General features: G+C 60.3%; 145 protein-coding genes. 61 read left to right on the forward strand and 84 right to left on the reverse strand.

Going from position 1 to position 162,470, the window contains the following annotated elements; genetic code table 11:
- Positions 1 to 175: 175 nt before the first annotated feature.
- Together V7773_RS07400 and V7773_RS07405 are read left to right on the forward strand one after the other, a co-directional pair.
- Positions 176 to 610, forward strand: a complete 435-nt coding sequence (locus V7773_RS07400) for a DUF3757 domain-containing protein (RefSeq protein WP_336072856.1) — start codon at positions 176 to 178, stop codon at positions 608 to 610.
- A 306-nt stretch (positions 611 to 916) separates the two neighbouring features.
- Positions 917 to 1,231 carry a hypothetical protein gene (locus V7773_RS07405; protein ID WP_336072857.1) on the forward strand — a complete coding sequence of 105 codons (315 nt, stop codon included), beginning with the start codon at positions 917 to 919 and terminating at the stop codon, positions 1,229 to 1,231.
- A gap of 56 nt (positions 1,232 to 1,287) precedes the next feature.
- Here the strand turns inward: V7773_RS07405 and V7773_RS07410 are convergent, their stop codons facing one another.
- Complete coding sequence (locus V7773_RS07410) at positions 1,288 to 4,158, reverse strand: EAL domain-containing protein (RefSeq protein WP_336072858.1); 2,871 nt, start codon at positions 4,156 to 4,158, stop codon at positions 1,288 to 1,290.
- Between the two features lie 261 nt (positions 4,159 to 4,419).
- On the opposite strand from V7773_RS07410, the gene uvrD reads away from it, so the two are divergent.
- The 3 genes from uvrD (at position 4,420) to V7773_RS07425 (ending at position 8,342) form a co-directional block, all read left to right on the forward strand.
- The gene (uvrD, locus tag V7773_RS07415; RefSeq protein WP_063323716.1) at positions 4,420 to 6,603 is read left to right on the forward strand and encodes a DNA helicase II; all 2,184 of its coding nucleotides are present in this window, start codon (positions 4,420 to 4,422) and stop codon (positions 6,601 to 6,603) included.
- A 312-nt stretch (positions 6,604 to 6,915) separates the two neighbouring features.
- Entirely contained in the window at positions 6,916 to 7,794 is an 879-nt protein-coding gene (locus V7773_RS07420; RefSeq protein ID WP_336072859.1) for a Tim44 domain-containing protein, read from the forward strand.
- A gap of 140 nt (positions 7,795 to 7,934) precedes the next feature.
- Positions 7,935 to 8,342 carry an SMI1/KNR4 family protein gene (locus V7773_RS07425; protein WP_030139083.1) on the forward strand — a complete coding sequence of 136 codons (408 nt, stop codon included), beginning with the start codon at positions 7,935 to 7,937 and terminating at the stop codon, positions 8,340 to 8,342.
- A 13-nt stretch (positions 8,343 to 8,355) separates the two neighbouring features.
- Here V7773_RS07425 and V7773_RS07430 read toward each other — a convergent pair whose 3' ends face one another.
- Positions 8,356 to 10,119 carry a cation:proton antiporter gene (locus tag V7773_RS07430; RefSeq protein WP_336072860.1) on the reverse strand — a complete coding sequence of 588 codons (1,764 nt, stop codon included), beginning with the start codon at positions 10,117 to 10,119 and terminating at the stop codon, positions 8,356 to 8,358.
- A gap of 277 nt (positions 10,120 to 10,396) precedes the next feature.
- Between V7773_RS07430 and V7773_RS07435 the strand changes: the two genes are divergently transcribed.
- Positions 10,397 to 10,882: an acyl-CoA thioesterase gene (locus tag V7773_RS07435; RefSeq protein WP_003206993.1), complete on the forward strand. Its 486-nt coding sequence runs from the start codon at positions 10,397 to 10,399 to the stop codon at positions 10,880 to 10,882.
- Between the two features lie 106 nt (positions 10,883 to 10,988).
- Here the strand turns inward: V7773_RS07435 and pdxY are convergent, their stop codons facing one another.
- Positions 10,989 to 11,861 (reverse strand): pyridoxal kinase PdxY, encoded by an 873-nt coding sequence (pdxY, locus tag V7773_RS07440; RefSeq protein ID WP_336072862.1) that lies wholly within the window; start codon positions 11,859 to 11,861, stop codon positions 10,989 to 10,991.
- A 119-nt stretch (positions 11,862 to 11,980) separates the two neighbouring features.
- On the opposite strand from pdxY, the gene V7773_RS07445 reads away from it, so the two are divergent.
- The gene (locus V7773_RS07445; RefSeq protein ID WP_092221185.1) at positions 11,981 to 12,403 is read left to right on the forward strand and encodes a DUF3301 domain-containing protein; all 423 of its coding nucleotides are present in this window, start codon (positions 11,981 to 11,983) and stop codon (positions 12,401 to 12,403) included.
- A 12-nt stretch (positions 12,404 to 12,415) separates the two neighbouring features.
- Here the strand turns inward: V7773_RS07445 and V7773_RS07450 are convergent, their stop codons facing one another.
- Entirely contained in the window at positions 12,416 to 13,381 is a 966-nt protein-coding gene (locus V7773_RS07450) for a CobW family GTP-binding protein (protein WP_336072863.1), read from the reverse strand.
- A gap of 27 nt (positions 13,382 to 13,408) precedes the next feature.
- On the opposite strand from V7773_RS07450, the gene V7773_RS07455 reads away from it, so the two are divergent.
- A complete protein-coding gene (locus V7773_RS07455; RefSeq protein ID WP_063323710.1) occupies positions 13,409 to 13,762 on the forward strand; it encodes a hypothetical protein in 354 nt (117 codons plus the stop codon).
- On the opposite strand, the gene V7773_RS07460 is transcribed toward V7773_RS07455, so the two are convergent.
- Both V7773_RS07460 and zigA read right to left on the reverse strand, forming a co-directional pair.
- Positions 13,759 to 14,409 carry a DUF1826 domain-containing protein gene (locus V7773_RS07460; protein WP_336072864.1) on the reverse strand — a complete coding sequence of 217 codons (651 nt, stop codon included), beginning with the start codon at positions 14,407 to 14,409 and terminating at the stop codon, positions 13,759 to 13,761. The genes V7773_RS07455 and V7773_RS07460 overlap by 4 nt on opposite strands.
- A complete protein-coding gene (zigA, locus tag V7773_RS07465; RefSeq protein ID WP_336072865.1) occupies positions 14,409 to 15,617 on the reverse strand; it encodes a zinc metallochaperone GTPase ZigA in 1,209 nt (402 codons plus the stop codon). The genes V7773_RS07460 and zigA overlap by 1 nt, the downstream gene beginning before the upstream one ends.
- A 141-nt stretch (positions 15,618 to 15,758) precedes the next feature.
- Between zigA and V7773_RS07470 the strand changes: the two genes are divergently transcribed.
- The 5 genes from V7773_RS07470 (at position 15,759) to V7773_RS07490 (ending at position 19,581) form a co-directional block, all read left to right on the forward strand.
- Positions 15,759 to 16,151: a glutamine synthetase gene (locus tag V7773_RS07470; RefSeq protein WP_336072866.1), complete on the forward strand. Its 393-nt coding sequence runs from the start codon at positions 15,759 to 15,761 to the stop codon at positions 16,149 to 16,151.
- A gap of 115 nt (positions 16,152 to 16,266) precedes the next feature.
- Complete coding sequence (gene folE2, locus V7773_RS07475; RefSeq protein WP_336072867.1) at positions 16,267 to 17,163, forward strand: GTP cyclohydrolase FolE2; 897 nt, start codon at positions 16,267 to 16,269, stop codon at positions 17,161 to 17,163.
- On the forward strand, positions 17,160 to 17,828 hold the full coding sequence (locus V7773_RS07480; protein WP_336072868.1) for a metal ABC transporter ATP-binding protein: 669 nt from the start codon (positions 17,160 to 17,162) through the stop codon (positions 17,826 to 17,828). Before folE2 ends, V7773_RS07480 begins: the two co-directional genes overlap by 4 nt.
- Positions 17,828 to 18,694: a metal ABC transporter permease gene (locus V7773_RS07485; protein ID WP_336072869.1), complete on the forward strand. Its 867-nt coding sequence runs from the start codon at positions 17,828 to 17,830 to the stop codon at positions 18,692 to 18,694. Before V7773_RS07480 ends, V7773_RS07485 begins: the two co-directional genes overlap by 1 nt.
- An 11-nt stretch (positions 18,695 to 18,705) precedes the next feature.
- A complete protein-coding gene (locus tag V7773_RS07490) occupies positions 18,706 to 19,581 on the forward strand; it encodes a metal ABC transporter substrate-binding protein (protein WP_336072872.1) in 876 nt (291 codons plus the stop codon).
- A 125-nt stretch (positions 19,582 to 19,706) separates the two neighbouring features.
- Here V7773_RS07490 and V7773_RS07495 read toward each other — a convergent pair whose 3' ends face one another.
- Positions 19,707 to 20,228, reverse strand: a complete 522-nt coding sequence (locus tag V7773_RS07495; RefSeq protein ID WP_092147614.1) for a DUF3617 domain-containing protein — start codon at positions 20,226 to 20,228, stop codon at positions 19,707 to 19,709.
- A gap of 141 nt (positions 20,229 to 20,369) precedes the next feature.
- On the opposite strand from V7773_RS07495, the gene cls reads away from it, so the two are divergent.
- Positions 20,370 to 21,809 (forward strand): cardiolipin synthase, encoded by a 1,440-nt coding sequence (gene cls / locus V7773_RS07500; protein WP_092147611.1) that lies wholly within the window; start codon positions 20,370 to 20,372, stop codon positions 21,807 to 21,809.
- On the opposite strand, the gene cfaB is transcribed toward cls, so the two are convergent.
- The 5 genes from cfaB to V7773_RS07525 form a co-directional block, all read right to left on the reverse strand.
- On the reverse strand, positions 21,806 to 22,993 hold the full coding sequence (cfaB, locus tag V7773_RS07505; protein WP_063323702.1) for a C17 cyclopropane fatty acid synthase CfaB: 1,188 nt from the start codon (positions 22,991 to 22,993) through the stop codon (positions 21,806 to 21,808). The two genes, cls and cfaB, sit on opposite strands and share 4 nt — an antisense overlap.
- Before the next feature lie 185 nt (positions 22,994 to 23,178).
- Positions 23,179 to 25,098, reverse strand: a complete 1,920-nt coding sequence (locus tag V7773_RS07510; RefSeq protein WP_092463287.1) for a heavy metal translocating P-type ATPase — start codon at positions 25,096 to 25,098, stop codon at positions 23,179 to 23,181.
- Positions 25,095 to 26,147: a protease modulator HflK gene (hflK, locus tag V7773_RS07515; protein ID WP_336072875.1), complete on the reverse strand. Its 1,053-nt coding sequence runs from the start codon at positions 26,145 to 26,147 to the stop codon at positions 25,095 to 25,097. The genes V7773_RS07510 and hflK overlap by 4 nt, the downstream gene beginning before the upstream one ends.
- Positions 26,144 to 27,184 (reverse strand): protease modulator HflC, encoded by a 1,041-nt coding sequence (gene hflC / locus V7773_RS07520; protein WP_336072876.1) that lies wholly within the window; start codon positions 27,182 to 27,184, stop codon positions 26,144 to 26,146. The genes hflK and hflC overlap by 4 nt, the downstream gene beginning before the upstream one ends.
- The gene (locus V7773_RS07525; RefSeq protein ID WP_336072877.1) at positions 27,181 to 29,142 is read right to left on the reverse strand and encodes a protease modulator HflK; all 1,962 of its coding nucleotides are present in this window, start codon (positions 29,140 to 29,142) and stop codon (positions 27,181 to 27,183) included. The genes hflC and V7773_RS07525 overlap by 4 nt, the downstream gene beginning before the upstream one ends.
- A gap of 220 nt (positions 29,143 to 29,362) precedes the next feature.
- Here V7773_RS07525 and lpdA point away from each other — a divergent pair, with 220 nt between their 5' ends.
- Positions 29,363 to 30,763, forward strand: coding sequence for a dihydrolipoyl dehydrogenase (gene lpdA, locus V7773_RS07530; protein WP_336072878.1), 1,401 nt, complete (start codon positions 29,363 to 29,365; stop codon positions 30,761 to 30,763).
- A gap of 173 nt (positions 30,764 to 30,936) precedes the next feature.
- On the opposite strand, the gene V7773_RS07535 is transcribed toward lpdA, so the two are convergent.
- The 7 genes from V7773_RS07535 to V7773_RS07565 form a co-directional block, all read right to left on the reverse strand.
- The gene (locus V7773_RS07535) at positions 30,937 to 33,087 is read right to left on the reverse strand and encodes a hypothetical protein (RefSeq protein ID WP_336072879.1); all 2,151 of its coding nucleotides are present in this window, start codon (positions 33,085 to 33,087) and stop codon (positions 30,937 to 30,939) included.
- Positions 33,074 to 34,267, reverse strand: coding sequence for a DUF3142 domain-containing protein (locus V7773_RS07540; RefSeq protein ID WP_336072880.1), 1,194 nt, complete (start codon positions 34,265 to 34,267; stop codon positions 33,074 to 33,076). Before V7773_RS07540 ends, V7773_RS07535 begins: the two co-directional genes overlap by 14 nt.
- Before the next feature lie 153 nt (positions 34,268 to 34,420).
- Entirely contained in the window at positions 34,421 to 35,245 is an 825-nt protein-coding gene (locus V7773_RS07545; RefSeq protein ID WP_092221153.1) for a class I SAM-dependent methyltransferase, read from the reverse strand.
- Complete coding sequence (locus V7773_RS07550) at positions 35,239 to 36,393, reverse strand: acyltransferase family protein (protein ID WP_336072881.1); 1,155 nt, start codon at positions 36,391 to 36,393, stop codon at positions 35,239 to 35,241. Before V7773_RS07550 ends, V7773_RS07545 begins: the two co-directional genes overlap by 7 nt.
- Positions 36,390 to 37,262: a class I SAM-dependent methyltransferase gene (locus tag V7773_RS07555; protein ID WP_336072882.1), complete on the reverse strand. Its 873-nt coding sequence runs from the start codon at positions 37,260 to 37,262 to the stop codon at positions 36,390 to 36,392. The genes V7773_RS07550 and V7773_RS07555 overlap by 4 nt, the downstream gene beginning before the upstream one ends.
- On the reverse strand, positions 37,259 to 38,551 hold the full coding sequence (locus tag V7773_RS07560) for a glycosyltransferase (RefSeq protein WP_336072884.1): 1,293 nt from the start codon (positions 38,549 to 38,551) through the stop codon (positions 37,259 to 37,261). The genes V7773_RS07555 and V7773_RS07560 overlap by 4 nt, the downstream gene beginning before the upstream one ends.
- Positions 38,545 to 40,188 carry a glycosyltransferase gene (locus tag V7773_RS07565; RefSeq protein ID WP_336072885.1) on the reverse strand — a complete coding sequence of 548 codons (1,644 nt, stop codon included), beginning with the start codon at positions 40,186 to 40,188 and terminating at the stop codon, positions 38,545 to 38,547. Before V7773_RS07565 ends, V7773_RS07560 begins: the two co-directional genes overlap by 7 nt.
- Positions 40,189 to 40,614: 426 nt before the next feature.
- On the opposite strand from V7773_RS07565, the gene V7773_RS07570 reads away from it, so the two are divergent.
- Genes V7773_RS07570 through V7773_RS07605 form a run of 8 tightly spaced genes read left to right on the forward strand, consistent with a single transcriptional unit; the run spans position 40,615 to position 49,618 of the window.
- Entirely contained in the window at positions 40,615 to 41,529 is a 915-nt protein-coding gene (locus V7773_RS07570) for a GDP-mannose 4,6-dehydratase (protein ID WP_063323688.1), read from the forward strand.
- Positions 41,526 to 42,494: a GDP-mannose 4,6-dehydratase gene (gene gmd / locus V7773_RS07575; protein WP_063323687.1), complete on the forward strand. Its 969-nt coding sequence runs from the start codon at positions 41,526 to 41,528 to the stop codon at positions 42,492 to 42,494. Before V7773_RS07570 ends, gmd begins: the two co-directional genes overlap by 4 nt.
- Before the next feature lie 3 nt (positions 42,495 to 42,497).
- Positions 42,498 to 43,949 carry a mannose-1-phosphate guanylyltransferase/mannose-6-phosphate isomerase gene (locus V7773_RS07580; protein ID WP_336072886.1) on the forward strand — a complete coding sequence of 484 codons (1,452 nt, stop codon included), beginning with the start codon at positions 42,498 to 42,500 and terminating at the stop codon, positions 43,947 to 43,949.
- Positions 43,940 to 44,737, forward strand: a complete 798-nt coding sequence (locus tag V7773_RS07585) for an ABC transporter permease (RefSeq protein WP_063323685.1) — start codon at positions 43,940 to 43,942, stop codon at positions 44,735 to 44,737. Before V7773_RS07580 ends, V7773_RS07585 begins: the two co-directional genes overlap by 10 nt.
- Positions 44,737 to 46,002, forward strand: coding sequence for an ABC transporter ATP-binding protein (locus tag V7773_RS07590; RefSeq protein WP_336072887.1), 1,266 nt, complete (start codon positions 44,737 to 44,739; stop codon positions 46,000 to 46,002). Before V7773_RS07585 ends, V7773_RS07590 begins: the two co-directional genes overlap by 1 nt.
- Positions 45,999 to 47,366, forward strand: a complete 1,368-nt coding sequence (locus V7773_RS07595; protein WP_336072888.1) for a glycosyltransferase family 4 protein — start codon at positions 45,999 to 46,001, stop codon at positions 47,364 to 47,366. The genes V7773_RS07590 and V7773_RS07595 overlap by 4 nt, the downstream gene beginning before the upstream one ends.
- Positions 47,357 to 48,487, forward strand: coding sequence for a glycosyltransferase family 4 protein (locus V7773_RS07600; RefSeq protein WP_336072889.1), 1,131 nt, complete (start codon positions 47,357 to 47,359; stop codon positions 48,485 to 48,487). Before V7773_RS07595 ends, V7773_RS07600 begins: the two co-directional genes overlap by 10 nt.
- Entirely contained in the window at positions 48,488 to 49,618 is a 1,131-nt protein-coding gene (locus tag V7773_RS07605) for a glycosyltransferase family 4 protein (protein ID WP_336072890.1), read from the forward strand.
- Between the two features lie 45 nt (positions 49,619 to 49,663).
- On the opposite strand, the gene V7773_RS07610 is transcribed toward V7773_RS07605, so the two are convergent.
- A complete protein-coding gene (locus tag V7773_RS07610; protein WP_336072891.1) occupies positions 49,664 to 50,290 on the reverse strand; it encodes a glutathione S-transferase family protein in 627 nt (208 codons plus the stop codon).
- Positions 50,291 to 50,415: 125 nt separating this feature from the next.
- The gene (locus tag V7773_RS07615; RefSeq protein WP_336072892.1) at positions 50,416 to 51,318 is read right to left on the reverse strand and encodes a LysR family transcriptional regulator; all 903 of its coding nucleotides are present in this window, start codon (positions 51,316 to 51,318) and stop codon (positions 50,416 to 50,418) included.
- A gap of 335 nt (positions 51,319 to 51,653) precedes the next feature.
- Between V7773_RS07615 and V7773_RS07620 the strand changes: the two genes are divergently transcribed.
- Positions 51,654 to 53,867 (forward strand): LTA synthase family protein, encoded by a 2,214-nt coding sequence (locus V7773_RS07620; RefSeq protein WP_336072893.1) that lies wholly within the window; start codon positions 51,654 to 51,656, stop codon positions 53,865 to 53,867.
- Between the two features lie 52 nt (positions 53,868 to 53,919).
- On the opposite strand, the gene V7773_RS07625 is transcribed toward V7773_RS07620, so the two are convergent.
- Both V7773_RS07625 and rarD read right to left on the reverse strand, forming a co-directional pair.
- Positions 53,920 to 54,909, reverse strand: a complete 990-nt coding sequence (locus V7773_RS07625) for an aspartate-semialdehyde dehydrogenase (RefSeq protein ID WP_336072894.1) — start codon at positions 54,907 to 54,909, stop codon at positions 53,920 to 53,922.
- Between the two features lie 61 nt (positions 54,910 to 54,970).
- Positions 54,971 to 55,900 carry an EamA family transporter RarD gene (gene rarD / locus V7773_RS07630; protein WP_086936690.1) on the reverse strand — a complete coding sequence of 310 codons (930 nt, stop codon included), beginning with the start codon at positions 55,898 to 55,900 and terminating at the stop codon, positions 54,971 to 54,973.
- 265 nt (positions 55,901 to 56,165) lie between these two features.
- Here rarD and ftrA point away from each other — a divergent pair, with 265 nt between their 5' ends.
- The gene (gene ftrA, locus V7773_RS07635; protein WP_336072895.1) at positions 56,166 to 57,194 is read left to right on the forward strand and encodes a transcriptional regulator FtrA; all 1,029 of its coding nucleotides are present in this window, start codon (positions 56,166 to 56,168) and stop codon (positions 57,192 to 57,194) included.
- Here ftrA and nudK read toward each other — a convergent pair.
- Entirely contained in the window at positions 57,151 to 57,747 is a 597-nt protein-coding gene (nudK, locus tag V7773_RS07640) for a GDP-mannose pyrophosphatase NudK (RefSeq protein ID WP_063323674.1), read from the reverse strand. The genes ftrA and nudK overlap by 44 nt on opposite strands.
- A 192-nt stretch (positions 57,748 to 57,939) precedes the next feature.
- Here nudK and V7773_RS07645 point away from each other — a divergent pair, with 192 nt between their 5' ends.
- On the forward strand, positions 57,940 to 59,829 hold the full coding sequence (locus V7773_RS07645) for a methyl-accepting chemotaxis protein (RefSeq protein ID WP_063323673.1): 1,890 nt from the start codon (positions 57,940 to 57,942) through the stop codon (positions 59,827 to 59,829).
- 7 nt (positions 59,830 to 59,836) lie between these two features.
- Here V7773_RS07645 and nadE read toward each other — a convergent pair whose 3' ends face one another.
- The 3 genes from nadE to V7773_RS07660 are packed head-to-tail and all read right to left on the reverse strand — an operon-like array spanning position 59,837 to position 62,561.
- Entirely contained in the window at positions 59,837 to 60,673 is an 837-nt protein-coding gene (nadE, locus tag V7773_RS07650; protein WP_336072897.1) for an ammonia-dependent NAD(+) synthetase, read from the reverse strand.
- A 1-nt stretch (position 60,674) separates the two neighbouring features.
- Positions 60,675 to 61,904 carry a nicotinate phosphoribosyltransferase gene (pncB, locus tag V7773_RS07655; RefSeq protein ID WP_336072898.1) on the reverse strand — a complete coding sequence of 410 codons (1,230 nt, stop codon included), beginning with the start codon at positions 61,902 to 61,904 and terminating at the stop codon, positions 60,675 to 60,677.
- A gap of 9 nt (positions 61,905 to 61,913) precedes the next feature.
- Positions 61,914 to 62,561, reverse strand: coding sequence for a nicotinamidase (locus tag V7773_RS07660; protein ID WP_072343693.1), 648 nt, complete (start codon positions 62,559 to 62,561; stop codon positions 61,914 to 61,916).
- Between the two features lie 181 nt (positions 62,562 to 62,742).
- Here V7773_RS07660 and V7773_RS07665 point away from each other — a divergent pair, with 181 nt between their 5' ends.
- Positions 62,743 to 63,300, forward strand: coding sequence for an adenylyltransferase/cytidyltransferase family protein (locus V7773_RS07665; protein ID WP_063323669.1), 558 nt, complete (start codon positions 62,743 to 62,745; stop codon positions 63,298 to 63,300).
- The gene (locus tag V7773_RS07670) at positions 63,290 to 63,997 is read left to right on the forward strand and encodes an NUDIX hydrolase (RefSeq protein WP_336072899.1); all 708 of its coding nucleotides are present in this window, start codon (positions 63,290 to 63,292) and stop codon (positions 63,995 to 63,997) included. The genes V7773_RS07665 and V7773_RS07670 overlap by 11 nt, the downstream gene beginning before the upstream one ends.
- A gap of 314 nt (positions 63,998 to 64,311) precedes the next feature.
- On the opposite strand, the gene glmS is transcribed toward V7773_RS07670, so the two are convergent.
- The 21 genes from glmS to rpmH form a co-directional block, all read right to left on the reverse strand.
- A complete protein-coding gene (gene glmS / locus V7773_RS07675; protein ID WP_336072900.1) occupies positions 64,312 to 66,144 on the reverse strand; it encodes a glutamine--fructose-6-phosphate transaminase (isomerizing) in 1,833 nt (610 codons plus the stop codon).
- A gap of 1 nt (position 66,145) precedes the next feature.
- A complete protein-coding gene (locus V7773_RS07680) occupies positions 66,146 to 66,922 on the reverse strand; it encodes a DeoR/GlpR family DNA-binding transcription regulator (protein WP_060739917.1) in 777 nt (258 codons plus the stop codon).
- A gap of 209 nt (positions 66,923 to 67,131) precedes the next feature.
- The gene (glmU, locus tag V7773_RS07685) at positions 67,132 to 68,499 is read right to left on the reverse strand and encodes a bifunctional UDP-N-acetylglucosamine diphosphorylase/glucosamine-1-phosphate N-acetyltransferase GlmU (RefSeq protein WP_336072901.1); all 1,368 of its coding nucleotides are present in this window, start codon (positions 68,497 to 68,499) and stop codon (positions 67,132 to 67,134) included.
- Between the two features lie 115 nt (positions 68,500 to 68,614).
- Entirely contained in the window at positions 68,615 to 69,040 is a 426-nt protein-coding gene (locus tag V7773_RS07690) for a F0F1 ATP synthase subunit epsilon (protein WP_003207087.1), read from the reverse strand.
- Positions 69,041 to 69,085: 45 nt separating this feature from the next.
- Positions 69,086 to 70,462, reverse strand: a complete 1,377-nt coding sequence (gene atpD / locus V7773_RS07695) for a F0F1 ATP synthase subunit beta (RefSeq protein WP_014340987.1) — start codon at positions 70,460 to 70,462, stop codon at positions 69,086 to 69,088.
- Positions 70,463 to 70,489: 27 nt separating this feature from the next.
- Positions 70,490 to 71,350 (reverse strand): F0F1 ATP synthase subunit gamma, encoded by an 861-nt coding sequence (atpG, locus tag V7773_RS07700; RefSeq protein ID WP_063323660.1) that lies wholly within the window; start codon positions 71,348 to 71,350, stop codon positions 70,490 to 70,492.
- Positions 71,351 to 71,400: 50 nt separating this feature from the next.
- On the reverse strand, positions 71,401 to 72,945 hold the full coding sequence (gene atpA, locus V7773_RS07705; RefSeq protein ID WP_017129296.1) for a F0F1 ATP synthase subunit alpha: 1,545 nt from the start codon (positions 72,943 to 72,945) through the stop codon (positions 71,401 to 71,403).
- Between the two features lie 21 nt (positions 72,946 to 72,966).
- Positions 72,967 to 73,503 carry a F0F1 ATP synthase subunit delta gene (locus V7773_RS07710; RefSeq protein ID WP_003207094.1) on the reverse strand — a complete coding sequence of 179 codons (537 nt, stop codon included), beginning with the start codon at positions 73,501 to 73,503 and terminating at the stop codon, positions 72,967 to 72,969.
- A 12-nt stretch (positions 73,504 to 73,515) separates the two neighbouring features.
- Positions 73,516 to 73,986 (reverse strand): F0F1 ATP synthase subunit B, encoded by a 471-nt coding sequence (locus tag V7773_RS07715; RefSeq protein ID WP_003187193.1) that lies wholly within the window; start codon positions 73,984 to 73,986, stop codon positions 73,516 to 73,518.
- A gap of 58 nt (positions 73,987 to 74,044) precedes the next feature.
- Positions 74,045 to 74,302 carry a F0F1 ATP synthase subunit C gene (gene atpE, locus V7773_RS07720; RefSeq protein WP_003097235.1) on the reverse strand — a complete coding sequence of 86 codons (258 nt, stop codon included), beginning with the start codon at positions 74,300 to 74,302 and terminating at the stop codon, positions 74,045 to 74,047.
- A 131-nt stretch (positions 74,303 to 74,433) separates the two neighbouring features.
- Complete coding sequence (atpB, locus tag V7773_RS07725; RefSeq protein ID WP_063323659.1) at positions 74,434 to 75,303, reverse strand: F0F1 ATP synthase subunit A; 870 nt, start codon at positions 75,301 to 75,303, stop codon at positions 74,434 to 74,436.
- Between the two features lie 16 nt (positions 75,304 to 75,319).
- Positions 75,320 to 75,727 (reverse strand): F0F1 ATP synthase subunit I, encoded by a 408-nt coding sequence (locus tag V7773_RS07730; RefSeq protein WP_063323658.1) that lies wholly within the window; start codon positions 75,725 to 75,727, stop codon positions 75,320 to 75,322.
- 148 nt (positions 75,728 to 75,875) lie between these two features.
- Positions 75,876 to 76,748, reverse strand: a complete 873-nt coding sequence (locus V7773_RS07735; RefSeq protein ID WP_003207098.1) for a ParB/RepB/Spo0J family partition protein — start codon at positions 76,746 to 76,748, stop codon at positions 75,876 to 75,878.
- A 9-nt stretch (positions 76,749 to 76,757) separates the two neighbouring features.
- Complete coding sequence (locus V7773_RS07740; protein WP_003207100.1) at positions 76,758 to 77,555, reverse strand: ParA family protein; 798 nt, start codon at positions 77,553 to 77,555, stop codon at positions 76,758 to 76,760.
- Between the two features lie 18 nt (positions 77,556 to 77,573).
- Positions 77,574 to 78,209 carry a 16S rRNA (guanine(527)-N(7))-methyltransferase RsmG gene (gene rsmG / locus V7773_RS07745; RefSeq protein ID WP_336072953.1) on the reverse strand — a complete coding sequence of 212 codons (636 nt, stop codon included), beginning with the start codon at positions 78,207 to 78,209 and terminating at the stop codon, positions 77,574 to 77,576.
- Between the two features lie 5 nt (positions 78,210 to 78,214).
- Positions 78,215 to 80,113 (reverse strand): tRNA uridine-5-carboxymethylaminomethyl(34) synthesis enzyme MnmG, encoded by a 1,899-nt coding sequence (gene mnmG, locus V7773_RS07750; protein WP_336072905.1) that lies wholly within the window; start codon positions 80,111 to 80,113, stop codon positions 78,215 to 78,217.
- A gap of 565 nt (positions 80,114 to 80,678) precedes the next feature.
- The gene (gene mnmE / locus V7773_RS07755; RefSeq protein WP_336072906.1) at positions 80,679 to 82,049 is read right to left on the reverse strand and encodes a tRNA uridine-5-carboxymethylaminomethyl(34) synthesis GTPase MnmE; all 1,371 of its coding nucleotides are present in this window, start codon (positions 82,047 to 82,049) and stop codon (positions 80,679 to 80,681) included.
- Positions 82,050 to 82,128: 79 nt separating this feature from the next.
- Positions 82,129 to 83,811 (reverse strand): membrane protein insertase YidC, encoded by a 1,683-nt coding sequence (gene yidC / locus V7773_RS07760; RefSeq protein ID WP_336072907.1) that lies wholly within the window; start codon positions 83,809 to 83,811, stop codon positions 82,129 to 82,131.
- 2 nt (positions 83,812 to 83,813) lie between these two features.
- Positions 83,814 to 84,059 (reverse strand): membrane protein insertion efficiency factor YidD, encoded by a 246-nt coding sequence (gene yidD / locus V7773_RS07765; protein ID WP_010465488.1) that lies wholly within the window; start codon positions 84,057 to 84,059, stop codon positions 83,814 to 83,816.
- Positions 84,052 to 84,453 (reverse strand): ribonuclease P protein component, encoded by a 402-nt coding sequence (rnpA, locus tag V7773_RS07770; protein WP_003207107.1) that lies wholly within the window; start codon positions 84,451 to 84,453, stop codon positions 84,052 to 84,054. The genes yidD and rnpA overlap by 8 nt, the downstream gene beginning before the upstream one ends.
- A 16-nt stretch (positions 84,454 to 84,469) precedes the next feature.
- Positions 84,470 to 84,604: a 50S ribosomal protein L34 gene (rpmH, locus tag V7773_RS07775; protein ID WP_003213577.1), complete on the reverse strand. Its 135-nt coding sequence runs from the start codon at positions 84,602 to 84,604 to the stop codon at positions 84,470 to 84,472.
- A 566-nt stretch (positions 84,605 to 85,170) separates the two neighbouring features.
- Between rpmH and dnaA the strand changes: the two genes are divergently transcribed.
- The 5 genes from dnaA to gabP all read left to right on the forward strand — a co-directional run bounded on the left by dnaA (position 85,171) and on the right by gabP (position 93,083).
- Entirely contained in the window at positions 85,171 to 86,697 is a 1,527-nt protein-coding gene (dnaA, locus tag V7773_RS07780) for a chromosomal replication initiator protein DnaA (protein WP_092147503.1), read from the forward strand.
- A gap of 39 nt (positions 86,698 to 86,736) precedes the next feature.
- The gene (gene dnaN, locus V7773_RS07785) at positions 86,737 to 87,840 is read left to right on the forward strand and encodes a DNA polymerase III subunit beta (RefSeq protein ID WP_003196145.1); all 1,104 of its coding nucleotides are present in this window, start codon (positions 86,737 to 86,739) and stop codon (positions 87,838 to 87,840) included.
- 20 nt (positions 87,841 to 87,860) lie between these two features.
- Positions 87,861 to 88,964: a DNA replication/repair protein RecF gene (recF, locus tag V7773_RS07790; RefSeq protein ID WP_063323653.1), complete on the forward strand. Its 1,104-nt coding sequence runs from the start codon at positions 87,861 to 87,863 to the stop codon at positions 88,962 to 88,964.
- Between the two features lie 5 nt (positions 88,965 to 88,969).
- The gene (gene gyrB / locus V7773_RS07795; protein ID WP_063323652.1) at positions 88,970 to 91,387 is read left to right on the forward strand and encodes a DNA topoisomerase (ATP-hydrolyzing) subunit B; all 2,418 of its coding nucleotides are present in this window, start codon (positions 88,970 to 88,972) and stop codon (positions 91,385 to 91,387) included.
- A gap of 301 nt (positions 91,388 to 91,688) precedes the next feature.
- A complete protein-coding gene (gabP, locus tag V7773_RS07800; protein ID WP_336072908.1) occupies positions 91,689 to 93,083 on the forward strand; it encodes a GABA permease in 1,395 nt (464 codons plus the stop codon).
- A gap of 129 nt (positions 93,084 to 93,212) precedes the next feature.
- On the opposite strand, the gene V7773_RS07805 is transcribed toward gabP, so the two are convergent.
- The gene (locus tag V7773_RS07805) at positions 93,213 to 93,947 is read right to left on the reverse strand and encodes a response regulator transcription factor (protein WP_072343733.1); all 735 of its coding nucleotides are present in this window, start codon (positions 93,945 to 93,947) and stop codon (positions 93,213 to 93,215) included.
- A gap of 222 nt (positions 93,948 to 94,169) precedes the next feature.
- Between V7773_RS07805 and V7773_RS07810 the strand changes: the two genes are divergently transcribed.
- Positions 94,170 to 95,687: a sensor histidine kinase gene (locus V7773_RS07810; protein ID WP_336072909.1), complete on the forward strand. Its 1,518-nt coding sequence runs from the start codon at positions 94,170 to 94,172 to the stop codon at positions 95,685 to 95,687.
- 177 nt (positions 95,688 to 95,864) lie between these two features.
- Here V7773_RS07810 and V7773_RS07815 read toward each other — a convergent pair whose 3' ends face one another.
- The 4 genes from V7773_RS07815 to glyQ form a co-directional block, all read right to left on the reverse strand.
- The gene (locus V7773_RS07815; RefSeq protein ID WP_063323648.1) at positions 95,865 to 96,644 is read right to left on the reverse strand and encodes a lysophospholipid acyltransferase family protein; all 780 of its coding nucleotides are present in this window, start codon (positions 96,642 to 96,644) and stop codon (positions 95,865 to 95,867) included.
- Between the two features lie 80 nt (positions 96,645 to 96,724).
- On the reverse strand, positions 96,725 to 97,264 hold the full coding sequence (gene gmhB / locus V7773_RS07820; protein WP_336072955.1) for a D-glycero-beta-D-manno-heptose 1,7-bisphosphate 7-phosphatase: 540 nt from the start codon (positions 97,262 to 97,264) through the stop codon (positions 96,725 to 96,727).
- Between the two features lie 4 nt (positions 97,265 to 97,268).
- Positions 97,269 to 99,320 carry a glycine--tRNA ligase subunit beta gene (gene glyS / locus V7773_RS07825; protein WP_336072910.1) on the reverse strand — a complete coding sequence of 684 codons (2,052 nt, stop codon included), beginning with the start codon at positions 99,318 to 99,320 and terminating at the stop codon, positions 97,269 to 97,271.
- Positions 99,317 to 100,270, reverse strand: coding sequence for a glycine--tRNA ligase subunit alpha (glyQ, locus tag V7773_RS07830; RefSeq protein WP_022641565.1), 954 nt, complete (start codon positions 100,268 to 100,270; stop codon positions 99,317 to 99,319). The genes glyS and glyQ overlap by 4 nt, the downstream gene beginning before the upstream one ends.
- A gap of 81 nt (positions 100,271 to 100,351) precedes the next feature.
- On the opposite strand from glyQ, the gene V7773_RS07835 reads away from it, so the two are divergent.
- From V7773_RS07835 to V7773_RS07855, 5 genes are all read left to right on the forward strand, one after another.
- The gene (locus V7773_RS07835; protein WP_336072911.1) at positions 100,352 to 100,909 is read left to right on the forward strand and encodes a DNA-3-methyladenine glycosylase I; all 558 of its coding nucleotides are present in this window, start codon (positions 100,352 to 100,354) and stop codon (positions 100,907 to 100,909) included.
- 43 nt (positions 100,910 to 100,952) lie between these two features.
- Positions 100,953 to 101,840, forward strand: coding sequence for a lysophospholipid acyltransferase (locus V7773_RS07840; RefSeq protein WP_072397575.1), 888 nt, complete (start codon positions 100,953 to 100,955; stop codon positions 101,838 to 101,840).
- 163 nt (positions 101,841 to 102,003) lie between these two features.
- Positions 102,004 to 103,053, forward strand: coding sequence for an NAD(P)/FAD-dependent oxidoreductase (locus V7773_RS07845; protein WP_336072912.1), 1,050 nt, complete (start codon positions 102,004 to 102,006; stop codon positions 103,051 to 103,053).
- Between the two features lie 51 nt (positions 103,054 to 103,104).
- The gene (locus V7773_RS07850; protein ID WP_336072913.1) at positions 103,105 to 103,461 is read left to right on the forward strand and encodes a VOC family protein; all 357 of its coding nucleotides are present in this window, start codon (positions 103,105 to 103,107) and stop codon (positions 103,459 to 103,461) included.
- Between the two features lie 165 nt (positions 103,462 to 103,626).
- Positions 103,627 to 104,415, forward strand: coding sequence for an SDR family NAD(P)-dependent oxidoreductase (locus tag V7773_RS07855; protein ID WP_063323640.1), 789 nt, complete (start codon positions 103,627 to 103,629; stop codon positions 104,413 to 104,415).
- Positions 104,416 to 104,530: 115 nt separating this feature from the next.
- Here the strand turns inward: V7773_RS07855 and V7773_RS07860 are convergent, their stop codons facing one another.
- From V7773_RS07860 to V7773_RS07875, 4 genes are all read right to left on the reverse strand, one after another.
- Entirely contained in the window at positions 104,531 to 104,821 is a 291-nt protein-coding gene (locus tag V7773_RS07860) for a hypothetical protein (protein WP_442963453.1), read from the reverse strand.
- A 33-nt stretch (positions 104,822 to 104,854) separates the two neighbouring features.
- Positions 104,855 to 105,274, reverse strand: coding sequence for an organic hydroperoxide resistance protein (locus V7773_RS07865; protein WP_063323638.1), 420 nt, complete (start codon positions 105,272 to 105,274; stop codon positions 104,855 to 104,857).
- Between the two features lie 489 nt (positions 105,275 to 105,763).
- Positions 105,764 to 106,888 carry a GGDEF domain-containing protein gene (locus tag V7773_RS07870; RefSeq protein ID WP_336072914.1) on the reverse strand — a complete coding sequence of 375 codons (1,125 nt, stop codon included), beginning with the start codon at positions 106,886 to 106,888 and terminating at the stop codon, positions 105,764 to 105,766.
- A 210-nt stretch (positions 106,889 to 107,098) separates the two neighbouring features.
- The gene (locus V7773_RS07875) at positions 107,099 to 107,662 is read right to left on the reverse strand and encodes a TetR/AcrR family transcriptional regulator (protein WP_336072915.1); all 564 of its coding nucleotides are present in this window, start codon (positions 107,660 to 107,662) and stop codon (positions 107,099 to 107,101) included.
- Positions 107,663 to 107,813: 151 nt separating this feature from the next.
- Here V7773_RS07875 and V7773_RS07880 point away from each other — a divergent pair, with 151 nt between their 5' ends.
- A complete protein-coding gene (locus tag V7773_RS07880) occupies positions 107,814 to 108,509 on the forward strand; it encodes a glutathione S-transferase (protein WP_063323634.1) in 696 nt (231 codons plus the stop codon).
- Positions 108,510 to 108,658: 149 nt separating this feature from the next.
- On the opposite strand, the gene V7773_RS07885 is transcribed toward V7773_RS07880, so the two are convergent.
- Entirely contained in the window at positions 108,659 to 109,033 is a 375-nt protein-coding gene (locus V7773_RS07885; protein WP_083569132.1) for a lysozyme inhibitor LprI family protein, read from the reverse strand.
- A gap of 688 nt (positions 109,034 to 109,721) precedes the next feature.
- On the opposite strand from V7773_RS07885, the gene V7773_RS07890 reads away from it, so the two are divergent.
- A complete protein-coding gene (locus V7773_RS07890) occupies positions 109,722 to 110,081 on the forward strand; it encodes a DUF6124 family protein (RefSeq protein WP_336072917.1) in 360 nt (119 codons plus the stop codon).
- A gap of 182 nt (positions 110,082 to 110,263) precedes the next feature.
- Here the strand turns inward: V7773_RS07890 and V7773_RS07895 are convergent, their stop codons facing one another.
- The 4 genes from V7773_RS07895 to V7773_RS07910 all read right to left on the reverse strand — a co-directional run bounded on the left by V7773_RS07895 (position 110,264) and on the right by V7773_RS07910 (position 114,691).
- Positions 110,264 to 110,815 carry a hypothetical protein gene (locus tag V7773_RS07895; protein WP_139197748.1) on the reverse strand — a complete coding sequence of 184 codons (552 nt, stop codon included), beginning with the start codon at positions 110,813 to 110,815 and terminating at the stop codon, positions 110,264 to 110,266.
- A gap of 1,341 nt (positions 110,816 to 112,156) precedes the next feature.
- Entirely contained in the window at positions 112,157 to 112,930 is a 774-nt protein-coding gene (locus V7773_RS07900) for a MetQ/NlpA family ABC transporter substrate-binding protein (RefSeq protein ID WP_063323628.1), read from the reverse strand.
- A 79-nt stretch (positions 112,931 to 113,009) separates the two neighbouring features.
- Complete coding sequence (locus V7773_RS07905) at positions 113,010 to 113,684, reverse strand: methionine ABC transporter permease (RefSeq protein ID WP_072343774.1); 675 nt, start codon at positions 113,682 to 113,684, stop codon at positions 113,010 to 113,012.
- A complete protein-coding gene (locus tag V7773_RS07910) occupies positions 113,684 to 114,691 on the reverse strand; it encodes a methionine ABC transporter ATP-binding protein (RefSeq protein ID WP_063323627.1) in 1,008 nt (335 codons plus the stop codon). The genes V7773_RS07905 and V7773_RS07910 overlap by 1 nt, the downstream gene beginning before the upstream one ends.
- Positions 114,692 to 114,955: 264 nt before the next feature.
- Here V7773_RS07910 and katE point away from each other — a divergent pair, with 264 nt between their 5' ends.
- Positions 114,956 to 117,094: a catalase HPII gene (gene katE / locus V7773_RS07915; protein WP_336072920.1), complete on the forward strand. Its 2,139-nt coding sequence runs from the start codon at positions 114,956 to 114,958 to the stop codon at positions 117,092 to 117,094.
- A gap of 101 nt (positions 117,095 to 117,195) precedes the next feature.
- On the opposite strand, the gene V7773_RS07920 is transcribed toward katE, so the two are convergent.
- From V7773_RS07920 to zur, 4 genes are read right to left on the reverse strand one after another with little or no spacing between them, the layout of a single operon-like run.
- Positions 117,196 to 117,909 (reverse strand): PA5502 family lipoprotein, encoded by a 714-nt coding sequence (locus V7773_RS07920; protein ID WP_092221057.1) that lies wholly within the window; start codon positions 117,907 to 117,909, stop codon positions 117,196 to 117,198.
- A gap of 37 nt (positions 117,910 to 117,946) precedes the next feature.
- Positions 117,947 to 118,735, reverse strand: a complete 789-nt coding sequence (znuB, locus tag V7773_RS07925; protein WP_003196213.1) for a zinc ABC transporter permease subunit ZnuB — start codon at positions 118,733 to 118,735, stop codon at positions 117,947 to 117,949.
- Positions 118,728 to 119,510 (reverse strand): zinc ABC transporter ATP-binding protein ZnuC, encoded by a 783-nt coding sequence (gene znuC / locus V7773_RS07930; protein WP_063323624.1) that lies wholly within the window; start codon positions 119,508 to 119,510, stop codon positions 118,728 to 118,730. The genes znuB and znuC overlap by 8 nt, the downstream gene beginning before the upstream one ends.
- Positions 119,510 to 119,992, reverse strand: a complete 483-nt coding sequence (gene zur / locus V7773_RS07935) for a zinc uptake transcriptional repressor Zur (RefSeq protein ID WP_063323623.1) — start codon at positions 119,990 to 119,992, stop codon at positions 119,510 to 119,512. Before zur ends, znuC begins: the two co-directional genes overlap by 1 nt.
- A 66-nt stretch (positions 119,993 to 120,058) precedes the next feature.
- Here zur and znuA point away from each other — a divergent pair, with 66 nt between their 5' ends.
- Positions 120,059 to 120,988 carry a zinc ABC transporter substrate-binding protein ZnuA gene (gene znuA, locus V7773_RS07940; RefSeq protein WP_092221055.1) on the forward strand — a complete coding sequence of 310 codons (930 nt, stop codon included), beginning with the start codon at positions 120,059 to 120,061 and terminating at the stop codon, positions 120,986 to 120,988.
- Between the two features lie 165 nt (positions 120,989 to 121,153).
- Here the strand turns inward: znuA and V7773_RS07945 are convergent, their stop codons facing one another.
- A complete protein-coding gene (locus tag V7773_RS07945) occupies positions 121,154 to 122,104 on the reverse strand; it encodes a homoserine kinase (RefSeq protein WP_336072921.1) in 951 nt (316 codons plus the stop codon).
- A 59-nt stretch (positions 122,105 to 122,163) separates the two neighbouring features.
- A complete protein-coding gene (locus tag V7773_RS07950; RefSeq protein WP_025211087.1) occupies positions 122,164 to 122,451 on the reverse strand; it encodes a DUF2782 domain-containing protein in 288 nt (95 codons plus the stop codon).
- A 74-nt stretch (positions 122,452 to 122,525) separates the two neighbouring features.
- Between V7773_RS07950 and polA the strand changes: the two genes are divergently transcribed.
- Positions 122,526 to 125,294, forward strand: coding sequence for a DNA polymerase I (polA, locus tag V7773_RS07955; protein WP_336072922.1), 2,769 nt, complete (start codon positions 122,526 to 122,528; stop codon positions 125,292 to 125,294).
- Positions 125,295 to 125,668: 374 nt separating this feature from the next.
- Here the strand turns inward: polA and yihA are convergent, their stop codons facing one another.
- The gene (gene yihA / locus V7773_RS07960; RefSeq protein ID WP_003196227.1) at positions 125,669 to 126,310 is read right to left on the reverse strand and encodes a ribosome biogenesis GTP-binding protein YihA/YsxC; all 642 of its coding nucleotides are present in this window, start codon (positions 126,308 to 126,310) and stop codon (positions 125,669 to 125,671) included.
- A 191-nt stretch (positions 126,311 to 126,501) separates the two neighbouring features.
- On the opposite strand from yihA, the gene V7773_RS07965 reads away from it, so the two are divergent.
- The 7 genes from V7773_RS07965 (at position 126,502) to V7773_RS07995 (ending at position 133,802) form a co-directional block, all read left to right on the forward strand.
- Positions 126,502 to 126,792: a c-type cytochrome gene (locus tag V7773_RS07965; RefSeq protein WP_003196231.1), complete on the forward strand. Its 291-nt coding sequence runs from the start codon at positions 126,502 to 126,504 to the stop codon at positions 126,790 to 126,792.
- Positions 126,793 to 126,838: 46 nt separating this feature from the next.
- The gene (locus tag V7773_RS07970; RefSeq protein WP_336072924.1) at positions 126,839 to 127,450 is read left to right on the forward strand and encodes a c-type cytochrome; all 612 of its coding nucleotides are present in this window, start codon (positions 126,839 to 126,841) and stop codon (positions 127,448 to 127,450) included.
- A 198-nt stretch (positions 127,451 to 127,648) separates the two neighbouring features.
- On the forward strand, positions 127,649 to 128,290 hold the full coding sequence (locus V7773_RS07975; protein ID WP_092148922.1) for a thiol:disulfide interchange protein DsbA/DsbL: 642 nt from the start codon (positions 127,649 to 127,651) through the stop codon (positions 128,288 to 128,290).
- A 15-nt stretch (positions 128,291 to 128,305) separates the two neighbouring features.
- A complete protein-coding gene (locus tag V7773_RS07980; RefSeq protein ID WP_092347783.1) occupies positions 128,306 to 129,184 on the forward strand; it encodes an endonuclease/exonuclease/phosphatase family protein in 879 nt (292 codons plus the stop codon).
- The gene (locus tag V7773_RS07985; protein WP_336072927.1) at positions 129,181 to 131,229 is read left to right on the forward strand and encodes a GGDEF domain-containing protein; all 2,049 of its coding nucleotides are present in this window, start codon (positions 129,181 to 129,183) and stop codon (positions 131,227 to 131,229) included. Before V7773_RS07980 ends, V7773_RS07985 begins: the two co-directional genes overlap by 4 nt.
- Positions 131,230 to 131,333: 104 nt before the next feature.
- Positions 131,334 to 132,113 (forward strand): N-acetylmuramoyl-L-alanine amidase, encoded by a 780-nt coding sequence (locus V7773_RS07990; protein WP_092347777.1) that lies wholly within the window; start codon positions 131,334 to 131,336, stop codon positions 132,111 to 132,113.
- 75 nt (positions 132,114 to 132,188) lie between these two features.
- A complete protein-coding gene (locus tag V7773_RS07995) occupies positions 132,189 to 133,802 on the forward strand; it encodes an EAL domain-containing protein (protein ID WP_336072956.1) in 1,614 nt (537 codons plus the stop codon).
- A gap of 19 nt (positions 133,803 to 133,821) precedes the next feature.
- Here the strand turns inward: V7773_RS07995 and V7773_RS08000 are convergent, their stop codons facing one another.
- Both V7773_RS08000 and algB read right to left on the reverse strand, forming a co-directional pair.
- The gene (locus V7773_RS08000; protein WP_336072928.1) at positions 133,822 to 135,612 is read right to left on the reverse strand and encodes an ATP-binding protein; all 1,791 of its coding nucleotides are present in this window, start codon (positions 135,610 to 135,612) and stop codon (positions 133,822 to 133,824) included.
- A 10-nt stretch (positions 135,613 to 135,622) separates the two neighbouring features.
- Entirely contained in the window at positions 135,623 to 136,969 is a 1,347-nt protein-coding gene (gene algB / locus V7773_RS08005) for a sigma-54-dependent response regulator transcription factor AlgB (protein WP_063323612.1), read from the reverse strand.
- Between the two features lie 437 nt (positions 136,970 to 137,406).
- Here algB and V7773_RS08010 point away from each other — a divergent pair, with 437 nt between their 5' ends.
- The 5 genes from V7773_RS08010 to V7773_RS08030 all read left to right on the forward strand — a co-directional run bounded on the left by V7773_RS08010 (position 137,407) and on the right by V7773_RS08030 (position 141,884).
- Positions 137,407 to 137,727 carry a hypothetical protein gene (locus V7773_RS08010; RefSeq protein ID WP_336072931.1) on the forward strand — a complete coding sequence of 107 codons (321 nt, stop codon included), beginning with the start codon at positions 137,407 to 137,409 and terminating at the stop codon, positions 137,725 to 137,727.
- An 80-nt stretch (positions 137,728 to 137,807) separates the two neighbouring features.
- Entirely contained in the window at positions 137,808 to 137,972 is a 165-nt protein-coding gene (locus tag V7773_RS08015) for a DUF1328 domain-containing protein (RefSeq protein WP_003177151.1), read from the forward strand.
- 2 nt (positions 137,973 to 137,974) lie between these two features.
- Positions 137,975 to 138,439 carry an inhibitor of vertebrate lysozyme family protein gene (locus V7773_RS08020; protein ID WP_336072932.1) on the forward strand — a complete coding sequence of 155 codons (465 nt, stop codon included), beginning with the start codon at positions 137,975 to 137,977 and terminating at the stop codon, positions 138,437 to 138,439.
- 703 nt (positions 138,440 to 139,142) lie between these two features.
- The gene (gene gltP / locus V7773_RS08025; protein WP_336072934.1) at positions 139,143 to 140,474 is read left to right on the forward strand and encodes a glutamate/aspartate:proton symporter GltP; all 1,332 of its coding nucleotides are present in this window, start codon (positions 139,143 to 139,145) and stop codon (positions 140,472 to 140,474) included.
- A gap of 180 nt (positions 140,475 to 140,654) precedes the next feature.
- The gene (locus tag V7773_RS08030; RefSeq protein WP_063323608.1) at positions 140,655 to 141,884 is read left to right on the forward strand and encodes a nucleoside recognition domain-containing protein; all 1,230 of its coding nucleotides are present in this window, start codon (positions 140,655 to 140,657) and stop codon (positions 141,882 to 141,884) included.
- A gap of 4 nt (positions 141,885 to 141,888) precedes the next feature.
- Here V7773_RS08030 and V7773_RS08035 read toward each other — a convergent pair whose 3' ends face one another.
- The 10 genes from V7773_RS08035 to V7773_RS08080 all read right to left on the reverse strand — a co-directional run bounded on the left by V7773_RS08035 (position 141,889) and on the right by V7773_RS08080 (position 153,186).
- Complete coding sequence (locus V7773_RS08035) at positions 141,889 to 142,521, reverse strand: ABC-type transport auxiliary lipoprotein family protein (protein WP_336072935.1); 633 nt, start codon at positions 142,519 to 142,521, stop codon at positions 141,889 to 141,891.
- On the reverse strand, positions 142,518 to 143,456 hold the full coding sequence (locus V7773_RS08040; RefSeq protein WP_336072936.1) for an MlaD family protein: 939 nt from the start codon (positions 143,454 to 143,456) through the stop codon (positions 142,518 to 142,520). Before V7773_RS08040 ends, V7773_RS08035 begins: the two co-directional genes overlap by 4 nt.
- Before the next feature lies 1 nt (position 143,457).
- Positions 143,458 to 144,261 carry an ABC transporter ATP-binding protein gene (locus V7773_RS08045; protein WP_092148889.1) on the reverse strand — a complete coding sequence of 268 codons (804 nt, stop codon included), beginning with the start codon at positions 144,259 to 144,261 and terminating at the stop codon, positions 143,458 to 143,460.
- Positions 144,258 to 145,406, reverse strand: coding sequence for an ABC transporter permease (locus V7773_RS08050; protein WP_336072937.1), 1,149 nt, complete (start codon positions 145,404 to 145,406; stop codon positions 144,258 to 144,260). The genes V7773_RS08045 and V7773_RS08050 overlap by 4 nt, the downstream gene beginning before the upstream one ends.
- A gap of 52 nt (positions 145,407 to 145,458) precedes the next feature.
- Complete coding sequence (locus V7773_RS08055) at positions 145,459 to 146,484, reverse strand: DUF5924 family protein (RefSeq protein WP_336072938.1); 1,026 nt, start codon at positions 146,482 to 146,484, stop codon at positions 145,459 to 145,461.
- A 274-nt stretch (positions 146,485 to 146,758) separates the two neighbouring features.
- Entirely contained in the window at positions 146,759 to 148,150 is a 1,392-nt protein-coding gene (locus tag V7773_RS08060; protein WP_336072939.1) for a M16 family metallopeptidase, read from the reverse strand.
- 186 nt (positions 148,151 to 148,336) lie between these two features.
- Complete coding sequence (locus tag V7773_RS08065; RefSeq protein WP_336072941.1) at positions 148,337 to 149,995, reverse strand: Na/Pi cotransporter family protein; 1,659 nt, start codon at positions 149,993 to 149,995, stop codon at positions 148,337 to 148,339.
- Between the two features lie 268 nt (positions 149,996 to 150,263).
- Positions 150,264 to 151,031, reverse strand: a complete 768-nt coding sequence (locus V7773_RS08070) for a TerC family protein (RefSeq protein ID WP_336072942.1) — start codon at positions 151,029 to 151,031, stop codon at positions 150,264 to 150,266.
- A 59-nt stretch (positions 151,032 to 151,090) separates the two neighbouring features.
- Positions 151,091 to 152,398 (reverse strand): CitMHS family transporter, encoded by a 1,308-nt coding sequence (locus V7773_RS08075; protein WP_014335839.1) that lies wholly within the window; start codon positions 152,396 to 152,398, stop codon positions 151,091 to 151,093.
- Between the two features lie 449 nt (positions 152,399 to 152,847).
- Entirely contained in the window at positions 152,848 to 153,186 is a 339-nt protein-coding gene (locus V7773_RS08080) for a DOPA 4,5-dioxygenase family protein (RefSeq protein WP_092463958.1), read from the reverse strand.
- Positions 153,187 to 153,271: 85 nt separating this feature from the next.
- On the opposite strand from V7773_RS08080, the gene V7773_RS08085 reads away from it, so the two are divergent.
- Positions 153,272 to 153,931 (forward strand): NAD(P)-dependent oxidoreductase, encoded by a 660-nt coding sequence (locus V7773_RS08085; RefSeq protein WP_336072943.1) that lies wholly within the window; start codon positions 153,272 to 153,274, stop codon positions 153,929 to 153,931.
- An 83-nt stretch (positions 153,932 to 154,014) separates the two neighbouring features.
- Here the strand turns inward: V7773_RS08085 and V7773_RS08090 are convergent, their stop codons facing one another.
- Positions 154,015 to 154,965 carry a choline sulfate utilization transcriptional regulator gene (locus tag V7773_RS08090; RefSeq protein ID WP_072348779.1) on the reverse strand — a complete coding sequence of 317 codons (951 nt, stop codon included), beginning with the start codon at positions 154,963 to 154,965 and terminating at the stop codon, positions 154,015 to 154,017.
- Between the two features lie 114 nt (positions 154,966 to 155,079).
- On the opposite strand from V7773_RS08090, the gene betC reads away from it, so the two are divergent.
- The 3 genes from betC to V7773_RS08105 all read left to right on the forward strand — a co-directional run bounded on the left by betC (position 155,080) and on the right by V7773_RS08105 (position 159,294).
- Positions 155,080 to 156,594, forward strand: coding sequence for a choline-sulfatase (gene betC, locus V7773_RS08095; protein ID WP_336072944.1), 1,515 nt, complete (start codon positions 155,080 to 155,082; stop codon positions 156,592 to 156,594).
- Positions 156,595 to 156,609: 15 nt separating this feature from the next.
- Positions 156,610 to 157,530 (forward strand): choline ABC transporter substrate-binding protein, encoded by a 921-nt coding sequence (gene choX, locus V7773_RS08100; RefSeq protein ID WP_092347755.1) that lies wholly within the window; start codon positions 156,610 to 156,612, stop codon positions 157,528 to 157,530.
- Positions 157,531 to 157,725: 195 nt separating this feature from the next.
- Positions 157,726 to 159,294, forward strand: a complete 1,569-nt coding sequence (locus V7773_RS08105) for a SulP family inorganic anion transporter (protein WP_336072945.1) — start codon at positions 157,726 to 157,728, stop codon at positions 159,292 to 159,294.
- A gap of 115 nt (positions 159,295 to 159,409) precedes the next feature.
- Here the strand turns inward: V7773_RS08105 and aroE are convergent, their stop codons facing one another.
- Together aroE and hemF are read right to left on the reverse strand one after the other, a co-directional pair.
- Positions 159,410 to 160,231 carry a shikimate dehydrogenase gene (aroE, locus tag V7773_RS08110; RefSeq protein WP_336072947.1) on the reverse strand — a complete coding sequence of 274 codons (822 nt, stop codon included), beginning with the start codon at positions 160,229 to 160,231 and terminating at the stop codon, positions 159,410 to 159,412.
- A 13-nt stretch (positions 160,232 to 160,244) separates the two neighbouring features.
- Entirely contained in the window at positions 160,245 to 161,159 is a 915-nt protein-coding gene (hemF, locus tag V7773_RS08115; RefSeq protein ID WP_063323592.1) for an oxygen-dependent coproporphyrinogen oxidase, read from the reverse strand.
- 329 nt (positions 161,160 to 161,488) lie between these two features.
- Between hemF and V7773_RS08120 the strand changes: the two genes are divergently transcribed.
- Positions 161,489 to 162,466, forward strand: coding sequence for an NADPH:quinone reductase (locus V7773_RS08120; protein ID WP_336072949.1), 978 nt, complete (start codon positions 161,489 to 161,491; stop codon positions 162,464 to 162,466).
- Positions 162,467 to 162,470 lie beyond the last annotated feature (4 nt).

Genomic DNA, 162,470 nt, shown 5'->3' on the forward strand with positions numbered 1-162,470 from the left:
ATCAAACGCATTAAACCCACCTGCCTCGTTCACAAAACAGCTGCGTTTACTTAAACCTCAGATTCTGTTACACAAACTCACCCTCGCATTGATAGTGCTTTTCATTTTGTCTTGCTAGCATAAAAACTCCTTACCTTACTCAAAAATTCAATAAACACCAAACAGAAGACTGATAATGGAATACAAACACATATACCTTGCAGGGCTTTTTTTTCTCAACACTCAAGCTTTTGCTGTGTCTCAAGAGTTTTGCCCGGAAGCACAAAATATTCATCTTACAGGCGCATACTATTCGGCCGAGGGTGGATGGTTAGGCCAAGCACAAACAGGTGACAATAGTCCATTGCAGCGCTTTGTCGGCGGTATCTACCAGCCCAAGGTTGGCTCTTCCAGCCCAACGGGTGGACATATAGCGAGGTGTACCTACACGACCCAAAACGGCAACGAGGTCAATCTACTATACCCACTGAACGCACAGGGAAAAACTGCAGCGGTAAAGCTTGAAAAACTGGAAAGCTGGAAAACCGCAGAAGGTTATTTCGGAACAACTATTTATGAGTGCACAACCCAAGCGAAAGGCGCCTGTGCGTTCTCCCGACTCGAAGAATAAACCGCTAACCAGGGAGCTTACCTGCGGCGAGATGCAACTGCCTTGCACCTCACCGCAGGTACACGTTTAAAATTACTGGGAGCTCTTTCACAAGCCTAATTCGGGGCGAAACCAACTCATTAGCAGCAGAACCACGGACTATTTAGTTCCGCTCAAGCAACAATATCCGAACAGTAGAAACAAGCCCCTCTTGACAACCAACTTTCGCTTACAATATCAACCACAACAACTCTCACCACACTCCGTCAAATCCGATATATTGGCCTCGCAGGACGCAATCAACTTAACCTACAGGAGTTACCCATTATGAGCATTACTACTAAAGATTGGACCGCACAAATTGACCGTATGCCCGGCGCCGCTTCGTTCCGTGTCTATGGATCGGTAGAGGTATCGAACAGTGGCATCACACCAAAGTTGGTACTGAGTGAAACACAAGACAAATCCTTCGATCTACGCCTGGATTTGCAACTGGAACAAAGTGATGAAGTTGCACTGCAAGTTATCACGAACAAACAGGTCGAATACAAAGTGCTTGGCGACTCGAACGTAACCGGAGTCAGCATCTTCTTCAACAATCAACTCGTTCATCACATTGATGAAGTCATGATTACCCATTAATACCTCATCATGTTCCCGTCGGAGCGACACCGTGCGTGCCACTCCGACGGGACGTTTCACTCCTGGCGTTGCTCCCGCAGCAGTTGGGCCAGGCCCTCGGCCTCGACCGGCCGGCTGATGAGATAGCCCTGGACCTCGTCGCATCGCTCGGCTTCCAGGAACTCAAGCTGCCCCTGCCGCTCCACGCCTTCAGCCACGACCTTGAGCGACAAGCCATGAGCCATGGCAATGATTGCCCGGGTAATTGCCGCATCCACGCTGCCCTCACCCAGCCCGCGAATGAACGCCTGGTCGATCTTCACGTAATCCACCGGGATGCGCTTGAGATAACTCAGGGATGAGTAGCCAGTGCCAAAATCGTCGATCGCCAGCTTGACCCCAAGGTCACGCAATTGCTGGAACGTAGCGATGATGTGTTCAACGCTGTCGAGCAACTGGCTCTCGGTCAGTTCCAACTCCAGGTATTGAGGCGCCAGTCCGGTTTCCTCCAGTACCTGTCGCACCAGGCTGACCAGCTTGCCCTGACGCAATTGATGCACCGACAGATTGACGGACACCCTGATCGGCGCGAGCCCCTGGCGCTGCCATTCGCATGCCTGCCAACAAGCCTGGCGCAATACGAATTCGCCGATCGGCCCGATCAACCCGGTCTCTTCGGCCAGGCCAATGAAATCCCCCGGCGGTACCCGACCCATGGCCGGATGATCCCAACGCACCAACGCCTCGGCGGCGTTCAGGCGACCGGTCGCCAGGCACAGTTTTGGCTGATAAAAAACCTTCAGTTGCTGCTCTTCCAAGGCCTTGCGCAGCTGATTCTCCAGTTGCAGGCGCTCCAGCGTGCTGGCCTGGAGGCTGTCGGTGTAGAACTGGAAATTGTTGCCGCCCAAATGCTTGGCATGTTGCATGGCCATGTTCGCCTGGCTGACCAGCATGGCAACTTCTCGCGTGTTGTCGGGCAACAGGCTGATGCCGATCGAGGCACTGAGCACCAGTTCATGCCCCTCTATGGTCAGTGGCACACGCAGCTTGGCGGCCAGCCGAGTCGCCACCCGCGCCAGGCTCGAAAGGTTGCCATAGGCATCGAACAGCACCGCAAACTCATCGCCCGATAGCCGCGCGATGGTATCCGCCTCGGGCAGCGCATTGATCAGGCGTCGTGCCATTTTCTGCAACAACTGATCGGCGATGTCATGACCGAGGCTGTCGTTGAGCAACTTGAAACGGTCCAGGTTGATATGCAGCAACGCCAGGCTGCGCCGTCCGCCCTGGCGCACACGTTGATGAGCTTCGTGCAGGCGCTCACGAAACAGCGAGCGATTGGCCAGCCCGGTCAATTCGTCGTAATGGGTCAGGTAGCGCATCCGCTCCTCGGATTCGCGTCGCGCCGAAAGATCGGCGAAGAAGCCCACGATATGACTGACATTTCCCCGCGCATTGCGCACGACGTTCAGTTGCAGCCATTGCGGATACAACTCGCCGTTGGCCCGCGCCTCCACCAACTCACCCTGCCAGGTGCCGTGCTGCTTGAGCGCTTGGCGAATGGTGGGATAATGCCGGCGCGCGTCGCGACTGCACGGTAGGTCCACCACGTTGCGCCCGAGCATGTCATCGATATTGAAACCGGTGACCCGCGTGAACGCCTGATTGGCAGCGAGTAGCACGTAGTGGGGGTCGAAAATCACGATACCTTCGCTGGCGGCTTCGAACACTGTGGCCGCCAGTTGCCGTTGCTGCTCGAGTTCCTTGCTGGTGCTGATGTCTCGCCGGGTACCGACCATACGCAGCACCCGTCCGCTGACGCTGCGCTCCACAGCCCGACCGCGGTCTTCGATCCAGACCCAGTGGCCATCGCCGTGACGCACGCGGTATTCGATCTGGTAATCCTCGCTGCGGCCCTTGAGGTGTTCGACCAAGGCCCGCTTGAGCGCCGGAAGGTCCTGAGGGTGCAGGCGCGGAGTGAGGTGAGTGAGCATCGCCGTGATGTATTCGGGCTCCAGGCCGAAGAGCTCCTTGAGCTGAGTGTGATGGACTTCGTCAGTCTGCAGGTTCCAATCCCACAACCCCAGCTCACTGGCCTTGAGCGCCAGGGCCAGACGCGCCTCGCTCTTGCTCAGGGCCTGGCTGGCGACCTCCAGTTCAAGACTGCGCTGCGCGACCCGCGCCTCCAGGCCAACCTGGGCCGCCCGCAGTTTCTCCTCGGCCGAACGACGTTGCTCGACCTCCCGGGCCAGCGCGTCGTTGAGCTGGGCGCTGCGGGTTTGTGCTTGCTGCAGATGCTCGATCAGCGCCTGGTTCTGGAAGCGCCGTAACAGGCCGCTTTGGATCAAGCGGTTGACTTGCCAGGCGACCACGCTCAGCGAGACCAGCACGATCAGCCCAAGCCAGCCCCACCCGCGTTGCTGCTCGTCGCCGCCCCAGAAGAGGTAGCCGATGGCCGGTAACAGGCAGGGCAAGGTAAAGGACAGGAATGCGGGAAGACTCACCGCGTAGGCCACGCTGGCCGACAGGGCGGCCGCGCCAATCAGGCCGAACACCCAGGCCTGCTGCTGGAAACTGTCAGCCGGGACCAGCGCGATACCGGCCCCAGCCAGCGTCAGGCCGGTCATCGCCGAGCCCAGCAAAAACATACGCAACCAGATCGGGTGTGCCTGGCGGCTCGGCATCGCCGAGTCGAAAGCCGCCACCTGGATCACCCGTAAGGCCACCAGCGACAACAACCAGACGAGCCAGACGCTGACCAGGAAATAGCGCCGCGGCTCCCATAACAGCGCGGCGCAGACCAGACCATTGAGCAGCATGAACAGCGTAGGCAGCAGCGAGCCTTGATACAACAGACGTGTGCGCTCGACCGCCATCTCCATGGCGTACTGCTTGCAGATGACCCGCGGCTCCACACAGGGGCCCGCCGGATCGGAATTGAGGGTCATTGGCACTGTTTTTGTTCTTATTCAGTGGAGCGTGGAGAACCCGAAACAAGCACCGAGCATACACAAGCCACGGGGCATCCCACACTGCCCCAGCTCATAAAAAAACGGAAAAAAGTCGCTGTTTCATTGGGTGGCGAGCCTTTCGAGCGAGTCCCGCCAACGCCTGTAGCCCATGACCCACCGGTCATCATCAAGCGGTCTTTTATCGGCTGATGCAAAGCTCGGTTTGCCCGGGATGACGCCGCCCCCTAGAATGCCCCGATGCGCGATGATCTCTCCCTTCTGCTGAACTCCCTCAACGATGCCCAACGTCAGGCCGTAGCTGCCTCCGTGGGTCGTCAGTTGGTCCTGGCCGGTGCCGGCTCCGGTAAAACCCGAGTGCTGGTGCACCGTATCGCCTGGTTGATCCAGGTCGAGAACGCCTCGCCCCATTCGATCCTGTCGGTGACGTTCACCAACAAGGCCGCGGCCGAGATGCGCCATCGCATCGAACAACTGATGGGCATCAACCCTGCCGGCATGTGGGTCGGCACCTTTCACGGCCTGGCACACCGCTTGTTGCGGGCGCATTGGCAGGAGGCCGGGCTGAGCCAGACCTTCCAGATCCTGGACAGCGACGACCAGCAACGCCTGGTCAAGCGGGTAATCCGCGAACTGGGCCTGGACGAGCAGCGCTGGCCGGCCCGCCAGGCCCAGTGGTTCATCAACGGCCAGAAAGACGAAGGCCTGCGCCCGCAGCACATCCAGGCCAGCGGCGACTTGTTCCTGGCGACCATGCGCAGCATCTATGAGGCCTACGAGGCGGCGTGCCAGCGTGCCGGGGTGATCGACTTTTCCGAGCTGCTGCTACGGGCGCTGGACCTGTGGCGCGATCACCCAGGTCTGCTGGCTCACTATCAGAAGCGCTTCCGGCATGTACTGGTGGACGAATTCCAAGACACCAACGCCGTGCAATACGCCTGGTTGCGCCTGCTCGCCAAGGGCGGCGACAGCCTGATGGTGGTGGGTGACGATGACCAGTCGATCTACGGCTGGCGCGGCGCCAAGATCGAAAACATTCACCAGTACTCGGCGGACTTCCCGGACGCCGAAGTCATCCGCCTGGAACAGAACTACCGCTCCACCGCCGGCATCCTCAAGGCCGCCAACGCCCTGATCGCCAACAACACCGGGCGCCTGGGCAAGGAATTGTGGACCGATGGCGGCGAAGGCGAAGCGATCAATCTCTACGCCGCCTTCAACGAACACGATGAAGCCCGCTACGTGGTGGAAACCATCGAAAGCGCGCTGAAAACCGGCCTGGCCCGCAGCGACATCGCCATCCTGTACCGTTCCAACGCCCAGTCACGGGTGCTGGAAGAGGCCTTGCTGCGCGAACGGATCCCGTACCGCATCTACGGCGGCCAGCGCTTCTTCGAGCGTGCTGAAATCAAGAACGCCATGGCCTACCTGCGCCTGATCGAAGGACGCGGCAACGACGCGGCCCTGGAACGGGTGATCAACGTGCCAACACGGGGCATCGGTGAAAAAACCGTTGAAGCGATTCGCGATCACGCGCGCCACAGCCACGTGTCCATGTGGGAAGCCATGCACCAACTGGTCGTCAACAAAGGCATGACCGGTCGCGCCGCTGGCGCCCTTAAGGCCTTCATGGACCTGATCGAGGACCTGGCCGCCAAGTGCGGGGAAATGCCGCTGCACTTGATGACCCAAACCGTCATCGAGCAGTCCGGCCTGATCGCCTACCACGAAGCGGAAAAAGGCGAGAAAGGCCAGGCCCGGGTGGAAAACCTTGAGGAACTGGTCAGCGCCGCGCGCAACTTCGAAAGTACCGAAGAAGACAAAGACCTGACACCGCTGTCGGCCTTCCTGGGTCACGCCTCCCTGGAAGCCGGCGACACCCAGGCCGACGAACATGAAGACAGCATCCAGCTGATGACCCTGCACAGCGCCAAAGGCCTGGAATTCCCCTACGTGTTCCTCGTGGGTATGGAAGAAGGCCTGTTCCCCCACAAGATGAGCCTGGAAGAACCGGGACGCCTGGAAGAGGAACGGCGCCTGGCCTACGTCGGTATCACCCGCGCCATGCAGAATCTGGTACTGACCTACGCCGAAACCCGACGTTTGTATGGCAGCGAGACCTACAACAAGGTGTCGCGCTTCGTACGTGAAGTACCGAAGGGCCTGATCCAGGAAGTGCGGCTGTCCAACAGTGTCAGCCGTCCGTTCGGTGGCGGCCAGCAGCAAAGCACCAGCAGCCTGTTCGGCGGCAGCGACATCCCGGAAACCGGCTTCAGCCTCGGCCAGACCGTACGGCATTCGGTATTCGGCGACGGCGTGATCCTCAACTTCGAGGGTGCCGGCGCCCAGGCGCGGGTGCAGGTGAACTTCAGCGAAGGCAGCAAGTGGCTGATGCTGGGGTATGCCAAGCTGGAAGCGATCTAAAGATTTCGTAAGAAGCACCTTGCTGTGGGAGCAAGGCTTGCCCACGAGGCGGTGGCACATTCAACACAGGTGCGTCAGACCGATCGCTATCGCGGGCAAGCCTTGCTCCCACAAGTATTTCTCCCATCCCACATTAGTTTCCGACCGAACTTATTTACTTTTCCTACAGCCCAAATCGAACAAGCCCTCTTGCGCGGTTGAAGCTGAACCTAACCTGTCACGCAAAAGCCCGAAACACTCTGCCGCTAGCCAGCAACACTTCACCTGTGCAACATGGCCCGCGTGCTATCCACAAATGGGAATGCCTTTATTATGAAACGTTTTCTTAGCATCGCCATGGCGCTGTGCATTGGCCTGACGATGGCCATCGACGCCAATGCCGCCAAGCGCTTTGGCGGTGGTAAAAGCTCGGGGGCAGCCCCGACTCACCAGACCAGCCAGATGGCGCCGTCCTCTGCCGCCGGCTCTACCGCTGCCACCGCAGGTGCTGCCGGTGCCGCGGGCGCTGCCACCAAGGCAAGCGGTGCTTCGCGCTGGCTCGGCCCCCTGGCCGGCATCGCCGCCGGTGGCCTGCTCGCCTCCATGTTCATGGGCGACGGCTTCCAGGGCATGCAGATCTTCGACATCCTGATCATGGCGGTCATCGCCTTCCTGGTCTTCCGCTTCATTGCCGCTCGTCGTCGCAAGCAGCAGGAGCAATTCGCTCCAGCCGGCCATGCGCCGATGCAGCGTGAGGTGTTCAACCAGCAGCCTGCTGCCAGTGGTTCGATCTTCGGCGGTTCGGCAGCGCCTGCGGCCGCTCGTCCGGTCATCAATGCGCCGGCCTGGTTCAACGAGCAACGCTTCATCGAAGCCGCGCGCAACCACTTCATGGCCCTGCAGCAGCATTGGGACGCGAACGAAATGGACAAGATCTCCGAGTTCGTGACTCCGCAACTACTGGAGTTCCTCAAGCGCGAGCGGGCCGAGCTGGGTGATGGCTTCCAGTCCACCTACATCGACAATCTGCACGTGCAGCTGGACGGCGTCGACGATCGCGCCGACAAGACCATCGCCACCCTGACCTTCAGCGGTGTGTCGAAGGATTCTCGCTTCGACAAGGGCGAAGCGTTCAGCGAAAGCTGGAACATGGAACGTGCCCAGGGCGATGACCAGCCTTGGCTGGTGGCCGGTATCCGCCAGAACGGTTGAACCTTTGACCGTTTTGCATGTTGAAATAAAAGAACCCCGGCTCAGGCCGGGGTTTTCTATTTCGCGGTTGCATCTATAGCGAGCTACTGTATAAACCGCTCCATATAAAACCGCGCCATCGAGAAAGAGGATCCCCGGACGTGGAAGAAATCATCGAACAATTGCGTGAAGCCAACGAGCCCGTACCGGTCCCGCTGGAGTTGCCCGACGAAGACTTGCTGGTAGAGATCGAAGAGCAGCTGTTCATCGATATTCCATTCGTCTTCAGGGAGTTTTTGCTGACCGTCAGCGATGTCGTCTATGGCAGCCTGGAGCCGGTGACCGTCACCGATCCACAATCCCACACCTACCTGCCGGATGTGGCCGCCAATGCCTGGGATGCCGGTGTCGACCGCAGCCTGATCCCGATATGCCAGGACGGCGACGATTACTATTGCGTCGAAGAAGACGGCACTGTGGTGCTGTGGCAGGCCGACGAAGAGCTGATCGCCGAAGAAACCTGGGAATCGGTCTGGCACTGGGCGCGGGACGTCTGGCTGGAAAGCTGAGCCCCATGGCCGGTCAATGCCCGGACGACTCCTTGTGGTTGTCCAGGGTTTCAAGCAAGGCCACCTGCATCCGCGTATGCAGGCGGATGAACCAGCGCCAGAGCAGTGCCGCCACGGCAGTCGCCACCACGGCGATCAGTACGAGCAACTTGTTGGTCGGCAAAATGCTGGCCGACAAGGCTGCCAACAGCAGGAAAATCACCAGCAACGAGAGAATCGGGATCACTTCGGCGATCACCCGACGCACGCGCTGGGTGTGGCGGCCAGCCATCTCCGTCTTCACGCCCATCTCCGCCAGCAGCATCGATAGCGCCTTGAGCTTGCGATAGGCGGCGATCAGGAACGGTAGCGACAGCAGCAACGCCCCGCCCCAGATCAATGCCTTTTGCCAGCTCGGGTCGCTGATCCACGCTTGCAGGTAAGCCGATATTCGCTCGGCGAAATAACCGCTCGAGACAAAAATCGCGATGACCAGCGCCAGGTTGACTCCAACCTGCAGCAAAATCCGCCTGATCATCGACGCCACCATCGCCCCTTCGCCGTGGGGCTGGATGCTGCGCAGCCATTCGCCATACATCCCCAGCACCCGCGCCAACCGTTGCGGCATGACCGTCGCTAACTTGACGGACAGCGGGTCGGCGGCCCGGATCAGGTATGGCGTCAGCAGTGTGGTCAACACCGAGACGGCGACCGCAACCGGATAGAGGAAATCGCTGGTGACCTGCAGGGTCATCCCCAACGACGCGATGATGAAGGAGAATTCGCCGATCTGCGAAAGGCCCATCCCAACGCGCAGCGAGGTACGTCCGTCGTTGCCGGCGATAAAGGCACCGAGGCCGCAGGACAACATCTTGCCGAGCACCACTGCACCCGTGATCACCGCAATCGGCCAGGCGTATTGCAGCAATATCGCCGGGTCGAGCATCAGCCCGATGGCGACGAAGAAGATCGCGCTGAACAGATCGCGCACCGGTTCCACCAGCCGCTCGATTTTCAGCAGTTGCCGGGACTCAGCCATGATCGCACCGATCAGGAACGCCCCGAGCACCATGCTGTATTCCAGCTTCACCACCAGCAGGCAGAAGCCGAAACACAGGCCCAGCACGGTAATCAGCAACATTTCGTTGCTGTCGAACTTCGCCACGTAGGCCAGCACCCTTGGCACCAGCAGAATGCCGATGACCAACGCGACGATCATGAACAACGACAACTTGCCCACGGTGGAAAACACCTCGCCGGAACTCACGGTGCCGCTGACGGCAATGCTCGACAGCAAGGCGATGATGCCAATGCCCAGGATGTCCTCGACGATCAACACCCCGAAAATCAGCTGCGCGAAGCGCTCGTTCTTCATCTTCAGGTCGTTGAGGGCCTTGACGATGATGGTGGTGGAGGAAATGGCCAGGATCGCGCCGAGGAACAGCGAGTCCATGGTGCTCCACTCGAACCAGCGGCCGATTTCATAACCGATCCAGATCATCAGCACGATTTCGAGGAACGCCGCGATGAAGGCGGTGGCCCCGACCTTGAACAGTTTGCGCAGGCTGAACTCCAGGCCCAGGCAAAACATCAGGAAGATCACCCCGAGCTCGGCCAGGGTCTTGATCGTGTCTGCGTCGTGGATAAAACCGAACGGCGGCGTATGCGGGCCGATGATGAAGCCGGCCACGATGTAGCCCAGTACCACCGGTTGCTTGAAACGATGAAAGAGTACGGTCACCAGCCCCGCAGCCATCATGATGATCGCCAAGTCTTGAATGAAACTGATGGCATGCATGTCGGGGCTCCCTGTTCAAATGACGCACTTCAGAGCTGGAGAAATCCGTTTCCTCTGTAGGAATTGCCCTCACAACGGGCTTTTGAAGGGTAACACCGCGACTTCCGACAAAAAGACGGTGCAATATATGGAAACAGATCCATCGGCGCGTGACGGCAACCACAGGCGCAGCGTCCCGATATCGGTGGTTTTTAAAACCTGGTGACCTGTTGCAGGCCACCCACCAGCACCCGCAGAGGTGCACTCCCGAATTGCTGCCTTGAACCGTGAGTACGTTATGGAACCTGGAAACGCCCAGCTGTCGATGACGGTGTTGATGACCCCCGATATGGCCAACTTCTCTGGCAATGTCCATGGCGGCACCTTGCTCAAATACCTCGACGAAGTCGCCTACGCCTGCGCCAGCCGCTACGCCGGGCGCTACGTGGTGACCCTGTCGGTTGACCAGGTCATCTTTCGTGAGCCGATTCATGTCGGCGAACTGGTGACCTTCCTGGCGTCGGTGAACTACACCGGCAACACGTCGATGGAAGTGGGCATCAAAGTCGTGACCGAAAATATTCGCGAACGCTCGGTGCGCCACACCAACAGTTGCTTCTTCACCATGGTTGCGGTGGATGACCTGCGTAAACCCGCAGCCGTGCCGCCCTTGCAGCCGCAAAACAGCGAAGAAAAACGCCGCTACGAACAAGCCCAGCAACGCCGGCAGATTCGCCAGGAGCTGGAAAAGCGTTATCAGGACATCAAGGCAGACGGGCCTTAACCGACATGTGGGAGCTTACTCGCGATGGCGATGTCACAGCCAACCTCTATGTTGAATGTGATGCCCTCATCGCGAGCAAGCTCGCTCCCACAAGGGGCTGCATTGATCAGAGACTGATTGGCACAGCCTCGAACCGCACCCGTGGATGGGCGATCCGGTCCTGGGCACGGACCAGTTCCAGCTCATAGCTGGTGCAGGCCTGGGTTTCCAGCAGCACTTCGTGCACCGCCGCCGCGGTGAATTCGAATGCCGCCACCAGGCTGTCCCCCAATAATATCCGCGCCAGGAACAACCCCGAGGTCAGGTCACCCACACCCACCGGTTGGCGCGGGAAAGCCAGCAGCGGACGGCGCAGGTGCCAATTGCCATCGGCGGTCACCAACAGCATTTCGAAGCTGTCATCCGGCTTGCCAGGGTAGGCCAGGTGCTTGACCAGCACCGCTTTCGGCCCACGGGCCAGCAACGCCCGGGCCATGGCCAGGCAATCGAGCAAAGACTGCGCCTTGCGTCCCGAAAAACTGTCCAGCTCCAGTTGGTTCGGGCACATGAGGTCCGCCACGGCAGCGGCTTCTTCCAGGAGAAATTCACTCACCTCGGGCGCCACGATACAGCCCTTCTCTGGATGCCCCATAACCGGGTCACACAGGTACAGCGCCTTCGGATTGGCGGCCTTGATCCGCGCCACGCCCGTCAGAATCGCCCGCCCCTGAGCCGCGCTGCCCAGGTAACCGGACAACACCGCATCGCAATGCCCCAGCTCACCGATAGCGGCAATGCCTTCTACCAATGCCGGTATCTGCTCCGGCGCCAGCACCTCACCGGCCCATTGGCCGTACTGGGTGTGATTGGAAAACTGCACGGTATTGAGCGGCCAGACGTTCACGCCGACCCGCTGCATCGGAAACACCGCGGCGCTATTGCCCGCGTGACCGAACACCACGTGGGACTGAATGGCAAGCAGATGAGGCGTACGTTTCATGCGGGAAGTTTCCGTAAAACGATTGAAATTCAAGCCGCGCAGTATGCGACTAAACGCAGCCTGTACGACAGACCGGCGAGGCAGTTAAGCTGACAGCAACTTGTTGGAGCACTTCGTTCATGCTGACCCTTGGAAACATCTTCGTGCTGATGCTGCTGGCTACCGGCGGCGCCTGGCTGTGGCACAACCATGGCTTGCGCGAACGGGCGTTGGCGAGGGTCATGCAGCATTGCACCAACCTCAAGATCGAACTGCTGGACGGCAACGTGGCGCTGAAAAAAATCGGCTTCATGAAGGACGCCAATGGTCGGCGACGCCTGGCTCGCGTCTACACCTTCGAGTTCACCGTCACCGGCGAAAGCCGCCATTCGGGCACCATCACCCAATTTGGTGCCCACAGCGCACACATAGAGCTGGCACCCTACCCGATGCCCTTTGAAGAAACACCGCCAGCGCCCATCGAACCGGTCCAGACCAGGCCCAGGGCTGAAGTTATCGAATTGAGCCAGTGGCGCCAGGAACACAACAAGTGGAAGCCTTGAAACAGCGTTGACTCAGCGACACCGACAGTTCGCCAGCTCGGCCTGCAGGCGATCGACGTCTTGCACCTGATCGAAAATCAGCTCGATCCGAGAATCCTGGCGCCACTCGCTGGTTTGCCAACCCAACACCGCCCCTTCCAGCGCATTGGCTGAAATCCAACCGTCGACGCTGTGGATAACCATTTTCGCCCGTTTCCAGTCTTGGCCTTGTAGCCATCGCGTCAATGCCGCTGCGTCGAATTGCTGGCTGGGATGCCAGCGCCAACCAATACTCCAGCCACCTTCCTGCTGCTGATACAAGCAGATCGGCAGCGTCGGGTCGGACCAAATGGCCGGTATCTGGCCCAAGCGCTTCGGTAGATTCAAGTTATCCACAGCCCCACTGCCCCGAGCCGCAAGGCCTGGCAATCGATCGATCGGCAACGCAGCCTGTTGCGTCCAGTACAACGCACGCCCTGGCAGCTGCGCCGTCAGCCATTCACGATCGGCTTGTGTGAGGGACTCGGACTTGTTCAGCACCAGCAGTCCGGCAGCCGCCAGGGTTTGTTGCTGCGCGTCGGGCAAAGGCTTGCCGTCCGCCATCGCCCGGGCATCCAGCACCAGCACACAGGGTTGCACCGCGAGCACACCGAGCCATGGCGCTTCACTCAGTTGTCGCATCAACTGTGCCGGATGCCCCAGGCCCGAGGGTTCGATGAATAGCCGATCCGGCCGGGCCTTACGTAGCAAACGCCCAAGACCGATCTGAAACGGCGCACCGTTGACACAGCACAAGCAGCCGCCGGCCACTTCGCCCAGTGCGATACCATCGCCAGCCTGGGTCAGCAACGCGGCATCCAGGCCGATCTGGCCAAACTCATTGATCAGCACCGCCCAGCGCTCATTGGCCGGGCGCTGCGCCAGCAGATGCCTGATCAGGCTGGTCTTGCCGGCGCCCAAGGGACCGGCGATGACATGGGTGGGAATGTGCTGCAACATAATCGACGACTTTCGATGGAGGTGAATATGCGAATGATCGGCTGGTTGTTACTGGCACTGACTTCCAACCAGGCACTGGCCCAGGCCTGTGTGGTGCACAGTCAGGCGGAACGGCTGGATGTGAAGGTCTGCCAGCAGAACCGCAACATCCCGCAGAAGCTGTTTGCCGATGGTTTCTGCCAGCCAAACCTTGCCGGCCAGAAAGTCGAGGTGCAATACGTCGATCAATGCCCTGGCGGCGCGTTCGGCATCTGCAGCAACGCCCAGGTCGCCAATATGCCTTACCGCCAGGATATTCACTATTACGGCGTGGCGACCGATGCCGCGTACCTGCAGCCATTTTGCGAAGGGCAAAGCCAAGGCACCTGGCTCAAGCCTTAAGCCAGCCAATCCAGCGTTAGAATCAATCGACGCTCTCCCGGCGCCGGCTCCGGTGATCGATGAATCAGGCCAAGGCCTTCGTTACCGCGCCATTTTTCGCCTTTAAGCAAACCCACATCACCGCAACGAAACTGCTGGATCACGCATGGGTCACTGGGCTCAGCCTCAGGCTCGGCCAGTCGTCGACGGTCCATGACACCTTCCTCGAGCCACTGGCTGCCGACACCCGCATAGGTGGTCAGCAGCCGCACCGGTACGTGGTCAACGTGGAAACGTGGGCACATCGCCTTGTCCAACGTGCGCAGGCGCAGGCCGACACGTTGGGCACCCAGTAGGCAGGCAAATGCACTGACGAGCCAGGAGACATCGGCGATAAAGCCTTCATAGCCTTGCAGGTCGCTGAAACCTGCAGCCAGGCCCTGCAACGCCGGCTGCGAGTCTTCCTCCGGCAACTCAAGCACGCGTGATTCGGCCAAGGACTGGTCCATCGCCAACACCATGACCGCAAAATCGCTGATGTGCGCAGGAAGCTGACGCTGCCAGACCGCCAGGTTGGTGCCGTCGTCCAGGATCTGCGTGAATACCCCTGGCGTATCACCTTGGACCTGTCGTGCCTGCGTAGCCTTTTTCAGACTGGGCGCCAGCATCACGCCGCGACCTCGTCATGCCACGGGCCGAACGGATCCGGCAACAGCCGCCAATTTTCGACCCCGAGGGCCATTTCCGCATCGGTGAGCAGGCAAGCGTCCAGTTCAGCGGCGAGTTGGCCAAAATCAATGTCCTGACCAATGAAGACCAGCTCCTGACGGCAATCGCCTGTGGCGGCCAGCCAGTTCTTCATGATCGCCGCTGTGCTCTCTTCATCCTGCGGCCATTGGTTTTTCGGCACGAACCGCCACCAACGCCCGGCGAAGCCATGTCGCATCAAGCCGCCAGCCTGGGACCAACTGCCCGCTTCTTCAGGTTTGCTGGCCAGCCAGAAGAACCCCTTGGAGCGCAGGAGTTTGCCGTTGGGCCACGGACGGTCGATAAAATTGAAGAACCGCTCGGGATGAAATGGCCGGCGTGCTCGGTAGGCGGTCGAGGCGATGCCATATTCCTCGGTTTCTGGCACGTGCTCGCCACGCAGTTCCTGTAGCCAGCCAGGTGCCTGGGCGGCGCGTTCGAAGTCAAAAAGGCCTGTGTCGAGGATTCTGCCCAGTGGCACCTGCCCCATGACCATCGGAATGATCTGCGCCTGGGCGTTGAGACGCTGCAGAATCGCCGTCAACTCTTCCCGCTCATGCTGACTGATCAGATCGATCTTGCTGATCAGAATCACGTCGGCAAACTCGATCTGTTCGATCAGCAGGTCGGTGATCGAACGCTCATCGTCCTCACCCAGGGTTTCACCCCGTGACGCCAGGCTTTCGGCGGCCTGGTAATCCAGCAGGAAATTCACCCCATCGACCACCGTGACCAGGGTGTCGAGTCGAGCCACATCGGCCAGGCTCCGGCCTTCTTCATCACGAAACGTGAAGGTTTCCGCCACTGGCAACGGTTCGGAAATACCGGTGGATTCGATCAGCAGGTAATCGAAACGCCCTTCCCTGGCGAGTTGCCCGACTTCTTTGAGCAAGTCCTCGCGCAACGTGCAGCAGATGCAGCCGTTGCTCATTTCCACCAGTTTTTCTTCGGAACGACTCAGGGTGACATCTCGCTGGACTTCGCTGCCATCGATGTTGATCTCGCTCATATCGTTGACGATCACCGCAACTCGTAGATTCTCGCGATTACGCAAAACGTGGTTGAGCAGTGTGCTTTTACCGGCACCGAGGAATCCGGAAAGCACGGTTACGGGAAGACGATTGGGCATCAGGTATATCCTCATCGGGCGGCCGCTTCGACTACGGCTCGTTTCCAGGTTTGACCAGGTTCAGGGGGAGCGCTTTTTATGTTATAGTATAACAACACGATTCAACCACCCCGCCGTCCTGCATTGGTTGGAGATCATTCCATGCGCAGTCATCTGAAATTCGTATTGGCAAGCCCGTTATTGCTGTGGGTGTTATGCGCTTCGGCCCAAACTCCACTCCTGGCGAACTGCACCCGCAGTGCGAATCTGCTGGCGTGCGTGGACATTCAGGGCAATGCCTACAGCGTCGCAACGGCGGGAAGCACCATTTATTTGCGGGGATTTGAAGCCGCCAGTCGTCGTTATTGGGCGCAAACAAACAGCCGTTACGGTCAGCTCACCTTCTTTACTGGTTTGGCATCGGATGGAGAAAGTTGGGTCGGATACAGCCGGCGTGTGGGCTGGACGACGCTCAATCGTTTCTCGAGCTCTGGTGGTAGTGCGGGTGCATTTGTATGCGGACGTATGAACGGCTGCCAGGATTCATCGCGCTGATGTTTCACGTGGAACGTGAACGTTTGGGGAATGAAAATCCTTTCATGGAAAAGGTTTCTTTAAATTAGACGTTATACTATAACATCTAGTTTTGAACCTTCGATGGACTTTGACCATGAACGCGTTAACCCTGCCCGACATCGCTGCGCAGGCTTCACGTCAAGCCCTACCCCTTGATTGGGTGGGTATGTGTGGCATCGCAACACCGGTGTTGATTGACGGCCAGCGTCTCAGCGCAATGGCCGACGCAGGTGTCAGCCTTGACGACGGTGAGGCGCGCGGCATTCACATGTCACGCTTATACCTGGCGCTGGAGCTGCTCGAAGAGACTGCGCTTTCGCCAGCGTTATTGCGCCGAATCCTCCAGCAATTTCTCGACAGCCACGAAGGCTTGTCCCACGCAGCATCGCTCAGTGTGCATACCGACCTGCTGCTCAAGCGTCCGGCACTCATCAGCCCACTGATGGGTTGGAAACGTTACCCCGTGAGCATCGAAGCCCACTTGAAAAACGCAATGTTCCACGTGGAACTGAATATCCAGATTCCCTATTCCTCCACCTGCCCTTGTTCGGCCGCACTTGCCCGGCAATTGATCCAACAGCAATTCGTCGACGATTTCGCTAACAAGAAACTTGAACACGCCGAGATCCTGGCCTGGCTAGGTTCATCGAACGGCATTGTTGCCACCCCTCATAGCCAACGCAGTACGGCGTTCCTGAGTCTGCGCCTGAACGCCAATGCCGACGATTTGCCGCTGCAGTTTTTCATCAACGAAGCCGAAGCGGCCCTCGGCACCGCTGTGCAAACCGCCGTCAAGCGCGCCGATGAACAGGCCTTCGCCCTGGCCAACGGCCAAAATCTGATGTTCTGCGAAGACGCCGCGCGGCGATTAAGCATCGCACTGAGCCGGTCACCCGACATTGTTGCGCTGAATGTACGCGTCGTTCACGCCGAAAGCCTGCATGCCCATGACGCCGTGGCGCAAAGCCGCTGGACCCGGGAGGCATCATGATCGACTGCCAAGCGCTACGCTGGGGCGCCCCCGGACAACCTCTCACACCGCCGCTCACGATGCAGCGACCAGCCGGGAGTCTTACCGCCATCATCGGGGCCAACGGCTCGGGCAAAAGCAGCCTGTTGAAAGTGCTCGCGGGGATGCAAAAACCGCTCTCCGGCAAAGTCACCTTGGATGTTCCACGCCGTGGTGGAGTTTCGTTCATGCCGCAGCAGCAACATCTGGATCGGCAATTTCCCATCAGTTTGCAAGCGTTGGTGGCGGCCGGTTCCTGGGGTAATCGACACACGCCAGCGAAGCGAAGGCAATTGCTCCAGACCGTGCTGGCCGACTGGGCGCTGACCGGACTCGAACATCGTCCGCTAATGGCGCTGTCTGGAGGCGAGTTGCAACGCGCCCTGCTCGCTCGCCTGAGCCTGGCCGAAGCGCCACTGCTATTGCTCGACGAACCCCACGCCGCCCTCGACGAACAGGGCCAGGCGCTGCTGTGGAAACACCTTCATCACTGGCATGCCCAGGGCCGAACCGTCGTGGTGGTGTGCCATGACCTGGCAGCGGTCCGCCAACATATCCCCCATACGCTGCTGATCAGCAACACCGGTTGCGTGCTGGGCCGCAGCGTCGACTTGATCGCTCAACAACCCCACACATGGGTGGCCTGATGCTTGCGGCCACTCATCTCTGGCAACCGTTTCAAGAGTTTGTCTTCATGCGCCGGGCCTTGCTTGGCGGCCTGGTGCTGGCGTGCAGCACGGCGCCGTTGGGTGTGTTCCTGATTCTTCGGCGCATGAGCCTGATTGGTGATGCCGTAGCGCACGGCATTCTGCCTGGCGCCGCCCTGGGTTTCTGGTTCGCCGGGCTGAGCCTGCCAGCCTTGACCATCGGCGGCCTGGGCGCGGGCCTGAGCATGGCCGGGCTGGCCGCCTGGATTACCCGGCGTACCGGTCTAAGGGAAGATGCCAGCCTCGCGGCGATTTATCCCATTTCCCTGGCAGCCGGCGTGTTAATCCTCGGCATGGCCGGTAAACGCCTGGACTTGCTTCACTTGCTGTTCGGCTCGGCCTTGGCGGTGGACGACCTCACACTCACCGGCATGCTGTGGGTTTGCGGCATCAGCCTGGTGGCAATGGCGTTGATTTATCGACCACTGTTGCTCGATACCCTCGACCCCCTGTTCCTGCAAACCGTCAGTCGTCTCGGCCCGTTGGCCCATGGCGTGTTCCTGACCCTGGTGGTGTTGAACCTGGTGATCGGCTTCCAGGCCATCGGAGCGCTGATGGTGGTCGGCCTTATGATGCTGCCGGCCGCCGCGTCGCGATTCTGGAGCCGTCGCCTGCCACTGCTGATGCTGATCGCGGCGCTGCTCGGTTGCCTCTCGGTGTGGCTTGGCCTGTTGTTGTCCTTCTACTACTCACTGCCCAGCGGGCCGTCCATCGTGCTAGTGGCGGGCGCGTTGTATCTGCTGTCGGTGGTATTCGGGCCGGTGCACGGTTTGCTGCGCCGCCCGCCTTTGCTCACATCCCAATGAGGTGTTTCCCGATGCGCGTTCTGCTCGTGCTATTCAGTCTGATGCTGTCCATGTCCCTGTCCGCCGCCGAAAAGCTTCAGGTGGTGACGAGCTTCAGCATCCTCGCCGACATGACCCGACAGGTCGGCGGTGAGCATATCAACATCACCAACATGGTCGGGCCGGACGCCGATGCACACACCTACGAACCCACGCCAGACGACGCCAAGGCATTGCTTAAGGCAAAACTGATCATCAAGAACGGACTGGGCTTCGAGCCATGGTTGGATCGCCTGGTGACCAGCACTGAAACGACAGCCCCGGTGATCAGCGCCAGTCGCGGCGTCATCCCGCGCTCACTGGATGAGGATGGCGAGACCATCCCCGACCCGCACGCGTGGCATAACCTGGCGAACGCCGAGTTGTATGTCAGCAACATCACCAAGGCATTGGAAGCAGCCGACCCGGCCAACAAGGCCGACTACGAACGCAACAGCCAGGCGTACCTGAAGAAAATCTATGCCCTGCTCGCCGAAGCCAAGGCCAAGCTCGGTGCATTGCCTGCTGGCAATCGCAAGATCGTGACCTCCCACGATGCATTTGGTTACCTGGGTCAGGCCTATGGCATCAAGTTCATGGCGCCCCAGGGTTTATCCACAGAGCGTGAACCGTCGGCGGCAGAAGTCGCGGCACTGATTACCCAGATCCGTCAGGCGAAGGTCAAAGCGGTGTTCATGGAAAACATCAAGGACGCACGCCTGCTCAAGCAGATCGCCGACGAGAGCGGCGCGCACATCGGTGGTACGCTGTACTCCGATGCACTCGCGACCAGTGGACCGGCTAGCACCTTTACTGGTCTTTTCGAATACAACCTCAATACGTTGTATGAGGCGCTGAGTCGGCCTTGAGAGCATTCGTGAGAGCAAGGCTTTGCCGCGATGAACGGTGACGCGCTTGGCGACTCACCGAAATTGCCTGCATCGCGAGCAAGCTTGGCTCCCACGGGCTCACCAAACGATCCCTTTAAATAGCTTCAGGCCCTCGGCTTGACCGTCCCGCAATCCTGCCCCAGCCACACTGCGCGCGTGTCGAGGCTACCGTTCTGCTGGATGCCGGTGGCATTGAACGTGCCGTTGACCTTGGTGGTGAATTCACGATCGCTCTGGAACGTCGCGACGCCATTACCCTGGGCTTTCGGGCAACTGAAGCGAAACTTCCACTGATTGCCGGTACGCTCGGTGATCTGCTGCTTGCAACCCGATTGCGGGTCTTGCAGCGGAATGTCATTGGTTTGCACCTGCGCCGGGGTCAGGCAGACGCGGATGCCTTTACCGCCCATGGTAATGCCCTGCTTTTCCAGCATCGCCCGTTGCTCCGGAGTCATCTGGTTCTGCACCTGGCCCAGGATCAATTGCAAGTCCGGAAGGTTCTGGTTATCGACCTTCATGTTGCTGGTAGTCAGCTCCCATAACCCCGGCTGGAGCATCTGCGCCTGAGCCGCCATCGGAACCGACAACCCCATCACCAAGGCCACACCCAGCAGACGAACATTCATTGCATAAACTCCAGAGGACAAGTGGCCGTTAGACGCCGCCCTCAGCCTTCGGTTCAGGCCCGGGACGAGTGAATTAAATAGCGACATTCGCCATGGAACATGGTCTGTTAAGCATTGAAACTTCCGGAGCAAGAATGCCCCATGGATTATTTCGGCCCGCATGTTTTCGGTTACCTGATCGCGCTGCTCCACACCCTGGGCTTCATTGCCGCCGTCCACGCCGTATTGACGGTGCGCACGGCCCAAGGCTCGATTGCCTGGGCCCTGTCGCTGCTGTTTATTCCCTACCTGACGTTGATCCCTTACCTGGTTTTCGGGCGCAGCACTTTTGACGGCTACATCAAGGCGCGCCGACAAGCCAACGAAGAGATGCGCAAGGCGATCTCCGAGCTGAACTGGCGGCCGTGGGTTGAAGAGGCTTTGACCGCCCGTGCCTCCCAGGCCTACGACTCGTTACGGGCCATGCCCAAGCTGGGGCGCACACCATGCCTGGCGAACAATCAGGTGCGTTTGCTCGTCAATGGGCAGGCCACGTTCGAAGCAATCTTCCAGGCCATCGATAACGCGCGGCAGGCCGTACTGATTCAATTTTTCATCATCCACGACGACCACCTCGGCCTGCGCCTGCAGACACTGCTTCTGAAAAAAGCCGCCGAAGGCGTGGCGGTGTATCTGCTTTATGACCGCATTGGCAGCCACTCCCTGCCCCACCGTTACGTCCAGGCGTTGCGCGACGGTGGCGTCCACGTGAAAGCCTTCGCCACCCGCAGCGGCTGGCTCAATCGGTTCCAGGTCAACTTTCGCAACCACCGCAAGATCGTGGCGGTGGATGGCGTTCTAGGCTTCGTTGGCGGGCACAACGTGGGCGATGAATACATGGGCGAAAAGCCGCCCCTGGCGCCTTGGCGCGACACCCATGTCGAAGTCTGCGGCCCGGTGGTGGGGAGTATGCAAGAGTCGTTTGCCGAGGACTGGTTCTGGGCGGCCCGTTCGCTGCCACCGCTGATCCTGCCAGACACCTACCCGGACGACGGAGTGCTCTGCCAGTTGCTGACCAGCGGCCCGGCCGATGCCTACGAAACCTGTTCGCTGTTTTTCGTCGAGGCTATCCATGCGGCCAGCGAGCGAGTCTGGATCACAACGCCTTACTTCATCCCCGACGAAGCGGTGTTCGCGGCCTTGCGCCTGGCGGTGCTACGCGGGGTGGACGTGCGCATCCTGCTACCCTCGCGGCCAGACCACAAGATCGTCTACGCCGCGTCCAGCCTGTATGCGTTTGAGGCGGTGCGGGCCGGTGTGCGGATGTTCCGTTACGCGCCGGGCTTCCTGCATCAGAAAGTGGTGCTGATCGACCGTGAAATCAGTGCCATCGGCAGTGCGAATCTGGACAACCGTTCGTTCCGCTTGAATTTCGAAGTCATGCTGCTCACGGTGGATATTCCGTTCGCCACCGAGGTCGAGCAGATGCTTGAGCAGGACTTCGCCCAAGCCGTGGAAATCGACAAACAGGAAAGCCGGGAGACCCACCGCCTGCAAAAGATCGGCATGCGGATCGCCCGGCTTATTTCCCCGATTCTCTAAGGGGTATAGATGTCGTCGCGGGTCCAGGGCAACTCATGGCTACCGTCGGCGTGGGCCTTCACCGCCAGGATCTGGTGCAGATTGATCCAACCCTTGGCGAATGCGTAGGCGCAGCCGGCCAGGTACAGACGCCAGATCCGCAACGCCTGTTCCGGCACTTCCTTCGCGGCGGCCTCGAGATTGTCCTCCAGGCGTTCACTCCAATGATCGAGCGTGCGCGCGTAATGCAGGCGCAGGCTTTCCACGTCGACGATCTCCAGCCCCGCTTCGCTGATCTCGGCAGAGATCATCGACAGGTGCGGCAGCTCGCCGTTGGGGAATACATACTTCTCGATGAATTCACCGGCACCACGACCGACCGGACGACCGTCAGTGTGCTTGGCGGTGATGCCATGGTTCATCACCAATCCACCCTCACGCACCGCGCCGAACAGCGTCTTGCAGTACTGCTCGAGGTTAGCGTGGCCAACATGCTCGAACATACCGACGCTGACCACTTTGTCGAAACGACCGTCCTGAGGCAGGTCGCGGTAATCCAGCAATTGCAACTCGACCGAATCCTCCAGGCCTTCTGCCTTGACCCGCTCCCGCGCCAGTGCCAGCTGCGCCTTGCTCAGGGTAATCCCGAAGACTTTGGCACCGAACTCGCGTGCCGCGTAACGGGCCAGGCCGCCCCACCCACAACCGACATCCAGCAGGTAGTCACCCGGCTGTAATCGCAGCTTGCGGCACAAGTGGCGGAATTTGGCTTGCTGGGCCTGTTCGAGGGTTTCACTGCCCGTCTCGAAATAGGCACAGGAATAGGCCATGTCACTGTCGAGCCATAGCTGATAGAACGCGTTGGAAAGATCGTAGTGATAAGAGATCGCCTTGGCGTCGGTTTCCTTGTCGTGGAGCGATCGCACCGGCGGGTTGTCGGCGTCATCCTCGACCAAGGCCTGGCTCCATTCATCGCAGACACGAATGACTTCGTGAATCGAACCTTCGAGCTCCAGTTTGCCTTCGACGAATGCCGCTCCTAGCGCATCCAGGCTGGGATGGGTGAATTGCGCGACCATTTGTGGGTCCTTGACCACGATCGTGACACTGGGGTCGTCACCCAGTGAAAACTCATGGCCATCCCAGAGCCGCAACCGAAGCGGTAGATGCAGATTCTGTAAGGCCGGTGGAAGTTGCGCGAGCATGAATAATCCCCCTTGTTTCAGACGTCTGAAATGAGGGTAGACCATCATAGAAAAATAGCAGGCTATCGAATTTATAGCCTTTCTCTATCACTGTCCCAAATTCACTCCTTGTGCGCCGGGTAACGCCAGTATGGGTACGCCCTCTCCAACAGAGACTGCAAGGGTGACGCACAGTTCGCCAAGGGTTATCCAACGGCTCCCTTCGCTTGGATTTTCAGGAGTGGCTCCTGGAACCGCAGCAATCGCCCCGCATTACCTAACACTAGCAGGGTACTGAGATTATGCAGCAGCGCGGCGATCATCGCCCCCGCCGCACCGAGCCAGCCGAAGGCGGCAAAAGCGACGATTGCCAGTGTCCAGCCCAAGCCAATGATCACGTTGACCTGCAACGTGCGCCTGCATTGGCGGCTCAATCGCACGCAGGTGCCGAGGCGGCGCAAGTCGCTGCCGATCAGCACGATGTCTGCCGACGCCAGTGCGATGTCTGCACCGCCTGCGCCCATTGCGACACCCACCACTCCGGCCTTGAGCGCCAGGGAATCGTTGATGCCATCGCCCACCACCATGGGGCGGAACCCATGGTCGATTTCGGCCATGACCCGTTTGAGTTTGTCTTCAGGGAGGGCCTGGGCTTGCAGGTCGCCGATGCCGACATCCCGGGCCAGGGTCGTGGCCACGCTCTGGCGGTCGCCGGTCAGTAGCAACTGACGTCCCAGGCCCAGCTCGCGCAGCTCGGCCATGGCAACCCGCGCCTCCGGCTTGACGCTGTCGGCCAGCAACAGCCAGGCGAGGAACTGCCCGTCCAGGGCCAGGCCGGCAATCGGGCCGTCATGCTCCGGGACCGCTGACGTTTGAATGCCCAGTTGTGCAAACAACTCCGGTCGCCCCAGCGCCGCTTCGCCCTGGACGGTCATCGCGACCACCCCCAACCCCTGGCGTTCATGAATGTCCGTCAGCGCCAGGCTGTCTTCCTGCTCCGCCAGCCCTGCCAACGCTCGACTGACCGGATGACTGCTGGCCGAACCGAGGCTGGCAGCCAAAGGCAACAGTAGCGATGAGGGGGCATCCTGGGCATGTTCGATGGATTGCAGGCGCAGGACGCCGTACGTCAAAGTACCGGTCTTATCGACAACCAACGACGTCAGGTCCGCCAGTTCCTCCAGGAAGGCCGAGCTGCGGATCAGTATCCCGTGGCGCGCCGCCACCGCGATCCCGGCAATGGCGGTGGCCGGCGCCGAAAGCACCAACGCACAAGGACAAGCGGCGACCAATACCGCCAGCATCGCCTGGGCATCGTTGGTCACGAACCAGGTCACCGCCGCCAGCAGCAACACCAGCACCAGGTAACTGCCGGCGTAGCGTTCCAGCAAGCGAGTGATGGGTGGCTTGGAGCGTTCGGCGTTTTGCATCAGGGCGATGACTTTGCCCAGGGTTGATTCTTCGCCGGTCCGGGTCACTTCCAGGCGCAGCAGGCCATCCAGATTGATCGCGCCACCAAAGACTTCTGTGCCGACCACAGCCTCCAACGGCACCGACTCACCCGTGATGGGTGCGGTGTCGAGGCTGGCCTGGCCGGATAACACCCGACCATCGGCCGGCACTCGATCGCCAGCGCGCACCTCCACGACATCGCCGGGCTGGAGTGTCGCGTTGTCGACGTCGATGATCGAACCGTCGGCCTGCACCTTGCGACCTTGGCTGCGGGTCAGTTGGCCAAGGGCATGGATCGCCTCCTGAGAGCCAATGACGCTGCGCTCTTCCAGCACATGCCCAAAGATCATGATGATCGGCAACAACGCCGCCGTCAGCAGGTCGCCCGTGGCCCAGGCACCGAGCATCGCCAGGGCGATGAGTTGGTCGGTAATCCCGTGCAGGCTTGGGTAACGCAAGCTGTACCAGGCCGAACGCATCACCGGCACCGCCACCAATAGCGAGGCGAACCCCAATAGCAGTTGGCTGACACCGCTCTGCTCTGGCGACCAGCCGCGCCATACCAGCCCCAATGCGAGCAAGCCGAGGGCGAGCATCGCCAAGGTCAGTTGCCGGGCGGCGATGCGTTGTTCCGTCGAGGACAACATTGGTGCGGCGCTGGTTTGGGCGGTCATTGTCCGGCTCCCTGGATGATCAGACGGACATCGTCTTTCGGGTCGATCGTCGTCACTGAACCGGCCTGGCGAAGGATGGCAGGCATGCGTTCGCGATACAGGCGCAGCAGCATTTGCGGATCGCTGCCTTGGGTCTTCGCCAAGCCCAGCACCGTGGCCGTGTCGGCCGAAGCCTTGGCGAGTCGTTCGCTGGCCTGGGCATGGGCAACTTGCACGGCACGGTCGGCGTCTTGGCGAGCGGACTGGGAGAGCTTTTCGGCTTCTGTGCGCGCGTTGGCCACGGCTTTATCGGCCTGCTGGCCGGCCGTCAGCACCGCGTTGAAGGCACTCACCGCCGGCCCCGGCAAACTCGATTGCACATCGACCCGCACCACTTCGATGCCCAACCCCTGCCCCGTCGCCGCCAGGTCAGCCAGGCGCCGGTTAAGCCCCTGCACCAGATCGCCACGCAAGCGTTCGCGGCGTTCGGCCGCCTGGTTGTCGCTGCCCATCAGTTCGGGGCGAGCCACCAGAATGGTGTCCAAGTCCCGGGCTGCGGTCAGGGCCACGGCACTGCGGGTCGCCAATCGGTCCAGTGCCGGCAGGACATGTTCACCTTGCAAGACGAAGGCGTAAGGGTCGGTGACTTTGTAGAACACCCGCACATCCAGTTGCACCACGCCGGCATCCCCGGTCAATAAATAACCAGAACCGGCCAAAGCATCGCTAACCGGCGTGGCGAAACTGGCCACACGATCAGCCTGCAGGGCCGCATCCGAGCGCAGCAGATTCTCCACCCGCCGCTCAAGCACCCGATCCGCAGCGGGCAGCAAGACGACTTGTTCCACAGGACGAGGCCAAGCCAACAAAAGACCGGCATTCTGGATGCGATCCAAGGCGCCAAAGTGCAGCACCACCGCGCGATTCTGCGGATCAATCTGCCGCACGTTGGAAAAGACCCAGGCTAACGCCGCCAACACCGTGACGGCGTAAAGCGCAAGAAATGCCAGGCGTCCGGCCTGGATCCACGGGCTGGATAACTCGTTTGTTCCACGTGGAACCAAACTCATGGTTGTGTTCCACCTTTGCCGTCCACGGAAACCGGACCGTCCACCAGGACACGGAATGGCGCCGCATCGGTGCGCAAAATCAGCTTCGTCCCTGGGCTGACGATGGTGCCCAAGGTGTCCAACGAACGGAGCAGATTGTAGAGCTGCGGGGAGCCGGCGTATGCCCGACCATAGATCTCAGCGGCTTCTACTCGTGACTGCGCTTCGATATCCGCGGCTTTCACCGTGGCATCGGCTTGCAAGACTCGCGCATCACGTTCTGCGGCGGAGCGAATCTGCGCCGCTTCGCGCTTGCCGATAGCGGTGCGTTCGGTGGCGATGGTTTCACGCTCGGCGCGCATGCGATCCACCGTCGCCGTCAGCGTCACCGAGGGCAAGGTCAGGCGCTCAACGCCGACTTGCAATACGCGCACGCCATAAGTGGTGAGCAACTGCTGATCAATCTGCTGACGCAGTTGAGCTTCGAAATCGGCGATGCGCACCTGGCTGGCATCGGTGTTAACCAGGTTCGCCAGGTCAAAACTGGCGGCGGTGGTTTCCAGCGCCGAGCCGACGAAGGTGCGGATCTGCCGTGCGGCTTCGTCCGGTTGGTTCTGCACCGCGCGCATAAAACGCTGCACGTTTTCCGGGTCACCCTGCACCTGCCACGCCACGTAGGCCTGGACGATGATCCGCAGCCCATCACGAGTGCCGACATCCTGTAAACCGCTGGACGTAGTGCGCAACCGCAGGTCCACCGGAATCGCCGCCTCGAACGGTGCCGGCCAGCGCCAACCCAAGCCAGGTTGCAGCAGCACCCGCGCCGGATTGCCGAAACGGGTGATGACCGTGGCCTCCCCCGAGCGCACTTGCACCAGGCTTGCGGCCGCGACGGCAAACGCCACCAGCAACGCGGCCCAACCCATGCGCCGCCACGGGAACGGACCGGCCTGCTGCGGATCGCCATGATGGTGGTGATGATGACCATGTTGATGACCGGCATGGCCGTGATCGTGACCAGCGTGGTCGTGGTGATCGTGTGAAGAGGACTGGCTCAATGGGCAGCTCCTGGCGGGACAGGGTTACGCGGCAACGCAGGGTCTGCCGGCAGCGTGAAGGTACGCAAGTCGATGGTCGGCGCGTTGCCGCTGCCGCCCAGGCGATGATCGAGAATCAGCAACCGGGCATTGGCGAGGCCTTGGCTGAGTTGGCCCAGGTAATGCTCCAGCACAAACGCGTGTCCCGCGGTGGCGTAGGCTTTGCGGTCGGCACTGAAGCGCAGGTCGGCGGCCTGGGCGGTTGCGTTGATTTCCCGGGCGGTGGCCGAGGCTTGGTCATGGGCGACGCTGGCTTGCAACTGTGCCTGGTTGGTCTGTTCGGCCGCCGCGCCGCGCTCTCGGGCGATCAATGCCTGCGCACCGATCTGCGCCGCCTGCACGCCGTGGTAGGCATTGGCCGCACCAGCCGGTGGATGAATCGCCTCCACAACGGTCGCCAGGATTTCCACACCGCTATCGAGCGATTGCAAATCAGCCTGGACGGCGCGACCGATTTCATCGGCGAGGCTGACACGGTCAGCCCCCAGCAAACCATCCAGCGTGCGCGACGCAAACTCATGCACCAGGATGCGGCTGGCGGTGCTGCGGATCAGCGTCGGCACATCGGCGCTGTTGTAGGTCGCCGCCAAGGCCGCGGCGTCCGTCAGGCCGATGCGGTAGACAAAGCGCACGTCCATGTTGACGATCTGGAAGCTCTGCTGGTCGGCACGACGACTGGCAATGACCTGGGACTTGTCGTTCACATGGCTGGCGTCCCACAACCGATTGGCGATTGCCGGCGCCGGTCCCTCCGCCGGTTCAGCCTCGACCACTGCCCGCTTCTCCGCGACGCTGGTCGCCAGTTCATGCACAACGCCATTCTCGACGTTGAGCACCCTGCCCCACGGCCAAGGCAACGCGACATGCAAGCCCGGGCCGAACACCTCTACCGGTTTGCCAAAGCGCTCATAGATGCCACGCCCCTGCAGCGGCACTTCGTGCACGCCAGTCAACAACCAGCCCACCAGCACCACCAGGGCCAACACCGGCAAAAAAGCCCGGCGCATGTAGCTGAAGGCCCAGATCTGGCGCAAGTCGATGCCAAAACGGTTGTGCAGTTCATGTTGCAAGGCCAGCAACGGTTGCGGCGGCCAGCGCAGTAGATCGGCGATGACACTGCGGCCCAGCAGCGTCGGTTCCAGGGCGTCTCGGCGCGGGATGAATAACGACAGCACAGCACGCAGCAAAAACTCGGCCGCCACCACGCCCGGCAACAGCCCCATCAGCACGGCCAGGCGCAGCGGCCAGATGGACGTTTCTGCGACGAACAACAAACACAAAGCGCCGAGCACCAGCACGATGATCGCCACCCGCGTCAGTTGCGCCAGCGGCGGCGCTTCCGGCCACTCACCGGGAGATTGCTGGGCCAATTGCCGCTCGAACACTAATAGCCCGAATGCCAACAACAACGACAACACCGCCCCCACACTGGCGGGGACACCGAGGGCGGCAGCCGGCAGTTGCAAATTCCAGGCTTGCTCCAGGCCCAGCAATACCAGCAATGACCAACCGGCCAGCCACAACGCAGGCGCACCGATCTGTTTCAGCAGACCGACCCCGCGTGCGCCGATTCGCTCCAGCAGCCGCTCATACCAACCCAGGTTATCAACCGGTTCGTTTTCCACAGGCAGGTTATCCACAGCTGGCAGCAGCGCCCTGCTACGCCATTGCGTCACCCACCAGGCCGATTGTAAACCCGCTACCAACACCAAGAGTCCCGCACCTTGGCTGACCAGCAGAACCGGCCACAGCGATTGCGGCGAAAACACCCCGATAAAAAAAGCCAGTACCAACCCCAAACCCGCCACGCTTCCCAGGGCGAAGGCGATCTGCTTCAAACGGCGCCCTTGGAACGACGCCTGCTGAAAACGCGGCCATTCGGCCAGTTGTGCCCCTTCGACATCAAGATCGACTTGCATACCACCCCAACACTCGTGGCGATCAAAATCCGGCCCGTGGACAAATGCCACTGAGGCTGCGTTATATGCCGTTACCTTATAACGATTCCTGTGAAATTTCCGTTTTGAATTCTTCATGACAAGGCCAGCGCAGGCCTCTTGACTTAAGCCTTGACCGAAATCTGCGGAAACGCTCATATTACGAGCATAATTTTCTATCAGGCCAAGCAGGAGAGCAGCGATGAGCAACTACGACGTGATCATTCTGGGCGGCGGACCCGGCGGGTATAACGCGGCGATTCGGGCCGGGCAGTTGGGGTTGAAAGCCGCCTGTGTCGAAGGCCGAGCCACCCTGGGCGGCACGTGCCTGAATGTCGGCTGCATGCCCTCCAAGGCCTTGCTGCATGCCTCGGAACTGTACGAAGCCGCCACGGGAGCGGAATTCGCCAACCTGGGCATTGAAGTCAGCCCCACCCTCAACCTTGCGCAGATGATGAAGCAGAAGGACGAAAGCGTGGCCGGCCTGACCAAGGGCATCGAGTTTCTGTTTCGCAAGAACAAGGTCGACTGGATCAAAGGCTGGGGCCACATCGACGGGCCCGGCAAGGTGATCGTTACCGGCGACGATGGCGCCAAGACCGAACTCAGCGCCAAGGACATCGTCATCGCCACGGGCTCGGAACCTATGCCGCTGCCAGGCGTGCCAATCGACAACCAGCGCATCCTAGACTCCACCGGCGCCTTGTCCCTGGGTGAGGTGCCCCGGCATCTGGTGGTGATCGGCGCTGGCGTCATTGGCCTCGAGCTGGGCTCGGTCTGGCGGCGCCTGGGTGCCCAGGTGACCATGGTGGAATACCTCGATCGCATCTGCCCGGGCGTGGACGGCGAGGCCGGCAAGACCTTGCAGCGGGCCTTGGCTAAACAAGGTATCCAGTTCAAGTTGAGTTCGAAGGTCACCGGCGCCACGACCTCGGCCAACGGCGTGCAATTGCAGATCGAACCGGCGGCGGGCGGCGAAGCACAGCCCCTGGATGCCGATTACGTGCTGGTCGCCATCGGTCGTCGGCCTTACACGCAAGGACTGGGGCTGGAGAACGTCGGGCTGAGCCTTGACCAGCGCGGCATGCTCGCCAACCAGCATCACCGGACCGAAGCGCCCGGCGTCTGGGTCATCGGTGATGTGACGTCCGGACCGATGCTGGCCCACAAGGCCGAAGACGAAGCCATGGCCTGCATCGAACAGATCGCCGGCAAGGCCGCCGAGGTCAACTATGCGCTGATTCCCAGCGTCATCTACACCCGTCCGGAACTGGCCAGCGTCGGCAAGACCGAGGAACAACTCAAGGCCGAAGGCCGTGCCTACAAGGTCGGCAAGTTCCCCTTCACCGCCAACAGCCGAGCCAAGATCAACCATGAGACCGAAGGGTTCGCCAAGGTCCTGGCCGATGAACGCACCGATGAGATCCTTGGCGTGCACCTGGTAGGCCCGAGCGTCAGTGAGATGATCGGTGAATACTGCGTGGCCATGGAGTTCAGCGCCTCAGCCGAGGACATCGCCCTGACCTGCCACCCACACCCTACCCGCTCTGAGGCGTTGCGCCAGGCGGCCATGAATGTGGAGGGGATGGCGACACAGATGTAGGAACTACGCAAAGCGGGAATGAACACCTGTGGCAAGGGAGCTTGCTCCCGCTGGGTGGCGCAGCCGCCCCAAATCGGCTGACGCGATTTTCGGGCAAATCGCATCAGCCGATTCTACGACGGCTGCGCCGCCGAGCGGGAGCAAGCTCCCTCGCCACAATCGGTGTTCGCCCGTTAGCTGGCCGACATCCGCGCCTTGCGCCGGCGCCGACTGATCAATCCCAACGCCACGGCCACCACCAGCACGGCCCCGCCCACTTCCAACCAGGCCTTGTAAGGTCGCAGCGCCGAACGCATCGGGTCCAAGGCCTGGGTCACGTAGCGTTTGTTCGCCTTGCTGAAGTCCGGTTCCTGGCATTGATGACCGAAATCCCCGGCCCAATCCACGTACGGGCCTTCCTTCACATAACGTTGATACAGCGCGCTTTGCTCCTCAAGGCTGGAGTTGTACCCCACCGCTTTGCACAGCACCGCCGCAAACGCCTGGCTGGTATGCGGCAAATGATCCGCCGCCTGGCTCGCCAGCGCCGTGGCGACGAACCGATAGTGATAACGCACATCCGGCTGCGCGGCGCTGGCCAGCTGGCGTTGCACTTCGCCTTCGGCCACCAGCGGCCCGACCTTCAGCTCAACCGGTTCGAGGCTGTAATTGCCTCCCAGGCTGGCGTAATCCGGCGCCATCTCATAGCCAAGCAACTCCATGCCCCATTTGCGCGCCATCCAGGACGCATTGAAATAGGCCTCGGCCCGTCGGGTTGGCCACCATTTGGACTCCGCGTCCTGGCGCAATTGCCCATAGGCGCGGGCCTTGTTCTGCAAGTCTGCGTTATCGAAATAAGCCGGTGCCTCATCAAAGCGCCCTTCCCTCAGCAAGCGACGACCCAGCAGATTGCGCAGGCTCGCAGCCACCGGCAGCGGCACGTAGTTGTCCCGATCCTCCTGACTCAACGCCGGTGGCGCCGGAACTTGGGCGTCGACGTACTGCTTGAGCTCATCCACCGTCAGCACACGCTCGGCGACTGCGGCAGCGTCGTACCAATAGTTGCTCTGGCCGCGATAGAGCTGATCGAAGGCTTGCAGGTAATCGCCGCGCTGCAAGGCCAGGATCGCGCTTTCACCTTCGACCCGGCACTTGGGCTGCACCGACTCGAAGTTCCAATCCGGTGTCCGCCGGCTGCCCCAGGATTCATCGTTCGGGAAAGCCTGGGCAGCCTTGGCATAAGCCGCCGCCGCGGCCACTTTGTCACCGTCGCGCAAGGCCAGCTTGGCACGCACCCACCAGGCCAGGCCGGTGTCGGCAGCCTTTTGCACAAAAGCCTGGGCACTGGCGTAATCGCCGTGCTGGTAACTCACCGCCGCCAAACGGTCGGCATCGTCCAGATTGTCCCGGGCGTTGGCTTGCAACAGTTCGAACAGCCTTTTCTCGCCCGAGGGTTCTTCACCGTCCCACCAGCCGATGCGGCTGAGCAGGTAGGCGGTGACCAACCGCTGCACCAACGGAGTCTTGAGCAGTTCGCTCAAACGCTCATCCGGCTGGACGCTCAAATCACCGGCCAATTGCAGCAACGAGCTGTAGCCGACCGGAGACCCTTGCAGGTTCTGGATCGCATAGAGGCCGATGGCACTGTCCCAATCGTCAGCGGTGTAGGCCACCCGGGCTTCTTCGCCAAGGCTGGCGACGCCCAGTTCCAGCGGATCGCTGAAGCCGGCAATGCTCAACTCGCGGGCCAGGCGAAACGCCGCTCGCGCCTGGTCCTGCAAGACCACAGGGTCGCCGCTGCCGGCCTCGGTGCTCACGGCGAACAACGCCCGGCCAAGGGAGTATGCGGCCCAGGTGCTGCGCAACCGACGTTGGTCAGCCGGTAACGCCAGCAATTGCTGGAACGCCTCCACAGCACGCTGATGCTCACCGATGTTGAAAGCCGCCGCGCCAATCGCATACAGGCGCAGCTCATCAGGCAGGTTGGCCGCTTCGGCTGCCACCTGGTCAACATCGGTCAGGGCCCGCAGGCGCTCCACCACCGCTTGCTGCGGCGGGGTCAGGCCGATCTGCTCGGCCTGGTTGCGCTGTTCAACGTAGGAAGGCGGGTCGTCATAGCTGTAGTCCGGGTTGCGTGTCGCCTCGGTGGCCGGCTTGAGCCCGGCAATCGCCTGGCCGAGGCGGCTGACCTCGAAGCGAAAGCTGCCTTCGGGTAATTCGGCCAGCGACTGGGCGCGGTTATCCAGCAGGCGCATCGGGAAATCCGGCCCGCAAGCCAGCACCGGGCCCAGCGGCAGGCAAAGGCTCAGGCACAGCAGGTGACGAGGCCACTTACGGGTAAACATTGAAACCTCCTTGGTCAATTTTCGTACAGCGCGCCCAACCGATTGCCCGTTGGCTGCCAGCCGCCAAGCGGCCTTCCTGAATGCGGGTGAAAGTAAGCAGTCCGGGGGTTTGTTGCAACGTATAACCGGCCAAGGCATCGACGCCGTCACACGCACCGACAGCCAGCGTCAGGCGCTGGGGCCAAGGGCTGTCGAGATTGCCCTGGTTAACCAGGCGAATATCGTACAAACCACCCTGCTCCCCCCACTGCAACGCCAAGCGACTGTCCAGGTTATCTCCCCGGGCGACGGCGCCGAGCGTGGTCAGGCTCCACGCACGTCGGTCGCCGGCCAGCGGCAGGCGAAACCAGATCAATCCAGCGAGATGTTTCGGCGGATCGGCACGCAAAACTGCCGCAAGCCCGGCCACTTGTTGCGGATCGGCCAGCAACTCCCGCCGCTCGCCACCGCGATCGATCGGCACTTCGCTTTCCACCACCGGCGCGCCACTCTCCTGGGTCAGAAGCGCCACGCCGTATGCCGGCAGGGCCAGATAAAACGGCCGTGTGGTGATGTCGCTCCAGCGTTGCGCCCAGTGCCGGGCCTGTTTCGGATCGAACAATCCCTGCCTCGGGTCGCTCACCGCGTGGACCTGCAGCACGCTGCTGTCCACCGTTTCCAACAACCCAGGCAATGCCGGGCTGTCGAGCCAGGCCGGTAGCGCGGTAATACTCAACCGCACGTTGGCCGGCAGGACATGCCGCAGTTGACCGAGGAACTTTCCATAAGCCGGCAACCGCGCGTTGCCCGCATCGTGGTCGATTTCTACCCCTATCGGGGTCAGGCCTTGGGCTTGCCAATCGCCCAGCACCTGCTGGATCTGCGCGATCACCTCGCCCTGGTCCAAAGCCTTGAGCTGACCGTCCAGGCGAATCACAGCGATCAGCGGACGGCCATCAGCCTTGAGCAAGGCCGAATCGATCCGCGCACGGCTCCAGCCCGCCCCGGGAAAAGCCTGCAACGCCAGCACCCGCAGCGTGGAAAAATCTCCCCGGCTTTGACGCAGCGCCAGCGCGTGGGCCGGGGTCCATTGGCGTTGCCAGATGTAGAGCTGTTGATCGAGGGCCGGGGCCGGAGGTTGTTCGCAGCCCCCCAAAAGCAACACGGCAAGGGCAAGGGAGAGCCGGAAAAGAAATGTCATGCAGCCTTCCACCCATAAAGCCCCGCAGATTACGCCACCCGGATCCCGGCGAACACCTGTGGCGAGGGAGCTTGCTCCCGCTTGGGTGCGCAGCGCCCACCAAAAAGGGGTCGCTGCGCAACCCAGCGGGAGCAAGCTCCCTCGCCACAGGCGCTATGAAAGCCCGCCCGGCTTACGCGCAATAATCACCTGACTCTTGGCCACCACCGCGTCCAGCGCCTGCTTGATCTGCGCCCCACGCGGTGAGTTCAGCACCGCTTGCCAGGTGGCGGCCCAATGATTGAGCAACGGGTGGTCGGCGTTGCTGAGATCGACCTTGGCTTCCCAGAACAACAGCATCCACATCGACCAGTAGAAACCGTATTGGCTGTGGCTCAACACCGTAAGCCCGGCCTCGCTGACCATCGCCTTGAACTGCTCTTCGCTGATGATGCGAATGTGGTTGGGCTTGCGGAAGTACTCCGGCGCGGCAATGTCTTTCTGCAGGTCTTCGGAGCTGGGGTGCGGCACGCTCAACAGGTACAGCGCCCCGGGCTGGCCGACCCGTACCAGTTCGGCAAGGAACTGCGCGGGGTCGTCGACATGCTCGATGACTTCGGTGGACACCACCCGCGTGGCCGTGGCATCGGCAATCGGCAGCGGGTTGCAGTCGGTCACGTGGCACTCGACTTCGCGCGCAGGGGTGTCGCTCAAGCGTTGGCGAGTGGCCTCGACCTTGGCCGCGTCGATGTCGGCGATGATGATCTTCGCCCCGCGCATCGCACAAAAATGCACGTTACCGCCATCGCCGCATCCCACGTCCAGCAGCGTGTCTCCAGGGCTCACCGGGAAACCGGTGAACAGCTCGTCAGTTTGCTGGTTGAACCAGCCGCTGAGCACCGCATCGTGCAACCCGAGCATGTACGGGTCGACCTTGTCGGCGACCGGCTCAGCGGGCGCGGGCGTGCCCATGGTGAGTTTCTTCAAAAGGCTCAGCATGACGGGGCTCCAGAGGCAGGAAGGACGGTTCGGTTGGCGGCCAGGCGTTCAACCAGTCGGGCGCCACGATTGCGCATGGGCATTTCGACCCAGCGGTAGTTGAGTTCGCTCAACAGCCCGATCAGCGACAAGGCACAGGCCAGGGCCAGCCAGGGATGGCTTGCCGGATCCGGCGAGCCCAAGGGTGCGAAACGAAACCACAACTCGCGCAACAGGAAAAACACCGGGATGTGGATCAGGTAGATCCCATAGGAACGACTGCCCACCCAGGTCAGCGCCGCTTTAAAACGGCTGCGAGGCAACAGGTAATCCCGATCATACGAGGCCACCCAAACCAGCACGGCACTGAGCACTGCAATGACCCCGAGACGATAGAACGACAAATTGAAGTGCTCGGTCGCGATCCAGGCCATCACGCTGCCCAGGCCCACCACAAACAGCCCCCCCAAGGGCGGGCGGCGCAACCATGTGGGCTCGAACCGCCAGTAGCTAGGCCGCAGGCTCCAGATCGACAACAACACACCCAACGCCAAGGCATCGGTACGGATCACCGAAAGCCACAGCGCCCGCCAGGTGAAAAACTGCACCAGCACCACCACCAACAGCACCCAGACCAGATAGCGGCGCGAGACAAACACCAGCAGCGGTAGGATCAAATAGAACTGCTCTTCCAGGGAAAGCGTCCAGTACACGAAGCTTGCGCCGTATTCATAGTGCATGAATGCATCGGCAAAACGCAGGTTGGCGAACTGCAGGAGACCAGCCAGGGTCGCCTGCAGGTTGGCCTGCACGCTGCCGAACGCGCCGGAACGGTTCAGGAAGAACACCGCGAACAACACCAGCAGCAGCCAGAGCCAGGCCGACGGCAACAGGCGAAACGCCCGGCGAATCCAGAAATCCCGGGTGACGATCCAGAATTGCCGAGGGCTGTCGCAGCGACGCAATTGCGGGATCAGGCTGCGTCCGATGACGAACCCGGATATTGCGAAGAACAGATCCACGCCCCACCACAGTTGGAAGCTGTCGGCCAGGGCTGCCAGGCCCGGCCATCCGCCAGGAAACGGCATGCCTTGCAGGTGATGGAACAGCACACCCATCACCGCAACGGCGCGCAGCAATTCGATATCCATGATCCGCTTGCTGCTCATGAAGTGCTCTCGGAGAAAGGACCGGGTTTACGCGCGATGATGACCTGGCTCTTGGGCATGAACCGGTCCAGCACCTGTTTGATCGCCAGACCGTCGGGTTGCGTCAGCAAGTCCTGCCAGAGGCTCGCCCAGCGCTCCATCAACACTGGATATGGCGCCTGGATACGGTCGCGCACGGCACCCTCGAGGTCCCGGCCAGCCGCCTGTTCGCTGGCCCAGAAGAAAATCATGCCCATGACCCAGAAAAATCCGCTGGCCTGGCGATGCTCGATTACCAGCCCGGCCTCCTCAACCAGCGCGGCAAATCGTTCGGCACTGAAAATCTGCACATGATTGGGCGCTTGAAAGTAGCCCGGCGGCGCGATGCCTTGTTGCAAATGCTCGCCCACCGATGCCGGCACGCTGAGCAAGTACTGCGCCCCTGGCCGGCCCATACGCACCAGTTCTGCCATGAACGGCTCCGGCTCATGGATATGCTCGAGCACCTCCATGCAGACGATCTTGTTCGCACAGCCATCGGCCAGGGGCAGCGGCAGGCTGTTGCTGACCAGGCCGAGGAAAGGCGCACCGGCCTGGGCCTCGACCTGGCGGGCCAGTTCGCGCACCTTGTCTTGTTCGCTGTCGGTAAAGATCACGGAGGCCCCCTGGCGCATTGCAAACAGGGTCGCCACGCCTTCGCCGCAGCCGACATCCAGCAAGGTGTCGTCGGCCGTGATGGCAAAGCCTTTGAGCAATTCGCCGGTTTCACTGCGAAACCAGCCGTCGAGCATCGCGTCGTAGAGGCCGGCATCCCGGGGCGAAACGGCTGCGGCCTGCGGTGGTGAAGGTTCCACCGCAGGCCTGAGCCCCGTCAGCCATCGGCGGATCATGACTCCTGCGCGTTCCGACGCCGCTCAGGTATGGCTTCGAAAAAAACCCGTAAACGCTGCTCGGCGTTGGCCTGGCTGCAGAACTTCTCCAGGCTGCGCACGGCGTGGGCCGACATGCGACGGTAACGCTCAGGGTCGTTTTTGGCCACGTCATAACTGGCTCGGTAGGCCGAACACAGCGAGTCCCAATCAGTGACATAACGCAGGGTTCGGTACGCGGCCCGGGGGTCGTGGGGCCAGGCGGTCAACTCCTCGGTCGACTCCACCACGAACGCATTGTCGTGGTCGATGTAGTCGGCCATCGCCGTGTTCAGCGGCGCAATCGCCGGACGGCCGCAGGACATGAACTCCATCAACGGCAGGCACTGCCCTTCGCCATAGGAACTGTTGACCACATATCGGGTGGCTTCCACCAGCCGCTCGTAATCCGCGTCCGCCAGGTATCCATGGATCAGCACGATGCGGCAGCGGTACGACTGGTTCTTGTAGACGTGATGGAGCATGTCGGTAAGCGCGGCAGTGACGTCGTGATGCGTCAGCTTGAGCACTAGAGTCGCGTCGGAAACGTCGCGGAACGTCGCGCAAAATGCACTGATCATGTCCTTCCAGTTCTTGCGGCCGTCATAAGGGTTGAACACAGAGGTATAGATCACACCGTCCAGGAGCAACTCGCAATCCTGCGCCGGGCCGTCCAGCACCAGCGGCGTACCAGCCTGATGCGCCGGCGGACCATAAGGCCGCAGGTCGGTGGCGCGGCTGTCGATCAACAGACCACACAATTGCAGGCGCATGTGATCCACCGTCGGCCGCTGGGCCAGCACCGCGCCGCGCGCCGCAAAGCGGTCCCACACCGGCGCCGCGATCGCAGTGATGGGGAAGTCCTCTCCCATCACTTCACGAACGGTTTTAACGGTGAAGCTGGAGTGGGTAATCGCCATGCCGGTTGCGCCCAGGACCACCCGCCAGTCGTGCCGCGGCTCGCCCTGCCAGCTTTCGGTAGGAATGGTGCTGAATTCCCAGGCGAATACCGCAATTGTCGGGCAAGCGTAGTGGGCAGCGGTACGATGAGGGGGGGAGAACGACAGGAACACGCAATCCTCGCCACGTCCCAGGCAATCGGCGTACAGCTGATCGACCTCGTCGTCAGGCCGAGTCACTTCGACCACCCGCCCCAACCGCTCCAAAACCGGGCGAAACTCCTTGAGCACGAAGAAATAGCTGTACTCGGGCTTGCCGAGGTTTTCCAGAATGTTGCTCTGGTTGGTTTCCGAATAAATGATGATCAACATGAGGCGGTACCTGCCTGGAGCACCAACGGCAGCCCTTCGTCACAGCCGGGCACAGCCAGGAAATCCGCCAGGCGCTGCTGCACCGGGGTGAACGCGCAATAGCGGCGCATCCGCTCGTTCGCGGCAACGGCCATGGCCTGGTAGGCCTGCGGCTGGTGCTTCGCCATGGCGTAGCTCTGCTGGTAGGCGAGTTTCAACGAGCCCCAGTCGGGCCGATGGCGCAGGGTGCGGTACAAGATGCGCGAGTCTTCCGGCCATATGGTCGGTTCGCGGCTGGACTTGACGATGAAGGCAACCTCGGCGTCGATGTAGTCGCGCATCGCCGTGTGGTCTGGTGCGATGACTGGGCGGGCGCAGGACATGAACTCCATCAATGGCAGGCACAGGCCTTCGCAGCGGGACGCATTGACGTAGAAACTCGCCGCGCCATACAACCGGGCGAATTGTTCGTCCTCCAGGTAACCGTGCAACACCACCACCCGGCAACTGAACGGCGAGAGCTGGGATAGCAGCGTCAGCAGCTCGACGTAGTAGGTCGACAGGTCGTTCTGAGTCATTTTCAGTACCAGCGTGGCGTCCTCGACGTCGCGCAGGGCCCAACAGAATGCGGTGATCAAGTGATGCCAGTTCTTGCGACCGTCATCGGGGTTGAACACGCTGACATACACCACACCGCTGACGTCGGTCTCCACCATCTGGCTGGTGTCCGGCAGGACGGCCTGGGGATGCTCCGGTGGCGCGGGCTCTGGAATGGGTGCAAGAACAGGCTCTGGAACGGCCTCGACGATCACCGGCGGTGGTGTCGGCCCCCTCAGGATCCTGCTGACCGCCACGCGCATCGGCACCGGTATCAAGTCGCGGACCGCTTCGCGGTACCAGCACAACAGGTTGTGCTTGAACAGCCACACAGGGCCCTGCTCGGTCTTGCCAGTAAAGGCACGAATCATTTCACGCAGGTAATGGCGGGAAATGAATGCCCGCCGCCGCCAAGTCAGGGGCGTTGGCTCGATGACTGACTCGATGATCGGTTCTGGTTCCGGTTCTGGCTCCGGCGCCTCTTCGATGATCGGCGCGATCAGGCCGTCCGCCGAAAGCCCGAGGGGCCGGCTGTCGATGATGCAGCCCTTGATCTGCAAGGTCGTTCCCGGGTTCACCGGCAAGCTTGGGTGTTGCTCACGAACCGCCGCGAAACGCTCCCACAGCGGCGTGGGCAATACCAACACCGGGAAGTCCTCGCCCAAAGTTCGACGGATCGCCTCGGCCGTGTGGCTGGACAGCGTAATCACTCGACCATGCCGAGCTAGCGTGCGGCTCCAGTCATGGCGCAGGTCGTCGTCCCAGTGCTCGGCCGGGATCGAATCGAACTCCCAGGCCACCACGCAGACCATCGGACAAAGCAGGTCCAGCGGCGTCTTGTGCGGAGGTGAGAACGAAAGGAACAAGCAGTCCTGCCCAGCCGCCTGCAACGTTTGGTAAAGCGGATCGACCTCGGCGACCGACGACACCACGTGCACCGGCCCCAGGCTTTCCAGTACGGGACGATAAGCCTTGAGCACGAAGTAATAGCTGTACTCAGGGCGGCCGAGGCTCTGACTGATGGAGTGATCGTTTACGTCCGAGTAAAGAATGAAGTTCATGGGATCCCATCATGGCGCCGCCATCCCGGCAGCCCCACTTCATGACGGTCGAGTCACGCATCGAGCCGGCCCGGGGCCGCCACGCGTCGTTCGTCTTGCTACCCGTCTCGTTCTTGTTTTTTTGTAGTCCGGCCCTAGCGATCCGACTCAAAGATCAGCACCAGGAGCAACGTGACGAGCGGCATTCTAAACACATCCACCAAGGGTTCGTGAACCGCTCGGCGAGAATAAACCCGCTATAAATATGAGAACTGACCGGTCACGGTTTGCGCTGTTGAAATTACTTCGAAATTGGCACAGATTGGCAACCAAACAACTACAACAAACGCTTCTCCAGATCGATCGTTGAGTGATTTTTCCCCGATCTTACGGAAATTTCCCACTCAGTTCGCGCTAGACGAAGCAGCCGTCGAAGGGGGCTGGTGCTTGAAAAAACGTCTGTTCGTTACGGGCCTCAGCGGTTTCGTTGGACGTCACCTCAAATCTCGACTGAACGGTCATGATTCGGCGTGGCAGGTGATGCCTGTCGCTGCCCGCTACGACCTGACGGATGCCAAGACCCTGGAAGGCCTCTGGCCCGAGATTCCCGACGCCGTGATCCACCTGGCGGGACAGACCTTTGTCCCCGAAGCCTTCCGCGATCCGGCACGCACCCTGCACATCAACCTGCTGGGCACCTTGAACCTGCTCCAGGCCCTCAAGGCCCGGGGTTTCACCGGCACATTCCTGTATGTCAGCTCCGGTGATGTCTATGGCCAGATCAGCGAAGACCACCTGCCGATTACCGAACTGCAACTGCCCTCCCCGCGCAACCCGTATGCCGTGAGCAAGCTGTCGGCCGAACTGCTGAGCCTGCAATGGGGCATGAGCGAAGGTTGGCCGGTGCTGGTGGCCCGCCCGTTCAATCACATCGGTCCCGGGCAGAAGGACAGCTTCGTCATTGCCAGCGCCGCCCGGCAAATCAGCCGGATCAAGCTGGGCCTGCAACCGGCTCGGCTGCAAGTGGGCGATATCGACGTGACCCGCGACTTCCTCGATGTCGGCGATGTGATTTCGGCCTACCTGGCCCTGCTGGACAAAGGCGCCCCGGGACAGGTCTACAACATCTGCTCGGGCCGCGAGCAGAGCATTCGCAGCCTGATCGAACAACTGGGCGATATCGCCCAGGTCGACGTGCAACTGATCCAGGACCCTGCGCGTCTTCGCCGCGCAGAACAGCGTCGCGTCTGTGGTAGCCCAGCCAAGCTACGACAGGCCACCGGATGGACGCCTGAAACAACAACACAACAATCCTTGCGGGCGATCCTGTCCGACTGGGAGATACGGGTACAACAAGAATGAAAAGTGCATTGATCACAGGGATCACCGGTCAAGACGGCGCGTATCTGGCCAAGTTGCTGCTCGACAAGGGTTACAAAGTCCACGGCCTGGTGGCGCGACGCAGCAGCGACTCGCGCTGGCGACTGCGAGAGATGGGTATCGAACAGGACATCGTTTACCTGGACGGTGACATGGCCGATGCCTGCTCCGTGCAACGGGCCGTGATCAAGTCGGCGCCGGACGAGGTGTACAACCTGGCCGCGCAAAGTTTCGTCGCGGCCTCCTGGGACCAGCCGGTGACCACCGGCATCGTCGACGGGCTGGGGGTCACCCACCTGCTCGAAGCCATTCGCCAGTTCAGCGTGCATACGCGCTTCTACCAGGCGTCCACCAGCGAAATGTTCGGCCTGATCCAGGCCGAACAGCAGGACGAGCACACTCCGTTTTACCCACGCAGCCCCTATGGCGTGGCGAAACTGTACGGCCACTGGATCACCGTCAACTACCGGGAAAGCTTCGGCCTGCATGCCAGCAGCGGCATCCTGTTCAACCACGAATCACCGCTGCGCGGCATCGAGTTCGTCACCCGCAAAGTCACCGACGCCGCTGCACGCATCAAGCAGGGCAAGCAGCAGGAATTGCGCCTGGGCAATATCGACGCCAAGCGCGACTGGGGCTTTGCCGGCGATTACGTCGAGGCCATGTGGCTGATGTTGCAACAGGACATCCCCGACGATTACGTAGTGGCTACCGGCGTCACCACCACCGTGCGCGAGATGTGCAGGATTGCCTTCGAACACGTGGGCCTGGACTACCGTGACTTCGTCAAGATCGACCCGGCGTATTTCCGCCCGGCCGAAGTCGAAACGCTACTCGGCAACCCGGCCAAGGCACAACGCGTCCTGGGCTGGAAGCCCAGGACCGACCTCGACACCCTGATCCGCATGATGATGGATGCGGACATGAAACGCGTCGCCAAGGAGTAGGCCGTGCTCATTCCAGTGATTCTCTCCGGCGGGGCCGGGACGAGGTTGTGGCCGGTGTCCCGCGAAGGCCACCCCAAACCCTTCATGCTCCTACCCGATGGCCAGTCGCTGCTGGGCAAGACCTATCGGCGTGCCGCGGGGTTGTTCGACGGCCGGGGCGACATCGTCACCGTCACCAATCGCGAGTACTACTTCCAGAGCCGCGACCACTATCAAAGCGCCCACCTGGAGCGTCATCGCGGTCACTTCGTGCTCGAACCGACAGGTCGCAACACCGCGCCGGCCATTGCTACCGCCGCGCTCGCGGTGCAGGCGCTGCACGGTGACGATCCGATCCTGGTAGTCATGCCTGCCGACCACCTGATCCAGGACGAGGCCGCCTTCCAGACCGCCGTGGCGCACGCCGTGGAACTGGCCAAAAACGGCCACCTGGTGACCTTTGGCGTACTGCCCTCGACGCCGGAAACCGGCTTCGGCTATATCGAACGGGGCAAGCCCCTGGACACCAAGGGCGCGGCCAAGGTTGTGCGCTTCGTCGAAAAACCCGACCTGCAGACCGCCACGCAATATCTGGAAAGCGGCCGCTTCCTGTGGAATTCGGGGATGTTCTGCTTTTCGGTCAAGACCCTGCTGGCGGAGCTGCAAGCCCACGCCCCCGAGCTGCTGGAACAGGCACGCGCCTGTGTCACGGCCAGTACGGCGGTGGAAACCTCAGGGTGTGTGCAGCAGGAATTGTCCGCGACACATTTTGCCGAAATGCCAGACATCTCCATCGACTATGCCTTGATGGAACGCTCCGCCAATGTCGTGGTGATTCCCGCGGCATTCGACTGGAGCGATATCGGCTCCTGGAGCGCCGTCGCCGGCCTGGTGCCCGCCGATGCGCAAAACAACCGCGCCACCGGCGAGGCCCTGTTTATCGACAGCCAGAACAACTTTGTCCAAAGCGACGGCCGCCTGGTGGCCGCCCTGGGCGTGGAAAATCTGATCATCATCGACACCGCCGATGCCGTGCTGGTGGCCCATGCCGACCGCGCCCAGGATGTTCGTCGCGTCGCCCGGCAACTCAAGGACAAGGATCACGAAGCCTATCGCCTGCACCGTACGGTCAGCCGGCCATGGGGCAGCTATACCGTGCTCGAAGAGGGTCCACGCTTCAAGATCAAGCGCATCGTGGTCAAGCCTGGCGCATCGCTGTCGCTGCAAATGCACCACCATCGCAACGAACACTGGGTGGTGGTCGAAGGCATGGCCAAGGTCACCAACAACGGCTCGGGTTCGCACCTGGTCGCCAAGAACGAATCGACTTTTATCCCGGCCGGCCACAAGCATCGCCTGGAGAATCCCGGCGTGATCGATCTGGTGATTATCGAAGTGCAAAGCGGCGAATACCTGGGGGAAGACGACATCGTTCGCTTTGAAGATCACTACGGCAGGGCTGACTCATGTTGCTGAGCTTGCACTACTCATTATGGAGTTACCGCGGTTTTATCCTTGGCAGCGTCAAGCGTGAATTCCAATCACGCTATCGTAACTCGCTGTTCGGCGCGTTGTGGACAGTGCTCAACCCGCTGTCGATGATTCTCGTCTACACGGTGATTTTTTCCCACATCATGCGTGCCCGCCTGCCCGGGGTGGAAGACGGCATGGCCTACAGCGTCTACCTCTGCGCCGGGCTGCTGACCTGGGGGTTGTTCGCGGAAATCACCACCCGCAGCCAGGGCATGTTCCTGGAAAACGCCAACCTGCTGAAGAAGATCAGCTTCCCCCGGATCTGCCTGCCGGTGATCGTGCTGTTCAACGCCGGGATCAACTTCGCGATCATCCTCGGGCTGTTCCTCGGTTTCCTGTTGATCACCGGGCGCTGGCCGGGCATTACCTTGCTGGCATTGGTGCCGCTGCTGGCCCTGCAGGTGATGTTCGCCGCCGGGCTGGGCATGCTGCTGGGGATCCTCAATGTGTTTTTCCGTGATGTCGGGCAGTTGTTCGGCATTTGCCTGCAATTCTGGTTCTGGCTCACGCCGATCGTTTACCCCATGACGATCCTGCCGCCGCCGATCCAGCAACTGCTCGCCTTCAATCCCATGACCGCCCTGATGCAGAGCTACCAGAACCTGTTTCTCTACAACCAATGGCCGGTCTGGAGCTCGCTGGTGCCGTTGCTGGTGGTCGGCCTGCTGTTATGCACCTTGGGCTTGCGCATGTTTCGTCGGCGCGGCGGTGAAATGGTGGACGAACTCTGATGGGACATTTACGCGTCAGTGGCCTGGGCAAGGCCTACAAACAGTACCCGAACCGCTGGAGCCGGCTGTTCGAATGGTTGATCCCCTTTTCCCGCCAGCGTCATCAATTGCACTGGATCCTGCAAGGCGTGGATTTCGAGATCCAACCCGGGGAAGCCGTCGGCATCGTCGGGGTCAACGGTGCCGGCAAAAGCACGTTGCTCAAGATGATCACCGGTACCACGCAACCCACCTGCGGCCACATCCAGTTGCAAGGTCGTGTCGCCGCGCTGCTGGAACTGGGCATGGGCTTTCATCCGGACTTCACCGGTCGCCAGAACGCGTTCATGGCCGGTCAGTTGCTGGGCATGCAGGTGGAGGAAATCGAAGCCTTGATGCCCGAGATCGAAGGGTTCGCCGAAATCGGCGAGGCCATCGACCAGCCGGTACGCACCTATTCCAGCGGCATGCAGATGCGCCTGGCCTTCAGCGTCGCCACCGCCCGGCGTCCGGACATCCTGATCGTCGACGAAGCGCTGTCGGTGGGCGACGCCTACTTCCAGCACAAGAGCTTCGAGCGCATCCGCAGCTTCCGCAAGGCCGGCACCACGCTGCTGATCGTGTCCCACGATCGCTCGGCGATCCAGTCGATCTGCGACACCGCCATTCTGCTCGAACACGGGCGCATGGCCATGCGCGGCAAGCCCGAAGAAGTGATGGATTATTACAACGCGATGCTGGCCCAGCGCGAAGGCCAGGTGGTCCGCCAGGAAATGCTCGCCAACGGCCAGGTGCGCACGATTTCCGGCACCGGCGAAGCCGGCATCATCGATGTACAACTGCTCAACCGTCAGGAACAGCCGGTGGAAGTGGCCGAGATCGGCCAGCCGATGGTGTTGCAAGTGCGGGTTGAAATCCGCCAGGACATCGAGCGGCTGGTGCTGGGCTTCCTAATCAAGGACCGTCTTGGCCAGCCCATGTACGGCATCAATACCCATCGCCAGGACAAAGCCGTGACCGACCTCAAGGCCGGCGAACAGATCACCTTCCGCTTCAGCTTCGACATGCGCCTGGGCAAGGGCAATTACTCCGTTGCGCTCAGCCTGTCGCGGCTGGACTCGCACCTGGACCGTAATTTCGAATGGCGCGACTACGGGCTAGTGTTTCACGTGATCAATAATCGCCAGGAAGATTTCGTCGGCTGTTCCTGGCTCCAGGCCGAGACCTGCATCCAGCGTTCGAGCCAGACTGCCGTCGAGGCGTTACCGCAAAAGGAGTTGCCATGAGCCGCCTGTTGGTGGAATGCACCTACGTATTCGAACACCCGGAAATCAATTCCGGCATTCAGCGCGTCGTGCGCAATGTAATTCGCGAACTGCCGGCCAAGGATGGCGAGCGTGAATGCATTCCCGTGGTCATGCTGCAGGGCAAATTATACGAGGCCAAGAGCCTGGCCCCGCTGTCGATCGATAAACTGGATCTGGTCAGCCTGAGGATACGCTGGGAACAGATGGCCAACCTGTTCTGGTTCTGGCATCGGACGCTCGCACGGCAGTGGCCCTTCAGCCGATCATTGTGGGCCCGTCGCCTCCTGTACATTGGCTGCCGCCTGTTCGCCTTCGGCTTCTTGAGCATACCGATACGTTTGTTCGACCGCGCCCTGAAAGGCCAAGAGCTGCCGAAGCGTTGCGTACCGCTGGAGCATCGGGCCGGCGATCAGCTGGTCTTGCTCGACTCATCCTGGCACTCGGATATCTTCCCCCTGGCCGAACAGCTCAAGCGCGATGGCGTCGGGATCATCTCGGTGGTCTACGACCTGATTCCCCTGTCTCATCCACAATTCTGCGATGCCGGGCTGGTCAAGGTGTTCAACCACTGGTTCGACTGGATTGCCCGCACCGCGGACGGCTACATCGCCATCTCCGCCACCATCCGTGACCAGTTGCGCCAGGAAATGGTCCGGCGCATTGGCGAGCAGCAGGTACAAGAACGCTGGTTCGATTATTTCCACCTGGGCAGCGAACTGGACCAGATTAACGCCGCCCACGCCGTCGACCCGAAGTTGCTGCGGTTGTTCAAGCGCCCCGAGCCGGTGTTCCTGATGGTCAGCACCATCGAGCCGCGCAAAAACCACGCCTATCTGCTCAATGCATTCGAGCGGGCCTGGGCTGCCGGTTCCCAGGCGCGGCTGTGCATCGTTGGGAAGATCGGCTGGAAGTGCGAGGCGTTGATCGAACGTATCGAGTGTCATCCTCAACGCAACAGCCGCTTGTTCATGTTCAACAACCTCTCGGACCAAAGCCTGGAACACGCCTATCGACACGCCACTGCGCTGGTGTTCCCGTCCTATGTGGAAGGTTTCGGCCTGCCGCTGGTGGAGGCCATGCAGCGCGGCTTGCCGGCAATGGGCAGCGACATTGAAGTGTTTCGGGAAATCGGCGGTGATTTCATGGCCTATTTCGATCTCGACGAACCCCAAAGCCTGGCGGATCTGGTCACCGAAATGGAACATACCGGGGTATTCCCGGCCAAGCGCAACCTGGATCACTGGCAATGGCTGAGCTGGCGCCAAGCCAGCGCGCAACTGGTAGAACGGATCGAGAGCCACGTTAGCGAAGTCATCGTCGATCGGGAAACAGCATGCGGATAGCCCTCAACGCACGCATCCTCCAGGCGCCACGCACCGGCATCGGCCAATACGTGTCGGAACTGGCCACCGCCCTGGCCCGTGAGCCTGATGTGCAGTTATCGCTGTTCCACGGCTGGGGCTGGAACTCGCAGCTGCCACAAGCGCCCACGCCTGGCTATTCGAGACTCAGTCCCTTGTTGCGGCGGGTTCCGGGCGCCTATCAGGCGCGACGCTGGCTGGAACAGAAGCGCTTCGACCAGGGCCGTCCCCAGGCCATCGACCTGTATCACGACCCCAGCCTGTGGCCGCTGGCCTTTGACGGCCCGACGGTGATGACCCTGCATGATCTGACGCATGTGCGTTATCCCGAGACGCAACCACCCGCACGCCTGAAAGAAATCGAGCGACGGCTGGCCCGGGCGGTGGAACAGGCGCAGTTGATCATGACTGTTTCGCAGTTCATCGCCGATGAAGCGCAACAGCATTTCGGCCTCCCCGCCGAGCGCCTGCGGGTCGCGCCGCTGGGCGTGTCGGCGCGTTTCCATCCGCGCGAACCCGCAGCCATCGACACCGTACTCAAGGCCCATGGCCTGGAGCACGGCCGTTACTTTCTATGTGTCGGCACCCTGGAACCGCGCAAGAACCTGTCACTGGCCCTGCGTGCCCACACCGGGCTTCCTGAATCCGTACGTCAGACCTTTCCTTTGTTCATCGTAGGAATGAGCGGATGGCAACAGGCACAGCTCAATGATGAGTTGAAAGACGCCCTGGCTGGCGGTCATGTTTGTCTGGCGGGTTACCTGCCTGACGAACAGGTCGCCCAACTATTGGCGGGGGCACGGGCATTGATTTTCCCGTCCTACTACGAAGGCTTTGGCCTGCCGGTGCTTGAAGCCATGGCCAGTGGCACACCGGTGATTACCACCCGCTGCTCGGCGATGCCCGAGGTGGCGGGGCCAGCCGGCAATTACTGCGAGCCGGACGATCCGCAAGGCATGCGCGAAGCCATGGGCCGGTTGATGGAAGATCCCCAGCACTGGCAAGCGTGTCGCGAAGCGGGGCTGCAACAAGCGGCGCTTTTTTCCTGGGAACGCTGTGCGAAGGTCACCGCCCAAGCGTATCGCCAGGTCTTGGGAGGTTGAATGCGAGTCCTGCACTTTTACAAAACCTATTTGCCAGACTCCATGGGCGGCATCGAACAGGTCATTTTCCAGCTGTGCGACAGCACTGACCGGTTGGGTGTCGATAACACCGTGCTGGCCCTGAGCGGGCAGCCGGCGCCCGAGCCAATCAAGATCCGACAGCATGTCGTTCATCAGGCGCGATTGGACTTCCTACTGGCGTCCACCGGCTTCTCCTACAGCGTGTTCAAGAAATTCCGTGAGCTGGCCGCCGAAGCGGACGTGATCAACTACCACTTCCCCTGGCCGTTCATGGACCTGGTGCATTTTTTCACCGCCGTGAAAAAACCCTACGTCGTGACCTACCACTCGGACATCGTTCGCCAGCGGCACCTGCTCAAGCTCTATCGCCCCTTGATGCGGCGCTTTCTGGACGGCGCCGAGCGCATCGTCGCGGCGTCGCCGAACTACGTTCATACCAGCGACGTGCTCAGGGAATATCCCGCCAAGACCCGGATCATCACCTACGGCCTGAACAAGACCAGTTATCCACAGCCTGACGCCGAGCGCATGGCGGGGTGGAAGGCAAAACTGGGCGAGCGTTTCTTTTTGTTCGTGGGGGTGATGCGTTACTACAAAGGCCTGCACATTCTGCTCGACGCCCTCAAAGGCGTGGATTACCCCGTGGTCATCGTGGGCGCCGGCCCGCTGGAAAAACAACTGCATGCCCAGGCGGCGGCATTGGGCCTGCGCAACCTGCATTTCCTCGGACGCCTGGGGGACGAGGACAAGGTCGCGCTGCTGGAATTGAGTTATGCCATCGTGTTCCCTTCGCACTTGCGCTCCGAAGCCTTTGGCATCTCGCTGCTCGAAGGCGCGATGTTCGGCAAGCCGATGATCTCCAGCGAAATCGGCACCGGCACCAGCTACATCAATGTCCACGAAGAAACCGGCCTGGTAGTGCCACCGAGCAATCCCGAAGCTTTTCGCGAGGCGATGCGCACCCTGTGGGAAAACCCGGCACAAGCCCAGGCCATGGGCGCCCGAGCCGAAGCCCGCTACCGACAGTTGTTCACGTCTGAAGAGATGGGCCGCAAGTGGGTGCGGCTATACGAGGAACTGCTGGAGGAAAAGGCGCTTTCCTACGCCTGATCCTCCAATGGATTCCCTGTTTGGGCGGGTTGCCTATTCAACGGCTCATGAATGCTTTTGCAACCCGACAACCGTACGCGGCATGCCCACGAACCCGGGCAAGGCTTCGATCCGCGCCAACCAGGCCCGCACATGGGCATAGTCCTCCAACGACACATTGCCTTCCGGTGCGTGGGCGATGTAGCTGTAGCCGGCGATGTCCGCGACAGTCGCAGCGTCACCCGCCAGATAAGCACGGTTGCTCAACTCTTGATCAATGACTTTCAGCACGTTGTGGGAACGGGCGATCACGTCCTCAGCGTTGTAGGCCGCGCCAAATACGGTGATCAGTCGCGCCGTGGCCGGGCCCGCATGGATCGGCCCAGCCGCCGCCGACAACCAGCGCTGCACCCGGGCGGCGCCAACAGGATTGGTCGGCAGCCAGCGGCCCTTGCCATATTTGTGCGCCAGGTACACCAGGATCGCGTTGGAGTCCGCCAGCACCACGCCGTCATCGTCAATGACCGGTACCTGGCCAAACGCATTGAGCGCCAGGAAGTCCGCCTGTTTGTGCGCGCCCTTGGCCAAGTCGACGAAGACCTCTTCGACCGGTAGCCCGAGCAACGAAAGCATCAATTGAACACGATGGGAATGGCCGGACAGCGGGAAGTGATAGTGCTTGATAGGGTTCATGGTCGACTCCGCAGGAAGTGACGCCATCAGCACAACGGCGTCGATGGGGTCATCTTCCACTCCAGGCAAAACCAAGAGAATCACCCAGAAATGCAATCCATTGTTTCAGCCAGCGAAACAATGCTTCAACCGCTCAAGGCCGGATGCTCGCGCAGTGCACCGACGACGAAATCGACAAAACTGCGGACCCGCGCCGGCGCATTTCGCCCGCCCTGGTACACCACATGGATCGGCAGAGGCGGCAATTCAAAATCGGCCAGGACGATTTCCAGTTCCCCGGCCGCCACGTTGCCTGCCACTTGGTAAGACAGGACCCGCGTCATCCCCAACCCCTGGCAGGCGGCGGTGATCGCGGCCTGGTTGGCCGTCACCACCAGCCGAGGCGCGGGCCGGACGGCCAACGGTTGGCCTGAATCGATGAAGGTCCAGCTTTTGACCTGGCCAATGGCCGAGGATGCCACCACGGGCATTCGCTCCAAATCCTCCGGATGCCGGGGCCGCCCGTGGCGTGCGAAGAAATCCGGGGAGCCGCACACCACTCGCCGTACTTCACCGACCCGCACGGCGTGCAGGTTGCTGTCCGGCAGTTCGCCAATGCGCAGGGCAACGTCGATGCCCTCCTCCACCAGGCTGACCGTGCGGTCCAACAGCAAAGCGTTGATGCTGACCTCAGGGAACCGATGCAAGTAATCCACCAGCAGCGGCGTGACGAACGACTGACCGAACAGCACGGGTGCGGTAATCGTCAACTGCCCCCGGGGTTGGACGTGGCTGCCGGCCGCTGAATCCTCGGCTTCCTGCAAGTCGCTCAGGATCCGGCGACTGTCCTCGAGAAAGCGCTGGCCGGCTTCGCTCAAGTACACGTTGCGGGTGGTGCGCACCAGCAATGGCGTGCCGATGCGTTGCTCCAACGCCGCCACCGCCCGCGTGACGCTGGCCGCCGACAGCCCCAAGCGCCGCGCTGCCGCCGAAAATCCCGACGCCTGGGCCACGGCGAGGAAAACCTGCATTTCCTGGAACCTGTCCATCCATCCCCCGATGAGAAATCCTGATACAAGTTTTCTGCGCGTCTCAAAGCAGCGCTACGCGGCCATTGTAGAGGCCTGGGCCAGTGAACCACAGCGTAGCGCAGCCAGACACCGGGACATTGGCTCGGCCAAGGGCAATTGCCCTTGGTACCATTCCTCTGCATGACAATTTCATGACCAAAGGAAGAACCCTTCTGTGGGAGCGAGCTTGCTCGCGATGGCGTCAGTCAGTCACACACCCTATGGACCTGGCACACCGCTATCGCGAGCAAGCTCGCTCCCACAGGGTGAGTGTGTTGTTCAATGGATTGGCTTCAACGAAAGGCCTGTTTCTTGTGAATATTCTTTACCGCGCTTTAAACCACCCCCGCGCCACCCTCATCGCCCTGATTGGCTGCGTACTACTCGTCCCCATGGGCCTGCGTCTCGCCCTGGGCTGGTCCGACCCGCTAGGTTATCTCTCGGACCTGGGTATCGGCGGGTTGCTGATCGTGCTGCTCCATCGCCGTCCCGGGTGGCTGGCGTTCCCGGTATTGCTGGCTTGGAGCGCGTTGACCCTGGCCAGCATCGAATTGGTCAGTGCGGTCGGGCGGATGCCCAATCCTTCGGACGTGCATTACCTGACCGACCCACAGTTCGTTGAAAACTCCACCAGCGGCGGCTTCTCCCATCCCTGGCTGGCCGCGCTCCAGCTGTCCGCGCTGGTGTTCTGGCTGGTTACTCAATGGACCAGCCGCCCACGCCAGGCGCCACGCTTGCCTCGCCACGCCTGGGCCGTGCCCGTGTTGCTCCTGTTGGGCCACGGCGCGCTGCAAGCCTGGCGCCCCAGCGAGGCGGACCAATGGAACGTGTTCAACCTGCCTCACCAACTCGTCACCGCAGGTATCGCCGCCGGGCAGGACCAGGCCCGGCAATGGCTCGACGGCGATGCGGTGGACCCGGCCCCACCGATGGAGGGGCTGACCCGCCTGGATCTCGATGGCAACAGACTGTTGGCCGAACCGGGCCGTGCGCGCAACGTCCTGGTCATCGCCCTGGAGGGCATTCCCGGTGCCTACGTGGGCGCCAACCGCCAGGCCTTGAAAAGCAGCTATCAGGAGAACCTGATGCCGCACCTCAGTGCCTGGGCCGAGCGCGGCATGAACACACCCGATTACGTCCTGCACAGCCACCAGACCATTCGTGGCCTCTACGCGATGCTGTGTGGCGACTACGACAAGCTCGATAATGGCACGCCCAAAGGCGTCGAAATGCTCAACCAGACCCAGCGCAACCAGGCCTGCCTGCCGGCCCAGTTGCGCCAGAACGGCTTTTCCACGCATTTCCTGCAGGGCGCGGGCCTGCGGTTCATGGCCAAGGACCGGATCATGCCGCACATCGGCTTCGACACGACCTTGGACATGGAGTGGTTCACTCGCCCCGCCTACCTGGAATTCCCTTGGGGTATGGACGACAAGTCCTTCTTTGAAGGCGCGTTGGACTACGTCGGGCAACTGCAACAAGCGAACAAACCCTGGATGCTGACCCTGCTGACCGTGGGTACGCACCAGCCCTACTCGGCACCGGATGACTACCTGCAACGCTACGACACCGCCAAGCAGGCAGCGGTAGGTTACCTGGACGATGCCCTGGAAAACTTCCTCGCGGGCCTGGAGCGCCAGGGCATCCTGGACAACACCCTGGTGGTCATCACCTCGGACGAATCCCATGGCATCGACGACGTGCGGCTGGCCTCGTCCTGGGGATTCAACCTGACGCTGGCGCCGGAGCCGTTGCCCCGGATCAAGTCAGGCACCTACGGCCACGTCGACTTGACCGCCTCGATCCTCGATTACTTCGGCTTTACGGTGCCCACGTCGTTGTCCGGCCGCTCGATGTTCAGGGACTACCCGACGGGCCGGGAAATCATGTCGTTCACCAATGGCAAACTGCGCTACCACGACGGCAAGGGCACGTTCACCGAGTGCGATTTCCTCCAGCATTGCCGTAACTACGCCAGCGACGGCTTCATCGCCGACCGCGCCACCTATGGCGGGCAATACAGCGGCCAGCGCGCCAGGCTGATCGGCGCCCGGGCCACGGCCCTGGACCAGACGCTGTTACGCACTCCCTTGAACCAGCATTATCAATTTGGCAGTGCGGATAAAATCCCGCTGCCGGCCCAGGTCACCAACGACTGGACCGACAACCTGATCGGTGCCCAATACCTGGAAATGCCCAAGGGTTCACAGACCCGCGTCAGCCTGACCATCCGCGCCGTGGACGCTGACCATGCCGCCTACATCTCCCTCAAGGCCAAGGAGTTCGAGCAGGATGTGCCAATGGACCTGCCGACAGACGTGGCGGTGACACCCGACCAGCCGCTGGTGATGAACCTCCGTTTCGACAACCCGCAGCAGCGCAAGGCGTTTTCCTTCCATCTGCTCGGTCATGGCGTCGGCGCCATCGAGATCAGCGACTTCAGCGTCGTGACCGAACTGCCGGACCAGACCGACCAGCCGCAATACCTGGACGATATGCAGGAAGACCGCGAGGCCCAATCCAGTTGAACAAAAAACGCGCAGCCATGGCTGCGCGTTCTAATGTTCGGCTCGTGCTTGATCAAGACTTGATCAATTGCATGATTTCGAATGCGTTCAATGCCGCACCCCGCAGTAACTGATCACCACTGATAAACAGGTCCAGCCCGTGCTCGCCGTAGATCAGGTTGTAGCGAATCCGCCCGACTTCCACCGCATGCTTGTAGGTGGAGGTCATGGGCATCGGATAAGCGCCGAACTCGGGTTCATCCACCACTTCAACTCCCGGTGCGCTACGTAATAGCTCGCGCACCTGCTCCAGCGACTGGATGGGTGTGTTGAACCGCAGGCTGAGACTCTCGGCATGGGAGCGCAAGGTCGGCACCCGGACCGCGGTCGTGCTGATCGCCAACATCGGTTCATCGAGTACCTTGCGCAATTCCCAGACCACTTTCATTTCTTCACGGGTGTAACCATTGGCTTCGAACGAATCGACCTGGGGAATCACGTTGAAAGCCAGGTTATGGGCGAAGTGCTCGCTATCATCACGGTCGCCATAATCACTGAAGGACTTGGCTTTCTCTCGCAGTTCCAGCATTGCCGGCTGCCCCGCACCGCTGGCGGCCTGATAAGTGGAAATGATCGCACTCTCCAACCCGAAGGCCTGATGCAGCGGCCCTAGCACCATCAGCGCAATAGCCGAGGAGCAATTGGGGTTGGCGATCAGTTTTTCGCCCTTGTAACGCTGACCGTTGATGGGCGGCACCAGGAGCGGAATCGCCGGGTGATAACGGAAGGCCGAGGAGTTATCGATGACGTAGGCATTTTCAGCCAGACGCTCGCCATACTCCAGGGCGAAGGCCCCGGAGACACACAGGAAGACGATATCGCACGAGGCGCACCCCTCGACCGAAAAGGCTTCGATCAGGTGTTCGACCTGACCCACCTTCAGGCGCTTGCCCGCCGAACGGCCAGAGGCCATGCACACCACTTCATAATCGGTATTTTCAAGCAATTGCAGCATGGTCATGCCCACTGCACCGGTGCAGCCCACCACGGCGATTTTCTTCATTTCGATTCCTTATCCTGAAAAACCTGCGCCATTCCCGGAAAGTGACAGCGCTGCGGGTATGTCATGCCGTACGCAACTGCGCGGACACGTTGGCGGCTGCCGCTGCACGCTGGGCCCGGATGGAGTTCCAGGTAAACAACGCAAGCGCCAGCCAGATGAACGAAAATGCCGCCAGTTTCAATGCTGAAACCGGCTCGCCATAAACGAACGCAGCCAACAGGAAGTTGCAAATGGGCGGCACAAATTGCAGGAAGCCCAGCGCGATCATCGACAGCTGCTTGGCGGCCAGGCTGTACCACCACAGCGGCAGTACCGTGATCAGCCCCGTGGCGACCAACAACAGGTCGCGAGTGCCTGACTGCAGGAATTGATGGCCCACGCCGTGGGCCTGTGCCAGCAGCAGGAATACCGCTGCAAACGGAAGCAGGACTGCGATCTCGAGCGTCTGGATAACCACCGGGTCGCCCGGGACCTTCTTCTTGAAGAGGCCGTAGAAGGAATAGCAAAAACCGATGACCAGGGCGATCCAGGGGAAGGAGTGCAGGTTCAGCAACTCGAACGCCATCAGCGTCACGCCCGCCACGGCCAGGAAAATGGCCCAGGTCTGCAAGACGCTGAGGCGTTCCTTGAAGACCAGGCGTGACACCAACATGCTCATGATCGGGCTGAGGAAATAGCCGAAGGCAACCTCCAGCACTCGCCCCGTCATGATTGCGTAGATGTACATCAGCCACCACAGCCCTAATACCGCAGAGACCGTCAGCACGTTGACCGGGCGAACCGTCTTAAGCGTGGAACGCAAGGTTGAGACTCGTGCGGTCAGCAAGACCAGTGCAACGAGAAACAGCTCGGCAAACACCACCCGCCAAGACAGCAGATGGTACGCGTCGAGCCCGGCCAGCGGTTTGTACCAAAGCGGGTAGGATCCCCAAAGCAGCGTAGCGCCGAGCCCGAAAGCCACGCCTTGTCCGGATTCATTTCTGGCTGTCATGGGCCACCTCGGTGTTGAAAGCGCGCATAGCGTTATCCACAACTATTGGGGAGAAGAATGCGCGTGATTGTCGGTTGTTCGGCAGCCGAGGAACGACGGAAACTGACAAGGCGTGCCTTGGCAGCCACCCGTTCCGGGCCGACATCGGTCATGCTGCTGTCACCGTCACAAGGCGCAGCCAGCCTGGGTGTTGCCAGCGATTGTAGGAGGGCGGGACAGTCCGCTACAGTGCGGCAGACGACAATAAACGGTAGCTTTACGCCAAATGCTGACACCTCCAGGAACAGTGGCCATCCTCGCCTACGAAGGCCTTTGCGTATTCGAATTCGGTATCGCCCTGGAGATATTCGGCCTGCCGCGTCCGGAACTGGACATTCCCTGGTACAGCCATCAAGTCGTGGCCGTCGATCAGGGGCCGATGCGTGCGTTCGGCGGCCTGCAGATTGGCGTCGACGCCGGGCTCGAGGCACTCGAAACCGCACGCACCATCATCGTTCCCGGTTGGCGCAGCCGTCAGGAGCCGCCTCCCGAAGCCCTGTTGCAGGCCTTGCGCAAAGCCCATGCCCGAGGCGCACGCTTGCTATCGATCTGTTCGGGAGTATTCGTCCTCGCAGCCACCGGCCTGCTCGACGGCGAAACCGCAACCACCCATTGGCAATTTGCCCAAGAGCTTGCCGAACACTACCCGCTGATCAACGTCGACCCGAACGTGTTGTATGTGGACGCCGGGCAATTGATCACTTCAGCCGGAAGCGCGGCGGGCATCGACGCCTGCCTGCATCTGATTGCCCGCGACTGCGGCACCCACGTCGCCAACTCGGTGGCCCGGCGCCTGGTCATGGCCCCACAACGCACCGGCGGCCAGGCCCAATTCATCGTCGCGCCCGTGAGCAAGTCGCCACGCAATGAACTGAGCGGTGTTTTGCAATGGATTCGCGAAAACCTGGATCAATCCCCCAGCGTGGGCGACATGGCCGCCCGCGTCGCCATGAGCGAGCGCACCTTCCTGCGACGCTTCATCGAGACGACAGGCCTTGCACCCAAGGCCTGGCTGCAACAGGAGCGCCTCAACCGGGCACGGGAACTGCTGGAAAGCACCGACCAGCACACAGCCAGCATTGCCCAGGCTTGTGGGTATCGCTCGGTGGAAAGTTTCCGCGCAGCCTTCCGCAACGCTGTGGGTTTGCCACCCTCCACCTACCGTGAACGGTTTGGCAGACGTGAAGCCAGTCCCCAGGCAGCCCTGAAGGCTAATCCAGCAACCGATGCAACTTGGCGTACTGCAACAGCATGATGGTCTTGCCGTCGCAAATCTCACCGCGCTCGATCATGTCCAGGGCCTGATCGAGCGACATTTCCAGCACTTCGATCTCTTCACCCTCGGCTTCCAGGCCGCCGCCTGCGTGCTGCTTGTCTTCATCGAAGTACTCGCCGACGAAAAAATGCACCCGCTCAGTCACCGACCCCGGACTCATGAAAGCGTCGAACACTTTGCGCACGTCCTGGATGATATAGCCGGTTTCTTCCTGGGTTTCCTTGCGGATGCAGGTGTGCGGGTCGTCGTTATCCAGCAGGCCGGCGCAAGTTTCTATCAACAAGTCGTCGTGCCCGTTGACGAAGGCCGGGAAGCGGAATTGCCGGGTCAACACCACGGTCTGCTTGGCCTTGCTGTACAGCAGGATGGTGGCGCCGTTGCCACGGTCGTAGGTCTCGCGCGTCAGCTCGCGCCATTGGCCGTTGCGGCCGAGGTAGTCGTAGGTGGTCTTGCGCAGCACGTACCAATCGTCCGAGAGGACTTCGACGTGCTTGATGCGTACGCGATCCTTGATGCCGATTGCCTGTGTCATTTGACCACTCCGTTCGGGACCCGCGGTCCCCTTTGAAAACTCCATTCGCACCTCTTTCAGGCTCACAAGAAAACTCACGATGGCCCATCGTTTTTTCTAGTTCGACAAAATCTGTCCGCTCATTAAATCTTCGACCAGCCCTGAGCCTGCGGGGATTCCATCAATAAAAAAGAAACCGGACGAGAATTCCTCATGGGCATCAATCTGAAATTCGGCCACAAGATTCTTCTGGGTGCCTGTGTCATCGTGATGGCGGTATTCCTGTCTTTCTCGTTGTTCAACGACCATCGCCAGCAAGCCAGCACCCGCGAAGCACTGCACCGCAACCTACAGGCCACCGGCCAGTTGCTGGGCGCGAACCTCGACAGCTGGCTGGCCGGCCGCATCCTATTGATCGAAGGTGCCGCCGAAACCATCGCCGCCGATCCCACCCCGCAGACCATCGGCGCAATTCTCTCCCAGGACATCATTACAAAGACCTTCATCGCCAGCTACGTCGGCCTTGAAGACAGTCGTTTCTTTATCCATCCCGAGCGGGTAATGCCCGACGGGTATGATGTTCGCCAGCGCGCCTGGTACAAAGACGCGGCTCGCAGCCTTGAACCCGTGCTGACCGAACCCTACATCGGTGCCGGTATTGATTACCTGATCATGACCCAAGCGGCGCCGATCAAGGTCGATGGCAAGGCCGTGGGTGTGCTGGGGGCGAGCCTGAGCCTGGAGCAACTCGCCAAAATCATCAATGCCGTGGACCTCAACGGCATAGGCTACGCCTTCCTGGTCAGCGACGACGGCAAGATCCTGGTGCACCCGGACAACACACGAGTGACCAAGACACTCGCCCAAGCGTTCCCCGAAGGCCCGCCGAGCATCAACAGCGCCTTGAATGAAGTGCAGGAAAACGGCCGAACGCGGATCGTCACTTTTACACCCATCAACGGCCTACCCTCGCTGCATTGGTCCATCGGACTTTCAGTGGATAAAGACAAGGCCTACGCCGTACTCCACGCGTTTCGCGCTTCGGCGTTGGTCGCCACATTGATCGCCATGCTGGTGACCGTCGGTTTGCTCGGCCTGTTGATCAATGCCCTGATGCGACCATTACGCAGCATGGGCTCGGCCATGCAATCCATAGCCGATGGCGAAGGCGACCTGACCCAGCGCCTGCACAGCCTCTCCCGGGATGAGTTCGGCATGATGGCCGGGGGGTTCAACCGCTTCGTCGAACGTATCCAGCAGTCGATCCGGGAAGTCCTGGCGTCCAGTGTCCAGCTCACCCAATTGGCGGCACAGGTCAGCCAGGCGTCAAACGCATCCCTGAAAAGCTCTGACACCCAAGCGGCGCTGACCCATAACGTCGCCACGGCTATCAATGAGCTTGGGGCCGCAGCCCAGGAAATCGCTCGCAGCGCCGCTCATGCTTCAAGCCGCGCCTCTGATACCAGGGATCAGACCCAGGAAGGCCAGTCGGTGGTGCAGCGCAGTATCAGCGCCATGTCGCAACTCTCGTCGCAGGTGGTCAATACCCGCCAGGACATCGAAAGCCTGAATGAGAAAACGCTGAAGATCGGACGTATTCTCGACGTCATCAAAGGCATTTCCGACCAGACCAACTTGCTGGCCCTTAACGCTGCCATCGAGGCCGCCCGCGCCGGAGATGCCGGGCGCGGTTTTGCAGTGGTCTCGGACGAAGTCCGTACGCTCGCCCATCGCACCCAACAGTCCGCTCAGGAAATCCACAGCATGATCGAGGAACTGCAAGCAGGTGCCGGCAGCGCCGTAAGCGCCATGCTCGAAAGCCAGCGTCACAGCGACGACAACGTCACTACCGCCAGGCTCGCAGGCGAGCGACTCAATCGCGTGCTGATGGGCATCGGCGAAATCGACGAGATCAACCTGTCGGTGGCCACCGCCACCGAAGAACAAACCTCGGTGGTGGACAATCTGGATCGCGACATCAGCCACATCAATGACCTGAACCAGGAAATGGTCGGCAATTTGCAATCCACCTTGCAGGCCTGCACAGAACTGGAAAACCAGTCACGCCGCCTGCAACAAATGGTCAACACCTTCAAGATCTGAGGCTCGTTCACAACCGGGTAGGCGGGACGCGGGGCAATGCGCGTTTGTGGGCCGTCTTGAGGTAGGCGCGTTCAATGATCTGTCGCGCCTGCGGCGACACCTCTTTTCCCATCAGGTACCCATCGATTTCCTCGTAGCTGCAGCCATACGCCACTTCATCGAGCTTACCGGGTGCCAGGTCTTCCAAATCGGCGGTCGGTGCCTTGCGCACCAGGTTGGCGGGGGCGCCCAGCGTATCGGCCAACAATCTCACCTGAGTCTTCGTCAACCCGGACAACGGGGCCAGGTCGCACGCGCCGTCGCCAAACTTGGTGAAAAACCCCATCACCGCCTCCGCTCCATGATCGGTGCCAACCACCAACCCATTGCTCAGATTGGCAATGGCGTATTGCGCCAGCATCCGTGCCCGGGCCTTGGCGTTGCCTTTGGCAAAGTCGGTGAGTTCGGCCGAAGGCTGCAAGCCATCGATGGCGATATTGCCCATCAACCCGTCAACGCAAGCGGCGATGTTGCTGGTGGTGATCACGTCCGGCCGGATGAAGTCCAGGCACGCCTGGGCGTCTTGCTCATCTGCTTGAACCTTGTAGGGCAACCGGACTGCGATAAAACGCGCCTCGTAGTCTTCCTCTCGCAATTGCTCCACGGCCAACTGGCATAGGCGGCCGGCGGTGAGGGAGTCGACGCCGCCACTGATCCCCAGGACCAGGGACTTGCAACCCGACTCGCGCAAGATCTGCTTGATGAATTCGATCCGGCGGGCAATCTCGGTTGCTTCGCCACCCCGTGTGAGTTGACGGTCGATGCCCAGTTCCCGGGCAATGCGTTCTTGCACAAGCGTAGTCATATCAGGCTCCCAGCTGTGGATTGATCAGGGCGACGTTGAACACTTGGGCGGCGTACCGCAGAAACGAGGCATCCTCGCAGACGTTCTTGATCGGGTCGTCGGAGAACTTCACGACCGGCTCGCCGTGGACCCGCACCAGTTTCATGACGATGCTCAGCGGTTCGACGCCATCGACATCGCAGGCCAGGCTGGTGCCCATGCCAAAACCGAATTTGGCCTTGCCACGAACATGCCGCAGGATCGGCAGGCATTTTTCGAAATTGAGGCCGTCGGAAAACATCAGGTCCTTGGTGCGCGGATCGACGCCCAGTTCCTGGTAACGCTTGAGCACCTTGTCCGCCCAGACGATCGGGTCACCGGAATCCTGGCGCAGGCCGTCATAGAGCTTGGCGAAGTACAGGTCGAAATCCTTGAGGAAGAAGTCGGTGCTGATGCAGTCCGTGAGCGCGATGCCGAGCCGGCCGCGATACTCGCGCACCCAGTTTTCCAACGCCGCGTTCTGGCTCTCGCGCAAGCGCCCGAGTTGCTGGTGCACCATCAGCCATTGGTGAGCCATTGTGCCAATCAGCGGGAGATCGAACTCGTAGGCCAAGTGAGCGTTACTGGTGCCGACAAAGACCCCAGGAAAATCGCTGCGCATAATATTCACCACTTCACGCTGGGCCCTGAACGACAGCCGCCGCCGGGTGGAGAAGTCTGAAACGCGAAACTCGGCGAGTTCTTCACGGCTGGCGTTTTTCTCCAGCCATTCGAACTTCTGGTACAGCTTGCGGGTGACGTCGGCCAACTCGACCTCGGGGTATTTCTCGCGGTTGCGCAGTTCGCTGACCATCGCCAATACCGGTTGCTCGAACATGATGCAGTGCAACATCGGGCCACGGACGCGGATGTGCAGTTGGCCGTCGACTTCCGAAACGTGTATGTAGCGCAAATTGAAGCGAAACAGGCCGAGAAACTGTTCGAAGTCCGGTGTCAGGTACTCACGAAAACGCTTGTTGAACAGAAACCGCTGCTCTCCCTCACGCAGCTGCAGCCCGGCAAGCTTCTCCAGCTCCACACGAATGTCCGGGATCAGGTGACCGAGGCGCTCCTTGGAGCGGACGATGAATTGGTATTCCACCTCGACATTCGGGTGCTGGTGCAAGACCGCCTGCATCATGGTGAAGGTGTAGTAGTCGGTATCCAGAAGACTCTGGATGGTGCCGCTGTTTGAATCGAATGCGCTGTCCATGGCTCTTCCTTATGCGTTTGCCAGGCGGATGGTTTCTTCGCGGGTCAAGGCCACCGAAATCCCCGCTTGCTGCATGTCTTGGATGGCCTGGATGGCCCCCTCCTCACTGATGGCCCGGCAGGCCGGGAGGTGAATGATCACCTTGAAGCCAGCGGCGGCCAGTTGCAGAGCGGTGGTCTTGACGCAGAAATCCAACGCCAGCCCGCCAACAATCACCTGCTGCACACCCAGGCCGTTCAGGTACTCGATCACCCCGGTGGACAGCTTGCCGTGCAGGTCGTGGTAGCACGCGCCGTAGGGGTGCAGATCCGGCTCGACACCCTTCCAGACGAAATAGTCGTAGTCATAGGGGCTCGGCAGTTGATCCAGCAGGGCGAAACCTTCGGTGCCGGGAACGCAGTGGCTGACCCAGGTGATATCGGCATGCTCGAGCCCGGTCGGCACGAACATCTGTGCATGATCGGCGACCACCCACGGAGCCAGGGGCGAATGGGCGTCCTTGCTGCCGATGCGGAGGCTGGCCAGGGACGCGATGAAGTTCAGCTCACCGGCAATCTGGTCACCGCCCGGCACCGGAAGCTCATCGGGGCATAGCGGCGTGAAGCTCTTTTGCGCATCGACATCGAAGGAAGCGGTTTTCCGGGTCAGGCTGTTCATGCTGGGTTTCTCCTCTTCATGGCGACGAGAGTACATAAGGTGTACTTTCATGACAAGCCACTCACAGCAAATATTTTTGACGAACCATCCTTAACAATGGCTATGGCTCAGCACAAATCATGTTTTCACTAAAAAGATTTTGCTGATAGAGTACACGTCATGTACCAAAAGAGAATGTGCCATGTTCGAGATTGCCCTTTATGGCGGCGCCTTCAATCCTCCGCACGCCGGTCACGCCCAGGTAATGATCGAGGCCTCACGCCTGGCCAGACGCGTGCTGGTGGTCCCCAGCTTCCGGCATCCTTACGGCAAACAAATGGTCGACTATGACGTTCGCCTGAACTGGCTGGAATCGATCGTCGAAAAGGTGCAGCCACTGTGCTGCGCCGAAGTACGCGCAAGCCGGGTAGAACAGGTCGTGGCCCGTGGCGTTGAGGGCGCAATCTACAGCTACACCCTGCTCGCCCACCTCGCCGACAGCCTGGCCCTGGACGGCAAGCGGATTGCATTGGTGGTGGGCCGGGATGTCGCGGATCGGCTGCCGACCTTCTATCGCGGCCAGGAATTGCTGGAGCGTTTTTCCATTCTTTGCGTGGAGGAAAAGATCCACGTACGCAGCACGGTGGTTCGCGAACGACTGGCGTTGGGCGAGCCGCTTCCCTCCGACTGGATGGCTCCCGGCATGAACCCGTTAAACTATGACCTTTATGCGACCCACGGAAATCGACATGCCCACTAGCACAGCCCCCGCGCGCGACTATCTGCACACCATCGACCTCTGTGTGCTGCGCTTGTGCCGGGAGACCCAGGCGCTGGAAATCCTCTTGAACCGCCGGGAAGCCGAGCCGTTCGCCGGTCACTGGGCGCTGCCCGGGATCGTGGTCAATGGTGACGTCGAAGATCTCACGCTGAACGACGCCGTGGAGCGCCTGCGCAGCTCAAGCAAAGTGGGCATGCCGCTGGCCTGGATCGAACAGGTCGGCACCGTCGGCGACGCGTTCCGCGATCCGCGCTGCTGGTCGTCCTCAACGTTCTACCTGGCGATTGTCAGCGAGGCGGTCCAGCTCGCCGAACACCAGGGGTTTTTCCCGCTCAAGGACGTCGCCGACGCCTCGATCAAACTCCCTTTCGACCACAACAGCCTGGTGGCTGCGGTCCAGGAGCGGTTGTTGTCCAAAGCCCTCTATAGCAGCCTGCCGCTGATGTTCCTGGGCCCGGAGTTCAGTGCGCCGGAAGCGGTGGGCGTTTTCTCCGTGGTGCTCGATCGTCCGGTGCTCAAGACCAGCATGCGCCAGCGTTTACTGAAGATGACCGAGGCGGGCTACCTACAGGAGACTGGCCGCAAGAAAAGCGGCGACGGCGGCCGCCCGCAACGCACGGTGGAAAACCTCAAGCCGGCCAGCGTTTACCTTTTTGATCGTTGTTTTCTGGAGTAGGGCTTAGGGGGCAAGCACACATGATGGTTGGTATCTGCCCCTAAGTTAGAAAAAGTGAAAGTATTTTTTCATATTCATAAAGGAAATCGAAAAATACCTTCCAATCCAAATTTTTTGGTTTCTCAAAGAATCAGCGCAGATGTCAGGTCGGGTTCCTCTTCAGCTATTGGGTGAAGGGTTGGGGATAGGCCCCAAAAGTGCCAGCCATGCGTAAGGAACGATGCGGCCTGGACGAATGAGCGGGTTTAGCAGTGCTAAACCCGAACAGATTCATTACATAGGATCACCAAGGAGCCTGGCTCTTGGTGGACAACTCACTCCACCGTCACAGACTTCGCCAAGTTACGTGGCTGGTCCACATCAGTCCCCTTGAGCACGGCGACGTAGTACGACAGCAGTTGCAGCGGGATGGTGTAGAGGATCGGCGACAGGATGTCGTGGATGTGCGGCATGTGCACCACGTGGGTGCCTTCGCCATTGGTCATGCCAGCCTTCTCGTCAGCGAAGACAATCAACTGGCCGCCCCGGGCGCGCACTTCCTGCAGGTTGGACTTGAGCTTTTCCAGCAGCTCGTTGTTCGGCGCGACGGTGACCACCGGCATGTCGTTATCCACAAGCGCCAGCGGGCCGTGCTTGAGTTCACCGGCCGGGTAGGCCTCGGCGTGGATGTAGGAGATTTCCTTGAGCTTCAAGGCCCCTTCCATCGCCACCGGGAATTGCGCGCCACGCCCGAGGAACAGGGTGTGATTCTTCTCGGCGAACAGTTCGGCGATTTTTTCCACCGTGCTGTCCATCGCCAAGGCTTCGCCCAGGCGGGCTGGCAGGCGGCGCAGCTCCTCCACCAAGGTTGCCTCGACCCCTTTGCCCAGGGTACCGCGCACCTGGCCCAGGGACAGGGTCAGTAACAGCAGGCCCACCAGTTGCGTGGTGAACGCCTTGGTCGACGCCACACCGATTTCGCGACCGGCCTGGGTCAGCAGGGTCAGGTCGGATTCGCGTACCAGCGAGCTGATGCCGACGTTGCAGATCGCCAGGCTGGCGAGGAAACCCAGTTCCTTGGCGTTGCGCAGGGCGGCCAGGGTGTCGGCGGTTTCGCCGGACTGGGAGATGGTGACGAACAGCGAATCGGGTTGCACCACCACTTTGCGATAGCGGAACTCGCTGGCCACTTCGACCTGGCACGGAATACCGGCCAGTTCCTCCAGCCAGTAACGGGCGACCATGCCGGCGTGATAACTGGTGCCGCAGGCCACGATCTGCACGTTGCGGACCTTGGCGAACAACTCGGCCGCCTGTGGACCGAACGCCTGGACCAGTACCTGGTTCTGGCTCATGCGGCCTTCCAGGGTGCGTTGGACCACGGCCGGTTGTTCGTGGATTTCCTTGAGCATGAAGTGGCGGAACTCGCCCTTGTCGGCGACATCGGCACCGTCGCGGTACTGGACGGTTTCACGTACCACGTCATTGCCGTCGAGGTCCCAGATCTGCACGCTGTCGCGGCGAATTTCGGCAATATCGCCTTCTTCCAGGTACATGAAGCGGTCGGTGACCTGGCGCAGCGCCAACTGATCGGACGCCAGGAAGTTTTCCCCCAGGCCCAGGCCGATCACCAATGGGCTGCCGCTGCGGGCCGCCACCAGGCGGTCAGGTTGTTTTGTGCTGATGACCGCCAGGCCATAGGCACCGTGCAGTTCCTTGACGGTGGCCTTGAGGGCGACGGTCAGGTCCACCAGGTCCTTGAGCTTGTGGTTGAGCAGATGGGCGATGACTTCGGTGTCGGTGTCCGAGGTGAACACATAGCCGAGCGCCTTGAGCTGTTCACGCAGGGCTTCGTGGTTTTCGATGATGCCGTTGTGCACCACCGCCAGCTCGCCGGAAAAATGCGGGTGAGCGTTACGCTCGCACGGCGCGCCATGGGTAGCCCAACGCGTGTGGGCGATGCCCAGGCGACCGAGCAGCGGTTCGGCTTCCAGCGCCTGTTCCAGCTCGCTGACCTTGCCCGGACGACGCATGCGTTCGAGCTTTTCGTCGTGGGTAAACACCGCCACACCGGCGCTGTCATAACCGCGGTACTCCAGGCGCTTGAGGCCCTCGAGCAAGATTGCTGTGATGTTGCGTTCAGCTACAGCGCCGACAATTCCACACATGCTATTTCTCCTGGCTGACAGGCGCGCAGATCACAGTAATGCCGCGCGCCTGAATCTGATCGCGGGCCTCTACGGGCAGGCGATCATCGGTAATGAGGGTATGGACGCTGCTCCACGGCAGTTCCAGGTTGGGGATCTTGCGGCCGATCTTGTCGGCCTCCACCATGACGATCACTTCCCGGGCAACCTCAGCCATCACGCGGCTCAAGCCCAGCAGTTCGTTGAAGGTGGTGGTACCTCGAACCAGATCGATGCCGTCGGCGCCGATGAACAGTTGGTCGAAGTCATAGGAACGCAGGACCTGCTCGGCCACCTGGCCCTGGAACGACTCGGAGTGAGGATCCCAGGTACCGCCGGTCATCAACAGCACCGGCTCGTGCTCCAGTTCGCTCAGGGCATTGGCGACGTGCAGGGAATTGGTCATCACCACCAGGCCCGGCTGTTGGCCGAGTTGCGGAATCATGGCCGCCGTGGTGCTGCCGCTGTCGATGATGATGCGCGCATGTTCGCGGATCCGCTTCACGGCGGCCCGGGCAATGGCCAGTTTGTACTTGGAGACGGTTTGCCCGTTATCGGCCACCAACTCCTGCGGCATCGGCACCGCGCCACCGTAGCGACGCAGCAGCAGGCCATTGGTTTCCAGGGCGGCGAGATCCTTGCGAATCGTAACTTCCGAGGTTTCGAAGCGTTTGGCCAACTCATCCACACTGACCTCACCCTGCTCTTGGAGCAAGGCAAGAATATTGTGACGGCGTTGTGGCGTATTGCGCTTTGACATGGTGAAGTAAGTTTCGATTCGAAAGATAACGTAACTAATCAAAACCTATTGCAGGGATATCGTCAAGGCGGGAGAAGAAAAATTCAGAAATCATGCGACTCCTGTGGGAGCGAGCTTGCTCGCGAAGGGGCCAGGTCAGGCAATGCTGCTTTACCTGATACACCACTATCGCGAGCAAGCTCGCTCCCACAGGGGGATTGTGGATAACTTTAGGGCTTCTTGATTTTCTCCGGCCGCTTCCAGCCGTCGATGTTGCGTTGGCGGGCGCGTCCGACTGCCAATTGGCCTTTATCCACATTCTGAGTCAGGGTCGAACCGGCTGCCGTGGTCGCGCCGCTGGAGATATCCACAGGTGCCACCAAGGAGTTGTTCGAGCCGATGAACACATCTTCACCCAACACGGTTTTCCACTTGTTAGCACCGTCGTAGTTACAGGTGATGGTCCCGGCGCCAATGTTGGTGCGGGCGCCGACTTCAGCGTCACCGAGGTAGGTCAGGTGCCCGGCCTTGGCGCCTTCGCCCAGGTGAGCATTCTTCAGTTCAACAAAGTTACCCACATGGGCACGGGCTTCCAGCACAGAGCCTGGGCGCAGGCGGGCAAACGGGCCAGCATCGCTGCCCTCCCCCATGACCGCACCGTCGAGATGGCTGTTGGCCTTGATCACCACGCCTTTGTGCAGGGTGCTGTCCTTGATCACGCAGTTCGGGCCAATGACCACGTCGTCTTCGATGACAACCTTGCCTTCGAGGATGACGTTGATATCGATGAGCACATCGCGACCCACGCTGACTTCACCGCGCACGTCGAAACGGGCCGGATCGCGCAGCGTCACGCCTTGGGCCATCAGGCGGCGGGCGGCGCGCAATTGATAGTGGCGCTCCAGTTCGGCCAATTGCCGGCGATCATTGGCGCCCTGCACTTCCATGGCGTCCAACGGCTGCTCGGTGGCGACCACCAGTCCATCGCTGACCGCCATGGCGATCACGTCTGTCAGGTAGTACTCACCCTGGGCGTTGTTGTTCGACAGACGACTCATCCAGTCACCCAGGCGCTCAGCCGGCACGGCCAGAATCCCAGTGTTGCCTTCAGTGATCGCGCGCTGGGCTTCGTTGGCGTCCTTCTGTTCGACGATGGCGGTCACTTGGCCGTCGACGTCACGCACGATGCGGCCATAACCGGTGGGGTCGTCCAGCTCGACGGTCAACAGGCCCAACTGTTGTGGCGCGACATGCTTGAGCAGGCGTTGCAAGGTGTCGACTTCGATCAGCGGCACATCGCCGTAGAGAATCAGCACCGTATCCGCCGTGATGAATGGCACTGCCTGGGCCACCGCATGGCCAGTGCCCAGTTGTTTGTCCTGCAAGACGAAATTCAGGTCATCGGCGGCCAGGCGTTCGCGCACAGCATCGGCACCGTGGCCGATCACCACGTGAATGCGCTGTGGATCAAGTTGCCGGGCGCTGTGGATAACATGGCCGAGCATGGAATTGCCAGCTACCGGGTGCAAGACCTTGGGCAGCGCCGAACGCATGCGGGTGCCTTGACCGGCCGCGAGGATAACGATTTCGAGAGACATGACTGGCTACCAATCCTGGGTGGTCAGCGGCTGCGACCAGATGATGAGTGTCGGGAAAAGAAAAAAGGGTAGCCGAGGCTACCCTTTTTAATCAATCGCACAGAAAGCAGACGGCTTAGCCGCCGAACTTCTTGCGGATCTGCTGGACGGTGCGCAGCTGGGCTGCGGCCTCGGCCAGACGTGCAGCAGCGGAACCGTAATCGAACTCCGCGCCTCGCTCGTGCAGGGCCTTCTCGGCAGCCTTGACGGCTTCCTGAGCGGAGGCTTCGTCGAGGTCGGCAGCACGTTGCACAGTGTCGGCAAGGACCTTGACCATGTTCGGCTGAACCTCGAGGAAACCACCGGAGATGTAATACACCTCGGCTTCCCCGCCCTGCTTGATCAAGCGGATCGGACCCGGTTTCAGATTAGTGATCAGCGGTGCGTGACCCAGAGCGATACCAAGATCACCCAGCTCACCATGCGCAATCACCATCTCGACCAGACCGGAGAAGATTTCCCCTTCCGCACTGACGATATCGCAATGGACTGTCATAGCCATCTGATTGCCTCAACCTAAATTAGCGCCCGTTGCCGGGCGCCGGGATTACAGTTTCTTGGCTTTCTCGATCGCTTCTTCGATGCCGCCGACCATGTAGAACGCTTGTTCTGGCAGGTGGTCGTAGTCACCGTTGAGGATGCCTTTGAAGCCAGCAATGGTGTCTTTCAGGGAAACGTATTTACCCGAGGCACCGGTGAAGACTTCAGCCACGAAGAACGGCTGCGACAAGAAGCGCTGGATCTTACGAGCGCGGGATACCAACTGCTTGTCGGCTTCCGACAGCTCGTCCATACCCAGGATCGCAATGATGTCCTTCAGCTCTTTGTAGCGCTGCAGCACGTACTGGACGCCGCGAGCGGTGTCGTAGTGCTCCTGGCCGATCACGTTCGGGTCCAGCTGGCGCGAAGTCGAGTCCAGTGGGTCAACCGCTGGGTAGATACCCAGGGAAGCGATGTCACGGGACAGAACGACGGTGGCGTCCAAGTGGGCGAAGGTGGTCGCTGGCGACGGGTCGGTCAAGTCATCCGCAGGTACGTATACCGCTTGGATCGACGTGATCGAACCTTCCTTGGTCGAAGTGATACGTTCTTGCAGAACGCCCATCTCTTCAGCCAGGGTCGGCTGGTAACCTACTGCCGAAGGCATACGGCCCAGCAGTGCGGATACTTCGGTACCGGCCAGGGTGTAACGGTAGATGTTGTCGACGAACAGCAGAACGTCGTTACCTTCGTCACGGAACTTCTCGGCCATGGTCAGGCCGGTCAGGGCTACGCGCAGACGGTTTCCCGGCGGCTCGTTCATCTGGCCGTAGACCAGTGCCACTTTGTCCAGAACGTTGGAATCCTTCATCTCGTGGTAGAAGTCGTTACCCTCACGAGTACGCTCACCCACACCGGCGAACACGGAATAACCGCTGTGCTCGATGGCGATGTTACGGATCAGTTCCATCATGTTTACGGTCTTGCCCACACCGGCACCACCGAACAGACCGACTTTACCGCCCTTGGCGAACGGGCAAACCAGGTCGATAACCTTGATGCCGGTTTCCAGCAGGTCGTTGCCGCCTGCCTGTTCAGCGAAGGATGGCGCAGGACGGTGAATGCCCCAGCGCTCTTCGGTGTCGATCGGACCAGCTTCGTCGATCGGGTTACCCAGTACGTCCATGATCCGGCCCAGGGTCGCTTTACCGACCGGTACGGAGATGGCAGCGCCAGAGTCGACAACGTCCAGACCGCGCTTCAAGCCCTCGGTGGAACCCATCGCAATGGTACGAACGATGCCGTCGCCCAGCTGCTGCTGAACTTCCAGGGTAGTTTCCGCGCCTTGTACTTTCAGCGCGTTGTAGATGCTCGGTACGCTGTCGCGTGGAAATTCCACGTCGATAACGGCGCCGATGATTTGAACGATACGTCCGCTACTCATAGCTGGATCCTCTGAATATTTGAACCGTTAAACCGCGGCAGCGCCGCCGACGATTTCCGAGATCTCTTGGGTGATCGCAGCCTGACGCGCCTTGTTGTAGATCAGCTGCAAATCGCTGATCAAATCACCGGCGTTGTCGGTAGCGTTCTTCATCGCGATCATCCGCGCTGCTTGTTCAGCTGCGTTGTTCTCGACCACCGCCTGGTAGACCTGCGACTCCACGTAGCGGACCATCAAGCCGTCGAGCAGCTCCTTGGCATCCGGTTCGTAGAGGTAGTCCCAGTGGTGCTTGAGTTCCTGTTCCGGGGTCGCCACCAGTGGGACCAATTGCTCCACGGTTGGTAGCTGCGTCATGGTGTTGATGAACTTGTTGGATACCACGGACAGACGGTCAATCCGGCCTTCCAGATAAGCATCCAGCATCACCTTGACACTGCCGATCAGGTCATTGATCGACGGCTCTTCACCCAGGTGGCTGATAGCAGCGACGACGTTGCCGCCGAAGTTGCGGAAGAAAGCCGCACCCTTGCTACCAATCACGCACAGATCGATCTCGACGCCTTGTTCGCGGTTTACAGCCATGTCCTTGACCAGGGCCTTGAACAGGTTGGTGTTCAAGCCACCGCACAGACCACGGTCACTGCTCACCACGACGTAACCGACGCGCTTGATGGCGCGTTCGATCATGAACGGGTGGCGATATTCCGGGTTGGCGTTGGCCAGATGACCAATCACCTGGCGGATGCGCTCCGCATAAGGGCGGCTAGCAGCCATGCGCATTTGTGCCTTGCGCATTTTGCTGACCGCCACTTTTTCCATGGCGCTGGTAATTTTTTGCGTGCTTTTGATGCTCGCAATCTTACTGCGAATCTCTTTTGCGCCTGCCATGTAACACCTATCAGGTTAGCAAGCGGGAGCCTTGCGACTCCCGCTGCGGCTTACCAGGTTTGGGTGGCCTTGAACTTCTCGATACCGGCTTTCATGCCCGCGTCGATTTCGTCATTGAAGTCACCCTTCACGTTGATCTTGGCCAACAAGTCGGCGTGATCGCGGTTGAAGTAAGCAATCAGCGCTTGTTCAAAGCTGCCGACCTTGGCGATTTCAACGTCAGTCAGGAACCCACGCTCAGCGGCATACAGCGACAGCGCCATGTCAGCGATCGACATCGGTGCGTATTGCTTCTGCTTCATCAGCTCGGTAACGCGCTGACCATGCTCAAGTTGCTTACGGGTCGCTTCGTCCAGGTCAGAAGCGAACTGGGCGAATGCCGCCAGTTCACGGTACTGGGCCAGGGCGGTACGGATACCACCGGACAGCTTCTTGATGATCTTGGTCTGAGCGGCACCACCCACACGGGATACCGAAACACCGGCGTTCACAGCAGGACGGATGCCCGAGTTGAACATGGCCGATTCCAGGAAGATCTGACCGTCGGTGATGGAAATCACGTTGGTCGGAACGAACGCGGAAACGTCGCCAGCCTGGGTTTCGATGATCGGCAGAGCGGTCAGGGAGCCGGTCTTGCCGGTCACTGCGCCGTTGGTGAACTTCTCTACGTACTCTTCCGAAACGCGGGATGCGCGCTCCAGCAGACGGGAGTGGAGATAGAACACGTCGCCTGGGTAGGCTTCACGGCCTGGTGGACGGCGCAGCAGCAGGGAGATCTGGCGATAAGCCACTGCCTGCTTGGACAGATCGTCATAAACGATCAGCGCGTCTTCACCGCGGTCGCGGAAGAATTCACCCATGGTGCAACCGGAGTACGGTGCCAGGAATTGCAGCGCTGGAGATTCCGAAGCACTGGCAGCCACGATGATCGTGTTGGCCAGGGCGCCGTTTTCTTCCAGCTTGCGAACCACGTTGGCGATGGTCGATTGCTTCTGACCAATGGCTACGTAGACGCAGAAAATGCCGCTGTTCTTCTGGTTGATGATCGCGTCGATCGCCAGAGCGGTCTTACCGATCTGACGGTCACCGATGATCAGCTCACGCTGGCCACGGCCGACAGGGATCATGGCATCGACAGCCTTGTAGCCAGTCTGTACAGGCTGGTCTACCGACTTACGCCAGATCACGCCAGGAGCAACTTTCTCGACCGCGTCGGTCTCGGTGTTGTTCAGCGGACCTTTGCCGTCAACAGGGTTACCCAGTGCGTCGACGACGCGACCCAGCAGTTCCTTACCAACCGGAACTTCGAGGATGCGGCCGGTGCACTTGGCGCTCATGCCTTCAGCCAGAGAGGTGTACGCGCCCAATACCACGGCACCTACAGAGTCTTGCTCCAGGTTGAGGGCCATACCGTAGACGCCGCCCGGAAACTCGATCATCTCGCCGTACATGACGTCGGCCAGACCGTGAATCCGCACGATGCCGTCAGATACGCTGACGACAGTGCCTTCGTTACGGGCTTGGGAGGTCACATCGAGCTTGTCGATGCGGCCCTTGATAATTTCACTTATTTCGGAAGGATTGAGTTGCTGCATTGCTCTGCTGCCCCTTCAAACTCAAGATTTCAATGCTTCGGCAAGTTTCGCGATTTTGCCGCGAATCGAGCCATCGATAACCAGGTCGCCGGCGCGGATGACAACGCCCCCTATCAGGGACTTGTCTTCCTCGACTTGCAGGCGCACTTCCCGGTTGAGTCGTGCACTGAGAACCTTGGCGAGTTTGTCTTGCTGTTCTTGGTTCAATGCGAAAGCACTGGTCACTTCCACGTCTACCGACTTCTCTTGCTCGGCCTTATACAGGTCAAAAAGAGTGGCGATCTCCGGCAGAAGCAGGAGACGGTCGTTTTCGGCAACGACGTGAATGAAATTCTGTGCCTTGGCATCGAACTTGTCGCCGCACACGTCAATGAACGTGGCGGCCTTTTCTGCGCTCGTCAGTCGCGGGGCCTTGAGCACGCGCTGCATGGTGTCGTCTTGCGACACCGCTGCAGCCAGGCCGAGCATGGCTGACCAATTGGCCAGTTGCTGGTGGGCCTGAGCGTGCTCGAAGGCCGCCTTAGCGTAAGGTCGGGCCAACGTGGTCAGTTCTGCCATGATCGCCCTCGCTTAGATTTCAGCAGCCAGTTGGTTAACCAGCTCTGCGTGCGCGTTTTGATCGATTGTGGCACCCAGGATCTTCGAAGCACCGCCAACGGCCAGAGCACCCACTTGGGCACGCAGCGCGTCTTTGACACTGTTGAGTTCCTGTTCGATCTCGGCTTGAGCCTGAGCCTTCACACGGTCAGCTTCGACGCGAGCCTGTTCACGGGCTTCGTCGACAATCTGGGTACCGCGTTTCTTGGCTTGCTCGATGATTTCAGCTGCCTGAGCTTTCGCTTCGCGCAGTTGCTGACCCACTTTCTCATGGGCCAACTCCAGGTCGCGAGCTGCACGGCTGGCAGCGTCCAGACCATCAGCGATCTTCTTTTGACGTTCGTGCAATGCCGCAATGACCGGAGGCCATACGAACTTCATGCAGAACAGTACAAAAATCAGGAACGCAACGGACTGGCCAATCAGGGTCGCATTAATGTTCACGCCAACACCTCGCAGTTACGTTGTCCATCACACCAATCTACTCGAGACATCCGAGTAATTAGCCAGCGATTTGACCAACGAACGGGTTCGCAAAGGTGAAGAACAGAGCGATACCAACACCGATCATGGTCACGGCGTCGAGCAGACCGGCCACGATGAACATTTTGACTTGCAGCATTGGAACCATTTCTGGCTGACGCGCTGCGCCTTCCAGGAACTTGCCGCCCAACAGGCCGAAACCAATTGCGGTACCCAGTGCGCCCAGGCCGATCAACAGTGCAACAGCGATAGCGGTTAGACCAACTACAGTTTCCATCTTTCCTCCCGACTTTTACGTCGTATGGTTTAGGTTTTTTAGATTAAAGCGGTAAAACAAATCGTTTCTCAGCCCGGTTCGGGCTCCTTCCCGTTTGACCGGGAAGGACATCAGACTAGTCGAGACTGGCCTTAATGGTTTTCTTCGTGCGCCATCGACAGGTAGACGATGGTCAACATCATGAAGATGAACGCCTGCAGGGTGATGATCAGGATGTGGAACACAGCCCACGCCCATTGCAGGACCACACCCAGGCCGCTGAGCCACAGCAGGCCGCTGCCGAACATCACAGCGATCAGGATGAACACCAGTTCGCCGGCATACATGTTGCCGAACAGACGCAGTGCCAGAGAAATCGGTTTGGCGATCAGGGTCACGAATTCGAGCAGGAAGTTCACCGGGATCAGCAGGGCTTGGACCAGGATGTTCTTGCTGCCGAACGGGTGCAGGGTCAGTTCGCCGATGAAGCCGCCGATGCCCTTGACCTTGATGCTATAGAAAATGATCAGTGCGAAGACCGAGAAAGCCATGCCCAGGGTCGCGTTCGGGTCGGTGGTCGACACGGCGCGGAAGGGGATGTGTGCATCGCCGGAGATAAGGATGGCCAGCTGAGGAATCCAGTCAACCGGTACCAGGTCGACGGCGTTCATCAGGAACACCCAGACGAAGATGGTCAGTGCCAGCGGTGCGATCACCGGGCTACGGCCATGGAAGCTGTCTTTCACGCTGCCATCGACGAATTCGACCAGTACTTCAACGAAGTTCTGCAGTGCACCAGGCTGACCGGAAGTCGCCTTCTTTGCCGCCATGCGGAAAAGAAAAACGAAGATCAGACCCAATGCGACCGACCAGCCGAGGGTATCGACGTGGAAAGCCCAGAAGCCCATTTCCTTGGCTTCTGCTGCGGTGTGGGCAAAGCCCCAGCCGCCGTTGGGTAGCTGACCGAAGGTCAGGTTCTGCAAGTGGTGCTGGATATAGCCCGAAGCGGTTGTCTCTGCCATGGTTGCCTCAAACGCCCTAAGGTCTCGAAAGTCTTGTTCTCATTAGCAGGGGAGCGAACCAGCTAACCAGTTGGGTCAGCACGAAGACGCTGAATACAGCCAGCGGCGCCAGTGGCTTCACACCTGCGAACGTCAATGCAAACAGCACTGCCGTCAAAATCAGTTTCCCCGCCTCGCCGGCATAAAAAGACCGGACGATAGCCTGGGCTGCTCGGGCGCCGGAAAACCGAAAGGCCCTGTGAGCGAAGTAAATATTGGGAAGCAAGGCTATCAGGCCTCCGCAAAGCCCTGAGTATCCGGCGACGACTCCTTTCCATTGCCAGAGCGCCAGTGCGGCGATCAATACAACGGCGAATTGGGCCATCAAAACCGGGAAAACTGCCAGACGATGGAACGGCAAGCGGTTTGGCGTGCGGGTTTCCATCGCTTTTGCTCTCCAATGGTCGGCCGCCATAATTCAATAACTTGGCATAATTTGTGCCGACAAAATGCGCGCAGAGTATAGGGGCGGTTCTGCCCCTATTCAACTGTCAGGTAGTGATTTCCGACTGCGCGCTACAAGAGCAATTGTTTCAGCGAATGTGTGCAAGGACGCCTTGCAGCTCATCGAGGGAGTTGTAGCCAATCACCAATTGCCCTTTGCCCTTCTTGCCGTGGCGGATCTGCACCGCAGAGCCCAGGCGCTCGGCCAGGCGCTGTTCCAGGCGAGCGATATCAGGATCGGTTTTGGGTGCCTCGACAGGGGCCGGTTTGCCACTCAGCCACTGACGAACCAGTGCTTCAGTTTGGCGCACTGTCAGACCGCGTGCGACAACATGTCGCGCCCCTTCAACCTGTTGATTTTCCGGCAAACCGAGCAATGCACGGGCATGACCCATTTCCAGGTCGCCATGGGACAGCATGGTCTTGATGACTTCCGGCAACGCGATCAGGCGCAGCAAATTGGCCACGGTCACGCGGGACTTGCCCACCGCCTCGGCAACTTGTTGCTGGGTCAGCTGGAACTCCTGCTGCAAACGTTGCAGGGCCACGGCTTCTTCAATCGGGTTGAGGTCTTCGCGCTGGATGTTCTCGATCAGCGCCATGGCGATGGCGGTTTCATCCGGCACATCGCGGACCATCGCCGGAATGGTTTCCTGGCCGGCCTGCTGGCTGGCGCGCCAGCGACGTTCGCCGGCAATGATCTCGAAGCGCCCGTTGGCGATCGGCCTGACCACGATCGGCTGCATCACGCCCTGGCTCTTGATCGACTGGGCCAATTCTTCCAGCGCCTGGGGATCCATGTCCCGGCGCGGCTGGTATTTGCCGCGCTGGATCAGGTCCAGCGGCAGGTGCTGCAACTCGCGTTGATCGACCTGTACGGCCTGCTCTTCCAGCGAACTGACAGTGGGACCACTGAGCAGTGCATCCAGTCCACGTCCGAGACCTCGTTTCTTGACGGCCATGGGGTTTCCTTAAGTTGGCTGGGCTGCAGCGGTGCGTGGGTTACGGCGCTGACGGCGAACCATCTCGCCCGCCAGGGCCAGGTAGGCCAGCGCACCACGGGATTGTTTGTCGTAGGCCAGGGCCGGCATGCCGTAGCTGGGCGCTTCGGCCAGGCGGATGTTCCGCGGGATGACCGTGTCGTAGAGCTGCTCGCCGAAGTGTTCCTTGAGCTGGGCCGACACATCGTTCATCAGGCTCAGGCGCGGGTCGTACATGGTCCGCAGCAGGCCTTCGACCTTCAGGTCCGGGTTCAGCAGTTCGGCGATGCGCTTGATGTTATCCACAAGGTCGCTCAAGCCTTCCAATGCGAAATATTCGCACTGCATGGGGATAATCACCCCATCGGCCGCCACCAGGGCGTTGAGGGTCAGCATCGACAGCGACGGCGGGCAGTCGATCAGGATGTAATCGTAGTTTTCCCGGATCGGCGCCAAGGCGCTGCGCAGGCGGCTTTCCTTCATCTGCATTTCCAGCAGCACCACTTCGGCCGCCGTCAGGTCACGGTTGGCCGGCAGCAGTTGATAACCGCCGTGTTCGGAGAAGTGCATGGCCTGGCCCAGATCGCATTCGCCGATCAGGACGTCGTAGATGGAGTTTTCCAAGCCATGCTTATCCACACCGCTACCCATGGTGGCGTTGCCCTGTGGATCGAGATCGATCAACAGCACCCGGCGCTTGGTCGCGACCAGGGATGCTGCGAGGTTGATACAGGTGGTGGTCTTGCCCACACCACCCTTCTGGTTCGCTATCGCGAATACCTTAGCCATTCTTGCTTGTGTTCCCAATCATGCCGTGCGGCGCAGTATCAGCAGATGGCGTTGGCCTTGGCAACCGGGTACGGCCAAGGCGTGTTCGCTATCAAGGTGGAAGTCTGCCGGCAATGCTACCAGCTCATCGGCCGGATGAACGCCCTTCATTGCCAGCCAGCGCGTATCGGCGTCGCCCAGGTGGCGCGTCCAGTTGCTGAAGTTATCCATGCTGCTGAACGCCCGGGAGATGATCCCGTTGAAAGGCTGTGCAGGCTGGAACGCTTCGACACGGCTGTGGATAACTTGCAGGTTATCCAGTTTGAGTTCGAGTTTGACCTGGGTCAGGAAACGAGTTTTCTTGCCGTTGCTGTCCAGGCAGGTCACTTGCGAGTCGGGAAACAGGATCGCCAGCGGGATGCCCGGCATGCCACCGCCACTGCCAACATCCAGCCAGCGACCGTTTTCGATGAAGGACATGACGCTGAGGCTGTCGAGCAAATGGCGCGAGACCATTTCATCCGGATCGCGCACGGCGGTCAGGTTGTAAGCCTTGTTCCATTTGATCAACAACGCCAGATAGCCCAGCAATTGCGCGTGCTGGGCTTCGGTCAAGTTGACACCAAGCTGACGGGCACCTGTGGATAACTCTTCAGCGTGTTGCGAGGTGACCATCGAACTCAAGCGCTTTGCTCCAACTGGCGGCCCGCGCCGCGTTTTTTCAAATGAATCATCAACAGGGAAATCGCCGCTGGCGTGACGCCGGGAATGCGCGAGGCCTGGCCTAGGGTCTCTGGACGGGTCGCACCGAGCTTGCTCTGGATTTCCTTCGACAACCCGGAAATGCCGGTGTAATCGATATCCACAGGCAGCTTGGTGTCCTCACTGGCGCGCAGACGGGCGATTTCGTCTTGCTGACGGTCGATGTAACCGGCGTACTTGGTCTTGATCTCGACCTGCTCGGCCACTTGTGGATCTTCCGCCCCTTGGCCGGTCACTTCCACCAACCCGGCATAATCGATTTCCGGGCGGCTCAAGAGGTTGAGCAGGTTGTATTCGTGGGTCAGCGGCGTGCCAAATTTCGCGGCAATGGCATCGCCCTGCTCGGTACCAGGGCGAACCCAGGTGCTTTTCAGGCGCTGCTCTTCCAGTTCGATGCTTTCACGTTTCTTGCAGAACGCGGCCCAACGCACATCATCCACCAGCCCCAGCTCACGACCTTTCTCGGTCAGGCGCAGGTCGGCGTTGTCTTCGCGAAGGATCAGGCGATATTCGGCGCGGGACGTGAACATCCGATACGGTTCCTGGGTGCCCAAGGTAATCAGGTCATCCACCAGTACGCCGATGTATGCCTCATCGCGGCGTGGGCACCAGCTGTCCTTGCCCTGGGCGCGCAGTGCCGCGTTGGCACCGGCCAACAACCCTTGGGCGCCGGCCTCTTCGTAACCGGTGGTGCCGTTGATCTGCCCGGCGAAGAACAGGCCGCCAATGACCTTGGTTTCCAGGCTGTACTTCAGGTCACGCGGATCGAAGTAGTCGTACTCGATGGCGTAGCCCGGGCGAACGATGTGGGCGTTTTCCATACCGCGAATCGACTGCACGATCTGCAATTGCACATCGAACGGCAGGGAGGTTGAGATCCCGTTCGGGTACAGCTCGTGGGTCGTCAGGCCTTCCGGCTCGATGAAGACCTGGTGGCTTTCCTTGTCGGCAAAGCGATGGATCTTGTCTTCGATCGACGGGCAATAACGCGGGCCGATGCCTTCGATTTCACCGGCAGCGGAATACATCGGTGAACGATCGAGGTTCGCCGCAATGATTTCATGGGTGCGGGCATTGGTGTGGGTGATCCAGCAACTGACTTGCCGTGGATGCTGTTCCTTGTTGCCCATGAACGACATGACCGGGATCGGCGTATCGCCAGGCTGCTCGGTCATCACCGAGAAATCCACAGACCGACCGTCGATACGCGGTGGCGTACCGGTTTTCAAGCGCCCGACACGCAACGGCAGCTCACGCAAACGGTGAGCCAGAGCGATCGACGGCGGATCACCAGCACGACCGCCGGAAAAGTTCTGCAAACCAATGTGGATAAGTCCGCCGAGGAAGGTCCCGGTGGTCAGCACCACGGAATCGGCGAAGAAACGCAGGCCCATCTGTGTCACGACACCGCGTACTTGATCCTGCTCGACGATCAGATCATCGGCCGCTTGTTGAAATATCCACAGGTTCGGCTGGTTTTCCAGGATTTCGCGGACAGCGGCCTTGTACAGGACTCGGTCGGCCTGGGCGCGAGTAGCGCGCACGGCTGGGCCTTTGCGGCTGTTCAATACGCGAAACTGAATACCACCTTTATCGGTGGCCATGGCCATCGCGCCGCCTAGGGCATCGATTTCCTTGACCAGATGGCTCTTGCCAATCCCACCAATGGCAGGGTTGCAACTCATGGCACCGAGGGTTTCCACGTTATGCGTCAGCAACAGGGTTCTTGCCCCCATGCGTGCTGATGCAAGTGCTGCCTCGGTACCGGCATGACCGCCGCCGATGACGATCACTTCAAAACGGGAAGGGAAATCCACCACGCACCTCGTGCCTGCTTAATTCAGGTAATTCGGAAATAGGTCTTGAGCCTGGCCAGAGCGTTTTTCGAGCCAGGTCGGCAAGTATAGGGACTTCCCCTTTCCTAAAGAACCCTTTGCACAAAATTTAACCAGCTGTGGAAAACTCGCGGTTAAAGAAATTAAAAAGAAAGAAATTTATAAAATCTTTGTTTTTATGTTTATTCTTACTGAGCCTCCTATCTGTGGATAACATTACACAGGCCTTTATTTTAAATGTGTACAGAGATTCAAAACCCTGTGGTTAGGTGGCAATGAGGGGGTTGGATAACCGGTGTAAGCCTGTGGATGAATGGGCCTGTTATCCACAGAGGCGGTTATCTTCAGATTTGAGGGGGGTTTATCAACCGACCTCTGTGGCAGTTATTCACAGGGCTTAATCCACAGAAAACCGCCGCGGATGGATCACCGCAGCGTCCACAGGCAAGCCGCCATCAATGGCAATCGTTTCAAAAACAGAGAGGAGGAACCGGGTTTGCGTTGGACTCGAGAGGCTTCGAGGACAAACCCGGTTTGAAAAGCGGGGTTATTTACCGATGCAGAAGCTGGAAAAGATCCGCCCCAACAGGTCATCGGAGCTGAAGGCGCCGGTAATTTCCCCAAGGGAATGTTGGGCCTGGCGAAGGTCTTCGGCCAATAACTCACCCGCCCCCGCCAAGGTCAACTGTGCGCGACCGTGTTCCAGGGCGGCGCTGGCATGGCGCAAGGCTTCAAGATGCCGCCGGCGGGCGCTGAAGCTGCTTTCCGAGGTCTGCTCATAGCCCATGCAGGCCTTGAGGTGTTCACGCAGCAGTTCCAGGCCTTCACCCGCCGCCTTTGCGCTCAGGCTGATCGTCACATGGCCGTCGTTGCTGACCTCAAGGACAATCGCTTCCCCGGTCAGGTCAGCCTTGTTACGGATCAAGGTGACTTTCGCGGGATCCGGGCGGACTTCGAGGAATTCAGGCCACAAGGCAAATGGATCGTCCACTTCCGGTGCGGTGGCATCCACCACCAGCAGGACCCGGTCGGCTTCACCGATGGCCTTGAGCGCCCGCTCAACGCCGATTTTTTCCACCCGGTCATCAGTGTCGCGCAAACCTGCGGTATCCACTACGTGCAGTGGCATGCCATCGATGTGGATATGTTCACGCAGGATGTCCCGAGTGGTGCCGGCGATCTCGGTGACAATCGCCGCCTCGCGCCCGGCCAGGGCATTCAACAGGCTGGACTTGCCGGCATTCGGCCGCCCAGCGATCACCACGGTCATCCCATCGCGCAACAAGGCACCCTGCCCCGCTTCGCGCAGTACGGTGGATAACTCATCGCGTACTTTATCCAGCATGCTCAGCACGTGGCCATCGGCTAGGAAGTCGATTTCCTCTTCCGGGAAATCAATCGCGGCCTCGACGTAAATCCGCAGGCCGATCAATTGTTCGGTGAGGTTATGCACACGCAGGGAAAACGCACCCTGCAAGGATCGCAATGCGTTGCGGGCCGCCTGTGCAGAACTGGCTTCGATCAAATCGGCGATCGCCTCGGCCTGGGCCAGGTCGAGCTTGTCGTTGAGGAATGCCCGTTCACTGAACTCGCCCGGCCGGGCCAGGCGACAGCCCAGCTCCAGGCAACGCTTGAGCAACATGTCCAGCACGATGGGGCCGCCGTGCCCTTGCAGTTCCAGCACGTCTTCGCCGGTGAACGAATTCGGCCCCGGGAAATACAAGGCCAGCCCCTCGTCGAGGACCTGCTGGTCATCACTGAAAAACGGACCGTAATGAGCAAACCGCGGTTTGAGTTCGCGACCGCTGATTGCCCTGGCCGCGACACTGGCCAAGGGCCCCGAAATACGGACGATGCCGACACCGCCGCGACCTTGGGCGGTGGCAACGGCGGCGATGGTTTCACGCGGTGCGCTCATAAACCGGTATCCAGACAAAAGTGACAGATAGCAAAACGCCCCACTAGGGGGCGTTTTGTGTGGTTATCCACAGAGCAAGTTACGCCTCGGCTTTTTTCGTAGCCGCTTCGATCTTACGCGTGATGTACCACTGCTGAGTAATGGACAACACGTTGTTCACAACCCAGTACAGCACAAGACCCGCCGGGAACCACAGGAAGAAGAAGGTGAAGATGATTGGCATCATTTTCATCACCTTCGCCTGCATCGGGTCCGGAGGCGTCGGGTTCAGCTGCTGCTGGATGAACATGGTCGCGCCCATGATGATCGGCAGGATGAAGAACGGGTCCTTGATCGACAGGTCAGTAATCCACAGCATGAACGGTGCCTGGCGCATCTCCACGCTTTCCAGCAGCACCCAGTACAGCGCCAGGAACACAGGCATTTGTACAAGAATCGGCAAGCAACCACCCAACGGGTTGATCTTCTCTTTCTTGTACAGCTCCATCATGGCCTGGGACATTTTCTGCCGGTCATCGCCATGTTGTTCTTTCAGCACGGCCAGTTTCGGGGCCACTGCGCGCATGCGAGCCATGGATTTGTAGCTGGCGGCCGACAACGGGAAGAAAATCCCCTTGATCAGCATGGTCAGGAAAATGATCGACCAACCCCAGTTACCGACGATGCTGTGGATATGTTGCAGCAGCCAGAAGATCGGCTGGGCAATGAACCACAGGAAACCGTAGTCCACGGTCAATTCCAGACCTGGGGACAACTCTTTCAGTACCGCCTGGCTTTTAGGACCGGCGTACAGAATGGCACTGGTTTCGACTTTTGCACCTGGCGCGGCGGTCAATGCCGGGCCGGTGTAGCCGACGATGTAGTTGCCTTTGCCATCTTTACGCGTCTGGACGACGTTGTTTTCGCCCTTCTGCGGGATCCAGGCAGTTACAAAATAGTGCTGCAGCCAGGCAACCCAGCCACCTTGAACGGTTTCCTTGAGCTGTGCCTTGTCCATGTCTTTCATGGACACTTTCTTGTACGGCTCCGAACTTGTCCACAGGGCGGCGCCCAGGTAAGTCGCGGTGCCGGTGGCCGTGCTGGAGGAAGGATCGTCGCTGGCGTCCCGCTTGAGTTGCGCAAACATCGCGCCGGACCAAGGCTGGGCGCTCTGGTTGTCGATCAGGTAAGAGACGGTTACGTCATACAGGCCACGTTTCAAGGTGAAACGCTTGATGTAGTTGACGCCATCCTTGCTGAACTTCAGGTCGACAACCAGTTGGTCCTGACCGTCAGCCAGTTGATAAGTCTTCTTCTCGGCGGAGTAGACCGGGCGACCGGCCGGGCTCGAATCCGGGCCGTTGGTACCGATCAGGCCACTTTGAGCCAGATAGGTGCGCTCGTTACCGTTGTCGAACAACTGGAACGGGACTTCCGGATGATCCTGGCGACGTGGGTACAGCGGCAGCTTCAGCTGGGCGACGTCACCACCTTGTGGATCGATTGCCAGCTCGAGCACGTCCGTCTTGATCTGGATGAGATCTTTGCTTACGGCCACCGGGGCTTCGGCGGGAGCGCTGGTATCGCTTGCCGCGCGCGGGATGTCGTCATTGCTGGCAGCATTGTTGCCAACTGGGGCATCCGGCAGGCTCGGTGCGGTATTGCTGGCTGCAACATTCTGAGTCGGCAGGGCAGCCTGGCCATAGTCCTGGTTCCATTTAAGGACCATGACGTAGGACACGATTGCCAGGGCGACGATCAGGATCGTGCGTTTGATATCCATGATTACTCGGCCATCGAAGAAGAACGGGAGGTAGGGATAGGCGGAACCGGGTCATAACCGCCGGGATTCCACGGATGACAGCGACCTAAACGACGAAAGGTCAGCCAGCCACCGCGCAGTAGGCCATGATTTTCTATGGCTTCGTACGCGTAGCAGGAACAACTGGGGTAGAAACGACAGTGACTGGCCATCAAAGGACTAATGGCATAGCGGTAAAACTGGATCGGAACGAGTGCCAGTTTACGCATCGGGACTGTCTACCCCTACAGTTTCGGTGTTGACTGCTGGTACTGGCTTGTTGCGGGCCAGACGTTTCCAGAGCTTGCCGAAATGCTGAATCAATTCGGGGTTTTCTACGTCACCCAAACCTTTGCGCGCGACGATAACAATGTCCCATCCAACCAGTGAATCCTGGTTCAGGCGAAACGATTCGCGCATCAGACGTTTGAGGCGATTGCGCTGAACAGAGAGCTTGACGCTCTTTTTCCCGATAACCAGCCCTAGTCGGGGGTGATCGAGATCGTTACTGCGCGCAAGGAGCAGGAGATTTTTCCCCGGAACCTTGCCGGTAGGGGAGTCAAAGACTGCCTTGAAATGCCGGGGTGTAAGCAGACGCTTTTCCCGACTGAAGTCCTGACTCACCTCCAGTGCCGGATTATCAAACTGCCAGACGCGCACGACCTTTGGCGCGACGACGCGACAGGACGGCACGACCGTTCTTGGTAGCCATGCGAGCACGGAAACCGTGGGTACGAGCGCGTTTGATAGTGCTTGGTTGGAAAGTACGTTTCATGTCGTGTTACCTGGTTCGTCCACAACGGGCCGGAATGGCCCCCGTTTTAAGAGACCGGGGATTCTAGAGAAAGCAAGCCTCTAGGTCAATTTCCAACCAGCGTTTCCTTTAAATAGATATCCGGACGCTTGGGCGGATTCATCACACGACGCTAGATATAGAAATAAAGAAGGGAATTATTTAAAGCTTTTCTGTAAAGCTTATAAAAGCAAGGCCGCCACCTGTCTGTGGATAACCATGTTCAGGCCTTGTAGCACGCCATGTACAGAGAATGACAACTACAGGGGAAAGCAGTGGCCAGCCTGTGCTGCGCTGTCGGATAAGCTGTGTGTGGAAAGCCATGTTATCCACAGGCCGGTTATCCACCGACTTTCGCCCCCACTTGTGCAACGACCTCAGGCCCGGTTATCCACAGAGCTTATCCACTGACCGCCCGTCGTCTTTCTCGCGGTTAACGCATTGATAAATCATGGGCGATCAGCAAGCTGCATGTGGATAAGTGGGCGTCTGCTCGCTACAATGGCCGCTTGTTTTTGCCTCACCGGCTTTCAACTTAGGGGATATCCGTGTCAGTGGAACTTTGGCAGCAGTGCGTGGAGCTTTTGCGCGATGAGCTGCCTGCCCAACAATTCAACACTTGGATCCGTCCACTACAGGTCGAAGCCGAAGGCGACGAGTTGCGTGTCTATGCACCGAACCGTTTCGTTCTCGACTGGGTCAACGAAAAGTATCTGGGCCGGGTCATGGAACTGCTCGACGAGCATGGCAATGGCATGGCGCCTGCGTTGTCCTTATTAATAGGCAGCAAGCGCAGCTCGGCACCGCGCGCCGCACCCAATGCGCCGCTGGCCGCCGCAGCGTCACAGGCCCAGCAGGCTGCAACGGCACCGGTTAACAACCATGCCGCCCCGGCACCCGCGCCTGCCCCGAGCAAACGCAGCGCACAAAAGGTCGCCGAGGTCAGCGAAGAGCCCTCCCGGGACAGCTTCGACCCCATGGCCGGTGCCAGCTCCCAGCAGGCGCCGGTGCGTGCCGAACAGCGCACCGTCCAGGTCGAAGGTGCGCTCAAGCACACCAGCTACCTGAATCGGACCTTTACCTTCGAGAATTTCGTCGAAGGTAAATCCAACCAACTGGCTCGCGCTGCGGCCTGGCAGGTCGCGGATAACCCCAAGCATGGCTACAACCCGCTGTTCCTTTATGGTGGCGTAGGCTTGGGTAAGACCCACTTGATGCATGCGGTGGGCAACCACCTATTAAAGAAGAACCCGAATGCCAAGGTCGTGTACCTGCATTCCGAGCGTTTCGTGGCCGACATGGTCAAGGCGCTGCAGCTGAACGCGATCAACGAGTTCAAGCGTTTCTACCGTTCGGTGGACGCTCTGCTGATCGACGATATTCAGTTCTTCGCCCGCAAGGAACGTTCCCAGGAAGAGTTTTTCCACACCTTCAACGCATTGCTTGAAGGCGGGCAGCAGGTCATTCTCACCAGTGACCGCTACCCGAAAGAAATCGAAGGCCTTGAAGAACGTCTCAAGTCGCGTTTCGGCTGGGGCCTGACGGTGGCCGTCGAGCCGCCCGAGCTGGAAACCCGGGTCGCGATCCTGATGAAGAAAGCCGACCAGGCCAAGGTCGAGCTGCCTCACGACGCCGCGTTCTTCATCGCCCAGCGTATCCGCTCCAACGTGCGTGAGCTCGAAGGTGCCCTCAAGCGGGTGATCGCTCACTCGCACTTCATGGGCCGCGACATCACCATCGAGTTGATTCGCGAATCCTTGAAGGACTTGTTGGCGCTTCAGGACAAATTGGTTTCTGTGGATAACATTCAGCGAACTGTTGCGGAATACTACAAAATCAAGATTTCTGACCTGCTGTCCAAACGCCGTTCGCGTTCGGTAGCACGTCCGCGTCAGGTGGCCATGGCCCTGTCCAAGGAACTGACCAACCACAGCCTGCCGGAAATCGGCGATGTGTTTGGCGGACGCGACCACACCACCGTGCTGCACGCCTGCCGCAAGATCAACGAACTTAAGGAATCCGACGCGGACATCCGCGAGGACTACAAGAACCTGCTGCGTACACTGACCACTTGATGACCACCAGCGCAGCTTATTAAGGCAAGGGACTAGACCATGCATTTCACCATTCAACGCGAAGCCCTGTTGAAACCCCTGCAACTGGTCGCAGGCGTCGTCGAACGCCGCCAGACCTTGCCGGTACTTTCCAACGTGCTGCTGGTTGTCGAAGGCCAGCAATTGTCGCTGACCGGTACCGACCTGGAAGTCGAGCTGGTCGGTCGTGTGCAACTTGAAGAACCGGCTGATCCGGGTTCCATCACCGTGCCGGCGCGCAAGCTGATGGACATCTGCAAGAGCCTGCCCAACGACGCGCTGATCGACATCAAGGTCGATGAGCAGAAGCTCGTGGTCAAGGCCGGTCGCAGTCGCTTCACCTTGTCGACCCTGCCGGCCAACGATTTCCCGACCGTGGAAGAAGGCCCAGGTTCGCTGACCTGCAGCCTGGACCAGAGCAAATTGCGTCGCCTGATCGAACGCACCAGTTTCGCCATGGCCCAGCAGGACGTGCGTTATTACCTCAACGGCATGCTCCTGGAGGTTTCCGCCGGCGTCATCCGCGCCGTTGCCACCGACGGGCATCGCCTGGCCATGTGCTCGATGCAGGCTGATATCGGTCAGCCTGATCGCCACCAGGTGATCGTGCCGCGTAAAGGTATCCTGGAACTGGCTCGCCTGCTGACCGAGCCGGACGGCAACGTCAGCATCGTGTTGGGCCAGCACCACATCCGCGCCACCACCGGTGAGTTCACCTTCACCTCGAAGCTGGTCGACGGCAAGTTCCCTGACTATGAGCGCGTGCTGCCAAAAGGCGGTGACAAGCTGGTGTTGGGCGATCGCCAGGCCCTGCGCGAAGCCTTCAGCCGTACCGCGATCCTGTCCAACGAGAAGTACCGTGGCATCCGTCTGCAACTGGCCAATGGTCAGCTGAAGATCCAGGCGAACAACCCGGAGCAGGAAGAAGCGGAAGAAGAAGTAGGCGTTGAGTACAACGGCGGCTCCTTGGAAATCGGCTTCAACGTCAGCTACCTGCTCGACGTGCTGGGCGTGATGACCACCGAGCAAGTGCGTCTGATCCTGTCCGACTCCAACAGCAGTGCGCTGGTGCAAGAGTCTGATAACGACGATTCGGCTTACGTTGTCATGCCGATGCGTCTGTAATCATGCCCAGCAGAAGCTAGATGTCCTTAAGTCGCGTCTCGGTCACCGCGGTGCGCAATCTGCACCCGGTGACCTTCTCCCCCTCCCCCCGCATCAATATCCTTTACGGCGCCAACGGTAGCGGCAAAACCAGCGTCCTGGAAGCCGTGCACCTGCTGGGGCTTGCCCGTTCGTTTCGCAGCACCCGTCTGCTGCCGGTCATCCAGTACGATCAACTGGCATGCACCGTGTTCGGGCAGGTGGAGCTGGCAGAAGGCGGTCATAGCGCCCTGGGGATCTCGCGGGACCGGCAGGGCGAGTTCCAGATCCGCATCGATGGGCAGAACGCTCGCAGCGCTGCTCAGCTGGCCGAGATCCTGCCATTGCAGTTGATCAACCCGGACAGCTTCCGTCTGTTGGAGGGCGCACCGAAGATTCGTCGGCAATTTCTCGACTGGGGCGTGTTCCACGTGGAACCGCGGTTCATGGCGACTTGGCAACGCCTGCAGAAGGCGTTGCGCCAGCGAAACTCTTGGCTGCGACATGGTACACTTGACGCCGTTTCGCAAGCGGTTTGGGACAGGGAACTGTGCCAGGCCAGCGCTGAAATCGATGAATACCGCCGCGCTTACATCAAAGCCTTGAAACCGGTCTTCGAGCAGACCTTGAGCGAACTGGTTGAGCTTGAGGGCCTGACGCTCAGCTATTACCGAGGCTGGGACAAGGACCGGGAATTGAGCACGGTGTTGGCTGGCTCGTTGCAGCGGGACCAGCAGATGGGCCATACCCAGGCTGGACCGCAACGCGCTGACTTGCGCCTCAGATTGGGCGCGCATAATGCCGCGGACATCTTGTCCCGGGGGCAACAGAAGTTAGTGGTGTGTGCCTTGCGTATTGCCCAAGGACACCTGGTCAGCCAGGCCCGGCGTGGTCAGTGTATTTATCTGGTGGATGACTTGCCGTCCGAGTTGGACGAAGCCCACCGTCGCGCGCTTTGCCGCTTGTTGGAAGACTTACGCTGCCAGGTGTTCATCACCTGTGTAGACCACGAATTATTGAGGGAAGGCTGGCAGACGGAAACGCCAGTCGCCCTGTTCCACGTGGAACAGGGCCGTATCACCCAGACCCACGACCATCGGGAGTGAAGGCATTGAGCGAAGAAAATACGTACGACTCAACGAGCATTAAAGTGCTGAAAGGCCTGGATGCCGTACGCAAACGTCCCGGTATGTACATTGGTGACACCGACGATGGCAGCGGTCTGCACCACATGGTGTTCGAGGTGGTCGACAACTCCATCGACGAAGCCCTCGCCGGCCATTGCGACGACATCAGCATCATCATCCACCCGGATGAGTCCATCACCGTTCGCGATAACGGCCGTGGCATTCCGGTAGACGTGCACAAAGAGGAAGGCGTTTCCGCCGCCGAGGTCATCATGACCGTCCTCCACGCTGGCGGTAAGTTCGACGACAACTCCTACAAGGTCTCCGGCGGTCTGCACGGTGTAGGTGTTTCGGTGGTGAACGCGCTGTCGGAAGAACTGGTCCTGACCGTTCGCCGCAGCGGCAAGATCTGGGAGCAGACCTATATCCACGGCGTGCCCCAGGCACCCATGGCGATCGTTGGCGACAGCGAAACCACAGGCACCCAGATTCACTTCAAGGCTTCGAGCGAAACCTTCAAGAACATCCACTTCAGCTGGGACATCCTGGCCAAGCGGATTCGTGAACTGTCCTTCCTCAACTCCGGTGTCGGCATCGTCCTCAAGGACGAGCGCAGTGGCAAGGAAGAGCTATTCAAGTATGAAGGTGGCTTGCGGGCGTTCGTTGAGTACCTGAACACCAACAAGACCCCGGTCAACCAGGTGTTCCACTTCAACGTCCAGCGTGAAGACGGCATCGGCGTGGAAATCGCCCTGCAGTGGAACGACAGCTTCAACGAGAACCTGTTGTGCTTCACCAACAACATCCCGCAGCGCGATGGCGGTACTCACCTGGTGGGCTTCCGTTCGGCACTGACTCGCAACCTGAACAACTACATCGAACAGGAAGGCCTGGCGAAGAAGCATAAAGTCGCCACCACCGGTGACGATGCCCGTGAAGGCCTTACTGCGATCATCTCGGTGAAGGTGCCGGATCCGAAGTTCAGCTCCCAGACCAAGGACAAGTTGGTGTCTTCCGAAGTGAAGACCGCCGTTGAACAGGAGATGGGCAAGTACTTCTCCGACTTCCTGCTGGAAAACCCGAACGAAGCCAAGCTGGTGGTTGGCAAGATGATCGACGCCGCCCGTGCCCGTGAAGCGGCGCGCAAGGCCCGTGAGATGACCCGCCGCAAAGGCGCGCTGGACATCGCCGGCCTGCCGGGCAAACTGGCTGACTGCCAGGAAAAGGACCCTGCCCTGTCCGAGCTGTACCTGGTGGAAGGTGACTCCGCTGGCGGTTCCGCCAAGCAGGGTCGCAACCGCCGCACCCAGGCCATCCTGCCGCTCAAGGGCAAGATCCTGAACGTCGAGAAGGCGCGTTTCGACAAGATGATTTCCTCCCAGGAAGTCGGCACCTTGATCACGGCGTTGGGCTGCGGCATTGGCCGCGAAGAGTACAACATCGACAAGTTGCGCTATCACAACATCATCATCATGACCGACGCTGACGTCGACGGTTCGCACATCCGTACCCTGCTGCTGACGTTCTTCTTCCGTCAGTTGCCGGAGCTGATCGAGCGCGGCTACATCTACATCGCCCAGCCGCCGCTGTACAAGGTCAAGAAAGGCAAGCAAGAGCAATACATCAAAGACGACGACGCCATGGAAGAGTACATGACGCAGTCGGCCCTGGAAGACGCGAGCCTGCACCTGAATGAAGATGCCCCAGGCATTTCCGGTGAAGCCCTCGAGCGCCTGGTGAACGACTTCCGCCTGGTGATGAAGACTCTCAAGCGTCTGTCGCGCCTGTACCCACAGGAACTGACCGAGCACTTCATCTACCTGCCCGCCGTGAGCCTGGAGCAACTGTCCGATCACGCAGCGATGCAAGATTGGCTGGCCCAGTACGAAGTACGCCTGCGCACCGTCGAGAAATCCGGCCTGGTCTACAAAGCCAGCCTGCGTGAAGACCGTGAACGTAACGTCTGGCTGCCGGAGGTCGAGCTGATCTCCCACGGCCTGTCGAACTACGTCACCTTCAACCGCGACTTCTTCGGCAGCAACGACTACAAGACCGTCGTATCCCTGGGTGCGCAACTCAGCACGTTGCTGGACGAAGGTGCGTACATCCAACGCGGTGAGCGCAAGAAGTCCGTGACCGAGTTCAAGGAAGCCCTTGAATGGCTGATGGCCGAAAGCACCAAGCGCCACACCATCCAGCGATACAAAGGTCTGGGTGAGATGAACCCGGATCAGCTGTGGGAAACCACCATGGACCCAGGCTCGCGCCGGATGCTGAAAGTCACCATCGAAGACGCCATTGGCGCGGACCAGATCTTCAACACCCTGATGGGTGATGCAGTCGAGCCTCGTCGTGACTTCATCGAGAGCAATGCGCTGGCGGTGTCCAACCTGGATTTCTGATCCCTTCAGTTGCACCGCTCCAAAAAAAGCCAACGCTTATGCGTTGGCTTTTTTTTACATTTGAAAAACCTGCACCGTTTTCAGGCCTGTGGATAAAAAACCGGGTAACTCGGTAACACCTTGGCACAAAGCCTTCACGCTCAATAGGTTAGGAATTGAGTGAGAGCCCCGGATAACGGGGCCTAAGGTTTTTTGGCGCAGAACTTGCGTGTTAAATAAATTACACATCGTTTCTTTAAATTGACAGGGAAGCGGTGGGTACGAGGTGACACGAATAAATCCAACACCAAGGGTAGTCTCAATGAGCGGTACGCAAACTTCCAATCATCTGGAGCAAGGGCTCAAACCCCGGCATGTAACGATGCTATCTATCGCCGGCGTCATCGGCGCTGGCCTTTTCGTGGGCTCCGGCCACGCTATCGCAGCGGCCGGTCCAGCCGTGCTGCTGGCTTACGCTGCGGCGGGTGCCCTTGTGGTGCTGGTGATGCGGATGCTGGGTGAAATGGCAGTGGCATCGCCGGACACCGGTTCCTTCTCCACCTATGCTGACCGTGCGATTGGTCATTGGGCCGGTTTCACCATCGGCTGGCTCTACTGGTGGTTCTGGGTCCTGGTGATTCCGCTGGAAGCCAACGCCGCCGCAACGATCCTGCATGCCTGGTTTCCGAACGTGGCGATCTGGGCCTTCACCTTGGTCATCACCCTGCTGCTGACGGTCACCAACCTGTTTAGCGTGAAAAATTACGGGGAGTTCGAATTCTGGTTCGCCTTGGTCAAGGTGGTGGCGATCATCGGCTTCATTGGCTTGGGTGTGATGGCGATCTTCGGCGTGCTGCCCACCAGCCAGGTCAGCGGTGTTTCGCACCTGTTCGACACCCAGGGCTTCCTGCCCAACGGTATGGGCGCGGTGTTGGGGGCCATCCTGACCACCATGTTTTCGTTCATGGGCACCGAGATCGTGACCATCGCGGCGGCCGAATCGAAGAACCCTGGCCAGCAGATTTCCAAGGCGACCAACTCGGTCATCTGGCGGATTGGCTTGTTCTATCTCGTCTCCATCTTCATCGTCGTTGCCTTGGTGCCGTGGAACGATCCGCTCCTGGCCAGCGTCGGTTCCTACCAGACAGTCCTGGAACGCATGGGCATCCCCGATGCCAAACTGATCGTCGATATCGTCGTCCTGGTGGCAGTCACGAGCTGCCTGAACTCGGCGCTGTATACGGCTTCGCGGATGATGTTCTCGTTGGGCAAGCGTGGTGATGCGCCGGCCGTTTCCCAGCGCACAAACAAGAGCGGTACACCTTACTGGGCGGTGATGCTGTCGACCGGGGCGGCCTTCCTGGCGGTATTCGCCAACTATGTGGCACCGGCTGCTGTGTTTGATTTCCTGCTGGCCAGCTCCGGCGCCATTGCATTGCTGGTGTATCTGGTCATCGCGGTTTCGCAGCTGCGCATGCGCAAACAACGCATGGCGCGTGGTGAAAAAGTCGCTTTCAGCATGTGGCTGTTCCCTGGCCTGACCTACGCGGTGATTGTCTTCATCGTCGGGGCCTTGACCATCATGCTGTTCCAGGAAGCCCATCGCGTGGAAATCCTCGCGACCGGTCTGCTGAGTGTCTTGGTGGTGATATCCGGCGTGCTGGTACAGCGCCGTCGGATCGCAAAGGCAGGAAGCTTGGTACCAACGATCGGTTGATATCCATTGTGTGGCGAGGGAGCTTGCTCCCGCTTGAGCGGGCTGGCGCTCCAGTGCGAAGCGCTCACAAAAGGGGCTGCTGCGCAGCCCAGCGGGAGCAAGCTCCCTCGCCACGGATGTATCCAATACCTAACTCGCGACAGACGCTTCGCTCCCCGCCGCCACACTCTCCAATCGATACCCGTACCCATAAATCGTCAGCAATTGCCAACCCCGGTCTGCCGTCAGGCCGAGCTTGTTGCGCAGGCGATAGATATGGGTGTCGAGCGGGCGGGACGAGGTCATTTCCTCGTGGGTCCAGAAGCGTTCGTAGAAATACTCCCGAGACAGCGGCCGGCCCAGGTTGGCGAACAGGCACCGGGCCAGGCGGTATTCCCGCTCGGTCAGGCTGATGGGAATACCGGCGCGGGTGATGGTCAGCTCGGCGTCGTCGAACGCCAGGTCATTGAACACCAGCACGTCGTTGGCTGGCGCACGTTGCAGGTTGTGGCGGCGCAGCACAGCGGTGACCCGGGCCTTGAGCTCGTTGGGCCGGAAGGGTTTGCTCACATAGTCGTCAGCACCGGCGTTGAGGGCCTGGACGATGTCGTGCTCGCCGTCGCGACTGGTCAGCATGATGGCGGCCGGTGGTGAATCCATGTGCTCGCGGGTCCAGCGCAGCAATGAAAGCCCGCTGATGTCAGGCAGTTGCCAGTCGAGGATCAACAGGTCGAAGGTTTCCCGGCGCAGTTGCCGCAACAAGTCCTCGCCTCGTTCAAAGCTGTGCAGGGTCCAGGCCTGCTCGCCCCTGCCGGGGATTTGTTGCAGGGTCTGTTCTACCCGGCGCAGCTCGGCCGGTTCATCGTCCAGTATGGCGACACGCATGGAATGCGATTCCTTGATCTCGAGAGTAACGGACATCTTCAGGTGGCAATGAAACGCAGCCGGTGGCGGATTCGTTGTCATTGACCTGTCGCTGGCTGCGACAATACCGGCTCGCGGCACAGAGGGAAAGGCAGCAGCGCGCCACCTATCGAGTCCCGTTATAGTCATGGGCTTTGCAGGCCCGTAAAAAAATCCCCATTCTTGAGGTTGGCCAGGAGGCCTATGAGTAACCAGCGTCGCCGTGAAAGTCGTGAGCCAACCCAGGTCCAGCGGTTGTTTCGTCAGTTGGTGCGGGAGTGGTTGTGGATAAGTTTGTTGTTGTTGCCGCTGACGGCCTTGCTGTCATTGAGCAGCCAAGCGACGGGTAACCATCCAGGCGCTGTGTTGTTATCGGTATGTTTGGTGGCCTGTGTATTGGGCTTGTTGCTGCTGCGCCCGCACCTGGCCTTGTGGACAACAGTGGGTGGCATGAGCCTGGCTCTGTTGATCAGTGCCGTGCTGGGCGCGCGAGGCTGGTGGTGGTCGCCCATGGCAAGTGTGCTGGGCATCCTGTTCGGCTACCTGATCTGGAATTGGCGCCGCCTGAGCGTGGTACTGGCCTATTTCGGCTGGGAGCTGGCACGCCTGGACGCGGAACCCAAGGTCTTCCCGGAACGTCGCCGCGCCTCCTACACCGGCAGCGACCGCTTGCAGGGGCAGATCATGGCCCTGGAGCAGGCCATGAGTCGAACCCGCGACACCCGACGCTTCATTGCCGACGGCCTGGAATATTTGCCGGTGGCAACCATGATCTGTGACCCTCAAGGCAAGCTGTTGCTCGGCAATCGCAAGGCGCGCGAGTTGTTCGGCCATGGCCTGGCGGGTGGCGACGTGCTGGAGCATCTCGGGCAATTGGGTTACCCAGGGTTGGAGCAGGGGGCGCATCACCGGTTATCCACATTGCCCTTGGTGGAGTTTCGCGACATTCGCGAGCGCAGCTTGCGCCTGGAACGGGCGGCGTTGTTGCCGGTTGATGGCGATGCGCCGATTGGCTGGTTGTTGAGCCTCACGGACCTGAGTGCCGAACGTGAGGCTGAAGAACAGCGCAGCGTCATGCTGCGTTTCCTTTCCCATGATTTGCGCGCCCCGCACTCGGCGATCCTTGCATTGCTCGATGTGCAGCGGCATCAGGTCGGTGGGGATAATCCGCTGTTCGACCAGATCGAGCGCCAGGTACGTCGCGCCCTGGACCTGACCGAGGGCTTCGTGCAATTGGCCAAGGCCGAATCCGAGGCGTATCAATTCCAGCCGACGCTGTTCGCCATGCTGGTTCTGGATGTGCTCGACCAGGCGCTGCCCATCGCCCAGGCAAAACGCATCCAGTTGATTCATGAAATAGAGGATGAAGAGGCAATGGTGAGGGCGGATCAGCCGTTGCTGACTCGTGCCCTGTTCAATCTGCTGGAAAATGCCATCAAGTACAGTGTGCCCGACGCCTGCATTTCGCTGCAGGTTCACTGCACCCCGGGCTGGTTGATCTGCAATGTCGTCGACCAGGGCAAAGGCATCAGCGCCGAAGAACTACCAGACCTGTTTAGTCAGTACCGACGGTTTTCCTCGGCTCACGGGGTCGATGGAATTGGCTTGGGGCTGTCGATGGTCAAGGCTGTGGTTGACCATCACGAGGGGAAAATCGAATGCCGTAGCGTGGTGGGTAAAGGCACGACGTTTAGCCTGCGTTTCCCATTATTGGAAGATTGAAAAGATCGCAGCCTTCGTCTGTATGAGCTGCCGAAGGCTGCGATCTTTGGGTGCTATAAAAAACTTATGCACCTGAAGGTGGGTTTTATGTGTTTAGGAAATATGTATTAAAAACATAGACATACAGCATAAAAGCACCGGATTCAGAAAAAACGGTACACAGGTTATCCACAGATCTCAAACAGCGAGCTGGTCTGTGGTGGCCGGTGTTGTCGGGGTCGGGGGCAGCGAGCCCATTTCCCGTTGTGTCTGTTCATTCCAGGCTTGGACACGGTCATTGAGGTCGGCGATGGCGCGGGGCCCAGTGCCTTCGGCATACATCGGCGCGCCGATCACCACAGTGATGACGCCTGGTGTTCTGATCCAGCCAGCCTTGGGCCAGAATTTGCCGGCATTGTGTGCAATCGGCAGCACGGGTAGATCGGCGTTCACGGCCAATGCCGAACCGCTACGGGAGAATTTGCCGACGGTTCCATAAGGAACACGGGTGCCCTCGGGGAAGATCAGCACCCAAACGTTATCCTTGAGCAGTTCGTCGCCCTTCTTCGCGACCTGCTTGAGGGCTGCCTTGGGGTTGTCGCGATCGATAGCGATAGGGCGCAGCATCGCCATGGCCCAGCCGAAGAACGGCACGAACAACAGTTCACGCTTGAGTACTTGGCTCAACGGTTCGAAATAGGCCGAGAGAAAGAACGTTTCCCAGGTGCTCTGGTGGTTGGACTGGATCACGCAGGGTCGGTCAGGCACGTTCTCGGCACCTTTGACCTCATAGCGGATGCCCAGGAACACTTTGCTCAGCCACAGTGCGCAGCGGCACCAGTACACATTGATGAAACGGTAGCGAGCCTTGAACGGCAAGAAAGGCGCGATAAAAAAACTCAAGGAGCACCACAGCAAGGAACTGGTGCCCAACAGCAGGTAAAAGAGAAAGGCTCTGATGGCCTGCAATATAGACATAGCGGCATTTACCGTTGCGGGCAGAGCCCGCCTGTTCAAGCGCTTCCCGAACAATCCTTGATCAGGTTGTCTTGGGAGCTCTAATTGTGGATAAGTTCAGCGGCAATCGCCGCCAAGTCGTCAAAAATCAAGGTGCCCACCGGTAGGGTCTTGCCCAGAGTCTTCTCGCCTTTCCCGGTCTTTACCAAAACTGGCTGACAATCGACGGTCTTGGCCGCCTCCAGGTCACCGAGGCTGTCGCCGACGAACCACACACCCGCCAGTGTCACGCCGTAATGCGCGGCAATGGTTTTCAACATGCCCGGCTTGGGTTTGCGGCAATCGCAACCTTCGTCCGGCCCATGCGGGCAATAAACGATCAGCCCGACTTCCCCGCCCTGCTCCGCCACCAATGCACGCAGGTGCTCGTGCATGGCTTCGAGCACGGCGAGGTCATAATAACCGCGGGCAATGCCCGACTGGTTGGTGGCAACCGCCACCGTCCAGCCGGCCTTGCTCAACTGCGCGATGGCTTCGATCGAACCGGGTAGCGGCAACCACTCCTCCACCGATTTGATGTAAGCGTCGGAGTCGTGATTGATCACCCCGTCCCGATCGAGAATCAGCAGTTTCAACAGCAGCACCTCAACCCAGCACGGAAATATCGGCAATATTGAGGAACAGGCTGCGCAGGCGTGCCAGCAATGCATAACGATTCTTGCGGACGTCTTCGTTGTCCGCATTCACCATCACGGCTTCAAAGAACGCATCGACCGGCTCGCGCAGTGCCGCCAGGCGCGCCAGTGCCTCGGCATAATCGCGTTTTTCCATGAGCGGTTGTACCGACGCATACGCCTGTTGAATCGCCGAGTTGAGCGAAAACTCGGCGGCATTATCAAAGTAACGTGCTTCAACGGCTTTGACGGAAGGCTCGGCCTTGCTCAGCAGGTTCGACACACGCTTGTTCACCGACGCCAGCGCTGCCGCTTCCGGCAATTTGCGGAACGCCTGCACCGCTTGTACACGCTGGTCGAAGTCCAGGGCCGAACCTGGTTTCAGGGCACGCACCGACAGATAGGTAGCAACATCGACGCCTTCGTCTTCATAACGCGCACGCAGGCGGTCGAAGATGAACTCCAGCACCGCATCGGCCAGGCCGGCAGACTTGACCTTGCTGCCGAACGCATTGACGGCGAATGCCACGGCGTCGTTCAGGTCCAGGTCCAGCTGCTTGTCGATCAGGATCCGCAACACACCCAGCGCCGCACGACGCAAGGCATAAGGGTCTTTGCTGCCGGTGGGCAGCATGCCGATACCGAAGATGCCGACCAGGGTGTCGAGCTTGTCAGCGATCGCCACGGCCGCACCGGTCAGGGTGGTCGGCAGCTCGGCGCCGGCACCGCGGGGCATGTACTGCTCGTTCAGTGCCAGGGCCACGTCCTGCGGCTCGCCATCGTTGAGGGCGTAGTAGTAACCGGCGACGCCTTGCATCTCCGGGAACTCACCAACCATCTCGGTGGACAGGTCGCACTTGGACAGGATGCCGGCACGGGCCGCGCGCTGGGCGTCGCCGCCGATGCGTGGGGCGATGAACGCGGCCAGTTTCGATACGCGCTCGGCCTTGTCGTAGACGCTGCCGAGTTTTTCCTGGAACACCACGTTCTTCAGACGCTCGTTGAAGCTTTCCAGCGGTTGCTTCTTGTCCTGCTTGAAGAAGAACTCGGCATCGGTCAGGCGCGGGCGAACGACTTTTTCGTTACCGGCGATGATCTGCTGCGGGTCCTTGCTTTCGATATTGGCGACCGTGATGAAGCGCGGCAGCAACTTGCCTTCGGCGTCCAGCAGGCAGAAGTACTTCTGGTTGTCCTGCATGGTGGTGATCAGCGCTTCCTGCGGCACTTCAAGGAAACGTTCCTCGAACGAGCACACCAGCGGCACCGGCCATTCCACCAACGCGGTCACTTCGTCCAGCAGGTTGGCCGGCACGATGGCGGTGCCTTCCTGCAGGGTGGCCAGCTCTTCGGTGCGCTTGCTGATCAGTGCGCGGCGCTCGTTCGCGTCGGCCAGTACGTAGGCGGCACGCAGGTCGGCCAGGTAGTTGGCCGGCGAGGTGATGCGCACGCTCTGTGGATGATGGAAGCGGTGACCGCGAGAATCGCGACCGGCCTTCTGGGCCAGGATCGTGCAATCGATGACCTGGTCACCGAGCAACATCACCAGCCACTGGGTTGGACGTACGAATTCTTCCTTGCGCGCGGCCCAGCGCATGCGCTTGGGGATCGGCAAGTCATTGAGGGAGTCTTCGACGATGGTCGGCAACAGGCTGGCGGTCGGCTTGCCCTTGATGCTCTGGCTATAGCGCAGCTTCGGGCCGCTCTGGTCGATTTCGCTCAGGTCCACGCCGCATTTCTTGGCGAAGCCCAGGGCGGCTTGGGTCGGGTTGCCGTCGGCATCGAACGCGGCCTGGCGTGGCGGGCCGTCGAGGTTGATGCTGCGGTCTGGCTGCTGGGTCGCCAGGGCGGTGATCAGCACGGCCAAGCGGCGCGGCGCGGCGTACACCTGTTTGGCTTCGTAGCTCAGGCCGGCAGCTTGCAGGCCTTTGTCGATACCGGCCAGGAACGCATCGGCCAGGGTGTTCAGGGCTTTGGGTGGCAGTTCTTCGGTGCCCAGTTCAACCAGAAAATCTTGAGCACTCATTGTGCAGCCTCCAGCTTAGCCAACACTTCATCACGCAGGTCCGGGGTCGCCATCGGGAAGCCCAGCTTGGCACGGGCCAGCAGGTAGGCTTGCGCAACGGAACGCGCCAGGGTGCGCACACGCAGGATGTATTGCTGGCGCGCGGTCACGGAAATCGCCCGGCGTGCATCCAGCAGGTTGAAGGTATGGGACGCCTTCAACACCATTTCATAGCTCGGCAACGGCAGCGGCTGGTCCAGCTCGATCAGGCGCTTGGCTTCGCTTTCATAGAAATCGAACAGCTCGAACAGCTTGTCGACGTTGGCGTGTTCGAAGTTGTAGGTCGACTGTTCCACTTCGTTCTGGTGGAACACGTCGCCGTAGGTCACTTTGCCGAACGGACCGTCGGCCCACACCAGGTCGTAGACCGAATCCACACCCTGCAGGTACATGGCCAGGCGTTCGAGGCCGTAGGTGATTTCGCCGGTGACCGGGTAGCACTCGATGCCGCCCGCCTGCTGGAAGTAGGTGAACTGGGTCACTTCCATGCCGTTGAGCCAGACTTCCCAGCCAAGGCCCCAGGCGCCCAGGGTTGGCGACTCCCAGTTGTCTTCGACGAAACGGATGTCGTGCACCAGTGGGTCGAGGCCCACGTGCTTGAGGGAGCCCAGGTACAGCTCCTGGAAGTTTTCCGGGTTCGGCTTCAGCACGACCTGGAACTGGTAGTAGTGCTGCAGGCGGTTCGGGTTTTCGCCGTAGCGGCCGTCAGTCGGGCGGCGGCTGGGCTGCACATAAGCGGCGTTCCAGGTTTCCGGGCCGATGGCACGCAGAAACGTGGCAGTGTGGAAAGTGCCGGCGCCTACTTCCATATCGTAGGGCTGAAGTACCACGCAACCTTGCTCGGCCCAGTATTGCTGGAGGGCGAGGATCAAGTCTTGGAAGGTACGCACGGCTGGCGTAGGCTGGCTCACGAAATTCACCTGTTTCTTGGGCTGCGATTTAAAGAGCGGGAGTATACCCGATTCGTTCGTGCGCACGCCCCCTGGAGCCTTATGCCACGCTGCTTTTGGTGTTCTGACGATCCTTTGTACATGGCTTATCACGATCAGGAGTGGGGCACGCCGCTGCGCGATGCGCAGGGTTTGTTCGAGTTGCTTTTGCTCGAAGGGTTCCAGGCCGGTCTGTCCTGGATCACCGTTTTGCGTAAACGCGAGCGCTACCGGGAAGTGTTGTACGGCTTCGATGTGCAGCGCGTGGCGCAGATGAGCGACGCGGAAATCGATGAGCTGATGCTCGACCCCGGCATCATCCGCAACCGCCTCAAGCTCAAGGCCGCCCGCCGCAACGCCCAGGCCTGGCTGGCCCTGGAGGACCCGGTGGCGTTCCTCTGGTCGTTCGTCGGCGATAAACCCATCATCAACCATTTCAAGGATCGCAGCGAAGTGCCGGCCATCACGCCCGAGGCACTGGCAATGAGCAAAGGTCTGAAAAAGGTCGGGTTCACCTTCGTCGGGCCGACCATTTGCTACGCCTTGATGCAGGCCTCGGGCATGGTCATGGACCACACCCAGGACTGCGACCGCTACGCCGAGCTGGCAAACGGCGGTTAGAATAGCCGGCTCGCAACACGGCCCATACATTCAGGAGTGACCTGTGGATAAGTTGAAAGGCGCCTTGCTGGTCGGCGCTCTGCGGTTGTTTGCGCTGCTGCCCTGGCGAGCGGTGCAGGCAGTGGGCTCGGCGATTGGCTGGCTCATGTGGAAATTTCCCAACCGTTCCCGCGACGTGGTGCGGATCAACCTCGCCAAGTGCTTTCCCGAGATGGACCCGGCCGAGCGCGAACGCCTGGTGGGCCAGAGCCTCAAGGACATTGGCAAATCCCTGACCGAAAGCGCCTGCGCCTGGATCTGGCCGGCCCAGCGTTCCATCGAACTGGTGCGTGAAGTCGAAGGCCTGGAGGTGCTGAAAGAAGCCCTGGCCTCCGGCAAAGGTGTGGTGGGTATCACCAGCCACCTGGGCAACTGGGAAGTGCTCAACCACTTCTATTGCAGCCAGTGCAAGCCGATCATTTTCTACCGCCCGCCCAAGCTCAAGGCGGTGGATGAATTGCTGCAAAAGCAACGCGTTCAGTTGGGCAACAAGGTCGCGGCATCGACCAAGGAAGGCATCCTCAGTGTCATCAAGGAAGTGCGCAAAGGCGGCCAGGTAGGCATCCCCGCCGACCCGGAACCGGCCGAATCCGCCGGTATCTTCGTGCCCTTCTTCGCCACCCAGGCCCTGACCAGCAAGTTCGTGCCGAACATGCTCGCCGGCGGCAAAGCGGTCGGCGTCTTCCTCCACGCCCTGCGCCTGCCCGACGGCTCCGGCTACAAAGTCATCCTCGAAGCCGCGCCCGAGGCCATGTACAGCACCGACACCGAGACCGCCTGCGCGGCCATGAGCCAAGTGGTGGAGCGCTACGTGCGGGCTTACCCGAGCCAGTACATGTGGAGCATGAAACGCTTCAAGAAACGCCCGCCGGGCGAGGCGCGGTGGTACTGAAGCACACCACCGATCCTTGTGGGAACGAACTTGCTCGCGATAGCGGCCTAACAGCCGCCGCATAAACAACTGACTCCATCCCTCCCCCGTGGCGAGGGAGCTTGCTCCCGCTGGGCTGCGCAGCAGCCCCAACCGACCAGGCGCGCAATCCAACGGAGGCGAAATGGATAACGCTCCAGGCAAACGAGTCATCGTCATCGGTGCGGGCATCGTAGGCGCATCCCTGGCCTACCACCTGGCGACCAAAGGCGCGAAAGTCACTGTGGTCGAGGCCGAAGGTATCGCGTCAGGCGTGACCGGCAGCTCATTCGCCTGGATCAACACCTCCCATGGCGAACCCGACCCCATTGCGCCATTGCGCGGTGCTGCCATCCAGGAATACCGCCGACTCGAAACGCAACTGCCTGGCCTGAAGATTCGCTGGACTGGCGCCCTCTCTTACGGCTCGAGTTCAACAGCGTCGGCTAGCCGGATATCCCAATCACAGATCCGTGAACTTGAGCCGAACCTCAAGAACCCTCCTCAGCAAGCTTCGTATGCGGCGGAAGAAGGAGCGCTGGACGCCGTAGCAGCAACCCATGCGCTGATCGCCGGTGCTCAAGCGAATGGCGCGAAAGTGCTCACTCAAACGTCGGTTCTCGGCTTTAAAACCCAGGGTTCCACCGTGTGGGGCGTTGAAACCGCCACGGGCGTCATTGAAGCCGATATCGTCGTATTGGCAGCCGGCACAGGCATCACGAAGCTGGCCGACCTGCTTGAAGTCTGCCTGCCCATAGACGCCTCCCCGGCAATTTTCATCCGCTACACCTCGCCACCCAACCTGGTACGCAGCCTCATTTCCAGCCCTGAAATGGAAGTGAGGCAAACCCCGGAGGGTGCGTTGCTGGCGGCCGAAGACTACCTGGACGACGCCTTGGAAAACCAACCATCGGAGATCGCGCTGCGCACCGCCAACGCCATCAAAAGCGAACTCCACGGCGTCGTCTCCCTGGACCTACAATCGGCTCGCGTCGGATACAGACCCATGCCTGCTGATGACATCCCCATCATTGGTTATCTTCCGCAGGTTGGCGGCGTATACGTGTGCGTCATGCACCCCGGCGTAACCCTGGCCGCGATCGTGGGTCGTCTTGCCAGTGAAGAGATCGTCGGCGACAAGGCTTGCTCGGCCCTCAACCCCTGTCGTCCGGATCGATTTTTCCAAGCTCGGTGAGGGGGAAATGGCCTAAGCTCGCTTACTCCCAAATCAGCCAAGGAAGCGACAATGGGCATTCAAGGTAATAAAGACAGTCAGATCGATAACATCGAGTTCAATGTCAGCGACATCGCCCGCAGCAAAGCCTTCTATGCAAGCGTGTTCGGCTGGAGTTTCGTCGACTACGGCCCGACCTATACCGAATTCAGCGACGGTCGCCTGACCGGTGGTTTCACGACCGGTGAACCGGTGCGCCCGGGTGGTCCGTTGATCATCTTGTACGCGGATGACCTTGAGGCTACCCAACTCCGGCTCAAGGCCACAGGAGCGACCATCAGCCGTGAAGTGTTCGCGTTCCCGGGTGGAAGGCGTTTCCACTTCATCGACCCGGATGGCTATGAGCTGGCGGTATGGTCGGCTTCCTGATGGTTGATTGATCACGAGGAGGCGCAAAGCCTCAATCGTGTCCATGATTAAGGGCCTGCGATATCGGCGACGTTGGGATGGCAAAGCCATCCCTCGATCCGTCGGATTACCGTCCAGTCAGAAATATCGCACTTCCTCTGGCTCATTAATCAAGGAGTCCCCCTCATGAACATCGACTTCACCGGCCGTCACGTCCTCGTCACCGGCTCCACCAGCGGTATCGGTTTTGCCACAGCCAAAGGCTTCCTCGAAGCCGGCGCCCATGTGGTCATCAACGGTCGCAGCGGGAGCAGCGTGGAGGACGCGTTGCAGCGCTTGGGCGCCCTCGCTTCAAGGGCCGATGGCTTTGTTGGCGATCTGAGCAACGCGCCGGGCTGCCAGGCACTGATCGCCAAATACCCACGCTTCGATATCGTCATCAACAATCTGGGCATTTTCAAACTGGAAGACTTTTTCGAAACGCCGGACAGCGAATGGCAGCGCTTCTTCGAAACCAACGTAATGTCCGGCGTGCGGGTTTCCAGGGCCTACGCGCCGGGCATGGTCGAGCGCGGTTGGGGGCGGATTGTGTTTGTTTCGTCGGAGTCGGGCGTGAACATTCCCGCGGACATGATTCACTACGGCTTCACCAAGACCGCCCAACTGTCCATCGCTCGTGGCCTGGCCAAGCGCCTGGCTGGCACAGGCGTTACGGTGAACTCGGTGCTGCCTGGGCCGACGCTGTCCGAAGGGGTTGCCCAGATGCTCCAGGCAGACGTCGAGCGCACCGGGGACAGCCTGGAAAAGGTCGCGGCGGATTTCGTCAATGAGCACCGCAGCACCTCGATCATCCAGCGCGCGGCACGTGTCGAGGAAGTTGCCAACATGATCATCTACGCCAGCTCGGAACAGGCCTCGGCTACCACTGGCGCCGCGTTGCGGGTTGATGGGGGTGTGGTGGATAGCATCGTTTAGGATCCCGCGACACGTTGCAAAAAAACGCCGCTTCCTCATGAGAGATAAGCGGCGTTTTTTGTTTTGGAGACAACATGGGTTGATTCGACCGGCTTTGGCGTGGTGAAGGGCTTGTTCAGCTCACTCTGTTTTCGATCAGTCGATCCGAGCCACCTTCGGCTACACGGTTTTCCATCAGTCGATCCGAGCCACCTTCGGCTACACGGTTTTCCATCAGTCGATCCGAGCCGCCTTCGGCTACGCGTTTTTCGATCAGGCGATCCGAGCCACCTTCGGCTACGCGTTTTTCGATCAGGCGATCCGAACCACCCTCAGCGAACGTAGGTTGAACAAAAGAAGTCGCGAACGCATTGCCGAGCGACAGAGCCAGAAGCGAGCCAACGAGAGTTTTGCTGAAAGTGTTCATGTCCTGATCCTTTTTATTCGTGGATGAAGTGAGTTAGACGGAGACGTGCAAACGGACATCGACGTTGCCGCGTGTCGCGTTGGAGTACGGGCAAACCTGGTGAGCCGCGTCGACCAGCGCTTGAGCATCGGCTTGATCCAGACCTGGCAGGTTGATGTGCAGGTCGATGTCCAGGCCGAAACCGCCAGGGATCTGGCCGATGCCGACATGTGCCGTGATCGATGCATCAGCAGGAATGCTGCGTTTGCTTTGGCTGGCGACAAACTTCAATGCGCCAATGAAGCAGGCGGAGTAGCCGGCAGCGAACAACTGCTCAGGGTTGGTGGCTTCACCACCAGCGCCGCCCAAGGCTTTTGGAGTGGCCAATTTCACGTCGAGAATCTTGTCGCTGGAAACAGCACGGCCATCACGGCCACCGGTGGAGGTTGCGACTGCGGTGTAGAGAACGTTCATGGTGTTTCCTCTATTGCTGATGGGTGGATCGAAATTGTTTACGCTAAATATTTGTGCGCTAACCAGTTGAGATAAAGTTAACGGATTAATAGTTAGCGCGCAAGATAAATTTTGAGAAATTTATCGATTTTGAGTTAACAGATTGATCTAAAAGGGAATTTATTTTTTTGTTTTGCAATGTCGCCAGCCCGGGTGAGCTGGGAGGTGAGCCACGGGAAGGAGGTTGCTGGGGATCAGCAGGGCCAGCGCAATTGCAGGCCTTCAAAGAGAGGGAAATTCATAAGCAGAATGATGGGTTTCGATCGTTTCCACGCTCTGCGTGGGAACGCCGTCAGGGACGCTCCGCGTTCCGCTTTTGGAAAGTGACGCAGAGCGTCACGGGATGCATACCCACGCAGAGCGGGCACGATCAAACGCGGGATCAGGGAAAAGTAAAAAAACCGCCGAATTGGCGGTTTTTTGGTTTCGCGCTGGGCAAATCCAACCCGACTAAGCAACAGCCACCCGATTACGCCCCAACGCCTTCGCCCGATACAGGGCTTTATCCGCATCGTTCATCAAGCTGTGAAGATCCTTATTACAGGCCTCCGTCGACGCGACGCCGAGGCTGGCTGATATGCAGAGGACAGGCTCGATCATCAAGCCCGCAATCGTATCGATGAGCCGTTCTGCAATCTGGGTGGCAACCTCAATGGAAGTGTTCGGGAGCAGAATGGCGAACTCTTCGCCCCCGAGCCGACCGTGGATATCCGTTGCCCGAAATGACGAACTGATGACCGCCCCCATCTGGCGCAAAACCTGATCGCCGACCTGGTGGCCGTAGGTGTCGTTGATGTGCTTGAAGTGATCCATGTCCAACATGACCGCGCACAATCCTTGCCGCTTGGCCTTACATTCGTCGTAAAGCTGCTGGGCATGCTCGAAAAACGCCCTTCGACTCTTCAGGCCGGTCAGTTCATCGGTTTGAGCGGCGCGGGTTGAAATGCTGTTCGCCTGTTCCATTTCACGGGTGAGTCGAAAGGCGATCTCCAGTGCCTGGGACATTTTGTGCGTGGCGCGGGCCGCAAATGCCGCGAACACCAGAATCGAAAGGGCCATGCCGAGTTGAATCGGGGACGGTTGAAACAGCAGCCAGATCGTGCACGGCAACAGCACCACGCCAATGGAGACCAGTGTCATATCGCGATAGGCCGAGTAGCAGGACACCGCGCTGACGGACATGCCGACTGTAAAGAGCATGACCAACGCCTGTGACAACAGATCGTCCGCCGGCATGAGAACGAACGCCCCGCCGCCCCAGATACTGGCGGATAGCACCAGTGTGACCCAGTATTTGCGCTCCCAATGTCGAGGCGTGCGCTGACTTTCGTCGCTGCGGAAATAGGCAACGAACATCGCGATACGCAGCAGCGTCGATGCGGTCAGAATGGCCATCCACCAAAAAATAGCGCCGTGATCAAAACGATCCCAACACAGCCAACTCAGCATGATGGCAGCGAGGTAACTACCAAAAACCGCAGAAACGGATTGGCGAAACAGCTGCTGCAATCGGTCGGTGCGCACCTGCTCGGCTATTACAAAATCCTGGCCATTGCGCAATCTTGGGCCATACATTTGAACCACCTGGTTATGACGCAACAAAAAAAAACGATTGTGGCACCCTGCCATTACCGTAAACAACTGAATTACTGTGACGAGGGGATTTATCCCCAAATGCTATGCAGGAACACCCCCCGTGGCGAGGGAGCTTGCTCCCGCTGGGCTGCAAAGCAGCCCCAAGCATTCCAACAGACCAACCGTGTCATCAGCCTAAGAAACGAGCAATCAGGCTGGAATCAACCCCGCTTCCCGGTAGCTCGATATCAAATCATCGAACAGACCGACATCCGCTCGAGTCCGCGCAATTAACTGAGCACCCGCAACAGCGGTATAAATGGCCCGCGCTCGGCGTTCACATTCTTCTGTGCTACCTGTTCCAGCATCTGCCAGTACCTGGGCGAGCCACGCCACGTTAACGTCCGCAAAAGCCCTGATCTCTCGCGATACTTCATCGGGAAGGTCTTCGTATTCGGCTGCCATGAAGCTGGACAGACAAAGCCTGTTGCCGTCCTCAAGCGACTTTCGAAAAATGGATGCGTACAGCTGCAGGCACTTCTTTGGATCGACATTGGCAGCGCGTATCCCTTCAAGCACTCGCAACGCGTCCTGCCAGTAGCGCTCAGCGACCGCCGCAGCCAGGCCTGCCTTGCTCGGAAAGTGGTAGTAAATGCTGGCGTTCTTGATACCCACCTGGTCGGCAATGCTACGGAAATTGATACCGCTGTAACCGTGCAGTTGGGCAGCGGATTTCGCTGCCGCCAAGATGGCTTCTCGAGCATTTTCGTTCACGTTGCAGCCTCATTTCGAGATTTCTATTCACTCAGGTAACCGCGATTCTACGCCCGGAGCCGTTTACCTGCCAATTGACAGGTAGGGGATTGACAGCACCTGAGTGTCGGCTCAATCTTTGCCTACCAATTGACAGGCAGGTGATTGAATCATGACTTCTTCACAGCAGCGCGTTGACGTTTCCACTGTTCCTACGATGAAAATCTACGATTGGTTCAACGGCCCCTACCCCGCCCGCGTCCGCATTGCGCTGGCGGAAAAAGGATTGCTGCCCAACATCGAATTCGTACCGGTGAATCTCTGGAACGGCGAGCACAAGCAACCCGAGTTCCTGGCCATCAATTACTCCGGGACACTGCCCGTGCTGGAGCTGAACGATGGGACGCGGATCGCCGAGTGCACGGCGATCACCCAGTACCTGGATAGCCTGGACGGTCATCCGACGTTGACGGGCCAAACGGCTGTTGAGAAAGGCATCATCCACATGATGACCAAACGTGCCGAGATCGAGTTTCTCGATGCCGTCAGCGCGTACTTCCACCATGCCACGCCGGGCCTCGGGCCCGATGTCGAGCTGTACCAGAATGCCGAGTGGGGCGCCCGGATGCGCGATAAGGCGATCAGGGGCATGCGCTATTTCGACAACCTGCTCAAAGACCGGCCCTTTGTGGCGGGCGACAAGTTTTCGATGGCCGACATTGCAGTACTGGGCGGCATGATCTTCGCCTCGCTGGTGCAACTCCCCGTGCCTGAAGAATGTGCCGCACTGCGAGCCTGGCACGCCAGGATGCAGGAACGCTCCAGCGTCCAGACATGGCGCGCCATGGTCGAGCGTGGTGTTGCGTAGCACTGATCATGACCAGCCTGCGTCAGGCATGAAAGAAGGGGCAAGGGCGAGTTGAGCCGCGATAGCAGGTGAACCCACCAAAGAAAAACCCGACGCTTTACGTCGGGTTTTTCGTGGGATACGACTGCAAGCCCAACGTTGTCTACGGGTTACTCGACTTGCGACAGCTTGGCGTCGTCGCAACCGGCAGCACGGCACTCGCGCTCGACAGCCTTGAGTATGACGATACGCGCCTCGGTCTTCTCATTGGCACAGTCCAGGTAGAGCAGGCCATCGTTGGAACAGGCGCTGTCACGATTTTTGATCCACTGGATCTGAGCAGCTTTCACTTTTTTCTTTTGATCCGGGTTCAGGGCACTCATGGTCTTCTTGTACTGCTCGTTGATTTCCTGATCCGACTGAACCATTTTCAGCGACGCGCAATAGGTCCTGTCATAGGCGTTTCTAGGATTATCGCAACTCATCGCAGATGCCGATGCTGATGCCATTGCCAGCAATGTCCCAACCAACAAAGACTTGATCACTTACTTCTCTCCCTGAATGCCCTCTATTGATTAGAGGTCGCGGCGGGGAATTTATCATGGGGGTTGTAGAACAATGAAGCAGATCCTAGGGTTCATTCGGTCCGGACAATGGGCGAATCCTGACAGGGGTTCGGGAGCAAGTGATTGCTGAAAAAGGCTGCATCGCTCCCGCCGATGCGACTGCCCCCACTTCCTCTACGCCCCAATCCCCGTGGCGAGGGAGCTTGCTCCCGCTGGGCTGCGCAGCAGCCCCAAAACCAGCCAAACACATTCCTACAGACCAACCCCGCCAGCCACTCCGCCCATTCGCAAGCACCCCTCTATCCCCGAACTACAGTAATAAACGCCACCTGTTTATCCTCCAACCCCAACCCTTCCACCAGGCTACCCAACCTTGCGCCTTTGCCTACAACTACGCCAGAATCCGCCCGCTTGTGCGCCTTGCCCCCGGGTTCTATCGTTTTCCTGCCACTGCTCATCAGTGGTCGGGTTTAGTAGCTCGGTTAGTCATCTACGGTTGCATGAGTGTCATCCAGTCAGGCGTTCGCCTGCACTTGATGGTGGCTGTGCGCAAGGCGCCTTCGGGCGCGCCGGGTTTGGTGACTTTACCGGTCTACTAACTTGTGCACAGCTGCCTCCTTTTCGTTTAGTAGCGAGATGGTGCGGCCCTACTAGAAGGAAAGTCCCAATGTTCAAACCGACTCCGAATCCGCCAGAGGCGGATCAGACCTCCCGGTACACAAAGTCCCAGGCCAAAAAGCACGACGAAGCCACCAATCGCGCCTTGGATTACTACCTGCTACCAAAACCGGAAAAGTCAGAAGATGCGTCCCAACCGGGCCAGCTCTTCACCGTCGCCAAAAACGCCGACAACGAATCCCTCCTCGCCAACCTCAGCGAAACCCTGGCGGCAGCCGACGCGATGGTCAGCAACCTGGCTTTCGACCTGGAAGGTCCGCGTCGTCACATCCTTCTCGGCATCCAGCAGTTGATTGAATTGAGTTCATTACTGGCGAACCGGGTGTTGGATAACGTTGATCCGCGATAGCGGATAAACATTTGTCGATAAAAGCGAACCCGTCACTTCGTGGCGGGTTTGTTATTTGTTACCGACAGCTGGCATAACTCAATAATGCATTTGCTTTAGGGTGGAAATAAATCCGTCACGTTTTTTAATTGTTCTTTAGTTCGTCCTTTAATTAGGGTGTAAATAACATGGGAATTCTGGAATCACTTAAAACGCACCGGAACGTATCGTTGGTTGACTCCCTTAAGCCCGACATTCATTCCGTACTCAGGTTCCTCACCCAAGTCTCTAGGCGCCACGGAAAACTGATTGTCTTGATAGGTAAACACCGTGTCATAGACGTGCTTGGCTTCCATATGCGTTATATGCAAATCGTCCTCTCCGTGCTTGTATGAGTTGATACCGTAAAAAATGCTAAATCTTACCTTGAATACATGATCACCCGGCGTTACCCGTACCCAACCAGGGCAACCAGCCCTCCAACAGCTTGTCTCAACACCGTCTACACTAATTATTTGCCCCAAGATATTTCCAGAGAATTGAACCGCTGAAAAAACGGCTGTATCCGAAATAGGGTGTTGTCGAACTTCATCGGTAATATAGGGGTCTATATACTCGGCGCTCAAACAACCCGATATAAGAAACGAAAACAAAAAAATGACATTCAGCTGAAGTGCCTGGCGATACAACGGTCTTAAATATTCTAGGCCTGATAGCGATTTTAGTGTGACTCTTTGAAAGCTAATATTTTTCATTTGTCGCTACTTGTTTTTATATGTCGTAGCATAAACAGCCCTCGATTGCTCAGACAAATGCGGGATTTTTTGATAATTAAGTTCATGACTTATTCCCTCCCCACAAGCAATGCTAAGTCATGGTTCCTCAAAGCAAGCTTTTATTCGAGTTCAATCGCTTCCAATAAAACCACTAGCCTGCTTTTATAAAGCTGGTTGTGGGAAAAGCTGCTTAGGAGATAACTACTTTGTCGTGGGCCGGCTTTATCCAGCCCATTAAACGAAGCGAAACGACTTTATCCAGTAAAAATCAATAACCACGACCCAACGAGAGAAGCCATCGAATCTGAGACTTTCTATCGTTCGAAAAAATGGCCCATATCACGATTATGGAGAACAGCGCTTGAAGTGTGCTTATAAAAAGGAAAGCAGGAATTGACGGGTTTGACGGGTACGGTTGTGTCCCAATGATCATGAGGGCTGGGAACATGGCTAGAATCCATGAAATCCAGTACACAACAATTGAACGCCAAATATAGCCCCAAATCGTTATAGGTTTTTTTGTTTTCAGAAGACCGTCTTCGGTGGCTAATTTATTCAATGAAAATATAACAAAGGCAATGTAGATGGCTAACCAGACTGAACTTATTAAAAGAAAGCCTGCTGAGTAGGATATTGTTGAGGGTAGAACGCTAATCATCACCCCGATAATTACTAGGATGAGCCATGATTTTTTCATGAATGGATCAAAGTTTTTCACTGGAATTCCTATTGTTTTACGGTCGAGCTACGGACGAACAAAAGTATAGCTTTGCGAATACCTTGAGCGGAGCGAGCGGTGTTTGTTGAGCGTAATACTATAAAATGGAGCTGGAAGAGCGCGTCAGGAAGATGATATAAAAACAATCGTGTCCAATTAAATAACATGATTTTTTTAGGACCTCTTCCAAAACAGCTAATATAAGCACGGTGATTATTACCACATCTAACCGGTTTACAACCACTACTGGGCGGTATGTGATTGTTGTGTTCTTGTCATTGATGGAGCGCCTGTAAAAAGTTTTTTTCTACAAAACCCTGTCTAGCTCGAAGCGGGCCTGGCAAACGTGACATTGGTCAGGGAAGAAACACGAGATAGATGACGACAAGCCTTGCTAGCTGATAATAATGCTATCTATTTGCCATCACCTTGTCCACTGTCCACACATGGGCAATTGCACAGGCTGCAATAGGACTATGAAGCCTAGTCGGTTCGCTCTCTCGACGGCGAAAGTGAGCTATCCATGAGCTTCTAGACATTCCGAGCAAAAAAAAACGGGCCTGCATTCCCACGCAGCCCCGTTTTTTCACCACCTAATCAGATCAAAACGCCGGCAAAACCGCGCCTTTGTACTTCTCAAGAATAAAAGCCTTCACTTCCGGCGTGTGCAGCGCCGCAACCAGCTTCTTCATCGCCTCACTGTCCTTGTCATCCTCACGAGCTACCAGGATGTTCACATACGGTGAGTCGCTACCTTCAATAACCAGCGCATCCTTGGAAGGATCAAGCTTGGCTTCCAACGCATAGTTGGTATTGATTAACGCCAGATCCACCTGGGTCAGCACCCGCGGAATGGTCGCCGCTTCCAGCTCACGGAATTTCAGGTCCTTCGGGTTCTCAACGATGTCCTTGGTGGTCGACAGGATGTTGTTCGAATCCTTCAACTTGATCACCCCAGCCTTCGCCAGCAGCAACAGCGCACGGCCGCCGTTGGTGGCGTCGTTCGGGATTACCACGTTGGCGCCGCCTGGCAATTCTGTCAGTGCCTTGTACTTGCTGGAGTACGCGCCCAGGGGTTCCAGGTGCACACCGGCCACGCTCACCAGGTGGGTGCCCTTGGCCTTGTTGAATTCATCCAGGTACGGCTGGTGCTGGAAGAAGTTGGCGTCCAGACGCTTTTCCGCAACCTGTACGTTCGGCTGGATGTAGTCGGTGAAGACCTTGACCTTCAGGTCGACGCCTTCTTTGGCCAATGCCGGTTTGACGAATTCGAGGATTTCCGCGTGCGGTACCGGTGTGGCCGCGACGGTCAGGGTGTCGGCGGCGTGGGCGGAAAACGCTGCGGCGGCAGCGAAGGCAACCAGTAGTTTTTTCATTCAGCTAACTCCTTTTGAGGCGCCTGCTCTTGGCGCCTGCCAGCGAATGGCCGGCTCATGGTTTATTGGCCGCGAGGCCTTATTTTCTAGAAAAATGTACAACCAGTTTGTCGCCCACGGTTTGCAGGACCTGGACCAGCACCAGCAGCAACACCACCGTGACCACCATGACGTCGGTCTGGAAACGCTGGTAGCCGAAGCGGATCGCCAGGTCGCCCAAACCACCGGCGCCGACCACACCGGCCATGGCCGTGTAGGACACCAGCGTAATCGCTGTCACCGTAATCGCGGCAAAAATGCCTGGACGGGCTTCCGGCAGCAAGGCATTGACGATGATCTGCCGCGTGGTGGCGCCCATGGCCTGGGTCGCTTCGATGATGCCGCGGTCGACTTCGCGCAGGGCCGTTTCCACCAGGCGGGCGAAGAACGGTGTGGCGCCGACCACCAGCGGTGGGATCGCGCCGGCCACGCCCAGGGAGGTGCCAGTGATCAATACCGTGAACGGGATCATCACGATCAACAGGATGATGAACGGCAGCGAACGCAGGATGTTCACGATCAGCGACAGCAGCGCGTACACACCGCGGGCTTCGAGCAATTGGCGCGGGCTGCAGAGGAACAGCAACACGCCCAGGGGCAGGCCGAGCAGCACGGTGAACAGCAGCGAACCGAACAGCATCAGGAAGGTGTCGCCGGTGGCCAGCCAGATTTCCAGCCAGTCGATGTTGGAGAAGAACGAACTCATCAGTTCCATTAGCGCAGCACCTCCATGTGGACATCGGCCGCGGTGAAGCGGGCGAACGCCGCCTCCATGTCACCGCCGGTGATGGCGAGGGTCAGTTGCCCGTAGGGGGTGTCTTTGATGCGGTCGATACGACCGGCCAGGATGCTGTAGTCCACGCCGGTTTCCCGGGCGACGGTGCCGAGCAATGGCGCGTAGGTCGCGTCGCCCTGGAACGTCAGACGCACGATGCGCCCGGGTACGTGGGCGAAATCGTCGCGCTGTTCGCTTTCGTCGATCTGCTCGTCTTCCTGGACAAAACGCTTGGTGGTCGGGTGCTTGGGGTGCAGGAACACCTCGGCTACCGGGCCTTGCTCGACGATCACGCCGGCATCCATCACCGCCACTTGATCGCAAACCCGGCGGATCACGTCCATTTCATGGGTAATCAGCACGATGGTCAGCTTCAGCTCGCGGTTGATTTCCGCCAGCAGTTGCAGCACCGAGGCGGTGGTCTGCGGGTCGAGGGCGCTGGTGGCCTCGTCGCACAGCAAAATCTTGGGTTTGGTCGCCAGGGCGCGGGCGATGCCGACGCGCTGCTTCTGGCCGCCGGACAGTTGCGCCGGGTATTTCCTGGCGTGGTCGGACAGGCCAACCCGCGCCAGCAACTCGGCGACGCGCTGGTCGATTTCGCTGCGGGACAATTCGCCGGCCAGCGTCAGTGGCAGCGCCACGTTGTCGGCCACGGTCTTGGACGCCAGCAGGTTGAAGTGCTGGAAAATCATCCCGACTTGCTGGCGGAAGCGGCGCAGGCCGCTGGCGTCCAGGGCGGTGACTTCCTCGCCGTCGACGATGATCTTGCCGCCAGTGGAGTCTTCCAGGCGATTGATCAGGCGCAGCAAGGTACTTTTTCCCGCACCGGAATGGCCAATCAGGCCGAAGACCTGACCGTTCTCAATCGTCAGACTGGTCGGATGCAGGGCGGGGATATCCCTACCGGCGACTCGGTAGGTTTTATGGACGTCTTGAAACTCGATCACGTAGCGAACCTTGTGGGGCGCGTTGGAAAAGGATCAGCGGTTAGCCGGGCGCGCATTTTAGCCTGTCCGTATAGAGGTTCTTAGCATTTATTTGCGATCAGACCTGTCATTTGGCAATAACGCGATCAAAGGCCATAAAAAAAGGAACACGGCCAAACGGCATCGGTCACTCATTAAGCCACTCGAAATGCCGGGGTCATGCACCTGCGGTATCGAACTCAGATTCCTGGCCCCGGCGAGGAACGCAAAGAGGAGTCATGCCTGATGAGTATCAAAAAGCCCACGGTCAACAAGAGCCAACTGGCCGGGACCGACACGCTGGATCGCGGCAACACCAACGCCAAGCTCGAGAGCCTGGAACAGTTTCGCTCCGACGCTACCGAACAGGCGTTGCGCACCAACCAGGGCGTGAAGATCGCCGATAACCAGAACACCCTGCGCGCCGGCCCCCGCGGACCTTCGCTGCTGGAAGATTTCATCATGCGTGAAAAAATCACGCACTTTGACCATGAACGCATTCCGGAACGCATCGTCCACGCCCGCGGGACCGGCGCCCATGGTTATTTTCAGAGCTACGATGCGCATTCGGCATTGACCAAGGCCGGTTTCCTACAAGACCCGAGCAAGAAAACCCCTGTGTTCGTGCGTTTTTCCACTGTGCAAGGCCCACGCGGCTCCGGCGACACCGTGCGGGACGTGCGCGGCTTCGCGGTGAAGTTCTTCACCGACGAAGGCAACTTCGACCTGGTGGGCAACAACATGCCGGTGTTTTTCATTCAGGACGCGGTGAAGTTTCCGGATTTTGTCCACGCGGTAAAACCCGAGCCCCATAACGAAATTCCTACAGGCGGCTCGGCCCACGACACGTTCTGGGATTTTGTCTCGCTGGTGCCGGAATCGGCTCACATGGTGATCTGGGCGATGTCTGACCGGGCCATTCCAAAAAGCCTACGCACGATGCAGGGTTTCGGTGTGCACACCTTCCGCATGATCAACGCCGAAGGCAAAAGCAGCTTCGTCAAATTCCACTGGCGCCCTACGGTCGGCACCTGCTCGTTGGTATGGGACGAAGCCCAGAAGTTGGCGGGTAAGGATACCGACTACCACCGTCGCGATCTCTGGGAGTCGATCGAGATGGGCGACTACCCGGAATGGGAATTCGGCGTGCAGATCGTCGCCGAGGAAGACGAGCATAAATTCGACTTCGACCTGCTCGACCCGACCAAGATCATCCCTGAAGAGCGGGTGCCCATCACGCCCCTGGGCAAGATGGTGCTCAACCGCAACCCGGACAATTTCTTCGCTGAAGTCGAGCAAGTTGCGTTCTGCCCCGGGCACATCGTGCCGGGCATCGACTTTTCCAATGACCCGTTGCTGCAAGGGCGGCTGTTTTCCTACACCGATACGCAGATCAGCCGACTCGGTGGACCGAATTTTCATGAGCTGCCGATCAACCGGGCGATCACGCCGGTGCACAACGGCCAGCGTGATGCGATGCACCGCACCACCATCGACAAGGGGCGTGCGTCCTACGAGCCGAACTCCATCGACGGTGGCTGGCCGAAGGAAACCCCGCCCGGCCCGGAAGATGGCGGCTTCGAGAGTTATCCGGAGCGGATCGATGCTTACAAGATCCGCCAACGCAGCGATTCGTTCGCCGACCATTTCTCCCAGGCGCGGCTGTTCTACAGAAGCATGAGTGCCCATGAAAAAGAGCACATCATCGCGGCCTACAGTTTCGAGCTGGGCAAGGTGGAGCGTGAGTTCATCCGGGCGCGGCAGGTCAATGAGATCCTCGCCAATATCGACCTGGAACTGGCCGGGCGAGTGGCGAAAAACCTCGGGTTGCCGGCGCCTACCGCGGGCACCGTCGATGTGCCAACGCCATCGCTGGAGCAGTCTCCGGCCTTGAGCCAGGCGAACCTGCTATCCGGAGACATCAAGACGCGAAAAGTGGCGGTGCTGGTGGCTAACGGTGTCGATGCAGCGATCATCGGTGCCCTCAAGAAGGCGCTGAAGGCCGAGGGCGCTCACGCCAAAGTGCTGGGGCCGACTTCCGCACCGGTGACCACGGCCGATGGGAAAACGCTGGCGGTGGATGCGTCCATGGAGGGGTTGCCGTCGATTGCCTTTGACGCGGTGTTCGTGCCGGGTGGGGCGGAGTCGATCAAGGCCTTGAGTCGCGACGGTGTGGCGTTGCATTACGTGCTGGAGGCCTACAAGCATCTGAAAGCCATTGGGCTTCATGGTGAGGCCCGGCAGTTGTTGGTGGAGTTGAAGCTGGAGGTGGATGCGGGATTGATCGAAGACGCGGATACGAGCGGTTTTTCGCGGTTTTTCGCGGCGATTGCTCAGCATCGGGTCTGGGCGCGGGAGGCTAAGGCTAAGGCGGTTCCAGCCTAAAGAGATTTGCTGTCTGGTAGGGCGCTATCGCGAGCAAGCTCGCTCCACATGGGGTCCCTGTGGGAGCGAGCTTGCTCCGGGCGGCGTTCCGACGATGCTTTTTAGGGCTTATGCGGTGTCAGCACCATCTGCGCCGGCACACTGCGCAAAATCTGCTTTTGCAGCTTCAAATCAAACCCCGGGTCCAGTTTCTTGACCCGCTTGGTCAGCAACGTCGCCAACCACGGATAATCATCGGTGCGCGGCGCCTGGATGGTGACGTCACACTGATAATTCACCACGTCGGCGGCGATGGCATCCAGTTGCCGACGCATTTGCTGTATATCGGCTAGGTTGAGCGCAACTGTGGTACTGGGGGCGCTCGGGTCGATCACTTTGGCGACCGGTTTGGCTTCGGCGGCCTTGAGGTCGGCCTCGGCTTTATCCAGGTCGGCCTTACGGGCTTCGGCAATGGCGCTGTTGACCTCGCCGGTGAGCGCTGGGGCCTTGGGCATCAAGGCTCGGGCACGACTCAGGGCGGTGGCGGCGGCGTTGACATCGCCTTTTTGCAGATCGATCTGGCTGCGGCGCAAATACGCCTCGGCCAGTTGCCGCTGATAGGGTTCCAGCGACCGGTCTTCGGGTGACTGGGCTTGCAAGGCGGCCAACTGGTCTTCGGCGGTGGCCAGCTCATTGCTGGCAAGGCTTTGCTCAAGCTGCGCGATGGCCGGGCCCCGGGTATCGGGAGCCTCGGTGACCGGCGGCGTACTCTGGCAGGCGCCCAGCAGCAGGGAAAACGCGACAAGGAGCAGATAACGGGAGGCGAACGGCTTCATTCCTGCGACTCTCTATTTGCGCAAAAAGCGAGCAAGTCTACACCCCTCGACGAGGTAGGACAAAACTCAGCAGAAACAGCGCGGCGGCGCTGACCACGATCGATGGGCCGGCCGGGGTGTCCTTGAACCAGGAAAGTGCCAGGCCGCCACACACCGCGAGCATGCCCAGCAGGCTCGCGCCCAGGGCCATTTGCTCGGGTGAGCGGGCGTGACGCTGTGCCGCAGCCGCCGGGATGATCAGCAATGACGTAATCAGCAACACCCCGACGATTTTCATCGCCACCGCGATGACCACCGCAATCAGCAGCATCAGTGCCAGTCGCAACCCCAGCACAGGCAGGCCCTCTACCCGGGCCAGTTCCTCGTGCACGGTGACGGCCAGCAAGGGACGCCAGAGTGCCACCAGCAACAGCAGCACCGCGGCGCTACCGCCGAGGATCCACGACAGGTCCGTCGGACTGATCGCCAACAGGTCGCCGAACAGATAGGCCATCAGGTCAATCCGCACGTCATGCATGAAGCTTAGTACCACCAGCCCGAGGGACAGGGTGCTCGGCGCCAAAATACCCAGCAGCGTGTCGGACGCCAGCGGTTGGCGGTGTTGCAAGGTCACCAGTACCACCGCCAGCAACAGGCAGCCAACGGTCACCGCCACCGCCGGGCTGACGTCCAGCAGAAATCCCAAGGCCACGCCGAGCAACGCCGCGTGGGACAAGGTGTCGCCGAAATAGGCCATGCGCCGCCAGACCACGAACGAACCCAAGGGGCCGGCTACCAGGGCGAGTGCCAAGCCTGCGAGCAGGGCGTACAACAGAAAATCAGCCATGCTTGCAGCCATCTCCATGAACATGATTGGAAGCGGAAGGGGCGCTGACCACCGAGCCATGCAGGTCATGGGCGTGGTCATGGTGATGGTGATAAATCGCCAGGCTTTGTGCGTTTTTTCCGAATAACTCGACGAAAGCCGGATCGCCACTGACTTGCTCGGGATGCCCGGAACAGCATACGTGGCGATTGAGGCAGACCACCTGGTCGGTGGTGCTCATCACCAGGTGCAGGTCGTGGGAGACCATCAGCACGCCGCAGCCGTGGCGGTCGCGCAGGCGCGTGATCAGGCTGTACAGCTCGGCTTGCCCCGCCACATCGACGCCTTGCACCGGCTCGTCGAGCACCAGCAGCTCAGGCTCGCGCAGCAGGGCACGGGCCAACAGCACGCGCTGCATCTCGCCGCCGGAGACGCTTTGCACCGGGCTGTCGATCACCTGTTCGGCGCCGACTTCATTGAGCGCGGCCAAGGCGCGGGCGCGGTCCACGCCAGGCACCAGGCGCAGGAAGCGCAGCACGGACAGCGGCAGCGTCGGATCGACGTGAAGTTTTTGCGGCATATAGCCGACGCGCAACCTGGGCTTGCGCCAGACGCTGCCGCTGTCGGGCTTGAGCAAGCCCAGCACGGCGCGCACCAGGGTGGTCTTGCCGGCGCCGTTGGGACCGATCAAGGTCACGATCTGCCCCGGCTCGACGCTCAGGTGGATGTTGTCCAGCACGCTCTGCCCGGCGAACGTCACGGCCACCTGTTCGAGGCGGATCAACGCATTGCTCATCAGGCCCCCTGGCAGCCGGAGCAGAGACCGACCACCTCGACGGTCTGGGTGTCGACCACGAAGCCGACGTCCTTGGCGCTGGCGATGATGGCATCGCTGATGGACTTCTGTTCCAGCTCGATGGCGGCGTGGCATTGCCGGCAGATCAGGAACTGGCCTTGGTGGGCGTGCTCCGGGTGGTTGCAGCCGACGAAGGCGTTCAGCGACGAAATGCGATGCACCAGGCCGTTCTCCAAGAGGAAATCCAGCGCCCGGTAGACCGTCGGCGGTGCGGCGCGGCGGCCGTCCTGCTCGCTGAGCACGGCGAGGATGTCGTAGGCGCCTAGTGGCTTGTGGCTTTGCCAGACCAATTCCAGCACGCGCCGACGCAGGGCGGTCAGGCGCAACCCTTGGCGCGCGCAGATGGCGTCGGCCTCAGACAGCGCGCTGTGCACGCAGTGGGAGTGATCGTGGGGGCGACTGGCAAGGGGTGTAATAGGCATGGGCAGCGACGAGTTTAGTGAGAGACGTTATTATGTTACCCGTTCTCGCCTCTACGAGTGGTCATCGTGTCCCGATTTTTTTCGCTCTTTGTCGCTTTTGTCGCAAGTTTTCTACTGATTGGCCCGGCCCAGGCCGAGGTCAAGGTGCTCACCAGCATCAAGCCGCTGCAACTGATTGCCGCCGCTGTGCAGGATGGCGTAGCCGTTCCAGAGGTATTGCTGCCGCCAGGGGCTTCGCCGCATCACTATGCGTTGCGGCCATCGGATGTTCGCAAGGTGCAGTCGGTGGACCTGCTTTATTGGATCGGCCCCGATATGGAAGGCTTTCTCCCGCGGGTGCTCAACGGTCGCACGCTGCCCTCCGTCGCCATCCAGGATTTGCCGGGGCTCAAGTTGCGTCACTTCGCCCAGGACAGCGCGTCCCACGAGGACGATGACCATGACGGCGACGAACACGATCACGACCATCGCCCCGGCACCGTGGATGCCCACTTGTGGCTCTCGCCGCTCAATGCGCGGGTGATCGCCGCCAAAATGACGGCCGACCTGAGCGCGGCGGATCCGGCCAACGCGGCCCGCTATCAAAGCAACCTCAAGGGCTTCAACCAGCGTCTCGATGCTTTGGACACACGCCTCAAGGCGCGCCTGGCCGGGGTCGCGGGCAAGCCGTATTTCGTCTTCCACGAGGCGTTCGACTATTTCGAAGACAACTACGGCCTCAAGCACGCCGGGGTGTTCGCCGTGGCCGCCGAAGTCCAGCCTGGTGCCCAGCATGTGGCGGCAATGCGCACGCGCTTGCAGGCCGTGGGCAAGACCTGTGTGTTCAGCGAACCGCCCCTGCGCCCGCGCCTGGCCGAAACCCTGGTGGCCGGTTTGCCGGTGAAGCTGGCGGAGCTCGATGCACTGGGCGGCTACACTCCGGCGACGGCGCAGGGATATGAGCAGTTGTTGGAGAAGTTGGGCAATGATCTGGCGGGGTGCCTGGAGTCGCTATAACCCCAGCCCCGCTCTCTCCTGCCGAACATGGGGCCCGTGTGGCGAGGGAGCTTGCTCCCGCTGGGGTGCGCAGCAGCCCCAAGATCTTGCGGTCGCTGCGCAACCGAGCGGGAGCAAGCTCCCTCGCCACAAAAGCAGTGTTCGGCGAAGACCTTCCATGGGTACTTACAGGGCGAACGGCAGCAACGCGTGAACCGTCTGCCGCTGCGCCAAGCGCTGCTGGAACTCCATCGGGTCGTGGATCAACACATCCTGCCCGGCGAACGACTCGGCGGCGATCAATCGCGACAGCCAGAACCGCACGCACGCCACGCGCAGCATGGTCGGCCACAGTTGCGCCTCAGCGGCGGTAAATGGTCGCAGCGTCGCATAGGCGCCCAGCAGCGCTCGCGCCCTGGGTCCGTCGAGCGCGCCGTTGTCGTCCGAGCACCAGTCGTTCAAGGCAATGGCAACGTCATACAGCATTGGCCCCGAGCAGGCGTTGTAGAAGTCGATCAGCCCGGTCAGGTGCGTGCCTTCGAACATCGCGTTGTCGCGGAACAGATCGGCGTGGATGTTGGCGCGCGGCAGCGCCAGGATGCCGACTTTCTGCAACGAGATTTCATCCAGCGCCGCTTCGAGCAGCCGACGCGGCTCGGCGTCGAGGTGCGAGAGCAGCTTGGCGCCCTCCTCCTGCATCCAGTCCAGGCCACGATCGGTCTTGCGCTTGATCATGTTGTCGCGGGTTGCCAGGTGCAGGTGCGCCAGCAGCTCGCCGACCTGGGCGCAATGCTGCGCGTTGGCCTGCTTGATGTGCTTGCCGGCCAGGCGCGGTTGCAGCAGCGCCGGCTTGCCCGCCAGTTCCCGCAGCGCGACGCCGTCGGTGGTGCGCAAGGCGTAAGGCACCGGCAGGTCGGCGTCATGCAGCACGTCCAGCAGTTCGATGAAGAACGGCATTTCCTGCACCGGGCCGCGCTCGACCAGGGTCAGGACGAATTCGCCCTGCTCCAGGCTGATAAAGAAATTGGTGTTTTCGCTGCCGGCGGCGATCCCCTGGAAATCAAGCAGGCGGCCAAGCCCATAAGGGGCGAGAAAGGTTTCCAGCTCGGGCCGAGCCAGGGGCGTGAACACAGACATGGTTAAAACTGCCAGTACGGGCGCCCTTCAGCGGGCGCCGGTTGAAGTGCAGAGCGGTATTACCACTCAAAGATTTTCCACGACGGAATCAGCATATCCGGCTGATCCGAACGGATGAAGTTTGCGTCGCTGCCGTCGGCCCGCACCAGGAAATAAGGCTTGCCGTTCTTGGGCGTGACCTTGATCGCGTACAAAAAGCCGTTTTGCCGGTACTCCTGAATGGTTTTATCGCCTTCGGTGCGGATGGTGACATCCGGGTCCGCCGAGGGTGCGTCGTCCGCCGCCATGACGGCCAACGGGGTGATTGCAAACAAGCCAGCCAGTAACAGGCGATTTAGTGTACGCATGATAACCTTGTCCCTTTGTCGTCAACGGTCCCGCTATTCTAGCCCCGGACCCGCCGAAAAGGTTGATCCTGCTCATGAGCCAAGCCCCCCTCGTCCTGGTGGACGGTTCTTCTTATCTGTACCGCGCCTTTCATGCGCTGCCACCGCTGACCACGTCCAAAGGCCTGCCGACCGGTGCGGTCAAGGGCGTGCTGAACATGCTCAAGAGCCTGCGCAAGCAGTATCCGGACAGTCCGTTTGCCGTAGTATTCGACGCCAAGGGTGGGACGTTTCGCGATGCGTTGTACGCCGAATACAAGGCCAACCGCCCGAGCATGCCCGACGACATGCGGGTGCAGATCGAGCCGCTGCATGCCAGCGTCAAGGCCCTGGGCTTCCCGCTGCTGTGCGTGGACAACGTCGAAGCCGATGACGTGATCGGCACCCTGGCCCGCAGTAGCGCGGCGGCCGACCGTCCGGTGGTGATCTCCACCGGCGACAAAGACATGGCGCAATTGGTCGATGGGCACATTACCTTGGTCAATACCATGACCGGTAGCGCCCTGGACGTGGCTGGCGTGAAGGAGAAGTTTGGCGTCGCTCCCGAGCAGATCATCGATTACCTGGCGTTGATGGGCGATTCTTCCGACAACATCCCGGGCGTTCCGGGTATCGGGCCGAAGACCGCTTCCGGCCTGCTGGTGGGCGTCAATGGCGGCCTGACCGAGCTGTACGCGCAACTGGACATCGTCGCCACCTTGCCGATCCGTGGCGCCAAGACCCTGGCCGCCAAGCTCGAAGAGCACAAGGAAATGGCGTTGCTTTCCTACGAGTTGGCAACCATCAAGACCGACGTACCGTTGGATGTCGGCCTCGATGACCTGCAAATGGGCCAACCGGATCACGAGAAACTCGCCGAGCTGTACACGTTGTTGGAATTCAAGAGCTGGTTCGAAGAAAACCAGCGGGACGCCAAGCGTGCCGGCCAGGAGATCGTTGAAGTGGCCGAAGAACAGCCCGGCGCGGCCGAGGCCAAGTACGAGGTCATCCTCGATCAGGCGCGCTTCGACGCGTGGCTGGCCAAACTGGACAAAGCGCCGCTGTTTGCCTTCGTCACCGAAACCAACGGCGGCGATGCCCAGCATTCGCAACTCGTCGGCTTGTCGTTCGCCGTGGCCCCTTTCGAGGCAGCCTACATCCCGCTGACCCATTCCTACATGGGTGTGCCGGAGCAACTGGATCGCGACACGGTGCTCAAGGCCCTCAAGCCGCTGCTGGAAAACCCGAACAAACTCAAGGTCGGCCAGCACGCCAAGTTCGAAACCAACATCCTGGCCAACTGCGCCATCGATGGCGATCAGAATAACGGCATCCTGGTCCAGGGCATCGCCTTCGACACCATGCTCGAATCCTACGTGCTGGACTCCACCGCGACCCGTCACGACATGGACAGTCTGGCGCTCAAGTACCTGGGCCAGAGCAAGACCGATTTCCAGGACATCGCGGGCAAAGGGGTCAAGCAACTGACCTTCGACCAGATCTCCCTGGAACTGGCCGGCCCTTACGCCGCCGAAGACGCCGACGTGACCTTCCGCCTGCACCAGGCCCTGCAGGAAAAACTGGCGGCCACGCCAAGCCTGGGCACCGTGCTCAATGACATCGAAATGCCGCTGATGCCGGTCCTGGCGCGCATCGAGCGCCAGGGGGCGCTGGTCGATGCCAACCTGCTGGGTGTGCAAAGTGTCGAGCTGGGGGAAAAACTGGTGGCGCTGGAGCGTGAGGCGTTTGCCATCGCCGGCGAGGAGTTCAACCTGGGTTCGCCGAAGCAATTGGGCGTGATCCTGTACGAAAAACTTGGCTTGCCAGTGCTCAGCAAAACCGCCAAGGGCCAGGCGTCCACCGCCGAAGCGGTGCTCGCCGAGCTGGCGGAGCAGGATTACCCGCTGCCCAAGGTGCTGATGCAGTATCGCTCGCTGAGCAAGCTCAAGAGCACTTACACCGATCGTTTGCCGGAGCAGATCAATAGCCGCACCGGCCGTGTCCATACCAATTATCAACAGGCCGTCGCCGCGACCGGGCGCCTGTCGTCCATTGACCCGAACCTGCAGAACATCCCCATCCGCACGGCCGAAGGTCGACGCATTCGCCAGGCCTTCATCGCGCCGAAAGGTTACAAGCTGCTGGCGGCGGACTACTCGCAGATCGAACTGCGAATCATGGCGCACCTGGCCAAGGATGAAGGGTTGCTTCATGCGTTTCGTAATGACCTGGACGTGCACCGGGCTACCGCTGCCGAGGTTTTCGGCGTCGAGCTAGAGGCCGTCACCCATGACCAGCGCCGCAGCGCCAAGGCGATCAACTTCGGCTTGATCTACGGCATGAGTGCGTTCGGCCTGGCCAAGCAGATCGGCGTCGATCGCAAGCAGTCCCAGGCTTATATCGACCGCTACTTCGCCCGCTACCCGGGTGTGCTGGCGTACATGGAACGCACCCGCGCCCAGGCGGCCGAGCAAGGTTTTGTCGAAACCATTTTCGGTCGCCGGTTGTACCTGCCGGACATCAACGCGAAAAACCCGGCCCTGCGCAAAGGCGCCGAGCGCACGGCCATCAACGCGCCGATGCAGGGCACGGCGGCTGACATCATCAAGAAAGCCATGGTCGCCGTGGATCGCTGGCTGACGGCGTCCGGGCTGGATGCGAAGGTCATCCTGCAGGTACACGACGAACTGGTGCTGGAAGTGCGTGAAGACCTGGTCGACCAGGTGCGCGAGGAAATCCGTCAGCACATGAGCGCCGCCGCCACGCTGGACGTGCCGCTGCTGGTGGAAGTGGGCGTGGGCAATAACTGGGATGAGGCGCATTGAGTCGTAGGCTCTGAGGCTGGCGCAGGTCCCGTGGCGAGGGAGCTTGCTCCCGCTGGGTGGCGCAGCCGCCCCAAACATTTTGTGAGCGCTTCGCACTCAAGCGGGAGCAAGCTCCCTCGCCACATTGGCTCACTGAAACCCCGGGACGATGTCGTTAGTTCGGAAAATTCCTAAGGCTATTTCCAAAAATAATCTGAACTAAACCCGTCAAATGCCACTCAGAGATTCTGAATGGCTGGTGAAGCCCTTCAATGCTCCTATGTTGTGTTAAGTGTTGGCAGATATCTGGACCCCGCCCTAGCGGTCCGGAACTTGGACCCCGAACTTCCCCCTCCCCATAAGAAGTCCGGGGTTTTTTTTGCCTGCGATCCGGCTTATTCGGCCTCTTCGCTGCCCTTGTCCGCCAATTCCATCCAGTCGGCCAGCACCGTGTAGGCTTCTTCCAGGCCCATGCGCTTGGGCGCCGAGAACAGCTGGATGGTGATCGCGTCACCCCAGCCTTTGCGAATTTCCGACTGCACTTTGAGCAGGGTATTTTTGGCCGCGCCGTAGGTGAGCTTGTCGGCCTTGGTCAACAGGATGTGCATCGGCATGCCACTGGCGACCGCCCAATCGAGCATCAACAGGTCGAAGTCGGTCATCGGATGGCGAATGTCCATCATCAGGATCAGGCCTTTCAAACTCTCGCGGCTGCCCAAATACGCTTCCAAGTGGCGCTGCCAGTGTTGCTTGAGCGGGATCGGTACCTTGGCGTAGCCGTAGCCGGGCAGGTCGACCAAACGCCGTTCATCGTCTAGCTTGAAGAAGTTCAAGAGTTGCGTGCGACCCGGGGTTTTCGAGGTGCGCGCCAGGCTCGCGTGGGTCAAGGTGTTCAGCGCGCTGGATTTGCCGGCGTTGGAACGCCCGGCAAAAGCCACTTCGAAGCCTTCGTCGTCTGGGCATTGATCGACTTTGGCGGCGCTGAGCATGAAGGTGGACTGTTGGCACAGGCCGAGGATGGGGTTCTTCAGTTGCATGGGATTTCCGATGTGGGCGGCGTCGGGAATGGACGCGGCAAGCTGTGTCGTTTCCGTTTCAGTGACGCCAGTATATAATGCCGCAGATTTTGTGTGCGCTTTGTCCCAGCGTAGGATGAAGCTCACGGGAGCGACCGACCGAAATTGCGCGTTAGAACGCAGCTCGTTCCCAACCCTGAAAAGGTCGTTTTATGACGAAATGGCTGCTAGCTGCCGGTGTCTTGATGCCGCTTTACAGCGCTCAGGCTACACAGGATCCGGAAGCTGTGTACAACCGTGTTTGTGGTGCCTGTCATTCCGGCCAACTCCCCATGGCGCCCCGCAAGGGCGATCAGGAAGCTTGGACGCCGAGGTTGGCGAAAGGTATGGAGACGCTGGTGCAACACGTGACCCAGGGTTTCAAGGCGATGCCGCCGCGTGGTTTGTGCATGGACTGCAGTGCCGAGGATTACCGAGCCATCATCCAGTGGATGAGCGAGTGAACCCGGTCCATAACTCTTTAACCCTTAGCCGTAGTTGGATTAGCTGATGAACAAACTGATCGTGAGTCTGCTGTTGACCTTGGGGATATCCGGCGTAGCCCACGCCGCTGGCGATGCCGCTGCCGGTCAGGCGAAGGCGGCCGTATGCGGAGCCTGCCACGGCCCGGATGGCAATAGCATGGCGCCCAACTTTCCGAAACTGGCGGGCCAGGGCGAACGTTACCTGAACAAGCAACTGCACGACATCAAGTCCGGCAAGCGCACGGTGCTGGAAATGACCGGCCTGCTGACCAACCTGAGCGATCAGGACCTGGCGGACATCTCGGCGTATTTCGCCAGCCAGAAGGGCAGTGTCGGCGCTGCCGATCCGAAACTCGTGGCCCGTGGTGAAGCGCTGTTTCGTGGGGGGGACTTGAACAAGGGGCTTCCAGCCTGCACCGGCTGCCACTCGCCTGACGGCAAGGGCAACGCGGCAGCCGGCTTCCCACACTTGGGCGGCCAGCATGCCCAGTACGTAGGCAAGCAGTTGACCGACTTCCGCAAAGAAGAGGGTGGCCGGACCAACGACGGCGATACCAAGCCGATGCAGGGCATTGCGAAAAAGCTGAGCGACGAAGATATCGCTGCGGTATCCAGCTACATCCAGGGCCTGCACTGAGGCCTTTGGCTGGCGTTGCAAGGGGCGTACATCCCTTGCAACGTTAACGCTCGATTAATCTGTCGATGCGAACATCAAAAGGGTGGCTTTGGCCGCCCTTTTTTGTGGCCGCTGCCGTTACACTAGAGAACTTGAACCCGCCACGGTCTGTCTTAGAAACAGGCCTCGCGAGGCCCCCTCATTGTCCAGGAGTAAAGCATGCGTAATCTGATCATCAGCGCCGCGCTCGTCGCCGCCAGCCTGTTCGGCGTAACTGCCCAAGCGGCTGAAAAGCCCGCCGCACCTTATGTCGAATTGACCAACCCCGTTCCGGTGGCGGCGCCTGGCAAGATCGAAGTCGTGGAGCTGTTCTGGTACGGCTGCCCGCATTGCTACGCTTTTGAACCGGTTATCAACCCATGGGTCGAGAAACTGCCTTCGGACGTTAACTTCGTGCGCATCCCCGCCATGTTCGGCGGCCCGTGGGATGCCCACGGCCAGATGTTCCTGACACTCGAGGCCATGGGCGTCGAGCACAAGGTCCACGCCGCGGTATTCAACGCGATCCAGAAAGAAGGCAAGAAGCTGGTCAAGAAAGAAGAGATGGCCGATTTCCTCGCCACCCAGGGCGTCGACAAAGACAAGTTCCTCGCCACGTTCGACTCCTTTGCCATCCAGGGCCAGATCAAGAAGGCCCGCGAGCTGGCGAAGAAATACGAGATCACTGGCGTACCGACCATGGTCGTCAACGGCAAATACCGCTTTGACATCGGCTCCGCCGGTGGCGCAAATGAAGCCCTGCAACTGGCCGACCAGCTGATCGCCAAAGAGCGAGCGGCCACCAAGGCTGCTGCCAACTAAGCGCGGCCCACGCCCATGGCCCGCTGGAGCACCGAACGCATCGTTGGCCTGCATGAACCGCGGGTCAACGAGCATCATGTCTTGTCCACGGGCCTGCCTGGCGACAGCCGCTTGCGGCTGCTCAGCTTCAATATCCAGGTGGGCATCAGCACCGAGCGCTACCGGCATTACCTGACTCGCGGCTGGCAACATTTGCTGCCGCACACCGGGCGTGCCGGTAACCTGCAGAAAATCGGCGACCTGCTCAAGGACTTCGACCTGGTGGCCCTGCAAGAGGCCGACGGCGGAAGCTTGCGCTCAGGCTACGTCAATCAGGTGGAACACCTGGCCCAATTGGGCGCCTTTCCCTACTGGTACCAGCAACTCAATCGCAACCTCGGGCGTCTCGGCCAGCACAGCAATGGCGTGTTGAGTCGCTTGCGCCCCTGGGCGATCGAAGATCATCCGTTGCCGGGACCCAAGGGCCGCGGGGCAATCCTCGCGCGTTTCGGCGAAGGTCCCGAGGCGCTGGTCGTGGTCATGATGCACCTGGCCCTCGGGGCGCGTACCCGGACGATGCAGCTGGCGTACATTCGCGAATTGATCGGCGGCTACAAGCACCAGGTGTTGATGGGCGACATGAACACCCATGCCACCGATTTGCTGCAGACTTCGCCCCTGCGCGATCTCGGCCTGCTCGCTCCACAACTGGAAGCGACATTCCCCAGCTGGCGCCCCCAGCGCTGCTTGGATCATATCCTGTTGAGCCCGACCCTGACCCTGGAACGTGTCGAGGTGCTGGCCCAACCCATTTCCGATCACCTGCCGGTCGCGGTCGAAATTCGTTTGCCGGGTTCGCTCACGGCCGATGCGTTTCCCGCGCTGAGTCCTGCCCCTCGCGGATCCGATGAATGAGCGACGACGCCGAACGCTGGAGAGAGAAGTACCTCAAGAGTATCGAACAGCAGGAAAAGCTTGAGCGCCGTTGGGAAGCTCGGCTCGACTTGCTGCGTCGTGGCCTGGTGCGCAGCACCCTGGCCGCCGAGGGCACTGACCGGGTGGTTGATCAATGCATGAAAGAGATGCGCGATGTGGTGCGCACCGACGACATGGATGCCGGCCTCGCTGCCCTGCTGCCGCGCCTGGAGAAAGCCGTACTCGATTCCGAGCAGCGCCGCGAGACCCGGGTCGAGCAGACGAGCGCCGCGTTGACCGCCCTGGTTGCCCAGTTACAGAGCCTGCCGCTGCCCAAGGAAGTCAGGCGACCGCTGAAGAAGTTTGCCAAGCAACTGGAGGATCGGGCCGGCCAGGCTCGGGAGATTCCGCTGTTGCTCAGCGAATTGAGCGGCTTGCAAGGCAAGGCACTCAGTGCCCTGGATGCCCCTGCCGAACCGAGTCGCCCCGGCCTGCTGCAACGGCTGTTTGGTGGCCAAGGCCATGAGGACGCGACGCCCCAGCCCCACGACCCTGCCCAGGCCCGCGTGGCACCTGCGTCAGAAATGGCCCTGCCCGTAGCCGTGGCGCCGGCAACGGCCGCAGAATCCGTCGCACCGGCACCGCAGCCCTCGGTGGCGGAGCAAGCGCCTGCCTTGGAGACAACGCCCGAACCGGTTGCCCCGACTGCACCGCAGATCGAGATCGTTCCAGCGCCCGCTCCAGCACCGGCAGCCGAAGTGGTTCAGCCCGCCAGTGAATCGGACGACCAGGCAACCGAGCCCGCGCCGCTGCTGACGCCGCTCGCCGAAGTACCCCCGGTTGTGGTGCCCGCACTCGAGAATCCCGACGAGCTGATGCCCGAGGAGCCTGCCCAGGCCCTGCCCGCCCCTTCGCTACCGCCTGCGGAGCTCGACGAGCCCCTGGAAGGCGCCGATGTGGCTGACGCCCAGTACGCCCTGCCCGACTCGCCGGAGCCGTCCTACAGTTCGGTCGCCAAGCATATCGAAGACACGCTGTTGGGCCTCTTGGGCGACCTGACCTTGCCCGAGCGTCATCGACCACAAGCCGAAGCCATGTGTGAACGTCTGCGCAATGGCTTGAACTGGTACGAGTTGCTGCCGATCCTCGATGATCTGGCCGTGCTGATGCTGGCCATCACGGACACCGGCCAGCATGAATTCGAGGCGTACTTGCAGCGCCTCAATGATCGGCTCGAGTCATTCCAGAGCAGCCTGCAGGCCGCCAGTGAAGACCACGCCGAAAACCTGTCGGCCTCCAGGGAAATGGACACCCAGATTCGCGAGCAGGTGGACGGCCTGCAAAGCAGCGTGAAGGAAGCCGATGACCTGGAAGGCCTCAAGCAGGTGCTCGAGAATCACCTCGAAGGCTTGCTCGGTACGATGGACCACCACCGCCAGCAACGTGATCAACGTGAGCAGGAGGTCTCGGCTCGCCTGAAAAGCCTGGCCGATCGCGTTGCGCTGATGGAGCAGGATGCCCAGGTCGTGCGGGAGAATCTCGAGGAACAGCGGCAAAAAGCCCTGATCGATCCGCTCACCGGGCTACCCAACCGCGCCGCCTGGTCCGAGCGTCTGGAACATGAAGTCGCCCAATGGCAACAACACGGCAACAGCTTGCTGCTGGCCATGCTCGATCTCGATCATTTCAAGCGCATCAATGACAACTATGGCCATCTGGCCGGTGACCGGGTGTTGAAACTCATCGCCTCGGTCCTGCGTAAACGCCTGCGTAGCGGCGATTTCATTGCGCGTTTTGGGGGCGAGGAGTTTGTGCTGCTGGTGCCCAATACCTCCCTGGCTGCTGGCGCCAAGCTGGCCGAGGCGCTGCGCCTGGCCATCGAAGGCTGTCCGTTTCATTTCAAGGGCGAGCCGGTGACGGTGACGGTATCCATCGGCCTGACCGCCTTCAAACCCGGCGAACACAGCGACTTGGTGCTTAAAAGAGCCGACCAGGCGCTTTATCGGGCGAAAAGTTCCGGGCGCAACCATGTGGAATTGGGCTAGGGGGCTAATTGTTCCAATTTGTTTAATATCGCCGCGCGCACCGGATCATCGCGAGGCGATACGTTACACTGTTGCATTACTCCCAGTGCGTATTGCCTTCCGCCATGAAATTTTTCTCGCTCATTGTTTCTTTATTTATCCTGGCCGGCTGCGCCAGTGGCCCGCGACTCGACACCCGTCATCCTTCCGTCAACCATGACAACCGTATCCAATTCGTGGTGGTGCATTACACCTCGGCTTCCCTGGAGCGCTCGTTGGCCCTGCTGACCCATGGCGAAGTCAGTGCCCATTACCTGATTGGCGACGATAAAGGCGCGACCATTTACAAATTGGTGGATGAAAGCCAACGCGCCTGGCATGCCGGGGAAAGTGAATGGGAAGGCCGGACCTGGCTCAATTCCAGTTCCATCGGCATCGAAATCGTCAATCCGGGTTTTGTCGACACGCCTACCGGGCGCCTCTGGTATCCCTACAGCGAAGCCCAGGTCCAGGCCTTGATCGTATTGCTCAAGGACATCATCCAGCGCAACGGCATCAACCCGCGCAGCATCATCGGTCACAGCGACATCGCGCCCCTGCGCAAACTCGATCCGGGCCCGCTGTTCCCTTGGAAGCGCCTGGCGCAAGCTGGTTTAGGAGTCTGGCCAGACGAACAGGCCGTCGCCCGCCAGCAGGCCGTCTTTGCGCCGCAGCTGCCGCCTGCCGGTTGGTTCCAGGCCGAGCTGGCCCGCCTGGGCTACCCGACGCCGCAGACCGGCGAGTGGGACGTGGCCACCCACCATGTGCTGGCCGCCTTCCAGATGCACTACCGTCCGACCCGCTTCGATGGCACGCCGGATGCGCAAAGCGCGGCGATTCTGCAGGTGCTCAACCAGACAAAATAATGACGCCCGTCTGACGAATCGGGCCAAATCCAAATCAGAAGCTATAACTCATTGGTAACTTTCGGATTACCCATGATGACGGCCCCCCGCGAAACCCTACACAGCTGGCTCCATCGCCCCGTTTTCCTAGCGATGGTGGCAACTGCCCTAAGTACCGTCCTGCTGCTGGCGGGGAGTCTGTTCGTGGTCGTGCAGCAGATCCAGCAGCGCGAAAGCGACCAGATGAATGCCCAGGGCGAGCGCTTTCTGCAGCGCCTGGAACAGCTTTTCGGGCAATTGCGTGAAAGCCTCGACGACTTGCAAAACCAGCCGTTGCGCGGATGCAACGACGACATGATCGCCACATTGCGACAGGTCAGCTTCAACTACCGTTTTGTCTACGAGGCGGCGTATATCGATGGCAGCGGCGTCTGCTCCAATCGTCCACGCCAGGGCGGCTTGTCCGTGACCCGCCCGCCCGACATCCGCGGGCCGACCTACAATTACTGGCTCAACACCACCACCGAGCCTGACGAAGACCGCGCCGCATTGATGCTGGGCCGCGGCAACTTTCGGGTGGCCACGTCCCGCGGGCATTTGACCGATATGGTCGATTTACCACCGGGCAGCAGCCTGCTGGTCGTCCTGGATAACGGTAAACGGGCCATTCCCGTGCTCGGGACGGACCAACACTGGCCGCCGGTCGAGCCTTGGCCACCGAAAAGCCACAATGCCTTGCAAGTGACGCAGAACCGGTTGATCTATCGGATGCCGACCGACAGCCCGGTCTATCAACTGGTGCTTATCGCTCAGCGCAGCGGTTTTAAGGTTCCGGCCAATGCCTGGTGGATGCTGCCCATCAGCCTGATGCTGGGCCTGGGGATTGGTTTCCAGGTGTTTCTGCTGGCGCGTCAGCGCCAGTCCATGGACGCCGAACTGCATGGGGCTATCCGGCGGGGTGAATTGCAGGTGCTTTACCAGCCTATTTTCGACCTGAGCAGCCGTAACTGTGTCGGGGCGGAGGCCTTGCTGCGCTGGCGACGACCGGACGGCACCCTGACCAGCCCGGACCTGTTTATCCCGATGGCCGAGAACACGGGGCAGATCCGCCAGATCACCGATTTCGTGCTGCAGCGGCTGTTCGATCAATTGGGCCAGCTGTTGCGGGCCAATCCGCAGCTGTATATCTCGGTGAATCTGGCGGCCTGCGATGTGATGGTGCCGCGTATTGGCGAAGTGATCGCCCGCCTGCTGGCGCTGCATCGCGTGTCGGCGCACCAGATTGCCTTCGAAGTGACCGAGCGTGGGCTGGTCGATGTGTTGGTCGCCCGGGATAACCTGCAATCGCTGCGCGACGTCGGGCATCAGGTGTTGATCGACGATTTCGGCACCGGTTATTGCAGCCTGGCCTACTTGCAAACCCTGCCGGTGGACTGCCTGAAAATCGATAAGGCCTTCATCGACGCCTTGGGCCACGATGCCGCCAGCAGCGGCGTGGCCCCGCATATCATTCGCATGGCCCATGCGCTGCAACTCAAGGTGATAGCCGAAGGCATCGAGCATGAAGCCCAGGCTTCCTATCTGAGCAGCGAAGGGGTGAGGTTCGGCCAGGGCTGGCTGTTTGCCCATGCCCTCAGCGCGGTTCAGCTCATTGAACTGATTACCCGTGGCCGGCGCCTGCGTGGTCGGCGCCTCGATGACGAAGCCTGAGTCGCCTCAGGCCATGAGCTCAGACTGCCAGCGCCATGTAGAACTGTGTGCCCTGCCCCGGCCTTGAATAAACGCCCATGCGCCCGCCGTGGAGCTGGACGATCTCCTTGCACAGCGCCAGGCCGAGGCCCGCCCCCCCCTTCTTGCGTCCGACCTGAACGAAAGGTTCGAAGATCCGTCCCTGCTGGCCGTAGGCAATGCCTTCACCGTTGTCTTCGACGCTGATGATCACCCGCTCGCCATGACGTCGGGCCTGCAAGCGGATCTGGCCGTTTTCGGCGGTGTGGCGCATGGCGTTATCGATCAGGTTATCGAGCACGCGATCCAATTGCGCAGCGTCGGCATGCAGGCGCGGGAGCGGGCCCTGGATCGCCACCAGCAGCTCGATACCCTTGGTTTGGGCCTGCTCGGCAAACCGCAACCGGGCCGCTTCCAGTAGATCGTCGATGGAGCAAGGCGCCAGGGTCAGCTTCTGCAGGCCGTTCTGGTAGCGAGAGAAGTTCAGCAGGTCATTGATGAGCTGCATCAGTCGCTGCATTTCTTCTGTGACGGTGTTGAGCAGGTCGGCCTCGCGCGACTCTTCTGAAAAATGCAGGCGCTCCTGTAACAGGCCGAAGGCCATGTGCATGCCCGTCACGGGCGTGCGCAGCTCATGGGAGGCACGCAAGACGAACTCGCTGCGCACCCGTTCGAAGGCGCGCTGCTCGGTGACGTCATGCAGCACCATGACCGCGCCGAGAATGTGGCCCTGGGTGTGACTGACCGGGGTGAGGCTGTAGGTGAGCACCCGCGACTCGCCATCCACTTCGACGCTCAGGTCTTCCGGCGCGCGCTCCAGGCTTCCACCGCGCAGCACCAGGTGCAATTCTTCATCCAGTTCAAGGCGTCCCAGCGCCTCGCCCAGTCCTTGGCCGAGGCGTTCCTCATCCCAGCCCAATTGACGCTGGGCCACCGGGTTGAGGTGCTCCAGCTGACCTTTGCGGTCGATCATCAGCAAGCCATCGTCGATGCTGTCGAGCACGGCTTGCAAACGTTGCTGACCGGCGAGCAGCTCATCGACGTTGGTGGCCTGATGCTCACGCAAGGCCTCGGCCATGACCCCGAAGCGACGGGTCAGGAGATTCAACTCAGCGGCCGAGGACACGGGTAGCGTGACCTCGAAATTGCCTTGGCCGATGTCGTCCGCCGCCGCGGCCAGTACCTCGATCGGCGCGCCGAAACGCCGGGCAATGCCATGGGCCGTGATAAACCCGATGATCAGCACCGCAAACCCCACCAACCCCAGCAGTCCGGAAATCCACATCGCTCGCTCACGGGCGCGGTCCTGGGTTTCACTGATGTTGGTCAGGGCCCGGCGATAGCCCTCGATCAGTCCATTGCGCAGCACATTGAATTTTTCGGTGAGGTCCTTGATGTTCGTGAGCTGGCTCGGCTGCTGGCGAGACGCGGTGAAGGCTTCAAAAAACTCAATGTAGTCGGCCTTGGCCCTGCTGAAGCTGACTGCCGCTTCATCCAGCCCCTGTTCGTGGGCGATGCCTTCGTCGATCAGCGCCAGGTATTGCTGCTTGGAGGCCTCCAGCATAGCCAGGTCGGGCTTGTCGTCGAGCATGATCATCAACTGATCGCCGAGCGTCTGGCGCAGCTTGAGGCCCAGGTCCAGCAGGATGAAGTTGTCGCGTACCGATTGTTCCTGGGTATTGGCCATCTGCATCACACTGACCAGGCCAAGCACCAATCCCAGCAGGGCCACGGTGATCAGGGCCGAGATACTGAGAAACAGTCGTGTGCGCAGCTTCATCGCCAGTTTCATAAGGTGTCGCTCACAGGTTGTACTGCTTGCGTTTGCGGTACAGCGTGGAGGCATCGATACCCAAGGTCTTGGCCGCCTGGTCGAGGGTGTCGGCCGTGGCCAGCACCGCGCCGATGTGGGCTTTTTCCAATTCGTCGAGGCTCAGCGCGGCGCCGATGCGTGGCGCATTGTTGACCGGTTGCTCGGCCATGCCCAAGTGACTGATTTCGACTTTTTCCTGAGGGCAGATGATGCTGGCGCGCTCGACCACATTGCGCAGTTCCCGGATGTTGCCCGGCCAGCGATAGCCTAGCAGCGCTTCGCGCGCTTCATCGCTGAAACCCCGGGCCGGGCGCGCGTACTCCTTGACGAAGCGGGCCAGGAAGCGGTCGGCCAGGGTCAGGATGTCTTCGGCGCGCTCTCGTAATGGCGGCAGGTGCAGGGTGATGACGTTCAGGCGATACAGCAGGTCTTCGCGAAAACGTCCGTCGCGCACCATGTCTTCGAGGTTGAGGTTGGTCGCTGCGAGAATCCGTACGTCGGCGCGACGGGTGACTGGATCCCCTACCCGCTCATATTCCTTGTCCTGGATGAAACGCAATAACTTGGGTTGCAATGTCAGAGGAAAATCGCCGATCTCGTCGAGAAACAGCGTGCCGCCGTCGGCCTGGTTGACCCGACCCAACGTACTCTCGCTGGCCCCGGTGAAAGCCCCACGGCTATGGCCGAACAATTCGCTTTCCATCAGTTCAGCGGTCAGCGACGGGCAATTGATGGTGACGCAGGATTTCTTCGCCCGCTTGCTCCAGCCATGGATCGCCTGGGCCAGCTCGCCCTTGCCGGTGCCGGACTCGCCGAGGATCAGGATGTTGGCGTCGGTGCTGGCGACCTGGCGCGCGGTTTCCAGGACGACTTTCATCGCTGGGCTGTGGGAGTCCAGGCCATCCTTGGGTTTGCGCACTTCCCCTTCAAGGGCTTCGAGCCTTGCCGACAGCTGGCGTACTTCCAATTGCTTGGCGGTCGCCAGGCGCAATTGATCGGGGCTGCACGGTTTGACCAGATAATCGGCCGCCCCGGCCTGGATCGCATCGACCGCGGTATCGACTGCCGAGTGAGCGGTGACGATGACCACGCGCATCCAGGGTGCCTGGATACGCATTTGTGCCAGGACATCCAGGCCGTTGTCCTCCCCCAGGCGCAGGTCGAGGAAACACAGGTCGAACACCTGGCGTTGCAGCAGTGCGTCGGCCTGGGCGGCGCTGTTGGCGGTGGCGACGCTGTAGCCTTCGTCTTCCAGGCAGTATCGGAATGTACGCAGGATGGCGGACTCGTCGTCTACCAGCAGAATGCGGCCTTGGTGCTCAGTGGCGGATTCCATTTTTCCTACGCTCCTTTAATGAATGATGTTGGTTAGTGTCAGAAAAATCGGGCAAGTTGCATGGTCGATTCTGAGGGGATATTACTCATCAAGAATGGCCCTGTGGACGTCTGACTCCTAAAAGCCTGATTTGAGTTCCTTTTTTTACGAATCGTCCGGTTCGGACGGTTCGCATCGCTCATTCCGACAGCTGTGTCTGACAGCCAATTCAAAAACAATCTAACGACTTTTCCTGCTGATTCGTGCAATACGCACGACCGACGCCTGCGTCATCGTGCAGGATGCGCTCCCGGTATGTTGCACTTATTTATTAACTTATTGATTTTAAAGGTTTTTATCTGACAAAAAATCCTGGCACGGCGACTGCAATGCTCTGATCAACGTGGCGTAGCGCGCCTCAACCAGATCACCGCACTCGGGTGGGGAGGAATTCCAGGATGAATCGTCAAAGTGTCACTCAATTTGGCTTCGCCCACTTCAAAAGTGCCGCCCCATTGCGCCTCTCTTCCCTGCACGTCCAGCAGGGCGCATGGGCTGCCTTGGCGCTGCTGGTCACCCTTGTAACGGGCCAGCAATGGTTGCTTTGGTGTCAGAACCAACAGCCTCAAGCGCCACAGGTTTCGATTCACCGTGCCCCACAGACCCATTTCAGTGCCGTCAGCAGCGTTGAGGAAGCGTCCGCTTCAATGCGCATGATGGATGTCGACCAGGCCCAGCCATTGAGCGCCATGCCGCGTGAAGAGCGCTGGGTGTTTTAACCCGATGAACCGGTCGTCCATTGCGCCGGAACCATCACCGCAAGACCTTCACTAAATAGAAAAGCGTAAGGAGAATCACCATGTTGAGCTGGGCAATTACCTTCCTGATCATTGCCATCATCGCCGCCGTACTGGGCTTCGGTGGTATCGCAGGCACCGCCACGGGCATCGCCAAGATTCTCTTTGTTGTGTTCCTGGTGATGTTCATCGCTTCCTTCTTCTTTGGCCGTCGTGGCCGAGGCTGACCATGAGCGTTACATTCAGAGGACTGGCCGCCGCCCTGTTGCTGGGCGGCAGTGCCGTGGCAATGGCTGCCAATGACGGGCAGATGCGCGTCAACCAGTTGCTGCAGGCCGACGCGCAATATCGCGAGACCTGGCAGCACGTCGTGAAAAAGGAAGAACGTCTACCCGAATGGGTGATGAACCTGACGGGCGATTCGGACCAGATGAATGCTGTCGAAGAAGATGGCGACAAGTATTTGGTGGGGCCGCTGTGTGAAACCCAGGCAACGTGTCGCAGCAAGCGTCTGATCGTCGCCTTCAGTTTCGACAAGGACGAAGCCTATGCCATGTTGGTGGAAGTCCCTGCGGGGTTGCCAGCCGACAAGTCCCCGACGCGGCATGCCGACTACCGATTTCTCGGCAAGCCCGATGAAGGTATGCAGAAACTGTTAATGGAACAACTCAAGAAAGATCCGAACTGGTACTGATTCTGAAAATGGGAAAAGCAGCCCTGCTTTTCTCTGCTGCACAGCCCGAGGAGGGCCGGTGCATGACCAAGGGGCTGGGACGTTCTGACTGATGAGAGTCGGAGTGACCTACGGGCACAAGGGGTGCTTGCGAAAGGGCCGGGTCAGGTAAAAGCTGCGACGCAAGTTCGCCAAGCCATCGCGGCTTGGCGAACTTGCGTAGAGCTTCTTGTTCGCAAAATGCGTGCGCCAGAGCGGTGGGTGGATTGGCCGCGGCAAGTCCCTCGGCGATGCGGCATTTTGTCTCCTTCCGCCGATTTATCCCCCTTTGCCCAACCGTATATCGGAGAATGCCGAGGTAATTTCTCCCATGGGCCGCGTCTTGAGTCGCTGCCGTTTCATCGGTTCCCCACACTTGCGAGAGAAAGCCCAGCTACGCTGAAACGGCCGGTTCACGGCACTTATGCCTGCATAAATGTCGCATTCGAACCGCTTGGAAGGCGGGTTTCGTTTGAAAAATCTCATGCCGATTCGGCATGGGGTAGGCGTTTATGGCATTAGACGAGCCCCCCTTGCATCGCAATAGTTGCGCCTTTTTTCGCCTGCCAGTAAGCCGCTAACGCGCTCGGGGTGACCTTATACGGGGGCAGGGGCATGAGTGTTTTTCGTCATCGACGATCCATTCGCGCCACTGTCCGAGTCCAACTGAAGTAAGGGTAACAATATGAAGAAGGCACGACTAAGCCTCGCCTGGCAGATCCTCATCGGTCTGGTGCTCGGGATTGCATTGGGCGCGCTGCTCAACCATTTCAGTGCCGAGAAGGCCTGGTGGATCAGCAATGTGCTGCAACCGGCGGGCGATATCTTTATCCGTCTGATCAAGATGATCGTGATCCCGATCGTGATTTCCTCGCTGATCGTCGGCATCGCCGGGGTCGGTGATGCCAAGAAGCTCGGGCGCATCGGTCTCAAGACCATCCTTTACTTCGAAGTCGTCACCACCATCGCCATCGTCGTCGGCCTGCTGCTGGCCAACTTCTTCCAGCCGGGCAGCGGCATCGACATGAGCACCCTGGGTACGGTGGATATCTCCAAGTACCAGGCCACGGCCGCGGAAGTCCAGCATGAACATGCGTTCATCCAGACCATCCTCAACCTGATCCCGTCGAACATCTTCGCCGCCGTTGCGCGTGGCGAGATGCTGCCGATCATTTTCTTCTCCGTATTGTTTGGCCTGGGCCTGTCCAGCCTGCAATCGGACCTGCGCGATCCGCTGGTGAAAATGTTCCAGGGCGTGTCGGAAAGCATGTTCAAGGTCACCCACATGATCATGCAATACGCCCCCATCGGCGTGTTCGCCCTGATCGCGGTGACCGTTGCCAACTTCGGTTTCGCCTCGCTGCTGCCGCTGGCGAAGCTGGTGATCCTGGTTTACGTCGCCATCGCCTTCTTTGCCTTCGTGGTGCTGGGCCTGATCGCCCGCCTGTTCGGCTTCTCGGTGCTCAAGCTGATGCGCATCTTCAAGGATGAGCTGGTGCTGGCCTATTCCACCGCCAGTTCCGAAACCGTGCTGCCACGCGTGATCGAGAAGATGGAAGCCTACGGCGCGCCGAAAGCCATCTGCAGCTTCGTGGTGCCCACCGGTTATTCGTTCAACCTCGACGGTTCGACTCTGTACCAGAGCATCGCGGCGATTTTCATCGCCCAGCTGTACGGCATCGACCTGTCCATCAGCCAGCAATTGCTGCTGGTGCTGACCTTGATGGTCACCTCCAAAGGCATCGCCGGTGTGCCGGGCGTGTCGTTCGTGGTGCTGCTGGCGACCTTGGGCAGCGTGGGCATTCCGCTGGAAGGCCTGGCCTTCATTGCCGGTGTGGACCGCATCATGGACATGGCCCGTACCGCGCTGAACGTCATCGGCAACGCCCTGGCCGTGCTGGTCATCGCTCGCTGGGAAGGCATGTACGACGATGCCAAGGGCCAGCGCTACTGGAACTCCCTGCCGCACTGGCGCAGCAAGGAGCCGCTGCCAGCAGGGGAGCCTTCCAGCCGTTGAGATTCATTGTGGGAGTTTGGGCTAGCAGCAAAGTGCCTGAACAACCCCGGCTCCCACGGGATTCTGCCATAGGCATTTTGTCAGCCCTTGCGCAGTGCCAAGCAAACCCCGGAGCAATCCGGGGTTTGTCGTTTCTGCCAGCCCCGCTATCATTCGCGGCATCTTCGGGGGATTTAACTGATGCTCAATGGCCTGTGGCTTGGCTTCTTTATCGTGGCTGCCGTGTCGGCGCTGGCGCAGTGGTTGATCGGCGGCAACGCCGGGATCTTCGCGGCCATGGTGGAAAGCATTTTCGCCATGGCCAAGTTGTCGGTGGAGGTCATGGTCCTGCTGTTCGGCACCTTGACCCTGTGGCTGGGCTTCCTGCGCATCGCCGAAAAGGCCGGCATCGTCGACTGGCTGGCCAAGGCCCTCGGGCCGCTGTTCTTGCGCTTGATGCCGCAAGTGCCTGCCGGCCACCCGGCGATCGGCCTGATCACCCTCAACTTCGCCGCCAACGGTCTGGGACTGGACAACGCAGCCACCCCCATCGGCCTCAAGGCCATGCGCGCCCTGCAAGATCTCAATCCCAGCCCGACTATTGCCAGCAATGCGCAGATCCTGTTCCTGGTGCTCAACGCCTCGTCGCTGACGCTGCTGCCGGTGACGATCTTCATGTACCGCGCACAGCAAGGCGCGCCGGACCCGACCCTGGTGTTCCTGCCGATCCTGATCGCCACCAGCGGCTCGACCCTGATGGGACTGCTGTCCGTGGCGTTCATGCAGCGCCTGCGTCTCTGGGATCCGGTGGTGCTGGCTTACCTGATTCCGGGAGCGCTGGCGCTGGGCGGCTTCATGGCGTTGCTGGCGACGCTCTCGGCCACGGCTCTGGCGGGGCTGTCATCGATCCTGGGCAACCTGACCCTGTTTGGCCTGATCATCCTGTTCCTGGTGGTGGGCGCGCTGCGCAAGGTCAAGGTGTACGAGGCCTTCATCGAAGGCGCCAAGGAGGGCTTCGACGTTGCCAAGAACCTGCTGCCGTACCTGGTGGCGATGCTCTGCGCCGTCGGCGTGCTGCGGGCTTCGGGGGCGCTGGATTTCGGCCTCGACGGCATTCGGCACCTGGTGGAGTGGGCCGGCTGGGACACGCGTTTTGTCGATGCCTTGCCGACCGCCATGGTCAAACCGTTCTCCGGCAGCGCCGCCCGGGCGATGTTGATCGAGACCATGAAGACGTCCGGCGTGGACAGCTTCCCGGCCCTGGTGGCGGCGACTATCCAGGGCAGCACCGAGACCACGTTCTACGTGCTGGCGGTGTACTTCGGCGCCGTCGGCATCCAGCGGGCGCGCCACGCCGTGGGTTGCGCGCTGTTGGCCGAGCTGGCGGGGGTTCTGTCGGCGATCGGCGTCTGCTACTGGTTCTTTGGCTGAGGTTTCAGGGCGCCGGCGTTACAAAGCGCTGGCCCTGCTCCAACGTCCAGTTCACCACCTCGGCGGTCAGCCGGTCACTGGCCCGGCCAAAGCCTTCCACCACCGCCGGTACTTTCACATCGCTCAACGGCTGGCGCACTTCAAAACGGCGACTGGCCAGGATGCGCTGGTCGAAGCCGCGCACCAGCAGCGCGTCCAGGCGAATCACCACGCTGGCCGCAGTGCCCAGGTATTCGGTCTGGAACGCCTGCAATTGCCCGCCCAGTTCCAGATCCGCTTGCAGGTTGCTGTCGGCGACGCTCAACAACCTGACACGCCCATCCTGGGCGAAGCCATCGAGCAGGCGGTTGCGCAGCAGCACGGGGGCAGGGTCGCTCCAGCGCGAGGCGGCGTAGCTGCTGAACAGATTGCCTTGGGGGATCACCGCGATTTTCGGGCTGTTGAGCACCTCGCTGGCCTGGGGGCTGGCCAGGCGCAGCGACCAGCTCACCGCCGGGCCCGCAGACGCGGGGGCCTGGGTGACGGGCAAGCGATACACATCCGAGGGTTCGGCCTTGGGCAAAATCGAGCAACCGCCCACCAGGAGCAATCCTGCCAGTAAGAGAATAGGGCGGATAAACCGGTTGCACGGCTTCATGGCGTGAACTCCTTGTCCTTGTCGTTGCCCAGCAAATAGCCGCTGGGGTTGGCATCCAGGCGCCGGGAGATTCCCCGCAGGGCGCTCAGGGTTTCGCGCAGTTCACGCACGGCTGGCGCCAGGGCATTGAGGCCCTGCATGCCGTTATTCAACGAATCGCGATTGTCGTTCAGCAGTTTGTCGAGGGTCGCGGTGCTGCGAGCCAGGGACTGCATGGCCTGGCCGGCGTTGCCGAACGCCTGTTTGCCCTGGTCGTTGAGCAAACCATTGGCGTTGCGCATCAACGCCGTGGTCTGTTCCAGCGTGGCGCTGGCCTGTTTGCCGATGGACGCCAGTTGCTGCATGGCCTGGCGAATATCGCCGCGCTGCTCGGCAATGACCCCGGTGGTTTGTTCCAGGTGCTCGAGCGTCTTGCCCAGGCTTTGGACGTTGTCCGAAGAAAACACCTCATTGGCGTTGTGCAGCAGCAGGTTGATGCTGGTCATCAAGTCATCGCTGTTGTTGAGCAGGCGGGCAATAGGCGAGGGCGCGGCGATGATCACTGGCGGTTCCCCGTCGTGCCCGGTCAGTGCCGGGCTCTGGGGCGTACCGCCACTGAGCTGGATAATCGAGGTGCCGGTAATGCCGGTCAGTGCCAGCTTGGCCTGGGTGTCTTGCTTGATTGGCGTTTCCCCACTCAAGCGTACCCGCGCCAGAACCCGGCGCGGGTCGTTCGGGTCCAGGCGCAGGTTGACGACGTCGCCGACCTTGATCCCGCTGTATTCCACCGAGCTGCCCCGGGACAAGCCGCTGACGGCCTCGTTGAACACCACTTCGTAATCCTTGAACTCGCTGTCCACGCTGGACTTGGCCAGCCACAGGCCAAACAACAGGGCGCCAGCCACCACAATGACGGTGAATAGGCCGATCAGCACATGATGGGCTCGGGTTTCCATGTCAAACCTCGTTCGATTGTGTAGCGGCCGATAACGCCGCGCGGCCGCGAGGGCCATGGAAGTATTCGTGAATCCAGGCGTCGTCGGTTTCCGACACCTTGTCGATGACATCGGCCACCAGTACTTTTTTCTGCGCCAGTACCGCCACCCGGTCCGTGATGGTGTAGAGGGTGTCCAGGTCGTGGGTGACCAGGAACACGCTCAGGCCCAGGGCATCGCGCAGTGTCAGGATCAACTGGTCGAACGCCGCCGCACCGATGGGATCGAGGCCGGCGGTGGGTTCGTCGAGAAACAGAATGTCCGGGTCCAGGGCCAGCGCACGGGCCAGGGCGGCGCGCTTGATCATGCCGCCGGACAGCGAGGCGGGGTATTTGTCGGCGGCCGATAACGGCAGGCCGGCCAAGGCCAGCTTCACAGCCGCCAAGTGCTCGGCGTCGGCCCGGCTGAGCCCGGCGTGTTCGATCAGCGGCAGGGCGACGTTTTCTGTCACGGTCAATGATGAGAACAGCGCGCCTTTCTGGAACAACACGCCAAAGCGCCGTTCCACCCGTGAACGTTGTTCCGGGGGCAGGCTCGGCAAGTCCTCGCCGAACACCCGCACGGAACCTTCGCTGGGTCGGTTCAGGCCGACGATGCTGCGCAGCAGCACCGATTTGCCGCTGCCGGAGCCGCCGACCACGGCAAGGATCTCGCCCTTGTACACGTCCAGGTCGAGGTTTTCATGCACGCTCTGGCGGCCAAAGCGATTGCACAGGCCGCGCACTTGAATCACCGTCTCGGTGGGCGGTCGCAAGGGTTGGCTCACCAATTCATCTCCATGAAAAACAGCGCGGCCACGGCATCGAGCACAATCACCACGAAAATCGACTGCACCACGCTGGACGTGGTGTGAGCCCCGACCGATTCGGCACTGCCACTGACCTTGAAACCTTCCAGGCAACCCACGGCAGCGATCAGGAAGGCAAAGATCGGCGCCTTGACCATCCCCACCAGGAAATGCTGCACGCCAATGTCCGACTGCAACAGCGTGAGGAACATGGCCGGTGAAATACCCAGCGACAAAGCGCAAACCACGCCGCCACCGATAATGCCCGAGAGCATGGCCAGGAAGGTCAGCATCGGCAGCGCCACCAACAGCGCCAGTACCCGTGGAATCACCAGCAACTCGACCGGATCGAGGCCCAGGGTGCGGATCGCGTCGATTTCTTCGTTGGCCTTCATCGAGCCAATCTGCGCGGTGAACGCGCTGGCGGTGCGGCCCGCCATGAGGATCGCCGTCAGCAACACGCCGAATTCACGCAGGAACGAGAAGGCCACCAGGTCCACGGTAAAGATGCTGGCGCCGAAATCGGCCAGCACCGTTGCGCCGAGAAAGGCCACCACTGCGCCCACCAGGAACGTCAGCAGGGCGACGATGGGGGCTGCGTCCAGGCCGGTCTGTTCGATGTGAACGACCATCGCTGTCATGCGCCAGCGCCTGGGGCGAAACAGGTTGCGGGCCAGGGTTTCCAGAATCAGGCCGACAAAACCCAGCAGTTGCAGGGTGTCTTGCCAGACTTTTTCCACGGCGCGGCCGATACGGGTCAGCAGTTGTGTCAGCACGCTGACCTGCGGCTCTTTCACCGGCACACAGAAGTCCGTCAGCGAGCAATAGACCGTCTGCAACAACGCCCGCTCGGCGGCCGGTAAGCTGCAATCGGGGTGCTCGGTAGTCTTGCCCAGCCGTTCGGAGCCCAGCAGTTCCACCAATAACGATGCCCCGGCGGTGTCGAGGGCACCGAGGCCGTTGAGGTCGATCAGGGTGTTTTCGTCGTACCGGCCGCGCAGCGATTCGGCCAGGCGCTTGAGCTGTGGGTAATGGGCCAGCGTCCAGTCGCCGCTGATCCACAGCTGCGCCGGCGAGCCGGACGTGTCGAGTCGGGCACTGCCCATGTGGGGGCTGGGGGTCATAAGCTCCATGCTCGTTTGGCTTGAACAGCGCTACCTGATAGCACAATCGCCATCATTTTGCTGCCGGTGCAGCGGCGCTCACGTTGAAACGCAGCACACCGATCATCTGGCCATTTTCCGTCAGCACCCGCACCTGCCATTTGCCTGTCGGGTCGTCCGGGAAGTTCTGCTTGTGGGTCCAGGCGCGATAGCCTTCCTTGCGTCCGCCATGGATGTCCAGGGCAATACGATCCACTTCCTTACCGTTGAACTGCCAGACGTGATAGATCCGCTCGTCGAGCCCACGTGGCGCGTTGATCGCGGTGTAGGCGTACAGGCCGTTGCCGCGAATCTGGGCCGCGCTGACTTCCTTGAGGCTGGCGCCCGGCGTGCGATCTTCCAGTTGGGTGCTGATCGCCACTTCGGTCATCCACAGCGTGGCCGGTGGCACCCAGGAGCGCAGCACCCAGCCGGCGGCGCCAATCCCGACGGTGATACACAAAATGGCGAGGGCGTTGCGCACGGTGCGGATCGGGAAGATCGAGGCCAGGCTGGGAAACGACAGCAGCATCGCAATGCCCAGCGCCAGCTTGAAGCTTTGGTCGGTGGTCAGGTGCAGGATTACCGGCAGCGCGGTGAGCAGGGCGGCGAACAGCGTCAGCGTGTGCAAGGCCAGGAACGCCCAGCGCCGAGGCGCCAGCCATTTGTAGTACAGCGGGTCAGTGATCGAGATCAGCGCCGCGATCGTCAGCAGGCCGGTGAAAATCAGCTGGCTGCTGTTCCAGGTGGTGGTGATGAAGAAAAACGGCAGGACGAAAAACAGGCTTTCCTGGTGAATCATCTGCGTGGCGTAGCGCAGCAGCGGCTGGGGGATTTCCCGTTTGAAAATCCGCGTGAACAGCCGGGTCATGCTGTTCTCGACCATCAGCCAGAGCCAGCTCACCAGCATCATGATGGCGATCCAGGTCGCCAGGCCCTGCTGGCGATCCACCAGCATGAAGCTGCCGACCCCGGAAATGAAGCCACCGAGCGCAATGACCCCTGGATAGCGCTTCATCAATTCAAGGAGGCGCTGGATATAGACCGTCAGGTTTTGCATGCGGTGGTTTCACAGTAAGTCGTAGGAAATATCCCTGACAGAGTATCGTCAGGGCGGTGACATGGCGAGGATCGCGACGCGTGCCGTGATGCTCTTTTGTGGCGAGGGAGCTTGCTCCCGCTGGCCTGCGAAGCAGGCCCCAGCATTTATCCAGGTAAATCGCATCGCCCGGTTTGCGCCTGCTGCGCAGCCGAGCGGGAGCAAGCTCCCTCGCCACGGGATTTGAGTTGCCCTGGGCTGGAGTTATCGCGAGCAAGCTCGCACACAGGGCGGATCAACCAGATTCTGGTCGGGCCCGCCGACGCACTTGCCACACCACCAACCCAAGCAACAGCACCCCCAACAGACCGCCCAGCCCCCAGACGAGCTCATCGTCACTGAGCAACGGCTTTTCGATGCGCAGGTAACCCGGGTCCTTGAGCAGTTCGCGCAGGGCCACGTTGGCCTGTTCCAGGCTTACCTCCTGCAGGCGCAGGGCCGGGTTGGCGAAACGGCCGTCTTCATAATCGCCCAGGGCGCCCCAGTAGTAATCGGCCAGTGCGCTGTTGCCTTGAACCGCCCAGGACTGATGGGCAATGGCCGCACGTTTGATGCGCACGAAATCGGCGGGGTCCAGGCCATCCTTGAGCAATCTCTTGCGCAGTTCTTCCAGCGCCTGTTCGGCTTCGGGCAAGTCTTCGCGGGACAGGTCCGCGTTCAGGCTGAAGAAGCCGACGCCGCCGAACACCTCGCGTTCGGTCCACGGCCCGTAGGACAAGCCACGGGCCAGGCGCAATTGGCGATAGAGCGCCCAGTCCAGGTAATCCTTGAGCAGGTCGAAGGTTTCGTCATGCTGCTCATCCAGCACCGGCTCCGGGAACAGCCAATGAAGCTTGGCGCTATTGCCGACCAGGCCATGGATCAGGTTGCGCTTGGTGACCGCCTTGTAGCGGATCTGCGGCAGCGCCTCGTGTGGGCTGGGCTCCACCGGCTCGAGTTCGCCAAAGGCGCGCTCCAGGTAGGCCGGCAACAGTCGGTCGAGGTCGCCGACCACGATCAGGGTCATGTTGTTCGGTGCATACCAGGCCTTGCGCACTTGTTCGAGTCGGGCGAGGGTATGGCGCTCGACCTCGGCCCGTTCCGCGCAGCGCAGGCCCAGCTCAACCGCCAACTGGTTGCTGGCCTTGTGGCCCAGGTCCTGGTGATCGAGCCAGCGTTGCAGGTGGGTGTAGTGGCCGCCGTCCTCGCGTTCAACCACCCGCTTGGCCGCCTCCAGGGCTTTTTCATCGATGCGGGTGCGGGTCAACAGCGCCAGCAGCAGGTCCAGGATCTTGCGTTGATTGCGTGCTGGCGCCTCGATCACGAACGTAGTGTCGGCGTTGCTCGTGAAGGCATTCCACTCGCCACCCAAGGCCTGCATGCGCTCTTCCAGGCCGCCTTCACCGCTCTCATCGACGCCGCTGAACAGCAGGTGTTCGAGCAGATGCGGCAGTTCCTTGTCGGCGCAACTGAAGTCGTCCAGGCCCACGCCGACCACCAAGCGGATCGCCACATGCCCGCGCTCGCTGCCCGGCTTGAGCATCAGCTGCATGCCGTTGGGCAACGTATAGCCTTCGACCTGGAACCGGTCCAGGGCGACCACGGGCAGTGAGCCGAGTAAAAGAAAGGCGAACAACAGACAACGCATAAGGGCTTCCTGGCGGCTGAGTGGAGGTCCATGGTGCCGGGCAGGCCGTCATCGGCGGATCGTCGCCCGGAGTCGGCTCGCTCCCCCCATCGAATCTATGCGGTATTCATGACAACGGGAGCAGGCGGGCCGGTGAACGGTTTCAGGCCCGAGCCAATGTTACTGACTGACCAATGCGCCAGTCGTTCACGGCGAATGGGTGATGTCGCTAATTTCATCCGCCGCCAGTGCGCCGATCTCGGCGGTCTCCAGGACCACATAGGCACTGCCGCAAAACAGCGAATTGAGGCGCCTCATGTCGGCAATCAGCTCCAAGTGAAGGGAGCTGGTCTCCAGGCTTTGCACGATCTTGCGCTGCAAGCGGCTGACGTGGGCATGGGCCATGCGCCGTTCCTGCGCCCGAAAGCGACGTTTCTCACGCAGCAACTGACGGGCGCTTTCCCGGTCGGCACTGAGAAATACCGACAGCCCCAGCCGCAAGTTGGCGATCAAGTGACTGTGCAGCCCCGCCAATTCCTCCAGGCCCACGTCGGAAAAGGAGCGACGTTGTGAGGTCTTCTGTTGCTGGACCTTGCGCAACATGCGCTCGATCAGGTCGCTGGCCAGTTTCAGGTTGATCGCCAGTTCGATGATCTCCGCCCAGCGGCGGCTGTCCTGTTCGCTGAGGTCTTCACGGGGCATTTGCGCCATGTACAACTTGATTGCACTGCACAGCGCCTCGACGTCATCGCTCATGCGCCGCACGTCCTGGGTCACCGCGGTCTGCTGGCCGCGCAGCACGTCCAGCATGGCTTCGAGCATGTTTTCGATCAGGTCGCCGATACGCAGGGTTTCCCGGGCCGCGTTCGCCAGCGCCAGGCTCGGAGTGGCGAGGGCGGTAGGGTCCAGATGTCGCGGCTTGGCCGTGCCGTTGGTGTCCAGACGTTCCGGCAGCAACCAGGCACAGAGCCGCGCCATGGGGCCGACGCTGGGCAGCAGCACCAGGCAACGCACGGTGTTATAGAGCAGATGGAAACCAATGACGGTTTCCTGGGGGCTGAAATCCAGGCTGTCCAGCCAGCCCACCAGCGGATCGAGTACCGGAATGATCAGCAACAGGCCGATCAGCTTGTACAACAGGCTGCCCAACGCCACCTGGCGCCCGGCGGCGTTCTGCATGCTGGTGCTGAGAAAGGCCAGGACGCCGCTACCAATGTTGGCGCCAATCACCAGGCCGATGGCCACCGGCAGGCTGATCACCGCGGCCCCGGCCAGTGTGGCGGTCAGCAGCACGGCCGCCAGGCTGGAGTAGGAGATCATCGCGAACATCGCGCCGACCAACGCATCGAGCAGGATGTCGCCCGTCAGCGAGGCGAAGATCACTTTCACGCCCTGGGCATGGGTGATGGGCGTCGCGGCTTCGACGATCAATTGCAGGGCCAGGATGATCAGGCCCAGGCCGATGCCGACCCGACCCATTTGCCCGACGCGGGTCTGTTTGCGCGACAGGAAAAAAATCACCCCGAGGAAAATCAGCAGCGGCGACAGCCACGACAGGTCGAGGGTCAGCACCCGTGCCATCAGCGCGGTGCCGACATCGGCGCCGAGCATGGTCGCCAGGGCCGGGGTCAGCGCCATCAGGCCCTGGCCGACGAACGAGGTGACGAGCATGGCCGTGGCGTTGCTGCTCTGGACCATGGCCGTGACCATGATGCCCGCGACAAAGGCCAGCCAGCGCCGGGACATGTTCTGGCCGATGACATGGCGCAGGTTCGAGCCATAGACCCGCAAGATGCCGGTACGCACGATATGCGTGCCCCAGATCAGCAGGGCGACGGCGGAGAGCAAATTCAGCAGGGTCAGCATGAGGAGCCCCCTGTTAGCGTCCCAAAGGGACAAATTGACGATGCCACATTCTTCTTTCTTGTACTTAAGCTGTAGTTGGCGAACGGTTCGGGCGCCAGCATTGCACAGCTAAAGAATCGTTTGAAACAAAACTGTCATAGAAATACGCCGACGATCTTGAAGCCTCCTATATCGATCAGGCGAGCGCGGGCTTGTGGGAGCGGGCCACTTTCATACCGGCATGAAAAAGGGGCTCCAAAGAGCCCCTTCATTCAAATGCCCCACGCCATTACTGACCCGGCATATCCTTGCGCAGTTTCACCGGGTCCTGCTGTTTGCGCTTGCGTGCAATCGCAGTGCGCATCTTGATGTTGACGGCTTCCACCGCCAGGGAGAACGCCATGGCGAAGTAGACGTAGCCTTTTGGCACATGCACGTCGAACGACTCGGCGATCAGCACGGTACCCACTACCAGCAGGAACGACAGCGCCAGCATCTTCAGCGACGGGTGCTTGTCGATGAACTCACTGATGGTCGCCGAGGCCAGCATCATCACCAGCACGGCGACGATGATCGCCGCCACCATCACCGGCACATGGGAAACCATGCCGACGGCGGTGATGACCGAGTCCAGGGAGAACACGATGTCGATGATCGCGATCTGGATGATGGTGTAGATGAAATTGCCGCCCTTGCCCGAAGGCGCCTCGTTGGTTTCATCTTCGCCTTCCAGCGCGTGGTACATCTCCTGGGAGCTTTTCCACAGCAGGAACAGGCCGCCGAAGAACAGGATCAGGTCACGTCCGGAGATGCCCTGGCCGAACACTTCGAACAGATCGGCGGTCAGGCGCATGACCCAGGTGATGGACAGCAGCAACAGGATCCGTGTGACCATGGCCAGCGCCAGGCCGAAGATCCGGGTGCGCGCCTGCATGTGCTTGGGCATGCGGCTGACCAGGATCGAAATCATGATGATGTTGTCGATGCCCAGGACAATTTCCAGGGCGGTCAAGGTGAAGAAGGCAACCCAGATTTCCGGGTTGGTCAGCCATTCCATGTGAGTTCCTTTGAGCGAGTGTTAAGCCGCGCCGACGAGCGACGCAGCAGGCATTGCTTTTATAGAGTGCTGAACAGCGGAAAAATCCCCATCAGCAACGCGGCGAACATTATGCACAGGCAAACCAATACTGCCCACTTCAGGGTGAAGCGTTGGTGATCGCCGAACTCGATCCCGGCCAGCGCCACCAGCAGGTAAGTCGACGGAACCAGCGGGCTTAACAGGTGGACGGGCTGGCCGACGATCGAGGCACGGGCCATTTCGACAGCGGTGATGCCGTAGTGGCTGGCGGCTTCGGCGAGAACCGGTAACACCCCGTAATAAAATGCATCGTTAGACATGAAGAAAGTGAACGGCATGCTTACCAGTGCAGTGATGACCGCAAGGTAAGGACCCAGGAATTCCGGGATGACCGCCAGCAGGCTCTTGGACATGGCGTCGACCATGCCGGTGCCGGACAGGATGCCGGTGAAGATACCAGCCGCGAAAATCAGCCCGACCACCGCCAGTACACTGCCGGCGTGGGCCGCAACGCGATCCTTCTGCTGTTGCAGGCACGGGTAGTTGACGATCATCGCGATACTGAAGGCCACCATGAACAGCACCGGCAGCGGCAACAGGCCGGCGATCAGGGTGCACATCAGGCCCAGGGTCAACGCGCCGTTGAACCAGATCAGCTTCGGACGACGGGCGTCCGGGAACTGGGAAACGCTGATTTCGCTGTGGTCGATTTCATCACCCACCAGGTGCAATTCACCCAGGCGAGCGCGTTCGCGTTTACCGTACATGTAGGAAATCGCCAGGATCGCCACCACACCGGCCAGCATCGCCGGAATCATCGGCACGAAAATGTCGGACGGATCGACATGCAACGCACTGGCCGCCCGGGCAGTAGGACCGCCCCACGGGGTCATGTTCATCACGCCGCCGGCGAGGATGATCAGGCCAGCCATGATGCGTGGGCTCATGCCGATACGGCTGTAGAGCGGCAGCATCGCCGCCACGCAGATCATGTAAGTGGTCGCGCCGTCACCATCAAGGGAAACGACGAGCGCCAGAACGGCGGTACCGACCGAAACTTTCAACGGGTCGCCCTTGACCAGCTTGAGGATCTTGCGCACGGCCGGGTCGAACAGGCCGGAGTCGATCATCAGGGCAAAATACAGAATTGCGAACATCAGCATCACCCCGGTCGGGGCGAGCTTGGTGATGCCTTCGAGCATCATCGGACCGATTTTCGGTGCAAAACCGCCGAACAGGGCGAACAGGATCGGGATGATGATCAAGGCGATCAGCGCGGACAGGCGCTTGGTCATGATCAGGAACATGAACGTGATGACCATGGCGAAGCCAAGGAAAGTCAGCATGGGAAATACTCCAGGCGTGGCGCGGCTATGAAAGGCGAACCGGACGGGTCAGCGCGAGATGCAGAGCACGAGGGGGACGGATGGAGTGGGTGCAGCGGGACGGATAGCAGCGGACATCAGAATCACCATTGTTGTTGTTAAAAGGGCCGAACGAGCCTTGAAAGCTCGCTTTTGGCCGACCGGTCTTTTGCCGGAAGTGTGGTGATCCTAATCGCGCTAGCTTTCAGCAAGCTTTCGCAGGGTAAATGGGTGACGAGCCGCAGATGATGACCTATTAAGCAGCATTCCTGTGGCGAGGGGATTTATCCCCGCTGGGGCGCGAAGCGGCCCTGAAACCCGTCATTCTGCAATATCTGGAGAGTGCATTCTGTCCTTTTGGGCCTGCTGCGCAGTCCAGCGGGGATAAATCCCCTCGCCACAGAACCATGTCTCTGGTTTAAACAAAGCAATCAGGTGCTTGCCTTAAACACCGAAAGATCCAACGGCCGCACCGCCCCCATCCAGATCGCATGCTCGGTGTGGTCGATCAGGTCATCGCCGGTCTCCGGGTGCATGAAAATCACCAGCCCTTTGCGATTGAGCGCCAGCCACGGCAAGACCACGCCAATGTACTGCGGGTCGAATGCCAGCTGACAGCTCCAGTCCGGATGCGGGCCGACCGGGCGTTGATGGACACGGCCCATTTTCAGCGCAAACAGTTGCGCCGCTTCCTCGCACAGGGCCCGCGCCTGGTCGAGGGTGTTGGCGTCGAAATACACGTGGGCGTGGTAGCCCTTGATCCGCTGCATCTGTCACTCCTTGAAAAGAGGCCGAACCCTCGCCGTTTGCCGCGGGTCAGAGCCTTTACAGGCGGGATTAAAGAGGAAAACAGCCATGAAAAACGCCGAAACCCCGGTCATCAAAGTGGTGCTCTATGGTGCCATGAGCAGCCTCGGCAGTGCGTTGATGGCTGAAATGCTGCGGCGCCAGCACGAAGTCATCGCCATTCTCGACGATCTTACTGCGCTGGCTCCACGCCCGGGCCTGCGGACCAAGACCGGTGATCTTTTCGATCCCGAGCGGGTCAAGCAAAGTGTTGCCGGTGCCAGCGCCGTGGTGTGTCTGCTGAACGCACCGGGGTTGCCGATGAACAGCGAACAAGTGGAGCGCACACTGATTCCCGGCCCGGTGGAGCAAGTATTGGCCGTCGATGCACTGATTGCTGGCATGCAGGCGGTGAATATTCCCCGGCTGTTCCTGGTGGGCGACTTTGCGATGCTCGACGAGGAGCCGACGGACGACGATTTGCAGCGTCATGCCGCCGAAGAAGTGCTCGATGCCCTGAAGAACAGCACCTTGCAGTGGACCTTGATCAACGCCCCCTATGCCGCGCCTGGCCTGGGCATCGAGCATTTCAGCCAGGTCAGTACCAGCCTCGAACCCGGCATGGCCGAATCCCTGGAGCGGCTCAACCGGGTGGCGGTCGGCATCGCCGATGAGATGCGCCTGAACCTGCATGTGGGCGAGCATGTCAGCTTTGTGGCCGCCCACTAGCTGTCGACATCCCCATCCGTGGCGAGGGAGCTTGCTCCCGCTGGGCTGCGAAGCAGCCCTAAAACATGGCTTTCGCCACGGCCTCAAACCGCAATCGAAGGCAACGGCAACCCCGTGAGCGATTCAGCACTGTTAGCCTGTTCTTCCATCAACCAGTCCACAAACAGCCGGATCAACCCCCCGCGCCGTTTACGCTGAGGCAGGACCACGTAGTACCCCAGCCGCGACAGCACCGTTTCAGCGATCGGACGACACAGCAGCCCCTGGGCCAATAAGTTATCCACAAGGTGCCGCCAGCCGATGGCGACGCCTTGACCGCCAATCGCCGCCTGGATGAGTAGTGTGTAGTTGTCGAAGCGCAGTTGCCCGGGTGCCGGTGGTGACGTGATGCCCAGCTCGCGGAATACCCCACTCCAGTCGAACCAGCTGTTGCTGTTGCCCGCGCGCAGGTGCAGCAACGGAAACTCCGCCAGGGCCTGGGGGGGCAAGGGCAGGGGACGATCCTTGAGCAGCAGCGGGCTGCACACCGGAAAGACTTCTTCGCTGAATAGCCAACGACTTTCACCTTGTTTGAAGCGACCGTCGCCGAACAGCACGGCAACGTCGATATCGGTGCGCAACATGTTGTGGTTGCGCTCGCTGGTCACCAGGCTCACATCCACCTGGGGGTTGGCGGCGTGAAAGCGATGCAGGCGCGGCATCAGCCAATAGGCGGCGAATGCGAAGTCCGTGGCGACTTGCAGCACCTCATGCTGATGCTGGGCGGTGATTGCACTCAGCCCGGCATCGATGCTCTGCAAGCCGGCCTGGACCTGCTCGAACAGGATGGTCCCGGCCTCGGTCAGTTCGATCCCGCGATAGATGCGGTCGAACAACCGCGTACCCAGCTGTTCTTCCAGGCGCTTGATCTGCTGGCTGATGGCCGGTTGTGTGGTGCCCAGCTCAATCGCCGCCGCGGTAAAGCTTTGTTGGCGGGCCGCGGCTTCAAAGGCACGGAACAGTTCCAGGGACAGGTTACCCAGGGCGTCATACATAAGCTGTGCTTATCCTAGTCATTATCCTGCATGGGCTTTACCCCAAAACCCGGGGGCTACATGCTCAATCGCAGCAATGTCGCATAACTGCCTACTATGGAATGCCGCGAATACATGAAGCGCAAGAACATTCTTTTCATCATGGCCGATCAAATGGCCGCGCCAATGTTGCCGATCTACGGTCCTTCGCCGATCAAGCTGCCGAACCTCTCGCGCCTGGCCGCCGAGGGCGTGGTGTTCGATGCCGCCTACTGCAACAGCCCGCTGTGCGCACCGTCGCGTTTCACCCTGGTGAGCGGCCAGTTGCCGAGCAAGATCGGTGCGTACGACAACGCGGCTGATTTCCCGGCGGACGTGCCGACCTATGCCCATTACCTGCGTCGCCTCGGCTACCGCACGGCGCTGTCCGGCAAGATGCACTTCTGCGGGCCGGACCAACTGCACGGCTACGAAGAACGCCTGACCAGTGACATTTACCCGGCCGATTACGGCTGGGCGGTGAACTGGGACGAGCCGGACGTGCGGCCGAGTTGGTATCACAACATGTCGTCGGTGTTGCAGGCCGGGCCGTGCGTGCGTACCAACCAGCTGGATTTCGATGAAGAAGTGGTGTTCAAGGCCCAGCAGTACCTGTTCGACCACATCCGCGAAGACGGTGACCAGCCGTTTTGCCTCACCGTATCGATGACCCACCCACACGACCCGTACACGATTCCCAAGGCGTTCTGGGATTTGTATGACGACAACGACATCCCTTTGCCGCAGACCCCGGCGCAAACGACGCTCGACCCCCATTCCCAGCGGCTGCTGAAGGTCTATGACCTGTGGGACAAGCCGCTGCCTGTGGATAAGATCCGGGATGCCCGCCGCGCCTATTTCGGCGCATGCAGCTACATTGACAGCAATGTCGGCAAGCTGCTGCAGACCTTGGAAGACACTGGTCTACTGGACGACACGATCATCGTGTTCTCTGGCGATCACGGGGACATGCTCGGCGAAAAGGGCCTCTGGTACAAAATGCACTGGTTCGAAATGGCCGCCCGCGTGCCGTTGCTGATCAGCGCTCCGGGGCAGTTCGCCAGTGGCCGGGTGGGCGCGGCCGTGTCCACCGCCGACTTGCTGCCGACCCTGGTGGAGCTGGCCGGCGGCACGCTGGAACCGGGCTTGCCGCTGGATGGCCGTTCGCTGGTGCCCCATCTGCAAGGGCAGGGCGGGCATGATGAAGTCTTCGGTGAATACATGGCCGAAGGCACCATCAGCCCCCTGATGATGATCCGTCGCGGCCCGTGGAAATTCATCTACAGCGAAGATGACCCGTGCCTGCTGTTTGACGTGCGCCGCGACCCCAAAGAACTGGAGAACCTCAGCCAATCCCCTGAGCATCAGGCTCTGTTCGCCGATTTTCTCGCCGAAGCGCGTGCCAAGTGGGACATTTCGACCATTCATCAACAGGTGCTCGCCAGCCAGCGCCGCCGCCGTTTTGTCGCCCAGGCGCTGACCCTGGGCAAACTCAAGAGCTGGGATCACCAGCCGCTGGTGGACGCCAGCCAGCAGTACATGCGTAACCACATCGACCTCGACGATCTGGAGCGCAAGGCCCGTTATCCACAACCCTGCCAAAACCAATAACGTAAGGGGCAAGCCATGCAAAAGTTATCCACAGTACTGACCGCTGGACTGTTGGCATTGAGCAGTGTTTCGGCCTGGGCCGAGCAAAGCTGCGAAACGGTGAAGATGGCCGACCCGGGCTGGAGCGATATCGCCGCCACCAATGCCATCACCGGTTTCCTGCTGGAGGGGATGGGCTACAAGGCCAAGGTCGACACCCTCGCGGTGCCGATCACCTTCGGTGGCCTCAAGGATGGCCAGGTGGATGTGTTCTTGGGTAATTGGATGCCGGCGCAGCAGGGCTTTTATGACAAGTTCGTGGCTAATGGCGACGTCACGCAGTTGGCCAAGAACCTGGACGGCACCGAGTTCACCCTGGCGGTCCCGGACTACGTCTGGGATGCTGGTGTGCATAACTTTGCCGACCTGAACAAATTCGCCGACAAGTTCGACAAGAAGATCTACGGCATCGGCTCCGGCGCCCCGGCCAACCTCTCCCTGAAAGAAATCATCAAGACCAATGATTTCGGCATGGGCGAGTGGAAACTGGTGGAATCCAGTGAGCAGGCGATGCTGGCGGAAGTCTCCCGGGCGGTGAAGAAACAGAAGTTCGTGACCTTCCTCGGCTGGACCCCGCACCCGATGAACGTGCAATTGAAAATGCACTACCTCAAAGGCGGCGAGAAATACTTCGGCGACACGGGCAGTGTCTATACCCTGACCCGCAAAGGTTATGCACAGGCCTGCCCGAATGTGGGCAAGCTGCTGACCAACCTGAGCTTCACCCAGGAAATGGAAAACAGCATCATGGCCGAGGTGGTGAACAACAAGGTCAGCAACGCCGACGCGGCCAAGGCCTGGATCAAGGCCAACCCGGCGGTCCTGGACAAATGGCTGGACGGTGTGAAGACCCTGGATGGCAAGGATGCGCTGGCGGCGGTGAAGGCCAAGCTGTAAAGCCCATGTGCCGGTGAGTTGCTCTTGTGGCGAGGGAGCTTGCTCCCGCTGGAGGGCGAAGCCCTCCCAAAACCGATACGGTGTCGTGCCGTCTCAGATTTTGGGGCTGCTTCGCAGCCCAGCGGGAGCAAGCTCCCTCGCCACGGGTGATCACTCGCCTGATACTCTTGCGCCAAACCCCATCCTTGAGGCCCCATGGCAATCCCCACTCGCCATTCACTCTTTCCGTTCCTGAGCTGGCTGCCCCGGCAGACCCGCGCCAGTGTCGGCCGTGATCTTGTTGTCGGCCTGAGCGGTGCGATTCTCGCGTTGCCGCAGTCCATTGCCTACGCCCTGATTGCCGGTTTGCCGCCGGAATACGGCTTGTATGCGGCGATCGTGCCGGTACTGATCGCTTGCCTGTGGGGTTCGTCCTGGCACTTGATCTGCGGGCCCACGGCGGCGATTTCCATCGTCTTGTACGCCACCGTCAGTCCGCTGGCCGTCCCCGCCAGCCAGGACTACATCACCTTGATCCTGCTGTTGACGGTGTTGGCGGGTATTTTCCAATGGTTGCTGGGGCTGCTGCGTTTCGGTGCACTGGTGAACTTCGTCTCGCACTCGGTGGTGCTGGGTTTCACCCTGGGCGCGGCGGTGGTCATCGCCCTGGGGCAGTTGCCGAACCTGCTGGGCCTCGACCTGCCGAACGAAGCCACGGCGTTGAGGGGGCTGCTGATGCTGGTCAGCCACATCGGGGCTGTGGATAAGCCATCGCTGCTGCTGGGCTTGGGGACCCTGGTCCTGGGCGTGGTGCTCAAGCGCTTGCTGCCGCGTTGGCCGAGCCTGTTGATAACTTTGGTCATCAGCAGCCTGGTGGTCTGGTTGTGGCCGGCGATGTTCGGGCATGTGGCGCTGGTCAGCGCTTTCGCCGGGCGCCTGCCGCCGTTCACGCCGCTGCCGCTGGACCTGGAGTTGATCCTGCGCCTGCTGCCCGGTGCCGTCGCGGTGGGCATGCTCGGGCTGGTCACCAGCCTGTCCATCGCCCGTTCGTTGTCGGTGCGTTCCGGGCAATTGCTCGACGCGAATCAGGAGGTGAGGGCGCAGGGGCTTTCCAACATTGTTGGAGGATTTTTCTCTGGGTCGTTGTCGGCCGGTTCCTTCACCCGCTCCGGCCTCAGCTATGAAGCCGGGGCCTGTTCGCCCCTGGCCGGGGTGTTCTCGGCCTTGTGGGTGGCGCTGTTCGCGGTGGCTGGCGCGAAATTGATCGCGCACATCCCGATCCCGGCCATGGCCGGCAGCATTCTGCTGATCGCTTGGGGGCTGGTGGACCATCGCGGCATCCGTGCGTTGTACCGCGTGAGCCGCGCCGAATTCGTGGTAATGGGCCTGACCTGCCTGGCCACGCTGTTGCTGGAACTGCAAACCGCCATCTATGCCGGTGTGCTGGCTTCGTTGTTCTTTTACCTCAAGCGCACCTCACAGCCGCGCGTGCACCATTCCCACGAAGGGGGGGCAGATATCCTACGGGTGGGTGGCTCGATCTTTTTTGGTGCCAGCCATTACTTGCAAGTCCGGTTGCAACGGCTGCAAGCGCCGCGGGTGGTGATTGATGCCCAGCAGATCAACTTCATCGATTATTCCGGGGTGGAAATGCTCCACCAGGAAGCCCGGCGCCTGCGCGGCCAGGGGCGTAGCCTGACGTTGCGCAAGGCCAGGCCGCATGTGGTGGAGGAGTTGTTGAAGCTGGAAGGGGCGGAGCACTGCCCGATCCTCTTCGAAGATTAACCGTGGCGAGGGAGCTTGCTCCCGCTCGGGTGCGAAGCGCCCGTAAACCTGTCATGTCGAGTATTTTAGGGCTGCTTCGCAGCCCAGCGGGAGCAAGCTCCCTCGCCACAGGGGGTCAGAGTGCTAGCTGGCGGCGCAGCTCGGCCAGCACCGGCGCGGTGTCCGGACGAACTCCACGCCACAGGAAGAAGGCTTCGCCCGCCTGCTCGGCCAACATACCCAAGCCATCCATCACCACTGCCGCGCCGTGTTCCTTGGCCCAGCGGCAGAACGAGGTCGGTTCCTTGCCATACATCATGTCGTAGCAAACCGTCTTGCCGGGCTCGATCAGGCTGGCGGCAATCGGTGGCACATCCCCCGACAGGCTCGCGGAGGTGGCGTTGATGATCAGGTCCACCGGTTCTTGCAGCCAGTCGAACCCGCTGGCTGAAACCGGGCCCAGGTCGGCGAACAACTCGGCCAGCAATTCGGCCTTTTCCACCGTGCGATTGGCGATGATCACCGAGGCCGGCGCTTCGTCCAGCAGCGGTTCCAGGGCACCGCGCACCGCGCCGCCGGCCCCGAGCAACAGAATGCGCTTGCCCTTGAGACTGAAGCCGGCATTGACGGTCAGGTCCCGGACCAGCCCGGCGCCGTCGGTGTTGTCACCCAACAGGCGACCGTCGGCCAGTTTGCTCAACGTATTGACCGCCCCGGCCCGCTGGGCCCGCTCGGTCAGGGTGTCGGCCAGGCGGAAGGCGTCTTCCTTGAACGGCACCGTGACGTTTGCCCCACGTCCCTCGCGGAAAAATTCTCGGGCGCAACCGGCGAAATCCTCCAAGGGCGCCAGCAGCGTGCTGTAGTCCAGGGTTTGCCCGGTCTGCTCGGCAAACAGGCGATGGATCAACGGCGACTTGCTGTGGCCGATCGGGTTACCCATTACAACGTAGCGGTCCATGGACAATCCTCGTTCAGGCCGTCGCCAGCCAATCGCGATCCTGCAGGAAGTACTCCGTCAGCCGCGCTTCTTCGCTGCCCGGCTCGGCTTTCCAGTCGTAGCCCCAGCGCACTTGCGGTGGCAGGGACATCAGGATCGATTCGGTACGCCCGCCCGATTGCAGCCCGAACAGGGTGCCGCGGTCGTAGACCAGGTTGAATTCCACGTAGCGCCCACGGCGAAACTCCTGGAATTCCCGCTGTTTGGCGGTGAACGCATCGTGCTTGCGGCGGCGCACGATTGGCAGGTAGGCATCGATGTAGGCGTCACCGATGGCGCGGATGAAGGCGAAGCAGGTGTCGAAATCCCACGTGTTCAGGTCGTCGAAAAACAGGCCGCCAATGCCCCGGGGCTCGTTGCGATGCTTGAGGTGGAAATAGCTGTCACACCAGGCTTTGTAGCGCGGGTACACCTCGGGGCCGAACGGCGCGCAGGCCTGCTCGGCGACACGGTGCCAATGGACGCAGTCTTCCTCGACGCCGTAGTAAGGCGTCAGGTCGAAGCCGCCGCCAAACCACCAGACCGGCTCTTCGCCTTCCTTTTCGGCGATAAAGAAGCGCACGTTGGCGTGGGAGGTCGGCACGTGCGGGTTGTGCGGGTGAATGACCAGCGACACGCCCAAGGCTTCGAAGCCGCGCCCGGCCAGTTCTGGCCGATGGGCGCTGGCGGAGGGTGGCAGGCCGCTGCCGAAGACGTGGGAAAAGTTGACGCCGCCCTTTTCGATCACCGTGCCGTTCTCGATCACCCTCGTGCGACCGCCACCACCGGCCGGCCGGGTCCAGGCATCTTCGACGAAGCGAGTGCCGCCGTCTTCGGTTTCCAGGGCGGTGCAGATACGGTCTTGCAGGTCGAGCAGGTAGGCTTTCACGGCCTCGGTGCGAGTGGACATGACATCACCTTGATCAGGGCTACGCTACGCGGCGTATGGCGGGCCGGTGGCAAATGGGCGCACAGGATACCACCGCACTTGCCCACGCCACAGTTGACGACGGTCAAGCATAGGAGTCCGATAGCAGGCTTGGTAAAAAGTCTTGTGGCGAGGGAGCTTGCCCCCGCCGGGTCGCGAAGCGGCCCCAAAACTTGCCGAATGCGCCGCAGCAGGCACACCGCGCCGACGAATCACGACTGCTTCGCAGCCGAGCGGGAGCAAGCTCCCTCGCCACCGGTTTGTCGGTGGCCTTAAGTCAATAGCATCACTGCGACAAGGAGAAAGTGAAGATGGCCAAACGTATCCAGTTCAGTTCCCACGGCGGTCCCGAAGTGCTCGAGTACGTTGATTACTCGCCTGCGGAGCCCGGCCCGCAGCAGGTGCGCGTCAGCAACAAGGCGATCGGCCTGAATTTCATCGACACCTACTACCGCAGCGGCCTTTATCCGCCACCGGCGTTGCCATCGGGCCTGGGTGCCGAAGGCGCGGGCGTGGTCGAGGCGGTCGGCTCGGACGTCACGCGGTTCAAGGTCGGCGACCGGGTGGCGTACGGCAGCGGCCCACTGGGGGCCTACAGCGATGTGCATGTGTTACCCGAGGCCAACCTGGTTCATCTGCCCGAATCCATCAGTTTCGAACAGGCGGCCGGCGTGATGCTCAAGGGCCTGACCGTGCAGTATCTGCTGCGCCAGACCTATGAACTCAAGGGTGGCGAAACCATCCTGTTCCACGCTGCCGCCGGTGGCGTGGGTTCCCTGGCCTGCCAGTGGGCCAAGGCCTTGGGCGTGAAGCTGATCGGCACCGTCAGCTCGCCGGAAAAGGCCGCCATCGCCAAATCCCACGGCGCTTGGGAAACCATCGACTACAGCAAGGAAAACGTCGCACAGCGAGTGCTGGAATTGACCGGCGGCAAGAAGGTGCCCGTGGTGTACGACGGGGTTGGCAAGGATACTTGGTTGACGTCGCTGGATAGCGTCGCCCCCTGTGGCCTGGTGGTGAGCTTCGGCAATGCCTCGGGTGCGGTGGAAGGGGTGAACCTGGGAATTCTCGCGGCCAAGGGCTCGCTGTACGTCACCCGCCCGACCCTGGCGACCTACGCCAACAACGCCGAAAACCTGCAACGCATGGCCGACGAGTTGTTCGGGATGATCAGCAGCGGCAAGATCAAGGTGGACATCAACCAGCGTTATCCCCTGGCGGAAGCGGCCAAGGCCCAGACCGAGCTGTCGGCACGGCGCACGACCGGGTCGACCATTCTCTTGCCCTGAGATT

The organism is Pseudomonas sp. 3JA (assembly GCF_036961705.1).
Classification (GTDB): domain Bacteria; phylum Pseudomonadota; class Gammaproteobacteria; order Pseudomonadales; family Pseudomonadaceae; genus Aquipseudomonas; species Aquipseudomonas fluorescens_Q.

Bases quoted from the DNA above. Each gene is read 5' to 3' on its own strand.
- V7773_RS07400 (WP_336072856.1), top strand. From the start codon at position 176: ATGGAATACAAACACATATACCTTGCAGGGCTTTTTTTTCTCAACACT.
- V7773_RS07405 (WP_336072857.1), top strand. From the start codon at position 917: ATGAGCATTACTACTAAAGATTGGACCGCACAAATTGACCGTATGCCC.
- V7773_RS07410 (WP_336072858.1), bottom strand. From the start codon at position 4,158: ATGACCCTCAATTCCGATCCGGCGGGCCCCTGTGTGGAGCCGCGGGTC.
- uvrD (WP_063323716.1), top strand. From the start codon at position 4,420: ATGCGCGATGATCTCTCCCTTCTGCTGAACTCCCTCAACGATGCCCAA.
- V7773_RS07420 (WP_336072859.1), top strand. From the start codon at position 6,916: ATGAAACGTTTTCTTAGCATCGCCATGGCGCTGTGCATTGGCCTGACG.
- V7773_RS07430 (WP_336072860.1), bottom strand. From the start codon at position 10,119: ATGCATGCCATCAGTTTCATTCAAGACTTGGCGATCATCATGATGGCT.
- V7773_RS07435 (WP_003206993.1), top strand. From the start codon at position 10,397: ATGGAACCTGGAAACGCCCAGCTGTCGATGACGGTGTTGATGACCCCC.
- pdxY (WP_336072862.1), bottom strand. From the start codon at position 11,861: ATGAAACGTACGCCTCATCTGCTTGCCATTCAGTCCCACGTGGTGTTC.
- V7773_RS07445 (WP_092221185.1), top strand. From the start codon at position 11,981: ATGCTGACCCTTGGAAACATCTTCGTGCTGATGCTGCTGGCTACCGGC.
- V7773_RS07450 (WP_336072863.1), bottom strand. From the start codon at position 13,381: ATGTTGCAGCACATTCCCACCCATGTCATCGCCGGTCCCTTGGGCGCC.
- V7773_RS07455 (WP_063323710.1), top strand. From the start codon at position 13,409: ATGCGAATGATCGGCTGGTTGTTACTGGCACTGACTTCCAACCAGGCA.
- V7773_RS07460 (WP_336072864.1), bottom strand. From the start codon at position 14,409: ATGCTGGCGCCCAGTCTGAAAAAGGCTACGCAGGCACGACAGGTCCAA.
- zigA (WP_336072865.1), bottom strand. From the start codon at position 15,617: ATGCCCAATCGTCTTCCCGTAACCGTGCTTTCCGGATTCCTCGGTGCC.
- V7773_RS07470 (WP_336072866.1), top strand. From the start codon at position 15,759: ATGCGCAGTCATCTGAAATTCGTATTGGCAAGCCCGTTATTGCTGTGG.
- folE2 (WP_336072867.1), top strand. From the start codon at position 16,267: ATGAACGCGTTAACCCTGCCCGACATCGCTGCGCAGGCTTCACGTCAA.
- V7773_RS07480 (WP_336072868.1), top strand. From the start codon at position 17,160: ATGATCGACTGCCAAGCGCTACGCTGGGGCGCCCCCGGACAACCTCTC.
- V7773_RS07485 (WP_336072869.1), top strand. From the start codon at position 17,828: ATGCTTGCGGCCACTCATCTCTGGCAACCGTTTCAAGAGTTTGTCTTC.
- V7773_RS07490 (WP_336072872.1), top strand. From the start codon at position 18,706: ATGCGCGTTCTGCTCGTGCTATTCAGTCTGATGCTGTCCATGTCCCTG.
- V7773_RS07495 (WP_092147614.1), bottom strand. From the start codon at position 20,228: ATGAATGTTCGTCTGCTGGGTGTGGCCTTGGTGATGGGGTTGTCGGTT.
- cls (WP_092147611.1), top strand. From the start codon at position 20,370: ATGGATTATTTCGGCCCGCATGTTTTCGGTTACCTGATCGCGCTGCTC.
- cfaB (WP_063323702.1), bottom strand. From the start codon at position 22,993: ATGCTCGCGCAACTTCCACCGGCCTTACAGAATCTGCATCTACCGCTT.
- V7773_RS07510 (WP_092463287.1), bottom strand. From the start codon at position 25,098: ATGACCGCCCAAACCAGCGCCGCACCAATGTTGTCCTCGACGGAACAA.
- hflK (WP_336072875.1), bottom strand. From the start codon at position 26,147: ATGAGTTTGGTTCCACGTGGAACAAACGAGTTATCCAGCCCGTGGATC.
- V7773_RS07525 (WP_336072877.1), bottom strand. From the start codon at position 29,142: ATGCAAGTCGATCTTGATGTCGAAGGGGCACAACTGGCCGAATGGCCG.
- lpdA (WP_336072878.1), top strand. From the start codon at position 29,363: ATGAGCAACTACGACGTGATCATTCTGGGCGGCGGACCCGGCGGGTAT.
- V7773_RS07535 (WP_336072879.1), bottom strand. From the start codon at position 33,087: ATGTTTACCCGTAAGTGGCCTCGTCACCTGCTGTGCCTGAGCCTTTGC.
- V7773_RS07540 (WP_336072880.1), bottom strand. From the start codon at position 34,267: ATGACATTTCTTTTCCGGCTCTCCCTTGCCCTTGCCGTGTTGCTTTTG.
- V7773_RS07545 (WP_092221153.1), bottom strand. From the start codon at position 35,245: ATGCTGAGCCTTTTGAAGAAACTCACCATGGGCACGCCCGCGCCCGCT.
- V7773_RS07550 (WP_336072881.1), bottom strand. From the start codon at position 36,393: ATGAGCAGCAAGCGGATCATGGATATCGAATTGCTGCGCGCCGTTGCG.
- V7773_RS07555 (WP_336072882.1), bottom strand. From the start codon at position 37,262: ATGATCCGCCGATGGCTGACGGGGCTCAGGCCTGCGGTGGAACCTTCA.
- V7773_RS07560 (WP_336072884.1), bottom strand. From the start codon at position 38,551: ATGTTGATCATCATTTATTCGGAAACCAACCAGAGCAACATTCTGGAA.
- V7773_RS07565 (WP_336072885.1), bottom strand. From the start codon at position 40,188: ATGAACTTCATTCTTTACTCGGACGTAAACGATCACTCCATCAGTCAG.
- gmd (WP_063323687.1), top strand. From the start codon at position 41,526: ATGAAAAGTGCATTGATCACAGGGATCACCGGTCAAGACGGCGCGTAT.
- V7773_RS07585 (WP_063323685.1), top strand. From the start codon at position 43,940: ATGTTGCTGAGCTTGCACTACTCATTATGGAGTTACCGCGGTTTTATC.
- V7773_RS07590 (WP_336072887.1), top strand. From the start codon at position 44,737: ATGGGACATTTACGCGTCAGTGGCCTGGGCAAGGCCTACAAACAGTAC.
- V7773_RS07595 (WP_336072888.1), top strand. From the start codon at position 45,999: ATGAGCCGCCTGTTGGTGGAATGCACCTACGTATTCGAACACCCGGAA.
- V7773_RS07600 (WP_336072889.1), top strand. From the start codon at position 47,357: ATGCGGATAGCCCTCAACGCACGCATCCTCCAGGCGCCACGCACCGGC.
- V7773_RS07605 (WP_336072890.1), top strand. From the start codon at position 48,488: ATGCGAGTCCTGCACTTTTACAAAACCTATTTGCCAGACTCCATGGGC.
- V7773_RS07610 (WP_336072891.1), bottom strand. From the start codon at position 50,290: ATGAACCCTATCAAGCACTATCACTTCCCGCTGTCCGGCCATTCCCAT.
- V7773_RS07615 (WP_336072892.1), bottom strand. From the start codon at position 51,318: ATGGACAGGTTCCAGGAAATGCAGGTTTTCCTCGCCGTGGCCCAGGCG.
- V7773_RS07625 (WP_336072894.1), bottom strand. From the start codon at position 54,909: ATGAAGAAAATCGCCGTGGTGGGCTGCACCGGTGCAGTGGGCATGACC.
- rarD (WP_086936690.1), bottom strand. From the start codon at position 55,900: ATGACAGCCAGAAATGAATCCGGACAAGGCGTGGCTTTCGGGCTCGGC.
- ftrA (WP_336072895.1), top strand. From the start codon at position 56,166: ATGCTGACACCTCCAGGAACAGTGGCCATCCTCGCCTACGAAGGCCTT.
- nudK (WP_063323674.1), bottom strand. From the start codon at position 57,747: ATGACACAGGCAATCGGCATCAAGGATCGCGTACGCATCAAGCACGTC.
- V7773_RS07645 (WP_063323673.1), top strand. From the start codon at position 57,940: ATGGGCATCAATCTGAAATTCGGCCACAAGATTCTTCTGGGTGCCTGT.
- nadE (WP_336072897.1), bottom strand. From the start codon at position 60,673: ATGACTACGCTTGTGCAAGAACGCATTGCCCGGGAACTGGGCATCGAC.
- pncB (WP_336072898.1), bottom strand. From the start codon at position 61,904: ATGGACAGCGCATTCGATTCAAACAGCGGCACCATCCAGAGTCTTCTG.
- V7773_RS07660 (WP_072343693.1), bottom strand. From the start codon at position 62,561: ATGAACAGCCTGACCCGGAAAACCGCTTCCTTCGATGTCGATGCGCAA.
- V7773_RS07665 (WP_063323669.1), top strand. From the start codon at position 62,743: ATGTTCGAGATTGCCCTTTATGGCGGCGCCTTCAATCCTCCGCACGCC.
- V7773_RS07670 (WP_336072899.1), top strand. From the start codon at position 63,290: ATGCCCACTAGCACAGCCCCCGCGCGCGACTATCTGCACACCATCGAC.
- glmS (WP_336072900.1), bottom strand. From the start codon at position 66,144: ATGTGTGGAATTGTCGGCGCTGTAGCTGAACGCAACATCACAGCAATC.
- V7773_RS07680 (WP_060739917.1), bottom strand. From the start codon at position 66,922: ATGTCAAAGCGCAATACGCCACAACGCCGTCACAATATTCTTGCCTTG.
- glmU (WP_336072901.1), bottom strand. From the start codon at position 68,499: ATGTCTCTCGAAATCGTTATCCTCGCGGCCGGTCAAGGCACCCGCATG.
- V7773_RS07690 (WP_003207087.1), bottom strand. From the start codon at position 69,040: ATGGCTATGACAGTCCATTGCGATATCGTCAGTGCGGAAGGGGAAATC.
- atpD (WP_014340987.1), bottom strand. From the start codon at position 70,462: ATGAGTAGCGGACGTATCGTTCAAATCATCGGCGCCGTTATCGACGTG.
- atpG (WP_063323660.1), bottom strand. From the start codon at position 71,350: ATGGCAGGCGCAAAAGAGATTCGCAGTAAGATTGCGAGCATCAAAAGC.
- atpA (WP_017129296.1), bottom strand. From the start codon at position 72,945: ATGCAGCAACTCAATCCTTCCGAAATAAGTGAAATTATCAAGGGCCGC.
- V7773_RS07710 (WP_003207094.1), bottom strand. From the start codon at position 73,503: ATGGCAGAACTGACCACGTTGGCCCGACCTTACGCTAAGGCGGCCTTC.
- atpE (WP_003097235.1), bottom strand. From the start codon at position 74,302: ATGGAAACTGTAGTTGGTCTAACCGCTATCGCTGTTGCACTGTTGATC.
- atpB (WP_063323659.1), bottom strand. From the start codon at position 75,303: ATGGCAGAGACAACCGCTTCGGGCTATATCCAGCACCACTTGCAGAAC.
- V7773_RS07730 (WP_063323658.1), bottom strand. From the start codon at position 75,727: ATGGAAACCCGCACGCCAAACCGCTTGCCGTTCCATCGTCTGGCAGTT.
- V7773_RS07735 (WP_003207098.1), bottom strand. From the start codon at position 76,748: ATGGCCGTCAAGAAACGAGGTCTCGGACGTGGACTGGATGCACTGCTC.
- V7773_RS07740 (WP_003207100.1), bottom strand. From the start codon at position 77,555: ATGGCTAAGGTATTCGCGATAGCGAACCAGAAGGGTGGTGTGGGCAAG.
- rsmG (WP_336072953.1), bottom strand. From the start codon at position 78,209: ATGGTCACCTCGCAACACGCTGAAGAGTTATCCACAGGTGCCCGTCAG.
- mnmE (WP_336072906.1), bottom strand. From the start codon at position 82,049: ATGAGCGCACCGCGTGAAACCATCGCCGCCGTTGCCACCGCCCAAGGT.
- yidC (WP_336072907.1), bottom strand. From the start codon at position 83,811: ATGGATATCAAACGCACGATCCTGATCGTCGCCCTGGCAATCGTGTCC.
- yidD (WP_010465488.1), bottom strand. From the start codon at position 84,059: ATGCGTAAACTGGCACTCGTTCCGATCCAGTTTTACCGCTATGCCATT.
- rpmH (WP_003213577.1), bottom strand. From the start codon at position 84,604: ATGAAACGTACTTTCCAACCAAGCACTATCAAACGCGCTCGTACCCAC.
- dnaN (WP_003196145.1), top strand. From the start codon at position 86,737: ATGCATTTCACCATTCAACGCGAAGCCCTGTTGAAACCCCTGCAACTG.
- recF (WP_063323653.1), top strand. From the start codon at position 87,861: ATGTCCTTAAGTCGCGTCTCGGTCACCGCGGTGCGCAATCTGCACCCG.
- gabP (WP_336072908.1), top strand. From the start codon at position 91,689: ATGAGCGGTACGCAAACTTCCAATCATCTGGAGCAAGGGCTCAAACCC.
- V7773_RS07805 (WP_072343733.1), bottom strand. From the start codon at position 93,947: ATGCGTGTCGCCATACTGGACGATGAACCGGCCGAGCTGCGCCGGGTA.
- V7773_RS07810 (WP_336072909.1), top strand. From the start codon at position 94,170: ATGAGTAACCAGCGTCGCCGTGAAAGTCGTGAGCCAACCCAGGTCCAG.
- V7773_RS07815 (WP_063323648.1), bottom strand. From the start codon at position 96,644: ATGTCTATATTGCAGGCCATCAGAGCCTTTCTCTTTTACCTGCTGTTG.
- glyS (WP_336072910.1), bottom strand. From the start codon at position 99,320: ATGAGTGCTCAAGATTTTCTGGTTGAACTGGGCACCGAAGAACTGCCA.
- V7773_RS07835 (WP_336072911.1), top strand. From the start codon at position 100,352: ATGCCACGCTGCTTTTGGTGTTCTGACGATCCTTTGTACATGGCTTAT.
- V7773_RS07845 (WP_336072912.1), top strand. From the start codon at position 102,004: ATGGATAACGCTCCAGGCAAACGAGTCATCGTCATCGGTGCGGGCATC.
- V7773_RS07850 (WP_336072913.1), top strand. From the start codon at position 103,105: ATGGGCATTCAAGGTAATAAAGACAGTCAGATCGATAACATCGAGTTC.
- V7773_RS07855 (WP_063323640.1), top strand. From the start codon at position 103,627: ATGAACATCGACTTCACCGGCCGTCACGTCCTCGTCACCGGCTCCACC.
- V7773_RS07860 (WP_442963453.1), bottom strand. From the start codon at position 104,821: ATGAACACTTTCAGCAAAACTCTCGTTGGCTCGCTTCTGGCTCTGTCG.
- V7773_RS07865 (WP_063323638.1), bottom strand. From the start codon at position 105,274: ATGAACGTTCTCTACACCGCAGTCGCAACCTCCACCGGTGGCCGTGAT.
- V7773_RS07870 (WP_336072914.1), bottom strand. From the start codon at position 106,888: ATGTATGGCCCAAGATTGCGCAATGGCCAGGATTTTGTAATAGCCGAG.
- V7773_RS07880 (WP_063323634.1), top strand. From the start codon at position 107,814: ATGACTTCTTCACAGCAGCGCGTTGACGTTTCCACTGTTCCTACGATG.
- V7773_RS07890 (WP_336072917.1), top strand. From the start codon at position 109,722: ATGTTCAAACCGACTCCGAATCCGCCAGAGGCGGATCAGACCTCCCGG.
- V7773_RS07895 (WP_139197748.1), bottom strand. From the start codon at position 110,815: ATGAAAAATATTAGCTTTCAAAGAGTCACACTAAAATCGCTATCAGGC.
- V7773_RS07900 (WP_063323628.1), bottom strand. From the start codon at position 112,930: ATGAAAAAACTACTGGTTGCCTTCGCTGCCGCCGCAGCGTTTTCCGCC.
- V7773_RS07905 (WP_072343774.1), bottom strand. From the start codon at position 113,684: ATGGAACTGATGAGTTCGTTCTTCTCCAACATCGACTGGCTGGAAATC.
- katE (WP_336072920.1), top strand. From the start codon at position 114,956: ATGAGTATCAAAAAGCCCACGGTCAACAAGAGCCAACTGGCCGGGACC.
- V7773_RS07920 (WP_092221057.1), bottom strand. From the start codon at position 117,909: ATGAAGCCGTTCGCCTCCCGTTATCTGCTCCTTGTCGCGTTTTCCCTG.
- znuB (WP_003196213.1), bottom strand. From the start codon at position 118,735: ATGGCTGATTTTCTGTTGTACGCCCTGCTCGCAGGCTTGGCACTCGCC.
- znuC (WP_063323624.1), bottom strand. From the start codon at position 119,510: ATGAGCAATGCGTTGATCCGCCTCGAACAGGTGGCCGTGACGTTCGCC.
- zur (WP_063323623.1), bottom strand. From the start codon at position 119,992: ATGCCTATTACACCCCTTGCCAGTCGCCCCCACGATCACTCCCACTGC.
- V7773_RS07945 (WP_336072921.1), bottom strand. From the start codon at position 122,104: ATGTCTGTGTTCACGCCCCTGGCTCGGCCCGAGCTGGAAACCTTTCTC.
- V7773_RS07950 (WP_025211087.1), bottom strand. From the start codon at position 122,451: ATGCGTACACTAAATCGCCTGTTACTGGCTGGCTTGTTTGCAATCACC.
- polA (WP_336072922.1), top strand. From the start codon at position 122,526: ATGAGCCAAGCCCCCCTCGTCCTGGTGGACGGTTCTTCTTATCTGTAC.
- yihA (WP_003196227.1), bottom strand. From the start codon at position 126,310: ATGCAACTGAAGAACCCCATCCTCGGCCTGTGCCAACAGTCCACCTTC.
- V7773_RS07965 (WP_003196231.1), top strand. From the start codon at position 126,502: ATGACGAAATGGCTGCTAGCTGCCGGTGTCTTGATGCCGCTTTACAGC.
- V7773_RS07970 (WP_336072924.1), top strand. From the start codon at position 126,839: ATGAACAAACTGATCGTGAGTCTGCTGTTGACCTTGGGGATATCCGGC.
- V7773_RS07975 (WP_092148922.1), top strand. From the start codon at position 127,649: ATGCGTAATCTGATCATCAGCGCCGCGCTCGTCGCCGCCAGCCTGTTC.
- V7773_RS07980 (WP_092347783.1), top strand. From the start codon at position 128,306: ATGGCCCGCTGGAGCACCGAACGCATCGTTGGCCTGCATGAACCGCGG.
- V7773_RS07985 (WP_336072927.1), top strand. From the start codon at position 129,181: ATGAGCGACGACGCCGAACGCTGGAGAGAGAAGTACCTCAAGAGTATC.
- V7773_RS07990 (WP_092347777.1), top strand. From the start codon at position 131,334: ATGAAATTTTTCTCGCTCATTGTTTCTTTATTTATCCTGGCCGGCTGC.
- V7773_RS07995 (WP_336072956.1), top strand. From the start codon at position 132,189: ATGACGGCCCCCCGCGAAACCCTACACAGCTGGCTCCATCGCCCCGTT.
- V7773_RS08000 (WP_336072928.1), bottom strand. From the start codon at position 135,612: ATGAAACTGGCGATGAAGCTGCGCACACGACTGTTTCTCAGTATCTCG.
- algB (WP_063323612.1), bottom strand. From the start codon at position 136,969: ATGGAATCCGCCACTGAGCACCAAGGCCGCATTCTGCTGGTAGACGAC.
- V7773_RS08010 (WP_336072931.1), top strand. From the start codon at position 137,407: ATGAATCGTCAAAGTGTCACTCAATTTGGCTTCGCCCACTTCAAAAGT.
- V7773_RS08015 (WP_003177151.1), top strand. From the start codon at position 137,808: ATGTTGAGCTGGGCAATTACCTTCCTGATCATTGCCATCATCGCCGCC.
- V7773_RS08020 (WP_336072932.1), top strand. From the start codon at position 137,975: ATGAGCGTTACATTCAGAGGACTGGCCGCCGCCCTGTTGCTGGGCGGC.
- gltP (WP_336072934.1), top strand. From the start codon at position 139,143: ATGAAGAAGGCACGACTAAGCCTCGCCTGGCAGATCCTCATCGGTCTG.
- V7773_RS08030 (WP_063323608.1), top strand. From the start codon at position 140,655: ATGCTCAATGGCCTGTGGCTTGGCTTCTTTATCGTGGCTGCCGTGTCG.
- V7773_RS08035 (WP_336072935.1), bottom strand. From the start codon at position 142,521: ATGAAGCCGTGCAACCGGTTTATCCGCCCTATTCTCTTACTGGCAGGA.
- V7773_RS08040 (WP_336072936.1), bottom strand. From the start codon at position 143,456: ATGGAAACCCGAGCCCATCATGTGCTGATCGGCCTATTCACCGTCATT.
- V7773_RS08050 (WP_336072937.1), bottom strand. From the start codon at position 145,406: ATGACCCCCAGCCCCCACATGGGCAGTGCCCGACTCGACACGTCCGGC.
- V7773_RS08055 (WP_336072938.1), bottom strand. From the start codon at position 146,484: ATGCAAAACCTGACGGTCTATATCCAGCGCCTCCTTGAATTGATGAAG.
- V7773_RS08060 (WP_336072939.1), bottom strand. From the start codon at position 148,150: ATGCGTTGTCTGTTGTTCGCCTTTCTTTTACTCGGCTCACTGCCCGTG.
- V7773_RS08065 (WP_336072941.1), bottom strand. From the start codon at position 149,995: ATGCTGACCCTGCTGAATTTGCTCTCCGCCGTCGCCCTGCTGATCTGG.
- V7773_RS08070 (WP_336072942.1), bottom strand. From the start codon at position 151,031: ATGGAATGGCTGACCAACCCGGAAATCTGGGTTGCCTTCTTCACCTTG.
- V7773_RS08075 (WP_014335839.1), bottom strand. From the start codon at position 152,398: ATGCTGACTTTCCTTGGCTTCGCCATGGTCATCACGTTCATGTTCCTG.
- V7773_RS08080 (WP_092463958.1), bottom strand. From the start codon at position 153,186: ATGCAGCGGATCAAGGGCTACCACGCCCACGTGTATTTCGACGCCAAC.
- V7773_RS08085 (WP_336072943.1), top strand. From the start codon at position 153,272: ATGAAAAACGCCGAAACCCCGGTCATCAAAGTGGTGCTCTATGGTGCC.
- V7773_RS08090 (WP_072348779.1), bottom strand. From the start codon at position 154,965: ATGTATGACGCCCTGGGTAACCTGTCCCTGGAACTGTTCCGTGCCTTT.
- betC (WP_336072944.1), top strand. From the start codon at position 155,080: ATGAAGCGCAAGAACATTCTTTTCATCATGGCCGATCAAATGGCCGCG.
- choX (WP_092347755.1), top strand. From the start codon at position 156,610: ATGCAAAAGTTATCCACAGTACTGACCGCTGGACTGTTGGCATTGAGC.
- V7773_RS08105 (WP_336072945.1), top strand. From the start codon at position 157,726: ATGGCAATCCCCACTCGCCATTCACTCTTTCCGTTCCTGAGCTGGCTG.
- aroE (WP_336072947.1), bottom strand. From the start codon at position 160,231: ATGGACCGCTACGTTGTAATGGGTAACCCGATCGGCCACAGCAAGTCG.
- hemF (WP_063323592.1), bottom strand. From the start codon at position 161,159: ATGTCCACTCGCACCGAGGCCGTGAAAGCCTACCTGCTCGACCTGCAA.
- V7773_RS08120 (WP_336072949.1), top strand. From the start codon at position 161,489: ATGGCCAAACGTATCCAGTTCAGTTCCCACGGCGGTCCCGAAGTGCTC.